Origin of the sequence: Pararhizobium sp. PWRC1-1, from assembly GCF_049897905.1 — a bacterium.
Taxonomy (GTDB): domain Bacteria; phylum Pseudomonadota; class Alphaproteobacteria; order Rhizobiales; family Rhizobiaceae; genus Pararhizobium.
In genome coordinates, this window is sequence record NZ_JAFCXE010000005.1 from 1 (window position 1) to 227528 (window position 227528).

Annotated in this window: 226 protein-coding genes, 2 tRNA genes, 1 other RNA gene and 1 pseudogene (1 of these 230 running past the window's edge); 99 read left to right on the top strand and 131 right to left on the bottom strand. The window is 60.4% G+C overall.

The genetic code is table 11. The annotated features are described in order from the left end of the window. Positions 1–347 precede the first annotated feature (347 nt). Together dapE and ACP7E0_RS09715 are read left to right on the top strand one after the other, a co-directional pair. On the top strand, positions 348–1541 hold the full coding sequence (gene dapE / locus ACP7E0_RS09710; RefSeq protein ID WP_426124562.1) for a succinyl-diaminopimelate desuccinylase: 1194 nt from the start codon (positions 348–350) through the stop codon (positions 1539–1541). Continuing rightward, a complete protein-coding gene (locus ACP7E0_RS09715; protein WP_426124564.1) occupies positions 1528–2142 on the top strand; it encodes a hypothetical protein in 615 nt (204 codons plus the stop codon). Before dapE ends, ACP7E0_RS09715 begins: the two co-directional genes overlap by 14 nt. Here ACP7E0_RS09715 and truA read toward each other — a convergent pair. From truA to def, 5 genes are all read right to left on the bottom strand, one after another. Beyond that, the gene (gene truA / locus ACP7E0_RS09720) at positions 2136–2879 is read right to left on the bottom strand and encodes a tRNA pseudouridine(38-40) synthase TruA (RefSeq protein WP_426124566.1); all 744 of its coding nucleotides are present in this window, start codon (positions 2877–2879) and stop codon (positions 2136–2138) included. The genes ACP7E0_RS09715 and truA overlap by 7 nt on opposite strands. After that, a complete protein-coding gene (gene fmt, locus ACP7E0_RS09725) occupies positions 2879–3814 on the bottom strand; it encodes a methionyl-tRNA formyltransferase (RefSeq protein ID WP_426124567.1) in 936 nt (311 codons plus the stop codon). The genes truA and fmt overlap by 1 nt, the downstream gene beginning before the upstream one ends. 22 nt (positions 3815–3836) lie before the next feature. Then, positions 3837–4256: a type II toxin-antitoxin system VapC family toxin gene (locus ACP7E0_RS09730; RefSeq protein WP_426124569.1), complete on the bottom strand. Its 420-nt coding sequence runs from the start codon at positions 4254–4256 to the stop codon at positions 3837–3839. Further along, positions 4253–4513, bottom strand: coding sequence for a FitA-like ribbon-helix-helix domain-containing protein (locus ACP7E0_RS09735; protein WP_426124570.1), 261 nt, complete (start codon positions 4511–4513; stop codon positions 4253–4255). Before ACP7E0_RS09735 ends, ACP7E0_RS09730 begins: the two co-directional genes overlap by 4 nt. A gap of 65 nt (positions 4514–4578) precedes the next feature. Then, positions 4579–5103, bottom strand: coding sequence for a peptide deformylase (gene def / locus ACP7E0_RS09740; protein ID WP_426124571.1), 525 nt, complete (start codon positions 5101–5103; stop codon positions 4579–4581). A 144-nt stretch (positions 5104–5247) separates the two neighbouring features. Here def and ACP7E0_RS09745 point away from each other — a divergent pair, with 144 nt between their 5' ends. The 4 genes from ACP7E0_RS09745 (at position 5248) to ACP7E0_RS09760 (ending at position 10510) form a co-directional block, all read left to right on the top strand. After that, complete coding sequence (locus ACP7E0_RS09745) at positions 5248–6447, top strand: DNA recombination protein RmuC (protein ID WP_426124572.1); 1200 nt, start codon at positions 5248–5250, stop codon at positions 6445–6447. A 50-nt stretch (positions 6448–6497) separates the two neighbouring features. Next, positions 6498–7397 carry a ribokinase gene (locus tag ACP7E0_RS09750; RefSeq protein WP_426124573.1) on the top strand — a complete coding sequence of 300 codons (900 nt, stop codon included), beginning with the start codon at positions 6498–6500 and terminating at the stop codon, positions 7395–7397. A gap of 288 nt (positions 7398–7685) precedes the next feature. Then, a complete protein-coding gene (locus ACP7E0_RS09755) occupies positions 7686–10055 on the top strand; it encodes a methyl-accepting chemotaxis protein (RefSeq protein WP_426124574.1) in 2370 nt (789 codons plus the stop codon). A 179-nt stretch (positions 10056–10234) separates the two neighbouring features. Continuing rightward, complete coding sequence (locus tag ACP7E0_RS09760) at positions 10235–10510, top strand: hypothetical protein (RefSeq protein WP_426124575.1); 276 nt, start codon at positions 10235–10237, stop codon at positions 10508–10510. An 89-nt stretch (positions 10511–10599) separates the two neighbouring features. On the opposite strand, the gene ACP7E0_RS09765 is transcribed toward ACP7E0_RS09760, so the two are convergent. After that, the gene (locus tag ACP7E0_RS09765; protein ID WP_426124576.1) at positions 10600–11544 is read right to left on the bottom strand and encodes a nucleoside hydrolase; all 945 of its coding nucleotides are present in this window, start codon (positions 11542–11544) and stop codon (positions 10600–10602) included. 155 nt (positions 11545–11699) lie between these two features. Between ACP7E0_RS09765 and ACP7E0_RS09770 the strand changes: the two genes are divergently transcribed. Both ACP7E0_RS09770 and ACP7E0_RS09775 read left to right on the top strand, forming a co-directional pair. Further along, on the top strand, positions 11700–12131 hold the full coding sequence (locus ACP7E0_RS09770) for an Hsp20 family protein (RefSeq protein ID WP_426124577.1): 432 nt from the start codon (positions 11700–11702) through the stop codon (positions 12129–12131). A gap of 140 nt (positions 12132–12271) precedes the next feature. Further along, positions 12272–12529, top strand: coding sequence for a DUF1150 family protein (locus tag ACP7E0_RS09775; protein WP_037104558.1), 258 nt, complete (start codon positions 12272–12274; stop codon positions 12527–12529). A 25-nt stretch (positions 12530–12554) separates the two neighbouring features. Here ACP7E0_RS09775 and trmB read toward each other — a convergent pair whose 3' ends face one another. From trmB to trpS, 14 genes are all read right to left on the bottom strand, one after another. Next, positions 12555–13253 (bottom strand): tRNA (guanine(46)-N(7))-methyltransferase TrmB, encoded by a 699-nt coding sequence (gene trmB / locus ACP7E0_RS09780; protein WP_426124579.1) that lies wholly within the window; start codon positions 13251–13253, stop codon positions 12555–12557. Positions 13254–13340: 87 nt separating this feature from the next. After that, on the bottom strand, positions 13341–14621 hold the full coding sequence (gene metK / locus ACP7E0_RS09785) for a methionine adenosyltransferase (RefSeq protein ID WP_426124581.1): 1281 nt from the start codon (positions 14619–14621) through the stop codon (positions 13341–13343). A 245-nt stretch (positions 14622–14866) separates the two neighbouring features. After that, positions 14867–15286 (bottom strand): helix-turn-helix domain-containing protein, encoded by a 420-nt coding sequence (locus ACP7E0_RS09790; protein WP_426124583.1) that lies wholly within the window; start codon positions 15284–15286, stop codon positions 14867–14869. A gap of 154 nt (positions 15287–15440) precedes the next feature. Further along, complete coding sequence (lnt, locus tag ACP7E0_RS09795) at positions 15441–17030, bottom strand: apolipoprotein N-acyltransferase (protein ID WP_426124584.1); 1590 nt, start codon at positions 17028–17030, stop codon at positions 15441–15443. A 157-nt stretch (positions 17031–17187) separates the two neighbouring features. After that, positions 17188–18351, bottom strand: a complete 1164-nt coding sequence (locus tag ACP7E0_RS09800; RefSeq protein WP_426124585.1) for a transporter associated domain-containing protein — start codon at positions 18349–18351, stop codon at positions 17188–17190. Positions 18352–18363: 12 nt separating this feature from the next. After that, positions 18364–18870, bottom strand: a complete 507-nt coding sequence (gene ybeY / locus ACP7E0_RS09805) for an rRNA maturation RNase YbeY (RefSeq protein WP_426124586.1) — start codon at positions 18868–18870, stop codon at positions 18364–18366. Positions 18871–18888: 18 nt separating this feature from the next. Continuing rightward, positions 18889–19944 carry a PhoH family protein gene (locus ACP7E0_RS09810; protein ID WP_426124587.1) on the bottom strand — a complete coding sequence of 352 codons (1056 nt, stop codon included), beginning with the start codon at positions 19942–19944 and terminating at the stop codon, positions 18889–18891. A gap of 29 nt (positions 19945–19973) precedes the next feature. Further along, positions 19974–21374, bottom strand: a complete 1401-nt coding sequence (gene miaB, locus ACP7E0_RS09815; protein WP_426124588.1) for a tRNA (N6-isopentenyl adenosine(37)-C2)-methylthiotransferase MiaB — start codon at positions 21372–21374, stop codon at positions 19974–19976. 60 nt (positions 21375–21434) lie between these two features. Continuing rightward, on the bottom strand, positions 21435–22223 hold the full coding sequence (locus ACP7E0_RS09820) for a lysophospholipid acyltransferase family protein (RefSeq protein ID WP_426124590.1): 789 nt from the start codon (positions 22221–22223) through the stop codon (positions 21435–21437). A 149-nt stretch (positions 22224–22372) separates the two neighbouring features. Further along, on the bottom strand, positions 22373–22885 hold the full coding sequence (locus ACP7E0_RS09825; RefSeq protein ID WP_426124592.1) for a GNAT family N-acetyltransferase: 513 nt from the start codon (positions 22883–22885) through the stop codon (positions 22373–22375). Between the two features lies 1 nt (position 22886). Next, positions 22887–23552, bottom strand: coding sequence for a tRNA (adenosine(37)-N6)-threonylcarbamoyltransferase complex dimerization subunit type 1 TsaB (gene tsaB, locus ACP7E0_RS09830; protein WP_426124594.1), 666 nt, complete (start codon positions 23550–23552; stop codon positions 22887–22889). A 46-nt stretch (positions 23553–23598) separates the two neighbouring features. Beyond that, positions 23599–24165 (bottom strand): NifU family protein, encoded by a 567-nt coding sequence (locus ACP7E0_RS09835; RefSeq protein ID WP_426124596.1) that lies wholly within the window; start codon positions 24163–24165, stop codon positions 23599–23601. 156 nt (positions 24166–24321) lie between these two features. Continuing rightward, entirely contained in the window at positions 24322–24813 is a 492-nt protein-coding gene (locus tag ACP7E0_RS09840; protein WP_113313970.1) for a universal stress protein, read from the bottom strand. Between the two features lie 53 nt (positions 24814–24866). After that, positions 24867–25934 (bottom strand): tryptophan--tRNA ligase, encoded by a 1068-nt coding sequence (gene trpS, locus ACP7E0_RS09845; protein WP_426124599.1) that lies wholly within the window; start codon positions 25932–25934, stop codon positions 24867–24869. Positions 25935–26351: 417 nt separating this feature from the next. Between trpS and ACP7E0_RS09850 the strand changes: the two genes are divergently transcribed. After that, complete coding sequence (locus ACP7E0_RS09850) at positions 26352–26834, top strand: YcbK family protein (RefSeq protein WP_426124601.1); 483 nt, start codon at positions 26352–26354, stop codon at positions 26832–26834. A gap of 16 nt (positions 26835–26850) precedes the next feature. On the opposite strand, the gene murJ is transcribed toward ACP7E0_RS09850, so the two are convergent. The 3 genes from murJ to mutS form a co-directional block, all read right to left on the bottom strand. Beyond that, positions 26851–28446 (bottom strand): murein biosynthesis integral membrane protein MurJ, encoded by a 1596-nt coding sequence (gene murJ / locus ACP7E0_RS09855; protein WP_426124603.1) that lies wholly within the window; start codon positions 28444–28446, stop codon positions 26851–26853. Continuing rightward, the gene (locus ACP7E0_RS09860; protein ID WP_426124605.1) at positions 28443–31289 is read right to left on the bottom strand and encodes a [protein-PII] uridylyltransferase; all 2847 of its coding nucleotides are present in this window, start codon (positions 31287–31289) and stop codon (positions 28443–28445) included. Before ACP7E0_RS09860 ends, murJ begins: the two co-directional genes overlap by 4 nt. 97 nt (positions 31290–31386) lie before the next feature. Continuing rightward, positions 31387–34131: a DNA mismatch repair protein MutS gene (mutS, locus tag ACP7E0_RS09865; protein ID WP_426124607.1), complete on the bottom strand. Its 2745-nt coding sequence runs from the start codon at positions 34129–34131 to the stop codon at positions 31387–31389. A gap of 102 nt (positions 34132–34233) precedes the next feature. Between mutS and ACP7E0_RS09870 the strand changes: the two genes are divergently transcribed. Next, positions 34234–36519, top strand: a complete 2286-nt coding sequence (locus tag ACP7E0_RS09870) for an NADP-dependent malic enzyme (RefSeq protein WP_426124609.1) — start codon at positions 34234–34236, stop codon at positions 36517–36519. A gap of 180 nt (positions 36520–36699) precedes the next feature. Here the strand turns inward: ACP7E0_RS09870 and ACP7E0_RS09875 are convergent, their stop codons facing one another. The 5 genes from ACP7E0_RS09875 to ACP7E0_RS09895 all read right to left on the bottom strand — a co-directional run bounded on the left by ACP7E0_RS09875 (position 36700) and on the right by ACP7E0_RS09895 (position 42345). Further along, positions 36700–37578 (bottom strand): GNAT family N-acetyltransferase, encoded by an 879-nt coding sequence (locus tag ACP7E0_RS09875; protein WP_426124611.1) that lies wholly within the window; start codon positions 37576–37578, stop codon positions 36700–36702. Between the two features lie 93 nt (positions 37579–37671). Then, positions 37672–39972 carry an ATP-binding protein gene (locus ACP7E0_RS09880; protein WP_426124613.1) on the bottom strand — a complete coding sequence of 767 codons (2301 nt, stop codon included), beginning with the start codon at positions 39970–39972 and terminating at the stop codon, positions 37672–37674. A 56-nt stretch (positions 39973–40028) separates the two neighbouring features. Next, entirely contained in the window at positions 40029–40517 is a 489-nt protein-coding gene (gene lspA / locus ACP7E0_RS09885) for a signal peptidase II (protein ID WP_426124615.1), read from the bottom strand. Further along, on the bottom strand, positions 40517–41371 hold the full coding sequence (locus tag ACP7E0_RS09890) for a TrmH family RNA methyltransferase (protein ID WP_426124617.1): 855 nt from the start codon (positions 41369–41371) through the stop codon (positions 40517–40519). The genes lspA and ACP7E0_RS09890 overlap by 1 nt, the downstream gene beginning before the upstream one ends. Continuing rightward, positions 41368–42345, bottom strand: a complete 978-nt coding sequence (locus ACP7E0_RS09895; RefSeq protein ID WP_426124933.1) for a class I SAM-dependent methyltransferase — start codon at positions 42343–42345, stop codon at positions 41368–41370. Before ACP7E0_RS09895 ends, ACP7E0_RS09890 begins: the two co-directional genes overlap by 4 nt. 287 nt (positions 42346–42632) lie before the next feature. Here ACP7E0_RS09895 and ACP7E0_RS09900 point away from each other — a divergent pair, with 287 nt between their 5' ends. Continuing rightward, complete coding sequence (locus ACP7E0_RS09900) at positions 42633–43073, top strand: CoxG family protein (protein ID WP_426124619.1); 441 nt, start codon at positions 42633–42635, stop codon at positions 43071–43073. A 39-nt stretch (positions 43074–43112) separates the two neighbouring features. Here ACP7E0_RS09900 and ACP7E0_RS09905 read toward each other — a convergent pair whose 3' ends face one another. From ACP7E0_RS09905 to sppA, 3 genes are all read right to left on the bottom strand, one after another. Continuing rightward, entirely contained in the window at positions 43113–43457 is a 345-nt protein-coding gene (locus tag ACP7E0_RS09905) for a DUF1049 domain-containing protein (RefSeq protein ID WP_426124934.1), read from the bottom strand. A 63-nt stretch (positions 43458–43520) separates the two neighbouring features. Further along, a complete protein-coding gene (locus tag ACP7E0_RS09910) occupies positions 43521–43901 on the bottom strand; it encodes an integration host factor subunit beta (RefSeq protein ID WP_426124620.1) in 381 nt (126 codons plus the stop codon). A 57-nt stretch (positions 43902–43958) separates the two neighbouring features. Next, positions 43959–44918 (bottom strand): signal peptide peptidase SppA, encoded by a 960-nt coding sequence (gene sppA, locus ACP7E0_RS09915; protein WP_426124622.1) that lies wholly within the window; start codon positions 44916–44918, stop codon positions 43959–43961. A 224-nt stretch (positions 44919–45142) separates the two neighbouring features. On the opposite strand from sppA, the gene lptC reads away from it, so the two are divergent. The 6 genes from lptC (at position 45143) to ptsN (ending at position 50684) form a co-directional block, all read left to right on the top strand. Further along, a complete protein-coding gene (gene lptC / locus ACP7E0_RS09920; RefSeq protein WP_426124624.1) occupies positions 45143–45811 on the top strand; it encodes an LPS export ABC transporter periplasmic protein LptC in 669 nt (222 codons plus the stop codon). Positions 45812–45826: 15 nt separating this feature from the next. Further along, on the top strand, positions 45827–46387 hold the full coding sequence (locus tag ACP7E0_RS09925; protein ID WP_113313959.1) for an LptA/OstA family protein: 561 nt from the start codon (positions 45827–45829) through the stop codon (positions 46385–46387). Between the two features lie 13 nt (positions 46388–46400). Beyond that, positions 46401–47210, top strand: coding sequence for an LPS export ABC transporter ATP-binding protein (gene lptB, locus ACP7E0_RS09930; protein ID WP_426124627.1), 810 nt, complete (start codon positions 46401–46403; stop codon positions 47208–47210). Between the two features lie 439 nt (positions 47211–47649). Beyond that, on the top strand, positions 47650–49173 hold the full coding sequence (gene rpoN, locus ACP7E0_RS09935) for an RNA polymerase factor sigma-54 (RefSeq protein WP_426124935.1): 1524 nt from the start codon (positions 47650–47652) through the stop codon (positions 49171–49173). A gap of 294 nt (positions 49174–49467) precedes the next feature. Then, entirely contained in the window at positions 49468–50043 is a 576-nt protein-coding gene (hpf, locus tag ACP7E0_RS09940; RefSeq protein ID WP_426124629.1) for a ribosome hibernation-promoting factor, HPF/YfiA family, read from the top strand. Between the two features lie 176 nt (positions 50044–50219). Further along, complete coding sequence (gene ptsN / locus ACP7E0_RS09945; RefSeq protein WP_060638096.1) at positions 50220–50684, top strand: PTS IIA-like nitrogen regulatory protein PtsN; 465 nt, start codon at positions 50220–50222, stop codon at positions 50682–50684. Positions 50685–50694: 10 nt separating this feature from the next. Here the strand turns inward: ptsN and ACP7E0_RS09950 are convergent, their stop codons facing one another. Beyond that, the gene (locus ACP7E0_RS09950; protein WP_426124631.1) at positions 50695–51519 is read right to left on the bottom strand and encodes a helix-turn-helix domain-containing protein; all 825 of its coding nucleotides are present in this window, start codon (positions 51517–51519) and stop codon (positions 50695–50697) included. Positions 51520–51620: 101 nt separating this feature from the next. Here ACP7E0_RS09950 and ACP7E0_RS09955 point away from each other — a divergent pair, with 101 nt between their 5' ends. From ACP7E0_RS09955 to ACP7E0_RS09965, 3 genes are all read left to right on the top strand, one after another. Continuing rightward, positions 51621–52388: an SDR family NAD(P)-dependent oxidoreductase gene (locus tag ACP7E0_RS09955; protein WP_426124633.1), complete on the top strand. Its 768-nt coding sequence runs from the start codon at positions 51621–51623 to the stop codon at positions 52386–52388. Between the two features lie 22 nt (positions 52389–52410). After that, complete coding sequence (locus ACP7E0_RS09960) at positions 52411–53646, top strand: D-arabinono-1,4-lactone oxidase (protein ID WP_426124635.1); 1236 nt, start codon at positions 52411–52413, stop codon at positions 53644–53646. A 135-nt stretch (positions 53647–53781) separates the two neighbouring features. Next, entirely contained in the window at positions 53782–55335 is a 1554-nt protein-coding gene (locus tag ACP7E0_RS09965) for an acetolactate synthase large subunit (protein WP_426124637.1), read from the top strand. Positions 55336–55425: 90 nt separating this feature from the next. Here ACP7E0_RS09965 and grpE read toward each other — a convergent pair whose 3' ends face one another. Further along, complete coding sequence (gene grpE, locus ACP7E0_RS09970) at positions 55426–56040, bottom strand: nucleotide exchange factor GrpE (RefSeq protein WP_426124639.1); 615 nt, start codon at positions 56038–56040, stop codon at positions 55426–55428. A gap of 115 nt (positions 56041–56155) precedes the next feature. After that, entirely contained in the window at positions 56156–57214 is a 1059-nt protein-coding gene (gene hrcA / locus ACP7E0_RS09975) for a heat-inducible transcriptional repressor HrcA (protein ID WP_426124641.1), read from the bottom strand. Positions 57215–57424: 210 nt separating this feature from the next. Here hrcA and rph point away from each other — a divergent pair, with 210 nt between their 5' ends. From rph to hemW, 4 genes are all read left to right on the top strand, one after another. Beyond that, positions 57425–58144 (top strand): ribonuclease PH, encoded by a 720-nt coding sequence (gene rph / locus ACP7E0_RS09980; protein ID WP_426124937.1) that lies wholly within the window; start codon positions 57425–57427, stop codon positions 58142–58144. A gap of 3 nt (positions 58145–58147) precedes the next feature. Then, entirely contained in the window at positions 58148–58564 is a 417-nt protein-coding gene (locus tag ACP7E0_RS09985) for a VOC family protein (protein WP_426124643.1), read from the top strand. A 41-nt stretch (positions 58565–58605) separates the two neighbouring features. Continuing rightward, entirely contained in the window at positions 58606–59274 is a 669-nt protein-coding gene (locus ACP7E0_RS09990) for a non-canonical purine NTP pyrophosphatase (RefSeq protein WP_426124644.1), read from the top strand. 284 nt (positions 59275–59558) lie between these two features. Beyond that, positions 59559–60734 (top strand): radical SAM family heme chaperone HemW, encoded by a 1176-nt coding sequence (hemW, locus tag ACP7E0_RS09995; RefSeq protein WP_426124646.1) that lies wholly within the window; start codon positions 59559–59561, stop codon positions 60732–60734. A gap of 99 nt (positions 60735–60833) precedes the next feature. On the opposite strand, the gene ACP7E0_RS10000 is transcribed toward hemW, so the two are convergent. Further along, positions 60834–61322, bottom strand: coding sequence for a MarR family winged helix-turn-helix transcriptional regulator (locus ACP7E0_RS10000; RefSeq protein WP_426124648.1), 489 nt, complete (start codon positions 61320–61322; stop codon positions 60834–60836). A gap of 82 nt (positions 61323–61404) precedes the next feature. Between ACP7E0_RS10000 and ACP7E0_RS10005 the strand changes: the two genes are divergently transcribed. Next, positions 61405–62307, top strand: a complete 903-nt coding sequence (locus tag ACP7E0_RS10005) for an EamA family transporter (RefSeq protein ID WP_426124650.1) — start codon at positions 61405–61407, stop codon at positions 62305–62307. Here the strand turns inward: ACP7E0_RS10005 and ACP7E0_RS10010 are convergent. The 10 genes from ACP7E0_RS10010 to ACP7E0_RS10055 all read right to left on the bottom strand — a co-directional run bounded on the left by ACP7E0_RS10010 (position 62297) and on the right by ACP7E0_RS10055 (position 71237). Continuing rightward, positions 62297–63079 (bottom strand): pyrroline-5-carboxylate reductase family protein, encoded by a 783-nt coding sequence (locus ACP7E0_RS10010; protein WP_426124651.1) that lies wholly within the window; start codon positions 63077–63079, stop codon positions 62297–62299. The genes ACP7E0_RS10005 and ACP7E0_RS10010 overlap by 11 nt on opposite strands. After that, on the bottom strand, positions 63076–64323 hold the full coding sequence (locus ACP7E0_RS10015) for an aminopeptidase (RefSeq protein ID WP_426124653.1): 1248 nt from the start codon (positions 64321–64323) through the stop codon (positions 63076–63078). Before ACP7E0_RS10015 ends, ACP7E0_RS10010 begins: the two co-directional genes overlap by 4 nt. An 88-nt stretch (positions 64324–64411) precedes the next feature. Further along, a complete protein-coding gene (locus tag ACP7E0_RS10020) occupies positions 64412–65296 on the bottom strand; it encodes an MBL fold metallo-hydrolase (protein WP_426124655.1) in 885 nt (294 codons plus the stop codon). Between the two features lie 10 nt (positions 65297–65306). Further along, complete coding sequence (gene ybaK, locus ACP7E0_RS10025) at positions 65307–65780, bottom strand: Cys-tRNA(Pro) deacylase (RefSeq protein WP_426124656.1); 474 nt, start codon at positions 65778–65780, stop codon at positions 65307–65309. Positions 65781–65783: 3 nt separating this feature from the next. Continuing rightward, positions 65784–66134, bottom strand: coding sequence for an ArsC family reductase (locus tag ACP7E0_RS10030; protein WP_426124657.1), 351 nt, complete (start codon positions 66132–66134; stop codon positions 65784–65786). A gap of 72 nt (positions 66135–66206) precedes the next feature. Continuing rightward, positions 66207–66986, bottom strand: a complete 780-nt coding sequence (gene phnX / locus ACP7E0_RS10035; RefSeq protein WP_426124659.1) for a phosphonoacetaldehyde hydrolase — start codon at positions 66984–66986, stop codon at positions 66207–66209. Further along, complete coding sequence (locus tag ACP7E0_RS10040) at positions 66983–68113, bottom strand: TIGR03364 family FAD-dependent oxidoreductase (protein ID WP_426124660.1); 1131 nt, start codon at positions 68111–68113, stop codon at positions 66983–66985. The genes phnX and ACP7E0_RS10040 overlap by 4 nt, the downstream gene beginning before the upstream one ends. 175 nt (positions 68114–68288) lie before the next feature. Beyond that, complete coding sequence (locus tag ACP7E0_RS10045) at positions 68289–69347, bottom strand: M14 family zinc carboxypeptidase (protein WP_426124662.1); 1059 nt, start codon at positions 69345–69347, stop codon at positions 68289–68291. 184 nt (positions 69348–69531) lie between these two features. Further along, on the bottom strand, positions 69532–70446 hold the full coding sequence (locus ACP7E0_RS10050) for an alpha/beta fold hydrolase (protein ID WP_426124663.1): 915 nt from the start codon (positions 70444–70446) through the stop codon (positions 69532–69534). A 170-nt stretch (positions 70447–70616) separates the two neighbouring features. Continuing rightward, the gene (locus ACP7E0_RS10055; RefSeq protein ID WP_426124665.1) at positions 70617–71237 is read right to left on the bottom strand and encodes a 2'-5' RNA ligase family protein; all 621 of its coding nucleotides are present in this window, start codon (positions 71235–71237) and stop codon (positions 70617–70619) included. A gap of 186 nt (positions 71238–71423) precedes the next feature. On the opposite strand from ACP7E0_RS10055, the gene ACP7E0_RS10060 reads away from it, so the two are divergent. Next, positions 71424–71987 (top strand): methylated-DNA--[protein]-cysteine S-methyltransferase, encoded by a 564-nt coding sequence (locus ACP7E0_RS10060; protein WP_426124666.1) that lies wholly within the window; start codon positions 71424–71426, stop codon positions 71985–71987. Between the two features lie 58 nt (positions 71988–72045). Then, positions 72046–72609, top strand: a complete 564-nt coding sequence (locus tag ACP7E0_RS10065) for a methylated-DNA--[protein]-cysteine S-methyltransferase (RefSeq protein ID WP_426124668.1) — start codon at positions 72046–72048, stop codon at positions 72607–72609. 22 nt (positions 72610–72631) lie between these two features. Here ACP7E0_RS10065 and ACP7E0_RS10070 read toward each other — a convergent pair whose 3' ends face one another. The 3 genes from ACP7E0_RS10070 to ACP7E0_RS10080 form a co-directional block, all read right to left on the bottom strand. Continuing rightward, a complete protein-coding gene (locus ACP7E0_RS10070) occupies positions 72632–72991 on the bottom strand; it encodes an antibiotic biosynthesis monooxygenase family protein (protein ID WP_426124669.1) in 360 nt (119 codons plus the stop codon). 185 nt (positions 72992–73176) lie between these two features. Continuing rightward, a complete protein-coding gene (locus ACP7E0_RS10075) occupies positions 73177–73608 on the bottom strand; it encodes a DoxX family protein (protein ID WP_426124670.1) in 432 nt (143 codons plus the stop codon). Between the two features lie 37 nt (positions 73609–73645). Next, positions 73646–74053: a RidA family protein gene (locus ACP7E0_RS10080; RefSeq protein ID WP_426124671.1), complete on the bottom strand. Its 408-nt coding sequence runs from the start codon at positions 74051–74053 to the stop codon at positions 73646–73648. A gap of 147 nt (positions 74054–74200) precedes the next feature. Here ACP7E0_RS10080 and ACP7E0_RS10085 point away from each other — a divergent pair, with 147 nt between their 5' ends. The 5 genes and pseudogenes from ACP7E0_RS10085 (at position 74201) to ACP7E0_RS10105 (ending at position 76958) form a co-directional block, all read left to right on the top strand. Further along, positions 74201–75121, top strand: coding sequence for a LysR substrate-binding domain-containing protein (locus ACP7E0_RS10085; RefSeq protein WP_426124673.1), 921 nt, complete (start codon positions 74201–74203; stop codon positions 75119–75121). Positions 75122–75292: 171 nt separating this feature from the next. After that, positions 75293–75701 (top strand): annotated as a pseudogene (locus ACP7E0_RS10090) (CopG family transcriptional regulator). A gap of 138 nt (positions 75702–75839) precedes the next feature. After that, positions 75840–76112 (top strand): NAD(P)H-binding protein, encoded by a 273-nt coding sequence (locus tag ACP7E0_RS10095; RefSeq protein ID WP_426124674.1) that lies wholly within the window; start codon positions 75840–75842, stop codon positions 76110–76112. A gap of 5 nt (positions 76113–76117) precedes the next feature. Beyond that, positions 76118–76477 carry an ArsR/SmtB family transcription factor gene (locus tag ACP7E0_RS10100; protein ID WP_426124675.1) on the top strand — a complete coding sequence of 120 codons (360 nt, stop codon included), beginning with the start codon at positions 76118–76120 and terminating at the stop codon, positions 76475–76477. Next, entirely contained in the window at positions 76461–76958 is a 498-nt protein-coding gene (locus ACP7E0_RS10105) for an SRPBCC family protein (RefSeq protein WP_426124677.1), read from the top strand. Before ACP7E0_RS10100 ends, ACP7E0_RS10105 begins: the two co-directional genes overlap by 17 nt. Positions 76959–77013: 55 nt before the next feature. On the opposite strand, the gene guaA is transcribed toward ACP7E0_RS10105, so the two are convergent. The 4 genes from guaA to ACP7E0_RS10125 form a co-directional block, all read right to left on the bottom strand. Continuing rightward, entirely contained in the window at positions 77014–78576 is a 1563-nt protein-coding gene (gene guaA, locus ACP7E0_RS10110; protein ID WP_426124678.1) for a glutamine-hydrolyzing GMP synthase, read from the bottom strand. A 108-nt stretch (positions 78577–78684) separates the two neighbouring features. Then, positions 78685–79323 carry a 5'-methylthioadenosine/S-adenosylhomocysteine nucleosidase gene (locus tag ACP7E0_RS10115; RefSeq protein WP_426124680.1) on the bottom strand — a complete coding sequence of 213 codons (639 nt, stop codon included), beginning with the start codon at positions 79321–79323 and terminating at the stop codon, positions 78685–78687. Then, the gene (locus tag ACP7E0_RS10120) at positions 79320–79706 is read right to left on the bottom strand and encodes a PaaI family thioesterase (protein ID WP_426124938.1); all 387 of its coding nucleotides are present in this window, start codon (positions 79704–79706) and stop codon (positions 79320–79322) included. The genes ACP7E0_RS10115 and ACP7E0_RS10120 overlap by 4 nt, the downstream gene beginning before the upstream one ends. Before the next feature lie 122 nt (positions 79707–79828). Beyond that, positions 79829–80281 carry a TspO/MBR family protein gene (locus ACP7E0_RS10125; RefSeq protein ID WP_426124681.1) on the bottom strand — a complete coding sequence of 151 codons (453 nt, stop codon included), beginning with the start codon at positions 80279–80281 and terminating at the stop codon, positions 79829–79831. Between the two features lie 83 nt (positions 80282–80364). Here ACP7E0_RS10125 and ACP7E0_RS10130 point away from each other — a divergent pair, with 83 nt between their 5' ends. Continuing rightward, positions 80365–80904, top strand: coding sequence for a GNAT family N-acetyltransferase (locus tag ACP7E0_RS10130; RefSeq protein WP_426124683.1), 540 nt, complete (start codon positions 80365–80367; stop codon positions 80902–80904). Between the two features lie 11 nt (positions 80905–80915). On the opposite strand, the gene ACP7E0_RS10135 is transcribed toward ACP7E0_RS10130, so the two are convergent. The 10 genes from ACP7E0_RS10135 to ACP7E0_RS10180 all read right to left on the bottom strand — a co-directional run bounded on the left by ACP7E0_RS10135 (position 80916) and on the right by ACP7E0_RS10180 (position 92774). Then, positions 80916–82022, bottom strand: a complete 1107-nt coding sequence (locus ACP7E0_RS10135) for a DUF1513 domain-containing protein (RefSeq protein WP_426124684.1) — start codon at positions 82020–82022, stop codon at positions 80916–80918. A gap of 199 nt (positions 82023–82221) precedes the next feature. Continuing rightward, entirely contained in the window at positions 82222–83211 is a 990-nt protein-coding gene (locus ACP7E0_RS10140) for a magnesium transporter CorA family protein (protein WP_426124686.1), read from the bottom strand. Between the two features lie 216 nt (positions 83212–83427). Continuing rightward, positions 83428–84555: an imelysin family protein gene (locus ACP7E0_RS10145; RefSeq protein WP_426124688.1), complete on the bottom strand. Its 1128-nt coding sequence runs from the start codon at positions 84553–84555 to the stop codon at positions 83428–83430. Further along, positions 84555–86144, bottom strand: a complete 1590-nt coding sequence (locus ACP7E0_RS10150; RefSeq protein ID WP_426124689.1) for a di-heme oxidoredictase family protein — start codon at positions 86142–86144, stop codon at positions 84555–84557. Before ACP7E0_RS10150 ends, ACP7E0_RS10145 begins: the two co-directional genes overlap by 1 nt. A 50-nt stretch (positions 86145–86194) precedes the next feature. After that, on the bottom strand, positions 86195–87475 hold the full coding sequence (locus ACP7E0_RS10155) for an imelysin family protein (RefSeq protein ID WP_426124691.1): 1281 nt from the start codon (positions 87473–87475) through the stop codon (positions 86195–86197). 224 nt (positions 87476–87699) lie between these two features. Next, the gene (locus ACP7E0_RS10160) at positions 87700–88989 is read right to left on the bottom strand and encodes an RsmB/NOP family class I SAM-dependent RNA methyltransferase (protein WP_426124692.1); all 1290 of its coding nucleotides are present in this window, start codon (positions 88987–88989) and stop codon (positions 87700–87702) included. Between the two features lie 183 nt (positions 88990–89172). Then, complete coding sequence (locus tag ACP7E0_RS10165; protein ID WP_426124939.1) at positions 89173–89565, bottom strand: septal ring lytic transglycosylase RlpA family protein; 393 nt, start codon at positions 89563–89565, stop codon at positions 89173–89175. A 472-nt stretch (positions 89566–90037) separates the two neighbouring features. Then, positions 90038–90910: an SDR family oxidoreductase gene (locus ACP7E0_RS10170; protein WP_426124693.1), complete on the bottom strand. Its 873-nt coding sequence runs from the start codon at positions 90908–90910 to the stop codon at positions 90038–90040. Further along, on the bottom strand, positions 90910–92070 hold the full coding sequence (gene queG, locus ACP7E0_RS10175; RefSeq protein WP_426124694.1) for a tRNA epoxyqueuosine(34) reductase QueG: 1161 nt from the start codon (positions 92068–92070) through the stop codon (positions 90910–90912). Before queG ends, ACP7E0_RS10170 begins: the two co-directional genes overlap by 1 nt. An 11-nt stretch (positions 92071–92081) precedes the next feature. Further along, a complete protein-coding gene (locus tag ACP7E0_RS10180; protein ID WP_113313921.1) occupies positions 92082–92774 on the bottom strand; it encodes a glutathione S-transferase family protein in 693 nt (230 codons plus the stop codon). Between the two features lie 177 nt (positions 92775–92951). Here ACP7E0_RS10180 and ACP7E0_RS10185 point away from each other — a divergent pair, with 177 nt between their 5' ends. Then, on the top strand, positions 92952–93758 hold the full coding sequence (locus ACP7E0_RS10185; RefSeq protein ID WP_426124696.1) for an undecaprenyl-diphosphate phosphatase: 807 nt from the start codon (positions 92952–92954) through the stop codon (positions 93756–93758). A 97-nt stretch (positions 93759–93855) separates the two neighbouring features. On the opposite strand, the gene ACP7E0_RS10190 is transcribed toward ACP7E0_RS10185, so the two are convergent. The 7 genes from ACP7E0_RS10190 to dnaN all read right to left on the bottom strand — a co-directional run bounded on the left by ACP7E0_RS10190 (position 93856) and on the right by dnaN (position 99039). Next, entirely contained in the window at positions 93856–94020 is a 165-nt protein-coding gene (locus tag ACP7E0_RS10190; RefSeq protein WP_112834648.1) for a hypothetical protein, read from the bottom strand. 250 nt (positions 94021–94270) lie between these two features. Continuing rightward, on the bottom strand, positions 94271–95251 hold the full coding sequence (locus ACP7E0_RS10195; protein ID WP_426124697.1) for a complex I NDUFA9 subunit family protein: 981 nt from the start codon (positions 95249–95251) through the stop codon (positions 94271–94273). Between the two features lie 121 nt (positions 95252–95372). Next, on the bottom strand, positions 95373–95660 hold the full coding sequence (locus ACP7E0_RS10200; protein ID WP_426124699.1) for a DUF1330 domain-containing protein: 288 nt from the start codon (positions 95658–95660) through the stop codon (positions 95373–95375). A 131-nt stretch (positions 95661–95791) separates the two neighbouring features. Continuing rightward, entirely contained in the window at positions 95792–96484 is a 693-nt protein-coding gene (gene pyrF / locus ACP7E0_RS10205) for an orotidine-5'-phosphate decarboxylase (RefSeq protein WP_426124940.1), read from the bottom strand. A gap of 2 nt (positions 96485–96486) precedes the next feature. Continuing rightward, entirely contained in the window at positions 96487–97077 is a 591-nt protein-coding gene (locus tag ACP7E0_RS10210; protein WP_426124700.1) for a histidine phosphatase family protein, read from the bottom strand. Positions 97078–97086: 9 nt separating this feature from the next. Further along, positions 97087–97683 (bottom strand): phospholipid N-methyltransferase PmtA, encoded by a 597-nt coding sequence (gene pmtA, locus ACP7E0_RS10215; protein ID WP_426124701.1) that lies wholly within the window; start codon positions 97681–97683, stop codon positions 97087–97089. 237 nt (positions 97684–97920) lie between these two features. Further along, on the bottom strand, positions 97921–99039 hold the full coding sequence (gene dnaN, locus ACP7E0_RS10220) for a DNA polymerase III subunit beta (RefSeq protein ID WP_037157387.1): 1119 nt from the start codon (positions 99037–99039) through the stop codon (positions 97921–97923). Positions 99040–99297: 258 nt separating this feature from the next. On the opposite strand from dnaN, the gene rsmI reads away from it, so the two are divergent. The 13 genes from rsmI (at position 99298) to ACP7E0_RS10285 (ending at position 111996) form a co-directional block, all read left to right on the top strand. Further along, positions 99298–100227 (top strand): 16S rRNA (cytidine(1402)-2'-O)-methyltransferase, encoded by a 930-nt coding sequence (gene rsmI / locus ACP7E0_RS10225; RefSeq protein ID WP_426124702.1) that lies wholly within the window; start codon positions 99298–99300, stop codon positions 100225–100227. Beyond that, positions 100217–100585: a YraN family protein gene (locus ACP7E0_RS10230; RefSeq protein ID WP_426124703.1), complete on the top strand. Its 369-nt coding sequence runs from the start codon at positions 100217–100219 to the stop codon at positions 100583–100585. The genes rsmI and ACP7E0_RS10230 overlap by 11 nt, the downstream gene beginning before the upstream one ends. A gap of 104 nt (positions 100586–100689) precedes the next feature. Continuing rightward, positions 100690–101988, top strand: coding sequence for an extracellular solute-binding protein (locus ACP7E0_RS10235; RefSeq protein WP_426124704.1), 1299 nt, complete (start codon positions 100690–100692; stop codon positions 101986–101988). Between the two features lie 248 nt (positions 101989–102236). Further along, positions 102237–103166, top strand: a complete 930-nt coding sequence (locus ACP7E0_RS10240) for an ABC transporter permease subunit (RefSeq protein WP_426124941.1) — start codon at positions 102237–102239, stop codon at positions 103164–103166. Positions 103167–103180: 14 nt separating this feature from the next. Continuing rightward, positions 103181–104023, top strand: a complete 843-nt coding sequence (gene ugpE / locus ACP7E0_RS10245; RefSeq protein ID WP_113246747.1) for a sn-glycerol-3-phosphate ABC transporter permease UgpE — start codon at positions 103181–103183, stop codon at positions 104021–104023. Positions 104024–104035: 12 nt separating this feature from the next. Further along, positions 104036–105151 carry a sn-glycerol-3-phosphate import ATP-binding protein UgpC gene (locus ACP7E0_RS10250; RefSeq protein WP_426124706.1) on the top strand — a complete coding sequence of 372 codons (1116 nt, stop codon included), beginning with the start codon at positions 104036–104038 and terminating at the stop codon, positions 105149–105151. 103 nt (positions 105152–105254) lie between these two features. Continuing rightward, positions 105255–105575 (top strand): ArsR/SmtB family transcription factor, encoded by a 321-nt coding sequence (locus tag ACP7E0_RS10255; protein ID WP_426124707.1) that lies wholly within the window; start codon positions 105255–105257, stop codon positions 105573–105575. Continuing rightward, positions 105572–106003: an SRPBCC family protein gene (locus ACP7E0_RS10260; RefSeq protein ID WP_426124709.1), complete on the top strand. Its 432-nt coding sequence runs from the start codon at positions 105572–105574 to the stop codon at positions 106001–106003. The genes ACP7E0_RS10255 and ACP7E0_RS10260 overlap by 4 nt, the downstream gene beginning before the upstream one ends. 44 nt (positions 106004–106047) lie before the next feature. Then, a complete protein-coding gene (locus ACP7E0_RS10265) occupies positions 106048–106260 on the top strand; it encodes a hypothetical protein (RefSeq protein ID WP_426124710.1) in 213 nt (70 codons plus the stop codon). 63 nt (positions 106261–106323) lie between these two features. Then, positions 106324–106944 (top strand): YdeI/OmpD-associated family protein, encoded by a 621-nt coding sequence (locus ACP7E0_RS10270; RefSeq protein ID WP_426124943.1) that lies wholly within the window; start codon positions 106324–106326, stop codon positions 106942–106944. Positions 106945–107283: 339 nt separating this feature from the next. Beyond that, positions 107284–108594, top strand: a complete 1311-nt coding sequence (locus ACP7E0_RS10275) for an adenylate/guanylate cyclase domain-containing protein (protein ID WP_426124711.1) — start codon at positions 107284–107286, stop codon at positions 108592–108594. A gap of 667 nt (positions 108595–109261) precedes the next feature. After that, positions 109262–110209 carry a glutathione synthase gene (gshB, locus tag ACP7E0_RS10280; RefSeq protein ID WP_426124713.1) on the top strand — a complete coding sequence of 316 codons (948 nt, stop codon included), beginning with the start codon at positions 109262–109264 and terminating at the stop codon, positions 110207–110209. Between the two features lie 254 nt (positions 110210–110463). Then, positions 110464–111996, top strand: coding sequence for a YifB family Mg chelatase-like AAA ATPase (locus ACP7E0_RS10285; RefSeq protein ID WP_426124714.1), 1533 nt, complete (start codon positions 110464–110466; stop codon positions 111994–111996). A 67-nt stretch (positions 111997–112063) separates the two neighbouring features. Here the strand turns inward: ACP7E0_RS10285 and cysK are convergent, their stop codons facing one another. Continuing rightward, positions 112064–113032, bottom strand: a complete 969-nt coding sequence (cysK, locus tag ACP7E0_RS10290) for a cysteine synthase A (protein ID WP_426124715.1) — start codon at positions 113030–113032, stop codon at positions 112064–112066. Positions 113033–113166: 134 nt separating this feature from the next. Further along, positions 113167–113784: a LysE family translocator gene (locus tag ACP7E0_RS10295; RefSeq protein ID WP_426124944.1), complete on the bottom strand. Its 618-nt coding sequence runs from the start codon at positions 113782–113784 to the stop codon at positions 113167–113169. A 156-nt stretch (positions 113785–113940) separates the two neighbouring features. Here ACP7E0_RS10295 and ACP7E0_RS10300 point away from each other — a divergent pair, with 156 nt between their 5' ends. Both ACP7E0_RS10300 and ACP7E0_RS10305 read left to right on the top strand, forming a co-directional pair. After that, a complete protein-coding gene (locus tag ACP7E0_RS10300) occupies positions 113941–114573 on the top strand; it encodes a LysE family translocator (RefSeq protein ID WP_426124716.1) in 633 nt (210 codons plus the stop codon). Positions 114574–114611: 38 nt separating this feature from the next. After that, complete coding sequence (locus tag ACP7E0_RS10305) at positions 114612–115169, top strand: cysteine hydrolase family protein (RefSeq protein WP_426124717.1); 558 nt, start codon at positions 114612–114614, stop codon at positions 115167–115169. A gap of 6 nt (positions 115170–115175) precedes the next feature. Here ACP7E0_RS10305 and ACP7E0_RS10310 read toward each other — a convergent pair whose 3' ends face one another. Both ACP7E0_RS10310 and ACP7E0_RS10315 read right to left on the bottom strand, forming a co-directional pair. Further along, positions 115176–115478 (bottom strand): NIPSNAP family protein, encoded by a 303-nt coding sequence (locus ACP7E0_RS10310; protein ID WP_426124718.1) that lies wholly within the window; start codon positions 115476–115478, stop codon positions 115176–115178. Positions 115479–115498: 20 nt separating this feature from the next. Then, positions 115499–116395 carry a DMT family transporter gene (locus ACP7E0_RS10315; RefSeq protein WP_426124719.1) on the bottom strand — a complete coding sequence of 299 codons (897 nt, stop codon included), beginning with the start codon at positions 116393–116395 and terminating at the stop codon, positions 115499–115501. A 133-nt stretch (positions 116396–116528) separates the two neighbouring features. Here ACP7E0_RS10315 and ACP7E0_RS10320 point away from each other — a divergent pair, with 133 nt between their 5' ends. Beyond that, the gene (locus ACP7E0_RS10320) at positions 116529–116975 is read left to right on the top strand and encodes an Lrp/AsnC family transcriptional regulator (protein ID WP_426124721.1); all 447 of its coding nucleotides are present in this window, start codon (positions 116529–116531) and stop codon (positions 116973–116975) included. A gap of 3 nt (positions 116976–116978) precedes the next feature. Here the strand turns inward: ACP7E0_RS10320 and ACP7E0_RS10325 are convergent, their stop codons facing one another. Both ACP7E0_RS10325 and dut read right to left on the bottom strand, forming a co-directional pair. Beyond that, positions 116979–117875: a GNAT family N-acetyltransferase gene (locus ACP7E0_RS10325; protein WP_426124722.1), complete on the bottom strand. Its 897-nt coding sequence runs from the start codon at positions 117873–117875 to the stop codon at positions 116979–116981. After that, entirely contained in the window at positions 117875–118345 is a 471-nt protein-coding gene (gene dut, locus ACP7E0_RS10330) for a dUTP diphosphatase (RefSeq protein ID WP_426124723.1), read from the bottom strand. The genes ACP7E0_RS10325 and dut overlap by 1 nt, the downstream gene beginning before the upstream one ends. 96 nt (positions 118346–118441) lie before the next feature. On the opposite strand from dut, the gene ACP7E0_RS10335 reads away from it, so the two are divergent. Then, a complete protein-coding gene (locus tag ACP7E0_RS10335; RefSeq protein ID WP_113313593.1) occupies positions 118442–120025 on the top strand; it encodes a peptide chain release factor 3 in 1584 nt (527 codons plus the stop codon). Between the two features lie 154 nt (positions 120026–120179). Here ACP7E0_RS10335 and ACP7E0_RS10340 read toward each other — a convergent pair whose 3' ends face one another. Beyond that, positions 120180–121553: an FAD-dependent oxidoreductase gene (locus ACP7E0_RS10340; protein WP_426124725.1), complete on the bottom strand. Its 1374-nt coding sequence runs from the start codon at positions 121551–121553 to the stop codon at positions 120180–120182. Between the two features lie 215 nt (positions 121554–121768). Here ACP7E0_RS10340 and ACP7E0_RS10345 point away from each other — a divergent pair, with 215 nt between their 5' ends. Together ACP7E0_RS10345 and ACP7E0_RS10350 are read left to right on the top strand one after the other, a co-directional pair. Next, positions 121769–122812, top strand: coding sequence for a ketopantoate reductase family protein (locus tag ACP7E0_RS10345; RefSeq protein ID WP_426124726.1), 1044 nt, complete (start codon positions 121769–121771; stop codon positions 122810–122812). Positions 122813–122815: 3 nt separating this feature from the next. Beyond that, complete coding sequence (locus ACP7E0_RS10350) at positions 122816–123166, top strand: VOC family protein (RefSeq protein ID WP_426124727.1); 351 nt, start codon at positions 122816–122818, stop codon at positions 123164–123166. A gap of 17 nt (positions 123167–123183) precedes the next feature. Here the strand turns inward: ACP7E0_RS10350 and ACP7E0_RS10355 are convergent, their stop codons facing one another. From ACP7E0_RS10355 to ACP7E0_RS10395, 9 genes are all read right to left on the bottom strand, one after another. Next, complete coding sequence (locus tag ACP7E0_RS10355; RefSeq protein WP_426124728.1) at positions 123184–123858, bottom strand: HAD family hydrolase; 675 nt, start codon at positions 123856–123858, stop codon at positions 123184–123186. Between the two features lie 138 nt (positions 123859–123996). Then, positions 123997–124608, bottom strand: coding sequence for a LysE family translocator (locus ACP7E0_RS10360; protein ID WP_426124729.1), 612 nt, complete (start codon positions 124606–124608; stop codon positions 123997–123999). Between the two features lie 77 nt (positions 124609–124685). Continuing rightward, positions 124686–125480: an AraC family transcriptional regulator gene (locus ACP7E0_RS10365; protein ID WP_426124730.1), complete on the bottom strand. Its 795-nt coding sequence runs from the start codon at positions 125478–125480 to the stop codon at positions 124686–124688. 22 nt (positions 125481–125502) lie between these two features. Next, positions 125503–125907: a GFA family protein gene (locus ACP7E0_RS10370; protein ID WP_426124731.1), complete on the bottom strand. Its 405-nt coding sequence runs from the start codon at positions 125905–125907 to the stop codon at positions 125503–125505. Between the two features lie 35 nt (positions 125908–125942). Next, positions 125943–126743, bottom strand: a complete 801-nt coding sequence (gene iolB / locus ACP7E0_RS10375; protein ID WP_426124732.1) for a 5-deoxy-glucuronate isomerase — start codon at positions 126741–126743, stop codon at positions 125943–125945. 198 nt (positions 126744–126941) lie between these two features. Next, positions 126942–127859, bottom strand: a complete 918-nt coding sequence (gene iolE / locus ACP7E0_RS10380; RefSeq protein WP_426124733.1) for a myo-inosose-2 dehydratase — start codon at positions 127857–127859, stop codon at positions 126942–126944. A 146-nt stretch (positions 127860–128005) separates the two neighbouring features. Further along, positions 128006–129856, bottom strand: a complete 1851-nt coding sequence (gene iolD, locus ACP7E0_RS10385; protein WP_426124734.1) for a 3D-(3,5/4)-trihydroxycyclohexane-1,2-dione acylhydrolase (decyclizing) — start codon at positions 129854–129856, stop codon at positions 128006–128008. A 216-nt stretch (positions 129857–130072) separates the two neighbouring features. Further along, on the bottom strand, positions 130073–132004 hold the full coding sequence (locus ACP7E0_RS10390) for a bifunctional 5-dehydro-2-deoxygluconokinase/5-dehydro-2-deoxyphosphogluconate aldolase (RefSeq protein WP_426124735.1): 1932 nt from the start codon (positions 132002–132004) through the stop codon (positions 130073–130075). A gap of 104 nt (positions 132005–132108) precedes the next feature. Then, the gene (locus ACP7E0_RS10395) at positions 132109–132972 is read right to left on the bottom strand and encodes a MurR/RpiR family transcriptional regulator (RefSeq protein WP_426124736.1); all 864 of its coding nucleotides are present in this window, start codon (positions 132970–132972) and stop codon (positions 132109–132111) included. A gap of 330 nt (positions 132973–133302) precedes the next feature. On the opposite strand from ACP7E0_RS10395, the gene ACP7E0_RS10400 reads away from it, so the two are divergent. Next, positions 133303–134130 carry a class II glutamine amidotransferase gene (locus ACP7E0_RS10400; RefSeq protein ID WP_426124737.1) on the top strand — a complete coding sequence of 276 codons (828 nt, stop codon included), beginning with the start codon at positions 133303–133305 and terminating at the stop codon, positions 134128–134130. Here the strand turns inward: ACP7E0_RS10400 and coaBC are convergent. The 4 genes from coaBC to ACP7E0_RS10420 form a co-directional block, all read right to left on the bottom strand. Further along, positions 134116–135321 carry a bifunctional phosphopantothenoylcysteine decarboxylase/phosphopantothenate--cysteine ligase CoaBC gene (coaBC, locus tag ACP7E0_RS10405; protein WP_426124738.1) on the bottom strand — a complete coding sequence of 402 codons (1206 nt, stop codon included), beginning with the start codon at positions 135319–135321 and terminating at the stop codon, positions 134116–134118. The two genes, ACP7E0_RS10400 and coaBC, sit on opposite strands and share 15 nt — an antisense overlap. Positions 135322–135421: 100 nt before the next feature. Further along, the gene (locus ACP7E0_RS10410) at positions 135422–137980 is read right to left on the bottom strand and encodes an HWE histidine kinase domain-containing protein (RefSeq protein ID WP_426124739.1); all 2559 of its coding nucleotides are present in this window, start codon (positions 137978–137980) and stop codon (positions 135422–135424) included. Next, positions 137967–138527: a biliverdin-producing heme oxygenase gene (locus ACP7E0_RS10415; RefSeq protein ID WP_426124740.1), complete on the bottom strand. Its 561-nt coding sequence runs from the start codon at positions 138525–138527 to the stop codon at positions 137967–137969. The genes ACP7E0_RS10410 and ACP7E0_RS10415 overlap by 14 nt, the downstream gene beginning before the upstream one ends. Before the next feature lie 146 nt (positions 138528–138673). After that, entirely contained in the window at positions 138674–139096 is a 423-nt protein-coding gene (locus tag ACP7E0_RS10420; protein ID WP_426124741.1) for a MerR family transcriptional regulator, read from the bottom strand. A gap of 83 nt (positions 139097–139179) precedes the next feature. On the opposite strand from ACP7E0_RS10420, the gene ACP7E0_RS10425 reads away from it, so the two are divergent. Continuing rightward, complete coding sequence (locus ACP7E0_RS10425) at positions 139180–141498, top strand: heavy metal translocating P-type ATPase (protein ID WP_426124742.1); 2319 nt, start codon at positions 139180–139182, stop codon at positions 141496–141498. Positions 141499–141534: 36 nt separating this feature from the next. Here the strand turns inward: ACP7E0_RS10425 and ACP7E0_RS10430 are convergent, their stop codons facing one another. From ACP7E0_RS10430 to ubiE, 7 genes are all read right to left on the bottom strand, one after another. Beyond that, positions 141535–143181 carry an alpha/beta hydrolase gene (locus tag ACP7E0_RS10430; protein ID WP_426124743.1) on the bottom strand — a complete coding sequence of 549 codons (1647 nt, stop codon included), beginning with the start codon at positions 143179–143181 and terminating at the stop codon, positions 141535–141537. A gap of 30 nt (positions 143182–143211) precedes the next feature. Beyond that, positions 143212–143694, bottom strand: coding sequence for a nucleoside deaminase (locus ACP7E0_RS10435; protein ID WP_426124744.1), 483 nt, complete (start codon positions 143692–143694; stop codon positions 143212–143214). 76 nt (positions 143695–143770) lie between these two features. Continuing rightward, entirely contained in the window at positions 143771–145717 is a 1947-nt protein-coding gene (locus tag ACP7E0_RS10440; RefSeq protein ID WP_426124746.1) for a MacB family efflux pump subunit, read from the bottom strand. Between the two features lie 11 nt (positions 145718–145728). Further along, positions 145729–146967: an efflux RND transporter periplasmic adaptor subunit gene (locus ACP7E0_RS10445; protein WP_426124747.1), complete on the bottom strand. Its 1239-nt coding sequence runs from the start codon at positions 146965–146967 to the stop codon at positions 145729–145731. Positions 146968–147372: 405 nt separating this feature from the next. Continuing rightward, positions 147373–147843 (bottom strand): GNAT family N-acetyltransferase, encoded by a 471-nt coding sequence (locus ACP7E0_RS10450; RefSeq protein WP_426124748.1) that lies wholly within the window; start codon positions 147841–147843, stop codon positions 147373–147375. A gap of 195 nt (positions 147844–148038) precedes the next feature. Further along, positions 148039–149613, bottom strand: coding sequence for a 2-polyprenylphenol 6-hydroxylase (gene ubiB / locus ACP7E0_RS10455; RefSeq protein WP_426124749.1), 1575 nt, complete (start codon positions 149611–149613; stop codon positions 148039–148041). A 62-nt stretch (positions 149614–149675) separates the two neighbouring features. After that, positions 149676–150452, bottom strand: a complete 777-nt coding sequence (ubiE, locus tag ACP7E0_RS10460; RefSeq protein WP_426124945.1) for a bifunctional demethylmenaquinone methyltransferase/2-methoxy-6-polyprenyl-1,4-benzoquinol methylase UbiE — start codon at positions 150450–150452, stop codon at positions 149676–149678. A gap of 183 nt (positions 150453–150635) precedes the next feature. Here ubiE and mutM point away from each other — a divergent pair, with 183 nt between their 5' ends. The 3 genes from mutM to dnaA all read left to right on the top strand — a co-directional run bounded on the left by mutM (position 150636) and on the right by dnaA (position 154528). Beyond that, positions 150636–151526, top strand: coding sequence for a bifunctional DNA-formamidopyrimidine glycosylase/DNA-(apurinic or apyrimidinic site) lyase (gene mutM, locus ACP7E0_RS10465; protein ID WP_426124750.1), 891 nt, complete (start codon positions 150636–150638; stop codon positions 151524–151526). Positions 151527–151730: 204 nt separating this feature from the next. Further along, positions 151731–151997 (top strand): 30S ribosomal protein S20, encoded by a 267-nt coding sequence (rpsT, locus tag ACP7E0_RS10470; RefSeq protein ID WP_068951970.1) that lies wholly within the window; start codon positions 151731–151733, stop codon positions 151995–151997. A 1079-nt stretch (positions 151998–153076) separates the two neighbouring features. After that, on the top strand, positions 153077–154528 hold the full coding sequence (gene dnaA / locus ACP7E0_RS10475; RefSeq protein ID WP_426124946.1) for a chromosomal replication initiator protein DnaA: 1452 nt from the start codon (positions 153077–153079) through the stop codon (positions 154526–154528). An 86-nt stretch (positions 154529–154614) separates the two neighbouring features. On the opposite strand, the gene ACP7E0_RS10480 is transcribed toward dnaA, so the two are convergent. Beyond that, a complete protein-coding gene (locus ACP7E0_RS10480; RefSeq protein WP_426124751.1) occupies positions 154615–156006 on the bottom strand; it encodes a leucyl aminopeptidase family protein in 1392 nt (463 codons plus the stop codon). A gap of 138 nt (positions 156007–156144) precedes the next feature. Here ACP7E0_RS10480 and ACP7E0_RS10485 point away from each other — a divergent pair, with 138 nt between their 5' ends. Beyond that, positions 156145–156966, top strand: a complete 822-nt coding sequence (locus ACP7E0_RS10485) for a tetratricopeptide repeat protein (RefSeq protein ID WP_426124752.1) — start codon at positions 156145–156147, stop codon at positions 156964–156966. Between the two features lie 218 nt (positions 156967–157184). On the opposite strand, the gene ACP7E0_RS10490 is transcribed toward ACP7E0_RS10485, so the two are convergent. The 9 genes from ACP7E0_RS10490 to ACP7E0_RS10530 all read right to left on the bottom strand — a co-directional run bounded on the left by ACP7E0_RS10490 (position 157185) and on the right by ACP7E0_RS10530 (position 166203). After that, positions 157185–158159 carry a type II secretion system F family protein gene (locus ACP7E0_RS10490; protein WP_113313618.1) on the bottom strand — a complete coding sequence of 325 codons (975 nt, stop codon included), beginning with the start codon at positions 158157–158159 and terminating at the stop codon, positions 157185–157187. 11 nt (positions 158160–158170) lie between these two features. After that, positions 158171–159181, bottom strand: a complete 1011-nt coding sequence (locus ACP7E0_RS10495) for a type II secretion system F family protein (RefSeq protein ID WP_426124753.1) — start codon at positions 159179–159181, stop codon at positions 158171–158173. A gap of 8 nt (positions 159182–159189) precedes the next feature. After that, positions 159190–160665, bottom strand: coding sequence for a CpaF family protein (locus tag ACP7E0_RS10500; protein WP_426124754.1), 1476 nt, complete (start codon positions 160663–160665; stop codon positions 159190–159192). A gap of 30 nt (positions 160666–160695) precedes the next feature. Next, positions 160696–161985: an AAA family ATPase gene (locus ACP7E0_RS10505; protein WP_426124947.1), complete on the bottom strand. Its 1290-nt coding sequence runs from the start codon at positions 161983–161985 to the stop codon at positions 160696–160698. A 29-nt stretch (positions 161986–162014) separates the two neighbouring features. Continuing rightward, entirely contained in the window at positions 162015–162725 is a 711-nt protein-coding gene (locus ACP7E0_RS10510; RefSeq protein ID WP_426124948.1) for a CpaD family pilus assembly protein, read from the bottom strand. A 60-nt stretch (positions 162726–162785) separates the two neighbouring features. Continuing rightward, positions 162786–164318, bottom strand: a complete 1533-nt coding sequence (locus ACP7E0_RS10515) for a type II and III secretion system protein family protein (RefSeq protein WP_426124755.1) — start codon at positions 164316–164318, stop codon at positions 162786–162788. Between the two features lie 18 nt (positions 164319–164336). Further along, entirely contained in the window at positions 164337–165152 is an 816-nt protein-coding gene (cpaB, locus tag ACP7E0_RS10520; RefSeq protein WP_426124756.1) for a Flp pilus assembly protein CpaB, read from the bottom strand. 177 nt (positions 165153–165329) lie between these two features. After that, positions 165330–165842 carry an A24 family peptidase gene (locus ACP7E0_RS10525; protein WP_426124757.1) on the bottom strand — a complete coding sequence of 171 codons (513 nt, stop codon included), beginning with the start codon at positions 165840–165842 and terminating at the stop codon, positions 165330–165332. A 178-nt stretch (positions 165843–166020) separates the two neighbouring features. Beyond that, on the bottom strand, positions 166021–166203 hold the full coding sequence (locus tag ACP7E0_RS10530) for a Flp family type IVb pilin (protein ID WP_426124759.1): 183 nt from the start codon (positions 166201–166203) through the stop codon (positions 166021–166023). Positions 166204–166511: 308 nt separating this feature from the next. Between ACP7E0_RS10530 and ACP7E0_RS10535 the strand changes: the two genes are divergently transcribed. The 7 genes from ACP7E0_RS10535 to ACP7E0_RS10565 all read left to right on the top strand — a co-directional run bounded on the left by ACP7E0_RS10535 (position 166512) and on the right by ACP7E0_RS10565 (position 172164). After that, positions 166512–166934 (top strand): pilus assembly protein N-terminal domain-containing protein, encoded by a 423-nt coding sequence (locus ACP7E0_RS10535; protein WP_426124761.1) that lies wholly within the window; start codon positions 166512–166514, stop codon positions 166932–166934. Between the two features lie 223 nt (positions 166935–167157). Then, on the top strand, positions 167158–167781 hold the full coding sequence (locus tag ACP7E0_RS10540; protein WP_426124762.1) for a TadE/TadG family type IV pilus assembly protein: 624 nt from the start codon (positions 167158–167160) through the stop codon (positions 167779–167781). 52 nt (positions 167782–167833) lie between these two features. Then, complete coding sequence (locus ACP7E0_RS10545) at positions 167834–168385, top strand: TadE/TadG family type IV pilus assembly protein (protein WP_426124949.1); 552 nt, start codon at positions 167834–167836, stop codon at positions 168383–168385. A 156-nt stretch (positions 168386–168541) separates the two neighbouring features. Beyond that, positions 168542–169762 carry a phosphopentomutase gene (locus ACP7E0_RS10550; RefSeq protein ID WP_426124763.1) on the top strand — a complete coding sequence of 407 codons (1221 nt, stop codon included), beginning with the start codon at positions 168542–168544 and terminating at the stop codon, positions 169760–169762. After that, positions 169759–170727, top strand: coding sequence for an adenosine deaminase (locus ACP7E0_RS10555; protein ID WP_426124764.1), 969 nt, complete (start codon positions 169759–169761; stop codon positions 170725–170727). Before ACP7E0_RS10550 ends, ACP7E0_RS10555 begins: the two co-directional genes overlap by 4 nt. 107 nt (positions 170728–170834) lie before the next feature. Continuing rightward, entirely contained in the window at positions 170835–171464 is a 630-nt protein-coding gene (upp, locus tag ACP7E0_RS10560) for a uracil phosphoribosyltransferase (protein WP_113313631.1), read from the top strand. Positions 171465–171648: 184 nt separating this feature from the next. Then, complete coding sequence (locus ACP7E0_RS10565; protein WP_426124766.1) at positions 171649–172164, top strand: retropepsin-like aspartic protease family protein; 516 nt, start codon at positions 171649–171651, stop codon at positions 172162–172164. On the opposite strand, the gene deoA is transcribed toward ACP7E0_RS10565, so the two are convergent. The 7 genes from deoA to ACP7E0_RS10600 all read right to left on the bottom strand — a co-directional run bounded on the left by deoA (position 172154) and on the right by ACP7E0_RS10600 (position 179204). Next, entirely contained in the window at positions 172154–173473 is a 1320-nt protein-coding gene (gene deoA / locus ACP7E0_RS10570; RefSeq protein WP_426124767.1) for a thymidine phosphorylase, read from the bottom strand. The two genes, ACP7E0_RS10565 and deoA, sit on opposite strands and share 11 nt — an antisense overlap. Continuing rightward, positions 173470–174243, bottom strand: a complete 774-nt coding sequence (gene deoC, locus ACP7E0_RS10575; protein WP_426124950.1) for a deoxyribose-phosphate aldolase — start codon at positions 174241–174243, stop codon at positions 173470–173472. Before deoC ends, deoA begins: the two co-directional genes overlap by 4 nt. 137 nt (positions 174244–174380) lie before the next feature. Next, positions 174381–175172, bottom strand: coding sequence for a purine-nucleoside phosphorylase (locus tag ACP7E0_RS10580; protein WP_426124768.1), 792 nt, complete (start codon positions 175170–175172; stop codon positions 174381–174383). Then, positions 175169–175561, bottom strand: coding sequence for a cytidine deaminase (locus ACP7E0_RS10585; RefSeq protein WP_426124770.1), 393 nt, complete (start codon positions 175559–175561; stop codon positions 175169–175171). The genes ACP7E0_RS10580 and ACP7E0_RS10585 overlap by 4 nt, the downstream gene beginning before the upstream one ends. 2 nt (positions 175562–175563) lie before the next feature. Further along, positions 175564–176535, bottom strand: coding sequence for an ABC transporter permease (locus tag ACP7E0_RS10590; RefSeq protein WP_113246182.1), 972 nt, complete (start codon positions 176533–176535; stop codon positions 175564–175566). A gap of 3 nt (positions 176536–176538) precedes the next feature. Then, positions 176539–177672, bottom strand: a complete 1134-nt coding sequence (locus tag ACP7E0_RS10595) for an ABC transporter permease (protein WP_426124771.1) — start codon at positions 177670–177672, stop codon at positions 176539–176541. Next, the gene (locus ACP7E0_RS10600; protein ID WP_426124773.1) at positions 177669–179204 is read right to left on the bottom strand and encodes an ABC transporter ATP-binding protein; all 1536 of its coding nucleotides are present in this window, start codon (positions 179202–179204) and stop codon (positions 177669–177671) included. The genes ACP7E0_RS10595 and ACP7E0_RS10600 overlap by 4 nt, the downstream gene beginning before the upstream one ends. Positions 179205–179482: 278 nt before the next feature. On the opposite strand from ACP7E0_RS10600, the gene ACP7E0_RS10605 reads away from it, so the two are divergent. Further along, positions 179483–179692 carry a SlyX family protein gene (locus tag ACP7E0_RS10605; RefSeq protein ID WP_426124774.1) on the top strand — a complete coding sequence of 70 codons (210 nt, stop codon included), beginning with the start codon at positions 179483–179485 and terminating at the stop codon, positions 179690–179692. A gap of 83 nt (positions 179693–179775) precedes the next feature. Here ACP7E0_RS10605 and ACP7E0_RS10610 read toward each other — a convergent pair whose 3' ends face one another. The 5 genes from ACP7E0_RS10610 to ACP7E0_RS10630 all read right to left on the bottom strand — a co-directional run bounded on the left by ACP7E0_RS10610 (position 179776) and on the right by ACP7E0_RS10630 (position 184931). Further along, positions 179776–180768: a BMP family lipoprotein gene (locus ACP7E0_RS10610; protein ID WP_426124775.1), complete on the bottom strand. Its 993-nt coding sequence runs from the start codon at positions 180766–180768 to the stop codon at positions 179776–179778. Further along, a complete protein-coding gene (locus tag ACP7E0_RS10615) occupies positions 180765–181064 on the bottom strand; it encodes a hypothetical protein (RefSeq protein ID WP_426124776.1) in 300 nt (99 codons plus the stop codon). The genes ACP7E0_RS10610 and ACP7E0_RS10615 overlap by 4 nt, the downstream gene beginning before the upstream one ends. An 11-nt stretch (positions 181065–181075) precedes the next feature. Beyond that, positions 181076–183289 (bottom strand): TonB-dependent siderophore receptor, encoded by a 2214-nt coding sequence (locus ACP7E0_RS10620; protein ID WP_426124778.1) that lies wholly within the window; start codon positions 183287–183289, stop codon positions 181076–181078. Positions 183290–183472: 183 nt separating this feature from the next. Next, entirely contained in the window at positions 183473–184357 is an 885-nt protein-coding gene (locus ACP7E0_RS10625; RefSeq protein ID WP_426124779.1) for a helix-turn-helix domain-containing protein, read from the bottom strand. Between the two features lie 256 nt (positions 184358–184613). Next, the gene (locus ACP7E0_RS10630; RefSeq protein ID WP_426124781.1) at positions 184614–184931 is read right to left on the bottom strand and encodes a hypothetical protein; all 318 of its coding nucleotides are present in this window, start codon (positions 184929–184931) and stop codon (positions 184614–184616) included. Between the two features lie 278 nt (positions 184932–185209). Here ACP7E0_RS10630 and ACP7E0_RS10635 point away from each other — a divergent pair. The 5 genes from ACP7E0_RS10635 (at position 185210) to ACP7E0_RS10655 (ending at position 187745) form a co-directional block, all read left to right on the top strand. Beyond that, a tRNA-Ser gene (locus ACP7E0_RS10635) sits at positions 185210–185299 on the top strand. Positions 185300–185481: 182 nt separating this feature from the next. Then, positions 185482–185724, top strand: a complete 243-nt coding sequence (locus ACP7E0_RS10640) for a hypothetical protein (RefSeq protein ID WP_426124783.1) — start codon at positions 185482–185484, stop codon at positions 185722–185724. Between the two features lie 251 nt (positions 185725–185975). Next, positions 185976–187250, top strand: a complete 1275-nt coding sequence (locus ACP7E0_RS10645) for an alpha/beta hydrolase (protein WP_426124784.1) — start codon at positions 185976–185978, stop codon at positions 187248–187250. 110 nt (positions 187251–187360) lie between these two features. Next, positions 187361–187552, top strand: coding sequence for a hypothetical protein (locus tag ACP7E0_RS10650; RefSeq protein WP_426124786.1), 192 nt, complete (start codon positions 187361–187363; stop codon positions 187550–187552). A gap of 10 nt (positions 187553–187562) precedes the next feature. Next, complete coding sequence (locus tag ACP7E0_RS10655) at positions 187563–187745, top strand: hypothetical protein (protein ID WP_426124787.1); 183 nt, start codon at positions 187563–187565, stop codon at positions 187743–187745. Positions 187746–187954: 209 nt separating this feature from the next. Here ACP7E0_RS10655 and ACP7E0_RS10660 read toward each other — a convergent pair whose 3' ends face one another. Together ACP7E0_RS10660 and ACP7E0_RS10665 are read right to left on the bottom strand one after the other, a co-directional pair. Then, positions 187955–188212: a BON domain-containing protein gene (locus tag ACP7E0_RS10660; protein WP_426124788.1), complete on the bottom strand. Its 258-nt coding sequence runs from the start codon at positions 188210–188212 to the stop codon at positions 187955–187957. Positions 188213–188297: 85 nt separating this feature from the next. After that, entirely contained in the window at positions 188298–188552 is a 255-nt protein-coding gene (locus ACP7E0_RS10665; protein WP_426124789.1) for a DUF982 domain-containing protein, read from the bottom strand. A gap of 244 nt (positions 188553–188796) precedes the next feature. Between ACP7E0_RS10665 and ACP7E0_RS10670 the strand changes: the two genes are divergently transcribed. After that, on the top strand, positions 188797–189741 hold the full coding sequence (locus ACP7E0_RS10670; RefSeq protein WP_426124790.1) for an AEC family transporter: 945 nt from the start codon (positions 188797–188799) through the stop codon (positions 189739–189741). Positions 189742–189828: 87 nt separating this feature from the next. Here ACP7E0_RS10670 and ACP7E0_RS10675 read toward each other — a convergent pair whose 3' ends face one another. Beyond that, on the bottom strand, positions 189829–190527 hold the full coding sequence (locus ACP7E0_RS10675; RefSeq protein ID WP_426124791.1) for a c-type cytochrome: 699 nt from the start codon (positions 190525–190527) through the stop codon (positions 189829–189831). A gap of 156 nt (positions 190528–190683) precedes the next feature. Here ACP7E0_RS10675 and ACP7E0_RS10680 point away from each other — a divergent pair, with 156 nt between their 5' ends. The 3 genes from ACP7E0_RS10680 to ACP7E0_RS10690 all read left to right on the top strand — a co-directional run bounded on the left by ACP7E0_RS10680 (position 190684) and on the right by ACP7E0_RS10690 (position 193560). Continuing rightward, positions 190684–191436, top strand: coding sequence for a 3-deoxy-manno-octulosonate cytidylyltransferase (locus ACP7E0_RS10680; protein ID WP_426124793.1), 753 nt, complete (start codon positions 190684–190686; stop codon positions 191434–191436). Positions 191437–191448: 12 nt separating this feature from the next. Beyond that, positions 191449–192303, top strand: a complete 855-nt coding sequence (locus ACP7E0_RS10685; RefSeq protein WP_426124794.1) for a prephenate dehydratase — start codon at positions 191449–191451, stop codon at positions 192301–192303. Between the two features lie 180 nt (positions 192304–192483). Then, positions 192484–193560 carry a porin gene (locus ACP7E0_RS10690; RefSeq protein ID WP_426124796.1) on the top strand — a complete coding sequence of 359 codons (1077 nt, stop codon included), beginning with the start codon at positions 192484–192486 and terminating at the stop codon, positions 193558–193560. Between the two features lie 55 nt (positions 193561–193615). Here ACP7E0_RS10690 and nudC read toward each other — a convergent pair whose 3' ends face one another. After that, entirely contained in the window at positions 193616–194590 is a 975-nt protein-coding gene (gene nudC, locus ACP7E0_RS10695; RefSeq protein ID WP_426124798.1) for an NAD(+) diphosphatase, read from the bottom strand. Between the two features lie 2 nt (positions 194591–194592). After that, the gene (locus tag ACP7E0_RS10700; RefSeq protein ID WP_426124800.1) at positions 194593–194997 is read right to left on the bottom strand and encodes an HIT family protein; all 405 of its coding nucleotides are present in this window, start codon (positions 194995–194997) and stop codon (positions 194593–194595) included. Positions 194998–195101: 104 nt separating this feature from the next. Between ACP7E0_RS10700 and ffs the strand changes: the two genes are divergently transcribed. The 3 genes from ffs (at position 195102) to ACP7E0_RS10715 (ending at position 197506) form a co-directional block, all read left to right on the top strand. Then, positions 195102–195198, top strand: an RNA gene (gene ffs / locus ACP7E0_RS10705) — signal recognition particle sRNA small type. Between the two features lie 68 nt (positions 195199–195266). After that, positions 195267–197144 carry a DNA polymerase III subunit gamma/tau gene (locus ACP7E0_RS10710; protein ID WP_426124801.1) on the top strand — a complete coding sequence of 626 codons (1878 nt, stop codon included), beginning with the start codon at positions 195267–195269 and terminating at the stop codon, positions 197142–197144. 38 nt (positions 197145–197182) lie between these two features. Further along, positions 197183–197506, top strand: a complete 324-nt coding sequence (locus ACP7E0_RS10715) for a YbaB/EbfC family nucleoid-associated protein (protein WP_113313667.1) — start codon at positions 197183–197185, stop codon at positions 197504–197506. Positions 197507–197832: 326 nt separating this feature from the next. On the opposite strand, the gene ACP7E0_RS10720 is transcribed toward ACP7E0_RS10715, so the two are convergent. Continuing rightward, positions 197833–198693 carry a DUF2865 domain-containing protein gene (locus ACP7E0_RS10720; RefSeq protein ID WP_426124803.1) on the bottom strand — a complete coding sequence of 287 codons (861 nt, stop codon included), beginning with the start codon at positions 198691–198693 and terminating at the stop codon, positions 197833–197835. A 221-nt stretch (positions 198694–198914) separates the two neighbouring features. Next, the gene (locus tag ACP7E0_RS10725) at positions 198915–199526 is read right to left on the bottom strand and encodes an MOSC domain-containing protein (RefSeq protein WP_426124804.1); all 612 of its coding nucleotides are present in this window, start codon (positions 199524–199526) and stop codon (positions 198915–198917) included. Between the two features lie 58 nt (positions 199527–199584). On the opposite strand from ACP7E0_RS10725, the gene recR reads away from it, so the two are divergent. After that, positions 199585–200190, top strand: a complete 606-nt coding sequence (gene recR, locus ACP7E0_RS10730; protein ID WP_113246205.1) for a recombination mediator RecR — start codon at positions 199585–199587, stop codon at positions 200188–200190. 212 nt (positions 200191–200402) lie between these two features. After that, positions 200403–201704: a lytic murein transglycosylase gene (locus ACP7E0_RS10735; RefSeq protein ID WP_426124806.1), complete on the top strand. Its 1302-nt coding sequence runs from the start codon at positions 200403–200405 to the stop codon at positions 201702–201704. 171 nt (positions 201705–201875) lie between these two features. On the opposite strand, the gene ACP7E0_RS10740 is transcribed toward ACP7E0_RS10735, so the two are convergent. Both ACP7E0_RS10740 and ACP7E0_RS10745 read right to left on the bottom strand, forming a co-directional pair. Continuing rightward, positions 201876–203093 (bottom strand): PQQ-dependent sugar dehydrogenase, encoded by a 1218-nt coding sequence (locus ACP7E0_RS10740; protein WP_426124808.1) that lies wholly within the window; start codon positions 203091–203093, stop codon positions 201876–201878. A 125-nt stretch (positions 203094–203218) separates the two neighbouring features. After that, positions 203219–204847: an MFS transporter gene (locus tag ACP7E0_RS10745; protein ID WP_426124809.1), complete on the bottom strand. Its 1629-nt coding sequence runs from the start codon at positions 204845–204847 to the stop codon at positions 203219–203221. A 266-nt stretch (positions 204848–205113) separates the two neighbouring features. Between ACP7E0_RS10745 and rimP the strand changes: the two genes are divergently transcribed. From rimP to ACP7E0_RS10770, 5 genes are all read left to right on the top strand, one after another. Continuing rightward, positions 205114–205731: a ribosome maturation factor RimP gene (rimP, locus tag ACP7E0_RS10750; RefSeq protein WP_426124810.1), complete on the top strand. Its 618-nt coding sequence runs from the start codon at positions 205114–205116 to the stop codon at positions 205729–205731. 58 nt (positions 205732–205789) lie between these two features. Next, positions 205790–207397, top strand: a complete 1608-nt coding sequence (gene nusA, locus ACP7E0_RS10755) for a transcription termination factor NusA (protein WP_426124811.1) — start codon at positions 205790–205792, stop codon at positions 207395–207397. 48 nt (positions 207398–207445) lie between these two features. Then, complete coding sequence (locus ACP7E0_RS10760; RefSeq protein WP_426124813.1) at positions 207446–208132, top strand: RNA-binding protein; 687 nt, start codon at positions 207446–207448, stop codon at positions 208130–208132. Positions 208133–208236: 104 nt separating this feature from the next. Then, on the top strand, positions 208237–210945 hold the full coding sequence (gene infB, locus ACP7E0_RS10765) for a translation initiation factor IF-2 (RefSeq protein WP_426124815.1): 2709 nt from the start codon (positions 208237–208239) through the stop codon (positions 210943–210945). A 177-nt stretch (positions 210946–211122) separates the two neighbouring features. Further along, positions 211123–211506: a hypothetical protein gene (locus tag ACP7E0_RS10770; RefSeq protein WP_426124816.1), complete on the top strand. Its 384-nt coding sequence runs from the start codon at positions 211123–211125 to the stop codon at positions 211504–211506. Between the two features lie 34 nt (positions 211507–211540). On the opposite strand, the gene ACP7E0_RS10775 is transcribed toward ACP7E0_RS10770, so the two are convergent. Continuing rightward, the gene (locus tag ACP7E0_RS10775; RefSeq protein WP_426124952.1) at positions 211541–211957 is read right to left on the bottom strand and encodes a DoxX family protein; all 417 of its coding nucleotides are present in this window, start codon (positions 211955–211957) and stop codon (positions 211541–211543) included. Positions 211958–212179: 222 nt separating this feature from the next. Here ACP7E0_RS10775 and ACP7E0_RS10780 point away from each other — a divergent pair, with 222 nt between their 5' ends. Together ACP7E0_RS10780 and ACP7E0_RS10785 are read left to right on the top strand one after the other, a co-directional pair. Further along, on the top strand, positions 212180–212461 hold the full coding sequence (locus ACP7E0_RS10780) for a SelT/SelW/SelH family protein (RefSeq protein ID WP_426124817.1): 282 nt from the start codon (positions 212180–212182) through the stop codon (positions 212459–212461). A 64-nt stretch (positions 212462–212525) separates the two neighbouring features. Next, positions 212526–212903, top strand: a complete 378-nt coding sequence (locus ACP7E0_RS10785; RefSeq protein ID WP_426124953.1) for a YqaA family protein — start codon at positions 212526–212528, stop codon at positions 212901–212903. Between the two features lie 58 nt (positions 212904–212961). On the opposite strand, the gene ACP7E0_RS10790 is transcribed toward ACP7E0_RS10785, so the two are convergent. Further along, positions 212962–213396 carry a BA14K family protein gene (locus tag ACP7E0_RS10790; protein ID WP_426124819.1) on the bottom strand — a complete coding sequence of 145 codons (435 nt, stop codon included), beginning with the start codon at positions 213394–213396 and terminating at the stop codon, positions 212962–212964. A 217-nt stretch (positions 213397–213613) separates the two neighbouring features. Between ACP7E0_RS10790 and ACP7E0_RS10795 the strand changes: the two genes are divergently transcribed. The 3 genes from ACP7E0_RS10795 to ACP7E0_RS10805 all read left to right on the top strand — a co-directional run bounded on the left by ACP7E0_RS10795 (position 213614) and on the right by ACP7E0_RS10805 (position 216173). Continuing rightward, positions 213614–215047: a phosphomannomutase gene (locus ACP7E0_RS10795; protein WP_426124820.1), complete on the top strand. Its 1434-nt coding sequence runs from the start codon at positions 213614–213616 to the stop codon at positions 215045–215047. A 147-nt stretch (positions 215048–215194) separates the two neighbouring features. Further along, a tRNA-Leu gene (locus ACP7E0_RS10800) sits at positions 215195–215281 on the top strand. 430 nt (positions 215282–215711) lie between these two features. Continuing rightward, positions 215712–216173 carry an RrF2 family transcriptional regulator gene (locus tag ACP7E0_RS10805; RefSeq protein ID WP_426124821.1) on the top strand — a complete coding sequence of 154 codons (462 nt, stop codon included), beginning with the start codon at positions 215712–215714 and terminating at the stop codon, positions 216171–216173. Positions 216174–216310: 137 nt separating this feature from the next. On the opposite strand, the gene ACP7E0_RS10810 is transcribed toward ACP7E0_RS10805, so the two are convergent. Continuing rightward, entirely contained in the window at positions 216311–217336 is a 1026-nt protein-coding gene (locus ACP7E0_RS10810) for a porin (RefSeq protein ID WP_426124822.1), read from the bottom strand. A 670-nt stretch (positions 217337–218006) separates the two neighbouring features. Here ACP7E0_RS10810 and ACP7E0_RS10815 point away from each other — a divergent pair. The 7 genes from ACP7E0_RS10815 (at position 218007) to ACP7E0_RS10845 (ending at position 226063) form a co-directional block, all read left to right on the top strand. Then, complete coding sequence (locus tag ACP7E0_RS10815) at positions 218007–219143, top strand: transporter substrate-binding protein (RefSeq protein WP_426124823.1); 1137 nt, start codon at positions 218007–218009, stop codon at positions 219141–219143. After that, complete coding sequence (locus ACP7E0_RS10820; RefSeq protein WP_426124824.1) at positions 219140–219721, top strand: ANTAR domain-containing response regulator; 582 nt, start codon at positions 219140–219142, stop codon at positions 219719–219721. The genes ACP7E0_RS10815 and ACP7E0_RS10820 overlap by 4 nt, the downstream gene beginning before the upstream one ends. Continuing rightward, positions 219721–220569 (top strand): ABC transporter permease, encoded by an 849-nt coding sequence (locus ACP7E0_RS10825; RefSeq protein ID WP_426124825.1) that lies wholly within the window; start codon positions 219721–219723, stop codon positions 220567–220569. Before ACP7E0_RS10820 ends, ACP7E0_RS10825 begins: the two co-directional genes overlap by 1 nt. Position 220570: 1 nt before the next feature. Then, positions 220571–221491 (top strand): ABC transporter permease, encoded by a 921-nt coding sequence (locus tag ACP7E0_RS10830; RefSeq protein ID WP_426124827.1) that lies wholly within the window; start codon positions 220571–220573, stop codon positions 221489–221491. 31 nt (positions 221492–221522) lie between these two features. Next, positions 221523–223142: an ABC transporter substrate-binding protein gene (locus tag ACP7E0_RS10835; RefSeq protein WP_426124828.1), complete on the top strand. Its 1620-nt coding sequence runs from the start codon at positions 221523–221525 to the stop codon at positions 223140–223142. A gap of 297 nt (positions 223143–223439) precedes the next feature. Further along, on the top strand, positions 223440–224384 hold the full coding sequence (locus ACP7E0_RS10840; RefSeq protein WP_426124830.1) for an acetamidase/formamidase family protein: 945 nt from the start codon (positions 223440–223442) through the stop codon (positions 224382–224384). Further along, positions 224381–226063, top strand: a complete 1683-nt coding sequence (locus ACP7E0_RS10845) for an ABC transporter ATP-binding protein (protein ID WP_426124832.1) — start codon at positions 224381–224383, stop codon at positions 226061–226063. Before ACP7E0_RS10840 ends, ACP7E0_RS10845 begins: the two co-directional genes overlap by 4 nt. A 43-nt stretch (positions 226064–226106) precedes the next feature. Here the strand turns inward: ACP7E0_RS10845 and ACP7E0_RS10850 are convergent, their stop codons facing one another. After that, positions 226107–227111 (bottom strand): LacI family DNA-binding transcriptional regulator, encoded by a 1005-nt coding sequence (locus ACP7E0_RS10850; protein ID WP_426124954.1) that lies wholly within the window; start codon positions 227109–227111, stop codon positions 226107–226109. Between the two features lie 151 nt (positions 227112–227262). Between ACP7E0_RS10850 and ACP7E0_RS10855 the strand changes: the two genes are divergently transcribed. Continuing rightward, positions 227263–227528: the 5' end (the start) of a phytanoyl-CoA dioxygenase family protein gene (locus tag ACP7E0_RS10855; RefSeq protein ID WP_426124833.1), read on the top strand. 565 nt of this gene lie beyond the right edge of the window; only the first 266 of its 831 coding nucleotides appear in the window; it begins with the start codon at positions 227263–227265; the stop codon falls past the right edge of the window.

Consider the following 227528-nt stretch of genomic DNA (forward strand, 5'->3'; position numbering starts at 1 on the left):
AATCCGGGCAAACTGAGGTGGGAAATTAAGAAAACACCGCAATGAAAGGCCTGCCCCTCTATGCCGGACCGCCCCCTCATCCGCCCTTCGGGCACCTTCTCCCCGCTGGGGAGAAGAGGAAAACCCACCTCCCCCTTGAGGGGGAGGTCGCGACGCAGTCGCGGGTGGGGGTGATCACCGCGAACACGACAATCAATCGAGCATGCCGCAGTTCACCCCACCCCGGAGCTTCGCTCCGACCCTCCCCCTCAAGAGGAGGGTAAAGACACCTCGACACCAAGCGTAACCCCGTGACAGCCCCGCATGGATCGGCTAAACCAAGCCCCGCGAAACAACAGGCTTTCTTGATGACCGCTACCGATCCCGTCGCCAATCTCTCCGCCCTGATCCGCTGCCCTTCCGTGACCCCCGCCGAAGGTGGTGCGCTCACTGCCCTTGCGGCGATGCTGAAGCCGCTTGGCTTTGGCATTGACCGCGTGACGGCGACCGAGGACGGCACGCCGGATATCGAAAATCTCTATGCCCGTCTTGGCACCGAGGGCCCGCACCTGATGTTTGCCGGCCATACCGACGTCGTGCCGGTTGGCGACGAGAGCGCCTGGACACATGGTCCGTTTTCCGCCGACATCGCCAATGGCGAAATGTATGGCCGCGGCGCCGTCGATATGAAGGGCGGCATTGCCTGTTTCGCTGCCGCCGTCGCCCGCCATGTCGAGAAACATGGCGCGCCAGAGGGCTCGATCTCGTTCCTGATCACCGGCGACGAAGAAGGCCCCGCGATCAACGGCACCACCAAGCTGCTCGAATGGGCAGCCGCAAAGGGCGAGCGCTGGGATGCCTGCCTGGTCGGCGAGCCGACCAACCCCGACCATATTGGCGACATGATCAAGATCGGCCGGCGCGGCTCGCTATCGGGCACCATCACCGTGCACGGCGTCCAGGGCCATGCCGCCTATCCGCATCTGGCCGACAGCCCGGTACGCGGCATCCTGTCCCTCACCCAAGCGCTGATGGACCCGCCGTTCGATGGCGGCACCGACAATTTCCAGCCGTCCAATCTTGAAGTGACGACGATCGACGTGGCCAACAAGGCCGTCAACGTCATCCCGGCCAAGGCCTCGGCAAGCTTCAACATCCGTTTCAACGACACCTGGGAAGCCGACAGCCTGAAGGCAGAGATCATCGCCCGGCTGGATCGCGCCGCCGCGGAAAGCCCGCTTCGTCCCGGCCGTCCGCCGGTCCGCTACGATCTCGTCTGGAGCGAACGCCCGAGCCACGTCTTCCTCACCCGCAACAATGCCCTGATCGCCTCGCTATCGGGCGCCGTCGAGGCCGTCACCGGCCGCGAGCCAAAACTGTCGACCACCGGCGGCACGTCGGATGCGCGCTTCATCAAGGATTATTGCCCGGTGGTCGAGTTCGGCCTTGTCGGCCAGACCATGCACATGGTCGATGAGCGCGTTGCCGTCGCCGATCTCGAAACGCTGACGCAGATCTACGAAACCTTCATCAGCCGCTGGTTTGGCCATGCCGCAGATTGAGGAAGTCGGGGCCTATCTGAAGGGCGTCTGGCTGCTGATCCTGGGAGACCGGAGCGGCTTCGACTGGCTCGACATAACCGCCATCGGCGTCTGGCGCTCGTTTGCCGCTTTCCTCTGGTGCCTTCCGGCCATGGCGGTGGGCTGGGCGGCGTGGCGTCTGTTTTATCTGGAACAGATGCCGACAGGAACCGAGACAGGACTTGGCTTCATTTTAAGGCTGTTTCTCGTCGATGCGACGATGTGGATCGTGCCCCTGGTGCTGGTTGCGGTGCTGGCAAAACCGCTCGGCTATGCCGACATGCTAGCCGCGATCATCGTCAGCACCAACTGGCTCGCCGTCCCCACGGTCTACGCGATGGCCGTTCCCCTGGCGATACGGCTGGTCATCCCAGGCGGCCAGGGGCTGGCTTACCTGTTGTCGCTGATCCTGCTGCTCGCCAATTTCACGGTGATCTTCAAGCTGGTGAAGACAGTGACCAACAACCAGCTTCTGCTCGCCTCGGCGATCTCGGCCTTGCTGATCCTGCCGTCGCTGATGCTGAGCGAAGCCCTGCCGCCCTTGCTCGGCCTGATGCCGATCTATGCGGCGCCCCTTCAGTAATCGACCTGCATGAAGTAAAGCCCCTCCGGCGGCGCAACGGGACCGCAGGCCTTGCGATCCTTCGCCTCCAGCGCTGCCCGCACATCATCCGGCGTCCAACGCCCGTCGCCGACCATTTTCAGCGTGCCGGCGAAAGAGCGGATCTGGTTGTGCAGAAAACTCTGCGCCGTCGCCCGGATTTCGATGACGTCGCCATCCCGCGTCACATCCAGCCGGTCAAGCGTCCGCCACGGGCTGTTTGCCTGGCAATGGGTGGAGCGGAACGTGGTAAAATCGTGATAGCCGACCAGCATCTGGGCGGCCGCATGCATGGCTTCGTGATCGAGCGGTTTCGACACCCACCAGGCACGCTTGGCTTCCAGGGCCAAGGGTGATGGCCGCGAAATGATCCGGTAGAGATAATGCCGCCGGAGCGCTGAAAAGCGGGCGTCGAATTCATCCGGCACTTCAGCCGTCTCGATGATCGACACCTGCTGTCCGGCCTGGCCGAGATAGGCATTCAGCGCATTGCGCAATGTCTCCGGCTTCCAGGCCCGCGAGAGATCGACATGCGCCACCTGCCCCCTTGCATGCACGCCGGAATCGGTGCGTCCTGCCCCGCGGATCAAAGCAGGCTCGCGGGTCAGCGCCAGGATCGCCTTTTCGACGGCCCCCTGCACCGACGGCCCATTGTCCTGGCGCTGCCAGCCGACGTAATTTGAGCCATCATACTCGATCAGCATGCGAAATCGCGGCATCAGGACAGCCTTGTGCCGGCAGGAATGGGCGTGCCGCGCCGGAAATCCTCTGCACTCAAAACCTTGCCGCCCGCCTTCTGCAGCCGGGTCAACCGAACGGAACCCTCGCCGCAGGCAATCGTCAGGTCGTCGAACAGCGCGGTGCCCGTCGGGCCACCGGCGGTTTCCACCACCGAAGACAGAACCTTGATCCGCTCCGGCTTGCCGCCGATCTCCAATTCGAACCAGGCGCCCGGAAAGGGCGATAGTCCGCGAATGTGATTATGGACCTCAATAGCGGGCTTGCGGAAATCGATCCGCGTCTCGGCCTTGCTGATCTTGGCCGCATAGATCACCCCGTGTTCGGCCTGCGGCGTCAACGGCAGATCGCCGCCATCGAGCTTGTCCATGGCCTCCTTCATCAGGCCAGCACCGGCCAGCATCAGTTTGTCATGCAGTTCCCCGGCCGTCATCTCGTTGCCGATGGCGACCACCTTGGTCAGCGCCACGTCGCCTGTGTCGAGACCCTTGTCCATCTTCATCACCATCATGCCGGTCTCATGGTCGCCGGCCATGATCGCCCGCTGGATCGGTGCCGCGCCCCGCCAGCGCGGCAGAAGTGATGCGTGGCCATTGTAGCAGCCAAGCCTTGTGCCGCTCAGAATCTCTTCCGGCAAGAGCAGGCCATACGCTACGACAACGGCAACATCGGCGTCGAGCTCGCGATACGTCTGTCGGTCTGCCGCATCCTTGAAATTGACCGGCGTCAACACCTCGATGCCGAGCAATCCGGCCGCCTGATGCACCGGCGATTTCTGCAGGTCGAGGCCACGGCGTCCGCCCGGACGCGGCGGCTGGGTGTAGACGGCAACGATCTTGTGACCAGCCTGCGCCAACACTGCCAATGTCGGAACTGAAAATTCCGGCGTTCCCATGAAGATGATGCGAAGCGGCATGGTGCGCGGTTCCCCGTTCTGATCAGGCCCCTTCAAACGGGTTTACGAGCTTCAAATCAAGCCCCTCGAAATCTTTTGTATTGCGCGTCGCCAGCGTGGCATCATGCGACAGGCAGATTGCGGCAATCATGGCGTCCTTGGTTTCCATCGCTCTTCCCGCCCTCTGACGTTGATCGGCAATGGCCCCGTACAACCCTGCTGCGGTTTGCGAACAGCTCAGGATTCGTCCGGAGAACTCATTTTCAATGCGTAAAAACGTCTGGCGCAGGCTCTCTTGCCGGGCGCTCGGATCCAGTAGGGCGATACCAAAGTGAATTTCCCCCAGCGCGAGTGCCGTCAGAAAGATCACCTCGCTATCATAGCCGTCCAACCATCGCAGAATGCGTTCGCTGTGGTGCCGTCCCCGAAGCTCCGAAATGACGTTGGTATCGAGAACGATCATGTGAAGTCCGGCGGAAGGCGGTCGGACTGCCTGCGAAATGCATCGATGGCGCGCAACTCCCCATCCGCAAATTCAGCCTCACCCAAAACGGCGCGAAGCCGTTGCCCGGCTGTCTGTGCACCGCGCTGCTCTCTCTCCAAGGCAGCACGAATCTGCACGATGGCCTCGTCAGAAAGACTGCGGCCGTTGCGGCGCGCACTTTCCTGCAGCTCGACCTTCAATGCATCGTCAATTCCACGAAGAAGCAGATCGCCCATGCGCAACCTCCACTATGATATCACTGATATCATCGTCTCGCAGGTCACGATTTTCAATGGAAGCGTCAGATCGCCTTGGCGCCGCGGGTCTTGGCGGCCTTGGTGAACTTGCGGATCACCATTTCGCGCTTCAGCTTGGAAATGTGGTCGATGAAGAGAACACCGTTCAGATGATCGATCTCGTGCTGCAGGCAGGTCGCCAGAAGGCCATCGGCCTTGGCCGTCAGTTTCTTTCCTTCGAGATCGATATATTCGATCGTGATGGCCGCTGGCCGTTCGACTTCGGCATAATAGTCCGGAATCGACAGGCAGCCTTCTTCGTAGACGGACGGCTCGTCGGATGTGGTCAGGATCTTCGGATTGATAAAGACCAAAGGTTGCTTTTCGTCGCCGTCCTTCGACACGTCGATCACCAGCATCTGGCGTGGGATACCGATCTGGATCGCCGCAAGGCCGATGCCTGGCGCATCATACATCGTGTCCAGCATGTCGTCGGCCAGACGGCGGACATCGGCATCGACCGTTTCCACCGGCTTGGACAGCTGGCGCAGCACGGGATCGGGAAGAATGATGAGCGGCTTGATGGTCATCTGGCTCCCATAACCGATCTTTCGCGCCGATGGAATTCTCGTTTTCAAGATTTTTGCAGCAAATGCAGCAGTTTGTATCGATCGATTCACCAATGTTCTTGTTTTGATCTAGTCAGCAAACTCGAATCCCCCTACGCTATGCCGATGGAACCAACAATTCTCACGCTCGATCAGCCACTTTTCATTCTTGGCTCCTATACGGTCACGCTCGGCATGTGCCTGTTCGGCGCCGTCGTCATCCTGCTTTTTGCGGGTATCCCGGCGGTTCTTGGCAGGCGGAGGGACCGGCAGTCGGCACTCGATGCCGAGCAGCGCATGACGGCGCTTCTCACTGCCCAGACCGAGATGCAGGGCCGTATCGCAGCCATGGCCGATGTGTTTGGTGCCCGCCAATCCGAACTCAACCAATCGATCAGCCAGCGGATCGACGGCATGACGCACCGGCTCGGCACCTCGATCACCGAGCAGACGAAGGCGACGCATGAAAACCTGCGGCGGCTGCAGGAGCGGCTGGCGGTCATCGACACGGCACAGACCAATATCCAGTCGCTGGCCAAGGACATGGCCGGGCTGCAGAGCATCCTGTCCAACAAGCAGACGCGCGGTGCTTTTGGCCAGTCGCGCATGGAAACCATCATCGCCGACGGCCTGCCGATGGGGGCCTATGCCTTCCAGACGACGCTGTCCAACGGCTCGCGCCCGGACTGCACGATCCGCATGCCGAACGGCCAGCCCGTTCTGGTGATCGATGCGAAATTTCCACTCGAGGGCTGGAACGCCATCCGCAGCGCCGAAACCCCGGAGATGGTCCGCCAGGCGCAACAGCAGTTCCGCCGCGACATGGAGGTGCATATCCGGGATATTTCCGGGAAATACCTGATCCCCGGGGAAACCCAGGACACCGCCTTCCTCTTCGTACCCTCCGAATCGATCTTTGCCGAGATCCACGAGCATTTCGAAGGGATCGTGCAGAGGGCGCACCGGTCACGCATCGTCATCGTCTCGCCGTCGCTTTTGATGCTGTCGATCCAGGTTATCCAGTCGATCCTGCGCGATGCCCGGATGCGCGAGCAGGCGCATCTGATCCAGGGCGAGGTGATCCGGCTGATGGAGGACCTGACCCGGCTCGACGACCGGGTGCGCAAGCTGCACGGCCATTTCCTCACCACACAGAAGGATGTCGATGATATTCTGGTGTCATCGGACAAGCTCAAGCGGCGCGGCACGCGCATCGAGGCCCTGGACCTCGAAACGGCCAGTGCGGCGGCAGACGGCAAGCCGGATCAAAAATCCTTCGACACGCGGATCGGGCAATTGAAGCTGCGGGTGGTTGACGAGGACTAACCCGGTCGGGCACTGTCCCGCAAAATCGCATGCCCCGGGAGACACTTCAGATGATTACAGTGTTCGGCTCCATCAACATGGACTTGATCGCCACCACCGCACGCCTGCCCAAGCCCGGCGAGACCGTGACCGGCACGAGCTTTTCGACCGCAGCCGGCGGCAAGGGCGCCAATCAGGCGCTGGCAGCGCGGCGGGCCGGAGCCAGCGTCCGCATGGCGGGTGCTGTCGGATCCGACAGTTTTGCCGATGGCGCGCTGGCCCTCCTGAAACAGGCGGGCACCGATCTGTCGTTGACGAAGACCGTCAGCGAACCGACCGGCACAGCGCATATTCTGGTCGGTGGCGACGGCGAAAACGTCATCGTCGTGGTGGCAAGCGCCAATGGCACGGTCAGCGCTGACAATGCGCAGACCGCCGTCGAGACGATGAGCGTCGGCGATACGCTAATGCTGCAGCTCGAAATCCCGCCGGCATCGGTCGAAAAGGCGCTCGTTGCTGCAAAGAGCAAGGGCATCACCTCGATCATCAACATTGCGCCTCTGACGGCAGATGCCGCACGGCTTGGCCGGATGGCGGATATCGTCGTGGCCAACGAGACGGAATTCGAGCTGCTTGCCGGGCGCGAGGGGCTTTCGGCGACCGAGCGCGAAGACGCCATGCAAGCTCTGTCGCGGGAAACAGGCCAGACCGTCATCGTCACGCTGGGCGCCGAGGGCGTCGTGGCCGTGCGCAGCGGCAATATCCATCGCGCCAAGGGCCTGAAGATCGAACCGGTCGATACCGTCGGCGCCGGCGATACCTTCTGCGGTTATCTCGCCGCCAGCCTCGATGCCGGGATCGATTTCGATGCGGCGCTGCGCCGTGCCGCCGTTGCCGGTTCGCTGGCCTGCCTCAACCCGGGCGCCCAGCCGGCTATCCCACTGGCCGCCGAGGTCGACGCTAAAATCTGAACGGTTACGACCGCCGGGGCGCTGCTGCGCAATCAGAACAGGGAACGTCGCCGACGCGGCACTGAGGAGGAAATCCCGTAGAAACTGCGGGATTTCAGTCTCCAATGTTGTTCTAATTTTAATAAATATCGCGCTATCAAAAACCTGCAAAGGCTGCCTTCCCAGGATCAAAGGCGGCCTCACGATGTCGGTCGGCATCTGGCGCTCCATGAGGGGGCATCTCCCATCCAAAGATCGCGTCATTCCGCGGCTTGAAACCCGCGGACCTCTCACAATGCGGGGACACCCATGTTAAAGTTCCAGGCCAAATCGCTGGCGACAAAACTTATAGCGGTTACGGGCGGCACCATTGCGCTCGTACTTCTTGCTTCCAACTATGTGCTGATCTCCCAGACGCAGGACCGCGTCGAGACACTGGTTCTCGACCAGGCGCGCACGGAAGCGAAATCCATTGCGTCCGACATTGCCAGCAACATCGCCGAACTGGCAGGTGCTGCCCGCTCGACCGCCGGTATCATCGGACGCGGCCAGGAAGGCGGCTATCTCGACCGCAAGGCCGTGGTCGATTTGCTGAAGGCCAATGTCGAGAAGAACACATTCGCGTTTGGCAGCTGGTTTGCCGAAGAACCGAATGCCTTCGACGGCAAATCCAAGGACTATGCGGGCCAGAAGGATTTCGGCGCCAGCAAGGATGGAACGCTGAACCCATACTGGACGAAGAGCAAGACCGGTATCGCCTTCTCGACATTCGATTCCGACTATCCGGCTGATTGGTATGGACTGGCGGCCAAGAGCCTCAAGGGCGCGATGTCGCCTCCTTACACCGAGACGACGACCGGCGACAGCAACTCTATGTCCTCGATCGCCTATCCGGTCCTCTCCAACGGCAAGCTGATCGGCGTCAGCGGCGTCGATGTTTCGCTGTCCTCGCTTGCCAACAAGGTCAAGGATATCCGCCCCTTCGGCACCGGCCGCGTGACGCTGCTCTCGCAGACCGGCAAATGGCTGGTCGCACCGATCCCGGATCTGCTGATGAAGGAATATGACGGCATCGGCGCCGATGTCGTCAAGAACGCGCTGTCCACCGCAAAGCCGGGCATGATCCATGACCTGACCTATGACGGCAACGAGACCTTCGAACGGGTGGTCTATCCGTTCAGCCTACCCGACGTGAACACCACCTGGATCGTGCTCGTCGATGTCCCGCAGAGTGCCATCAATGCACCGGTCGTCGATCAGACCTACATGATGATCATCGGCGGCCTGATCGTGCTCGGCGCCGTTCTTCTCGGGCTCTACATCTCCGTCCGCAGCTTCGTTCAGAAGCCGCTTGCGGGCCTCGTCAGCGACGTTGCGAAGCTCAGCAGCGGCATCTATACCGCGCCGATCTCCGGCCAGGAGCGCACGGACGAAACTGGATCCGTGGCGAAGGCTCTCGAAGGCTTCCGCCATCGGCTGGCCGATACCAAGCGGCTGGAAGCGGAGGCGCTGCAGGAGCGCCAGTCTTCCGAACATCAACGCAATCAGTCCGAAGCCGAACGCGCGCAGTCGAACGCCACGCAGCGCGAGATTGTTGCCAAGCTCGCCAAGGGTCTGTCGCAGCTTTCCTCTGGTGACCTTGCCTATCGCATTACCGACGATTTCCCCGGCGAATATGCCCAGCTGAAGACCGACTTCAACTCCGCCATGGACAGCCTCGAAGAGACGATCCAGACGGTGAATAGCTCGGTCGTCAACATCGGCACCGGCACCAGCGAAATCAGCAATGCCGCCAACGATCTGTCGCACCGCACCGAACAGCAGGCCGCAAGCCTGGAAGAAACAGCGGCCGCGCTCGATCAGCTGACCTCGCAGGTCAATGCCAGCGCCGACAATGCCAAGGTTGCGGCGAAATCCGTCGAGACCGCCAGCAGCGATGCCGAACAGTCCGGCGAAGTGGTACAGAAGGCGATTGCCGCGATGAAGGGCATCGAGCAGTCTTCGGGCGAAGTCAGCCGCATCATCGGCGTCATCGACGAAATCGCTTTCCAGACCAACCTGCTTGCGCTGAACGCTGGTGTCGAAGCCGCCCGCGCCGGCGATGCCGGTAAGGGATTTGCCGTTGTTGCCCAGGAAGTGCGCGAACTGGCCCAGCGTTCGGCCAATGCCGCCAAGGAGATTAAGCAGTTGATCAACACCTCGGCCGGCCAGGTTCGCGATGGTGTGGATCTCGTCGGCCGTGCCGGTGGCGCTCTGCAGAAGATCGCCGACCAAGTGGTCCAGATCAACGGCCTGATCCGCCAGATTTCCGGCTCGGCCTCCGAACAGGCTGTCGGCCTGAAGGAGATCAACACGGCGGTCAACCAGATGGACCAGGTGACCCAGCAGAATGCTGCGATGGTGGAAGAAACAACCGCCGCCAGCATGGCGCTGAACGAGGAAGCGCGCGCATTGAGCACGCTCGTCTCCCGGTTCCATGTCGCGCGTCAGGGCCAATCTTCGGCTGACATGCTGCGCAACACCGCCGACCGGATGCGCACGCCCGCCAGAGCATCTACGCCCAGCTACAGCGCCCCTGCGAAGGCGGCTCCGGCCCGCTACAGCGCTCCGTCGCCAAGGGCAGTGCCGCAGGTTTCAGGCAACACGGCTCTCGCCCAAGACAACTGGGAAGAGTTCTGAGTCCTGGGCGTTCGACCCTTCAAGACGAGATGCAAACGGCGCCCCGGTGGCGCCGTTTGGTTTGGCGCGCAGGGGGGCAATGACGGCCAGCCGCCGCCTTAGTTCGTTTGCCAACCTCAAGTGGAACTTCTAGCGACCTTCAGCGTTAAGGGTGCATTATCAACGCGGAGGAATTCGAGATGACTGATCGTGGACCCACAGTTATCAATACTGGCCGCAGCAACACCGGTTGGATTGTTGCTGTCATACTGGCGCTTGTCGTCATCGGCGGCATACTGATGTATACCGGCGTTATCAACCTCAATGGCGGTGGCAGTACAGAGGTGAACGTCAACGTTCCGGCAGTGGAAACCCCATCGACCGACAAGCCAGCAACGGACACCCCGGCAACGGGTACGCCTGCGACCGGCACCACAACGCCCACGACCACGCCCACAACAACAACCACACCTTAGATGTGACGCTCGATTGGGAGTTATGCTCTCAAAACTCGAAAAACGGCGCCCTTGCGGCGCCGTTTTTTTATTGGCCGTTTTACCAGCTCCTAGAGACGCGCCAGCCGCTCCGTCAGGAGATCGAAAAACCCCTGATCATCAACTTCGCGCATCACCTTGGCATTGTGTTTGCGGCCGGTGACCTGCCACCAGTCGACCACGGTCATCCCGACGGTCAGCTCCGACTTTGTCTCGATCTCGACATTGCAATCGCGGCCCTTGAACAACTCGGGACGCAGCAGATAGGCAATGACGGTCGGATCATGCAGCGGGCCGCCATCGGAGCCGTATTTCTCGATATCGAAGCGCTCGAAGAATTCCAGCATTTCGGCCATGGCAACGGCGGCGGGCGAGCCGATCGCCTTGATCTTTTCGACGCGGGTCTTGTAGGTCAGCACCCGGTGGGTGACATCAAGCGGCATCATGACGATCGGGATGCCGGACTTGAAGACGATATCGGCGGCATCCGGATCGACATAGATATTGAATTCAGCGGCCGGCGTGATGTTGCCGCCCTCAAAGAAGCCGCCGCCCATCATCACGATTTCACGGACACGCGGGGCGATTTGCGGCGCCTTGTTGAGCGCCAGCGCGATATTGGTGAGCGCACCCAGCGTGCAGAGCGTAACGGTGCCCGGCTCTTCGGTTAGCAGGGTCTCAATAATGAAATCGACGGCATGCTGCGTCTGCATCGGCATGGTGGGCTCTTCGACCACCGGGCCATCAAGACCGGTTTTGCCGTGCACATGTTCCGCCGTCACCAACTGGCGCACCAGCGGCCTGTCGGCGCCGGAATATACCTTCACATCGCGGCGATTGCACAGCTCGCAGATCACCCGAACGTTACGGGAGGTCAGCGCGACCGGAACGTTGCCGGCGACAGCGGTAATGCCCAGCACATCGAGTTCGCCAGGGCTGCCGAGCGCCAGCATGATCGCGGCGGCATCGTCCTGCCCCGGATCGGTATCGATGATAATCTTTCTACGCACGGCCATGCGGGTCTCCTCCAAATCAGCGAGCGGGACTATGATTTGCCTCTTGGTCGGGCGCAAGCGCCTTGCACTCGCTACGCACAGCTACCATATTGAAGCCTCGCGGATGCTGCCTCGCAGGTCCGTCAAAACAGTCGCTTGAGCTGCAAGGACTAGATATGACCCGGATCACGCCCTTTACGAGCCCACTTCTGCTCGGTTTTGACGCGATGGAAAAGACCCTTGAGCGCATCGCCAAGGGCAATGACGGCTACCCTCCCTACAATATTGAGCGTGTGCGCAGCGACGATTCGGCGGGCGAGCCCGACAGCCTGCGAATCACCTTGGCCGTCGCCGGTTTTTCGGAAGACGATCTCGACGTCACGACCGAGGAAAATCAGCTGATTATCCGCGGACGCCAGGCGGAGACGGGTGAACGTGACTATCTGCACCGTGGTATCGCCGCGCGTCAGTTTCAGCGGATGTTCGTGTTGGCCGAAGGAATGCAGGTTTCCAAGGCCGAGCTGAAGAACGGCTTGCTATCGGTCGACCTCATTCGTCCGGAACCTGTCCGTATGGTAAAGAAAATTAATATTTTGGTCCCAGAGTAGGATAACCGGCAGCTCATGCCGGCTGCACCGAGGACCTGGCCGCTCCCAATGGCCCCGAACTTCGTACAGGAAAATCAATGTGTTGCGGATTTCCATTGTCTCCCGGACGATGAAATCGGCAAAGCCACGGAGTACGACTCATGGGATTGAAACACGTCAGCTCACATCTGTCGAAAAACGACCTGGCGCATCTCGGCGCCGGTGAAGTTGGCTATATCCGCAAGATGCGCTCGGACGAAGTGTCCCGCGTCTTCCCGGAAGCCCCCAATATGGACCCTGATCTTGACCTGTGGGCCCTGTTCGGCGCCGACGGCACGCCGATCCTTCTCACCGACAACCGTTCCAGCACCTTCTTCAAGGCCGCGGAAGACGACCTGCGCACCGTTAGCCTGCATTAGGCGACGGCTGACGTGACATTCCGGCTTAGACGCGCCGGAATGTCAGATAGGCGGATTTGCGGCCTTCCCGGCGCGCCTTGGCCTCGTAGCGCGTGCTCGGCCAGCCCGCATAGGGCGTCAGCCAATCGCTGGCATTCTCCGCCGTCCATTCGAATGCCGCGTGATCGTGGCAGTGCGACAGCGTCCAATTGACATAGGTATCGATATCCGAGGCGAAGCAGAAGATGCCGCCGGGCTTCAGCACGCGCGCAAACCGGTCAAGATTGACCGGAGACACGAAGCGGCGCTTCCAGTGCTTCCGCTTCGGCCACGGATCCGGATAGAGAAGATCAATCTGGTCGATCGAATTTTCCGGCAACCAATCCAGCACTTGCGTGGCATCATCATCGTGCAGGCGGATGTTTTCAGCGCCGCGCTCTTCAATATAGCCCACCAGCTTTGCCATGGAATTGACGAAGGGCTCGACGCCGATAAAGCCTGTCGACGAGTCTTCGACCGCGCGGTGAATCAAGTGCTCCCCACCACCAAAGCCGATCTCCAGCCGCACACGACCGACAGGATGCTTGAACAGGGTCTTTACATCAGCCGGTGCTGACGATGTCAGATCAAGCCGCAACAACGGCAGGACCGTATCAAGATGCGTTGCCTGCAGCGCGCGCAGGGGCTTGCCCTTGCGGCGTCCGAAGAAAGCTTCGGTCGAGCGGCTGCGATGCTGGTCAGTCATGGCAATGGTCTTTCACGATAAAAGCGGACGTCTCCGTCAGGAGACATCCGCTTTACAGTTTTATCGGCAGGTCCGTAAAGAGCCGGATCAGGCGGCCTTCAGCGCTTCTTCCTTCAAAGCGTCCTTGAGCGGCTTGACCAGATCAAGCTTCTCCCAGGAGAAGGAGCCGTCGCGGCCAGCCTTGCGGCCGAAATGGCCATAGGCCGAAGTCTTGGCATAGATCGGCTTGTTGAGGTCCAGGTGGCGGCGGATGCCCGACGGGGACAGGTCCATCGTCTTGCGGATCGCGCCTTCGACCTGGTCTTCGGTCACCTTGCCGGTGCCATGCAGATCGACATAGATCGACAGCGGCTGCGCGACGCCGATCGCATAGGCGATCTGGATCGTGCAACGGTCTGCAAGGCCAGCGGCCACGACGTTCTTGGCGAGGTAGCGTGCCGCGTAGGCAGCCGAACGGTCGACCTTGGTCGTGTCCTTGCCGGAGAACGCGCCGCCGCCATGCGGGGCTGCGCCACCATAGGTATCGACGATGATCTTGCGGCCGGTCAGGCCAGCATCACCATCCGGGCCGCCGATGACGAACTTGCCGGTCGGGTTGATGTACCAGTTGCAGTCATCGGCAATGTCGATGTCATGCAGCGCTTCGCGGATATAGGGCTCGACAACGCTGCGAACCTTGGCCGAATCCCAGCTTTCGTCGAGATGCTGGGTCGACAGGACGATCGAGGTCACTTCCGACGGCTTGCCGTCGACATAACGTACGGTAACCTGGCTCTTGGCGTCAGGACCAAGACGGCCAGCTTCGCCGACGCCCTTCTTGCGAGCCGTGGCCAGAAGATCAAGGATGCGGTGCGAATAGTAGATCGGCGCCGGCATCAGTTCCGCGGTTTCCTTGCAGGCGTAACCGAACATGATGCCCTGGTCGCCGGCACCTTCGTCGCCCTGCTTGTCTGAAGCATTGTCAACGCCCTGGGCGATATCGGCCGACTGGGGATGCAAGAGCACATCGATCTTGGCGGTCTTCCAGTGGAAGCCGGCCTGCTCGTAACCGATTTCACGGATCGCCTTGCGGGCGGCGGCCTTGAACTTCGCAGGATTGATAACCGGATGACCGGCGGCGTCTTTCAGGACGTTGCCGTCCTTGTCCTTCTTCAGAAGGGTGTCCGGCACCCGGACTTCACCGGCGATGATAACGCGGTTGGTGGTTGCCAGCGTTTCGCAGGCGATGCGAACCCCCCAGGGGTCAATGCCTGTTTTGGCAGCTTCGCGATACACAAGATCGACAATTTCATCGGAAATCCGGTCACAAACCTTGTCCGGATGACCTTCTGCCACGGATTCACTCGTAAACAGGTAGTTAGCGCGCATGCGGGAAGTCCCCTCAAAGAAAAAACTGCTTCAAACGTGTTAGTGATTTTGCCACGAATTGACAAGCACACAAGGACATAAATATATCTTTATATGAGCAATGCAGTGATGATTTCTCGTGTTTTGGTGCTTTAAAGCCGCATTCCGCGTGGGATACTCTCCCGCTTCCCGGCCGCAGCGAACGTGTGATGGCATAAAAAAAGCGGCCTATCCGGCCGCTTTTTTTGTTTCCGCCCGCGGCTGCCTTATTCGGCCTCTGCCTCGGCTGCCAAAGCCTTCACCAGGTCTACAAGCTTGCGGCGCACCTTAGGATCACTGATCTTGACGAATGCGCGGTTGAGCTGAAGGCCTTCCGAGGACGACAGGAAGTCGACCACGTAATTTGAGCTTGACGCTTCTGCCATGCCAGACGGACCGGTTGTCGAGTCGCCCGGTGCATCTTCGAAAAAGAAGGAGACCGGAACATTCAAGATGCTTGAAATGTTCTGAAGGCGGCTGGCGCCGACACGGTTCGTGCCTTTTTCGTATTTCTGGATCTGCTGGAAGGTGATGCCGAGGCTCTCTCCGAGCTTTTCCTGGCTCATGCCCAGCATGGTGCGACGAAGGCGAATCCGGCTGCCGACATGAATGTCGATCGGGTTCGGCTTCTTTTTGTTCTCTATCATAACGGTTTCCTAATAAGCGAAGTTTCAGTTGCTCCATAACCTGGACACTTGCCGAGAGCAGACTACACGTTACGTTGTGCAGCCGGGCGGAAACCCTCTGAACATAGGTGAAGATCGATGGTGAGAACCACTATGCAATTTTAGGGGTTTTTGGTCAATTCTCTCGCAGAATAAAACTTGCACGGGAAATAACGGCAAATCCGAGAAAAAGACACGCGAGTAGCATCCCATTCCGCTGTTGCTCACGTGGGTCCATTAGCAAAGCAAGCTTTCCCGGCAAAAGTGTGTCTACAAAGCCCTGTGTGCCGAACGGAAATCCAGTCACAACTTCACCGCGCGCGTTGACGACAGCAGAAACACCGGTGTTGGCATCCCGGATCAACGGCAAGCCCATTTCCACGGACCGAAGCTGGGCCTGCTGGAAATGCTGGTAGGGTCCGGGCGTATTGCCGAACCATGCGTCATTGGTCAGATTGAGCAGCGCATTGGTTTGAAGCGCATCATTGCCAATTTCGGCCGGAAAGATCGCCTCGTAGCAAATCAGCGGGTAAAGTGTCTTTCCGCCCGGCAATGTCAGCAGCGAACGCGTCGCTGCGGCCGAGAAGCCGCCGGGCATGGCGACCGTATCCAGGCCCGCTGCCGACAGCAGGCTCTCCAACGGCAGATACTCTCCGAAAGGAACAAGATGCACCTTGTCGGACGCGCCAACGATCTGGCCGCGATCGTCAATGACATAAATCGAATTGTAGTAGCGCGGCGGCTGGCCAGCACCAGCATCCTCGGCCCGGACAGCACCGGCGATCAGGATCTGGCCGTCCTGGAGCACGTCCGAAATCCGTAGCAACGCATCCGGATTTTCCGTCAAAATGAACGGTACAGCGGTTTCCGGCCAGACGATGACATCGGGCCGCTTGCCACCATTTTCAGCTGGCGCCTGCGTCAGCTTGAGATGTTCTTCAAAAATCGCCATCCGCTCATTGTCATCGAGTTTCTTCGATTGATCGATCAGCGGCTGGACAAGGCGAAATGTAACCGCTGGATCGGCCGGCGGCGGCAAAGGCTCACCAAGGCGATAATATCCATATCCGAAATGGGTGGCGACCAGCAGCACAGCGACGCTGAGCCCGAACCGCATGCCCTTGCGCGTGCCGATCAACGCCGGGGCCGCGAAGACGAAAACGGCCAGCAGCGTTACGCCGCCAAGGCCGATGAGCGAAGCCGACTGCATCATCAGCGGAACCGGCATGGCCGCATAGCCGATCGCGTTCCACGGAAAGCCGGTCAGAACGAAGCTGCGAAGCCATTCAAACAGAGCGAAAGCAAAGGCAAGCGCTGCAATCCGGCCCAAGCCGTCGGACCAGATGATGCGGGCGATTGCCGTTGCGAACGCATAGAAGAACGCGAGGAATGCCGGGACGCCGATCACTGCCAGCGGCACGGCCCAGGCAAAATCATCGGCCTCGACAAGGAGCGCGTTGCCCAGCCACCACAGGCCGCCAAGGAAATAGCCGAAGCCAAAACACCAGCCGATCCAGAACGCCGGAAAGCTACGCCTGAGCACGCCATGGTCGGGGTTGCCCGATGCGCCATCGATCAGCCAGACGAGAACGGGAAAAGAGAGGAAGGGTGCCGCGAAAATGCCGAAGGGCGGCAAAGCGAAAACGGCGATCAAACCGGCGACGAAGGCGGCAAGAGCACGGCGGGCTCCCGACAACAGCATGATCCTGCCCGCAAGCCACTCCATTCATTTCCCCCAATCGGCACAAGCCGCCACCCGGTCATTCGCGCGGCAAATAAAAACGCGCAAAAACCGTCAATCCGAATCAACGTGGCGGCAGTGTTCCAAAAAAGCAGCTGCTTGTCGTGCCCGGAAACGGCGTTTTAGCCCCGGAGCGTGGGACTTAGCCGGTTTCGCGCAGTGATTTTTCCGGCTCGACGGTTGGTGTTGCCTCGAAAGGCACATCCTCTTCGCCCTTTGCCGGACGGCGGCGAGCCGGTGGACGCTTTCGAACGATCCGCACGCGCTTCACACGGCGCGGATCAGCATCCAGAACCTGGAACTCGAAACCGGGGATCGCCTGGACCACTTCGCCACGGGCGGGAATGCGGCCGAGTGCTGCAAAGACCAGACCACCCAACGTATCGACATCCTCCAGCTGCTCGCGCACATCGAAATCCGGCCCGATGGCTGCGGCGATCTCTTCCAGTTCGACGCGGGCATCAGCCACGAACACATCGTCGGACGTCTTGGCGAACATGACTTCTTCATCATCATGCTCGTCTTCGATATCGCCGACGACCATTTCGACGATATCCTCAAGCGAGGCGAGACCATCGGTGCCGCCATATTCATCGATCACCAGTGCCATCTGAATACGGGCGGCCTGCATGCGCTGCATCAGGTCCGAGGCATGCATGGACGGCGGCACGAACAGGACCTGGCGGATGATGCCGGCCTCTTCGACGGTCTTCGACAGATCGATACGGCCGAGATCGAAACTCGGCTTGGGTTGGCGAACCGGCTTCTCGGGCTTTTCAGCCGTACTGGCCGTTGCGCTCGCGGTTGAACGGCTGCCGTTGCGCCGCTTGTTGCGGGCCTGTTTGGTGACATAGGAGAGCAGGTCGCGGATATGGACCATGCCGCGCGGATCATCGAGGCTTTCACTGTAGACCGGCATGCGCGAGCGGCCGGATTCCTCGAAGATCACCATCAATTCAGCGATGGTTATGCTGAGATCCACGGCCTCTATATCCGCGCGCGGAACCATGACATCCTCGACGCGGACCTCGCGGAAACGCAGGATATTGTTGAGCATGGCGCGTTCGGCCGGCGTAAAGGCCGTATCGCCATCGGCGCCACCCGTCAGCAACGCATCGGTGAGATCTTCACGAAGGCTGGAGGCATTGCCCGCACGCCAGATCCGGGCTGCACGGCTCCAGAAGGAGGAGCCCGACTTGCCGTTCTCAGGTTTCGGGGCGGTACTACTACTGCCCGCTTCGTCCTGACTGGAGGCTTCCGCCTCGTCTCTAGCAACCGGTGCCGGCTGCGCTCTAAAATCGCTCATTGTTCCAAACTATCAAACGGGATCACTGTCCCCATAGGGATCAGATAAACCAAGACCGGCCAAAATGCGAGTCTCCAGGCTCTCCATTCTTTCGGCATCACTCTCCTGGATGTGATCATAGCCGAAAAGATGCAGAAATCCATGCACCAAGAGGTGGGTCAGGTGTTCGTCAAAAGGCTTGCCGAGATCGTCGGCCTCGCGCACTAGCGTCTCATGGGCAAGGATGATATCGCCGAGCATCGGCCCCGGCATCTTGCCCGGGATGACGGGAAAGGCTGGAAAAGACAGCACGTTGGTCGGCTTGTCCTGGCTGCGCCATTCCGCGTTGATTTCTCGAATGGAGGCGTCGTCGGTAAAGACCAGCGACACTTCCGGCGGCATTTTTGGAAATGGCTGTTTTTCTTCCCGCTTCAGGAAATCGGCGCTCGCGCCAAGGACGCGCTCGCTGAGCGATAAAAGTTCCACCTCGGAAGGCCATGGGCCTTCCTCGACGCTGATCTGGATATCTAGGCTCGTCATGATTGGCTTGCTTCCGCCTTAGCGGTCGCCCTGCTCGCTTTCGTCATGCACGGCCGTCGTTGCCTCATAGGCACGAACGATGCGGGCAACCATCGGATGGCGGACAACGTCGACATCCTTGAAGCGGACGACCGATACACCTTCGACCCCTTTGAGGATCTGCAGGGCCTCGACAAGACCCGACTTGACGCCGCGCGGCAGGTCGACCTGGCTTGGGTCACCCGTCACGATCATCCGGCCGTTCTCGCCGAGACGCGTCAGAAACATCTTCATCTGCATCGTTGTGGTGTTCTGTGCCTCATCGAGGATGACGGCGGCATTGGCGAGCGTGCGTCCGCGCATGAAGGCAAGAGGAGCGATTTCAATGACACCGGCGGTAATCGCCCGCTCGACCTTGTCGCCGGGCATCATGTCGTAGAGCGCGTCATAGAGCGGCCGCAGATACGGATCGACCTTGTCCTTCATGTCGCCCGGCAGGAAGCCGAGGCGTTCACCGGCCTCAACGGCGGGGCGAGACAGCACGATGCGATCGACGGCGCCACGTTCGAGAAGCTGAGCCGCATGGGCAACCGCCAGATAGGTCTTGCCGGTACCGGCAGGACCGACGCCGAACACCAGCTCGGACCGCTCCAACGCACGCATATAGGCGTCCTGCGTTGGCGTGCGGGCCGCGACGGTCTTCTTGCGCGTGGAAATCTGCGCGAGGTTCAGCTTGGCTTTCTTTTCCATGGTCGGCAACTGTAGCTGGTCGTCGGCGGCGACGGCCATGCGGATGGCGCCTTCGACATCGGAGGGTTCGACGGTGCTGCCGTTCTGCAGGCGCCCGTAGAGATAATCGAGCGCCCGGCGGGCCTGATTGGTGGCGACCACTTCGCCGGAGATCGAGACGGAATTACCGCGCGGCCGTGCATCGATATGCAGGCGCTGTTCGATCAATTTGAGATTCTGGTCGAACTGGCCAAACAGCTCGCTGGCGAACCTGTTGTTCTCAAATGTGAGCACGAAGTGATTGACGTCTGTCGCGGATGTTTTCGACTGGCGCGGCGAGGATGAAACCAATTCGTGTCCGTTCAAGCGGTCAGGCTCCTTGAGTTAGCGGTCCCTCAGCTTACCACCTCGGCAAACAGACTGTTAGGGCCCGCACCAGTGATTCGTACAGAAACAATGTCACCGATTTGCGATGCGTTTGCATCAACATTCACCGACTGCAGCCAGGGCGAACGGCCGATCAACTGTCCCGGCATGCGGCCGGGCTTCTCCAAAAGCAGGTCGATGGTCTTGCCGATACACGCTTGAGCAAACTCGTTTTGCTGTTTTAGCAACAAAGCCTGCAATCTTTCCAATCGCTTGGCTTTGACGTCTTCCGGCACCTGATCGCCGAGGTCGGCGCCGGGCGTTCCCGGGCGGGTCGAATATTTGAACGAAAATGCCTGTGCATAACCGACCGTCTCGACAAGCCGCAACGTATCCTCAAAGTCCTCATCGGTCTCGCCGGGAAAACCGACGATGAAATCGCCAGACAATGCGAGATCAGGGCGGGCTGCCTTGATGCGGGCGATCAGCGCGATGTACTCGGCCGTGGTGTGCCGCCGGTTCATCGCTTTCAGAATGCGGTTCGAGCCGGACTGGATCGGCAGATGCAGATAGGGCATCAGCTGCTTAAGGTCGCGATGGGCCTCGATCAGGCTGTCTTCCATGTCGCGCGGATGGCTGGTGGTGTAGCGCAGTCGGGCTAGGCCCTCGATCTGCGTCAAGCGATGCAAAAGCTGGCCGAGCCCCCATTTTTCGCCGTCGGCGCCAAGGCCGTGCCAGGCGTTGACGTTCTGGCCAAGCAGGGTGATTTCGCGCACGCCGGCATCGACCAGCTTCTGGGCTTCGGCAACGATCTGGGCGACCGGCCGGGAGACTTCGGAGCCACGCGTATAGGGAACGACGCAGAAGGTGCAGAACTTGTCGCAACCTTCCTGCACGGTGAGGAAGGCTGTGACGCCCCTCGCCTTGGTCTTGGCCTTGTCGGGCGCTGGCAGGTGCTCGAACTTGTCCTCGATGGCATAATCGGTTTCCAGCACCCGCTCGCCGCGCTGGACGCGTTTCAAGGCTTCCGGAAGACGGTGATAGGTCTGCGGGCCGATGACGAGATCGACGGCGGGCGCCCGGCGCAGGATTTCGTCGCCTTCGGCCTGCGCCACGCAACCGGCAACGCCGATCATCATCTCGCGGCCCTCGCCTGCCTTTTTCTTCTTCAGGTCACGCAGCCGCCCAAGCGCCGAGTAGACCTTCTCGGCCGCTTTCTCGCGGATATGACAGGTATTCAACAGGACGAGATCGGCGTCTTCCATGACGTCGGTCGAGACATAACCGTCCTTGGCCAGCGCGTCGGTCATCCGGTCGGAATCGTAGACGTTCATCTGACAGCCGTAGGTCTTCACAAAGACCTTGCGGACCGGCGGGCTTTCAAGAGCCATGTCAGGCTTTGCGGATAAAACGGCGATTTCCTGTGTCATGCCCGGTTCCATAGAGCATCGAGGCCCAAAATTGAAGCCCCTTCCCTTGCCCCAACAGCCTCAACGGCCACGCAGCTTGAGGGCCAGCATCTCGCGGATGCTCTTTTCCACCTGACGGCTGACGACCTTGCGATTGCTCTCCGACGTGTAGGTGATCTGCTCGCCGTAGATGACATCGACATCAACGGCGCCCTCATAGAGGATGCCGAGCAGATGCGGCGCCAGCGCGATGTCGCCCGGCCAGGCGGCAACCGGCCGGTGATAGCGGCCCATCGGCATGCCGTGAATGCCGGTATAGGCGATGGCGACCGGCTGGACATGGACTGCACCGGTTGGCGACATTGGCACGGCGGCGGCGGCCGCGCCGAACAGCGAGGTCTTGATCTCCAGCAGCCGGTTGCCATCCGATGTCGTGCCTTCGGGAAACAGAACGACGATCTCGCCATCGGCCAGCCGCTTGCCGATCTCGTTGACCTGATTGCCGGTGGTGCGCTTCTGATCGCGATCGATGAAGATCGTTGCCTGCAAGCGTGCCAGAAGGCCAAAGACCGGCCAGGCCTTGACGTCGGACTTGGCGACGAACACCACGTCAGCGATCGAACCGAGAACAAGGATATCCTTCCAGCTGGCGTGGTTCGACACCAGCAGCAACGGGCGCTGCCGGTCCGGCGTACCATGGACGCGAACCCGGATACCAACGAGGCGGCACGCCATCCGGTGCCAGAGGCGGGGCAGCGTACGGCGCTGCGGCCTGTCCAGCCAGAGGAGGAGGATCTGCACCGGCGCCATGACAAGCGTGGCCACAATCAGAACCGTCATGCAGAGCGCAACACGCAGCCAATTGATCACGGACGGCTTCCCAGTCCGGCGTACGGCATCATCGTCCGCAGCGAGGCGCCGCGTCTATCGTGATCTCTGCATGGTCGGTCGGGATTGCAGCGCAAGCGCGTCTCTCTTCCAGGTCCGCGTCAAATCAGTCGGGGTCAAGGCGGGTACGGCTAGCCAAGATCGAGGCGCATGACAAGGGCGCCGGTTTTGGCGCCGTTAATATCTTGATAATATGCACGTCTCTCGCCGACCTTGGCAAAGCCGAGTTTCCGGTAGAGAGCGATGGCGGCAATATTGGTCTCGTCAACTTCAAGGAAAACCGCTTCGGCAGCCTGGTCCCGTGCCTCGCGCAATGCCGCCCGCATCAACCGCCAGCCGAGGCCGAGCCGCGAAAACCGTGGATCGATACCGATCGTCAGGATTTCCGCTTCACCGGCCGCCACCCGCGACAGCACGAAGCCACCGACAAGCGGTTGCGTAATGAATGGTCGCGTATAGGCGTTGTTCTGACGGGCGATGAAGCCGAAAACGGTATCTTGGATCAGCAGCGAATGCAATTCCCCATCGCTCCAGGCATGGGTGAAGCGCGATTTGTGGATGGCGGCGGCGTGCGGCAGGTCAGCCGTTTCCAGGGCGAATATTTCGAATTCTGGCTTGCGGACGAAATAGTCGGACAGCGACATCTTATGCTCGCGCCACCGCAAAACCGGCCTGCGACTTGACGTCGGGACCCCGCAGATAGAGCGGGCTCGGCTTGCCGCGCGAAGGATCGGCTGCGGCACCGAGGCGTGCGACGAGACGGATATCCGTCAGGTCCGTTTGCGCGGTGCTTTCCGGTGGGTGGTCCCTCAGATGCCTGGTGGCGGTGCCGCAGATGAGGCCATCGAAACCGGAAAATCGTCTTTGCGCGTCCGGAATTTCCAGCATCAATGCTTCGCTGCGCGCAGCGCCGTCAGCTTCAAAACTCTGGCAATAAAGCTCGTCGCGCTTGGCATCGATCGTTGCCAATATGGCGCGTCCCGGATGCGTTTCGCGGGCAGCCTCGGCAATGGCGGCAAGTGTTGTCACGCCGACGGCGGGCACGCCAAGTGCCAGCGCAAAACCGCGGGCTGCGGCGACACCGACACGGATGCCGGTGAAGGAACCGGGGCCGACGGTGACAGCGATGCGGTCGATATCCGCAAGCACCATGCCACCAGCCGCCAGTGCCTCATCGATAAAGCCCATCAGCTGCTCGGCATGACCACGGCCGATATCGGCGCCGGCAGAAGCCAGAACCGTGTCGTTGCCGCTGTCATAGACCGCAGCAAAACAACCCGTCCCAGCCGTGTCGATGGCCAGGACGATCATGCTTTTTCAACCTTGATGGATAGTCGCGGCACGGATGGACGCTCGCTTAGACGGCTTCGACCGCCTGCACTTCGGGGATGAAATGATGCAAAAGGTTCTGCACGCCGTGCTTCAACGTTGCCGTCGAGGACGGGCAGCCGGCGCATGCGCCCTTCATGTTGAGGAAGACGGTACCGTCGCGGAAACCCTTGAAGGTGATATCGCCACCATCCTGGGCCACGGCCGGACGAACTCGGGTTTCCAGCAGTTCCTTGATGGTCGCGACAATGGTCTCGTCGCCCTCGTCGAAGAACTCGCCGTCCTGGTCGCTTTCTTCAGCGCGCGTCTGGACCGCCATGACCGGTTGGCCGGACATGAAATGCTCCATGATCGAGCCGAGGATGGCAGGCTTCAGGTGCTGCCATTCCTGCGCTTCCTTGGTGACCGTGATAAAATCATAGCCGAAATAGACGCCCGTCACGCCGGGAATCATAAACAGGCGCGCGGCGAGAGCCGACCCGGCTGCAGCTTCTTCCTCATCGCGGAATTCCGCCGTGCCATTTTCCATCACCACCTTGCCCGGCAGGAATTTCAGCGTGGCGGGGTTCGGCGTGGCTTCGGTCTGGATGAACATGTCTCTGCTCCGCGTCGGCCGGGATCGCGTTCAACCAGCCTGTTTAGAATTATTCAAAAGAATATAAGCTGTTTGTTCAACAGCTTCAAGATGCGCGGGCCAGCGTTTCGGCCGCCCGAGGATCAATTCCGTTGATCCTGCCATTAATAGCAGGGCTCAGCTCAGCGCGTCGATTTCCTCGTCCGTCAGCAAATCCGGTATGACCGTCACCGGGATCGGGAATGCAGCGGTTTTGCCGGCGATCGAAGAAACCAGTGGCCCAGGTCCATCCTTGGCGGAACCGGCGGCCAGCACCAGGATGGCGATATCGCGATCTTCCTCGATCAAGCTGTAGATCTGATCCGTTGCGCCACCTTCACGGATGACCATTTCCGGCTCGATCCCGATCTTTTCGCGCACCGTCTGGGCGATCTTGGCAAGCGTTGCCTCAGCTTCAGCCCGGGCTTCCGCCCGCATGATACCCTCGACACCCAGCCACTGCTGGAAGTCGGCGTCGGCAATGACATAGAGCAGAACAAGACCACCATTGGAGTTTTTGGCGCGCATACCGGCATAGTGGACGGCGCGGCCGCATTCCGGGGTATCGTCGATCACCGCCATGAATTTGCGGCGATGACCTTCCAGTCTTGAGAGTCGTGTTGAAACCATGAGGCGACTCTTACACCCGATATTTTTGGCTGCAAGGTTTCTTTTGCGGCGATTTATTGCAGAAAGCCGACGATTTCCCGGACCTGTTTCATCGTCACTTCCGCCCGTGCCCGGGCGCGCTCGCCGCCATCACGCAGGATGCCGTCGATATGGGTGGTGTCATCCATCAGGCGGCGCATTTCGCCCGAGATCGGGGCAAGAACAGTGACCGCAAGATCGACCAGAGCCGGCTTGAAGACCGAGAACTGCTGGCCGCCGAACTCCTGAAGCACCTCAGCCTTGGTCTTGTCGGATAGGGCTGCGTAGATGCCAACGAGATTATCGGCTTCCGGGCGGCCCTTCAGGCCATCGACCTCACTCGGCAAGGCATCCGGATCGGTCTTTGCCTTGCGGATCTTCTTGGAGATCGTCTCGGCATCGTCCATCAGGTTGATGCGCGACAGGTCCGAGGCATCCGACTTCGACATCTTCTTGGTGCCATCACGCAGCGACATGACACGCGGCGCCGGACCACCGATCAGCGGCTCGACCATCGGGAAATAGGCATGCACCGGCTCATCGCCGACCTTGATGTCAACACCGTAATCGGTCCTGCGGATATGATCGCCGAAGTCGATGTTGAATTTCTGGGCGATATCGCGGGCGAGTTCCAGATGCTGCTTCTGGTCGTCGCCGACAGGCACATGGGTACCGCGGTAGACGAGGATGTCGGCAGCCATCAGGCTCGGATAGGCAAGCAGGCCGAGCGAGACCTGCTCGGCGTTCTTGCCGCCGGACTTGTCCTTGAACTGAGTCATGCGCTCCATCCAGCCGATGCGGGCGACGCAGTTGAAGATCCAGGCAAGCTCGGCATGCTGAGGCACGGCGGACTGGTTGAAGACGATGTGCTTCTTCGGATCGATGCCGGCGGCGATGAAGGCGGCAGCGATGGAGCGTATCTGGTTGCGCAAATCCTCATGAACGAGCTGTGCGGTCAGCGAGTGAAGATCGACGACGCAATAGATGCAGTCGTTGTTTTCCTGCAGCGCCACGAACTTGCGGATCGCGCCGAGATAATTGCCGAGGTGGAGATTGCCGGTGGGCTGGACGCCGGAAAAGACGAGCGGTTTGAAGTCTGACATCGTGTCCTCATTCGGGCTTGTGGAGGGCCGGCCTCTGTTGCTATTCGCGGGCTTATGCACACTGGCGTAGCGGCGATCAAGAGGCATGCGGCCTGCGCCGCCAGCAAATTCCCTCCAGCGTGGAGGAACGGGCTGCCAAGACATTGAATCCAAAGACCCAAATTGGAATTTTTTCCTCTAATATTCCGTATGAATTAATAAAGAAGGCGGCATTACGGCATAGCTCTTTAGAGCTACAAGAACAAAATTTCATAAAATTGCTGCATTTCGGATGAATTTGCCAATCCGTCACCACAACCAGGTTCTTAGGCCGAGCTCATTCTGCTGTACTGCGCACACCAATGGCGCGGCGAACCGACATTCGCATGACCCCGGTCCAAAAGGGACACTGAGCGGGGCCGTGCCAAGGGGATTGTCATGCGTAACTTCTTATCGCTCGCTCTTGCGTGCCTGCTCGCCATTTCCAGTTCTGCCATCGCCGAAGCCAAGGACGACCGTCCGCGTAAAGTGAGGCTTCCCGTACACAGCAGAACAACGGCCTATGCCGTCCAGACCGTATCGGTCAGAACCGGCTGCTTTTCACCGCGCCTCGAGGGCATTCTGGCGCATATCGCCGTAAAAACCGGGCGCCGGCCGCTTGTCACCTCCGGCCACCGGCCGCGCTCGCATCGTTCCGGCTCGATGCACCGGTTTTGCCAGGCAGCGGATATCCGTGTATCCGGCATTTCGGATAGCGCAATCATCGCGGCGGCGAAAACAGCACCAGGCATCGGCGGCATCGGCCGCTATTGTAACGGTATCATTCATGTCGATACCGGTCCTAAACGCCAATGGGCCTATTGCGGCAAGTCGAAACGTCATTTCCTCAGCGCCAAGCGCCGTTCGGGAAAGCGCGCCTGAAGCCTGCCGCAGGGCTTCATGTATCGGTTGGCGGCGGTGGTGTATTGGCAGCGCCCTTGCGCTTGATGTTACGCCGGATCATCGACAGATCCGCTCCGCCGATCAGAAAGGCGACAGCGAAATAGACGACCATCGAGACGCCGATCAGAATGCCAAGCGCGCCCAGCTTCGTCCAGAACGGCGACCCTGACGCCAGCGAGACGGCAAAGATACTTCGCAGATAATAGAGAATACCACCCATGATCGACGCGGCAACGATCAGCAATACCGTGCGGCGCAGCAGCGCCCATTCCCACGTCAGATGCCCGCGCCGCAGCAGCGTGACGAAGAGCAGGACCGTGCTGATCCAGCCGGCTGTGGCTTCGGCAACCGCGATTCCCGGTGCACCGAGGCGGGGAAACAGCGTGATTGCCAGAGCGCAATTGGCCGCAACGGCAACGGCCGAGAACCGCATCGGTGTCTTGGTATCCTCGCGCGCGTAAAAACCCGGCTGCAGCGCCTTGATCAGCACGAAGGCCGGCAGGCCGATACCGTAGATGGCAAGGATGGAGCCGACGACGGCGGTGTTGCCGGCATGGAAAGCGCCGCGTTCAAACAGCACCCGAATGATCTCATCAGAGAGGATCCACAGGGCGATGGCAGCCGGAATGGTCAGAAACAGCACGAACTCGATGGACCGGTTCTGCAGGTTCCCGGCTTCGCGCAAATGGCCGCCCTTCAGCGCGCGCGACAGTTCCGGTAGCAGCACGACGCCGACAGCGACCCCGACGACGCCAAGCGGAAGCTGATAGATGCGGTCGGCATATTGCAGGGCGGCGATGGCGCCATCCTGAGCCGAGGCGATCGCCTGGCCGATCAGTTGATTGATCTGGGTGATGCCGCCGGTGATGGCGGCGGGGACCGCCAGGATCAACAGGCGTTTGACGTTGGGCGTGATGCGGGGAAACTTGAGGCCGATGCTCATGCCGGCGTGAAGGACGCCGAGATAGACGACCCCAAGCTGCAGCACGCCTGCCATCATGACGCCCCAGGACAGATACCAGGCGGTCGCGAGTGGATCGGCTCCCGTGTAGAGCGCGTAAAACAGGGCACCGATCATCACGACGTTGAGGAAAATCGGCGCGACGGCGGCGGCAAAGAAATGGTGCAGCGAATTCAGCATGCCGCTCATCATCGCGGTCAGCGACATGCACATGAGATAGGGGAACATCACCATCGCCATGCGCACGGTCAGAGCTGATTTCTCGGCATCATCGGCAAAACCCGGCGCGATGACGAAGCGCACCAGAAGCGGCATCGACAGCTCCATCGCGATGGTGATCAACAGCAGCACTGTGAACAGCACGCCGAACACTTCCTCGGAAAAACGCTTGGCGCCATCCGTGCCGTTGGCTTCAATCTCCTTGGAAAACAGCGGCACGAAGGCGGCGTTGAAGGCGCCTTCGGCAAAGAGGCGGCGGAACAGGTTGGGGAACCGGAACGCCGCATAAAAGACATCGGCCATCGGGCCGGTTCCAAGTGCCGCCGCCATCAGCATTTCACGAGCAAAACCGAAGATGCGGCTGCCGAGCGTGGCGCCGCCGACGGTCATGAATTTCTTGACGAGGCTCATGATTCTGCCTTGGATTTTTTCGCACCGGTGACGGAGCGCGTGTGCTGCGGCGCGATCATGCCGGAGGGCATGCGGTCACGCATTTCGTCCGCCTCGTCCGACATCACGGCCTTCAGCCGCGCGACGGTATTGCTCTGCCGGGCTTCATTGGTGATCTTCTGGCCGACAAGATCGGTGACATAGAACGTATCGATGACCTTCTCCCCAAAAGTGGTGATATGCGCCGAGGCGATATCGAGCGACAGATCGGAGAGCACGGCGGTGACTTCGGACAACAGGCCGGTGCGATCGAGGCACTCGACCTCGATGACGGTGAACTTGTTCGACAGGCTGTTGCTGATGGTGACGGCCGGCGGCACCGTGAAGGCCTTGTTGCGCTTGCGGTGCTTCGTGCGGCTGGCAATCACTTCCGGCAGGCGCTTCTTGCCCGACAGCACATCCTCGATCATCTTGCCGATATTCGCCGCCCGGCGCATCTCGTCGTCATCGACCGGAAACTCGCGGGTGATCAGGATCGTATCCAGAGCCCGGCCGTCGGATGTGGTGAAAATCTGCGCATCGACGATATTGGCCCCGGCGGCGGCACAGGCGCCCGCGATGACCGCAAGCAGACGCGGATGGTCCGGCGACAGGATGGTGATCTCGGTGATGGCGTGGAATTGGTGCGTGCGGACCATCGTCGCCAAAGCACGGCCGGTCTTGTCGGCTTCGCGGATGAAGCGGGCGTGGCGCAACTGGTCTTCGAGCGGCACCGACAAAAGATAAGGCTGATAGTGCAGCTTGGTATAGGTCTTGCGGTCCTTCTGGCTCCAGTCGGACAGAGCCTCGAACAGCACGTCGGCCGAATGCGCCGCACGCTCCTTGCGCGGCAGATCGGAAAAGCCGCCGGACAAAAGCAGTTCAGTCTCGTAGTACAGCGTGCGCAGCAGCTGGCCCTTCCAGCCGTTCCAGACGCCGGGGCCGACGGCGCGGATATCGGCGATGGTCAGGATCAAAAGCATTTTCAGGCGATCGAGCGATTGGACCTTTTCGGCAAAATCGATAATCGTCTTGCGGTCGTTGAGGTCACGCGTCTGTGCGACCATCGACATGGTCAGATGCTCTTCGATCAACCACGCGACCGTTTCGGTCTGCTTGGGCGTCATGCCAAAGCGCGGGCAGAGCTTTCGGGCCACCTTGGCACCGGCGGTCGAGTGATCTTCCGGGCGGCCCTTGGCGACGTCATGCAGAAGGACAGCAACGAACAAGGCGGTGCGATCCTCGACGCCCGGCATCAGCTTGACGGCGAGCGGATGCAGTTCCTCGTCACGGCCCTGGTCGATCCTGGACAGCACGTCGACGGCGCGCAGCAGATGCTCGTCGACGGTATAGTGGTGATACATGTTGAACTGCATCAGCGAGACGATCTTGCCGAATTCCGGAATGAAGCGGCCGAGCACGCCGGCCTCGTTCATCCGCCTCAGAATCAGCTCCGGGTCGCGGCGCGAGGTCAGCATCGACATGAAGAGGCGGTTGGCTTCTTCATTGTCGCGCACCGCAGGAGTGATCAGGCCAAGCGACCGGGTGACCTGCTTCAAGGCGGCGGGATGGAACTCCAAGCCGTTGATATCAGCCACATGGAAGATGCGGATCAGGTTTATCGGGTCGCGCTTGAAAATATCCGGGCTTGCCAGCGCGATACGGCCGCCATCATCGACGAATTCCAGGGTGCCGGCGATCTTGCGGATGCGGTGGGTGAAGCGGCTGAGAGCGGCAGTAAATCCCGGAAGCTGCTTAGCCTGCTGGTCTTCCAGTGCTGCGCAGAAGATGCGGGTGAGATCGCCGACACTCTTGGCGACCAAAAAATAGTGCTTCATGAAACGCTCGACGGCGGTCATGCCCGGGTGGTCGTGGTAACCGAGGCTTTCGGCAATCTCGCGCTGGATATCGAAGGACAGCCGTTCTTCCGCCTTGCCGGTCAAAAAGTGCATATGGCAGCGCACAGCCCAGAGGAAATCGTCGGCTTTCTGGAAGAGCTGATATTCCTGGCGCGACAGCACGCCGAGCTTGATCAGATCGGCCGAATCCTTCACCCGGTAGAAATATTTGGCGATCCAGAACAGCGTGTGGATGTCACGCAGGCCGCCCTTGCCTTCCTTGACGTTCGGCTCGACCAGATAACGCGTGTCGCCGGCCTTGCGGTGGCGCTCATCGCGTTCGGCAAGCTTGGCGGCGATGAAATCGGGCCCGGTGTTCTTGACAATCTCGCTGTCGAAGCGGGTCTCCAGCTCGTCGGCCAGCTCCTTCGAGCCGCAGACATAGCGGGTTTCGAGGATCGCCGTGCGGATGGTCATGTCGCCGCGCGACAGCCGGATGCACTCCTCGATCGTCCGCGTGGCATGGCCGACCTTGAAGCCGAGATCCCACAGGATATAGAGCATGAACTCGATGGCGGGCTCGGCCCAGACCGCCTTCTTCACCGGCAGCAGGAAGAGAAGATCGATATCCGACCCCGGCGCCAGCGTGCCGCGGCCATAACCGCCGACGGCGGTGACGGCGATGCGGGTCCAGGGCTGCGCGTTGGCGGCGTTGAAAACCTCGTTAAGGACGAAATCATGCAGAACTGTGATCAGCTGATCTTGCAGCCAGGAAATCCGCTCGGCGCATTTCAGCCCGCTGCCATCCTTGAGCAACAGCTCATGGGCCTTTTCACGGCCGGCCAGATTGGCCTGCTTGAACGCCGCGAGCAGCGCCTGACGCATCATGTCGCGGTGTTCCGCATGCGCAGAAGCGATGAAACTGCACTTGGCTCTCAGCGCTGCGACATTCAGGATATCGGGAAATGACGTCTCATGTATGGTCATCAAATGCCGACCGTCTTCCTGTCCGGCGGACTCATCGAGCCGCTGCTTTTGCATGCGCTATAGACCTTTTGTCCGAGAATGGACAGGACTCTAGCGGTCAAGAATTGCCAAGTTGTTTCTTCAGCGCGTAAAGCGCATCCATGGCCTCTCGTGGCGTCATATCATCGGGATTGAGGCTTTTCAAAGCCTCCTCGACCTTCGACGGGCCGGCCTTGACGCGCTCCTCGCGGCGGATGGCCACCTGGAACAGCGGCAGGTCGTCGATCAACTGGCTGGCCGGGTTCTTGCGGTCGGCATCTTCGAGCTTTGCCAGCACATCCTTGGCACGCGCAACGACGGAGGCTGGCAGACCGGCAAGACGGGCGACCTGAATGCCATACGACCGATCGGCAGCACCGGGGCCGACTTCGTGCAGGAAGATGACGTCGCCATCCCATTCCTTCACCCGCATGGTGGCATTCGACAGGCGCTCGAGCTTTTCGGACAGGACCGTCAATTCGTGGAAATGTGTGGCAAACAATCCACGGCAACGGTTGCCCTCATGCAGATGCTCGACCGAGGCCCAGGCAATCGACAGGCCGTCAAAGGTGGCGGTACCGCGGCCGATTTCGTCAAGGATAACAAGCGAACGATCCGTCGCCTGATTGAGGATCGCCGCCGTCTCGACCATTTCGACCATGAAGGTCGAGCGGCCACGGGCCAGATCATCGGACGCGCCGACGCGCGAGAACAGCCGGTCAACGATGCCGATGTGAGCCGATGTTGCGGGGACGAACGCCCCCATCTGCGCCATAATGGCGATCAGCGCGTTCTGGCGCAGGAACGTCGATTTACCGCCCATGTTGGGGCCGGTCAAAAGCCAGATCGCCCCATCGCCCTCGCCGTCATGCGGCGACAGATCGCAGGCATTGGCGACAAAGGCTGCACCCGACTGGCGCCGCAGCGCCTGCTCGACGACCGGGTGGCGGCCGCCATCGATGGCGAACATTTTCGACATATCGACCAGCGGACGGCAATAGGCCTGCTCTTCGGCAAGCGTTGCCAGACCTGCCGACACGTCCACGACGGCCAGCGCGAGCGCTGCCGCCTTGATCGCTTCGGCTTGCGCCACGACCATGGCCGACAGCCTGTCGAAGGCTTCGAGCTCGATGGTCAGCGCCCGGTCGGCTGCATTGGCGATCTTGGTTTCGAGATCGGAGAGTTCCGTCGTGGTGAAGCGCATGGCATTGGCCATGGTCTGGCGATGGATATAACGGGCCTTGGCCTCCGGGCTATCGGTCATCGGACCGGCGTTGCCCTGGGTCACCTCGATGAAATAGCCAAGCACATTGTTGTATTTGATCTTCAGCGACTTGATGCCGGTTTCCTCGGCATAATCGAGCTGCAGGCCAGCGATCACCCGGCGGGACTGGTCGCGCAGCGCCCGCATCTCGTCGAGTTCCGGGCTGGCGCCATCGCGCAGGAAGCCGCCGTCGCGTTTCAACAAAGGCAGTTCGTCGCCGAGAATGGCCGCCAGTTCTGCGACCATATCCTGCGGCAGCGCGCTGACCGCTTGACGTGCGGCACCCAATTCCTCGGAAAGATCGCCACGGCCAAGCAGGCCGGCAACTTCGATTGCAGACTGACATCCCGCAAGAATGCTGCCGAGATCACGCGGTCCGCCACGGCCGAGCGACAGGCGCGACAGGGCGCGCGGCATGTCCGGTACGTGTTTCAGCGCGGCCCGCAGGTCGCTGCAAAACGATGGCTGGTCGGCAAGAGCCGAGATGGAATCGAGCCGGGCGTTGATCCGCACGGGATCGGTCAGCGGCGACATCAGCCGCTCGGCGAGCAGCCGGGCACCGCCGCCAGTCATGGTACGATCCAGTGCTTTCAACAACGTGCCATTGCGATCGCCGGACTGGGTTTTCACCAGTTCGAGATTGGTGCGGGTGGCAGGGTCGATGAACAGCGTCGAAGCGGCACTTTCGCGCTCCGGCGCGCCCAGAGGCGGGCGTTCGGCAAACTGGGTCTTTTCGACATAGGAGATCGCGGCAGACGCAGCCGCGAGTTCAGCGCGCGAAAAGCTGCCGAAGCCGTCCAGTGTCTTGACGCCATAATAGCGCGTGACGCGGTTTTCCGCCGTGGCGCTATCGAACAGCACGGCCGGCTGCGGAACCGCGACGCGGCCGAGAATATCGATGACCGGGCGCATCTCCGGGTCATGGAAGACCGTGTCGGCCAGGATCAGTTCGCGCGGCTCGATGCGCAGGATATCGGCCAGCAGCCGCGTTTCGGTGGTTTCGGACAGCCGGAATACGCCGGTGGAAATGTCGATCCAGGCGAGCGCGATAGCCGGCTCACTGCCGCCGCGAATGCGGGCAAGCGCCATCAGATAGTTGGATTCGAATGGCGACAGCAATTTGTCTTCGGTGATCGTGCCCGGCGTGACGAGGCGCACGACATCGCGTTTGACGACCGATTTTCCGCCGCGTTTCTTCGCGTCCGCCGGGTCTTCGACCTGTTCGCAGACGGCGACACGGAAGCCGAGACCGATCAGCTTCTGCAGATAATCGTCGGCCGCATGGACCGGCACGCCGCACATCGGGATATCCTGGCCAAGATGCTGGCCGCGCCGGGTCAACGTGATGCCGAGCGCCCGTGACGCCTCGACCGCATCCTGGAAGAACAGCTCGTAGAAATCGCCCATCCGGTAAAACAGGATCGAATCCGGATTGTTCGCCTTTATCTCGATGAACTGTTCCATCATCGGCGTGGCCGTGGCGCGGCTTTCCTCCGTCGCCAGTTGGGCGGCGGTGAGAACCTCGGGAGGGCGGGTGATTTGCTCGGTCACAAAAGTCATGCTGGTCCTAAAAAAGTGGTGCCACACTATCCATGCGCGTTTATAGAAGACAACAACAAAGCGGCTGTGGAGAGCCGTCGCCCACAAAAGGTTGGAGGACCCATGGCCGAAAATGAGAAGACCAGTCGCAGCGCAACCAGCGTAACGGACCAGGAAGCTCTCGATTTCCACTCGCAGGGCCGGCCCGGAAAACTGGAGATCTCGCCGACCAAGCCGATGGCGACGCAGCGCGACCTGTCGCTTGCCTATTCGCCGGGTGTCGCCGTGCCGGTCAAGGCGATCGCGGCTGACCCTTCCAAGGCCTATGACTATACGACCCGCGGCAATATGGTCGCGGTTATCTCCAACGGCACCGCCATCCTTGGCCTCGGCAATCTCGGGGCACTGGCCTCGAAACCGGTGATGGAGGGCAAGTCCGTGCTCTTCAAACGCTTCGCCGATGTCGATTCGATCGATCTCGAAGTCGATACGGAAGATGCCGACGAATTCATCAATTGTGTGCGGTTCCTCGGCCCCTCCTTCGGGGGTATCAATCTGGAGGACATCAAGGCACCGGAATGCTTCATCATCGAGCAGAAACTGCGCGAAATCATGGATATCCCCGTCTTCCATGACGACCAGCACGGCACGGCGATCATCGCAACCGCAGGCCTGATCAACGCACTGCAGCTGACAGGCCGCGACCTCAAGACGACGCGACTGGTCTGCAATGGCGCAGGCGCAGCGGCGATTGCCTGCGTCGAACTCATCAAGTCGATGGGTTTTGCGCCCGAAAACATCATCATGTGCGACACGAAGGGTGTGATCTATCAGGGCCGCACCGAAGGCATGAACCAGTGGAAGTCCGCGCATGCGGTCAAGACCGACCGGCGCACGCTCGAGGACGCAATGGATGGCGCGGACGTGGTGCTCGGCCTATCGCAAAAGGGTGCTTTCTCGGAGGCGATGATCCGCTCCATGGCGGAAAAGCCGATCATCTTTGCGATGGCCAATCCCGATCCGGAAATTACGCCTGAGGAGGTGTCTGCCATTCGCGACGACGCGATCATGGCCACCGGCCGATCCGACTATCCAAACCAAGTCAACAATGTGCTGTGTTTTCCCTATATGTTCCGCGGTGCGCTCGACGTGCATGCCTCGACGATCAACGAGGAAATGAAGATTGCCGCGGCACAGGCGCTGGCAAGTCTTGCCAAGGAAGACGTCCCGGACGACGTGGCCGCCGCGTATCAGGGCAACCGGCCCCGTTTTGGCCCGCAATACATCATTCCGGTGCCTTTCGATCCACGCCTGATCTCGTCCATTCCGGTTGCCGTCGCCAAGGCTGCGATGGAAAGCGGCGTTGCGCGCAAGCAGATACCGGATCTGGCCGCCTATGGGCGGCAGCTGTCGGCCCGGCGCGACCCGATCGCCTCGACGCTGCAGCGCATCTATGAGCGCGTCCGCCGCCAGCCGAAGCGGATCGTTTTTGCCGAAGGCGAGGAGGTGCAGATGATGCGCGCAGCCCTCTCCTATGCCAATCAGGAACTCGGTACAGCGATGCTGCTTGGCCGCGAGGACCGGATGCGTGAGACGGCAGAGCGTGAAGGCATCGATCTCGATCGGCCGGGTATCCAGCTCGTCAACGCCCGCATTTCCAAGCGCACCGCTGCCTATACGGACTATCTCTATGCCCGGCTGCAGCGGAAGGGCTACTTGTTTCGCGACGCACAGCGCCTGATCAACAACGACCGCAATCACTTTGCCGCGTGCATGGTGGCATTGGGCGATGCCGATGGCATGGTGACGGGTATTACCCGCAACTACTCCACGGCGCTCGAGGATGTTCGCCGCTGTATCGATCCGAAGCCCGGCCACCGGGTGATCGGCGTGTCGCTGGCCCTCTGCCGGGGCCGGACGGTTCTGGTTGCCGATACTGCCGTTCACGACATGCCGTCTGCAGATGAACTGGCCGATATCGCCGAAGAGGCAGCCGGCCTTGCCCGCCGGCTCGGCTATGTGCCGCGCGTCGCACTTCTTGCTTACTCGACATTCGGCCATCCCTCCGGCGAACGTTCGGAGCGGGTGCGCGAAGCGGTCAAGCTGCTCGACAAGCGCCGTGTCGATTTCGAATATGATGGTGAGATGGCGGCCGATGTGGCGCTCAATGCAAAGGTGATGGAACAGTATCCGTTCTGCCGCCTGTCAGGCCCGGCCAACGTTCTGGTCATGCCGGCGTTCCACTCCGCATCGATTTCGACCAAGATGCTTCAGGAACTCGGCGGTTCGACCGTGATCGGCCCGATGCTCGTCGGTCTCGACAAGTCGGTCCAGATCGTCTCGATGTCCGCCAAGGATTCTGACATCGTCAACATGGCAGCACTTGCGGCGCATAACGCCAATAGTTGAGTCATCGCTTCTGAAACGCAAGGAGCCCGTCCCGGAAAACCCGAGGCGGGCTTTTCTATGCGATATGCCGATCTTGATCAAAATACATCTGAGTACGTGTTATACAGTATCGGAAGCCCGATCAAAAACGCTCACTTGCATGTAAACTGCATTGCAAAATGCTGAGCGGTATAAACCGCTTCAGCTTGCAAATCGGCCAGCGTCGGCGCCGTAATAGTTCAGGTAGCGGCCGGAAATATTGGTGATCGGCAAAACGATCAGCACGTCGGTGGTGCGGAAAGCGTGATCGACCACGGCACCATCACCGACCATGGCGCCAAGACGCATATAGCCCTTTATCAGCGGCGGCAAAGCGGCAAGCGCCTTGCGCATGTTGATGGCTTCGACCGGCATCAGGTCCATGGTGCGGTACAGTTCTGGACGGGCAGACACGTCCCACTCGCCGCTAACAACCATGTTGTGATGCAGGAAGGACAGCGCCAATGCGTGTTCTTCGGGAATGACGCCCGGAAACGAGCCGCAGCCGAACATGGCATCGACGCCGTATTTCAGTGCGTAGGCCCAATTGCCCTGCCAGAGAAGCTCGACTGTGCGCTTGGTGCGGTATTCCGGCAGCACGCAGGACCGGCCGAGTTCCATGAACTTCTTGTCCGGGTGGCGCTCCAGAAGCGACCCCACCGAAAACTCGGAAGCCGAATAGAAACCGCCGGTGCGGGCGGCGACGTCCTGACGAAGCAGGCGATAGGTTCCGACGATCTGATCTTCCGGATCACCCTCGATCGACGTATCGAGCACCAGAAGGTGATCGCAGACCAGATCCCACGCATCGGCGTCGCGCTTGCGGCGATCGGCGTCCTGCGGGATCTGCGCCTTCATCTCCTCGACGAAGACCTTGTAGCGGACGGCCTGCGCGGCATCGATCTCGGAGGCGTTACGGGCAAGCCGTGTCTCGAGGTTGCCGATGCGGCCGAGTATGTCATGCGCCGGGGCATTGACGCCCCGGACACGGGTCTGCGGCTGTTCAACCGCCACAACCATATCCAGAGTTTCGATTGTCATCGTACGTCATCCTAGTCGCTTTAATCCTCTCCGGCTTAAACCATGTTTCTGCGACAGGATAGTGACATCGGGGGGTCAAGAAAACAGTCAAAATCACGGAGCAAGCAGGCGACTGATCTCGGCGGTCAGCGCGTTCGGATCGGCGGGTTTGGACAACACGGCGCTTGCTCCAGCAGCCATGAGTTTCTGGCGCGTGTCGAGTTGCGTATCGGACGTCAGGATGATGACCGGGACGGGTCTGCTACCGGACTGGCGCTCATGTTGGCGCAGGCGCTCCAGCATCGACAGCCCGTCACCGCCCGGCATATTCAGATCACTGATGATCAGCTCCGGCGCGATACGGACGGCAGCCGGCGCATCGAACAAGGTGACGGCAAGCGCTGCGAAATCATCGACGACCCGAACGGTGTGGCCGGCCCGCTCCAGCACGGAACGCACCATCAGAGCATTGATCGGATCATCCTCGGCCAGAAGCAAACCGCCTTCGCCCGGCTTGTCACGCAGGGCGGGAACCTCGCGCAACATCGGGCGGTTGTCGTTGATTGCGTCGCGCACTTCCATTCCTTTCATGCGGCCGCGCAGCACCTCGACCAGGGATTTCTCCCGCAGCGGCCTGATCAGCCAGGCATGGTAACCGTCCATTTGATTGATCTGCCGGCCGTTACGCTCTTCCGGATTGATCAGATAGGTCTTGCGCAGCTTTTGCTGTTCGAGGCCGGGCATCTGCACCAGCAGCCGGCGGAACTGGGCGGCGTGGCGATGGTCGACGATGATGTCGGTCAGCGGCATCCCCCTTGACATCGCCCGCACAGCGGCGGCCTGCGCATCCTCTATCGTTTCGGCACGTTCGCAGAAGCCGCCGAGCGTCCGGATCGTTGCAGAAAGCGCTGCGGATGCCGGACCGGCCGGTGCCATGACCAGCACGCGGGACATCGCCAGCACATCTTTTCTGGCCAGCGAAGCGTTGGCGAGATCGCAACCGAGGGCGGGGAAGCGGATTTCAAATGTGCTGCCTGTGCCGGGAACGCTGGAAAGCGTCAGGGAGCCGCCATATTCTTCCATGATCCGCCGCGAGATGGCGAGGCCGAGGCCGGCGCCGCCGGCGCGCTGGGCGCTGGCGCCCGCTTGCTCGAACTCGTCGAATATCCGCGCCTGTTCCTGAGCGGTCATGCCAGGACCGCTGTCATCGATGCTGATGACGATCGTTTCGCGCTCCAGCGAGGCGCTGACGAGCACACCGCCAGCATGGGTGAATTTAACCGCATTGCCAATGACGTTGAACAGAACCTGGCGCAGACGGGCCGCATCGAAATCCATCAGGCCCGGCACATCCGCAGCGATGGTGGCGCCGATCTCGATGCCCTTTTCATGCGCCCGGTGCGACAGCATCTCGACGACGCTCTCGATTGTTTCGCGCAACGGTTCCGGCGCCGGGCGCAATTGGAACCGGCCGGCTTCGATCGAGGAGAAATCGAGCAGATCATCGACCAGTTGCACCAGCGCATGACCCGATTCGCGCATCCCAGCGAGATAGTTCTTCTGCTCGCTCGTCAGCCTCGTCTGGCTGATCAGATGGCTCATCCCGAGAATGCCCGACAGCGGCGTGCGGATTTCGTGGCTGACGGTCGCCAGCAATCGCGACTTCGCCTGGCTCGCATGCTCGGCGCGGCGGCACGCTTCTTCGCTTTCGCGGGCGATCCGGCTTTCCTCGGTGACGTCGCGGGCGATACTGTGCAGCATGAAGGCACCGCTTGCCGGCTCGCGGGCGATCACGTCATGCCAGTCGAATATTTTTGCCCCCGCATCGGTCATGATGCGGACGCGGTAGCGATCGGGGGCCGATGCCGGTTCGAATTCGATCCCAAGCGCCTCGCACGTCCGCCCTTCCGGCTTCAACCACCCGGTCAGCCGGCAAAAAACCGAATTGGCCTGGACGATCTTGCCGCCCGGTTCGCGAATGATGGCGATATCGCCGAGTGCATCGTGGATGGTGGAGAGAAGCTGCGACGTCTCGCTGCGCTCCCAGCGGCTATCGCTGGCTTTTTCTTCCCGCACACGTCCCTTGGCTGCGGGCTTTATGCTGGACCCGTACCAGTCCTTGAGCAACAGGACGGCACCGGTCACGCCGGCAACGGCAAGACCGGCCGAAAGCAAATAGAACCCGGCATCGATGCCCGTGCCCAGAATGGCGGCGGAACCCAGAAGCCCGGCACCGGCCAAGGCCGGTTTCAGAGCCGGATAACGCTCTTTTTCTCCACCAAAACCGTCTTCCGGTTCCAACGAATGCGGATCATCGGCCAAAGGCTTATCGGACGCACGCCTGCTGTTCAGCGTCCGCGTCGGGGCGCTGAACTCGGTAGTAATCCGTTTTCTCAGGTTTGGCAGGTCGCTCATGACGCTTGGCCTAGCATGGCAAGCGTTTTGATTGGCTTCAGCCGGTCTCTAAGATTTTAGCGATCCTGCTTTTTCATATGCAGGAGTTCATCGAGAATGATCGCGCCGGCCCCGATCGTGATGAAACTATCGGCGAGGTTGAAGACGGCGAAGGACCATGTCGGCAGGTGAAACAGCACGTAGTCGATGACGTAGCCAAAGATCAGGCCATCGATCACATTGCCGATGGCGCCAGCAATGATTAGCGCGTAGCCGAGATGTGTCAGGAAACGATCCGCCGGCGTCTTGCGCCAGAGCCAGATGACGAATGCCACGACGACAATTCTCAGGCCGATGATGGCCCAGCGCTCGACGCCCGAAAAAAGCGAAAAGGCGACACCGTAATTGTAGACACGGTGCAGAGCCAGGAATGGCAGGACAGCGACGCTTTCGCCGTAGGGCAACCAAAGCTCGACGGCTGCCTTGATCGCCTGATCAAGCAGGACGGCGACGACAATCAGGATCGCCACCGGCACCGGGCGCGAAAAAAGGGCAGTCTTTTCCATCAGGTTCTATCGTCCAGCGTCAGCAGGTGGCGGCGGGCCTCGAACAGCATGATGCCGGTGGCGATGGCCAGGTTGAGTGAATCGGCCCGGCCCTGCTGCGGAATGCGGGCAAGCGCCGTCGCTTCCCTGGCAAGTTCTGCTGGCAACCCGGCCTGTTCATTGCCCATCAGCAGAACGACCGGCTTCTTGCGGTAGTCGATGGTGCGGTAATCGACGGCACCGGCCAGGTGGGTGGCGGCAAGCTGCACACCGGCGGCCTTCTGCCATTTGACGAACTCGGCAACAGTGGCGCGCATGAGCGGCATGGCGAACACCGAGCCCATGGTGGCACGCACCGTTTCCAGCGAAAACGGATCGGTGGTCTCGCCGATAAGGATGACGCCGGAGGCACCCGCCGCATCCGCAGTGCGGATGATGGTGCCGAGATTGCCGGGATCGCGGACGCGGTCGAGCGCCACATAGGTTTCGCCCAGCGCCGGCTTCACGTCGCGCAGATTGGCGTAGCGCTGCTCGAAGACACCGACGACCATCTGCGGATTGTCGCGGCGGGTGATCGCGGAGAGCACCTTCTCGCTGACTTCAAGCACGAGCCCGCCGGTGGCGACCGTCTTCAGCGCCACCTGCTCTACCTGTGACTTGCCCTTGGCCGCCTTTGCATAGACCAGCGTCTTGATGGTCCAGCCGAGGTCCAGCGCATCGATGACCAGCTTCAGGCCTTCGGCGATGAAGGAACGGGTTTCGTCGCGCTCCTTCTTGTTGGCGAGCGCCTTGATATCCTTGATGATCGGGTTGGCAAGGCTGGTGACTTCCTTCACCTGGCCAACGCGCCGGGGTCCCTGATTGTAGTCGTTCATTTCGGCACCCAACGGGAAAAGAGAGAGGTGGAGAGCGCGCGGCCCGGCTCGTTGCCGTCAAGACCGCCTTCGCGCAGGATCAGTTCGCCCGATTCCACCGCGCCGCCGCGCCCGCGCATCGTCTCGCGCATCAGTTCGTGGATGGAATAGAAACTCGCGCGGATCGAATAGGCGGTCAGCACAAGACCCTTGGCGTCCGTCGACAGGATTTCGCGGCAGATGTCGAGCATCAACGCGAGGTGATCGAAGAGCTGCCAGACCTCGCCATTGGGGCCACGGCCGAATTTCGGCGGATCGGTAAGGATGATGTCGTAGCGGCTGCCGCGGCGCTCCTCGCGCTGGATGAATTTCATCGCATCTTCGCAGATCCAGCGGATCGGCAGATGGTCGGCGCGTCCAAGAGCCTGGTTTTCGCGTGCCCAGCCGATCGCCTTCTTGGAGGCATCGACATGGGTGACCTCAGCGCCGGCCTTGGCCGCGATCAGCGAGGCGACACCGGTATAGCCGAACAGGTTCAGCACCTTCAGCGGACGGCCTGCCCTCTCGATCTGATCCTTCATCCAGCTCCAGTGCGCCAGCTGTTCCGGAAAGACGCCGACGTGGCGAAACGCGGTGAAGCGACCGTAGAATTCGGCATCGAGGATCTGCATCGGCCAGGTCTCGCCAAGCGCCTGCCTCGGGAAGCGCCAGCGCCCCATGCCGTCTTCATCGGTATCGCCGGTGAAAATCGAATCGGCGTTCTCCCAGACATGCGTAGGCAGCGTCTTTGGCCAAAGCGCCTGCGCTTCGGGGCGGACGATCCGGTAAGGGCCATATTGTTCAAGCTTGAGGCCGTCACCGCTGTCGATCAGGTGATAGTCCCGCGCACCCTTGGTTTCGAGAATGATCGGGATGCGCTCGTCCGGCTTGGCGCCGGTGCGGATACGCACCTCGGCGCGCGGCGCGGGCTCCGACGCTGCCGGCTTCGATGACATCTTTTCCGGTGCAGCTTTGGCCGCAGAGCGGCTGTCGCCGTTGCGCGGCGCCTGGGATTTGGGTTGCGGCGTCCGGCTAACCGGTGCCTGTACGGCACGGCCCTGCACGCCGCGCGACGACGTTGCCGGTGCGGCTTTGCCCTTTGGCCGTCTATCTTTATCTTTCACGCGGTTTCGTCCGTCAGCTGTCATGGTTCAAAGGCTGCAAATAGCACCGCTCTTTCTGTTGGCAAAGCTGTTTCCTATCTGAGATACAATCGTGCCGCAGCCGTAAGGAGAGAACGCTAGTGGAAATGAAGGGCGAAGAACGTATCGCTGCACCCCGCGACCTCGTCTGGGCGGCACTCAACGATCCTGATGTCCTTAAAGGTTGCATCCCCGGCTGCACGGCGATCGAACGCCTATCGGCCACAGACTTCACCGCAACGCTCAAAGTCAGGATCGGACCGATCCCGATGACCTTTTCCGGCAATATCACGCTGTCGAATGTCGATGCGCCGCACAGTTATACGCTGAGCGGCGAAAGTGCCGGCGGTATCGCCGGGCTTGCAAGAGGCCGCGCCGATGTAACGCTCACGGCTGACGGCGAAGAGACCATCCTTGCCTATGACGCCAGTGCGGAAATCGGCGGCAAGCTCGCGCACCTGGGATCGCGCCTTGTCGGCTCAAGCGCCAGCAAGCATGCGGCGAAGTTTTTCTCGGATTTCAGCAAGGCGGCGCTGGCCTAAGCGACACGATAGGCCTGGGCAGCGATTTTATGGCAGCACTTATTTAGAAGAGGCCGGAAGCAGCGTCTGCGAGGCGATGGTTTCGGCGCGGGTGCGGTGCTTTTCGGCTTCCGCATGCCATTTCACCGCTTCATGCGCCTCGTTGCGGGCCCGCTTGCGGTATTTGCCCTGCGTAAACCAGGTGGTCAGCGAACCGACGACCATGCCGAAGATCACCGCGAGAAACAGGAAGACGAAGAACGGTGCCGAGGCCGACAGGACGCTGTCGGCGGGATTGAACGGATTGAGAGCCAGCGTCACCGTTTGCCGGTTGGCGACCGACAGCACGATCAGGATGATGGCGACCGGAACCAGCACCACGATATTCAACAGCTTCTTCATCATCATTCCGTGTCTCCGTCATGCCGCCTGCCCGACGCATTCAAGCACCGGGCAGATCACCACGTCTCATTCATCATCTTCGTCATCGGCGCCAGGATTAAGGCGCTCGCGCAATTCCTTGCCGGTTTTGAAGAAGGGAACCCATTTTTCCTCGACGAACACGCTGTCGCCGGTGCGCGGGTTGCGGCCGGATCGCGAAGGCCGGTTTTTCACCGAAAACGCGCCAAAACCGCGTAATTCGACCCGGTTTCCGCCCGCCAGGGCATCTGTGATCTCATCGAGAACCGCATTGACGATATTTTCGACGTCACGGTGATAGAGATGCGGATTGCGCGCCGCAACAATCTGCACCAGTTCTGACTTGATCACTGTCGCCCCCTGTTGTGAATTTCCGTGTGATCTTAAAGCGTTAAGCCCATCTGACGTCCTTGTCCACCTCTTGTGCAAGCTTGCACGCCATTTTCAAGCTATCAAAATCGGCATGCAAAAGGCCGTCGCGTCTTTTCAGTCGCCGCCAACCTGCCAAACGGAAACCAGACCGTCAAGAAACAACTTGTCCCGGCCCAAATTTTCGAGCGCTCCAAAACCCGGAAAAGCGTCATATCCCAAGGATTTGACCAGAGCGGCGGCGGCCGATCCGAGCCCGAACGGCAAGGACGAACTTGGTGCTTTCCATTCGATAACGTCCAGTTCCTTGCCAACCTTGCGGCTATCGAGGAAGGCGCGGATTTCGTCATCGCCACCCAGTTCATCGATCAGGTTGAGCTTGAGCGCCTGGCGGCCGGTAAAGATGCGTCCATCGGCAAGCTTGAGGGCCTCGTCGCGCGGCATTTTCCGCCGGTCGGCAACCAGATCGACAAACCAGCCAAAGCTGTCATCGATCATCGCCTGGATCACTGCCTTGGCGTCTTCGCTCGGCGGATGGAACGGCGACGGTTCGGCCTTCAGCGGTGCGGATTTGATTTCCTCAAGCGACACGCCGATCTTGTCCATCAGGGTCTTGAACTGCGGATACTGGAAGATCACGCCGATGGAACCGGTGATCGAGCTATCCCCGGCCACGATGCGGTCGCCGGCAAGCGCGATCATATAGCCGGCAGAGGCAGCCAGGGTCCGCACGTCGGAAGCAACCGGCTTCTTCGCCGCGACCTTGCGGATGGCCTTGAACAGCACTTCGCCGCCATAGGTGGTGCCGCCCGGCGAGGAAATGGTGACGACCAGCGCCTTTACCGCGTCGGTCTCGGCAATGGTGTTCAGCCGCTCCAGCAGTTCGCGGTCATCCTGGATGATGCCGGAAATATTGACACGGGCGATATGCGGCTGGCCGAGGCCACCCATCCCGCCCGCACCGGAATAGAAATAGGCGGCAATGCCCGCGCAGAGCACGAGAGCGATGGACACAAGCCGCCAGAAACCGAGCTTTCGCCGAAGGTGGCGCCGGTCGGCGATGGCAAGCTGATCCATGATCTTTCCTCCTGTTCAGGGGCATAGGGACACATCGCCCCTTCAACGAAACGCATAATTCAATAGCGTCAGCGCGGCCGCGTTGTAACCCGTTCTGAACAAAATTCGCGCCTCCATTGTCGCGGAACAAAAAAATCTCCATATTCGCGCTCACTCACATCATCTGGAACGCACGGCGCACGCGCCTTTGCGCGGCGATGTATTTTGAATAACGGATTTATTTCATGCTGAATGAAGTGCAGTTTTCCGGCGCCCTGCCGCATTCGGGGCCGACCCTCGCCGACGCCTATTCGGTCGCGGCGCGCCATTCACGCCGGGTCAAGCGGCTGAAGATCATCCTGCCTCTCGTCGCCGTTTTGATCGGCGGCGTTTTCGTGGCCGTTTCCGTAGTGCGCGCTTTCCTGCCGGAAAACCTGACGATCGAGAACGCGACGATCGAGAACGGCAAGATCGTCATGCAGAACCCGGCGATTTCCGGGCGCAACAAGCAGGACATCAGCTATTCGATGAAGGCGAAGCGGGCGCTGCAGGATATTGCCAATCCGGACATCATCACCCTTGAGACGATCCATGCGGAAATGCCCGTCAACGACACCCTGGTCGCCACCGTCGAGGCGATCAGCGGCATTTACGATCGCGGGCGCAACACGCTGGATATGAACGCCCCCTTCAGCATTACCATGAATAATGGGCTCATCGCCGATTTCGAAGCGGCCTATCTTGATATCAATGCGGGCGAGATGGAAACGAAGAAGCCGATTGCAATCAGCATGAAGGGCGGTTCCATTGTTGCACAGTCGCTGAGAATGACGGATAAGGGACGCATTGTTACATTTGAAGGCATGGTGAAGGTCGTCGTTGACCCCAAAACCATCCGTAAAACCGCCAACTAGAAAACCGGGGCACATATGTCGGCCACTTCAGCCTTTTCCTTTCGGCTTGCCGGAACAGTTATTCTCTTGAGCCTTTTTGCCAGCGCTTCCCTGTCTCCTGCCGCCGCCCAGGCGACGACGAGCAAGATGAAGGGCATGCAGCTTTCCAACGATGAACCGATCCAGATCGAAAGCGACAAGCTGGAAATCAAGGACGCGGAAAGCAAGGCCATGTTCACCGGCAATGTGAAGGTCGTTCAGGGAACGACGACGCTGCAGGCCGGCAAAATGGTGGTTTTCTATAAAAAGGGCGGCGGCTCGATTTCCGGCGGCAATGCCGAGATCGATCGTATCGAAGTCGATCAGAAGGTATTCCTGCAATCGGGAACCCAGCAGGCGACCGCAGACACCGGTGAATTCAACATGACGGCGCAGACGCTGGTGCTGAAGGGCAAACAGGTCGTTCTGTCGGAAGGCAAGAACGTCTTTAGCGGCTGCCAGTTGAACGTCCAGATGGATACTGGCGAGGCACAGCTCGAGGCCTGCGGCGGCCGCGTCCAGATTCAGCTCGACCCGAAGTCCCAGAAAACGAATTGATGCAGACGCCCACGTGAACATTCCCTTTCTTCACAAACGCAAACGGGGCGCCAAACCTGAAGCCGCCGCGCCTGCCCGCGCCGTCGACAAGGCGCGCTATGAGGGCACGCTGATCGCGCGCGGCTTGACGAAGGCCTATCGTGGGCGCCGGGTCGTGGACGGTGTGTCGCTTGTGGTCCGCCGCGGCGAAGCCGTCGGCCTGCTTGGGCCCAACGGCGCAGGCAAGACGACCTGTTTTTACATGATCACCGGCCTTGTACCGGTTGATGAGGGCTCGATCGAGATCAACGGCAATGATGTCACGTCAATGCCGATGTATCGCCGCGCCCGCCTTGGCGTCGGCTATCTGCCGCAGGAAGCCTCGATCTTTCGCGGCTTGACCGTTGAAGACAACATTCGCGCAGTCCTTGAGGTCCACGACAAGAACCGGGAGCGGCGCGAAAGCAAGCTCAATGAACTCCTCAACGAGTTCAACATTTCCCACTTACGCAAATCGCCGGCTGTGGCACTTTCCGGCGGCGAGCGGCGGCGCCTGGAAATTGCCCGCGCGCTGGCAACCGACCCCACCTTCATGCTGCTCGACGAACCCTTTGCCGGCGTCGATCCGATTTCGGTTGCCGATATCCAGGCGCTGGTGCGGCACCTGACCTCGCGCGGCATCGGCGTCCTGATCACCGACCACAATGTTCGTGAAACACTCGGCCTGATCGACCGTGCCTATATCATCCATGCCGGCGAAGTGCTCACACATGGGCGGGCCAACGATATCGTCACCAACCCGGACGTCCGCCGCCTCTATCTCGGCGACAATTTCAGCCTTTAACACCCCTACCCGGCCACATGGTAAACGATACCGGCGGCGGCAGGCAAAAATCTGCCGCTTCCGGGACAGGTTTCTCTTGACGACCAATCGGAATTGCGCAAATTTTGCCTGGCCGAAAATGCTGCGATGCGGCATTTTTTCCGAGCGGCAGATGACCTTTTGCAGTCCGCGGCGGAGAGCCTTCGATCAAGGCAGGATTTGCGCATTTCGCTCATATGAGACGATCATTGCACATAAAATGCGCTGCGCTTTCGATATTCACCTTATTTCCCGTTGTCGCTTGACCAAACCTCATTAATAAGCAATTTTTGGGCCAGTTGACGAACTGGCATTTTCACCCCCTCAAAAGATGAGAGCCGGCTCCGATCATCAAGGGGAGTTTTGCGTCAGAATGGCACTTTCAGCCAGCCTCTTCCTGCGTCAAAGCCAGACTCTGGCCATGACGCCGCAACTGATGCAGTCGATACAGCTGCTGCAGATGACGCATTTCGAACTGAACCAGTTCATCGAGCTCGAAGTCGAGAAAAACCCCCTGCTGGAATTCGCGGCCAATGACGACTCGCCCACCGGTCCGGACCGGCACGGCAAGGACGACCTGCATATCACCCAGGACGAACGCAGCGACCGGGACAACGCAGAGGCCGCGACATTCGATCCCCTGGGCGACGTTTACGACAGCGCGACGTCTGCGACCGGCGAACGGATGAGCGAACAGCTCGACGCCAATTTCGAAAATGTCTTTCCCGACGACACAGCACCGCAGCGCGCCGATGCGCCGGAATTGCTGAGCCAGTGGAAATCCATGCCCGGCGGCGGCGAGGAGAGCAGCGACGGTTACGACCTCGATGATTTCGTCGCCAACCGCGTGACGCTGCGCGATTTTCTCAACGAGCAGGTTCCCTTTAGCGTGCATGGCGCCGCTGACTTGCTGATCGCCCAGCACCTGATCGATCAGCTTGACGAAGCCGGCTATCTGCACGCCGACATTGTGGAGATGGCCGAACGCCTTGGCTGTGCAACTGTGGATGTGGCGCGGGTGCTTGACAGCCTGCAGCAGCTCGACCCGCCGGGGGTTTTTGCCCGCACACTCAGCGAGTGCCTGGCCATCCAGCTGCGCGCGCGCGACCGGCTCGACCCGGCCATGGCGGCACTGCTCGACAATCTGGAACTGCTCGCCCGGCGCGACTTTGCCAGCCTGAAGCGGATCTGCGGCGTCGATGAGGAAGACCTCCTCGACATGCTTGCGGAAATCCGCAAGCTCGACCCCAAACCCGGCACCGGTTTCGAGGCAAGCCCTTCGGAGGCGATAATGCCGGATATCGTCGTGCGTCCGGCGCAGGACGGCAGCTGGGCGGTGGAACTCAATCCCGACGCACTCCCGCGCGTTCTCGTCAACCAGACCTATTACGCGACGGTCTCGCGTCATGCGCCGAAGAACAGCGCTGACCATGCCTTCCTGACCGACTGCCTGCAGACCGCCAACTGGCTGACCCGCAGCCTCGACCAGCGCGCCAAGACGATCATGAAGGTGGCGACCGAGATCGTGCGTCAGCAGGATGCCTTCCTGATCAACGGCGTCGATCATCTGCGGCCGCTGAACCTGAAAACTGTCGCCGATGCCATCAAGATGCATGAATCGACCGTCAGCCGCGTGACCTCGAACAAATATATGCTGACGCCGCGCGGACTGTTCGAACTGAAATACTTCTTCACCGTCTCGATCGGCTCGGCAGAAGGCGGCGACAGCCACTCGGCGGAATCCGTGCGTCATCGCATCCGCAACATGATCGTGCTGGAAAGCCCGGAGGCTGTCCTTTCGGATGACGATATCGTCGATCTCCTGAAAAAGGGAGGCGTCGATATCGCCCGCAGGACTGTGGCGAAATACCGCGAAGCGATGAATATCGCCTCCTCCGTTCAGCGCCGAAGAGAGAAAAAGGCGATGGCCAAGGTCTCGGCCTGATCGTTTGGAGCGCTTGACCACAACCCCATCAATCGCCCATATTTATCCCCGATATCCCGGCTATCAGCGGGCTTTTGCCCCCAGATTCCGGTTTTCTTAACTGTTTCGTTGACTCCAGCAACAACCGGTAGTATGAGGCGGCCGCAATGAGTACGGGCATAGAGCCTGCTTAAGCATATCCCTCCAAATCCAGGCCGTTCTGACGCAAATTTGTTTTGCGTGCGTGAAGTGCTTGGATGACGGATGCGGTTGGAATAGACTGGTTACGCAAATCACGAAAAGAGAGGAAACTCCATGAGTGTGCGTGTATCCGGTAAACATATGGAAATCGGCGAAACGTTTCGTCTGCGGATCGAAGATCAGATAGAACAAGCCGTAACCAAATATTTTGACGGAGGATATTCAAGCCAAGTCACTGTGGAAAAGTCTGGATCCCGCTTCAGCGCCGATTGCAAGATACACCTCGATTCTGGTGCTGCCTTGCAGGCGAGCGGCGAAGCGAACGACCCGCAAGCTGCGTTTGACGCAGCGTCGGAACGGATTGCCAAGCGCATCCGCCGTTACAAGCGGAAGCTCAAGGACCACCACAATGGCAATGGCCATGCTGGATTTGCTGAAGTAGCCTACACCGTTATGGATTCAGTGCCCGATGAAGACGATGATCTTCCGGATAATTATGCACCGACGATCGTAGCGGAGAGTTCGAAACAACTGAAGACGATGTCTGTCGCAAACGCCGTTATGGCGCTCGACATGACAGATGATCCCGTTCTGATGTTCCGTAGTCCTGGCAATGAACAGTTGAATATCGTCTATCGACGCAACGATGGAAACATTGGCTGGATCGACGCAGCCAATATAAAGAGCTAAGTGGATGATGTCCCGGGCCGGTCAGCCGGCTCGGGACAGTCTGCTTTTTTCTGGTGGTTTACGCATGGAAGACCGTTGACGGTCCGCCGGTAAAGCGCCGAGAGAAAGATGGATGGAGCCGCCGTCCGGCATTTTGCCGGGCGATGCGGTTTCTACCTGCGAACGAGGACAAAAGAATGGCATTGGCAGGCTTGCTGCAGCAGAATGCGATACTTCCGGCCATGAAGGCCAATTCGAAGAAGCAGTTGCTTCAGGAATTGGCGGCAAAAGCATCCAAGATCACTGATCTACCCGAACGTGAAATTTTCGACGTTATCCTTCAGCGCGAACGACTGGGCTCGACCGGTGTCGGCAATGGCATTGCCATCCCGCATGGCAAGCTTGCCCATCTGTCGTCGATTGTCGGCATTTTTGCGCGTCTGGAATCGCCGGTCGATTTCGAAGCGCTGGACGACCAGCCGGTCGATCTGGTCTTCCTGTTGCTCGCGCCGGAAGGCGCCGGCGCCGATCATTTGAAGGCATTGTCGCGGATTGCACGCGTGTTGCGTGATCCGGAAATGGTCGCCCGGCTGCGCGCGACGGATTCCGCATCCGCCATCTACGCCTTCCTCAGCGACGACCAGGCCTCCAACGCGGCCTGATCCGATCGCCTCAATACAGTTTGTGCTGATTGAGGTGATCGATGAAAATGCGAAACAGCTCCGCCTGGCTGGAAATGGCCAGGCGCTTGTAGATATTCTTGCGGTGGATGCGCACCGTACCTTCCGAAATGCCGATGCTCTCCCCGATCGAGCCATTGCTGTGACCACGCAGGATAAGCCGCACGATGTTGCGCTGCTGCAGCGTCAGCCGCTCGGAGCAGAGCCTGCCGAACGCTTCCTCCATCAGATCGTCCCGTCCAGCCTGCGCTGGCACCGGCCTTTCCGCCGCATGCCGCCAGCTCGCACGGATCGCCGCCTGCACGATCGGCTCATAGGCGCGTAGGCTTTCCAGCTCGACATCACTGAAACCTAGATGGCCTTTCACCCGCATCAGCGAGTAGGTGGCGGTGACGCCGCCATCCAGCGGCACCAGAAATCCGACTTCCTCGACCAGCGATCCCGATTGCGTCGAAACACACGGGTGAACCTCGCGTGACGTACTGAACTGCGTGTCGAAGAAATCATCCGGGGCCAGATCACGCATCCGCCAGAGACCGGCCGGATGGCGGTTGTTGCAGGCGACATAGAAGGGATCGAGCAGATAGGCGCCGCCGAGATAGGCAGCCCAGGCCTGCGGCGCGACATGCCGGGTATAGCCGTCATGCAGCAGTAGTGGCCGAGCATCATAGGGAAAGACGAAGACGCCGGACAGGTCGAACGCTGCGACGTCGCGCAGCATCGCATCGAGCGCCTCACCGAACCCCGGCGTCGAGAGACTATCTATCAGCGCGGCGATCTGGCGGGATTCGTCTGGCAGCAAAAGCGGCACCTTCATTCTTCGGACATTCTTCGGGCGATCTATCCCTTATGGGATATCGACAGCCCCCATTGCGTCGACAATAATCCTTGGAAAGCAAAAGCACGAGGAGAACGGCGATGGCAGGCAGACTTTCCGGAAAGACCGCGTTGATCAGTGGAGGCGCTGGCGGATGCGGCCTTGCCGCCTCCCAGCTGTTTGCCCGCGAAGGCGCCCGCGTCGGCATCGTCGATCTGCCGCGCAGCAAGGGCGAAGAGGTTGCAGCCCAGATCCGCGCCGAGGGCGGACAGGCTTTCTTTGCGCCGGCGGACGTGTCGGTTTCTTCCGAGGTCAAAGCGGCCGTCAAGGCCGTGGAAGATACGTTCGGGGCGATCACCGTTCTCTTCAATCATGCCGGCATCCTGGCCGTCGGGCCGTTTCTGGAAACGGAAGAAGACGAGTGGGACCGGCTGATGGCCGTCAACGTGCGCTCGATGTTCCTGATGACCAAGGCCGTGCTGCCCGGCATGCTGGCCGCCGGTGGCGGCAGTATCGTTTCAACCTCGTCGATCTCAGCCGTCGCGGCAACGCCGATGGAAGTGCTCTACGACACGACCAAGGGTGCCTGCCATATGTTTGCCCGGGCGATTGCGGTGGAGTTCCGCGACCGTGGTATCCGCTCCAACGCCGTCTGCCCGGGCTTCATCGCCACCGACCACGGCAAGCGCGAGCTGGTCGGCCTTGCCAAGTACGGCGTCGATGTGTCCGACGCGGCGATCGCCGCCCAGCAGGGGCGGATGTGCGATCCGATGGAGGTGGCGCAGGCTGCCCTGTTCCTCGCCAGCGATGAATCCAGCTTCGTCAACGGCACACATCTGTTCGTCGATAATTGCTTCACCGCGATGTGAAGAACAAAGGGGAGAACGAACCATGATGGAATCAGGCGGACACTGGCGCAACTGGGTGGGAAATCAATCGTGCATCGTCAGGCACCGGGGGGCACCGGACAGCGAGGCGGCTCTGGCGGATATGGTGCGCGAGGCAACCTCGAACGGGCTGAACGTGCGCTGCGCCGGCTCAGGGCATTCGTTCACGCCGGTGGCGCTGACCAGCGGACTGCACCTGACGCTGTCCGGCCTGCAGGGCATCAGCCATATCGACACGGCGCGCAAACGCGTCTCCGTCCATGCCGGCACGACGATCAACACGCTCGGCAAGGCCTTGAAGCGCAGCGGGCTTTCGATGATCAACCAGGGCGATATCGACAGCCAGGCGCTGGCAGGCGCGTTGACAACCGGCACGCACGGCACCGGCCTTACACTTGGCAACATGGCTTCGCAGATCGTCGGCATGCGGCTGGTGCAGCCGGACGGCAGCATTCTCGCCATCGATGATAGCGAGCCGGACATGCTGAACGCCGCCCGCGTTTCCATCGGCATGCTCGGCGTCATCTCCGAAATCACCCTGCAGGTGATGGACAGCTACAATTTGGAGGAGAAGCTGTGGCGCTGCACCTTCGACGAATGCATGGAGAGCCACGACGATCTGGCTGCCAACCACCGCCATTTCGGCTTCTTCTGGTGCCCCGTGCCGGAGAGCCGCCACTGCTACTGCCTGCCGGATACATCCTCGGTCTCGACCACCACAAGCCTGTCTGACGTCTGCGAGATGAAGACCATCGACATCACCGATGCGCCGCCGATGGAGAGCGCGTTCGAGAAGATCGCCTATTCCTCGGAAATCTACCCGATCGAATATGTGCCGAATTTCCACGAGCTGGAATATGCGGTGCCGGTCAAATACGGCAAGCAGGCCTGCACCGAGGTGCGCAAGCTGATGCTGGAGAAACACCCGACCTGCATCTACCCGATCGAATACCGCTTCACCGCCGGCGATGGCGGCTGGATCAGCCCGTTCTCCGAGCAGGATTCGATCACGCTGTCAGTCTCGGGCCAACCGGGCACGGACTACTGGAACTACCTGAAGGATGTCGACGATATCCTGCGCCAGTTCGGCTCACGCCCGCATTGGGGCAAGCTGCATTTTCTGGGTGCCGAGGATGTGACGGCACTCTATCCACGCGCGGGAGAGTTCCGGGCTCTGAGGAACAAGCTCGATCCGGAGGGGCGGTTTTTGAACGATCATCTGAAGCAGCTATTTGGGTGATCTCGTGCACTTTGGCAGCGGGGACAGATGACGTACTGCGCCGCAAATTGTTGGGAGATGGTGTGCGTGGTAGAAACAGCGGGCGCTCATCATTCTTGAGCGTTCACGCGGCAATGGGCGGATGGGAGGCTGACCATGAACGGTGCTGATATTCTGTGCGATGTGCTTTTGGCCAATGACGTCAATATCTGCTTCGCCAATCCCGGCACGTCGGAGATGCATTTTGTCGCGGCTCTCGATCGCCGGCCTGAAATGCGCTGCGTACTGGGGCTTTTCGAGGGCGTGGTGACCGGCGCTGCCGACGGCTATGCACGGATGACCAACCGGCCGGCAGCAACGCTGCTTCACACCGGGCCGGGATTGGCAAACGGGCTCGCCAACCTTCACAACGCCCGGCGTGCGCGCGTTCCGATGATCAACGTCGTCGGCGATCATGCCTCCTACCATCTTCCTCTCGACGCGCCTCTGACATCGGACATCGAGAGCCTGGCTGCACCGATGTCCAACTGGGTAAGGCGGATCGAAGGGCCAGACGACGTTGCAACGGCAACGAAAGCCGCCATTCACGCTTCGCTGTCGCCTCCAGGCATCGCAACCCTGATCCTGCCTGCGGATGCGGCGTGGAGCGAAGCAAGGCCGCCCGCATCGGCAGTGATCGACCGTCCCCAGCCTTCCGCCGCCAAGGGCGAGGCAATACGCGGCGCAGCGGAAGCGATCCGCAAAGCCCGCGGCCGGAGTGCTATCTTTGTCAAAGGAACGGCGGCATACGCAGATTCGCTGGAGATCGCGGGGCAAATCTCGGCCGCGCTCGATGTACGTCTGTTCAGCGAAGTGCAGGTGGCGCATATGCAGCGCGGTATCGGCCGCGTGGCGCCAACCCGCATCCCCTACCCGATCGACGCGGCATTGGAGATGCTGGCCGACATTGACGTTCTCGTCCTCGTCGGCGCACCGGAGCCGGTTGCTTTCTTTGCATATCCCGGCAAGCCCGGGCGGCTGGTTCACAAAGGCTGCCAAGTACTGACGTTGGCAGCCCATGGAGAGGACCTGAAAACAGCGCTGGAGGCGCTTCGGGATGAATTGGGGATAAAAAATTCGCAGGCAGTGCCGCAGGCAAGGACCGCCGCAAATGAAGGGCGGCCCAGCGGAGCACTCACAGAAGACGCAGTCGCAGTGATCGTGGCGCAAAAACTTCCGGACAACGCCATTGTTTGTGATGAAGGTATTACCTCAGCCCGAAGATTCTTTTCACTTTCCGAACAGTCGGCTCCACACGATTTTATGATGAACACAGGCGGCGCTATCGGTATCGGTATACCTTTGTCCATCGGTGCTGCGATCGCCTGCCCCGACCGAAAGGTTTTGAACCTGCAAGCCGATGGAAGCGGGATGTATACCATTCAGGGACTATGGACCCAGGCGCGGGAAAATCTCGACATCATCACGATCATCTTCGCCAACCGCACCTACGCGGTACTGCATGGAGAAATGCGCAACGTCGGAGTTCAGACGATCGGGGAAAACGCCCGGAAAATGCTGGATCTCGACAATCCGTCGCTGGACTGGGTGTCGATGGCAAAGGGCATGGGGGTCGAAGCGGCGCGTGCCCGCACCTGCGAGGAGTTCATGGGTCTTCTCGGCCACGCCTTGTCGCGTCACGGCCCTTTTTTGATAGAAGCCGTTATCTGACAGCCAATCGCCCACCAGTCCCGGGGATTGGCCGCCAAGAAATCAGTGCGGCGGTTATCGCCCCATGCACGGCATGGAGCGACCTCAGCCTCAAGCTTCCGGGTTTTCTTCTGCCGCAACCACCTTCGGGCCGCCCTTGGCGACGCCGACCATGGCGGGACGCAGGACGCGTTCGCCGATGGTGTAGCCGGCCTGAACGACCTGGACGACGGTGTTGTTCGGAACTTCCGGGTTCGGAACTTCAAACATTGCCTGATGGAAATTCGGATCGAACTTCTGGCCGACCGGCTCCAGCTTCTGGACGCCATGACGCTCCAGTGCCGACAGCATGGCGCGCTCGGTCATCTCGACGCCTTCGATCAGTGCGTTGAAGCCAACATCGCCGGCCTCGCGCGCTTCCGCCGGAATGGCATCGAGCGCGCGGCGCAGGTTGTCGGACACGGCCAGCATGTCGCGGGCAAAGCCGGCGACGGAATAGGATTTTGCATCCTTGACGTCGCGCGCGGTGCGGCGGCGCAGGTTGTCCATTTCAGCGGCAAGGCGCAGATAGCGGTCGCGCATGTCGGCGGCTTCAGCCTTGGCAAGCTCTAGCGGATCCGGCTCGGAAACGGCGGTATCGACCTGCTCGTCGGCGGCTTCGGCATAGGCGGCAGCTGCTTCGTCCGCGTTCGCTTCAGCACCGTGTTTGTTCATATCGTCGGTCATGACGGTCTCCGGAATGTCAATATATCTAGGATTTGGTGTCGATATCGAGCTTTGAAGCCGAAAAATCAAGGGTACAATCGAAAGCTGCCGGAAAAACCGGCTGCTTCCCGGCCGATTATCGCGACAAACGCGACATCAGCTGCGCCGTATAGTCCACCATCGGCACGATGCGCGAGTAATTCAGCCGCGTCGGCCCGATGACCCCGACAGCGCCGACGATCTTGTCGTCGCTGTCCCTGTAGGGCGCGACGATCAGCGACGAGCCGGACAGCGAGAACAGCTTGTTTTCCGACCCGATGAAGATCCGCACCCCCGGCCCGCTTTCGGCCAGATTGAGGATTTCGATCAGGCTGTCCTTCTTTTCCAGATCGTCGAACAGCATGCGCAGGCGGTCGAGATCCTCGGCACCGGCCAGTCCCTCGAGCAGATTGGCACGGCCGCGCACGATCAGCTGCGTCGGCTTGTCATCCGCCTCGCTGCCCGACCAGATGGCAAGGCCACGCTCGACCAGGTCCTGGCTCAGCGTATCGAGTTCGCGCCGGACCGTTTCCTTGACCTTTTCAAGCTGGCCACGCACCTCGGGCAGCGTCTGCCCGGCGAGATGGGCATTCAGGAAATTGGCCGCTTCCGTCAGCTGCGAGCTGGTGACGCCGGCCGGCAGCTCAATGATGCGGTTTTCCACCTGGTCATGTTCGCCAACAAGGACCGCCAGCGCCTTGGTCGGCGCCAGCCGGACGAACTCGACATGCCGCAGCACCGGATCGTTCTTGGCGGTAATCACCAGCCCTGCCCCGCGCGACATGCCCGACAGCATCTGGCTGGCATCGTTCAGCAACGTCTCGACAGGCTGGTCGCGGTCTACGCGGCGGACATGCCGGTCGATCGAGGCGCGATCCTCGGGCGACAAATCGCCCACCTGCATGAAGGCATCGACGAAGAAGCGCAGGCCATTTTGCGTCGGCAGGCGCCCGGCGCTGATATGTGGCGAATAGATCAGGCCAAGGTCTTCGAGATCGCTCATGACGTTGCGCACGGATGCCGGCGACAGCGACATCGGGAGGATGCGCGACAGACTGCGGGAACCGAGCGGTTCACCGCTTTCCAGATAGCTTTCCACAATGCGACGGAAGATCTCGCCCGAACGCTCGTCAAGCGCCGAAAGCCTTTCCCGCATTGCAGATTTATCCACCATCATTCGAACGCAAAAACCCATGTTGTTGAAGTCAATTGAAATATAGTGATCCCGGCCCGGATAGCAAAAGGGAAATTGGCTGGAGAGCCCGCCGTACAGCGCCTTTTGGCCCTACTCCACTCTTTTAGCGCAAATGATTTCCCTTCCTCCGAACTTAGGTTAGAAGGCTGACAAACATCAAAGGAGTTCATGATGCGGCCTTCCGGCAGAAAAACCGACCAGATGCGCAAGGTTTCCTTCGAGCGCAATGTTTCCAAACATGCAGAAGGATCCTGCCTGGTAAAGTTCGGCGATACGCATGTGCTGGTCACGGCGAGCCTGGAAGAAAAGACGCCGCCATGGCTGCGCAACAGCGGCAAGGGCTGGGTCACCGCCGAATACGGCATGCTGCCGCGCGCCACCGGCGAGCGTATGAAGCGCGAGGCTGCGTCGGGCAAACAGAGCGGCCGCACCCAGGAAATCCAGCGACTGATCGGCCGGTCGCTTCGCGCCGTGGTCGACCTGAAGGAACTCGGCGAACGTCAGATCTCGATCGATTGCGACGTCATCCAGGCCGATGGCGGCACCCGCACCGCCTCGATTACCGGCGCCTGGATTGCGCTGCGCGATTGCCTCGCCTGGATGGAAGCGCGCAACATGATCAAGGTGGAAAAGGTCCTGAAAGACCATATCGCTGCGATCTCCTGCGGTATCTTCGCCAATCAGCCGGTGATCGACCTCGACTACCTGGAAGACTCGGCCGCTGAAACCGACGCCAATTTCGTCATGACCGGCTCTGGCGGCATCGTCGAAATCCAAGGAACGGCAGAAGGCAAGCCTTTTTCCGAAGAGGAATTCGGCACGCTGCTCGGCCTTGCCAAGAACGGCATTGCCGAACTGGTCGGCATGCAGAAGCAGGCAATCGGGGGCTGAGCCATGGCCGCACCGTTCGAAGGCATTCTGGAGACGGCGCTTTACGTTGACGATCTCGATGCGGCGGAGGCGTTTTACGGCTCCGTTCTCGGTCTTGAGAAAATCAGCCGCGCCGGCAACCGGCATATCTTCTTTCGCTGCGGCCCCGGCGTTCTCCTGATCTTCAATCCGGCGGAGACGCTCAAACCGCCGCTGGCAGACGGGCTGCAGGTTCCGCCACATGGCACGCACGGCCCGGGACATATGTGCTTCCGGGTGCCGAAAGGCCAGCTCGGCGGCTGGGAAGAGAAGCTGAAGACCGTAGGTATTGCGATCGAAACCGAGGTGCTTTGGCCATCGGGCGCACGCTCCTTCTATTTCCGCGATCCGGCCGGAAACAGCCTGGAATGCGCCGAGGCCAGCCTCTGGGCTATCGATTGACACGAATGGGCGGCGACTGACCGCCGGATGAGAAAGGCGCCATGCGCAAGCTTGAAGACAAGACCCTGATCGTTGCCAGCCACAATGCCGGCAAGATCCGCGAAATCCGCGACCTGATCGGCCCGATGGGCTTTGAAGCCAAATCGGCGGCCGATCTCAATTTCGTCGAACCGGACGAGACCGGCACGACCTTCGAGGAAAACGCCACGATCAAGGCGCTGGCCTCGGCAAAGGCCTCCGGCCTGCCTGCCCTTTCGGACGATTCCGGCCTTGTCGTCGATGCGCTGAACGGCGATCCGGGCGTCTACACCGCCAATTGGGCGGAGACTGCCGACGGTACGCGCGATTTCGCCATGGCAATGCAAAAGGTCGAGACCGCTATTCAGGAGGCAGGCGCCACCGCCTTCGACCGGCGCACCGGCCGCTTCGTCTCGGTGCTGTGCCTTGCCTGGCCGGACGGTCATGTCGAGCTGTTCCGTGGCGAGGTCGAAGGCCATATCGTCTGGCCGCCGCGCGGGGACCAAGGTTTTGGTTACGACCCGGTCTTTCAACCGCTCGGCTACGACACCACATTCGGCGAAATGAGCGGTGACGAGAAGCACGGCTGGAAGCACGGCTGGAAGCACGGCTGGAAGCACGGCGATACGGACGCGCTGTCGCACCGCGCCCGGGCGTTCAAGCTTTTTGCGGAGACGTGCCTGAGTGCGTAAAGTGATGGCTTCGCCGATTCTTTGCCAGTTTTTCAGTGGCCACCTCAATCTCCGAGGTGGTAATTGACGGGTCAACCATCCTCCGTCATCCCTGTGCCCGTCACAGGGATCCAGCAGCGCCGCGTCTGCGGCGCGATAGGCTCCTTCACGCGACGGACGTCGCGTGGCTGGATTCCTGTGACAAGCACAGGAATGACGGTGTAGTAAGTTGCGATGCCAAGCAACCAACATACGACACGACCTTAACGACATCGCGCCCGAGCGCCTGAAAGACCCAAACCAGAATGGCCACTTTTTCTTCCATCGGTGACAGCAAGGAGCCCGGATTCGGGGTCTATGTGCATTGGCCCTTCTGTGCTGCCAAATGTCCCTATTGTGACTTCAACAGCCATGTCCGGCATCAGCCGGTCGATCAGCCACGTTTCGTCACGGCGTTTCTGACCGAAATGGCCGCGATGCGGCACATGTCGGGGCCACGCACCGTCACCAGCATCTTCATGGGCGGCGGCACGCCATCGCTGATGAACCCGGCGACGGTCGAGGCCATTCTCGACGGCATTGCCAATCTCTGGCATGTGCCCGACGGTATCGAGATCACCATGGAGGCCAACCCCTCCAGCGTCGAGGCAACCCGTTTTCGCGGCTACCGCGCCGCTGGCGTCAACCGAGTTTCGCTCGGCGTCCAGGCGCTGAACGACCGGGATCTCAAGTTTCTCGGCCGGTTGCACAATGTCGAGGATGCGCTGAAGGCGATCGGCCTGGCGCGCGATATCTTTCCGCGCATGTCGTTCGATCTGATCTATGCCCGCCCGAACCAGACCGTCGAGGCCTGGGAGCAGGAGTTGAAGCAGGCCGTCTCCTATGCCGTCGATCACCTGTCGCTCTACCAGTTGACGATCGAGGAAGGCACGCCTTTCTACGGCCTGCACAAGGCGGGCAAGCTGATCGTGCCCGACGGCGAGCATTCCGCCGTGCTCTACGAAGCAACGCAGGAGATCACCGAAGGTTTCGGCATGCCGGCCTATGAGGTTTCCAACCATGCAGCACCTGGCGCCGAGAGCCGCCACAACCTCACTTACTGGCGCTATGGCGACTATGCCGGCATCGGCCCGGGCGCCCATGGCAGGTTGACGCGCGGCCGCGACAAGATCGCCACCGCGACAGAACGCAAGCCGGAAACCTGGCTGCAACTGGTCGAGGACCATGGCCACGGCATGGTCGATCAGGAAGTGCTGGGCTACGGCGAGCAGGCCGACGAGCTGTTGCTGATGGGCCTGCGTCTGAAGGAAGGCATAGACCTCGTCCGCTGGCAGGACCTGTCCGGCCGCGAGCCCGATCCGGACCGCGAACAGTTCCTGATCGAACATGGCTTCATCGAGCGGCTGGGCAATTCCCGCCTGCGCTGCACGCCGGCCGGCATGCTGATCCTCGATGCCGTGGTTGCCGATCTCGCCTGCTAGAGCAATTCCAGTAAAAGTGCGTAGCGCGTCCGGAATTGCGCAAAGACAAAAAGTTAGAGCGTTTTCGCGGTTCGAAGAAAAGCGGAAATGCTCTAAGTCTTACTCGAACGAAGCCAGATACTTTTTGGCGATTGCATCCAGCGCTTTCCGCTCGTCCGGATCGAGCAGCGCCGTCAACCGGTGCTGGTTGGCGACATGGACGGTGACAGCGCGCTCGACCAGATCGAGCCCTTCCGGTTTCAGTGCGATCAGCACGCTGCGACGATCCTCCGGGTTGGTCAACCGCTCGACGAGCCCTGCCTTTTCCAGCTGATCGATCCGGTTGGTCATCGTGCCCGACGTGATCATCGTCGTGGCCAGCAGATCGCCGGGCGATAACCGATAGGGGTTGCCGGAGCGGCGCAGGGCCGCCAGCACGTCGAAGCTCGCCGACGACAGTCCAAACTCTGAAAAGGTCTTCTCGACCTCGCGGCTGAGATAGGTCGATAGCCGCGCCAGCCTGCCGAGAAGGCCCATGGGCGCGACTTCAAGGTCCGGGCGCTCCTTGCGCCATTGCGCCAAAATTCTATCGACGTGATCTTCATCCATGGTTTTCTGGTACGCAGAATTCATCTTGACGTCAAGATAATCGATGATATCCTGATTTTATCTTGAAATCGAGATACTTCAAATGAAGACAAAACCCTCTTCCCTCACCGACATCGGCCTGACCGCGATTGCACCCGCCATCTGGGGCAGCACGTATCTGGTCACCACAGAATTCCTGCCGCATGGTTATCCCCTCACCGTCGCCATGCTGCGCGCTTTGCCGGCAGGTCTCATCCTGCTGCTGATCGTCCGGCAATTGCCGCAAGGCATCTGGTGGGCGCGCAGCTTCATCCTGGGCGCGCTCAACTTCTCGTTCTTCTGGGCGATGCTGTTCGTCTCGGCCTACCGCCTGCCCGGCGGCGTCGCAGCAACCGTCGGCGCCATCCAGCCGCTGATCGTCGTCATGCTGGCACGGATGCTGATCGGCACACCTGTGAAGACGCAGGCGATTGTCGCCGGCATTGTCGGCATGGCCGGCGTCGGTCTGCTGGTGCTGACGCCCGGAGCGGCGCTCGACCCGATCGGCATCCTTGCCGGACTGGCCGGCGCAGTCTCCATGGCCTTTGGAACCGTGCTGACACGCCATTGGGCACCGCCCGTATCGAGCCTGACCTTTACTGCGTGGCAACTGACCGCCGGCGGTCTGTTGCTGCTGCCGGTGGCTCTGCTGTTTGAACCGGCCTTGCCAGTGCCGACCATGGCCAATGTGCTTGGCATGGCATGGCTGGGGCTGATCGGTGCCGCCTTTACCTATCTGTTGTGGTTTCGTGGCCTGTCCAAGCTCGACCCCGCCGCCGTCGCATCGCTCGGCTTCCTCAGCCCGCTGGTGGCAACGCTGCTCGGATGGGGTGTGCTGAACCAGAACCTGACGCCGCTGCAGATTATCGGCATGGCCGCTGTGCTGGTGAGCGTATGGCTCGGCCAACGAGCGCAGATGGCACCGCGTCCCGTTGCAACGGTCACAACGAAAACCGTCAGTCCTTAGCGGCCTTGTCCCTCGCGGCCGCCAGCCCCTTGGAGATCGGCCCTGCAATATCGGACGATAGCATTGCCGTCAGACCGGCGGCGGTGGTTCCGCCATAGTCGGTGAAGATTTTGACCGTATCGGCCGGCGTTTCCGAAGCGCCGGCCATCCACGTTCCGGAGCCGAGAAAGAGCTGACGGACAGCGATATCTGCAACATCCGGAGCCACGCCGTTTTCAATCGCGTCACGGATCATCACATCGGCAAAGGCGGCGATGAAGGCCGGGCCTGAACCGGTCAAGGCGGTGAAATAATCCAGATCGCTTTCCGTGGACAGTCTCGTCGTCTTTCCGGAACAGGCAAAGAAGCTGTCGGCAAAGGCCGCATCGTTATCGGTTGCGCCCGGTGTCGAAAGCCAAGGGGTGAAAGACAGTCCCTGCTCGGCGCAGGCATTCGGCATGGCGCGGATGATGCGTTCGCTGTTGAAGCGTGCAAGCAGCGCCTCTGCCGGAACTCGGGCCATGACCGAGATGACCAGCTTGCCGGACAGATCGAGGTCCAGCGCGTCGAGGTCCTCCGGCCGCACCGAAAGAATGACGATATCCGATTGCGCCGCCAGAGACCGGTTATCGGTGGTGAACCGGATATCCGGCCAGGCCTCGAAGCCTGCCGTGTTGCCGCTGCGCGACGACAGGATGAGATCGGCGGCAGCGACGAAACCCTTGGCAAGGGCCGGGCGAAGCAAGGCCCCACCCAGCCAGCCGGTTCCGCCGATGACGCCGAGCGTGGTCAAGCCCACTCGCCCTTGCGCATGACGGGAACCTTGGCGCCATCGGCACGCACGCCATCGATATCCACCTCGCCGGAACCGATCATCCAGTCGATATGGATCAGGCTGGAATTGCCGCCCTGCGCCGCGATCTGTTCCTGGCTGAGCGACGCGCCATCCAGGAAGCATTTCGAATAGCACTGGCCGAGCGCGATATGGCAGGAGGCATTTTCGTCAAACAGCGTGTTGTAGAACAGCACGCCGCTGGCCGAGATCGGCGAGGAATGCGGCACCAGCGCCACTTCGCCGAGACGCCTTGCACCCTCGTCGGTATCCAGCACCTTGTTCAGGACTTCCTCGCCCTTCGACGCCTTGGCCTCAACGATACGACCACCCTCAAAACGAACCTGAATATTGTCGATCAGCGTGCCCTGATGCGACAGCGGCTTGGTGCTCGACACATGGCCTTCGACGCGCAGCGCATGCGGCGTGGTGAAGACTTCCTCGGTCGGAATGTTGGGATTGCAGGTGATGCCGTTCTTGGCCGTCGATGCGCCGCCATGCCATTCATGACCATCGGCAAGACCAACCGTCAGGTCGGTGCCGGGACCTGTGAAATGCAGGGCGGAAAAACGCTCGCCGTTCAGCCATCCGGAGCGCTTGGCGAGATTGGCATTATGTTCAGCCCAGGCGGCGATGGGGTCGGCGACATCGACGCGGGAAGCGGCAAAGATCGCATTGGCCAGCTTTTCAACGGCAACGGCTTCCGCATCGTCCGGGAACATCTGTTTGGCCCAGGCAGGGTTGGGATAGGAGACGATGTTCCAGTTGATGTCGAAATTGGAGATCTTCTCCAGTGCCGGTTTGTAGGCCATCGACATTGCCTTGTTGGCGCGTGCCACCTTGGCTGGGTCCTGTGCTGCCAGCATCATCGGATTGTCGCCGGAGATGGCGAGACGGGCGGTATTGGTCCCGAACGCCTTGGCCATGCCGTCGTAGAGCCAGCCGCTCGCCTTGTCGAAGCTTTCGTCGGGGGCGTGGGCGTAACGGGCGAGCGTCGTTTCCTCGTCGGAATAGAACGTCGTCACCAGCCCGGCGCCGGCGATATAGGCATGCTTGGTGATCAGCCGCACCAGCGGCAGTGCCGCGATCGGCGCTGTGATCAGGAGATCCTGTCCGCGCTCGAGCCTGAGCCCCACCTTGATGGCGACTTCGGCGAGCTTGTCCAGTTTGACGGGATCGACGGCTTGATGGGCGGGATGGGTCATGGGGTGCCTGTCTGCTGAATTTACATCACGCGAAAGACTTAGTGCGCTTTGCGGCGAAATTGAAGGTGCATTTGCGCGACCGCGCCCATCATCGCAAGGCAGCGGTCATGGCGGCGATGTTGCTCTGGTGGACCGCCTCATAGGGCGCGAAATAGAGGATGGCAGCCGATGCGATGTCGGCGGCGATGAAATCTTTCAGTGGCGGGATCACAGTTTCCCCTTGCGCAATTGCTGCCGACAAACGCTCCAGATAGCTTCGGTTCGCATCGATCAGCGCCGGTGCATATTCGCCTTCGGCAATCCGGGCTCTATCACCATGGCTCGGCAGGATCCTGTCGATCGGCCATTCCCGCAGACGCCGGAGTTCGCCGATATGCGTACTGATCTGCTTGGGCTCGGCAATGTAGGTAACTGTATCCTCCAGCGTATCGCCGGCCAGCAGCAGTTTTTCGTCCGGCAGCCAAATGACATTGCCGTCGGAACTGTGGATCGCAAAATGATGCAGTTCGACCCGGCGCTGGCCAACCATGAGCTCCAGTTTTTCATCAAACAGCCGTGTGGGCATGATCAGCGGCGCAATCGGCGGATTGGCCGCTTCGATCCTGTCGCGGTTCTCCTCTAGCTTCTGCGCTGTCAACGTGAGGGCGATGATCTCGCAATCGGCAAACACGGCGGTACCGGCAATATGATCCTTATGCCAGTGGCTGAGCACAACGCGGATCGTGCGGACGCCAAGGCTCTCGAGATGTGTGCGGATCGCGGTCCCATGCGCCAGCGAGATATGGGTGTCATAAACCAGTGCGTCGTCACCATCGACGATGGCATAGGAGGCAACGCCGAGCGAGTAGGCGCCGTCATCCAGCCAATTCGGGCCTTCGGCATGCAGCCGCTTGCCTTCAATCCGCCCGTCATAATAGGCGAAGATGCCGGGATAGGGTTCAAGGATCGAAAGCGTCTCGGTCATCTGGGACATTGTGTTTCTCTCAAGCGATCAGGGGAGCTGCGACCGCGTTCAGTGCCTTGCGCGCATCATCGGGTGCCAACCGCACCTGCAGGCCGCGCTGGCCGCCATTGATATAGACCAGCGGCTCGGCAAGGGCAGCCTCCTCGATCGCCGTCGGCACCGGCTTTTTCTGCCCGAACGGGCTGATGCCGCCGACGTGGTAGCCAGTCAGCCGCTCGGCCTCGACCGGCTTCATCATATTGGCCGACTTGCCATGAAAGGCCGCCGCCAGCTTCTTCATGCTGACTTCCCGATCGGAGGGCACGACGACGCAGACCGGCTTGCCATCGACCTCCGCCATTAGCGTCTTCAACACGCGGCGCGGCTCCTCGCCCAATGCTTCGGCCGCCGCCATGCCAATCCGGTCGGCGGAAGGGTCGTAGTCATAGGTATGAACGGTGAAGGCCGCTCCGGCCTTTGTCAGCGCAAGCGTCGCGCGGGTGCTTTTCGACATGGTCTACCCTTGAAAAAGGCCGCCATAGATTTCCGGCTTGAAACCAGCGGTCAGCTTGCCGTCGTGGTCGAGCACCGGGCGTTTGATCATCGACGGTTGGGCGAGCATCAGGGCGATCGCCTTGTCTTCGTTGAGGTCCTGCTTGTCGGTATCCGGAAGCGCGCGAAACGTCGTGCCGGCGCGATTCAGCACCGTCTCCCAGCCCAAGGCTGCCGTCCAGCGCTCAAGCGCTTCGCGCGGGACGCCGGAGGCCTTGTAGTCGTGGAAATCATAGGCGATCCCCTGGCCCTCCAGCCAGGTCCGCGCCTTCTTCATCGTGTCGCAATTCTTGATGCCGTAAATGGTCACGCTCATGCTCAATCCCTTTTTACCGGTATGCGGGATAGCATGAAGATATCCGGCTGAGAATATGCCGAACCGGACGGATCAGCGCTCCAGCATATCGATCAGTTGCGGCAGATCGGCGACGGTTTCAATGATGTGATCAGCACCGGCGGCCTTGAGCTTGGCGCCGATCTTTTCATGAAGGGCCGCGCGTTCGTTCGGCGAAAGAGCGGAAAGCTCTGTCAGGGTCAGGCCAGCCTCGTTGCCCGACAGCGTCAGACCAACCGTAATGCAGCCGGCGGCCACGCCCTCGGCAATCCCAGGCTCGGTATCGTCGACCTTGATCACCGCGCCGGCCGGATAGACCATCAGGTCGAGGAAGCACTTGTACATGCCGATCGGCGTCGGGCGGCCAAGCGGCAGATCGTCGGTGCAGATGAGGTTTTCGGGCGCAAAGCCCTGTTCGGCCGCAAGCGGCAGGACGCGTTCCATGATGGAACGGGTATAGCCGGTGGTCGAGCCAATTTTCATGCCCTTGGCGCGCAGATAAGCGACCGTTTCGAGCGTACCGGGAACCAGCGTGCAATAGTCGCTGACCACCTCTTCGTTCAGCGGCACGAAGAGTTCATAGACCCTGTCGATGGCGCTTTCGTCCGGTGCCGACCCCTGCGCCGAGGTCCAGCGTGCCACGATGTGCGGTTCGGACAGCATGGCGCTGATATGGGCGCGTTTCGGCAGTCCCATCGGCTTGCGCGCATCGGCAATGGTCACGTGGACGCCGAATTTGGCAAAGGTTTCGACAAAGGCGCCCATCGGTGCGAAGGAGCCGAAATCGATGACGGTGCCGGCCCAATCGAATATGACGGCCTTGAACTTGCTCATGCGGCACTCCCATAGAGTTCATTAATGGTTTCCTCGCCGATGCCAAACGCCGTTGAGGCGCCGCATCCGGCGGTGACGACGACGACGCGGACGCTGTCGGAAGGTTTGTCGGTGAAACGCCAGCGGTCCGGCGCGGAAGCGTAGGTTCCGAGCCAACGCTCCGCGACCACGCGTCCCGGTAGATCGAGTACCCGGTCGAATTCTCCAAGGATCAGCGCATCGACGGCTTCCGAGGCAAAGGGATCGGGCGTCGTGGCGTAATGATGGCTGTCACCGACGACCAGCGAGCCATCGGCCGACTGGGTGACGATCAGGTGGATGCCGTTGTCGCGCTCCGCCTTCAGGTCGGCATCGAGGCGCTTTTTCAGCTGCTCCGCCTCGGGCAGGTCGGCATAGCCGAGATAGCGGCCGAGCCCGAGATCGGACATCACGGCCGTCTTGAAACGGACCGGCTGGCGCGGCCGCACGCGCAGCATCTGCAGCTTGCAGCGGGTGACATTGTAGGCAGCAATGCGCTCGGCAAAAAGGCCGGTGAAATCGTCGCCTGGGCAAACGACCACCGTTTCGGCCTCGATCACGCCATCCGCCGTTTCCACATGCGGCGGTTCGACCGCAGTAACGGTGGTGCTGCGCAGAAAGGTGATGCCGAGCTGCTCTTCAAGAAATCGCGCTAGCAGTGGGATCGCCGTGCGGGATTCGACGCGGATTTCGTGCGGGCTGTAGAGCGAGACGCGAGCAGCGTCGGTGCGCAGGCAGGCAATATGCTCCTGCGCCTGGCGCGCCGTCAGCCTTGCGCAGCCCTCTGCCATGTCTGTGCGCAGGAAAGCATCGATCACCTCTTCGGATTCATCGAACCGGGAGGCGAGCACCATGCCGCGCTGAACGACGGCGATGCCGGCCTTGTCGACGGTATCTGCCCAGATATCCCGCGCCCGCCGCGCCATGGTCCAGCAATCGCCGACGCCCTGGCCGGTGACGGTGACGAAACCGAAATTGCGCACCGAAGCGCCATTGGCCTGCGCATCGCGGTCGATGACGATAACCCTCTTGCCGCGTTTCGCCGCCGCATAGGCATGGGCGAGGCCGACGATACCGGCACCGACGACGGCGAGATCATAAACGGGCATGCATTCTCTCCTGCGTGCCTTGCCGGAACAGGTCCGGGCGGCTCGCGGCTAAAGAGCGCAAGTTCATAAAGGGAATATGACAACCGCCAGCGATGCGGCGATTGTCCATATTTTTCGCGCACAAAGGTCAGGCGGCTTGGTTTGCCTGCAAATCACGGGAAGCGAAGGGCATCACTCAGGCTTCGAGCGCACCCGGCTTGCGCACGGCCTTTGTCGGCTCGTCGCAGGCGATCTTCATCAGGTTGTCGCGGCGGCGGGCGAAACGCTGTGAGGTGCGCGTCGCGACCAGGCCCGCCTGGGGCGCGTGGATATCGATCGTGCCGCCTTCCATTCCCGGCGCGGTTACGATCGTCGCAAGCAGATCACCGGCAGCGACGGTATCGCCGATGGTACGATGGAACAGCACGGTACCGGTATCAGGCGCACGGATCATCTCGATATTGTCGAGCGGCGTCACCTTGCCCTTGTAAGGATCGAGAGCCGCAATGGTGCCGCCAACGGCACCGCGTGCGGCAAGAAAGCGCCAGAGCCCGTCGGCATCCTTGCGGGCCATGTCCGGATAGACGTCGCGCGTGCCGCGAAGCTCGACCGTGACGGCGAGGCGGCCGGGTAGCCGCTTTGCCTTTTCGGCTGTTTCATGCTTCCAGGCATAGCCGACAGCTTCCTCGAAGGCGCTGCTTTCGCCGTCAGCCAGAAACACGGCCTCCATATCGAGTGCCGATGCCAGATCCGAGGCTTCGGGCCAGAAGGCTTCATCGACATAGGTGTATTGTACGGATTCGTCGTCGCAATGCAGATCGAGCATTAGATCGGCACCTACCGCCATATGCAGAAGCTGCCGCTTCAGCTGTTCGACTGCCGGATAACGCTCCAGATCTTGGACCAGAGTCTGGCGCTCACCAATCGGGATTAGCGGAAACTCGCGGTTGAAATTGGTGCGCGAGCCCAGATCGAAACGCCCCTGCAAATCGCCAAAATGCGATTGCGCCGTACCGATCGGATTGGCCTGCGGGACGATGGTGATATCGCTGAGAATTGTGCCATCGGCATCGGCCTGACGCAGCTTTTCGCACAGGAAATGCAGGAGTGCTGTGCCCGGAAGTTCATTGGCATGCAATGCTGCCTGGATGTAGATTTTCGGCGCCTTGGCGTCGCTGCCCTTGAACCGGATCACCGGAAGCCGCCATTCAATACCTGGCGTATCCCCCTTGATGACGATTTCAGAACTATCCATGAATGTCCTCCCTTTTGTAATTTCAGGGGCTTATGCGGCTTCCACCCGATGCGCGCAAGATGCCAAAAATTGCAGCATGTTCGGCATCGCGGTATTGCGGCGGCCGTGAACTCACAAACTCCTTCGGCGCGTGGAACACCACACGCCGAAGGAGTGCAAAAGGGTTTTCGCAGCGGCAAAAAACTCATTTCCTGTCGAGGAAGGACCGGACCGCCGAAACGGTCGCTTCCGGCTGTTCTTCCATCAGCCAATGGCCGGATGCCGGGATCACGGCACCGGTGACATTGTCTGCGGCAGCACTGGCAACAACAGCCATGGTCGGCCCGAAGGATTTTTCGCCTCCGATGGCAAGGACAGGCATAGTCAGCTTGCCCTTGGCCAAAAGTTCCTTGTTGTCGATCGCATCCTGATCGAAGGCTGCAAACTGGGCAAACCCGGCATGCATCGCGCCGGGCTGGGCGTAGAGAGCGGCGTAGTGCTGCCGCGAAGCCTCGTCCCAATTCTTCGGATCGGCGGAGAATTCATTCCAGAAGCGATCGAGATAGATGCGCTCACGGCCAGCGACAAGGCGCTCCATATCCGGCCCGCCGAAGCGGAAATGCCAGAGCAGTGGATGCTTGAGGATTTCCTCCCATGGCCCGACACCCGGGATCGGTGCATCCATCAGCACGAATTTGGTCACGTCCTGCGGATATTGAGCAACGAAGGCGTAACCGACCATATTGCCGATATCGTGGGCGACCACATCGGTTTTTTTCACATTCAGTGCCTTCAGCACGCCGGCGATATCCTGGCCTTGCGTCTTCTTGTCGTAACCTTCAGCGGGTTTGGCAGAAAGCCCCATGCCGCGTAGATCGGGCACTATGACCGTGTGATCCCGGGCAAGATCGACAGCCAGCGGCACCCACATGTCACCGGTTTCGCCGTAGCCGTGCAACAGGACGACCGCCGGTCCCTTGCCACCGATCCGGACATGCAGCGTCGTGCCGTTGGTGGCGATTTCCTGCGTGGTGAATTCTGCGGGATATTTCGGAACGCCTTCGGCCAAAGCGGGAGCGGCGAAAGCAATAACGGCAGATGCGATCAGAGAGCGGAGCATGACGATCTTCCAACGTTGCGACGGGCCGGAATGGCCGTCTGATGCAGGCAAGATCGCATTCGCCTCCGGTTCGCGCTAGCCGCCCAACACCGGAACTTACGTTCGGGAATACCGAACAATCCAAGTACGCCTGAAGCCCGCCCCGACAGGCTTCAGGTGATAACTACTGGTCAATCCAGCAGCGGCCAGCGATCGAGATATTCGTATTCGCTCTTGCCGATGAAGCTTCGGATGAGCACGAATTCGCGCGCAACCCACCGGACAGGCTCCGCAAGCATATGCTCCGGCACCGGCGTCTCATCATAGAGCACCGTCATATGCGGCATGAAGCGCGGATTGTAGGTGAAGTTCAGACCCACAGCCCACATTTCCTTGGCAAGCTGGACATGAAGATCCATCATTTCCTCGCTGCGGATCGCATTGGCCAGAACGACAGCCTTCGCGCCGGCGAAGGACATGGCACGATCGAAGTTCACCTCGAAAGGTGCAGCCTTGACGGTGGCCATCGCTGCCGAGACGGCGAAGACGATATCGTCCGGGAAATCCGGATACTTACCGATGCCATTGAGCGAGACGTGTATCAGTTCATGCGGCCGCGGGCTTTTCGATAGGCCGTAACGCTGAGCGATATCCCTTCCAGTCTCGACGGCCTGCAACGCGACATCCCGCTCCGGCACGAGGGCTAAGAACAGATTGCTCTTTCCAAGATCGTCGGCATGTCTTTGGCGGGGCCGAAGCGCCGCGGCGCCACCGACATGACCGAACGAAAAGGACTTCTGTTCACTGCGCACAACTTCATTCCCGGCTTTTCCAAGCATGGCAGACCTCATCTCTTTTTGGATGTTGCCACTATACCCGAGTCGAGTTTTAGATCAAGAACAAAACAGGAACAATATGAATTTATTCCCACACCTCCGTGACGGATCGCGGCGAGCGTTGCGCCAATTTGACCCTGCGGCCCAGAGGGAAATATCGCCGTGGACACGGCACTCCAATGCAAGAAACGGGTGGCAGGACGAGGAAAACTGCGCGAAACTCAGACGATGATCTACGTTTACAAAATCATCGTCTCGCCTGTCGGCAGACTTGAACTGGTTGCCCAAGGCGATGGTTTGGCTGCCATTCTCTGGGAGAAGGATGACCCGAAGCGGGTCAGGCTCGGGGAACGGTCAGAGGGGCCAGATCACCCTGTTCTGCTTGAAACGGAACGGCAACTGGCGGAGTATTTCGCGGGCGTCCGGACGGACTTTAGCGTCCGGCTTGATCTGGCCGGCACGCCATTCCAGAAGGCGGTTTGGGAGGCACTGTTGACAATCCCTTTCGGCGAAACCCGAACCTATGCCGGCATCGCACGGCAGATTGGCCATCCAAAAGCGTACCGGGCGATGGGAGCAGCCAATGGCAAAAACCCGGTGTCGATCATCGTGCCCTGCCACCGCGCCATCGGATCGGATGGGCAGTTGCATGGCTTTGCCGGGGGGCTGGATGCCAAGCGATATCTGCTGGCACTGGAGCGCAACCGCCTCAACGCGGCAGCCTGACCGGCGACAAAGCAATTTTGACCCGCTGCCTTGCGCGGGGAACGGAAGGAACGGAACAATGGCAGAGAAAGCACAGACCTATCACGTCTTCGAAACAGCTGGCGGCTATTGCGGCATTGCCTGGAACGATATCGGCATCACTCGGTTCCAGTTGCCGACGCGAAGTGCTGAAGCCACCGAACGCAACGTGATGCGCCGCGTGCCAAGCGCCGAACGCGGTGCGCCGACGCCCGCTATCAGCGAGCTCATCACTGCCGTCCGGCGGTATTTTGACGGCGAGACCATCGACTTCTCAGATGTAGCCCTCGATCTTGATGGTCAGGACGAATTTTCCCGGCAGATCTACCATGTGCTCCGCCGCGTTGGCTGGGGCCATACGACCACCTATGGCAGTCTCGCCAAGGCGCTTGGCGCCGGGCCGCAAGCCGCCCGCGATGTCGGTCAGGTGATGGCCAGGAACCCGGTGCCTTTAATCATCCCATGCCATCGCGTACTTGCCGCGGGGGGCAAGGTCGGGGGATTTTCAGCACCCGGCGGCGCGACGGCCAAGGTCCGGATGCTGGAACTGGAAGGTATCCATGTCGGCGCAACGGAGCCGGCGCAACAGTCACTGCTGCTGTGATCTACCAAGCAGCCTGAAATATTCAGGTGGCACTCGCCTTATCAACAATTGCAGGCTGCGGCTCGACGTCGCCGATCGCACGAAACGTCAGGCGTGTGCCGCTCGTTGACAGCCGGTTGAACACGGTCTCCAGCGCAGCCATCCGTCCCTTGGTATCCGACTTTTGCTCGAAGTCGCGAAAGGCTTCCTCGTTCTCCCATTCCACGACGGCACGGACAATCCCGCCATCGGTGCTGGCCAGAAACCGGGCTACGATAAAGCCGGGATACGTGGCAACCCAATCGTTTTGAATCTGCGCAAACGCCAATGCAATGTCCGGCTGACTTTCAGCGCCGGACGACGTGTAGTCGATCATCGAATAGAAGCGGTCGGAAGGTTTCATTCGCTCTTTCCTGCAAGCTGCTGGCGGGGCCGGTTTCTTTCTACGGTTGCGGACAGACTGACACCAAACGCTGTCATTGAACAGGACGATACTCTAAAAAATTTCGCGCGCGCAATGCTGCAAACCATTCGTCCTTCTGCGCGCTATTGCCAGTGCGCAGAAGAGATTTGGAAGCTTTTTTTTGCTCAGTCTTTACGCGTGATGGGAAACAGCCGGCGAAGTCTCTGGTCTTTTAGAAACAGCCCACCCCACACCAAGACGCCAAGGTAAACTCCAAAGAGCGTATGGCTGACCAGCGGGCTGCCGATACGGACATGGGCGGCGATAGCGCCACCGAGGTAGGCGGTGAGCAAGATTGCACCCAGAAACGCTGTGCGCGGCCAGACATAGAGCATGATGCAGGCCAGCAAGAGTGAGCCCATGCCCTGGGCAAACCCAATATCTGCGGGCCAGCCCATCGCGCGATACGTCTCAAGCACAACGTCCAGCGGTATCAGCTTGATCACACTGTCAAATGTCAGGAAGGCTACGGCCAGCCCCGAGGCAATTCGGCCAGCCCAGAGAGCACGCCTGTCGTCCATCGAAAAAAGGGACGGGTTTTGTGAGAGATGAGGCATTTCGGAAATCCTTTTGATAGGCGTAACGGATGCGCCGTCACGCACGGCGAACCTTGCTTTTGGAGGGCAGAACCGCCGCAATCGCTTCGATCTCGATCAGAGCTTCAGGGTCGTAGAGGGCCTTGACCTCAGCGATCGTGTCGGCCGGATAGGGCTTGGAGAAGAACTTGCGGCGAAGTTCGACGACTTCCTGAAAATTGCCCATGTCGGTGACGAAAATCGTCACTTTGACGACATCCTTCAGCCTCGATCCCCCGGCCTCCAAAGCCCGGCGAAGATTGGCAAAAGCCTGCTCGCCTTGAGCACGGAAACCGCCGCTTACAATTTTTCCGTCCTCTCCCGCTGCGGCTTGGCCAGAGATGAACAGAAGGTTGCCGAACTTGATGCCCTGCGACAGCAGGAAAGGTTCGTAATGGTCAGGTTTGGTAATGACGCGTTCCAGCATTGTCCGATCCTTCTTAAGCGCCGAAGGAGAGATGAATTCATCTCCTTTGCTTCGGCTTCCCCTATGATATGTGAGCGAATGTAGGGATCGACAAATTCCAATTTGTCAGGCATTGGATGAATTGAATTCAGCTATATAGTGAAACTAATGCGCAGACTTCCTCCTCTTTCCGCCCTTCGCGCATTCGAGGCGGCCGCCAGGCATGGCAGTTTCAAGAATGCGGCGAATGAACTTGCCGTGACGCCGACGGCGATTAGTCACCAGATCCGCTCACTCGAGGAACATACCGGCCTGACGCTGTTCGAGCGAAAAGTCCGCAAAGTCGTCCTGACTGAAGCCGGCGTGCAGCTCTACCCTGTGCTGCGGGATGGTTTCGACGGTTTCGAGGCCATGCTTGAGCGCTTGGTGCGATCACAGAAAAGAGCGCGGGTGACGATTTCTGCGACCAACGCTTTCACGGTGAAGTTGCTGGTTCCTAGGGTTGCCAATTTTCGAAAGCTGCACCCCGGCATAGATCTGCATTTGCATGCCTCAGACGAAACCGTCGACCTTGCTGATGGCGCGATCGATATCGCCATCCGCTACGGTCGAGGACCTTATCCAGGGTTACTTACTGAGGTTATGTTTGCAGATCAGTTCGCACCGCTTGCGCATCCAAACTTCGGCGCACTTTCGCCTCAAGATCTGAACACGGTTCCTCTCATTCATTTCCAATGGAAGAGAACTCACCTATTGAACCCGACCTGGGAGAACTGGTTTGCGCAAGCTGGGCTGCCGTGGACTTCCCCCCTCGGACAACTCCGCTTTTCAGACGAAGGACATGCAATCCAGGCGGCGGTCGCGGGACAGGGGATCGCGCTGCTGAGTTTGGCGCTCGCGGCAGACGAACTTGCCGCTGGTCACCTGGTGCAGCCCTTTGGCCCGTCCATTGACGGGTATACGTACCATCTTGTCATGAACAGTGCCCAATCGCGGAACGCAAGCGTCAGCGCTGCGGCCGAGTGGCTCCGCTCGGAAGTGCAGCTGATGCGGCAGGCGAGAACAGATGGTGCGGAGATTGGCCCATGAAGGGCCACCCTGAAAATCCATGCCAGACTGATCGGCTTTCCTGCCGCTTAAAGAGCGCAACGCTCTTGCCGTGAAGCGCTGCGGGGCAAGTCTTATTTAGGAAGAACGTGTGGCAGATAGATGCCGGTCATTCCCACTCGATCATCAAACAACCTCACCTTGCCCGTCGAGATGATCACCCGGACCAACGAGCTGTCGGAGCGCAAGAACATCTCGCGATCGGCCATCGTCGAGGCGGCCGTGGAGTCGTTCCTGTCGCCTGATGCCGCCGGTCGGCGCGGGGCGACCTTCACCCGCCGGATGGACCGGCAGTCACGCCAGGCGCAACGGATCGAACGCGACCTTGGAGTCACGGTGGAGACGTTGGCGCTGTTCGTCCGGTTATGGCTGACGATCACGCCGCCATTGTCTGGTGATGCGCAGGCCGCAGCGCGGATCAAGGGTCGCGAGCGCTTAGAAGCGCTTCGTCGAGACGCTCGGCAAAAGGCTTCAGAAAGGTCATAGCTTTCTTCGCGAAATCCCGGACGTTGCCGGAAGGGTGCACGGCGATCATGACACTTCGCCGACAGAGGGCCGATAGCGTTCGCTTGTCGTCGATCAAAGTCGAATCGTTAAGGTACGGAAAACTCGTCCGATCAAACCGGACATCACAGCACATTATCCAGCCAACCGGACTTCCTACATGCACCCACATGATAGTTCGACAAAAGGTTTGACGATGGCAATATTTCTTACAGGAGCGGGTGGCTATATTGGAGGTGAAATCGGCCAAAAGCTTGTAAACGCCGGTTATGGGGTGCGCGGCCTCGTCCGCAATGCAGACCAAATTGAGAAGCTGAGCGGATCGGGTATCCAGCCCGTGCTTGGCATGCTGGAAGACTATGAGTTGCTACTCGCCGAGGCACGACATTCGTCTGGCGTCATTCGCTGGTATGCTGGACCATCCTGGGCCTCCCCCTTGCATGCCAACAATTCGTCGGCTATATACTGAACCACATGGTTCAGTATATTACGCCCCGTCTCGACGCCTCGTTCGCCGCGCTGTCGGACGCCACCCGACGCGGCGTTCTGGAGCAGCTCGGACGAGCAGATGCTTCGATCACGGAGCTTGCCGAGACGTTCCACATGACCCTCACGGGCATGAAGAAGCACGTCGGCGTCCTGGAGCAGGCCGGACTGGTCACCACGGAGAAAATCGGGCGCGTGCGGACCTGCAAGCTCGGCCTACGCCGGCTGGAGGAAGAGGCGGCATGGATCGAGAGCTACCGCCAACTCTGGGATACACGCTTCGATGCGTTGGACGAGATTGTCGAGGAATTGAAACAAAGGGAGAAAGTCGATGGACAAAGGAAGTGATCATGAGCTCATGAACAGCCGCACGACGATCGAACCAAAGTCCGAGCGCGAGCTGGTGGTGACGCGGACCTTCAACGCCCCGGCGCGCATCGTCTATGAGGCGTGGACCAAGGCCGAGCTGTTCATGCGGTGGTGGGCACCGAAATCGACAGGCGTGCCTCTGCTTTCCTGCGAGATGGATGTTCGTGTCGGAGGCGGCTACCGTGTTGCGTTTGGCCAGGATGCCTCAAGCGCTATGGAATTCTTCGGCAAGTACATCGAAGTGATACCGAACACGCGCCTCGTCTGGACGAATGAGGAAAGTGATGACGCTGCCGTGACCACGGTGACCTTCGAAGACAAAGGCGACGTGACGCTTCTGACCCTGCACGAACTCTACCCCACCAAGGAAGCCCTCGACGAAGCCTGCGCCGGCATGGAAGGCGGCATGCCCGAGCAGTTCGAGCAGCTCGACGAACTCCTGCTCACGCTCAGCGCATAAGGGTTGCGAGGTGGATCAATGCAACGGCGGTGCATAACGCCGCCGTTCGCCTCTGTTACTCCCACTCGATCGTGCCGGGCGGCTTGCTTGTCACATCATAAACAACGCGGTTGATGCCGCGGACTTCGTTGATGATGCGGGTGGCGGCGCGGCCGAGGAAGTCCATGTCGTAGTGGTAGAAATCGGCGGTCATGCCATCCACCGAAGTGACGGCGCGCAGGGCGCAGACGAATTCGTAGGTGCGGCCATCGCCCATGACGCCGACGGTCTGGACCGGCAGCAGCACGGCAAACGCCTGCCAGATGGCGTCGTAAAGGCCGGCCTTGCGAATTTCGTCGAGATAGACGGCATCGGCTTCGCGCAGGATTTCGAGCTTTTCGCGGGTAATGCCGCCTGGGCAGCGGATGGCAAGGCCCGGACCCGGGAACGGGTGACGGCCGATGAACGAGTCAGGCAGGCCGAGCTCCTTGCCGAGGATGCGGACTTCATCCTTGAACAGTTCGCGCAACGGCTCGACCAGCTGCATGTTCATGCGATCAGGCAGGCCGCCGACATTATGGTGCGACTTGATGGTGACCGACGGGCCGCCGGTGAAGGAAACGCTTTCGATGACATCCGGATAGAGCGTGCCCTGGGCGAGGAAATCGGCGCCGCCAAGCTTCTTGGCTTCCGCTTCGAACACGTCGATGAACAGCCGGCCGATGGTCTTGCGCTTGGTCTCCGGATCGCTCTCGCCTTCCAGCGCATTGATGAACATGTCCGACGCATCGACATGGACCAGATGCAGATTGTAGTGCTCCTTGAACATGGCAACGACATCGGCCGCCTCGTTCTTGCGCATCAGGCCGTGGTCGACGAGGATGCAGGTCAGCTGGTCGCCGACCGCCTCATGGATCAGAAGCGCCGCAACGGAGGAATCGACCCCACCCGACAGGCCGCAGATGACGCGCTTGTCGCCGACCTGGGCACGGATATTGGCAACGGCCTTGTCGCGATAGGCGGCCATCGACCAGTCACCCTTGAGGCCGGCGATCTTGTGAACGAAATTGGCCAAGAGCTTGGCGCCATCCGGCGTGTGCACGACTTCCGGATGGAACTGCACGGCATAGAATTTCTTCGCCTCGTTGGCGATGAAAGCGAACGGCGCGTTCGGCGAAGTGGCGACGACCTCGAAACCATCCGGGATCGCGGTGACGCGGTCGCCATGGCTCATCCAGACCTGATGACGGGAACCGACAGTCCAGATACCGTCAAAAAGCGTGCATTCCTTGTCGATCTCGATGAAGGCGCGGCCGAATTCGCGGTGGTGACCGGCCTCGACCTTGCCGCCAAGCTGTTCGCACATGGTCTGCTGGCCGTAGCAGATGCCGAGAACCGGCACGCCGCTATCAAACACCAGCTGCGGTGCACGCGGCGAGCCGATGTCCAGCGTCGAAGCCGGGCTGCCGGACAGAATGATCGCCTTCGGATTGAGACGCTTGAAGCCTTCATCGGCCGACTGGAAGGGTACGATCTCGCAATAGACGCCGGTCTCGCGCACACGTCGCGCGATCAGCTGGGTGACCTGGCTGCCGAAATCGACGATGAGAACGGTATCGGGATGGACTGTCGCTGTCATGACGCGCTTCCGTTGGCTTGGCTTATTTGATGGGGAACTGTGGGCAGCCTTTAATTAAAGGCAGCCCCAAGCGCAACGATTACATTGCACCCGGACAATTTTGCGGCTTCAGACGGCGATTTCGCCGGTTTTGACGGCCTTTTCGAGTGCATCGATCGCCCTTGCCAGCTTCTCGTCGATCACGTGCAGATATTCCGTCCAGTCGCCGATATGCTTGAGTTCCGCCTTGCCGTCGGAAATGCCGCGCAGGCCGATCAGCGGAATACCGAAGGACTGGCAGGCGCGAAGGACCGCGAAGGTTTCCATTTCCACCATGTCGGCGGCAATGGCCTGGTACGCAGCACCGGAAACGATGTTGGCGCCGGTCGAAAGGCTGGCCGTCTCGACGCCGGGTACGCGCAACGGCAGATCGACCGTGACAGGCAGATCGAGAAACGGCGTCGCGCCCTTTACAAAGCCGAGCGGTGAAGCGTCCATATCGCGATAGGCAACCGAGGTGGCCTGATAGACTTCGGCCTGTTCCAGCCGGGCAGAACCGGCAGAGCCGAGCGAGATGACGAGATCAGGCAGGCTGTTGCGGTGCGCCAGTTCCGCGAGCGTGCGCGTCAGCGTTACCGCCGCTTCGACCGGACCGACACCGGTCATAAAGGGCGAGATGCGCTCGCGCAGGTGCACGCCGTATTCGGCATCGACGGCCATCACGTAGAGCAGGCTCTTATCCGCTACATGCTTCAGTTCGAATGTCATCCTTCGATCCCCTCGCGCCCACGGATCACCATCATCGTGCCGGTCATCGAGGCGATCAGCTTGGCCGGGCAATCCTGCGAAATCGCATAACCACGGCCGTCGGAGACGATGATCGTCGTGCCGGGTTTCGTCACTTCGCCGCGAAACAGGAAGCGTTCGCCCCGGCCCGGCGACATCAGATTGACCTTGAACTCAATGGTCAGGATCGAGGCATCCGGATCGATCACCGAATAGGCGGCATAGGTGCCGGCGGCATCGAGCGCTGCTGAAATGATCCCCGCATGCAGAAAACCATGCTGCTGGGTCAGTTTCTCATCGAACGGAAGCTCGATCTCGACCGAGCCCTGCTCCACCCGTGTCAGTTCCGCCCCGATGGTGGCCATGGCGGGCTGGCGGCCGAAGCTATTGCGGATGCGCTCGCGAAATTCCACCTTGTGCTCTCTATGTCTCAGTTTCTGGTCGCCGTTGCGCAGACAGTCGCATGGCGGAAAAACAAGGACAAGCCTCAATTCATGAGGAAAATCGACGTGTTGAGCAATGTGGCGAATGCGACCCAGGCGAGATAGGGCACAAACAGCAGCGCAGAGAGATCATCCTGCTTCCGGCTCACAATGATGAACCCAACGATCGAGATCAGGAGCGCGACGATGACGATCAGCGCCAGCGCAATTTCCCGAAACCCGAAGAACAGTGGCGACCAAGCGAAATTGAAGATCATCTGCGCCACCCAGAACCGCATCGCCGTGGTGTCGCGATGGTTGAGTAAGGTGCGGGCGCCGACAAAGCCGATGATGACGTAAAGCGCTGACCAGACCGGCGCGAAAATCCAGTTGGGTGGATTGAAGGAGGGCTTTGCCAGCGACTGGTACCATTCGCCAGGAATGTTGTTGATGCCGATCAACAGGCCGCAGCCGAGAACGATGACGATGAAGAGGATATGGATCAGGATACGGTTCATGCAGCCGACATAGGGCGAGCATGAACCGAACGCCAGATGGACCGGGCTTTTAATTTGCCACCGGCAATCCCAATATCATCGTCATGAGCGACCAAAAATCTTTCGAGATCAGGCCGGGCACGAGCGATGATCTGTTCATGATCGCCGGAGTGCTGGTCGACACATGGCGATCGACCTTTCGTGGCTTGCTGGCAGACGTTTTTCTCGATGGCATGTCACGCGAAGAACAGGCCGTCCGCCACGCCCGGCGCATGGGCGCTCCGGGCGTCTGCTATCTGGTCGCGGTCGAGCCTTCGGCCAATGAAATCATCGGCTTTGCCAATTTCGGGCCGGGTCGCGGCAAAGTGCCCGACGATATCCACGAGATTTATGCACTGTATGTCCGGGCCGGCTATCAGGGTTCGGGGATCGGCACCGCGCTCGTCTGCTCGGCGGCAAGGCACTGCGCGGAGCAAGGGGCAAAGTCGCTATTTGCCTGGGTCCTGTCCGGCAATCCCAACCGGCCATTCTACGAGCGGCTGGGGGCAAAAGCGGTCGAAACAACCAGTATCGGGCTGGGCAATCGGAGTTACGAACAGGTTGCCTATCTCTGGGAGGATATTGCACCTCTCTTAAAGCGCTAATCGGCCTGTGATCAGAGCTTGCCGACCCTGACGATATGCTGGTCCCAGGCGACCCGGCTTTTGGTTTCGCCGAACGCGCCCGAATAGGACGATGCGACGAAGCCATGTGCCGATGGCGCGATCCCGGCCGCATCGGCAAGGCTTTGCTGCCGCACGACCCGGCCGGTCCTTGCATCGATCGTCACCTCAGCGCCGCCTTTGGGCGATGTCAGGCCGACCAATCCGTCGCGCCGGTTGACCGCAATGGCACCGACATAGTTGGCGAGCGCCAGTGTCGTCTCCTCCGGCAAATCCAAGAACCGGATGTCCTCGCCGCGCGAAAAAGAACCGGCGAGCGGCGGCAGATCGTTGCGGGCACCCTCGTACTGGCAGGCAAACCAGACTTTTCCATCCGCATCGATATCGACATGGCGGGTCGAGAGCTGGCGCAGGTTGTCCGGCATCGCGTGACGTTCGATCAGCGCGCCGGTGGCCGTGTCGATCAGCGCCAGCGACGGTTCCATATGGTCGAGATTGAGCTTGGTGCGGCCGAAATCAGGATGGGTTTCAATGCCACCATTGGCAACCACCAGCATCCGCCCATCCGCCGACAGGGTCATGTCGTGCGGGCCGATACCATAGGACGGAAACTCGCCGATGCGGGAAAAACTGTTGGTGCCGTCGTAAACGCCGATCATGCCGCGATTGCCGGCAAAATCATTCTCCGTTGCATAGAGCAGGCGGCCATCCGCCGAGAAGCAGCCGTGGCCATAAAAGTGCCGGCCTTCGACGGAGGTGATCACGATCGGCTCGATGCTATCATCCGGCGCTAAGATCATTGCATAGGTGCCGGGACGGCGGGCGAAGGCGACGGCACGGTTGCTAACCGGCGACCAAGTCATGCCATGGGCGCGGGCAGGCAGCGGCACCCGCTCGATAATCTCTCCCTCCTCCGTCAGCGTCGCCACGCCATAGGAGCCATCAGGCGCCATGAATGCGGAGGCATAGATGGCGTCAGTGCGTGACAGGGCGAAGGCTGCTTGCGGGGCAAGGGTCGCGGCCCAGACGGCACCGGCCATTGTCAGGAAGGTGCGGCGGTCGGTGAGAATTTGGCTGGTGGAGATGTTTTGGTATGCCATGCAAACAGATCCAAATTGGCCGGTGTCGCTTTCTAGCCTCCGTCATTCCTGTGCTCGTCACAGGAATCCAGCCATGCGACGTCCGTCGCATGGAAGAGTCTCTTGCGGCGCGTCCGCGCCGCAACTGGATCCCCGCCACAAGGGCGAGGATGACGGAGAATCTGGGAAATCGCCAGAGACACCGGGGTGAATAACGCGATTAAAGCCAGCCTCGCCGCTTGAAATAGAGGAACGGCAGGAAGGCTGACAGCACCATGATGAACAGGGCCAGCGGATAACCGAACTGGAACTTCAGCTCCGGCATCGCATCGAAGTTCATGCCGTAGATCGAGGCGACCAGCGTCGGCGGCAGGAAGACGACGGATGCCACCGAGAAGATCTTGATGATTTGGTTCTGCTCGAGATTGATCAGGCCCAGCGTCGCATCGAGCAGGAAATTGATCTTGTTCGACAGGAACAAGGCGTGGTCGCCAAGCGAAGCGGCGTCGCGCTGGATTAGCTTGATCCGCTGGCGGCTTTCCTTGATCGCCTTGCGCGTGCCGATCCCATCCAGCGCCGTATGATAGGCGACGAGACGTCCGACGCTGACGAGGCTTTCGCGGATGACGCTGAGGAAATCGCCCTTCTGACCGATCTGCTCGATCAAAGACTGCAGGTCGCGGGTCTTCTTGGTGACGCTCGAATGGTTCTTGCGAAACACCTCCCGCGAAATGGCGTCGATCTCGTTGCCGATCCGCTCCAAAGCATCGGCCGTACGATCGATCATCGCTTCCAGCAGGCCGAGCATGACCAGTTCGCCGCTTTCGCAGGAGATGCCGTTCAGGCGCTGCGTGCGTGCGGCATAGAGATGAAACGGTTTGGGATCAGCATGACGGACGGTGACCAATGTCGCGCCCTTCAGGATGAAGGTCACCGGCACCTTGATCGGGTTGTCGCCATCGAGTTCGGTTGCCGCCGTCATCGTCATGAACTCGGCGCCGTCCTCCTGATACAGGCGGTCGGAGAGTTCGATCTCCTGCATTTCATCGCGCGTCGGAATTTCGATGCCGAGCTGCTGTTCGACGATCCGGGTTTCATCCTGGGCGGGATTGAACAGGTCGAACCATACGACCGGTGTGATGTCACTCAGTTCCGGGATGGCGTCGATAACGGCAAGGTGATTGTTCTGGCAGGAATAGATGCGCAGCATGTCGGGTTCCAATCTGGCAAGTCGTCGACCGCCAGCGGACACCCTTGTGATCAGGGCCTGACGGACGAAAAAATCGAAGCTCTACTTCGACTGTCGGGGTTCATGATCCGTTGATCCTTGTTTGGCCGTGCTCACAGGTGAACACGGCCGATCCCTTGCGCCAATGTGTGTTTGTTGTCAACCGCTTGCTAGCGGCCGGAATGCAGTCTTTTTTGCTCAATCGCCATCGGCAAAAGAGAAGCCGGAGCTCAGCCCGATCGCGGCACCAAAATCGAGATTGAGGCGCTGCAGGACATCGTTGGTATTCTGCAGGATACGGTTCAGCCTGCCGCGCTGTTCGTCGTTCGCAATCGCCTCTTCGACCGGCAAATCGATCTCGTCGAGATCATCGACGATCGCCTGCAGCAGATAGTTGACGGCGCTGACCACATCGCCGTTGCCATCCGGCAAAAGCGCCTTCATGTCTGCGGTGTTGAATAGGGTATGCAGCGCCGTAAAGTTCGCCGAGAGCGCCGGCATCGTATTGCCGGAGCGCCAGTAGATCGCCATTTTCGGGTGGCCCTTGTCGGGCTCGCCCTTGATGATGCCGGCATAAAACGGCCGCAGCCGCTGGTCCCGGATGGCTTCGACACCATGAACGAGGATGCCGAGCAGTTCAGTGGCAGCTTCCTTGCCATCGCGGTAGATCGGATTGTTCGGGCCGGGTTTCTTCCAGGCGGCCTGGATGCCATCGGGCTTTTCCCAATCCGCATGCAGTTCACCAGCCACCGCTTTCAGGTTGTCGGCAATGGCTGCGCCATAGCGGCAGCGAAAACCGTTCTTCTCCGTCGGCAGGATTTCGGCTCCGGTACCGTACAGCACGTATTCCAGCGCGCCGAGTCCCTGCGCCGCAACGCTCTTGCCTTTGAGAGTTTCCGCCGAGGTCGCCGTTTCGTCATTCGTTGCCAGAATACGCTGAACCTGCTTCAGGCCGGTGCTCTTGCGATCCGGGAAAAACAGGAAGCGCTCGAAACGGTTGCCTTCGATCACCGGCCCGACGCGAACGATCTCGATCATCGACCATTGCTGCACGACTTCGTCAAAGCTCATCTGCACGTCACCGAGCGTTTCATCGGAGGGCTTTTCGCAAAGCATATGCGCCGCCTCGGCCAGCGCTTCCGTGCCCTCCAGCAGATCGCGGTAGCCGGGGCGGATGAAATCGTCGATGGCCTTCTGCATGACACCAGCCACCGCCTCCTGTTTCAGCCCGGCGCGTGGCGCCACCGCCTCTTCATCTTCCGCCATGACAGAGAGCGGCATGAAGGCAAGGCTCAAACCGAGAAGCAGGATATGCCGGTAGCGCATCAGAGAGACTCCAGAAATGTGATCAGGGCTTGTCTATCGGCTCTTTCCAGCGCGGCAAACCGGTCACGGGCTTTTGCTGCCTCGCCGCCATGCCAGAGGACGGCTTCCGTCAGGTTACGGGCGCGCCCGTCATGCAGGAAGAACGTGTGGCCACTCACCGTCTTGGTCAAGCCGATCCCCCAGAGCGGCGGCGTACGCCATTCGCTGCCCGACGCGACACCCACCGGCTGGCCATCGGAAAGCCCTTCGCCCATGTCATGCAGCAGAAAGTCGGAATAGGGCCAGATCAGCTGGAACGCATGCGCCGTGTTGGCGGCATCGCGGCGGGTGACGAATTTCGGCACATGGCAGGAAGCGCAGCCGCTGTCGTAAAAGACCTTCTTGCCGGCCAGTGTTTCAGCAAAGCTCGCCTTGCGTCGCGCCGGGACCGCGAGGTTTTCCGAATAGAAGGTGATGAGACCGAGGACAGGGTCGGGCGCTTCCGTATCGCCAAGGCGCGGCTGCACACCATCTGCCATCGCCAGACAGGCCGTCTGGGCGGGCGTGCAATCGCCGTGGCTGCGCCGGGCATCGGGCGACGAGATGCCTATATCGTTGGCCAAGGCGTCGGCTGCCTGCTGGCGCACCGTGGCGCTCTGGGCTTTCCAGCCGAAGCGGCCGAGCGCCAGCTTGCCGGATTGCGGATCACGGACCACCGGCAGCTTGCCACTAATGCCATCGCCATCAGTATCGTCCGGATCGGCATTCGCCATGATATCGGCCGGATGGATGGCCTCGATTAGGCCAAGGCCGGACATTACCTGCGTCACCCGTGGCGACAGGGAGGTCGTCGGGTCGAACGGCCCGTAACCGGGCTTATCGACCGAATAACTTGGCTTGCGCAGGGAAACGGTTTCTCCACCGGCCAATGTCACCGGGATTTCGGTATAGCTGATCCGCATATGGCCTTCGGCGGCAAGGCCGGGGACGGCGCTATCCTGCAGTTGCTGGCCGTAGACCGGATCAGGAAAATTCAGCACCTCGTGTGCCGCGATCGCCGCGCGCTCTGCATCGGTCTTTGGCGCGCGGGCAAGACGCAGGAACATCGACGTGGCGTCCGTGGAGCCCTCCGGCGGATGCCCTCGGCCATCCTTCAGATGACAGGTCTGGCAGGCGCGGGCATCGTAGAGTGGTCCCAGACCATCCGATGCCTGCGTCGAGGACGGCGACGACACCCAGAGCTTGCGGAACAACGCGTTGCCGAGCTTGAAGCTCTCCTCCTCGGCAAAGCTGATATTGGCGGAGAATTGCGAGAGAATATCCTGATTGACGGACGCGATCGACGTGCCCGCCCCACCGGACATGGCTTCGAACTTTTCCGCCTTGGAAAAATGGGTGGCCGGGCGGGTGACGGCCTCGACACGCCCTCGATCCGCGTCGGTCAGATCATTGCGTGTGGAAGACAGCGGTAGCTGTTCCGCACGGCCTTCCGTTTTCGCAGGAGGTTCCCCAGCTGAGAGACTGCCGCCAAAAACGGAAAAGCCGCCCGCCGCTGTCAGAAACAGAACGGCAGACGGCACGATCAGGCGTCGGACAAGCCAAGTACGCATTCAGAAAAAACCGGGCCGCTCACGGCAAGCGGCGGCCCGCCTTTGCTTTCTCATTGGAAGACAGCGTTAGGATTATCCAGGCTGTCGGAACCTTCAAGCTCGATTGTGCCAAGCTGCAGCGACGCAATGACGCGCTCGACCGTCTTGGCCTGCGCAACGAGGCCATCGATGGCCGCCTGAACGACGGCATTGCCCTCGGTATTGCCTTCACCGATCATCTGGTCGTACTTTTCCACGGTCTCGCCGCGCTTGGCCATGGCTTGCATCGCGGTGATCGTGGCGGCCAGCTTTTCCTTCATTTCCTTGTCGAGCGCCGGATCCTTGGCGGCAACGAGTTCGGACAGCGACGGGCCGGTCACCTTGGTGCCATCGACCTTGGTATATTCGCCGGTATAGGCCGACTGAATGCCGATCGCGTCATGCAGATGCGAGTTGTAGGTGTTGTCCGAGAAGCAATCATGCTCTTCTTCCGGATCGTGCAGAAGCAGGCCGAGCTTCATACGCTCGCCGGCCAGTTCGCCATAGGAGAGCGAGCCCATGCCGGTCAGGATGGCGCCAAGGCCAGCCTTGGGGTCGGCTTCGACATTCTTGGTGGCAGCGCCGTCCGGCGTCCAGTTGGCAACCATGTCCTTGAGATCGGACACGAGCAGGTCGCTGGCAGCCTTCAGATAGGCAGCGCGGCGGTCGCAATTGCCGTTGGTGCAGGCCTTGGTGTCATAGTCCGTGTAAGGACGATTGCCGGCGCCCGGGCCGGTGCCGTTCAGATCCTGGCCCCAGAGCAGGAATTCGATGGCATGGTAGCCGGTCGCCACGTTCGCCTCGATGCCGCCTGCTTCCTGCAGCGTACCTGCCAGGAATTCCGGCGTGATATTGGTGGCGTCCACGACCTTGCCGTCGATCTTGATGATCTTGTTGGCAATAACGTTGGCGGTGAACAGCGCGTTCTCGTCGCTCTCCGCGCCATAGCTAGGATCGACATAATCGATCAAGCCTTCGTCCAGCGGCCAGGCGTTGACCTTGCCTTCCCACTCGTCAACGATCGGGTTGCCGAAACGATAGACTTCGGTTTCCTGATAGGGGTTGCGGGCGGCGAGCCAGGCTTCGCGGGCGGCCTTCAGCGTCGCTTCGCTGGGTGTGGCGATCAGCGCGTCAACGGCCTTGTCGAGCGCCTCAGCGGTCGAGAGCGCATCCGAAAACTTGGCATGCGCCACATCGGCATAGTGTTTGACGACTGCGGCGGAATCGGTTGCAGCCTGCGCCGGCTGCAGCACAAGCATCGAGGTAGCGGTGGCAAGCGCCAGCGCAGCGCTGCGAAGGAATGATTTGGTCATGGCCTCTCCTGGTATTTTCCCGGATTAATCCGGCGTTCCCGCCGCCCGCTTCCGGTCGCGCAAGCCGCGCGGCCCGAGATAAGGGCGTCGCTTTTCAGCCCGGTTTTCATGAACCAAAAGCAAACTTGTGTCAAAGTGTATAGTTTAGAATGTTTTCAATGTGGACTGCGGCAGAAACGCTCGCCGCATGCTGCGACGAGCCCATCTGGAGCCTCAATCAGGGCTCAGCTCTTGCGGCCCATCACACAGAAGAAGAAACCATCGGTATCCGTGGATGCGGGCGTCAGTGTCACGGTCTTCATATCTGCAGACCAGGGCTGCCTCTTGTCGGTGCCGTAGAGATCGGCCCAGGCGTCGGCAGCAGACAGGATTTCAAACTCGGGATTGTCCTCACAGAACGCATAGACCTGCGCCTCGTTTTCCTCCGGCAGTACCGAACAGGTAACGTAGATCAGATGACCGCCGGGACGCACGAAGGAGGCGGCACCGCCAAGCGCTTCCTGCTGCTGGCCCAGCCGCTCTTCAAGGTTCTTCTGCGTCAGCCGCCACTTAGTATCCGGACGGCGGCGCCAGGTGCCGGTGCCGGTGCACGGCGCATCAACGAGAACGCGATCGAACTTGCCGGTAAACGGCATCAGGCCGTCCAGCCGGTCATGGACTTGCACGTTGCGGGTGCCGGCGCGCTTCAGACGCTCGATGATCGGGGCCAGACGCTTGCGGTCGGTGTCGTAGGCGTGGATCTGGCCCTTGTTGTTCATGGCGGCTGCCATGGCCAAGGTCTTGCCGCCACCGCCGGCGCAATAGTCGAGGATCTGGTCGTTTTCCTTCGGCATGACGAGATCGGCGACGATCTGCGAGCCCTCGTCCTGAACCTCGAACCAGCCCTTCTCGAAGGAGATTTCGGCGGTGACGTTGGGAAGGCGCGATGCGCCCTCGCCCGCCTTGACGCGGATGCCGTTGCGGGCAATGGCAGTCGGCTCGACCGCGCTGCGATCCAGCGCCTTCAACACCTTGTCGCGTGTTGCCTTCAATGTGTTGACCCGCAGGTCGAGGGCCGGACGGCCGGCCAAAGCCTGTGCTTCTTCAAGCCAGTCTTCATCGAAGTTTTCTTCAAACGACGGCTGGACCCATTCCGGAATGTCGCCCTGCACATGCAGCGGCGCATCGTCGAGCTTCCGGCCGGCAAAGGCGGCAACCATCTCGGCTGTCAGGGGCTCAGGCGCGAACTTGTCGCCTTCCAACTCGCCAGCCAGCTGTTCGGGCGAAACGCCCCACTGGCGGAACATGACCGCGTGGCCCAGCGCCGTGGCGCTGTCGCTGTCCATCAGATAGGCATGGGAGAGTTTCATCCGCAGCGCGTCATAGACGATATTGCCGATCGCAGCACGATCGCCGGATCCGGCGAAACGGTGTGCCAACCCCCAATCTTTGAGGGCATCGGCAACGGGACGCTTGCGCGTTTCGATATCGGCGAGAACCTCAATGGCTCCGGCGAGCCTGCCACCCAGTCGCATCTTTCAAACTCCATTTTCCGCCGTGGTAGCGGTGATGGCCGTCAAGAGCAAGCCGGGAGGCGCTGGCGTATGACAAATGCTGACCAGATGGGAGGCTGTGGGTCTAGCCCAGAAGGCTGCGCCTTTCCGTTGGAACCCTATCAAATCCATCCGGAACAAATCCCGGACAGGGGTGTTATGTCGTTAGCTGACGACGCGATAACAGATGCTGGCAGTGCCGGAGCTGACCATGCCAATATGGGAAGCGGCAGCCTTGGAGAGATCAATCACACGGCCGCGAATGAAGGGGCCACGATCATTGATGCGAACGACGACAGTCTTGCCGTTGCGCTTGTTTGTGACGGCAACCTTGGTGCCGAACCTTAGATTGCGGTGAGCAGCCGTGAGATAGCTGGCATTCATCCGCTCACCGGACGCCGTGCGCGATGTCAGAGCGTACCAGGATGCGCCGCCGCAATTGCCAGCCTTGGCCGGAGTTGCCTTTGCCTGGCCAGGTGCTCCCTGGCTTGGTGTCACCGCTGTAAAAGTTGCCCCCAAGGCAAAAGCTGCTGCTAAAGCAGCAGACGTTATTTTCATCTTGATCAAACAGATGACCCCTACGCTTGAAAATTAGTTAAGTCTTACGAATGAAGGCTTGTGTTTTCAGGGGGAAAAATGGCGAAAACGTGCTTCAACCTTTAACGTTGCATTAGGAACTATTGACGATCTACGAAAAATTCAAATTACGAAATTTTGAAATTCTGTCATAAAGCTGCGGAAATGCTTTGGATTCAGGCGTTAGCCTGCCGGAGCCAACTCACATCCTCGTGAGCCTCCATAGCCTCAAGAAAAAGGATTCAATTTTTTGAAATTGGCCGAATCCAGCCAATTTCGAAGCTAGAGAATCTCTGATTCCCGTCATAGGTGTGTAATTTTGGCAGTACCACGAGGATATTCTTGTCATTGCCATAGACCAAATGGCCATCACCATGACGATATTCGGCCACAATTCACCCGGTTCTATCGGAAACAAAACATAGACTATCCAGACCGCCTTTTACTTGAAAGATCATCCGCGCCAGTGACCGTTACTCCATAATTCCGCTAGCGAAATCCGATAGTCTGGGAACCGGAAGACGAAGCCGAGATCACGCAACCGTGTATTAGAAACGCGCTTGTTCTCTCCATAGAACGACCGCGCCATCGGCGAGAGTTCGGCAGTTTCGAAGGACATTTCGGGAGGCGGCGCGACGCCCATCAGGCGGGCGGCCTCGGCCACGATATCCTGCGGCGGTGCCGGTTCGTGGTCGGTGACATTGAAGATACCGCCGATCGAGCGGCCGGAGAGAAAGATGGCAGCGCCGGCAATATCCTCGACCCGGATACGGTTGAAGACCTGATTGGGCTTTATCAGGCGGCGCGCGGTTCCAGCGGCAAGATTGCAGAATGCGTTGCGGCCGGGGCCATAGATGCCGGAGAGCCGCAGCACCGCGACGGGGATGTTGTTGGCCTGGCCGCAAGCCAGCCATGCCTGCTCGGCCGCGACCCGCTCGACGGAACGGGCGGAAACGGGTTCCAGAGAGGCATCCTCAGTCACCCAGGCGCCGCCATGGTCGCCATAGACGCCAACGGTCGAAAGATAACCCGCCCATTCCAGATTAGGCATCAGCTCGGCAAGAGACGGTGCGCCGGGCCGCATCATCGGATCGCCATCACGGCCCGGCGCAATCGACTGGATGAGATGCGTCGTTCGTTTCATGACGGCGGCCAGTTCCGGCGAGATCGTCGTGCCGTCATAGACAAGCGCATCGATGCCCAAAGCGCGCAGGCCGGCAAGCTTGTCTTCAGAGCGTGTCGTCCCCGTGACCGATTGCGCCAGCGGCAAAAACGCCTTGGCAATCGCCGAGCCGGAAAAACCGGCACCCAAGATCAAAACATGCATCAGACCACTCCTGCCAGTTTCCATTCAGCGATGACCTCGAGATCGGTCTCGTCTTGCCGTCTTGCCGCAACACTGGAGAAATCGCCAGCCGCCATCAACCGCGACAGCGCCCAGACCGCCATGCCTCGCACCGTCGCCGATGGGTCGGCTGACAGGGTGAGACAGAGATCGATCAGGCTGGTCTCACCGGAATTTCCGGCGGCGATCAGACAGTTGCGGACAAACCGGTCGCGGCCGATGCGCTTGACCGGAGAGCCGGAAAAGAACGTGCGAAACGTCGGATCATCGAGCGTCAGCAGAAACGACAGCGGCGGCTCTCTCAGATCTCCGCGTGCCTTCAGCTTCATCTCGGAGGCCGCAGCCGCAAACTTGTTCCAGGGACAGGCGGCCAGACAATCGTCGCAACCATAGATACGGTTGCCGATCTTTGGGCGAATAGTGGGATCGATTGGGCCTTTATGTTCGATCGTCAGATAGGAAATGCAGCGGCGCGCATCGATCCGGTAGGGTGCCGGAAATGCATCGGTCGGACAGGCGTCGAGACAGGCGCGGCAGGAGCCGCAATGATCCCGCTCCGGCGTATCGATCGAAAGATCGGCGGTGGTGAACAGACTGCCGAGAAACAGCCAGGAGCCGAATTCGCGGCTGACGAGATTGGTGTGCTTGCCCTGCCATCCGAGACCCGCCTGTTCGGCCAGGGGCTTCTCCATCACCGGCGCTGTATCGACGAACACCTTGACGTCCTCGCCTGCCCTTGCGGCAAAACGCGTCGCCACCTCTTTCAGCTTGCCCTTGATCACATCGTGGTAATCACGGTTTCGGGCATAGACGGAGATGGCGCCGAGGTCCAGCTTGTCGAGGATGTAGCGCGGGTCTTCGTCCGGCCCGTAGTTCATGCCGAACAGCACGACGGAACGCACATCGCTCCAGAGCACGCGGGGATCGGCCCGGCGGTCGGCCGTTTCGGCCATCCAGTCCATCGTGCCGTGATAGCCTTCGGCGAGGAAATCGGCGAGCCGCTCCGGTGCCTGCGGAATGGAATCGGGAAGCGTCACCCGGCAGACGTCGAAACCCTTGCCGCGGGCCTCGTCCTTCAGGAAGCTGGTAAGCGTCCGGCGCCTCTTGTCATGCTTCTCCTCAAGGAGCGCATTGCCGGGCACGGGACCGCTCCTTAAAAATCGAGGTCGGCGTAATGGGAAACGGGCGTAACCCCGCGGACACGCTCGGCCAGCAGCGGGCGGAAGGACGGCCGCGACTTGAGACGCTGGTACCAGTCCTTAACGGCCGGGGCTTCCGACCAGTCGATTTCACCGAGATAATCCAGCACCGAGATGGCGGCCGCAGCGGCAAGGTCGGCATAGGACAGCCGGTCGCCGGCCAGATAAGTACGCGAACCCGCAAGCCATCCCAGATATTTCAGGTGCTGGCGGATATTGGAGCGCGATGTGCGCAGCATTTTCGAGTCCGGCGCGCCGCCGCCTTGATCAGGCGTCATCTGCAGCTTGAAGATACGTTCCCGTACCAGTGGCCGCGTCACGTCGGCTTCCATCTTTTGCAGGAACCATTCGACCAGCCGGCGGATTTCGGCGCGCTGGAAAGGGTCTTCCGCCAGAAGCCGGCGATCGCGCTTCAGCACGCCATGGGTTTCGTCGACATATTCGGAAATGACCATCGCGCCACAGAGCGCCCGCATGCTGTCATCGACATAAACCGGCAATGTGCCCGCCGGATTGAGCGTCAGGAAATCCCGCCGCTTCTCCCAGGGCTGCTCCTCCGCCAATTCCGTCTGATAGCCGTATTCCGACAGGATCAGGCGGACGAACCGGGAGGATGTGGACATCGGGTGGTGATAAAGTGTCGGCATAAGCTATCGGATTTCGTCAGTTCGATGGGAGGGGACGGGTGTGTCGTGGCGGTTTCGTCTGGCCACCGTGTGTTAGAAAAAGCTATAGAAACTTGCTGCCGCAAACACAAGCGAATCAGCCAATGCCCTTCGTTGGCCCCAGAGCCTAACCTCCAATGCTTCAGGGAAGCTTAATTCATGGCCGATCAATCGATCATCAGTGCGCTTATCCTTGGCCTTATCGAAGGCCTGACCGAATTCATTCCGGTATCGTCCACCGCTCATGTCCTGCTCGCCGGGCATTTCCTTGGCTTCAAGTCCCCCGGCAATACCTTTGCCGTGCTTATCCAGCTCGGTGCGATCCTCGCCATCCTGCTGGTCTATTTCCAGCGGCTGCTCTCCATCGCCCTTGCCCTGCCCTCAAGCGCGAACGCCCGGCGGTTCGTCCTGTCGGTCCTGCTCGCCTTCCTGCCGGCTGCCGTGATCGGCGCCATTGCGCATGACTTCATCAAGACCGTTTTGTTCGAAACGCCGATGCTGATCTGCATCGTCCTGATCATCGGCGGCGTCATTCTCTATGCGATCGACCGCATGCCTTTGAAGCCGATATATCGCGATGTCATGGATTATCCACCCTCGCTGGCGTTCAAAATCGGACTTTTCCAGTGCCTGGCGATGATCCCCGGCACCTCGCGCTCCGGCGCGACGATTGCGGGCGCCCTTCTGATGGGAACCGACAAGCGTTCCGCAGCCGAATTCTCGTTCTTCCTGGCGATGCCGACCATGCTCGGCGCGTTCACGCTGGATCTCTACAAGAACCGGGATGCGCTTAACTTCGACGACGTGACGCTGATTGCCGTCGGCTTCATCGCCGCCTTCGTCTCCGCGCTGCTGGTGGTGCGGTCGCTTCTGAATTTCGTCTCGAACCGGGGCTTTGCACCCTTTGCCATCTGGCGCATCCTGGTCGGCACGGCCGGCCTCATCGGTCTTTGGCTGCTGGGCTAAGCCCAATAAAAAACCGCATGCACCTCATTGAAGAGGATGCATGCGGCCCCTGGCCCCCGCCATAGTCCGTGCCGCCTTCATCAGAAGGCGGAAATTCTTATTCTGCGGCGAGCGTACCGATCGACGCCGTCGTGCAAGGATCGACGCCATAGGCCGGCGCGCAACCGCTATGATTGCTGGCGACCGTCTTCGGCGCAGCGAAGGATCCAGCCAGGATAATAAGTGCCGCGCACGCAAAGAAAATCGCGATCGACTTGCCCATAAAAAATGTGCCTCTCAAGGTGATGTGACTGCCCCGGTCATTCCTTGGGTGAACGATGCGGCGCGGCTGCTGTGTATGTGCTGGAACTGTCGTTATCAATATCGATACATGTTGAATCGACGGTAAAGACCAATCGCTTTTTTAAGTGAGGCAGAACTGCAACGTTTTATTCTGCAACGGTCAAAAAGAAACCGCCGGTGGGTACCGGCGGTTTCTCTAACAACACATTTTCAAACTGCGTGCAGCGTGATCAGGCAGCGCTGCCGGACCGGGTATACTGTCCCTGCGGGCGATAGCGGACCACGTAGGAAGGCAGCACAGCCTCGACCGAGGTCGGCTCGATGCCGAACGCCTGGAGAGTGCGTCCCTCGGTCTGCGCCTTCGCCGACACGATATTGTCGCTCTTCAGCAGCGTGACCTGATCGACGGTGAGCGGCGGCGCGATGAACGGCACCATCGACGCGACGGAACCGATCATCGACGCGATGCCGAAGGGGATCGGCAGCAGGGTGCGCTTGCGATCGATGGTCTTCATGAGGATTTCGAGACAGTTCTTGAATGTCAAAACATCCGGACCGCCGATCTCATAAATCCGGCCCTTGGCAACCTTGCCCTCGACGGATTTGGCAACGGCTTCGGCAACGTCGGTAACATAGACCGGCTGGAACGCCGTATTGCCGCCGCCGACCAGCGGCAGCACCGGCGAGAAGCGTGCCATTTCAGCAAATTTGTTGAAGAAGCCGTCCTCAGGTCCGAAGACGATCGATGGCCGCAGGATCACCGCGTCCGGGACGGTCTCGAGGATCGCCTTTTCCGCACGGCCCTTGCTGCGGGCATACAGCGATTCAGCATTGGCATTGGCACCGATGGCGGACACATGCGTCAATGTCGCGCCGGCACCGCGCGCAGCCTCGGCCACGGCGCGGGCGCCAAAATCCTGGACAGAATCGAAGGTGTTGCGTCCAGCCTCGAACAGGATGCCGACACAGTTGACGACGTGATCGGAACCCTGCACCGCCGCATCGACCGATTTGCGGTAACGCAGGTTGGCCTGAACGAAGGAAATCTGGCCGACATTGCCCAGAGGCTGCAGGAAACCAGCGAGATCCGGGCGGCGAACAGCGACGCGAATGCGAAAGCCGCGCTTGGCCAAGGCCCGCACGACATGCCGGCCGACAAATCCGGACCCGCCGAAAACAGTGACGAGCGGCGGGAGATTGGACAAAGTCATGGCACAGGCACTCCTGATCTGCAGTATGGCGTATATGAGCTACATAGCCCAATCATCGGGCAACGGGAAGGCTTATCGCCAAGGCTTTTCTGCCGCTTTACGCCGCAGTTGCAGACGGGCGTCAGACGCCCTCGACAACGACCATTTCAGCGGCGGCGACTTCCTGGCGGATGGCAGCGGCGATCTGGTATTCGGGAGAATTGTAGCAATCGATTGCCGCTTGCAGAGACGGGAATTCGATCACCACGTTGCGGGCGCGAACATCGCCCTCCAGACGCTGGAAAGCGCCACCACGCGCCAGGAAATTCGCACCGTATTTCTCGAACGCCGGCTTGGCGGCAGTAACGTAATCCTTGTAACGCTCGGCATCGCGAACATCGACCCGTGCAATCCAGTAGCCCTTGGCCATGGCAATCTCCTCAATCTCTCCGCTTGCTGCGAATTGTCGCCTCGATTTCTTCCGTCAAATCGCCGGTTTGGTCAAGCCGAGGGAAGATATGTCCGGGGTGGCATGTGCAGCACGCGTAGCAGGGCGATTGCCTAGAGTGCGCCGGTCATTTCATCGAGGATAGCCAAGGCCGCAGCGTGCGGATCGGCGGCTTTGACGATCGGGCGGGCGACGACGAGATGGCTTGAGCCGGCGCGCAAGGCATCGGCCGGTGTCATCACGCGCTTCTGGTCGCCCTTGTCGCTGCCGGCCGGGCGAATACCGGGGGTGACGATGGCCATGTCCGGACCGACGATCTTGCGGACCGCAGAGGATTCCTCGGCCGAGCAGACGATGCCGCCCATGCCGGCGGCGCGGGCCTGTTCGGCACGACGCAGGACCAGCGCATGGGGATCATATTGATAACCGGCGTCGATAACGTCCTGCTCATCCATGGAAGTGAGCACGGTAACGCCCAGCAGGCAGAGATCAGAGCCACGTGCGGCTTCCACGGCTGCCCGCATCGCCTTCGGGTAGGCATGCAGCGTCAGCATCGACATGCCCATCTTGGCGATGTTCTCGACGCCCTTTGCAACCGTGTTGTCGATATCGAGCAGCTTCATGTCGAGGAAGATCTTCTTGCCGTCGGCGGCGAGATCGCGGGCGAATTCCAGGCCGCCGGCGAAGGCCAGCTGGTAGCCGATCTTGTAGAACAGCACGTCATCGCCAAGTGATTTGACGATTGTCTCGGCCTCGCCGATGGTTGGGATATCAAGCCCCACAATCATCCGGTCACGTGCAGTCACAGTCATTTTTGCCATCCTTGCCAGAGCTCCATGGCGGTCCAGTCGCATGCAAGGGAACGGTCTGCAAGGGAAAATGCGTAGAGGCAGCCACCGCCTGGCAACTGGTCGTGGGTGCGTGAAATCGGCAGTCCGGCCAGGTGACATTTCAACAGAGTGCCGACGCCGCCATGTCCGACGAAGGCAATCGGCTGGGCCGGATCATGCCGGTCAAGGACGGACGTGACGGCAGTTACAATGCGCTTCTGGGCATCAATTGCCCGCTCCCAGCCATGGAAACTCTGTTCTGGGTTGGCGAAGAACCAATTGGCAGCCTTTTCGAATTCTTCGGGTATGAGAAAGCCAGTGGCCGAGCGGTCGTTTTCACCGGAATGTTCCAGGACCTCGACTTCGGCGCCGCTTGCCCGTGCCATGATTGCTGCCGTTTCCAGGGCCTTGGTCTCATCGCTGGAAAGAAAACGGGAGAGCTGCTGCGCCCAATTGCACTGCGCCGCCTTTTCCGCCCGCGCGATGCCGATCTCCGACAGTCCCCAGCGTGGAACCGGCACATCCGGTTCAAGGCGGATTTGCGGATGCGTAATATAAACTGCGAACATCAACAGGCCTCAATGCGTCTTGCGGTAAACCCACAGCTGCGCTGGCGGGATGTTACGGACAACAAAATCATAATGGGAAATCTGGTAGCGATCCGGCATGGCGACGACCGGCGAGAGTGGGCCGTAGGAAATCTGGATCACCGGGCGGCCGACCGGGATGCGCGACAGCAGATCATCGATCAGCGAGACACGCATATGCATCGGGAAGTTCAAGAGCGGCACGGCGGAAACGACACTGTCGAACTGCTGGTCGCGGCGTGTGCCGAGCGTTTTGTCGAGATCGAAGGCGTCGCCATTGATGAAATCGACAGCCGGATAGGTCTTGACCAAGTGCTGGAAGAAATCGGTGGAAAATTCGACCGACACCAGGTTTTCCGGCTGAACGCCCTTGTGCAGGATCGCCTTGGTGATGACGCCGGTGCCGGGTCCAAGCTCGAGAACGGGAAGACCGGAGTGCGGATTGACGACGCTGGCCATCCGCCGGGCGGTTATTCCGGATGTCGGCACGATCGAGCCGACAGCCTTCATATTGCTTCGCCAGCCTTTGAAGAAACGGATTTCCTCATCGAATTTCTTGCCAAAGCGCTCTTTCAGACGAAAATTCATGCGTATCTCCAGCAAAACCTCGTCTGCGTCTCAAACAGGCTTCATGCCTGCCGGTGCAAACGTTGCGTCTCCAACTCCGAAATGATTATGTGTTGCCCCGTGCGACAAAAACAAGTCATTTCGCGTCATTATAGTAGACTACCAACAACCGGGAAATCCCACCTCGCTGTTGATAAGCGCATACGAAAACGGCCGGATCAGGTCCGGCCGTTTTCCATCTCAAAATTCCTGCCGGGCCTAAACCCGCATCGGCATCAGAACATAGAGAGCATCATCGCCCGCCATGTCGCGCACCAGCGTCGGCGAGCCGGCATCCGCCAGCATGAAGACGGCATCGGTGCCGGAAAGCTGGGCAGTGATATCAAGCAGGTACTTGGCGTTGAAGCCGATCTCCAGCGGGTCGCTGTCGTAACCGACGGCGAGTTCTTCCGTCGCACTGCCCGAATCCGGATTGTTGACGGTGAGCGTCAGCTGTCCGTCCGACAGCGCCAGCTTGACGGCGCGGCCACGCTCCGAGGAAATCGTCGAAACACGGTCAACGGCCTGCGCAAAGGACTGGCAGTCGATCTTCAGCTCCTTGTCGTTGTTGGCCGGGATGACACGCTGGTAGTCCGGGAACGTACCATCGATCAGCTTCGAGGTCATGATGATCGAGCCGATCGTCAGGCGGATCTTGGCATCCGACACTTCAACGGTGACGACGACATCCGGGTTATCGACCAGCTTCTGCAATTCGCTGACGGTCTTGCGCGGGATGATGATGCCCGGCATGCCTTCCGAGCCCGACGGGGCTTCAAGGTCGGCGCGGGCGAGACGGTGACCATCGGTGGCGACGGCGCGCAGCTTCAGCTGCCCCTTGCTTTCGATCGTGTGGATGTAAATGCCGTTCAGATAATAGCGGGTCTCTTCCGTCGAGATCGCAAACTGGGTGCGATCGATCAGCATCTTCAGGTCCGTGGCCTTCATGCGGAAGGTGTGGGTGAAGGCGCCGGCGGTCAGGTCCGGGAAGTCAGATTGCGGCAGGCATTGCAGCGAAAACTTCGAGCGGCCGGACTGGACGGTCATGGCCGTACCCTCCGCATTGGTGGCGAGCGCCACTTCGGATCCATCGGGCAGCTTGCGAACGATATCGTAGAGCAGGTGTGCGGGCACCGTCGTTGCACCGGGCGTTTCCACCTGTGCCGGGGTTGCCTCGGTGATTTCGAGGTCGAGGTCGGTTGCCTTCATTTCAAGGCTGGCGCCGTCGGAGCGCAAAAGCACGTTCGAGAGGATTGGAATGGTATTGCGACGCTCGACCACGCGGTGAACGTGGTTCAGCGACTTCAGGAGATTGGACCGCTCGAGAGTAATGCGCATGAGATGCTACCGCTTTCAACCATCGCCGGGCGGGCCGCGCCTCCCGGCTTGAACTTTTGAAGTGCCCGCTTTCAGACGGGGAAGATGTGGACGGGCAAAATGGCAGAAACAAGCCGTCAAAAGCAAGGGGTAACGGTGGTTGAGCCCCAGTAATGTTTGCATTGCCGCAAATCCGCTGCTCTTGCCGAAGTGCGGCCGCTCACCCATAAAGACCGGGCGCCGGCTCAACGGCGGGCAAAGGCATGAAGGCAGACCGTTTTGGAAAAGCAGGCATCGGGCGAAACGCGGACGAACGAGCGGCAGAAAAGCTACCGGCTGCACAATGTCGCGGTGCCCGCACGGCCGCTGGAACCGGCGCTCTATCTGGTCGCAACGCCGATCGGCAATCTCTCCGATATCACCCTGCGTGCCCTGGAAACACTGGCCGGGGCCGATGTACTGGCCTGCGAGGATACCCGCGTCACCCGTGTGCTGCTTGACCGCTACGGCATCGTCAACCGGCCCTATGCCTATCACGAATACAATGCCAACGAGGTTGGCCCGAAGCTCCTGGCCGCACTTGACCAGGGCAAATCCGTCGCCCTCGTCTCCGATGCCGGCACCCCGCTGGTTTCCGATCCCGGCTACCGGCTCGGCCAGATCGCCATCGAGGCCGGGCATCGGGTCGTGCCGATCCCCGGGGCTTCGGCGCCCTTGGCAGCTCTCGTTGGCTCCGGCCTGCCGAACGACGCCTTCCTTTTCGCCGGCTTCCTGCCCTCCAAGGACAAGGCGCGACGCGACCGGTTTGCCGAGCTTGCCAATATTCCCGCAACACTGATGTTTTTTGAGTCCCCGCACCGGATCGCGGCCGCCATCGTTGCGGCCCATGATGTGCTCGGCGGTGAACGGCGCGCATCGGTCTGCCGCGAGCTGACAAAAACATTCGAGGAATTCCGCCGGGGCACGCTGGCCGAGCTCAAGGCGTTCTATGACGAGGGCGCCACCGTCAAGGGCGAGATCGTGCTGGTCATCGGCCCGCCCGATGCGCCGGCGGCTCCGGAGGCTGACGATGTCGATGCGATCCTCTTGAAACTCGTCAAGGACATGTCGACCGGCAAGGCAGCGACCGAGGCGGCGAAACAGACCGGCCTCAACCGCAAGGATCTCTACGACCGGCTGCTGGAGCTCAAAGACCGGGATGAAACCTGAGCCGCCGGACCAGAAAAGACGAAAGGCGCTGCGGCGCGGGTCGCTTGCGGAATATCGCGCGGCCCTTTGTCTCCTTCTCAAGGGCTACCGCATCGTCGCATTCCGCTACCGGACGAAGCTCGGGGAAATCGACATCATTGCACGCAAGGGCAATCTGATCGCCTGCGTCGAGGTAAAAGCCCGCCGTACGCTTGAAGATTCTGTGTATGCCGTTTCCGATTTTGCACAGCGCCGCATCCGCGCTGCAAGCGACCTCTGGCTCACCAAACAAAGGGATTCCGCGGAGCTTTCAATCCGCTACGATATAATCTCCGTCATGCCGTGGCGGTGGCCGGTCCATCTTCCCGATGCTTTTTGAACAGCTGTGCACAGTTGTAATCGTTCCGACACAAAAACGTTATGCGGACGTCATGAAAGGGCTTTAGCCGGTTCCTCACCCTAAACCTGGTGAAAGGAACGACAATGATCAGGAAATTCACGATGACCGGCCTCGCGCTGGTTTTCTCCGCCACCTCCTCGTTTGCCGCGACCAATATCAGTTGGTGGCACGGCATGGCCGGCCGCAACGGCGAAGTCATCAACGAGATCGCCACCAAGTTCAACGCGTCGCAGACCGCCTGCGCGCTGACCCCGGTTTCCAAGGGTACCTATGAAGAAGCGCTGGCTTCCGGCATCGCCGCTTTCCGTTCGGGCGAACAGCCGAACATCCTGCAGGTTTTCGATGCTGGTGCGGCAACGATCATCAATGCCAAGGGCGCCGTCATCCCGGCTGAAGACCTGATCAACAACGCCGGCTACAAGTTCGACCGCGATGCCTTCATCGATGGCGTTCGCTACTTCTACGCCGATAGCGACGGCAAGTTCGTCGGCATGCCGTTCAACTCGTCGGCGCCGATCATGTATATAAACGACGAAGCCCTGAAGAAGGCCGGCGTCGAAGCCCCGAAGACCTGGGAAGAATTCGAGGCCGCTGCTCCGAAGCTGAAGGCTGCCGGTTTCATTCCGCTCGTCCAGTCGCAGCTGACCTGGCAGTTCACCGAGAACTTCTTCTCGCGCAACAACATCCAGTTCGCCACCAACAACAACGGCTATGACAGCGTCACCGATACGACGCTGAAGGTCACCGACCCGAACCTCATCATGATGTTCGACAAGCTGAAGGCTTGGAAGGACGAAGGCTATTTCGGCTTCTACGGCGCCGGCTGGAACGATAACCAGAAGATGTTCGAAGAAAACAAGGCTGCTCTCTGGATCGGTTCGTCGGGTTCGTTCGGCGGCCTGCAGAAAACGGCCCAGATGCCGTTCTCCGCAACCTTCCTGCCGTACTGGGGTTCGATCAAGGGCGCCGGCACCTCGTCCTTCATCGGTGGTGCTGCGCTGTTTGCCATGGCCGGCAAGCCGGAAGCAGAAAACAAGTGCGTCGCCGACTTCTTCCAGTTCCTGACCTCGCCGGAAATCCAGAAGTTCTACCACCAGGCCACCGGTTACGTCGCCATCACCAAGGCAGCCTACGAGCTTGCCAAGAAGGAAGGCTACTACAACGAGAAGCCGGCTGCCGAAATCGGCATCAAGCAGCTGATGCTGCCGGCTGGTGAATGGTCGAAGGGCTATCGCCTCGGCTTCTACCCGCAGATCCGCGAAATCATGGAACGCGAATACGGCCGCATCTTCGCTGGCGAAGTCTCCGTCAAGGACGCCTTCGACACGATCGAGAAGGAAGGCAACGAACTTCTCGCCCGTTTCGCAAAGACGGCTGGTTGATATCGTCCGGTCCTCTTCTCCCCTCGGGGAGAAGGTGGCCGAAGGCCGGATGAGGGGGTGTTTCGGCGCGTTCAGAGTATGCCGCTCCGCCCCCTCATCGCCTCGCTTCACTCGGCACTTCTCCCCGCTGGGGAGAAGAGGGAAGTCCCTCGCACGATCATTTTGAAAGCCCGTTCATGACGAACACGCCCACATCCCAGGCAATGTCCGGAACACTCGCTACGCCCGCCCCCGGTGGGTTTTGGCGCATGTTTGGCCTGAACAAATCCGCCGGCAAGCCGCCGGAAGAGACGGACGCCAAGCGCGTGCAGTTCAACTCGCGGTTACTGCCCTATCTCTTCCTCGCCCCGCAGATGGGGATCATCTTCGTGTTCTTCTACTGGCCCTCGGTGCAGGCGATTCATTCGTCCTTCTACCTTGAGGACCCGTTCGGCTTCGGCTCCACCTTCGTCGGCATGGCCAATTATACCGACGTGCTGAAATCCGGCGAATATCTGGGCATCGCCCGCTTCACCGCCGTGTTCACCGCCCTCGTCACCTTCTTTTCGCTGGCGATCGGCCTTTTGCTCGCCGTCAAGGCTGACGGCGTCATTCGCGGCAACGCCACCTACAAGACGCTCTTGATCTGGGTCTACGCCATTGCCCCGCCGGTTGCCGGCCTGATGGGCATGATGATGTTCGACCAGCATATCGGTCCGCTGGTGCGGTTTGCCGCCTTCTTCGGCTGGGATCTGAAAGTCGGGCTCAACTACAACGACACTGCTTTCGCGATGATCGTCGTCTCGGTCTGGAAGCAGATCCCCTACAATTTCATCTTCTTCCTGTCCGGCCTGCAGGGCATTCCGGTCTCGGTTCGCGAGGCGGCACTGATGGACTGCCGCTCCGGTTTCCGCCGCTTCTGGACCGTCATCCTGCCGCTGCTGGCCCCGACCGCCTTCTTCCTTCTGATCATCAACACCACCTATGCCCTGTTCGACACGTTCGGCGTGATCGACGTGATGGTGAAGGACAAGGCCGCCAACAACCCGATCACGCTGGTCTACAAGGTCTATATGGACGGCTTCCGCGGCAATGATCTCGGCGGCTCCTCGGCCCAATCGGTCATTCTGATGATCATCGTCTTCGTGCTCACCATCTTCCAGTTCCGCTTCATCGAGCGGCGCGTCCACTATAATTGAGCGGAGGCGAGATCATGCATCGCACGAAACTTTTCGACCATGTCATCCTGATGATGGGCGTCTTCTTCATGGTCGGGCCATTGCTCGTCGCCCTGATGACCTCCAGCCACGAGGCCGCCGATATCCACCGCAACGGGTTGCAGATCCTGCCCGGTGGCCATTTCATCGATACCTACACCACCGTGCTGACGAAACAGGGCGGCTTTACCGGCAAGATCACCGGTCTCAGGATGATGATGAACTCGCTGATCCTCGGCATCGGCTTTGCCGCGGGCAAGATCATCCTGTCGATGCTGGCGGCCTATGCGCTGGTCTATTTCCGCTTCCGCTTTGCCACCATCACCTTCTGGATGATCTTCACGACGCTGCTCCTGCCGCTCGAAGTGCGCATCCTGCCGTCCTACGAGGTGATGAACACGCTGAAGCTGACCAATACCTATACCGGGTTGATCGTGCCGCTTCTGGCGTCGGCCACCGGCACCTTCTATTTCCGCCAGTTCTTCAAATCGATCCCGGACGAATTGCTTGAAGCCGCCCGCATCGATGGTGCCGGACCCTTCAAGTTCTTCATCGACGTGATCGTGCCGCTCTCCAAGACGATGATCGCGGCGATCTTCATCATCATGTTCGTCTATGGCTGGAACCAGTATCTCTGGCCGACGCTGATGACCACCGACGAGAGCTTCTTCACGCTGGTGCGCGGCATCAAGCAGATCCTGCTGGTCTGGGTCGGCTCCAACATTCCCGATTACAACGAGGCCTTTGCCCTGGCGATCCTTGCCATGGTGCCGCCTGTGATGATCGTCATGATCTTCCAGCGCTGGTTCATCAAAGGCCTCACCGAAAGCGACAAGTAGAGGAACGCCACCATGGCAGCGATCAACATCACCAATGTTTCGAAGATCTACGCAGGCGGCGTCGAGGCGGTAAAATCCGTCTCCATCGACATCGCCGACGGCGAATTCATCGTGCTGGTCGGCCCTTCCGGCTGCGGCAAGTCCACGCTGTTGCGCATGGTGGCGGGCCTCGAGGCAATCTCGAAGGGCACCGTTGAGATCGGCGACCGCGTCATCAACGATGTCGAACCGGCCGAGCGCGATATCGCCATGGTGTTCCAGAACTATGCGCTCTATCCGCATATGACCGTCTACAACAACCTGGCCTACGGCCTCAAAAACCGCGGCACGCCAAAGGCCGAGATCGAGGCGCGCGTGGCGGAGGCCGCCCGCATGCTGGAGATCGAGCAGTACTTGACCCGCAAGCCGCGTGCCTTGTCGGGTGGCCAGCGCCAACGTGTCGCCATGGGCCGCGCCATCGTCCGCAAGCCCGCTGCCTTCCTGTTCGACGAGCCGCTGTCCAACCTCGATGCCAAGCTGCGCGTCTCGATGCGCGGCGAGATCAAGCAACTGCAAAAACGTCTCGGCACAACCTCGCTCTACGTCACCCACGACCAGCTGGAAGCCATGACGCTGGCCGACCGCCTCGTCGTCCTCAACGGCGGCCAGATCGAGCAGATCGGCCGGCCGCTCGATGTCTACCACACCCCTGCCTCGACCTTCGTCGCCAGTTTTATCGGCTCGCCAGCGATGAACCTGCTGCGCGGCACCCGCGACGGCAACCAGCTGCATTTCGGTTCGCAGGTGCTCGATCTCGGCCGCGCTCCGGCCTTTCCCGGCCCGATCACCGTCGGTATCCGCGCCGAAGACCTGCGGATTGCGTCAGCCGATGAACAGGCGCTGACACTGAAGGTCGAGTACGTCGAGGAACTGGGCGCCCAGCGCCTCGTTCACGGCACCATCGACGGCAAGAAGCTGACCGCATCGCTTTCGCCCGAGATCGAGATCGGTGAAACGATGGCGCTGACCATCGCGCCGGAGCGGCTGCATTTCTTCGATGCCGATACCGGCAAACGCCTGGCGCAACCGTTCGACGTTTCCGCCAGCAGGCGCGACACGGCGCAGACGCTGGAGATGGCTGCCGGGTGAGCGCTAACAGCGGTCATCTTCTCTCTTCTTGAAAAAGCACTTGACGAACCCATAACTCTTTGGCTATTGATTCTGACAGATAGCCAACGAGTTATGGATTGTCATGCCAGATCAAGCCACGCTTTTTAAAGCGCTTGCCGACCCGACGCGGCGCGCCATCTTCGAGGGGCTGTGCCGCGACGGTGATCAGACTGTCGCAGCACTGACGGCCCGGGCTGGCATTTCGCAGCCGGGAGTATCGAAGCATCTGGCCATCCTCAAAGGGGCCGGACTGGTCAGCGACCGCCACGAAGGCCGCCAAACCCAATACAGCGCCCAACTCGATGCCCTTGCGCCTTTGACCGAGTGGACGGACCAGATGACGGGCTTCTGGCAGGGGCGATTCAACAAGCTCGAAGATTTGCTGAACAGGATGGATCAATGAGCGCGGCATCGGCTCCAACACGCACCGTCATTGTCGAGCGCGAGATCGCGCATCCGCCGGAAAAGCTGTGGCGTGCCCTCACCCAGCCGCATCTGATCTCCGAGTGGCTGATGAACAACGACTTCAATCCTTCAGTCGGTCACCGATTTAATCTTCGCGGCGAATGGGGTGGCGTTCTGGACTGTGAGGTGCTCGTCGTCGAGCCGCACAGAACGCTGTCCTATACCTGGATTTTCAAAGATGACGATCCAGCCTTCGATCTGAACAGCGTCGTAACGTTTACGCTGACACCCATCGCAACAGGGACCCATCTGCGCATGGAGCAGTCGGGGTTCCGGCCCGATCAGAAGCTGGCCTATGGCGGCGCCAAAGCGGGCTGGCGCACGTTTCTTGCAAAGCTGGAACAGGTTTTAGCGGGGACCGAGTGAAGGTCTCCAAGGGCTCTTAGCACTAATAACGACAGGAGTTTTCAATGAGTTCGAACGTGTGGATTCGCCAAGCTCACCGATGGCTATCGATCCTGTTCACTGTAGCCGTCATCGCCAATTTTGCGGCCATGGCGATGGGAGAACCTCCGCCGTGGCTGGTTTACGCGCCGCTACCACCGCTCTTCCTGCTGCTGTTCACGGGTCTATACATGTTCGCCTTGCCATATGCGGCCAGGTGGCGTGGATCAAAAGCGTAGCCGGGCGCAAACTGCTCCTTTCTTTCCCCTGACGTAATCAATCGAGAGAATTCTTAGACCATGATGATCACGGCAATTGAGGACTATTTTACAAAGGGATGCGGACGCTGCGAGCGCTTTGCCGGACCGGACTGTTCGACCCGGCAATGGATGCAAGGCCTGAACGACCTGCGCCAAATCTGCGTCGATGCGGGACTGGTCGAGACGGTAAAATGGGGGCACCCGTGTTACATGCATAAAGGCCGCAACATCGTCATCTTCGGCGCCTTTCGCGGCGATTTTCGCTTAACTTTTTTCAACCCCGCGCTCATGAAAGACCTCGACGGCGTTCTCCAAAAGCAAGGCCCGAACACACAACATGCCGACATGATCCGCTTCGTTGACAGTGCGGAAGTGGCAAGGATGAGGGCGGTCATCCGGTCTTACCTGACGGAGGCGATGGAATATGCGGAGGCTGGCATCAAGCCGCCAAGAGAGGCGAGCGACGTCGAGCTGCCTGACGAACTGGTTGACGCCCTGGACTCCGATCCTGAACTTGCAGAAGCCTTTCGGAGCCTGACACCGGGGCGGCAGAAAAGCTACGTCATCAATCTCAGCTCCACCAAGAAGCCCGAAACGCGAATGTCACGCATTGAGAAATTTCGGCCGAAGATAATCGCCGGAAAAGGCGCCATAGAGCGGTAAGCGTTATTCCGGGCTTCAACATGGCCCATCCGTCCGCGCATCGCGGTCATACCAAGGACCGATGATAGGAGCCGATCCTATGGGCTCCTATCATCGGTCGAAAGTATAAGCCGCCGCCTTTGAGCGGCCTGCCCAAAAAATCATCCCCGCCGCTCTCGGCCCATTGCGGCCGTTGGGGTTTGCCGCTTGTTAGCATCGTCGACATCGCAGCCGGATCGTATCCAGTTGGATGGGGCGGCAGTTTGAGGAGCTCGCTCAATTCAGACACGATACTATGTGGGTAGATCGTGCTATGTTTCTGCCATGCGACCGAGCACCCGCTATGCAAAAAGTGGTGAGTTGAACATCGCCTATCAAGTGATCGGTGACGGGCCGCTTGATATTATCTACGTCCCAGGCTGGGTGTCCAATCTTGACTACGCCTGGGCATTTCCGCCCGTGGTGCACATGTTCGAGCGGCTGGGTGCTTTCGCCCGGCTGATCCTCTTCGACAAGCGCGGAACCGGGCTCTCGGATCGCAACGTCGGTTATCCTACTCTTGAGGAGCGCATGCAAGACATGCAGGCCGTCATGGATGCGGCGGGCTCGCAGCGAGCTGCACTGATGGGCACATCCGAGGGCGGCAACCTTTGTATGTTGTTCGCGGCGACCTATCCGGAGAGGTCCGCCGCACTTGTTCTGCACGGGGCCTTCGCGAGAGGGCTTTGGTCGGAGGACTACCCCTGGGGGAAGACTCGTGAGAAGGTCGAGGAAGAGCTAGTCGTTATCGCGCGGGACTGGGGTGGACCATTCGATCTCAGCAACGGAGCACCAAGCCTTGTCGGCGACCGGGAGGCGCGCGATTGGTTTGCAGGCTTCCTGCGCAATTCAGCCTCTCCGCAGGACGCAGTGTCTCTCTGGCGGTGGAATACCGAGATCGACGTTCGCGGCATATTGACCGCCATCCACGTTCCGACGCTCGTCTTGCACAGAACAGGCGATCGCTGGGTGCGGGTCGAAGAAGGCCGCTATCTCGCCGACCGTATACCCGGGGCAAAATGGGTGGAACTGCAGGGCGATGACCACGTGATCTGGGCTGGTGACGTGGATCGTACACTGGACGAGATCGAAGAGTTCCTCACCGGTATCCGCCCGCAGCCGGTCTCTGAACGCGTTCTTCTCACTGTGCTGTTTACCGACATCGTCGGCTCTACGTCCATAGCCGCCGAGCTTGGCGATCAAAGCTGGCAGGCTTTGTTGCGCCGCCACGACGAAGTGGTGCGCGCCGGACTTTCCCGCTACTACGGCAAGGAAATAAAGACAATGGGCGATGGCGTTCTCGCCACATTCCAGCAGCCCAGCCAAGCTATACGGTGCGCTTGCGCAATCCGCGATAGGGTGGCGATGTTGGGACTGGGTATTCGTGCCGCGCTACACACAGGCGAATGTGAAAGGCGCGGCGGCGAACTGGGCGGGATAGCCGTCCACCTTGCCTCGCGCCTTTTAGCTCACGCCGATGCCGGAGAAGTCGTGGCCTCGGGGACGGTGAAGGACCTCGTCGTTGGGTCCGGCGTTGCGTTCGAGGCACGTGGTGAAACGAACCTGCGTGGCGTTCCTGGAAAATGGCACATATACGCTGCAACCGTTGACCCGGTAGGCCCTGACGATTAGGGACCCGCTGCCTGACCGTTGCGCTTTTTCCGGTGATTGCCGGCTGTTGGCGCACTACCGCCACTGACGTCATCGCCCCTTAAAAAAATCATCCCCGCAAATCCCCGCCCTCAAAACCCGTGCCATACTCTTTGCGTCCCACCACGGATACACCGGTTTGCGTTGCCGGCGAGGTGGGGCCGGTGCCCGGATGGTTTGGCGAAACGCGCGCAAAATCCCCGGGGCTGCGTGAAAGGCGGTTCTCCTCCGGTTCGTGAAAGCGGACTGGGCGTGCCGGGTGGTCACACCGTCCTTGGACGGTCCAGGGCTGAACCCCGCCGTATTGAAAGGCCTGGCGGATAAGCGGCCGGGCCGGGGCATTGGAGGCTTTCCCGTCAAAAAGGAAAGCGCAGAAGAACCTGAGAAGCGCGGCAAAAGACACTGAAGCGGGGCACATCGCGTGTCACCTACTATTACTTACCTGAGGCACCCGATGTGCCCCGGCCAATTCCGCCAGGCAAGAGCCCGGCGAACCTGCAGATGTTTCAAGCCACGGGCGAAAAAGCCGCCGCGTGAACGGGAAGGCGTGTTCGATGCAGACGACGGCAGAAATCTGTATGGCGTCCCGGATGCCATTTGATATAGACAGGCTCTCTCAACGATGCCCACGATCAACAGGGAATGTCTCATGGCGAAAATCGTAAATGTCGCGATCCAGATGGATCATGTCTCGGGCATCAATATCGCTGGCGACAGCACGTTCGCGATGAGCCTTGAAGCGCAGTCGCGCGGCTACAAGCTCTTCCATTACACACCCAACCAGCTGTCGCTGCGTGATGGCAAGGTGATTGCCACCGTCGAGCCGATGACCCTACGCGACGTCAAGGGCGATCACTACACGCTTGATGATGCCGAGCGCATCGACCTGTCGACCATGGATGTCGTGCTCCTGCGCCAGGATCCGCCCTTCGACATGGCCTATATCACCTCGACGCATCTGCTGGAGCGCATCCACCCGAAGACGCTTGTGGTCAACGACCCGGCCTGGGTGCGCAATTCGCCGGAAAAGATCTTCGTCACCGAATTTCCCGACCTGATGCCGAAGACGCTGATCACCCGCGATCCGGCCGAGATCGCCAGCTTCCGCGCCGAGATGGGCGATATCATCCTGAAGCCGCTTTACGGCAATGGCGGCGCCGGCGTTTTCCATTCGACCCGGGACGACCGTAACATGTCGTCGCTGCTGGAAATGTTCGGCCAGATGTTCCGCGAACCCTTCATCGCCCAGGAATATCTGCCGGCGGTGCGCAAGGGCGACAAGCGCATCATTCTCGTCGACGGCGAGCCGGTCGGCGCGATCAACCGGGTGCCTGCCGAACACGACGCCCGCTCCAACATGCATGCCGGCGGCACGCCGATGCCGACCGAACTGACGGCGCGTGAAAAGGAAATCTGCGCCCGCATCGGCCCGGCTCTGCGCGAACGCGGCTTCCTGCTCGTCGGCATCGACGTGATCGGCGACGTCATGACCGAGATCAACGTCACGTCTCCCACAGGCATTCGCGAAGTGAAGAAATTCGGCGGTGCCGATATCGCCGCCCTGCTCTGGGACGCGATCGAACGCAAGCGCGCCTGACGGTATCTTGACCAACCGGGGCGGATGTTCGTCCCGGTTCAGCCGAAACAACCCGACTTCATCTCCCGGATGTTCGCGGTTGTTCTGCTCCGTTCCCGATATGCAACCACCCTACAACCGGTACGATTGTAAAAATCGAACATGTTCGATAATTGTTCTTGTTTTATTCCGTTATCCGTGCAAGATTTTACACCACAACCGGGGAAGGTTGTGGCGGTGGGTTTTTGGCCTGCCTCGCGGCAAGAGGGGCAATCATGGTCGCGCGTGTCAGTACGGTTGCATTTCAGGGCATAGAGGGCGTGCCCGTCGATGTTCAGGTGATGGTTGCACCGGGCAAAGTCGGCATGCAGATCGTCGGCCTGCCGGACAAGGCGGTGGCCGAAAGCCGCGAACGCGTCCAGGCTGCACTGCACGCATCCGGCCTGTCGCTTCCCGCCAAGAAGGTCACCATCAATCTCGCTCCCGCTGATCTTCCCAAGGAAGGCAGTCACTTCGACCTTCCCATCGCGCTCGGCTTGATGGCAGCACTCGGCGCCATACCCGGCGATGCGCTGGATGGCTATGTGGTGATCGGCGAACTCAATCTCGACGGCACGATCGCAGCCGTGTCCGGTGCACTTCCCGCCGCCATCGGTGCCAATGGTCTCGGCAAAGGCCTGATCTGCCCATCCGATAGCGGCGCCGAGGCCGCCTGGGCCGGTTCGGAAATCGACATCCTGGCACCGCGCAGCCTGATTGCGCTCGCCAATCATTTTCGCGGTACCCAGGTTCTGTCGCGGCCCGAACCGGCGGTTCGCGCCAGCCCCGCCAACATGCCGGATCTGGCCGATATCAAGGGCCAGGAAAGCGCCAAGCGGGCGCTGGAAGTGGCGGCCGCCGGCAATCACAATCTGCTGATGGTCGGCCCGCCCGGCTCCGGAAAGTCGATGCTTGCCGCCCGCCTCCCGTCGATCCTGCCGCCGCTGTCGCCGACCGAACTGCTCGAAGTGTCGATGATCCACTCGATTGCCGGGCAGCTGGCCGGCGGCAAGCTGTCGGATCGACGGCCGTTCCGCACACCGCATCATTCCGCCACCATGGCGGCAATGATTGGCGGCGGCCTGCGCGCCAAGCCGGGCGAGGCGTCGCTGGCGCATAATGGTGTGCTTTTCCTCGACGAGTTTCCGGAATTCACGCCGCAAGTTCTCGATGCGCTCCGCCAGCCGCTTGAAACCGCCGAATGCATCATCGCCCGCGCCAATCACCGCGTCACCTATCCCGCCGCGATCCAGCTGGTTGCCGCGATGAACCCCTGCCGTTGTGGCATGGCGGGGGAGCCCGGCCATAGCTGTGCCCGCGGGCCACGCTGCGTCTCCGATTATCAGGGCCGCATTTCAGGGCCGCTGATGGACCGGATCGATATCCGCATCGATGTGCCCTCCGTCACCGCCGCCGACCTGATCCGCCCGGCCCCGGCAGAACCCAGCAGCGTCGTCGCGCGGCGGGTGGCGCGTGCCCGCGACATCCAGATGGACCGCTTCATCGCCCTTGGCATGCCGCACATCCTCTCCAATGCCCGCTGCTCGACAGCGATGATCGAAAAGATGGCCGAACCCGACACTGGCGGGCTGCAATTGCTGCGCGATGCGGCAGAAAAGATGAAGTTTTCGGCGCGCGGCTATCACCGCGTCCTGAAGGTGGCCCGCACGCTTGCCGATCTCGATGAGAAGACGACGGTCGGGCGCATTCATCTCGCCGAAGCGATTTCCTACCGGATCGCCGGCGAGCGTTTAACGGCGGCCGCGTAGCCCTGAACTGAAAAGGCCGCCCCTTTGGGGGACGGCCTTTTCAGCATTCACCTGTTTGGGACTGCAATCAGCCGCCGAGACCTTCGAACAGCGCCGTCGACAGATAGCGTTCAGCAAAGGACGGGATGATCACGACGATGGTCTTGCCTTCATTTTCCGGGCGTTGGCCGATCGTGATCGCGGCCTTCAGAGCGGCACCGGAGGAGATGCCAACCGGGACGCCCTCAAGGCGCGCCACGTGGCGGGCGGTCTCGATCGCCTGGGCGCTTGAAACGGTGACGATCTCGTCATAGATTTTGGTATCGAGAATGGCCGGTGCGAAACCGGCACCGATGCCTTGAATCTTGTGCGGACCGGGCGCACCGCCGGACAGCACCGGCGATTCCGCCGGCTCGACGGCGATGACCTTGATCGATGGCTTTTTCGCCTTCAACACCTGGCCGACGCCGGTGATCGTGCCGCCGGTGCCGATGCCGGACACGAGGATATCGACGCCGCCGTCAGTGTCGTTCCAGATCTCTTCGGCCGTCGTCTTGCGGTGGATTTCCGGGTTGGCCGGGTTTTCGAACTGCTGCGGGATGATCGCGTCAGGCAGCGTCGCGGCAAGCTCTTCGGCCTTGGCGATGGCGCCCTTCATGCCCTTAGGGCCTTCGGTCAGCACCAGTTCGGCACCGAGCAATGCCAGCATCTTGCGGCGCTCGACCGACATGGTTTCCGGCATGGTGAGGATGAGCTTGTAGCCCTTGGCGGCGGCGGCAAAGGCCAGCGCGATGCCGGTATTGCCGGAGGTCGGCTCGATCAGCGTCGTCTTGCCGGGGGTGATCTTGCCTTGGGCTTCCAGCGCCTCGATCATCGCCACGCCGATGCGGTCCTTGACGGAGGCAATCGGGTTGAAGAATTCGAGCTTGGCCAGAAGGTTGGCCTTGACGCCATTTTCCTTGGCCAGCTTGTCGAGGCGCACGATCGGCGTATCGCCGATGGTCTCGGTGATCGAGGAATATACGCGGCCGCGGCCGGGCTTGCGCTGTTCTGACATGAAGCTCTCCCTTTTTTTCATCAGTTGCAGGGAGAATAGGGGCAAAGCCGTCCGCTTGCCAGAGTGCCATTCTCCAGCACTTTGTTCCGGTTGGAAAAAACGATTGCGGAACCGCCTGTTTCAGAACGATTTTTTCAGGCGGCGCGTGTGGCGATATAGGCGGCGGTCGTTCCGATAATACCGGCGGCGATGCGGTTCAGCGACTTCAAAGCCCTGGGCTGCTTGAGAAGCAGCCGTGCCCGCGAAGCCAGCAGGATATAAGGGATAAGCACCGCCATCAGCACCGTAAACGTTGCGGCCACAAGCACGGCATATTCATTGAGGCCGATCCGGTGCACGTCGATCAATGTCGGAACCAGCGCCACGTAAAACAGCATGGTCTTCGGATTGCCAAACGTCACCAAGAGGCCGGACAGGAAGGACAAACCCATGCTGGTGCTTTTCTTCGCCTGGATATCCTGCGGCAAAAGCCCGGCGGTCCACAGCTTGTAGGCGATGTAAACGAGATAGAGAGCGCCAAGGATCTTGATGACCATGAAGGTCGTGGTGAAGGTCTGCGCAACAAGTGCCAGTCCGAGAATCACTGCGGTCAGATAAACGATATCGCCGAGTGCAAGGCCAAGCCCCATGAAGAAGGTCTCGCGGAAGCCCGAGCCCAGCGCCCGCGCCACGATCGCGGTCATGCCGGGGCCGGGGATCGCCGCAGCGATGAAAAGCGCGGTGCAATAGGCAAAAAGCGTGGTGAGGCTCATCATCGGCTCCGTAGATGTGCGAAGGGAATATCTAGCCGGTTTTCTTAAGGCTGGCAATTTGCGCGGCATTGCCCGAAGCATACGTTCCCGCTAATGCAATACCAAAGCACATACCGAGATTCCCGCCTCATACGCTCTTCAGTGGAGATGCCATTCATGCCCGAAGCAGCAAGCCTTGCAGCCTTTGCCCTCGTCGCGCTTGGCATGGTGCTGACGCCCGGCCCGAACATGATCTACCTGATTTCGCGCTCGCTCTGTCAAGGGCCGATGGCGGGATTGATCTCGCTGATCGGGGTTGCGCTCGGTTTTCTCGTCTACATGCTGTCGGCCGCTTTCGGCATTACCGCGCTGCTGTTTGCCGTGCCTTATGCCTATGATGCGCTGCGGATCGGTGGCGTGCTCTACCTGCTCTACCTCGCCTGGCAGGCGGTGCGTCCCGGCGGGCGATCGGCCTTCGAAGTTCGCGATTTGCCAAAGGATTCACCCAAGCGCCTGTTTCTGATGGGCTTTGCGACCAGTCTGCTCAATCCGAAGGTCGCCGTTCTCTATCTTTCGCTGCTGCCGCAGTTCATCGATCCGGCGCTCGGCCATATCTTCCTGCAGTCCGTCGCCTTCGGAACGATCCAGATCGTCACCAGCGTCTCCGTCAATTCACTCTTCGTGCTGACGGCAGGCTCCATCGCCACCTTCCTCGCGGGCCGTCCGGCCTGGCTTTCCATGCAACGTTGGCTGATGGGCGGCGTGCTCGGTGCGCTTGCCTTGCGGATGGCGATGGACAGCCAGCGCTGAGCCCCATCCTTTTTCGACAACAAGAACAGAGCATACCCATGACAACAGCACTTCTCATCATCGACGTTCAAAACGCCGTTCTCGACGGTGAAGGCACACCCGAGCGCCAGCCGGCTATCGATGCCGCGTACGCCGAGACCGTCGGCCGCCTGCAGTCGATCCAGGCCCGCGCCCGGGCCGCGCATATCCCGGTCATTTTCGTGCAGCACGATGGCGGCCAAGGCGATCCGCTGGCGCGCTCTTCCAATGGCTGGGGACTGCGCCACGAGATCGCGCCGGTTCTCGGCGAGACCGTCATCCACAAGATGAGCTGCGACAGCTTCTTCCAGACCAATCTTGAGGAAGCGCTTGCGAAATTGTCGGTCACCCATGTGGTCATCGGCGGCTGTCAGACGCAGTTCTGCATCGACACAACTGCGCGCCGCGCGGTCACGTTGGGCTACGATGTCACGCTTTTGTCGGATGGCCACACGACCGGCGACATGGGCGAACTGACCTATTCGCAGATCATCGCCCACCACAATCGCGTGCTCGGCGGCTTCAATGCCGGAGGGCACGCGATCGAGCTTCGCCCGTCGGGCGAAATCACCTTCTGAGCGTGTTCAAAAGACCGGCCGCATGAAGCTGCGCTCGTAGCTGACGATGCAGCGGGTCTTTTCGGCAAGGGCAAAGGCGGCGAGGCATTCGGCATCCTCAGCCATTTTCCCGCGGTAGTCTTCATAGGCCGAAAGGCTTGGAAAGCTGAAGAGGGCGAGCGCGATATTGTTCGTCCCCTCATGCGGCATGAAATAGCCGTGATGCGTGCCGCCGAGACGGTTGACCAGCGGAATCCAGAGCTTGGCGTATTCCTCGAATTCGGCAAGCTTGTAGGGATCGATCGTATAACGCAGGTAACAGGTGATCATGCGGGCCTCCATGGGTGAACTCAGCTTGCCTGATGCCGCATCCGGCGTGGCCATGTCCAGCCGAATGTCATGCCGGCAGCCGCAATCAGAATCGCCGCAGAGCCGAGAAGCTGGGCCGGCTGCAACTGATGCCCAAAGGCGAGGCGATCAACAGCGAGCGCTGCGACAGGATAGATGAAGGAAAGCGCGCCGGTCAGATGCGTGGGCAGCTTCTGGATCGCACCATAGAGAAGCACATACATCAGCCCGGTATGAACAGCGCCCATCGTCACCAGCAGCACCCATTGATAAGCCTGCGTCGGCAGGCCGGAAGCGCCGGCGAAGGGGGCAAGCATCAAAAGGCCGGTCACCACCTGGATGAGCGCGATCAGATGCGGCGGGGTCCCCTTCAAGCGCTTGGCAACGAGGGCCGCCAGCGCATAGAAAAACGCGGCCGCCAGAGCCATGGCAATGCCCATCAGGTAATCGCTGCCCGCGTAACCACCCGCCGGCTTTGCCTGAACGATCGCGACCATGCCGGCAAATGCGACGGCGAGCCAGCCGAGCTTCGTGGCGGTGATCTTTTCCCGGAAAACCAGGCCACCGATGGCCAGAAGCATAAAGGGCTGAGTGTTGTAGACCATGGTGGCGATCGAGATCGATGAGCGCGCATAGGCGCCGAACAGCAGCAGCCAGTTGATGACGATGGAGACGCCACCGAGGACGGCAAGTGCGAACAGCCGCCATGTCAGGATACCGGCGCGGAAATGGCCGAGTGCCGCGCAGATTGCCAGCAGCGTCAGCGCTCCGAACAGGCAGCGCCAGAAGACCACATCGATCACCGGCTGGCCGGACATCAGCACGAACCAGCCGATCGTACCCGAAATCAGCATGGCCGCCGTCATTTCGACAGTGCCGGTTCTGATATCCTTTTCCATCACATCCACTCCTTTGAACGAAGCAGAAGATTATGATGCGACAGCGCCGTAATATATGGATATCGGAAGGCGATTGAGATAAAATACCTCATCATAGAAGGCTGATTATCAGCTTAACCTTCCTGAGTTCCCGATGCTTGACGATCTCGACCGGCGCCTGCTCGACATCCTCTCCCTCAATGCGCGCATCTCGCTGAAAGAGCTGGCGCAGGAGGCCGGGCTTTCCTCACCCAGCACCGCAGACCGGCTGCGGCGGTTGGAGGATCGCGGCGTGATTACCGGCTTTACCATTTCCATCAATCCGGTGGCGCTTGGTTATGCGCTGCAGGCGATCGTGCGTGTTCGCCCGATGCCCGGCATGCTGCATATCGTTGAGAAGATGATCCAGGAGACGCCGGAATTCGTCGAATGCGACAAGGTGACGGGCGACGACTGCTTCATCGCCAAGCTTCTGGTTCGGGACATGGAGCAGCTCGATACGATCCTCGACCGTATCGCCGAACGATCCCAGACCAACACATCGATCGTCAAATCGTCACCGGTCAAGCGCCGGCTGCCGCCACTCGGAGTGGGCAAATAGGCCTCAGAATTCGGCCATGGGCGACAGCATGACGGGGCCGGACAGGCCGGCAGCGCTGCCCCGAACCATCAGGCTGATATCGGACTCGAAGGTCTCCTGCGTACCCTGCCAATCCAGCCGGTCTGGCGGGAAAAAAACCTCGACGCGGTCGGGGCGCCGATCAAACGATCCGAGAATGGCGGAGAGCGGCAGGATCGTTTTTCCGGCAATATCGAGAAGCTGAAACGACGTTTCATCCTCTTTCCAAGCGATTACGGCCTCGAACTGGTCGAGATAGGTGAGCCTGACATCGGGATCGAAGAAGCCGTTGAGCAGGAACATTTCCGCCTGTGCCGTGGCGGCGAAAACGGAGGAAACGGGTGTTCTTTCGCGCAACACCCGACGGATCAGGGTGATGTCACCGGCATTATCGAGCGAGAGTTCGCGCACCGTGCCCGCAAGCCGCGTTTCCGCCGGCGGCGGAGCTCCCAGGAACCGCTGCTGCGGCAAGACCCTAAAGCCATAGGGCTCATACATCGCCGGCTTGTCGGTCAGGAGAATACCGAGCTCAAACCCCTGTTCGTCACACCAGCCGAACGCGCGGTTCATCAGGTCGCGATAGAGCCCTTGGCCCCGCCATTGCGGCCGCACCGCGCCCGATTGGAAACCGGCCGCCTTTACCAAGCGGCCATCGACCATCATCGGCATGGAGAAGCCGCTGAAATTGGCGGCGCTAACACCGCTTTCATCGAAATAGCCAAACGGCATGCTGGTCGGATCCGGCCCGCCAAAGCGATCCTGAATGCTGACATCAATGCCGAACGTATCCTCAAGCAACGCCACCAGTGCGGCCCAGGCTGGCGGATCGCCAAAGTAATCCTGCCGGAATGTCAGGCCGTGGCTGTTCGCAGCGGCGGTCATCAAACGCCGGTGGAGCCGAAGCCACCCGCACCGCGTGCGGTTTCGCTGGCGCCGGACACTTCGCGAACGGAAACCTGCGTGACGGGAGCGATGACCATCTGGGCGATGCGCATGCCGCGCTCGATGAGTAAATCCTCGTCGCCAAGATTGATCAGCAAGACTTTCACTTCACCGCGATAATCGCTGTCGATCGTGCCGGGCGTATTCAGGCAGGTGATGCCGTGCTTGAAAGCCAGCCCCGAACGCGGACGGATCTGCGCTTCGTAGCCTACTGGGATCTCGAAGATGAAACCGGTCGGAACCAGCGCCCGCTTGCCCGGGCCGAGGAACAATGGGCGGTCCGCCTCGACAGCAGCGCGAAGGTCCATGCCGGCAGCGCCTGCAGTTTCGTAGGCGGGAAGATCGATGCCCTCGCCGTTTTGCAGGCGAACGAGGCTGAGGTTTGGGAGTGTCTGCAATTGATGAGTCATATCTCTCCTTAGCAATTCCGGCCGCAGCGCAGTCAATGCGAATTGCAAGTTATCCACGGCTCCGCTACATACGCGGCAATTCACAGGATTAACATCATGGCCGAAAGTATCGCCGAGGCGGTTTCCCGCCGTCGCACCTTTGCTATTATCGCACACCCGGACGCTGGTAAAACGACGCTCACCGAAAAGCTGCTGCTGTTCGGCGGCGCCATCCAGCTTGCCGGTGAAGTCAAGGCGAAGAAAGACCGTATCCAGACGCGCTCCGACTGGATGAAGATCGAGCGCGAACGTGGCATTTCCGTCGTGACCTCGGTAATGACCTTCGAATATCACGGCAATGTCTTCAACATTCTCGACACGCCCGGCCACGAAGACTTCGCCGACGATACCTATCGCACACTGACCGCCGTCGATGCGGCCGTCATGGTCATCGACGCTGCCAAGGGTATCGAGCCGCGGACGCTGAAGCTCTTCGAAGTCTGCCGCATGCGCGATATCCCGATCATCACCTTCATCAACAAGATGGACCGCGAAAGCCGCGACCCCTTCGAAGTTCTCGATGAAATCGAAGAGAAGCTGGCGCTCGACTGCGCGCCGGTGACCTGGCCGATCGGGCGTTCGAAAACATTCTGCGGCTCTTATCATCTGGCCGACAATACCGTTCGCGGAGCCGACACGCAGGAAATCCCCACCAAGGTCAATGGCCCGGAAATGGTTGCCCACCGCCTGCCGGAAAACGAGCGCGAGGCCTTCATTGATGAAACCTCGCTCGCCATCGAAGCCTGCAAGCCCTTCGACAGGAAGGCTTTCCTCGAAGGCCATCTGACACCGGTCTTCTTCGGCTCGGCACTGAGGAACTTCGGCGTGCGCGATCTGATCAATGCGCTCGGCGAGATCGCGCCGCCGCCGCGCGACCAGGTGGCCGATATCCGCACCGTGCACGCGACCGACGAGAAAATGACGGCGTTTGTCTTCAAGATCCAGGCCAACATGGATCCGAACCATCGCGACCGCATCGCCTTTGCCCGCGTCTGCTCCGGCAAGCTGGAGCGCGGCATGAAGGCGCGGCTGGCACGGACCGGCAAGCAGCTCGGCCTCACGGCGCCACAGTTCTTCTTTGCGTCGCAACGGCAGCTGGCTGACACGGCCTATGCCGGCGATGTGGTCGGCATCCCCAACCACGGCACGCTCAGGATCGGCGACACGCTGACCGAAGGCGAACAGCTGGTGTTCCAGGGCGTACCGAACTTCTCGCCGGAAATCCTGCGCCGCGTGCGCCTGGAAGATGCGATGAAGGCAAAGAAGCTCAAGGAAGCGCTGCAGCAGATGGCCGAAGAAGGCGTCGTGCAGCTGTTTTCACCCGAAGACGGCTCGCCGGCCATTGTCGGCGTCGTCGGCGCGCTGCAGCTAGATGTATTGAAGGAACGGTTGCAATCGGAATACGGCCTGCCGGTGTCGTTCGACATCGCCCGCTTCTCCGTCTGCCGCTGGATTTCGGCCGACCAGCCGGCGGACCTCGACAAGTTCATCACCGCGCGGCGCGGCGATATCGCCCGCGATCTCGACGGCGACCCGGTGTTTCTCGCGCAGGACGCGTTCTCGCTGCGTTACGAGGCGGAACGTTACCCGGCGATCAAGATGATCGCCATCAAGGAATATCACGTCGCCAAGGCAGCGTGACCGGGCACGATCTCTTCTCCCCGGCGGGGAGAAGGTGGCCCGCAGGGCCGGATGAGGGGGAACCACAGGTTCTAAACCTGCCGCACCGCCCCCTCATTGCATTCGGCACTTCTCCCCGGTGGGGAGAAGAGGAAATTTGCTGCACGCCCACGCTTTATCTGATCCGCACGCCTTGCCGTTCAAGCTCTTTCTGAATGGCTGGAAGATCCACGTCTTCGAACGGCTTGCCGCTCTTCACCGAAATGGCCGCCACCACTCCAGCGCCTTGCCCCGCAACGGCACAACACGCCATGTTGCGTGTCGCCGCATGGGCGATGCGGTCACCGCCGATTGCCCGGCCGGCGACCAGCAGGTTTTCGATGCCCTTCGGCAAAAGCGACCGGTATGGAATGTGCATGTAACGCCCGGTGGTCGGTAGGATCAGCACGCCGTAGCCGTCGATGAATTCCGGATAGATGCCGACCGTATCGTCGAACCGGCCTTCGTTGCGGACATCGTTTTCGGTCATGTTGTAGGCGGCATCGATCTTGCGGGTATCGCGAATGCCGATGCTCATGCCGAAATTGCGCAGGCGCGCACCCTCGCAGCCCGGCGTGTAGCGGCGCAAAGCTTCGATCGCCAGCATGGACTGGCGGCGGCCCTCGATCTCGAAACGGGTCATGCTGTCCGGGTCCGTGCCATCGCAGCCGGCGAGATGGATGAGGTTCATATAGGTTAGTTCGCCGGTGTCGTGCAGCGCGCCCCAGGTGCCTGAAATCGTGTTCAGATGCGCGGGAATGATGCCGTCGCGGATCGCCTGGGCAAAGGGCTTGCCGAGGAAAGGCGAAAACATCTGGTCTTCCTTGCCCGATGTCTCGATCTGCCACTCGCCGGTCGACCAGTCGCTATAGGTTTGCGGGTCGGAGCGGACGCCGGCCATGAAGGCTTTCTTGTCGATCCCTGCCAGGTGGAACATCACCGACGCCGCCTGCATCTGTTCCACCGGCGTCTTGAATGTCGGCGCACCGGCGCGATGGGCGACGTCGGCATCACCGGTCGCATCGATCACCCGGGCGGCCAGAATGGCTTCCCGTCCGGCCTTGGATTCGACGATGATACCTTTGATCGCATTGCCATCCATGATCGGTGCAACGAACTGACGGTGCAGCATTGCGTGGATGCCGGCTTCCTCCACCAGCCTGTCGGCGACGAGCTTGAAGCCTTCCGAATCCAGCTCATAACTGAGCGACTGGCTTTCAGGCACGGCCGCACCCATCGCCTTTGCGCGCTCTTCGAATTCCCAACCGATACCGCCCGCCTCGACCGTCGCCTCGTGCCGGTACCACGCGAAGCCCTCAACGCCGACGACAGTGATATTGCCGCCGAAACAGCCGAACCGCTCAACCAGGGTGACAGAAACACCGGCCCGCGCAGCAGCAAGCGCCGCTGCCAGGCCACCCGGACCGGAACCGACCACCAGCACGTCCGTTTCGTGGATGACGTCAATCTGGCGTGCCGGCTCGGTGATAAAGGCGGGTTCGTTTGACATCGGGTTCTCCGGCAAAAAAGAGAGGATTTGGCGGGAGCTTAACGGTGCCCTCCCACCCTGTCGACGTCTGGGAGCGACCTACTGTTGCGCGTTCGCCCTGCCATGATTGCGCTGTTGTGATCACTTTTCGGAGACAGGGAGATTTCACCGCTGGCCGCATGCTTTTGCCATTGCTACTAACAGCATCATCAAGGGAAGCGCCTGGAGGGGATCGCATGGACAAGACCGAAACGAACAATCTGGGCCAGTTCCGTAACATCTGCATTTTCGGCGCAGGTGCCATCGGCGGCGCTCTGGCAGCAAGGCTTGCCACCTCTCCCATGCTTACCGGCGCGACGATCACGGCAATCGCCCGGGGGGGGCATCTGAAGGCCATCCGGGACAATGGCCTGCATCTCTACGAGCCGGGCAAGACCGAGCCGCTGGTCGCAAAATTCGCCGCCACCGACAAAGCGGGCGATCTTGGCCCGCAAGACCTCGTCATTGTGACGCTCAAGGGGCATCAGTTGACCTCGGCGAGCGCCGATATCGCCGGGCTGCTGAAGCCCGGTGGACGCGTGGTGATGATCCAGAACGGCATTCCGTGGTGGTATTTCCATGGCGATGCGGCGAGCGGCCTTGAAGGCCGAAAGGTCGAGGCGCTCGATCCGGATGGCCTGGTCTGGCAGCGGATCGGCCCGCAGCGCGTCATCGGCGGGGTCATCTATCAGGGTGCACAGATGCTCGAGCCCGGCCATATCCGGCTGACCAGCGGCGGCCTGCTGCATCTTGGCGAGCCTTCAGGCACAATGTCTGCCGAGCTTGCAGCGATCGCCGGTCTGCTGCAGGCCAGCGGCTGGACGATCAAGACGACGGAGCATATCCGCGATCAGATCTGGCTGAAGTTTCTCGGCAACGCCGCCTTCAATCCCATTAGCGCGCTGACCAGGGGGCGGATCTCCGAGATCATGGATGGACCGGCCGTTGACCTGGTGAAGCAGGTCATGACGGAAGTACATGCAGTGGCCGGGCGGCTCGGCTGCCATGTCAGCGAAACGGTGGAAGAGAAGATGGAACATGGCCGGGGTCTCGGCAATGCCAAGACTTCGATGCTGCAGGACCTCGAGCAGGGCCGGTCGATGGAGATCACGCCGCTAACCCGCGCCATCACGTTGCTCGGGCGCATGGCCGATGTGCCGACACCGGCGAACGACATCCTCTTGTCGTTGATCTCGCAACTCGACGAGTCGATGGCGAAGGCGCGTGCGGTGGAGGCGTGAGCGATGACCGTGCTTCGCATCGTCGCCAATCTTGAGGCTGCCGATCCGCAGGCTGGGCGGGCTTTTTATGGCGAACTGCTCGGCCTCGATCTCGTCATGGACCACGGCTGGATCCTGACCTTCGCATCCGGGGAACAGGCGCCTGCGCAGGTTTCCATCGCCAGTGAGGGCGGCTCCGATACGCCGGTGCCGCAGCTATCGATCGAGGTCGATGACGTCGATGCGGTCTACTCCAAGGCCAAACGGATGCGCTTGGAAATCATCTACGATATCACCGACGAACCTTGGGGTGTGCGGCGCTTCTACGTCCGCGACCCCTTCGGCACGATCGTCAACATTCTCTCGCACGGATAACGTTGACGAGGTTTTGATCAGCGGCGATCCGTCAAGGTGAGATCGCCGTTTTCATCAACCGAGACTTCGATGCCGATGTAGCCCGGGATCGTCTGGTGCGACGTCTCAAACGGATGTGTGTGCGTGGCGGTAATCACCATCACGTCGGAACCGGCCGATTCCCCGGCGATGACGCCAGCCGCGACGTCTTCGAATACAAGGCAATCCTTGGCATCGAAACCGACGCGCTTGGCGCCAAGCAGATAGCATTCCGGGCTCGGCTTGCCGCGCGAAACATCCTCGGCGATGACGATGAATTTCGGCTCCGGCAGGCCGGCGGCGGCGATACGCACCTTGGCGAGTTCACGCGGCGACGAGGTGACGATTGCCCAACGCTCCGGCGGCAGGCTTTTGAGGAATTCGATCGCGCCCGGCAGCGGCTTCACACCCTCGATATCCTCGATCTCGCCCTGGCAGATGATGGCCGATTCCGCTTCCGGATCGACGCCCGGCAGGCCGAGCTGGCGGATCGTATCGACGCCGCGCTTGCCGTGCATGGTCGGCAGGAAGGTCGCGACATCGAGGCCGTGGCTTTCAGCCCATTTTCCCCACACCCGCTCGGCTGCTTCGATGGAGCTCAGAAGCGTTCCATCCATGTCGAACAGGAAGGCGGAGTATTTCTTGCCGAATACCGGCGAGGACGCTGAAGACACGGGGGCTGACTCCTTTGAATGTCTGGCGAGCCGCATGTCTGGTGACCGCGCGGCGACCCCGTTCGAATAAGGGGATTCCTCCTCAAGATCAAACGGATATCGCCTTTGAACTGGCGCGGATGCGCTTTCTTCGCCGTCCTACCGCGCCGACATCGCCAGTCGCAGCCCCATCAGCCCGAAGGCACCGGCAAAACCGCGCCGCAGCCACAGGGTGACGCCTGGCCGGGAGATGACATAGCGCCGCGCGGCGGCGGCAAAGACGCCGTAAAACACGAAGACGATGAAGGTCAGCACCATGAAGATGGCGGCAAGCCATAGCATGAACAGGGTCGGCGACGGCGTGGCATCCGGCACGAACTGCGGCAGGAAAGCCAGAAAGAACAGCGACAGTTTGGGGTTTAAACTGTTGAGCAGGATGGCCGTTGCGATGATCTTGCCTGGCCGCATGGGCCGGGCTTCTTCCGTGACCTGCAGGCTATCGGCATCGCGCAAGACGCTCCAGGCCATGTAGAGCAGATAGGCAACGCCGAGATATTTGATCACTTCAAAGGCCATGGCACTGGTGTGCAGCAGGGCAGCCAGACCGGCAATACTGGCGATGATATGCGGCAGGATGCCGAGCGTGCAGCCAAAGGCCGCGAGGATGCTGGCGCGCGCACCGGAATTGAGGCCCGTTGCCAGTGTGTAGAGCACGCCGGTACCGGGCAGCAGGATAACGACGATGGATGTCAGCAGATGTTCGAGGGTCATGATGCACTCCGCTCAATGGGGAAGGCCGCAGAGAAGCGGATCTCACCCCCCTTGGTCTTGAACGAAATTGCATGATGTCAACGATGAGCCAGCGCGTAGGCTCCCGGCGTGATGCCATAGGCGCGGACGAAAGCCCGGGTCATATGGCTCTGGTCGGCGAACCCACAGGCAAAGGCAGCATCGGCAAGCGGCGTACCCCCGGCGATCATCCGGCGAACGGTCCTGATGCGGCGCTGGATCAGATAGGTATGCGGTGTCATGCCAGTCACTTCAGAGAAGGCCCGCACCACCTGGAAGCGGCTGAGCCCGCTGGCTACGGCAAGATCGGCCAGGGTCGTGGCGGCGGCCGGATCGTCATCCAGCAGGGCTTTCGCCCGACCGATGGACGGCGGCACGAAACGGGAGACACTCTGGCTGTCCATCAGGGAGGCCACGAGTTGCAAAAAGCCGGTTTCCGGCCCCAATGTTTCTCGCGTCTGCGTCATTGCCGCGTAGACCGGCAGGAGGCGTTGGGGGGCATATCCGTCGCTCATCACCGGCTGTGAAAACACAAAATCAGTTGGCCGACCTTCGCCGATATCCGAAACCGCCTGGGCGATCACGCTTGGATCGAAATAGAGCATCCGCCAGGAGCGCCCTTCCGCATCGATCGGATGGCCGTCATGCACTTCGCCCGGATTGACGGTGATCATATCGCCGGGGCCGGCCTGCACCGGGCCACGGCCGCTGGCGGATTTCTGGGCGCCACGGATGATCACACCAATGCCGAACTGGTCATGCGTATGGCGGCCGAAGCTGTGCGCCGTGTCGGCCTCAACGGCCTCGACACCTTCGATCGCACATTTCCGCATCCGGAACTGGCCGGTTCTCATCGCTGCTCCTCAACCCCGCTTCTTAGTCACGCTCTTGGCCCGGCAGCGCATCGCGCTCGCCAAACCAGTTCGCAGCCGAAGAACACCAGATCTGGTGGTTCGGCGCAAGCGCGCGGCGCTGGCTGATATTGCCCCAGCGAATGCCGATCTCCTCGGCGTCCTCATCGGTTCCCGTCGTATAGATCGGCGAGCCGCAATTGCTGCAGAACATCTGGTAGCGTGTCCGGCCGTTGTCGCCTGTCTTGGTATAGGTTTTCGGTTCACCCGCCGTGATGCGAAAGTCAGCCTTCGGAACAGATACCGTCACTCGATAGACGGAACCGGTCAGATGCTGGCAATCGGTGCAGTGGCAGATGGAAACGTTGTCCGGATCGATCTCCGCCTCATACTGGATCGCGCCGCAATGGCAATGTCCGTCGATATGCATGTCCGTTCCTCCTTGTTGAGAAGGAACCTAGCGCATCAGACGCCGGTGAACAGCCAGGCGTGTTCCTTGGCATTGTTGAATTTCCAGACGCGCGACGGGCCGGCCATGACGTTGAGGTAGTAGAGGTCGTAGCCATGGATGGCGGCGACCGGATGATAGCCTTTCGGCACCAGCGTCACGTCGCCATCCTCCACCGCCATCGTCTCGTCCAGCGAGCGGTCATCGGTATAGACACGCTGCATGGCAAAGCCCTGAGATGGGTTCAGGCGGTGGTAATAGGTTTCCTCGAGGAAGCTTTCGGCCGGCAGATTGTCCTCGTCATGCTTGTGCGGCGGATAGGACGAGGTATGGCCGCCGGGCGTGATCACTTCAACCACCAGTAGGGAATAGGCCGCATTGTCGTCTTCCGGCATGATGTTGGTGACATAGCGGGTGTTGGTATTCTTGCCGCGCGTCATCTGCAGGTGGCGGCCCGGCGCAATCACCTGGGCCTTGTAGCCTTCGCCGCCCGGCGCGCTGCAGATGGCGAGATCGAGTGCCGTCGTCGCCGTGGCTTCCCAGCGGCTGCCCTTCGGCACATAGACCGCATGGGGCTGGCCCTCGAATGGCGTCATGCGTTCACCCAGCTCACCGAAATCCTCGCCATCAACGGAGATCTTTGCCTTGCCGGAGACGAGCACGAGGCAGGTTTCGCGATCATCACTTTCCCCCGACGTCTTTTCGCCAGCAGCCAACCGGTTGAGGCCGAAGCCGACATAGGTCCAGCCGGCGGATTGCGGCGTGATGTCGTGGACAAGGCCGGAAGCGCCGGCTGGTTTGACGAGAAGGTTTGGCATGGTGTGGCTCCTGTTCAGTTTCCACCCTCCCCTTGAGGGGGAGGGTCGGCACGGAGTGCCGGGGTGGGGTGATCTCCTGCGTCAAACAACGGGTCACCCCCACCCGCAGCTTCGCTGCGACCTCCCCCCTCAAGGGGGAGGTGGCCTCCGCCAGATCCAATCTCGTTTCCGACGCATAGGGCCAGCACCCAACGGGGATCACCCCTTAGGAAAACCTTCCGTTTCCACCGTATAGCCTGCAGCGGTCATGACGCGCATCAGTTCGGCATGGCCGATCTCGGCCATCTTCTGCGGCGGCGCCTTTCGGGGGTCCTGCTCGGCCTCGACGACGAACCAGCCTTCGTAGCCATAATCGGCGAAACGCTGGACGATGGAGCCGAAATCGAGCGAGCCGTCGCCCGGTACGGTAAAGGCACCAAGCGCGACGGCGTCGAGGAAGGATTGCTTGCTGCGATCCAGACCGTCGATGACGGCCTGACGGATATCCTTCACATGCACATGGTTGATGCGGGCATGGTGGTTGTCGATGGCGCGCAGCACGTCGCCGCCGGCGAAAGCCAGATGGCCGGCATCCAGCAGCAACGGAATGCCTTCGCCCGAATTTTTCATGAAGGCGTCGAGTTCCGGCTCGGTTTCCACTACGGCCGCCATATGATGGTGGTAGGAGAGCGGCATGCCCTGGTCTGCGCACCATTCGCCGAATTCGGTGACGCGGCGGGCATAGGCCTTCATCTCATCATCGCCAAGGCGCGGCTTGGTGGCGAGCGGCTTCGAGCGATCGCCCTGGATCGAACGGCCGACTTCGCCATAGACGATGCAAGGCGCATTAACGGCCTTGAAGAGTTCGATCATCGGGGCGATGCGGTCCTTGTTGGCCGCGAGTTCCTCATTGACCAGCGTGCCGGAAAACCAGCCGCCGCAGAGCGTCACGTCGGCTGCACGCAGGATCGGCAGCATCTCATTCGGATTGTTCGGAAAACGGCGGCCCTGCTCCATGCCGGTGAAGCCGGCGCTGCGCGACTGGCGCAGGCATTCTTCGAGCGACACGTCATCGCTCAGTTCTGGAAGGTCGTCGTTCCACCAGGCGATGGGCGACATGCCGAGTTTGGCTTTCATGAAAATTCTCCTTGGGAAGAAGGCGACCGGCCTTCCTGATCATCCTGTATCCCGTCATCCTCGGGCTTGACCCGAGGATCCATAGTCACCGGCGGCGCCTTCCGGTTGGATCCTCGGGTCAAGCCCGAGGATGACGGAGTGTGTGCTTAACCAATACGCTGGGCCGCGAGTGCCTTTTCGTAGCCCTTGCGGGCCTCGTTGACCTCAGGCCGGGCGGAGACTTCCGGGACAGCCACATCCCACCAGTTGCCGCCCTCGTCCGTGGTGATCAGCGGATCGGTATCGATGACGATGACGGTGGTGCGGTTTTCGCCGGAGGTTTCCTTCAGGGCGATTTCCAGCTCGCTGATCGAGCCGACCTTGCGGGTAAGCGCGCCCATTGCAGCGGCATGACCGGCAAAATCGATGGCCGGCAGGGTGACGTGATGGGTGTCGCGCAAAAGGTTGTTGAAGTTGGCACCGCCGGTCGCCATCTGCAGCCGGTTGATGCAGCCATAACCTGCGTTGTCGAGCAGCACGATGGTGATCTTGGCGCCAAGCATGATCGACGAGGCGATTTCCGAGTTCAGCATCATGTAGCTGCCATCACCGACCATGACGACGACATCGCTATCGGGTTTGGCCAGCTTGACGCCGAGGCCGCCGGCCACTTCGTAGCCCATGGTCGAGAAGCCGTATTCCATGTGATAGCTGCCGGGCGTTTCCGCCTGCCAGAGCTTGTGCAACTCGCCGGGTAGACCGCCGGCGGCACAGACCAGCGTGGTGTTTTCCTTGCGCGCACGCTGAACGGCGCCGATGACCTGGGCGTCGGAAGGAAGTGCCGCATTGGTCGTCGCGGTCGCCTTGTCGGCCGCCTTCAGCCATTCGGCCTTGCCATCTGTCGCCTTCTTCGTCCAAGCCGCATCGACCTTGTGCGAGCCGAGCCCGGCGCTGAGCGCATCGAGGCCGACGCGGGCGTCGGAGACCAGCGGCAGCGCCTCATGCTTGGCGGCGTCGAAGGCCTGGGTGTTGAGGCCGATGATCTTCAGGCCATCGTTCTTGAACAGCGACCAGGAACCGGTGGTGAAATCCTGCAGGCGCGAGCCGATGGCGAGAACCACATCGGCATCCTCGGCCATCTGATTGGACGCCGATGTGCCGGTGACGCCGACCGAGCCCATGTTGAGCGGGTGGCTGTGTGGCAGCGACGACTTGCCGGCCTGGGTTTCTACGACCGGAATGCCGTGTCTTTCCGCAAAGGCGGCGAGTGTCTTGCTGGCTTCGGAGTAAAGCACGCCGCCGCCGGAGATGATCACCGGCTTCTTGGCGGCCTTCAGCACCGTAATGGCGTGGGCCAGTTCGTCCGCATCCGGATGCAGACGGCGGGTCGTCCAGACCTTTTCGTCAAAGAAGCTTTCCGGATAGTCATAGGCTTCCGCCTGCACATCCTGGCAAAGCGACAGCGTGACCGGGCCGCAATCGGCGGGGTCGGTGAGCACCTGCATGGCGCGGCGCAGCGCCGGGATGATCTGTTCTGGACGGGTGATACGGTCGAAATAGCGCGACACCGGACGGAAGCAGTCGTTGACGGTCATCGTGCCGTCGCCGAAATCCTCGATCTGCTGCAGGACCGGATCGGGGCGGCGATTGGCAAAGACATCGCCGGGCAGAAGCAGGACCGGCAGACGGTTGACATGGGCGAGCGCTGCCGATGTCACCATGTTGAGCGCGCCGGGGCCGATCGAGGTGGTGCAAGCCATGAAGCGGCGGCGGAAGCTTGCCTTGGCAAACGCGATTGCTGCATTGGCCATGCCCTGCTCGTTCTGGGCGCGGTAGGTCGGTAGCGTGTCCTTGATACCATGCAGCGCCTCGCCGATACCGGCGACATTGCCATGGCCGAAAATGGCAAAGACACCGCCGAAGATCGGTGTCTTCTCGCCGTCGATCACGGTCATCTGCTTCGTGAGAAACCGCGCGACGGCTTGCGCCATGGTCAGGCGAACGGTTTTCTGGCTCATTGTTTCCTCCTGCATATGCGGACATGATCCGGCATATTTCTTTGTCTCTTTCGGGGTAACACTCCCCGCTCGCTCTGTCGTCCCCTCTCCCCGCTTGCGGGGAGAGGGCTAGGGTGAGGGGCAACTCTCATTCTCGCGAAGCCGGGGTGTCAGCCCCTCATCCGGCCTGTCGGCCACCTTCTCCCCGCAAGCGGGGAGAAGGGAGATGCCGCACCCTCAGGCCGCCTTTGTTTCCGCAAGGCCAAGCCAGAGATTGACCAAGGCCTCGAACCTGCCCGCCATATCGGCGATCGCCTGTTCGTCATCGATCTCGCCAGCCAGCCAAGCCTTGCTTGCCTCGGCAAAGATCGTCCGGCCAACGGCAAAACCCTTGACGGTTTTTGAGGTGCGGGCGGCGGCAAAGCCTTCTTTCAGCGCTTCATATGGGGCTTCCAGCCCGAGCAGGACGACACCGCGGCAAAGCGGGTCGCGCTTTTCGATGACGGCGTCGACGGCGGCCCAGGCGGCACGGCTTGCCTGCGGCTCGAGCTTCCACCAGTCCGGCTTCAGACCAGCATCGTAGAGTTCGGTCAGTGCACGCGGGATCGTGTTGTCATCGAGCATGCCGTGCTTGCCAGCGATGATCTCGATCAGGATTTCACGGCCGACTTTGCGGGCGGCCTCAAAGGCCGAGCGGAGCTTGGCGATCTGGGTCGCCTTCATCTCAGTGGGATCATCCGGATGGAAGAAGCTCAGGACCTTGATGCAGTGATCGACCGGCCATTCGATGAGCCGGCTACCGAGATCCTGACTGAATTCAAATTGCAGCGGACGCGAGCCGGGAAGCTCGATCGGCTTGCCGATCCAGAAGTTCTTGTCGACAGCATAAAGAGCATCACGGCCGTACTTGTCGTCGATCAGCATGCCGAAGCCCGGACGGCCGTTGGCGATGCGCTCGGCGGCCTTGACGGCGAGAACCTTGAAGGCCGGGATCCGTGCCAGAATCTCGGCGTCGCCACCGGCCAGATCTTCCAGCTGGCTGCGGTGATCGATGGCAAGCGCCATCAGTTGCGGGATGTCGCGGCGGCGGGTGGTTGCCCAATGGACGTGGTTGATTGCCTCGTCCTTCCGCAGCGCCTTTTCCGCGCTGCCGTTTTCCAGGAAAAACTGCAGCTCGGTCCAAGTGGGGATTTCCGGCGCGCAGAGCAGACGCGATACGGCAAAGGCGCCGCAGGCGTTGGCCCAGGTGGCCGATGTCGCATGCGGCTCGCCCTTCAGCCAGCCGCGCAGGAAGCCGGACATGAAGGCGTCGCCGGCACCGAGCACGTTGTAGACTTCGATCGGGAAACCCTTGCCGATGATGCCGTCTTCGAGATCATCGGAAATCGGGCCGTCATAGACGATGCAGCCCATCGGGCCGCGCTTCAGCACGATCGTCGCCTTGGAATTGGCGCGGATGGTTTTTAGCGCTGCCAAAAGGTCGCTATCGCCGGATGCGATCAGCACTTCCTCTTCGGTGCCGACGATCAGGTCGCAGTCGGCCAACACCGTCTTCAGATGCGCGGACACCTTTTCGGAAGCGATATAGCGGTTGTCACCGGCATCATGGCCGGCGAGGCCCCAGAGGTTCGGGCGGTAGTCGATATCGAACACCACTTTGGCGCCACTTTCCTTGGCGATGCGGATCGCCTTGCGCTGGGCGGCGTCCGTATGCGGCTTGGCGAAATGTGTGCCGGTGACGAGGATAGCGCGGGCCGAACGAATGAAGTCTTCAGAGATATCGTCTTCACAAAGCGCGCTGTCGGCGCAGTTGTCGCGGTAGAACAAAAGCGGGAAGGAATGATCGTTTTCGACGGCCAGAATGGCCAGTGCCGTCAGCCGCTCGGGATCGGTGACGATACCCTTGGTTTCGACGCCCTCGCGCTCCAGCTGCTCGCGGATGAAGCGGCCCATCTGCTCCTTGCCGACGCGGGTCAAAAGCGCCGATTTCAGGCCGAGACGCGCGGTGCCGACGGAAATATTGGTGGGGCAGCCACCAACGGATTTGGCGAAGCTGGCGACGTCTTCAAGCCGGGTTCCGATTTGCTGGCCGTAAAGATCGACCGAGGCGCGGCCAATGGTGATAAGGTCGAGCGGCTTGTCCGCCTGCGTATCGGTGATCTGGCTCACTGCTTCCTCCCGGCGGACGCTTGCGTCGCGCCGACATTTTTAATGGCTGGTGGGGTGTCGCCTTTATGAAACATAAATTCCGCCGTTTAGTCAATATGGAATTTTCATTCTATTAAGTGATCTTCGCCGATCCGCCGCCTTTTTTCCGCAACCGCAACCGTCAACGCCATGGCAAAGGCCATGCTGGCCGAGAGCGAGCGAAACCCGGCGTGGTCGGCCTCGACAAGCTCGAACCAAACCTTCGAGGATTCTGCCAGCGGCGAGAATGCCGAATCGGTCAAGGACACGACGGGGACCTTGCGATTGGCAAGCAGCTTGGCCTGATTGACGCTTTCAGATGCATAGGGCGAGAAACTGACGGCGAAGGCCGCATCCTTCGGGCCGGCCATCGCCAGAATGTCATCATCGATCCCGGCCGCCGTGCCGACCATCTGATATTTGACCTTCAGCTTGCCGAAGGCATAGGCCATATAGCCGGAGATCGGATAGGATCGCCGCTTGGCGACCAGATAGATCGTCTCGGCACCGGCCAGAATATTGACGGCACGCTCGAACGCCTCGGGCTCGACCGAACTGGCAATATTGTCTAGCGAGCGATGCGCGGCAGCGACAAAACCGTTGAAGATGGAGCCGCTTTCCAGCTTGCTGTGGTCGTTACCGCTCAGCGCCTTGAGGCGTTCATCATAACCCGGCGTGCGCTCACGCAACCGCGCGCGAAAGATCTGCTGCAGGCTGGAAAAGCCTTCGAAGCCAAAATGCTGGGCAAAGCGCACCAGCGTCGAAGGCTGGACATCGGCTGAGGTGGCGATGCTGGCCGCAGTGCCGAAGGCGATTTCGTCGGGATTGTCGAGCGCGTAGGCGGCGACTTGGCGCAACCGTTTCGGCAACTGAGCCTTGCGCTCCAGGATGATCGTCTTGAGACCGTCGAAATCCTGCGGAATGGCGATGCTGTTTTCGGTTTCGGCCATATATCCGGGTCTCTTCCTGCTTTGTGCTCTCGTCAGGACCATATGCAAAGATTCTCGGCAAGAATAGAACATACATTCCACATCTGCATTTTCTTGCTGTTCCGCACTTCCCTTGGGCACACAGCATGTGCCGGCAACTACCGGGCTGTTTTTCAGCGCGACGTTCTTGAAGAAGCAACCCCGGCACCCAGAAATCGTAGATTGAACAGCAAGATGCGGAAATGATCCTGTTCGTTAACGCATTTTTACCATGTTCGGCCGGATGATCGGTGAGTATCATGGTTAACGAACCATCAAGGCGGGCCATCCCCGCGATCCGGAGTATCCTGCATGTGCCGCTGGGCAGCCTATCGCGGAGAGCCGCTCTATCTGGAAGAACTGGTGTCGTCGCCGGCCCACTCGCTGATCGAGCAATCCCATTGCGCCACCCGCGCCAAGACGGCGACCAACGGTGATGGCTTTGGCATCGCCTGGTACGGCGATCATCCGGAACCCGGCCGTTACCGCGATATCCTGCCCGCCTGGTCGGACTGCAATCTGAAAAGCATTGCCCGGCAGATCCGCTCGCCGCTGTTTCTCGCCCATGTGCGGGCGGCGACCGGTGGCGGCACGCGGCGCGACAATTGCCATCCCTTCGTGCACGGCCGCTGGTCCTTCATGCACAACGGCCAGATCGGCGATTTCGAGCATCTGCGCCGGCCGATGGAGGCGATGCTCGACAACGATCTCTACACGGCCCGCACCGGCTCAACCGATAGCGAGCTGCTGTTCCTGCTGGCGCTGCAATTCGGTCTGGAGCAGGACCCGCTGGGTGCCGTTGCCGAGACCCTGGCTTTCGTTGAACGGCTGGCCGAGCATCTGGAGCGCAAGGTTCTGGTGCGCTTTACCGCCGCCCTTTCCGATGGCCACAATCTCTATGCCGTGCGTTATGCGTCCGACTGGAAAGCACCAACACTCTATGCGGCACCGATGGGACCGAGCGGCGGCTATTGCCTCGTCTCCGAACCACTGAACGACGACGACAATGCCTGGGTGGAAATCCCTGACGGAACCGCCGTCATCGTCGGCGAAAATGGCGTCGATGTGCGTCTGTTCGGAACAGCGGGTGCCGCTCCGGATACGTCCCGGATGGAACGGATGGCGTCAGGAAAAATGTGAGGCGATCAGTGTGCCGAGCCATTCGGCAACGGCCTGCTTGTCCATCTCCGGCCAGTCCTCGTCGCCTGACTTGCCGATCACTTTCACAGTGTTGCGGTCACCGCCCATGATGCCGGTATGGGGTGAGACGTCGTTGGCGAGGATATAATCGGCGCCTTTGCGCTCCAGCTTCGAGCGGCCGTTTTCAGCAACATTTTGCGTCTCGGCAGCAAATCCGACCACCAGTTTCGGCCGTTTGGCATGGTGGCCGATGGTCTTCAGGATATCCGGATTTTCCGTGAGCAGAAGCGGTGGCGGCGCTTCGCCGGGCTGCTTCTTGATCTTGTTGCCGGAAGCGCTCGCGACCCGCCAATCGGCGACGGCCGCGACCATCACGGCGATATCGGCCGGCAATGCCCCAATCACAGCATCGCGCATTTCTTCGGCCCGCTCGACATGGACGACCTTGACACCCTTCGGATCTGGGATCGTCACCGGCCCGGAGACCAGCGTTACATCAGCGCCGAGCCGGGCGAGTTCGGCGGCAATGGCATGGCCCTGCTTGCCGGACGAGCGGTTGGCGATATAGCGCACCGGATCGATCGGCTCATGCGTCGGTCCTGATGTGACGATGGCTTTCTTGCCCGCCAATGGTTTCGGACCTGTATCGAGCAAAGCCTCGACGGCGGCGGCGATCTCCAAGGGCTCAGCCATCCGGCCCTCGCCTTTTTCACCGCTTTCGGCCATTTCGCCGGAAGCCGGACCGATGAAGCGGATGCCGTCGGCAACCAGCGTTGCATGATTGCGGCGGGTGGCGGCATGCGACCACATTTTTGGGTTCATCGCTGGTGCGACAAGCACCGGCTTGTCCGTCGCCAGCAGAATGGTCGAGGCCAGATCGTCGGCCAGGCCGTTGGCCATCTTCGCCATCAGGTCGGCGGTGGCAGGGGCGATGACGATCAGGTCGCAATCGCGGGCAAGGCGGATATGACCGACATCCTGTTCGTCTTCACGGGAAAACAGCTCTGTAAACACCTTGTCTGCCGCAAGCGCCCCGACGGCAAGCGGCGTCACGAATGCTTGCGCTCCCGCCGTCATCACCGGCCGCACGGACGCGCCGCGTTCCCGCAGGCGGCGGATGAGATCGAGGCTCTTATAGGCCGCGATACCGCCGGAAATGATGAGGAGGATGCGTTTTCCCTGAAGCGTCATGACGAATTCCGGTTTCGGCGGGCCGTTGCGCCCTGCCCTTTCGGCTGGACCCTATCCGACCGACCGGTGGGAGGCAATCAGGCCATCGCGTCCGAGCGGATCACCGGCTGTCCCTGTTCTCCAGAAGCCGCACAATCGTGGTTATCAGCGACGTGCTGTCATACGGTTTGCGAATGACCGGTATCCAGGAAAAATCAGGGGGGATCATTTCGCTGTTTCCGTAGCCGGTGGCAAACAGGAACGGAATGCCTCGCCCAACCAGTTCGCGCGCCACGGCAAGAGAGGTCCCGGCACCCAGATTGACATCGAGGATCGCCACGTCCGGCGTGTAGTCCACCAGCCTGCTCAGTGCATCATCGGCTGAGGCCGAGGTCATGACATCCAACACGCCGTGATCGCCAAGCATGCCTTCGACATCAAGCGCGATCAGCATCTGGTCCTCGACCAGCATGACCTTCATATCTGCGGCCAGCATTCCCTTCGACGGCTCCTTGCCAGTGACTTGGCCGGCTGCCGCATGGGACGGCTGTTCCGCCAGAGAAATATGCTTTGCCGGCAGCAGGAATCGCGCCACCACACCTTCGCGCGCATAGGAAACTTCACTATGCCCATCGAGGTCATAGGGCACGCTGCGATCGATCAGGGCGGTGCCAAAGCCGGTGCGGGATGGCGGAGAAACGAGAGGACCATCAGTTTCCCGCCAGATGATTTCGCAGTCGCCATGCACCGCCAGCGACCATGACACATCCAGCCGGCCACCAGGCCGCGACAGAGCGCCGTATTTGGCTGCGTTGGTCGATAGCTCATGCAGGACAAGCGCCATCACCGAGAAGGCGCGGGAGTTGAGCAGAACCGGCGGGCCATTGACGGCGATCGATATGGCGGGCTGCCGGTAGGGTGACAGTTCGGCGTTCAGCAGGTCCGTCAGCGGCCCGCCGCCATCGCCGCGCACCACCTGATCGTGGGCAAAGGACAGTGCCTGGATACGCCCCTTCAGCGAGGCGACATAATCGGTCAACGCCCGGCCCTCCTGTATCGGCTGGCCGACCAGTGACTTGATCAAAGCCAGAATGTTCTTGACCCGGTGGTTCAACTCCTCATTGAGCATGCGCTGGCGCACATCGGCGCGGCTGCGCTCTTCCGCCATCAGTTCGCTGTGGCGCAATCCGACTTCGACAAGGGCTGCCCGCGTGACTTCGGCGATTTCCCGGTCTGCCTCCGTCCATGGTTGAGCCTGCTGATGCACGGTCTGCTTCCAGATGGCAAAACTCTGGCGCGGCGTCAGCCGATCTCCCAAAGGCCCCGTCGTGTAGGTCTTGTCCGGATTGCCGGCCCAATTCAGGGTCTGCACCAGCTCCCTGCGGAAGAAGAACAGATAATCCCGTCTTGTCTGCGCCAGAGGTATGGCAAGTACGCCGGCCGCCTGCGCGCAAAAATCTTCCGCGCCCGGCATGCTTTGCGACAACGCGTGTGTGGCCCAGACGCGGGCCTCGGCAAGCGTGCCGATGTGGCGCGAAAGTGCTGCAATGGCGGCAGCCGGGGGTACCGAACCAAACGACGTCCAGACACCGTTCATCCAGAGCCCGATCCCGTCACATGGCACCAGCGTGTTGAAATCCGGCAGGTTTTCCGTCAACAACTGGCCGATATCGGCGTTATGCGAGGCCAGGCGCAGGAAGCGATCGAGCGACGCGCGGGCGCGGGTGGCAGTGGCAAGCCTGGATTTCTGCCTCAGTGAGGTCAGATGCAGCGAGAAAAACTCGCCAAACATTTCGGCAGCGACCCGCTCGGCCATCGACAGGGTACGGGGCTGGTAATGGTGACAGGCAATCAGCCCCCACAGGGCGCCGTCGACAATGATCGAAATCGACATGGAGGCTGCGACCCCCATGTTGCGCAGATATTCGCAGTGGATCGGCGACACACTGCGCAGATGCGCCAACGACAGATCCAGCGCCTCGCCCGATGCGTCGAACACCGGCACAAGCCCGACCCGCTCGCCGCTGGCGTCACCGATAATGCGAAGGGTGTTTTTCAGATAAAGAATACGGGCCTGCCGGGGGATATCGCTGGCCGGGAAATACTGGCCGAGAAAACTCTCGAGATCGCCGCGCTTGGCTTCTGCTGCAACCTTGCCGGATCCATCCTGCTCGAAGCGATAGATCATCACACGGTCATATTCGAGCATGCCGCGGATCAGCCGGGCCGCCTGCCGCACCAGGGGCTCGATGTCGCCGATGTCGCTGATCCGGCCGATGAGACCACGGGCAAGCTGCAATGGTTGGCCGGGTGACGCCGGCTCGAACTCGATGATGACTGTCAAGCGAAAGATGTGGATCGAGACATCGAAGACACCACCTGGCACCTTCAGCCCGGACAACAGGGCCGGACGGACGCCTTCACGGAGCGTCGCAAGAGCATTGCGCAAAGTATGCGTTGCTTCGGCGCCAAGGAGCTGCTCAAGCGGCAAGCCGTTGATCTCGCCGGAAACGCCCAGCATGGTGCCGGTATTGGCGGTGTGCCGGAGAACCATTGCAGCCCGCGCATCGCACGCGATCAGGCAACCATGCGGCTGGATACTGCCGGGGAGATGGATCGGCTCACGGTCGCAATTGGTCAGATCGACCGGCGCAGCCGTGTTGCTGTCATGCTTGTTCATGGGATGCCTGACGGAATGCTTGTTCGGCCGTCTCAAACGTTGCACGCGAGGCAGTGGCGACCCGCTCCATGTCGATTAAATCGGCATTTTCGAGCAGGGCGAGAAAAGCGGGCCAGCGATCGCTACGGCGTGATTGGACCGCCAGATGCCGGGCGCCGAAGTCTGCGTCGAAGCCAAGTTGCTGGGCACGCTTGTAAAGGACGCGGGAGCCGAGCGCTGACCCTTCCAGAACGTAAAGCATGCCAAGAAGCGCCTCGGGGCTCCGCTCCAGATCCGGTGCGTCCAAAGATGGTTGCGGCGTCACATCCAGATCACGCAGATCGTCGGCGATCAGGCGTGAAAACATTTCCGCATGCCAGCCGTCGCACTGCTCCGGCCAGACTGTTGACACCAGTTTGCGCTCCACCGCCTCGCGGAACGTCGAAATTCCGCGCAGATAGTTTCTGTAAGCGTCGGGACTGTCGAAGGAGCCGACCATCCGGTCAAGCGAGGCATGGGCTTGCGACGTGCTTTCGCGCAACTGGGCTCGGCGGGACCGTTCGGGCATTTACATTTTCCGGATACGCAAAAATTGGATAGGTGCATCTATCGATAAGGCATAAAACTCACGAAAGATCGAAAAGTTCCAGGGAGTTGTAAACAATTCTTTCGGGGACTGATCGGCAGAATTACCGCTCTCCCCAAAACCCGGTTTTAATGGCCGTGATGCATGCACTGGGCATGATCGGCGAGCACTTCGATTACCCGGCATTGATCGACGCGGCCATGGCCGCAGCCTTCCACCATCATTTCCAGTTCCGCCTTCAGTGCCATCAGGCTGCGGATACGCTGTTCCACCTCGACGAGCCTTGCCTTGGCAATGGCATCGGCGGAAGCACACGGCTGCAAAGGATTGTCCTGCAGGCTCAGCAGCGTGCGGATAGCTTCCACCTCGAAACCGAGCTCGCGGGCATGACGAATGAAGGTCAGGCGATTGAGATCGGATTGTTCGTAGGAACGCTGGTTGCCCTCGCTGCGGCTCGGCTCCCGCAGCAGGCCGATGCCCTCGTAATAGCGGATCGTCGGCACCTTGACGCCACTTTTGCGCGCAGCCTCGCCAATCGTTATGTTTTTCATGATTTTCCCTCTTGTACCTCTAGCCGCTCGAGGATGTAGGAAAGATGCCAGAGTTTGACAAGCAGGCACACAGGAAGTGGACAATGGCAGAGGCGACACAGACACGATACCGGGTTGAGGGCATGGATTGCGCCTCTTGCGCGGCCAAGATCGATACGGCAGTCCGGCGCATGCCGGGCGTCACCGACGTTTCGGTTTCAGTAACTGCGGGGACCATGACCGTGAAACATGACGAGGTCAGCGACCTCGCCGCCATTGCTAAGAAAGTCACCGGCCTTGGCTATTCGGTCTCGCAGATCGCCGGCAAGGCGGCGCCGGTTACAGAGCCCAAGCAAGCCTGCTGCGGCCATGATCACGGCGATCACAGCCATGCCGGACACGACCACACCAAGCATGGTGACCACGACGGCCATGATCATGCGGATCACGATCATAGCGGACACGACCATGCGAGCCATGCCGGGCACGATCACTCGAAGCCCGCAGCCAATGACGCCATGGAAGGCCTGCACGGGCATGACCATGGACCGACAAATGGTCCGTGGTGGGCAAGCAAGAAGGGCAAGCTAACCATCTTTTCGGGCGCCGCGCTGGTGATTGCCTATGCTGTCGGCCATCTCGTGCCGTCGATCGCATCCTATGCCTTCATCGCCGCCATGCTGATCGGGCTCATCCCGATTGCCCGGCGTGCCATCATGGCTGCGATGGCCGGGACGCCGTTTTCGATCGAGATGCTGATGACGATCGCGGCCGTCGGCGCGGTGATCATCGATGCCGGCGAAGAGGCGGCAGCCGTGGTCTTCCTGTTCCTCGTCGGCGAACTTCTGGAAGGCGTTGCCGCCGGAAAGGCCCGCCAGAGCATCCAGTCGCTGGCGGCGCTGGTGCCGAAGGAGGCACTGCTCGAAGTCAATGGCCAGACACGCGCGGTTCCGGCCGAAAGCCTTGCGGTCGGTGCCACGATCCTCGTTCGCCCCGGTGACCGCATCTCCGCCGATGGTGTGATCCTGTCGGGCGAAAGCGCCATCGACGAGGCGCCGGTGACCGGCGAAAGCACGCCGGTGCGCAAAGGCGTCGATAAAAAGGTCTTTGCCGGCACGATCAACGGCGATGCAGCATTACGCGTCCGGGTAACGGCGACTGCCGCCGACAACACCATTGCCCGCGTCGTCAAGCTGGTCGAGGAGGCGCAGGAATCCAAGGCGCCGACCGAGCGCTTCATCGACCGCTTCTCACGTTACTACACGCCCGGTGTCGTGGTTGTTGCCGCACTCGTGGCGATCGTTCCGCCGCTGTTTCTGGGCGGCCCATGGGGCGAATGGGTCTATAAGGGCCTTGCCATCCTGCTGATCGGCTGCCCCTGCGCCCTCGTCATCTCGACACCTGCAGCCATAGCCGCCTCGTTATCGGCCGGTGCCCGGCGTGGCCTTTTGCTGAAGGGCGGCGCCGTCCTGGAGACATTGGGCACCATCACCGCCGTTGCGCTGGACAAGACCGGGACGCTGACGGAGGGCAAACCGAAGGTCACTGATGTCCTTGCGTTTGGACATTCCGAAGCCGACGTGCTGATCTTTGCCGCTGCTCTTGAGACCGGATCGAGCCATCCACTGGCCAAGGCAATCCTCGATCGGGCTGCAGCCGACAAGGTGGCGGTTCCTGCGGTCTCCGATGCCAAGGCACTGGGGGGCAAGGGCGTCACAGCGACGGTGAACGGCAAGGCCGTCTTCCTCGGCTCGCCACAATCAGCCGGCGACCGCGTGGCGCTCTCGGCGGAACAGACGGCCGCAATCACCGCGCTGAACGACGAGGGCAAGACTGTCTCCGTGCTGATCATCGGCGACACGCTGGCCGGTGCAATCGCCATGCGCGACGAGCCACGTGCGGATGCGAAATCCGGGCTGAAGGCGCTGACGGACAAGGGCGTCAAGATCGTCATGCTGACCGGCGACAACAAGCGCACGGCCACCGCGATCGGCAAGCAGCTCGGCATCGAGGTGCGCGCCGAGCTGATGCCGGAAGACAAGCAGCGGATCGTCGGCGAATTGAAGCAGCAGGGTTTTGTCGTCGCCAAGGTCGGCGACGGGATCAACGACGCTCCAGCGCTGGCAGCCGCCGATATCGGCATCGCCATGGGCGGCGGCACCGACGTGGCGCTCGAAACCGCCGATGCCGCCGTGCTTCATGGCCGGGTCGGGGACGTTGCCCAGATGATCGACCTGTCGAAACGCACGATGGGCAATATCCGCCAGAACATCACCATCGCGCTGGGTCTGAAGGCGGTGTTCCTGGTGACGACCATCGCCGGCATTACCGGGCTCTGGCCGGCGATCCTGGCCGATACCGGCGCGACCGTGCTGGTGACGATCAATGCGTTGAGGTTGCTCGCCCCCGTGCGCAGCGCCTGATATCGAATGACCGGCGGCATCGCTGCCGCCGGTTCCTCAATTCCGTTTCGAGACCATTTCCTTGAGGCGCCCGACATCACCGGGCGCCAGCCCTTGCGGATCGGTCACCGCTACCCACGCGTCGATGTAATGTTCCGGCGCGTAGACGTGGCCGTAGCCCATCGGCGATGTCGTCGCCATCGCCATATCGAGCGCCAGCTGCAGCATGGTGACGACCGGATACCATGTGAGGTAAGGCGAGACATCAGGTCCGCGCGGCTGCTTCATCCACTCTGGCTCCCGGTAAAAGGAGTGGGGATCGAAGAAGGTCACGGGGTCGCTGGCATATTGCAGGTAGACGATGCGCATCGGGCCCCATTTTGCGCCGGGAATATCAAGCGCGTTCTTCTGGGCGGTGAAGCGGATCACGGAACTATCGCGGAAGCGCGGCAGCCAGGCCGGGGACCCAGGCTCGCGGCCAGCGGTTACCGATTTCCAGCCGGCGCTTTCGAAGGGCGGGCCGCTCCACAGCGCACCCTGGAAGGGATCGCCGATCACATCGAAGAGGTCGGCGGAGCGCTCGGAATTGAGCGCCCCGAGGCTGAGGCCATGCAGATAGAGTTTTGGGCGCTTATCCTTCGGCAGGGTCGTCCAGTAGCCATAGACAGCCTTGAACAGTGCCTCGCCAGCCTCCTCGCCATAGTTCGGTTCGACCAGCAGCGACAGCCAGCTGGTGAGATAGGAATATTGCAGGGCGACGCTGGCGACATCGCCACGATGCAGATATTCGACCGTATCCATCGCTGCCGGATCAACCCAGCCGGTGCCGGTGGGGACAACGACGATCAGCGTCGAGCGCTCAAAGGCGCCGGTGCGCTTCAGTTCGGCAAGCGCCAGCGCCGCTCTTTCCTTCGCCGTTTCCGCCGCGCTCAGGCCGACATAGACGCGGATCGGCTCCAGTGCGGGCTGGTGAAAGAAGGTGCCGATCTTTTCGGCCGTCGGGCCGGAGGCGACGAATTCACGGCCGCGAAATCCAAGGTCGTGCCAGGAGACGAGCGAGGCGGTGCTGCCGGTTTTCAAGGGGGCAGCAGGCGGTGCCAGATCGCTGTCGATCAGGGCGTCCAGCTCGCGGAAGGACGAATCGGCGAGCCGCAAGCCGGCCTTGAGCAGCAGGCCATCGGCGATCGACCAGAACAGAGTGAGAGCCAGGAGAATACCGAGCAACCGGGCGATCGGCTTGGGGGTAACGTGCTCGAATTTGCGTGAGAGAAAGGCGAATGTCATCCGGAACAGGCGGGCGAGCGCGATGACGACGACGAACATGAGCAGGGCAATCAGCGCGAGCTTCAGTGGCTCGGCCGTTTCCACCGGATCGAGCCCCATCAGGCTGCGGACAGAGTTTTGCCAGCGTGCAGCCTGCCAGAGAAATGCGATCGCTATTCCAACACATCCGGCCACAGCGAGAGCCTTGACGACACGCTCGATCTTTGGCGGAAAGGCAGGAAGTTCCAGATAAAGCCAGAGCCAGCGGCCAAACACACCAAGGCCATATCCGGCCGCCAGCGAGCAGCCGGACAGCACGCCTTGCAGCACGTAAGGCCGCGGAATGAGGCTTGGCGTCAGCGACACCGCGAAGAAAAGAGTGCCAATCAGCAGGCCCGGCAGCGACAGAGATGCCCATACGCGCAACAGATAGTTCTGCATCTCACCCCTCTCGCTGCCATCAACCGCTGGTCAACGCGAAAGGGCTCGGCCCTGCTGCATGTCCCGCCAGAAGTCGTAGATATCCATTTCTCCTTCCGGCCGCACCGGACGATAGGAAAATGTCATCTGCTGCTCGGCAAACGGCTTACGCAGGTCCGCATAAAGCGGCGCCGATGTTAGCCCATAAGGCGCTCCGTCTTCGTTGGAATAGGCGTAGGAAATATCGGTTATGCCGGCAAGCCGCATGGCGGCGAGGCACATCGGGCATGGATGGCCGCTGGCATAGACGGCCGCCCCTTTGAGGGTGGCCGTGCCGCGCTTGATGGCTGCCTCGCGCACGGCGACAAGTTCGGCATGGGCGGTCGGATCGTGTGTCTCCAACACGCCGTTGACGCCCGTTGCCACCACCTGACCGTCGATCACCAGCACGGCGCCAAAAGGCCGCCCGCCCTTGCGGACATTGTCACGGGCAAGCGCGATGGCCTGGGTCATGAAGCGATCTGCGTCGGACATGGTTTCCTCCTCGTGCGTTTGCACCAGTGGAAACGATCACGCGAGCGGCGTCAACCGGGGCGGTGTGACGGGCTGATCAGGTGGAGGCCAGCGCCACGGCCGGCTGCAGACGCGAGGCGTTGTAGGCGGGCAGATAACCGAAGATCAGGCCGGTGAGGAAGGCGCTACCAAAGGCGAGAATAACCGGACCGGGGGCAAAGCTGACGGCGACGCCGAAGGCTTGGGCCACCGCACCGATGCCGAGACCCAACCCCACCCCGATCAGGCCGCCAAGGGCGGAAACCACCAGCGCTTCGACGATGAACTGGGTCAAGATATCGCGGCCACGGGCGCCGGTCGCCATGCGGATGCCGATCTCGCGGGTGCGCTCGGTGACAGAGACCAGCATGATGTTCATCACGCCGATGCCGCCGACCAGCAGAGATATGGCGGCGATCGAGCCGAGGAAGACCTTCAGGATATTGGAGGTTTCAGTAAAGGTTTCGCGGATCGCGGCCATGTTGATGATCTGCGTGTCCTCGCGCTTGTGGCGCTCGTCGAGCAAAGCCTGGATCTGGTCCTGCGTCACGTTGATGGCGCTGCCATCCTTCACCTGCACGGTGATGGAGCGGACATTCCTCGCCCCGAACAGGCGCAGGTTGCCGGTGGACAGCGGCACGAGCACCGTATCGTCCTGATCGTTGCCGCCGGCGCTGGCGCCCTTCTTCGACATCACGCCGATGACCTGGAAGGGGATGTTCTTGATCAGAATATATTGCCCGAGCGGATCGGCACCGTCTGGAAACAGCGCGTCGGCGACGGTCCGGCCGAGCACGGCGACGCTCGCATAGGCATCCATGTCGGTCTTTTCGAGGAAGGCGCCATCCTCGACGGTCCAGGATTTGGCCTCAGGGAACTGCGGCACCGTGCCGTTGACCGTCGTCTGCGTATCGAGATTGCCGGCCCGCACCGTTAGTGTGCTCGACATTTCCGGAACGGCGAAGCTGATATTGGGCAGCTCCAGAATGGCATCGGCATCCGACGGGATCAGCGAGACGATGCTGCCCCCTTCCCCGCCACGGAAATTCGACATATTGGGCCGCACGACCAGCAGATCGGAGCCCATGGCGGCGATGCGGCTCAAGACGGAATCCTGTGCTCCCGTGCCGATGGCCAGCATGGCAACGACGGAGCTCACACCGATAACGATGCCGAGCAGGGTGAGGATAGTGCGAAACAGATTGGCCCGCAAAGCCCGGAACGACATGCGCACGGCCTCGGCAACGTCAGTGACAATGGCAGCTTTTCCAGCTTTACGCGCCGCAAGTGCCGGCTTGGCGCGGCCGATCCGCCTGATATTGCCGGGGATACGGTCGGCGACGATCAGCCCGTCGCTGATTTCGATGACGCGGTCGGCGGATTCGGCGAGTTCCGGGGCGTGAGTGATAATGATGACGGTATGGCCGTCCTCGTTCATCTGCCGCAGCGTCGCCATCACTTCCTTGCCGCTCTGGCTATCGAGCGCGCCGGTCGGCTCGTCCGCGAGAATGATCTGGCCGCCGTTCATCAGCGCGCGGGCGATCGACACGCGCTGCTGCTGGCCACCGGACAGCTGGTTGGGCAGGTGATCGAGCCGGTCGCCGAGCCGGAGCGAGCGCAAGAGCATGCTGGCACGCTCCTCCCGCTGCCGCGACGGCATGCCGGCATAGATGGCGGGGATCTCGACATTTTCCTGCGCGGTCGCGGTCGCCACCAGATTGTAGCTCTGGAAGACGAAGCCGAACATCTGGCGCCGCCGGGCCGCAAGCTCGTCGGCGTTCAAATCCGAGACGTCCTCGCCTTCGAGCAGGTACTGACCACCGGTCGGCGTATCGAGACAGCCGAGGATGTTCATCAGCGTCGACTTGCCCGAACCGGACGCGCCGACGATGGCGACGAATTCGCCCGGCTGGATATCCAGCGAGACGCCACGCAGCACTTCTACGGCCACGTCGCCGTTGACGAAGGTCTTGCGGATATCCTTGAGCGAAATGAGCGGGGTCATCGGCTGTGCCCTCAGAACATCGGCGGCATGCCGCGCCGGGAATTGCCCCGGCCGGACGCCTTGTCACCGGAACCGATGCTGACAACCACGGTGTCGTTTTCACCGAGCCCCTGCTTGATCTCGACCCGGACGCGGTTGCGAACACCCGTCTCGACCTTGCGGATTTCGTGGGCACCGGTGGCGGTGATGACGGTGACTTCGCTGGACTTCCCTTCCCGGCGGAAATGGACAGCGGCGACAGGAACGGTCAGCACGTTGTCGGCCGCCGATTCGACGAAAAAGACCTGCGCCGTCATATTCATCATCAGTGCGCCATCCGGATTAGGGACATCGAACAGGGCGTAATAGAGCACGACATTGTTTTCGGTCGCTGGCGTCGGCTTGATCTGGCGCAGGGTGCCGGGATAGCGCTTGCCAGGCTGGCCGAGCAGGGTGAAATAGGCGTTCATTCCCACTTTGAGCTTGCCGACATCGGCTTCGGACACCTGGGCTTCGACCGTCATGGTCGAAAGATTGCCGATGGTGACGATGGTTGGTGCCGTCTGGTTGGCATTCAGCGTCTGGCCTTCCTTGGCCGACGTATTGATGATCGTTCCGGTCAGCGGCGCATAGATCTTGGTATAGCCAAGGCTGATGCGGGCATCCTTGAGCGTCGCCTGCTGCTTGCGGACCTGGGCCTTCAAGGAATCGACATTGGCCTCAGCTGCGGCAAGTGCCGCCACCGCCTCGTCGAGCGCCGACTGGGCGGCACTGTTGCCCGCAACAAGGGCGCGCTGGCGCGTCAGGTTGGCACTGGCCAGAACCACCTGCGCCGATTTGTCGATCATCTGCGCCTCGAGATTGGCAAGCTCGGCCTCGGCGATTTCGATCTGCGTTTCGATGGAGGCGCTGTCGATCTCGGCGATCAGCTGGCCTTCCTTGATGCTATCGCCGATCTCGACCTTGAGGCTCTTCAACTGGCCGGAAACCTGGGCGCCGACATCGACGTCCTTGATCGGGCTCAAGAGACCGGACGCCGTGACGCTGTTTTCGATATCGCCGCGCACCGGCATTTCCGTCACGACGGCTTCGGCCGCTTCCTGCTTGCCGTAGACCGACCAGCCATACCAGCCGGCGGCGGCAAGGATCAGGGCCGGAAGAATCAGCCAGCGCCTGCGCATGCGTCCACGTTTGCTGCGCACCGGAATCGGCTGCGCGGCGGCGTCCGGCTCTTCAACCGCAGGGGCAATTTTCCGGGTGGCGTCCGCCATTCACATCTCTTTCGACTTCATTCAGGCACTGGCCGTCATTGCCGCGACAGCTAGATTGAAACTACGCCATAATGAAGTCCAACGGCATGAAATCTCTGTAATCTTTCCCGTTTTTCGTTTCGCAATGTTTCCAGACAATCGACAATGCGATGGAGTTTGCACTGCTTGATAACCGCCAGCCTGCGACGGGCCGTGAAGGAAGAGCCGCGCTCACGGCAACTGTAGACGCGATGGCAGTATGCGCATGATGGTTTCCCCTCTTGGCTGGAAGAGCCGCTAAATGCTTGGGACGGACAACCTCACACTGACAACAGGCGGCAGCTCCCAAAGAACAGGGCGTCAACCGCCCGGTGTTTTGATCCGTGCCATGGCGAGCACATCAGCAAACGCTCCTTCGCGAAACGCCTAAGCCTTGTGAACGCCCTCAGTTACAAAGCCAGCGGCCTCGTAGAGTGTGATTGCTCCAGCATTGTCGGTAAAGACTGTGAGCTCTATGCGCGTGATGTTCAGCCAGTTGTCCGCAGCATCAATGAGCTCGAGTAACAGGGATTTGCCGATGCCCTGCCTTTGGTAGGCGTCGTGGACGCTCATGCCGAGCATCGCTGCGTGATGACGCCTTCCCGCCTGGCGATGGAGCCCGGCGGCCCCCAGAATAACACCATCCCTTTCCGCGACCAGTTGAAGCCCTCCGTCGGATGGCTTCTCCAACCACGAGCGTACCTCCTCCGGACGCGTATAGGGCAGCCGCAGCGTTCCCCGCCGCACACCTGGCTGGTTCAGCATGACGGCCATCTGCTCGTAGTCTCCGGGACGCGAGGCCCGAATGAGTAGTTCACTGTTCAAGGGCAGAACGGGAGAGTTTTCTGTTTGCTTCACGACGGTCCTCGTCTTCGAATGCGAGGAGGTAAGAAGCTTGCGACCCTACCTGCCTCGGCAGGGTCCACAGGATGAAAGCGCTTTTAGCCCAGCACCGATCCTGCGCACCCCGAAAGGTCCGTGCAGGTCACAATAAGGGTGCTTACTACGCTGTTCATTCCATAAAATTGAACGAGCGCACCGGCAAAAGCAAGCTCAAAAAACCCGCCATGCGATAACGATCAGCGTAATCGCAATCACCCAGAGCGCCACACGGCCCGAGCGGCTGTGCCGCGCCTCGGAACGGCCGATGGCTTCGGCAGTCCGTTCGTCGAAACGGAGGCCATTTTCGGCCATGGCGGTGATCTCGCGCGAAAACTTCTCCGTCTTGGCGGCGATCTCCGGTGCTGCCTCGGCAAGGCGCAGGGCGGCGTGCAGTCCCTCTTTCACATCTCCCAGAATGCGCTTGGGGCCGAGATTATCCCGGATCCAGGCGCCGACCACGGGCTCGGAAGCCTTCCACATGTTGAAGCGCGGATTGAGCGTGCGGGCGACACCTTCGACGACGACCATGGTCTTCTGCAGCATGACCAGTTCCGGTCGCGTTTCCATGTCGAACAGCTGGGTGACTTCGAATAGCAGCGTCAGAAGCTTGGCCATCGAAATGGTTTCGGCCGGCTGGCCGTGGATCGGCTCGCCGATGGCGCGAATCGCCTGGGCGAAGCTTGCGACATCGTGATGGGACGGCACGTAGCCCGCTTCGAAATGCACGTCGGCGACGCGGCGGTAATCGCGGGTGATGAAACCATAGAGGATTTCGGCAAGGAAGCGGCGCTCCTTCTTGCCGAGCCTGCCGACGATGCCGAAATCCACAGCAACGATCATGCCCTGCGGATCGACGAACAGATTGCCCTGGTGCATGTCGGCGTGGAAGAAACCGTCGCGCAAAGTGTGGCGTAGGAAGGACTGGATCAGCGTATCGGCCAGCGCATCCAGATCGTGTCCGGCGGCGCGCAAGCCCTCGACATCCGACATCTTGGTGCCGTCGATCCACTCCATCGTTACGACGTCGCGGCCGGTACGTTCCCAATCGACCTTCGGCACCCGGAAGCCGGGATCATCAGCCGCATTCTCGCTGAGTTCCGAAAGCGCGGCGGCCTCGAGCCGCAGATCCATCTCGATCTTGGTGGTCTGCTCCAGTGTCTTCGTCACCTCGACCGGCCGCAGGCGGCGGCTATTGGGCAGGAAACGCTCCTGCAGCCCGGCAACGAGGAACATCGCCTCCAGATCGTGGGCAAACCGCTGGCGAACGCCGGGGCGGATGACCTTGACGGCAACCTTCCGTTCGACGCCATCCTTCAGCACTGTTGCCGGGTGCACCTGCGCGATCGAGGCGGCGGCGATCGGGTCGCCAAATTGGGTATAGAGCTCGGCGACCGGGCGGCCGAGAGAGGCCTCGACGGCCGCGCGCGCTTCCGCAATCGGAAACGTCGCCATGCGGTCCTGCAGGAAGGACAGATCTTCGGCAAAATCAGCGCCGACCACGTCCGGACGGGTGGCAAGAAACTGGCCTATCTTCACATAGGAAGGCCCGAGCCGCTCGATTGCCCGGGCCAGCCGGTCGCTGCGAACCTCACTTCTGGCGCCGCGGCGGGCGAACAGGCCCGCAAAGGATTGCGCGGCCTTCGGCAGTGCCGGCAGGTCTTCCGACGGCAGCGCCGACACGACGCCTTCGCGCACCAGGACCCAGCCGATACGGACAAGGCGAAGATAGGCTCCAGGCGTGCTCATAGCGGCTTGCCGCCGCACCGGGGCAGCCCCTCAGAGCGCTTCACGAAAATGGATATCATGCGTCAGATCTTCCAGCCGGAATGCAGCGCGGCAATGCCGGCGGTGTAATTGGTATAGGTGACACGCGAGAAGCCGGCCTTGGTGATCATGGCAGCGAAATCGCGCTGGTTGGGAAACTTGCGGATTGATTCCACCAGATACTGATAGGGCTCGGCATCGCCGGTGACCATCTGGCCGAACTTCGGGATCGCGTTGAACGACCACGCATCATAGACCTTGTCGAGCAGCGGCATCTCGACTTCCGAGAACTCCAGTACCAGCAGACGGCCGCCGCGCTTCAGGACGCGGTAGGCTTCCGACAGCGCCACGTCGATGCGCGGCACGTTGCGGATGCCGAAGGCGATCGTATAGGCGTCGAAGGAATTGGCCTCGAACGGCAGTTCCTCGGCATTGGCCTCGACGAAGGTGAGATTAGGCGACAGGCCCTTCTTTTCGGCACGCTCAGCGCCGACGCCGAGCATCGAGCCGTTGATATCGAGCACGGTTGCATGCGCCTTGCGGTCCGATGCCTCGACAATCCGGAAGGCGATGTCGCCGGTGCCGCCGGCAACGTCGAGAACCTTGTAATCTTCGGAACGGCGCGGATTGAGCGAGGCGATCATCGCATCCTTCCAAGCGCGGTGCAGCCCCATGGACATGACGTCGTTCATGATATCGTAGCGCTTGGCGACCTTGTGGAAGACATCGTTGACGAGCGCCTGTTTCTCGCCCTGACCAACCTGGCGAAACCCATAGGAGGTTTCCATGCCGCCATCGGCAGAGGTGCGCTCACCAGTCATCAAGGTTTACTCCGTTCAATCGCTGTTGTGCCGACCATAGCGAATTCGCTTCATCCACGCTATCTCTGCGGCAGATAGCGGCCTGCGGCATTCGCGCCCGTGGCGGCCTGCTATAGGATATGTGCGCTGCGAATGGAATTGCCAAATGACCCCGGCCCGTTGGCGCATGGTTAGGAGATAGGAATGCCGGAACTTCCCGAGGTGGAAACGGTCAGGCGGGGCCTGACGCCCGCAATGGAAGGCGCGCTGCTGGTGCGGGCCGAGCTGCGCCGTCCGGACCTGCGCTTTCCCTTCCCGATCGACTTCGCAACGCTGGTCTCGGGACGGCGCATCGTCTCGCTTGGGCGGCGGGCAAAATACCTTTTGATCGACCTGGAGGGCGGTGACGTAATCATCGCCCATCTTGGCATGTCCGGGTCCTTCCGGGTGGAAGACGGCCTGGCATCCGAGACACCCGGAGATTTTCACACACCCCGCGGCAAAAGCGAAAAGCACGATCACGTCGTTTTTCATCTGGAGGGAGCAAAAGGCCCTGCCCGCGTCATCTACAACGACCCGCGCCGCTTCGGTTTCATGGACCTTGCCCGGCGTGACGTGCTGGCGAACCACGCCTTCTTCCGCGAGCTTGGCGAAGAGCCGACCGGCAACGTGCTCGATGCCGCCTATCTGGCCGCGCGTTTTTCCGGCAAGGCGCAGCCGTTGAAATCGGCGCTGCTCGACCAGAAGAACATTGCCGGCCTTGGCAATATCTATGTCTGCGAAGCACTGTGGCGCTCCGGCCTGTCGCCCCTGCGGGCTGCGGGCACGCTGGTGGATGCAAAGGGAAAACCGAAGGCGACGCTGGTGCTCCTGACCGAGGCGATCCGCGCCGTCATTGCCGATGCCATTGCTGCCGGCGGGTCGTCGTTGCGCGACCATATCCAGACGGACGGCACGCTGGGCTACTTCCAGCATTCGTTCTCTGTCTACGATCGCGAAGGCGAGCCCTGCCGGACACCGGGCTGCGGCGGAACCATCGCCCGTGTCGTTCAAGCGGGCCGATCGACCTTCTATTGCCCGAAATGCCAGAAATAGCGGACCCCGGCAGCGGAGTCCCTCTAGCCGCGTTTTCGAAAATAGCGCGTTGACGCAGGCAGTGTTTAAGGCTATATGCCGCCCACAGTTTGGAAAGCCGCTCCAAGGTTTTCCGATATTGCTCCCTACTTGCTTGGACGACAGGTCGCAGTGACCCGGCACGGCGGTTGAGAGTTTTTGTCAGATTTCGAAGAGAGACACCAAATGGCCAATACAACTTCGGCGAAAAAAGCGACCCGCAAGATCGCCCGCCGCACGGAAGTCAACAAGTCCCGCCGTTCGCGCGTTCGCGGCTTCATCCGCAAGGTTGAAGAAGCCATCGCTTCCGGTGATCAGGTTCTTGCCCAGGCAGCCCTGAAGGCAGCCCAGCCGGAACTGATGCGCGCCGCCACCAAGGGCGTGCTGCATGCCAATACGGCATCGCGCAAGGTTTCGCGTCTTGCGAGCCGCGTAAAGTCGCTTTCGGCTTAAGCCGGCTTATTAAAATATCGTCAATGATTTAGCCCGGTCCATGACCGGGCTTTTCAGATTCATACTTCCGGCACACTGATGGTTAATCCTTGTGCAAGTTATTGTGTCATCGCAATGACAGAAATTTTTAAACGAAATCAAACGGTTGCGGGAGGATACTCAGACTCACCCGCCTCCTGCCGAGGCCTCTCGGGGCTCTAAACGAGTCAAGAAATTTTTTATTTTTTTTGTTTTTCGCCAGCTAACTTCCGAGCGAAAATTCAAAGCCCTTGATTCAAAAGCGATTCTCTTCCGCCGGGCTATGGTCCATGCAGGACACGCTATGAGAGTCAACGCCCGAGCCTTCCCAAGTGTTAAAATTCGCGATTGATCTTGTGCCACGATCCTGCCTAAATGCGTCCACAGAAGGCGCGGGACATACCTGTGAAAGGCAGCCTTTCAACAGGCGGCGCAATTTCACTTAAACCTTTTGTAACGGGGTGGTTCCACAACGTTCCATCAATCAGAACAGAGCGTTTTCAGCTGTGCAATATGTTTGCCCGGAATGACACTCCGTGACTTCTGGTTGTGAATGATTGAGGCTGCCTGATACGCCGGACAATGCACTTCGCGGCTTTTGCTGCCGAATGCATGGACGGACGCCGATATGCGGATGAGGACGCATTATCGACAAACTGGCCTGCCCTTCTTGTAACGAGGGTCGGGACGGCCGGTTCAGAAATGGACGGACCCGGAAAGGACACGAGGCCTGACCGGATACTGGAATGAATTGTGCAAGCGGGACATGCGTTTGGTTATGCCAAATGGATTTTGCACAAAACCGGACCACGAGAGGAGGATGAGGATTCCTCTTGCGGTACGGAGAGCGTTTGAATTGGGCGGCATGCCTTTGAAAAAGGGCCGCACGAGACAGACATAAAGGCTGACGCCGGCAGCAATGTCGGCGTCGCGGAATGATATTGGAAGGCGGCAATATGCTTGGTAATTCAGTGACGGCGGCGATCGTATTCGAGAATGGGGAGAATGCACGTCAGATTTCGGTAAAACAGTCTGACGGGACGGCGGGAGAAAAGGGCGACATCATGCAGAGCGCACTTTTCGAGCGGGTCAGTGCGCGTTTGAAGGCCCAGGTCGGTCCTGATGTTTTTGCCAGCTGGTTTGGCCGGCTGAAGCTGCAGTCCGTTTCCAAGAGTGTCGTGCGGCTTTCTGTTCCGACGACCTTTCTGAAGTCCTGGATCAACAACCGTTACCTCGACCAGATCACCAACATCTTCCAGCAGGAAGATGCCGAGATCCTGAAGGTGGAGATTGTCGTGCGCAGTGCAACGCGCAGCGCCCGGCCCGGTCTTCAGGAGGATGTAGCACAGGCAAACCACAGCGATACGGCAACGCCCGCAGCGTCGCGCCGTTCAGTGCCGCAGTCGCTTGCCCATCATGCTGCCAACACTGTCGGCAATCTTCAAAAGATGCAGCCGGTTGCAGGTCCCCTATTCGGTTCGCCGCTGGATTCACGCTACACATTCGAGAGCTTCGTCGAAGGTTCCTCGAATCGCGTTGCCCTTGCCGCCGCCAAGACGATCGCCGAAGCCGGCGCCGGTGCCGTGCGCTTCAACCCGCTGTTCATTCACTCGACGGTCGGCCTCGGCAAGACCCACCTTTTGCAGGCGATCGCTACTGCCGCGATCCAGAGTGCACGCGCACCCCGCGTCGTCTATCTGACGGCGGAATATTTCATGTGGCGTTTTGCAACAGCCATTCGCGACAATGATGCGCTGTCCTTGAAGGAAACCCTGCGCAACATCGATCTTCTAGTCATCGACGACATGCAGTTTCTGCAGGGCAAGTCGATCCAGCACGAATTCTGCCACCTTCTCAACATGCTGCTCGACAGCGCCAAGCAGGTTGTCGTTGCTGCCGACCGCGCGCCTTGGGAGCTGGAATCGCTTGATCCGCGCGTCCGCTCGCGTCTGCAGGGCGGCGTTGCCATCGAGATGGAAGGCCCAGATTACGAGATGCGTCTCGAAATCCTCAAGCGCCGCCTTGAGGTCGTCCGTCTGGACGATGCGTCGCTCGACATTCCCGCCAATATCCTCAGCCATGTCGCCCGCAACATCACGGCCAGCGGCCGCGAACTCGAAGGCGCCTTCAACCAGCTGCTCTTCCGGCTCTCGTTTGAGCCAACGCTGTCGATCGAACGCGTCGATGAACTGCTCGGCCATCTGGTCAACGCCGGCGAGCCGCGCCGGGTGCGCATCGAGGACATCCAGCGTGTCGTTGCCAAGCACTACAACGTCTCGCGCCAGGAGCTGGTGTCCAACCGCCGCACTCGCGTCATCGTCAAGCCGCGCCAGATTGCCATGTATCTGGCAAAAACCCTGACGCCCCGCTCTTTCCCGGAAATCGGCCGCCGCTTTGGCGGGCGCGATCACACCACCGTGCTACATGCCGTGCGCAAGATCGAGGACCTGATCACCGGCGACACCAAGCTGTCGCATGAGATCGAGCTGTTGAAACGGCTGATCAACGAATAGGCTATCGGTTTCGGATACATTGATTGAAGCATGGCCCCTGGTCCGGACGGACAGGGGCCATGCTCATATCGAGCAGTGGCCGAAGATCATTTCTTGCCGTTGGCAATCAAATGATACAGCGCGCGGATGGCCTGTGCCTCGCCGCCGAGGGGCGAATGCGGGCGCTCAGCCGGTGCCCAGCCGAAGATATCGAAATGGGCCCAGCTCTTGGCATTGGTGACGAAGCGCTTGAGAAACAAGGCCGCGGTGATTGATCCGGCCATGCCGCCCGAGGGCGCGTTGGTAAGGTCGGCGATGCGGGCCGAGATATCCTTCTCGTAGCCCTTGTAGAGCGGCATGCGCCACATCGGATCATCGACCGTCAGGCTCGATTCCGTCAGATCATGGGCCAGATCCTCGTCGTCAGTGTAGAAAGGCGGCAGGTCGGGACCAAGCGCAACCCGGGCAGCGCCCGTCAGCGTCGCCATATCGATCAACAGATCGGTCTCTTCCTCGTCTGCGTAAGCCAAGGCATCCGCAAGGATCAGCCTGCCCTCGGCATCGGTGTTGTCGATCTGCACCGTCAGGCCCTTGCGGCTGCGATAGATGTCGCCCGGGCGGAAGGCATTGGCGGAGATCGAATTCTCGACCACCGGCACGAGCACACGCAAATCGACCTTCAGCTTGGCGTCCATGATCATCAGGGCGAGCCCCATGACATTGGCAGCCCCGCCCATATCCTTCTTCATCAACAGCATGGAAGCGGCCGATTTGATATCAAGGCCGCCGGTATCGAAGCAGACACCCTTACCGACTAGCGTCACCTTGCGGTGACCTTTCTTGCCCCAGCGTAACTCAAGCAGACGCGGCGCCTCGGCACTGGCGCGGCCAACCGTGTGGATCAGCGGGAAATTCTGCTTCAGCAGATCGTCGCCTGAAACGACCGAGACCTTGGCCTTGTAATGTTCCCCCAGCGCCCGAAACGCTTCTTCCAGCGCATTCGGGCCCATGTCGTTGGTCGGCATGTTGATCAGATCGCGGGCGAGGAAGACGCCGGCGATCTGCCGTTTGATGTCGGCGGCATGGGCATCGGCCGGGATCATCAAGGTCGGCGCTTCCTTGACCGCAGCCTTGTAGCGATCGAAGCTGTAGGAGCCGAGGCCGTAACCCAGCGCTAACCGGTTTGCCGTCAGTGGCGCAGTCTCGATATGCCATTTCCCGGCCGGTAATGTCCGTGCCAGCTTACCCGTCAGGAACGGCGCTTCTGAAGGATTGGCGCCGAGCCCGAACAGTGCGCCGCCAAGATGACCTTCCTCCGAGGGGATCAACAAGACCGCGCCGGACTCGGCCTTGAAGCCAGCCCTGCGGGCCCAGTCGAGTGCGATCGGATCGATGGCGCCGATATCGATATGGGCGGGCGTTACCGCGAAAATCGGCAGGGTTTTGCCACCGCTGGTATTGAACGGCGATGGACGGTCGATGAATTGATAGGAAGCCATGGAAACCCTTCGGAAGGAAATGGTGCAGAATCACCCGATTAACGCTCTGTTAGGGTTAACAGATTATTGCTGGAGTGAAGATTGCGCCGTTATGTTGGGGATTTGCGTCCGGTGCGAAAATGCTTAGGGGCATTGGCGATGAATTCACACGGACAGACGTCTTTTTCGAGTAACCGGTTCCTGCGGGGAACCGCGATGGTGATCCTCGCGGTGACGCTGGCCAGTTGCGGTACGCAGAAGAAGGAGCTGACGACAGGCTCCATCCCCTCCGCCAATTTTTCCAAGCCCGTCCAGTCGATGAACGCTACCGAACTTTCGGCGGCAGCGGAAAGCATCGGCAAAGCCTATGAGCGCAATCCGAAGGATCGCGCCGCCGGGCTGAACTATGCCAACATGCTGCGCATGACCGGCCGAAACGAGCAGGCACTGGCAGTGATGCAACAGGTGGCGATCAATTTCCCGGCCGACCGCGAGGTTCTTGCCGCCTATGGTAAATCACAAGCCGCCGCAGGCCAGCTGGAACAGGCTCTGAACACGATTACCCGCGCCCAGACCCCTGACCGCCCGGATTGGAAACTGAAATCAGCCGAAGGCGCGATCCTCGATCAACTCGGCCGCGCAGGCGAAGCACGCCAGCGTTACCGCGAGGCGCTGGACATTCAACCGAACGAACCGACAGTGTTGTCCAATCTCGGCATGTCGTATTTGCTCAACAAGGATCTGAAGACGGCGGAAACCTATCTGAAATCAGCTGTCAGCCAGTCTGGCGCCGACAGCAGCGTCCGGCAGAACCTGGCGCTTGCCGTCGGTTTGCAGGGACGGTTTGCCGAAGCAGAACAGATAGCACGCCAGGAGCTTTCGCCGGATCAGGCCGAAGCCAATGTCAAATATCTGCGCTCGATCATGTCCCAGCAAAACGCCTGGCAGAAACTGGCCAAGGACGACAAGGGCACGAACTAAAGGTAAGCCGACCAGCCTTCCCGCCAGCACCGCTTCCTGGGCCTGGCTTTGGCCGCTGTAAGTTAGCACGCACGGTATTGCCACACATGTGCTGCCGCGATCCGGCCTATCAAAAACTCATAAAAAGCTGCTCAACACCGTCCGGGTCCATCGGGGGCGATGAGAAAACACCGGTGAGCACCGCACACCGACTTTGCTGCCGTCAAAACTCGCCGGTATTAGAACTTGTCTGAGACCTGAATGCCGGCAGGACCGAGAATAACGGCGACCAGTACCGGAAGGAAGAACAGAATCATCGGCACGGTCAGCTTCGGGGGCAATGCCGCTGCTTTCTTTTCCGCCTCGTTCATGCGCTGGTCGCGGCTTTCCTGGGCAAGCACGCGCAAGGCCTGAGCGATCGGCGTGCCGTAACGGTCGGCCTGGATCAGGGCTTGCATCACCGCTTTCACATCGTCAAGCCCGGTCCGGATGCCGAGATTTTCCAGCGCCACGCGCCGGTCGGGTAGAAACGACAGCTCGGCCGTCGTCAGAACCAGTTCTTCGGCAAGAGGTGCCGACTGTTCGGCGATTTCGTCCGCCACACGACGCATGGCGAGTTCCGTCGAAATACCCGATTCCACGCAGATCAAGAGCAGATCGAGCGCATTCGGCCACGCCCTGCGGATCGAATGCTGGCGCTTGGACACTGCGTTGGAGATAAAGATGTTCGGCGCGTAAAAGCCGAGATATCCGATGCCAATAACGGCCAGAAGCCGCATTGGAAACGGTTTTTCGCCGAGATAACCAAGGAAGAAGATGTAGAAGGTGCCGACTGCCAGAAATAGGAATGGCAGGCACAGCCGCGCGACCAGAAACATGTTGAGCGCGTTCTGCGACCGGTAGCCGGCCGATTTCAGCCGGTTGACAGTGTTCTCGTCGACAAGCGCCTTGCGCAGGTTCAGCCGCTCGACGATCTGACGGGCCGACGTGTTGTTCTGAGCGCGCAACGACGCCTTACCGCCACTGATTTCGGCATTGAGGCGCGCGCGCTCACGGGCGCGGATCAAGTCGCGTTCGGTCGCAACCGACTTCATTCGCTTTTCCAGGTTTCCCCGCTCCAGAAACGGTACCGCCAAGGAATAAAATGTCGCCAGCACAGCCACGACAACCAGGAAGGCGACGATGACGTTCGGATTGGTCAGGGTACTGATCATGCCGGCTCCTTCTAGATGTCAAAATTGATCATGTTGCGCATGACCCAGATGCCGATGCTCATCCACACTGCCGAAACACCCATAATGATATGCCCGCGCGGGTCGGTGAACAGGATCATCATGTAATCCGGTGAGGTCATGTAAACCATGAATGAAACGATGAAAGGCAGCGCACCGATGATGCACGCAGACGCTTTTGCCTCCATGGAGAGCGCCTGTACCTTTGCTTTCATCTTCCTCCGCTCGCGCAGGACCTTGCTGAGGTTTCCAAGCGCTTCAGAAAGATTGCCGCCCGCCTGAGCTTGAATGGCGATGACGATGGCGAAGAAATTGACCTCCGGCAGGGGGATACTGTTGATCATCCGGGCACAGGCCTCGGGAATGTTCAGGCCAACTTGCTGCGCCTCGATGACGCGCTTGAATTCTGCCCTGACAGGTTCCTGGCCGTCTACAGCAATCAACCGGATGGCGTCGTTCAGTGGCAAACCAGACTTGATCGATCGCACCATAATGTCGAGCGCGTTCGGAAATTCATTAAGAAAGGCGTTGCTGCGACGCTTGATCATGAAACTAAGGAACCAGCGAGGAACCCCGGCTGTACCGATGAGAAAAATTCCGGCGATCACGGGCAGTTGCAAACCGGCAATCAACGCCAGCAAGCTGGCAACGGCACCGAAGACGGCACTCGCGATGTAAAACTGCGGTATCGTGATCTTGAGACCGGCCTGCATGAGCCTAGCCTTCATATTTGGCTTAGCCTTGGCCGTTTTTTCCAGCTGCTTCTTCTCAAGGTCCTTCAGCGAATCCTGAACGGATTTCCGCCGTTTGGACATTTCGTTCATGCGGTCGCGCGCCGCCTTGACTTGAATCCTGTCGGCTTCAGCAGATTTAACCTTGCGAACGCGGCTCTCGGCCTTCTTCTCCGTTTCGATGCGCGTGAACAGAATGCCATAGGCAAGCCCGGCCGTCGAAAGTGCGACGAGACCGACAATCGCCAGAATGGTGATATCTATTCCGAACATGAAGACACTCAGTCCTTTTCCATCGCATCGAGCGTCGCCGCCAGCCGCTTGTCTTCATTGAAATAGCGGGCACGATCCCAGAAATGCGGGCGGCCAATGCCTGTCGACTTGTGGCGGCCGATGATCTTGCCATTGGCATCTTCGCCATCCAATTCGTAGCGCATCAGGTCCTGCGTGATGATCACATCGCCTTCCATGCCAACAACTTCGGTAATGTGGGTGATGCGGCGTGAACCGTCGCGCAGACGCGCGGCCTGGATGATGACGTCGATGGAGCCGGCAATAATTTCACGCACCGTCTTGGCTGGCAGCGTGTAGCCGCCCATGGCGATCATCGATTCCATACGGCTCAGGCATTCGCGTGGCGTGTTGGCATGGATGGTGCCCATCGAGCCGTCGTGGCCGGTGTTCATTGCCTGCAAAAGGTCGAAAACCTCCGGTCCGCGAACTTCGCCGACGATGATGCGTTCGGGCCGCATACGCAGGCAGTTTTTGATGAGATCGCGCATAGTGATCTCGCCCTCACCTTCGATATTTGGCGGGCGGGTTTCAAGACGAACGACATGCGGCTGCTGCAGCTGCAGTTCGGCCGTATCCTCACAGGTGATGACGCGCTCTTCGAGATCGATATAGCCGGTCAGGCAATTTAGGAGCGTGGTTTTACCGGAACCGGTACCGCCTGAAATGACCACATTGCATCGAACCCGTCCGATGATCTGGAGAAGAACTGCACCTTCCGGCGTGATTGCACCGAATTTGACCAGCTGATCGAGCTTCAGCTTGTCCTTCTTGAATTTGCGGATGGTGAGAACCGTGCCGTCGATGGCGAGCGGCGGGGCGATGACGTTGACGCGGGAGCCGTCGGGAAGACGCGCGTCGCAGATTGGAGAGGATTCATCGACCCGGCGTCCCACTTGGGAGACAATACGCTGGCAGATCGACAGAAGCTGAGCGTTGTCGCGGAAACGCACCTCGGATTCGATCGTCTTGCCGTTCACTTCGATGAACGTCTGGCCGGCGCCATTGACCATGATATCAGCGATATCGTCGCGGGCGAGAAGTGGCTCGAGCGGGCCATAACCGAGCACGTCATTACAGATATCTTCGAGTAACTCCTCCTGCTCGGAGATCGACATCGCGAAATTCTTGATCGTGATGATGTCATTGACGATATCACGGATTTCCTCGCGCGCGCTCTCGTTATCGAGCTTGGCGAGCTGTGAAAGATCGATCGTGTCGATCAGCGCCGAAAATACCTGCGACTTGGTGTCGTAATAGTCCTCGTTACGGGCGGCCTTTTTGCGAACAGGTACCGGTAGCGGTTGCGCCCGCGTAACGGGCATCGCTTCGCGCACAGGTTCGGCAAGCACGGGTGTAGCCGGCCGCTCGGCGACGGCTATCGCAGTGGCGGAGGCAAGCGGTTGCACCGGCGGACTGATCGATCCCCCCTTGCCGAAGCCGTCGTTTCCTCGTTTACCAAACATGCGCTCAATCCGGTTTTCGTTGACTGTCAATTACTTGCGGCCAAGCATCCCAAGTACCTTGCCAAGGCCGCCCTTCTTGGCTTTCTTGGCTGTGGCGCGGCCCGTCAGGAGATGGGCAAGCTGTGAAAATGTCTCTGCCGTCGGTGCCTTCTTGTCGATCTCGGCTATCATCCGGCCGCTATTTGCGGCATTTCCAAACAACACCACATCGAAGGGAATGATCGCGACCGGCTCGACCTCAAGAGAATCACAGAAATCAGCCGCTGATATCTCCGGCCTTTTCGGCAGCCCGACCTGGTTCAACACCAGATGCGGCATCTTGTCGTTCGGCCGGATCTTCTTCATGGAATCGAACAGGTTCTTGGCATTGCGCAGATTGGCAAGGTCCGGCACCGCCGTCACCACCACCTCGTCCGCCTCGGCTAACACCGTGCGGGTCCAGTCCGACCAAAGATGAGGTACGTCGAGGACGGAGACCGGCGCATTGCGCAGAAGGATTTCCATGAGCGGCTGGAACGCCGTTGCATCGAAATCATAGGGCCGGTCGAGCATGGAGGGGGCTGCGAGCAACGAAAGATGCTCGGAGCACTTCGTCAAAAGGCGATCCAGGAAGACTTCATCGAGGCGTTCCGGCGAGAAAACAGCCTCAGAAATGCCCTGCGGCGGATCCTGATCGAAATTGATATTGGCAGTACCATAGGGCAAGTCGAGGTCGGCTAGCACAACTTCGGTGGAAAACAGATTGGAAATACCCCAGGCGCAATTATGCGCCAGGGTCGAAGAGCCGACGCCGCCCTTGGCGCCGATAAAGGCGATGCTGCGGCCTAGTGGTTCGGCTTCCGGGTCAACGAAGATGGTAGCGATTGCACCGAGTATATCAGGCATGGAGACCGGGGCGACCATGTATTCGGAGATGCCGTTGCGAATGAGGTCGCGATAGAGCGGGATATCATTGTAGCGGCCAATAAGGATCACCTTGGTGCTTGGGTCGCACACGGCGGCGAGCGGCGCCAGTTCCTGCATCAGCAAGCGCGGCTCGGTCGCCGTTTCCAAAATGATCAGGTTTGGGGTCGGTACAGACGAGAACATGTTGGCAGCGGCCGTGATCGAGCCGCTATTGATCTTGAAGCTGACCTTGCTCATCCGCCGGTCCTGGCCGCAACGTTCCATTACCCGCTGCAACGCATCCGTTTCGCAGAAGGCATGAACGGATATCCGCGGAAGCGGCCGCAGATGATCAACATCACTTGGGCGGACTGCATCTAGGATATCGTCAGGATCGCTCTTTGCGGTCTCGATCTTGTAGTCAATCGTGCTCATCATGTTGTCCCTTCAAGCCGCCCGGAGTGTCAGTTGAAGTTGATCGTGGGGCTCCCGGGATCGGAGCCTGCGTCTATGCCGCGGTAATCGCTGATCACCTTGCCGCGCTGGACGGCGTCAATCGGCGACATGGCGCGTGGGCCAAGCAAATCCATCGGGTTGGCAATTTGCGCGGCAAGATTGGACTGGCTCGCACAGCCGAAGTTTTCGTAATTCTTGTTCTCGATCGTGTTGGAGACGAGATCCTTCGGCCAGTTGCCGCACGGAGCCGTCTTTGCCGTGATCGCGGTGTAGCTGAGCCTTACCGGCGCTGCATCGCCGCCGGAATTCGCCTGATAGCTTACCTCAACCAGCCGGTTGGCCGGAATGCCGGAACCAACCAGCACACCGCGAATTTCCTTGCGGAGTGCGGATGCGGCATAGGCATTGCCCGAGCCCCTCGGCAACAGAATCTGGACAGTTCCTGTCGCTGAATTGGTGTAACTTTGCGCAAAGCCGCGGATCACGTCACGCGCACCTTTGGTCAGATGTCTGTCGGTGGAAGCCACCGGCACGTCGATCGCATGTTCCGCTTCTGCGATCACGATCGGGTGCCGTGTCCGGTAGTCGTCCGGGAGCGCTCCCGTCGACATGCCGTCGCGGTTGGCGCAGCTTGCTAGACTTGTGCCCGCTACCAACAGAGCGCCGATCGCAAGAAGCCTTGCAAAGCGGACGGGACCAGTGGAGGTGTGTGGCCGCATGGTCGACTGCCTTTTCATATTGCGGTTCAGGATGATCGTCGTCGTCATGTCCAGCTCCGCCTATTTGTAGATAAACCCGACATTGCCGTGATACGGCCCGGTGGGGGCCGCCTGACGGTTGCCGTAAATCCGATTGACCTCGCCGAGAAACGCGCTGGACAGATCGTCGGTCGGATTGAAATTGTCATCCGGACGCGACAGGTCGCCGCGCGCCACCGGACGTACCAGATAGGGTGTCGCGATAATGACGAGTTCGGTCTCATTGCGCTGGAAATCTTTGCTGCGGAACAAAGTACCCAGGATAGGAATCTTGGACACACCAGGAAATCCGGATAGGGCTTGGCGGATGTTGTCCTGAACAAGACCGGCAATCACAATCGACCCGCCCGAAGGGAGTTCGACGCTGGTTGATGCTTCGCGGCGGCGAATTGACATGTATGTCGCCCCCGGAATACCGACCATACTGCCATTACCAGTTACGGCCGAGCCCTCGTAGGTCGGCTCCGATACTTCGGTGTTGATGTTCAAACTGATCCGGCCAGGCCCAAGGACCACAGGTTTGAAATTCAGCCGAATGCCGTATTCGACATCATTTGTCTCACGTGTGACGGTAGGCCTACCGGTCTCGTCGTCAATTTCGACTTCCTGGACCCCAGCAATCCGGAATTCACCGCCAACGTAAAACTTTGCCTCCTGACCGGAAATGGCTGTCAAGCTTGGCTCAGCAAGCGTGCGCATAACGCCCGCTTGCTCCATAGCGTTGACGTAGCTGGCGAGGTTGAGCCCGCCAATCGTGCCGGTCAACACTCGTGATGCCCCCAGCGCGGCAGCAGCACCTAGATTGGCAGGGTTTTGAAACTGTATGCCATTGGAGCCATCAGATATTGATCCATTAAATCCGAGTTGCTTTACCACCTGGCGCGAGACTTCGGCCACGGTCACCTTCAGCATGACCTGGTCTTCACCATCAATCTTCAACAGATTAACGATCTGCGAAACCTGGCGGCGTTCAGCAAAGATGGACGCGTCGCCGTTGTTGCCCTGTGCCGTGATATTGCGGGTGGTCGCTTCACCGCCCTTGATAAAGGCGCTGGCGAGCTCCTCGACACGGGTCGAGTCCAACGGCGTGCGAACTGTGCCGGTGAGGACGATATTGTCCGAGATGATCTCGACCTTAATATCGGAATCCGGCAGGAAACGGCGGAGGTTGGCTTCGAGGCCGGAAATATCGCGTTCGATCTCCAGATCAAGACTGACGATTTCCTGGCCGCCGGGACCGAACACAAAGATGTTCGTCTGGCCGACCATCTTGCCAAAAAGATAGATGCGGCGGGACGTTCGCGTTACGGCATCCGCCAGCATCGGATCGGCGACGAGAATGTCATGCGCATCTGCGGGAAGATCGATAACGACGGCCTTGTTCAGCCCAAGTTTGATGGTTTTCTTGACGCCCGGACCGCTATCGACGATGCGGACCAGAGACTGTGATGCAGCTTCCGCGACGAAGGTCTCTGCGGGCATGCCTGAAAAAGCCAGACAAAAGGCCAGTCCACCTGCGACAGAGCTGCGAAGTTTGTTTCCGATCCGGTTCACGTTCCGCTCCCGCTCACATTATTTCGCTTGGATCATCGACGAGTTGCCATCGCCTTTGACGATCGAACCCGATTTGATGACCTGAATGGACGGGCGGCCGTCCCCGCTCAGCAAATAGTCGGCTCCGATGGTATCCGGCTCCTGCGCATCTGCGACACTGCGCAACGCCAGCGACAGGCGATCCGCCATCTGCTGGGCAACCGTCATGACTTTCGACTGGTCGGGCGTCAGTTCCAGCGTCGCTGTCGTACCGACCACCGACTTGGAGCCATCATCCTTTTCCTCGACCTGCTGATCGATCGCGAGCACGCGAACGTTGCTGAGAACCGTCTCCGTCAGGAAACTGTCCGCCTCACCCTTGCGCACCATGATGACGTCAACGCGGTCGTTTGGAAGAATGAAGCCGCCGGCACCGGTTGCCACGGTAATTTCAGTGGCCACGGCGCGTTTACCGGCTGGGAGCAATGACGACATGATACGGCTCGAGGAGTCCGCAATCTTTTCCTGGCGTACTGGCTCGCCATTGAAGATTGGCAGGCGCACAACGACGCCCTGAAGATCGGTGACGGCGTTCGGGCGAAGTTCCTCGGTTATCAGACCCTCGACGACACCATCCTTCGGCCAGGAGACCCAATGGACGGCATCGGGATCAAGCCGCGAACCAACCGGCAGGCTCTTGCTGGCGACGAGAACATTGACGGTCGGCGCTCGCTCGATGACCGGCTCGGCATTGGTGACCACGGTCTGCCCGCCGGTCAGGTTGAGAGCCAGGAATCCAGCCAACCCCGCCGATGCGACAGCAACTGCCAGAATAATAACGCGCACCGGTTTCATGATATGTCCCTGCAGCCCAAGAATATGCTGGCTGCAGATTGATCAGCAATTGGTGTAGTTATGGTTAACGGGCCACTTACATTCGTGGTTAACAAATGATTTGTGCCAGAAAAGCACAAACACCACTGCGAATGCATCGCAGAGTGATCACTACCGGTTCACGATGAAACGAAGAGATTAATGCAATCGGGCAAGCGCAGCCATCATCAGTGGCGATGAGGGATAGGCAAGGAAGCCGCCAAACCCGATTGCAATGCCGTAGGGAATTTTGTTGGCTGTGAATAAAAGGTGCGGCACCGGGAGGCCGGCCGCAAGAATGGTGTTCTCCTGCCTGCGTAACATCAGGATCAGGATCGTCAGGACACCACCGAAGAACGACACGTAGATGAGAAACTCAATCAATGAACTGTTGAAGCCAAACCAGACGGCGCTTGCCGTCAACAGTTTCGCGTCACCCCCACCCATGATGTTCAGCGCAAAAAGCGTGAAACACGCTGCAAAGACAATCAGGCCCGTAGCGAGGTGCATACCGATCATCGGCAGACTGAGACCGGCCGCAGGGCCTATCAGGATAAAGGCACCGAGCAAAATGGCCGATACCCGGTTCGGGATGGTCATCGTAAAAAGATCGGAGAACGCAGCGATCGCCAGGCACAACGGAAAGATGACGAAAATGGCGGCTTCAATCATGCGCATCGTCCCCAATTTTCAAGTTTGCAAGCGCCAAGAGAACCCGACGGACTAAAAACGCCTTCGTCCGAGCATACACCCATTGACTTAACGAAATGCCAACTCGGCAAAACCGGCGGCGCTACAATAAGAAAAACCGCCCCAAAAGGGGCGGCTTCTCGACGTAAAATGCAACAGACTAGAACTTACCGTCAGCGGTCGTCATCTTGGTGCTTAGGTCGGTGAATGCCACGTTCAACGTCGAACCGAGCGTTGTTGCACCGGTGATAAGAGCGACGGAGATGAGAGCGGCGATCAGGCCGTATTCGATCGCGGTCGCGCCGGACTCATCTTTCATGAAACGTGCGAAAATCTTGGTCATGTCATTTCTCCTACTTCACTTGTTTGTTCAGCACTTCCGCCAACTGTTTCCGTTGATCGGATGAAGCGAACCTACACAGCGTGAATTTCAATCCGCTTAAAGAAAACAGTTACCGACATGTTAACGCTCAGCGCCGCCCGTCATGGTAAAAATACAGGTAACTTAAAGTATAAAACTCTACCCTTCAGCAAAAACCCGTACCAGACGAGGGGCTGCGGATCTCACAAGCGTTAATTGCGGCAGCCACTTAACGCTTCGTTCACCAAAACGGTGGATGTTGGAGCGACCGCATCATCAGGAAAACAGCTATGAATTTGCAGAACACCGCTATCGGTGCCCGATTGCTGACAACGGCCTTTGCAAGTCTTACGCTGCTCACTTCACTGGCAATACCTGCAGGTGCCGCCGAAGAGATGCTGAACGTCTACATGAATCACGCGCGCGTCCTGAAGCTCGACCGGCCCGTCAGCAAAGTCATTATTGGCAACTCGGACGTGGCAGACGCTACCGTCGCAGATGCCAAAACTATCGTTCTGACAGGCAGGTCCTTTGGAACGACAAACCTTGTGGTCCTCGACACCGATGGCAATGCCATTGTTGACGAGCGAATCCTTGTGTCGATCGACGAAGGAAACACGGTGCGTGTTTTCCGCCAAACAGTTCGCTCCGTTCTCTCCTGCACACCAAATTGCGAAGAGCACGCTACACAGAAGACCGCAGTTGCAAACTGACTGCGTATTCAAAACCGAGAGTGCGCCACCATTGCCAATATCGGCGCGGCACGGATTGTGTTGCGAGCAGCATGTGCGGCCAATACGCCTGGGCTTGTGCCCATCGCCGGTTTCTTACCATCCGGTGAGTTTTTCGATTCAAATTACCACAGTTCTTGCATACGAAATATCAACAGTCGGTTCCTAATATCCCTCATCGTATGACGCGTGACGGAATGGCGAGATGTTGAACACCCATGATGGAAATGTAACAGCCGGTCAGGCTGGGGATACCCAGCCCAGGCGCCGCCGCGGCGTGTTGAAACGGCTGTTTCGGGACAAATCCGGGACATCGGCGATCGAATTTGCGCTTCTCGCTCTACCTTTCATGATGGTTCTCTTCGCATCGCTTGAGACGTTCGCCGCCTTCACAGCAGAGCAGCTTCTCGCCAATGCGACAGAGACGATGGCTCGCAAGATCAGAACCGGCGAAATTACGTCCACGATGACCGAGGAGAATTTTCGCAAGGCTTTTTGCGCTGAAATCTCGATCATCATGACCTGCTCGGCGACAGAAGCCAAAACACCCGAAAAACTGTTTATCGATGTTCGCAGTTTCTCGGACTTTTCAAAGATTCCAGAAGCTATCCCGCGGGTCGCAGGCGCCAATTCCGATCTCGACACCAAGGGTTTTACGTTTCTTCCGGGCGGCCCGACAACAATCAACATTGTACGGGCATACTACCGCTGGGAAGTGATCACCGATCTCGTCCGCCCTTACATCACCAACCTGCGTCCCGCGGGGAGCAGCATGCCGAAAGATTACCTGATGGTATCGACGGCCGCCTTCCGCAATGAAAGCTTCTGAGGAGCAGGCCGTGAACACAATCCGCTATCATATCGCATTGCTCTCTTGGAAGATGGAAGCCTTTGGTGCTTTCTGGCGCGACCGCAAAGGTACCGGCGCAATAGAATTTGCTATTATCGCCCCGCTGCTGATCATGGCCTACATCAGCTCTTTCGAAGTATCACTCGGCTTCAGCATCGCTCGCAAAGTGTCACGTGCATCGAGTACGGTCGCCGACATTCTCACCCAGCAATCTTCGGTAGACAAGGCTACGCTCGACGGGATGAAGGACGTCGCCAAGAGTATCATGGCGCCATATGCGATGACCAAATACACATTGAAAGTAACCGGCATCAAAATGACGGGGCCTGGGGTCGGCACAGTCGCCTGGTCGCGTGACCAAGACGGCGGCACGCCTTACAAGACCGGTTCGATCGCGACCGTCCCCAGTGATATTCCCGCAGCAAGCACATTCATTGTGCGATCGGAATTGGTTGTTCCCCATCAACTGTTGCTATTTGCGCCGAATTTGGACAAGACGCTGTCGCCTATCAATCTTTCCAAAACCTACTACTTCCGCCAGCGTATCGGGACTGACATCAAGTGTAACGATTGCGGAAGCTGACAACAGCGCCCTGAAAAGTAACCGCCGATTTGCAATCTGGACCGCCCCGGAGTATTTCTGCGCGCCTTCGTCGCAACCACCCCAGTGCGTTGGATGAGTGACAACAACTTCTCTGCCGCAACATGACAATGGGTGAGGCAGCATTCCGGGTGATCCATGGCGCGTGCCTTTCTGTTCGTTCTTGATTCCTTCGGCATCGGTGGGGCGCCGGATGCTACCGAGTTTGGCGACGATGGAGCCGATACGCTCGGCCATATCGCTGAATTCTGTGCAGCGGGCGCCGGTGATCGAGAGGGTCTGCGCGAAGGGCCGCTGACGCTTCCCAACATGTCGGCGCTCGGCTTGCTACATGCCGCAAAGCTTGCCAATAAACGCCTGCCTGCCGGCATGCCGCTACCGGAGCGGGTGTTCGGGCTCTACGGTGCTGCAAGCGAAGTCTCGTGCGGCAAGGACACACCGTCCGGGCACTGGGAAATTGCCGGAACGCCCGTCACTTTCGATTGGGGCTATTTCCCCACGGAAGGCGATGCCTTTCCGGCTGAACTGGTCGAAGCGATCTGCCGCGAAGGCGAAGTGCCAGGCATCCTCGGCAATTGCCATGCTTCGGGCACTGACATCATCGCCCAGTACGGTGAGGAGCACATGCGGACCGGCAAGCCGATCTGCTATACTTCGTCGGATTCCGTTTTCCAGATCGCCGCGCACGAACAGTCCTTCGGCCTCGAACGGCTGCTTGAATTCTGCCAGACCGTGCGACGCCTGCTCGACGATTACAATATCGGCCGCGTCATCGCCCGGCCTTTCGTCGGCACCACGCCGAAGGATTTCGTCCGAACCGGTAACCGCCGCGACTATTCCGTGCTGCCGCCGGAACCGACGCTGCTCGACAGGCTGAAAGAGGCGGGCCGAACCGTTCACGCCGTCGGCAAGATCGCCGATATCTTTGCGCATCAGGGCATCGGCCGGATGATCAAGGCGAATGGCAATATGGAACTGTTCGAGGCGACGTTGAAAACCATGGACGAGGCCGAGGACGGTGATCTCGTTTTCACCAACTTTGTCGATTTCGACATGCTTTACGGCCATCGCCGCGACGTGCCGGGTTATGCCGCCGCCCTTGAGGCCTTCGACCAGCGGCTGCCTGATCTGGACCGCAAGCTGAAACCCGGCGACATCGTCATCCTGACGGCTGACCATGGTTGCGATCCGACCTGGCGCGGCACCGACCACACGCGCGAACGCGTTCCCATCCTCGTCTTCGGTCCAGGTATCCGCACCCGCTCGATCGGCGTGCTGCCAAGCCTTGCCGATATCGGCGAGACGATTGCCAAACATCTGGGCCTTCCACCAGGCCGCCATGGGAGAAGTTTTCTGTGACCGCATATCTGAAGAAGGCCGAGCTGCATTGCCATATCGAAGGTGCGGCCCAACCGGCGCTCGCCTTGATCCTGGCGAAAAAATACAATGTCGATATCAGCGGCATCATCAAGGACGGGACCTATCTCTGGGCAGACTTCACCCAGTTCCTGAAATGCTATGACGCCGTCGCCGAGCTTTTCCGCACCGAAGAGGATTACGCGCTTCTGGCCGAGACCTATCTGACGGAACTGGCAGCTGCAGGCACGATCTACAGCGAAATCATCGTTTCCCCTGACCACGGCAATACGATCGGCATCGGCAGCGCCGCCTATATCCGCGGGCTTGCTGCCGGCATCGCAGCAGCCAAGGAAAAGACCGGCATCGAAGGCCGGATGATCATCACCATCATTCGCCACATGGGACCGGAAGCGGCCGAGCGTACCGCGCTTTACGCCGCCAAGCGCGAACATCCGCTGGTGACAGGCTTCAATCTTGCCGGCGACGAACGCATGCACACGGTCGCCGACTTCTCCCGTGCTTTCGATATCGCCCGGGATTGCGGTCTTGGCTTGACCATCCATGCCGGTGAAATGGCCGGCGCCTTCAGCGTGCGGGATGCGCTCGATCACGTGCGCCCCTCGCGCATCAGCCACGGCGTCCGTGCCATCGAAGACGCAGACCTTGTCAAGCGCATTGCCGACGAGGGTGTCGTGCTGGAAACCTGCCCGGGTTCCAACGTCTCACTGCAGGTCTTTCCGGACTTTGCCGCGCATCCCTTGCGGGCGCTCTCTGAGGCCGGCTGCCGGGTGACGCTGAATTCGGACGATCCGCCGTTCTTCCATACATCGCTGAAGCAGGAATACGAGATCGCTTCGCAGGTAATGGGTTTTTCCGACGAACAGATCAACGGCATGACCCGCACAGCGATCAAGGCCGCCTTTGTTGATGAGCCGACGCGCGCACGCTTGCTCGCCGCTCTTTGAACTGCTCGACTGGGGATGACGCTGTAAAGCGACGCTCAGGCCTTGCGGCGTCTCTCCTTTCCGTGAAAAAAGGATTTCAAATCCAGATCCCGCAGGAGGGCTTGGCCATGGACGGCGTTACAGTCATCAATCACCCGCTTGTTCAGCACAAGCTGACCATCATGCGCAAGAAGGAGACCTCGACAGCGGGGTTCCGCCGCTTGCTGCGCGAAATCTCCACGCTGCTCTGCTACGAGGTCACCCGTGACCTCGAGCTGACGATGGAAACCATCGAAACGCCGATGCAGACCATCCAGGCGCCGGTGCTCGAGGGCAAGAAGCTGGTTTTCGCGTCCATCCTGCGTGCCGGAAACGGACTGCTCGAAGGTATGCTGGAACTCGTGCCATCCGCCCGCGTCTCGCATGTCGGCGTCTACCGCGACCATGAAACGCTTGAAGCCGTCGAATATTATTTCAAGGCACCGGAGAGCCTGTCAGAACGGCTGGTGATCGTCGTCGATCCGATGCTGGCGACCGGCAATTCCTCGATCGCGGCCATCGACAAGCTGAAGGAGCGCGGCGCAAAGAACCTGCGTTTTCTCTGCCTGCTGGCTGCTCCCGAGGGCATCAAGAACTTTCAGGCTGCGCACCCGGACGTGCCGATCTTCACCGCGTCGATCGATAGCCATCTCAACGAGCAGGGCTATATCGTTCCGGGCCTCGGCGATGCCGGCGACCGGATGTATGGGACGAAGTAAGGCTTTCTGTCCGAAGGCTGCGTCGCGCAGCCTCGGTAGGCAGCCGGCCGAACAGAATCTTGCCGATTCCTTAACCAGATTCACAACTCGACACGCAGCCGCCGGAAAATCCGGCGGCTTTTTGCATCCTGTTAGCGGACTTCATGCTTAGCTGCTGAGGGTTTTCACGTACGGGGTTTGATCAATGCTGGTTCGTATGGCTGTCTTTGCCGGAGGCATCGTTGTCGCCGCCATGGTGCTGCCGGGCCTTGCCACGTCCTATCTTGAGCGCCCGCAGGCCGACACTGCTGCCAAACCGGCCCAGACTAGCGCGGCAAAATATGCGGGTGGCAAAGGCGTCATCATGCAGCCGGGTCCAGGCGGACATTTCCTTGGTACATTCACCATCAACGGACGCAAGGCCGACGGTATGGTCGATACCGGCGCCAGCATGATCGCCATCAACATATCGACGGCGCGAAGACTGGGCATCTCGACAGGGTCACTCTCCTTCACCGCCAGAGCCAATACCGCGAACGGCATCGTCAAGGGCGCTTCCGTCATGCTGGACCGTGTCGAGATCGGCACGATCACGGTCAAGGATGTCCAGGCGATGGTTTTGCCCGACAAATCGCTGTCGGGCATGCTGGTCGGCATGAGTTTTCTCAACAAGCTCTCGTCCTACCGGGTCGAGAACGGCGCATTGCACCTTACCCGCTGATTTTGGAAACGATCACCGGCCGCTCAGGCATTGCGTCGTTACCGATCGCATAGATATCCTGCAGCCGGGCACGCGCCTTCAATGCCTGATCTTCGCTGGGGGCATGGACAAAAGCGAAGGGCTCGCCCTTTTCGACCTTGGTCCCAAGCTGCTTCAGGCCGCTGAAACCGACCCTGTGATCGATCGCTTCGTCCGGCCTCGTGCGGCCACCCCCGAGCGCAATGACTTCCATCCCGACATCGCGGGCATTGCAGGATTGAAGATAACCATCACGTGGCGCTTCGACGGGGAGAATGACCGGCGCCTTGACCAGATAGGCCTGCGGACGCTCGATGAAATCGGCAGGCCCGCCCAGCATACGGACCATGCGGCCAAAGCGCTCCAGCGCAGCACCCGATTGCAATGCCCGCCGGGCAAGATCGGCGCCCTCGGTGGGGCTGGCTGCAACGCCGGAAGTCATCAGCATTTCGGCGCCAAAGGTCATCACCACCGCTTCCAGGCGCGTTCCAGATTTTTCTCCACGCAGGAAGGCGACACAGTTTTCGATTTCGACGGAATTGCCGGCCGCGTCTGCCAAGGGTTCGTTCATGTCGGTGATCAGCGCCGTCGTCTTGACGCCGGCGCCATTGGCGACGCCAACCAGCGAGCGGGCCAGCGTCTCCGCCTCCTCCAGACCGACCATGAAGGCACCGTTACCGGTCTTGACGTCGAGCACCAACGACTGCAGGCCAGCAGCGAGTTTCTTCGACAGGATCGAGGCGGTGATCAACGGCACGGAATCGACCGTCGCCGTCACATCGCGAATGGCGTAAAGCCGCCGGTCGGCAGGTGCGAGATCGGCAGTCTGACCGATGATGGCACAACCGGCTTCCTGTACCGTCCGGCGAAACAGCGCTTCGGAGGGCTTGATATCGTAGCCCGGGATTGCTTCCAGCTTGTCTAGCGTACCACCGGTATGGCCAAGGCCGCGGCCGGAAATCATCGGGACGGCAAGCCCGCATGCGGCGACGATCGGTGCCAGCATCAGGGAAACATTGTCGCCGACGCCCCCGGTCGAATGCTTGTCGGCGATGGGGCAGCCGATATCGGCCCAGGACAGCACATCGCCGCTGTCGCGCATGGCAAGGGTCAGGGCCACTGTTTCCCCAAGGTTCATGCCGGAGAACCAGACGGCCATGGCGAAGGCCGCCACCTGCCCTTCGGAGATCGATCCATCGGTCAGGCCACGGATGAAACCGGCGATGTCCACACTCTCCAGCGCTTCGCCGTTCCGTTTTCGCCGGATGACCTCCTGCGGAATCATGATCAATAGGCCGTCGCGCCGGCGACGGGTTCGCGGCCGTCAAGCACCGAGAGGATGTCGCCCAACAGGCCGGAGGCGCCGAAGCGGAATGTCGAGGGCATCGGCCAATCAGGACTGTGGATGGTGGCGGCTAGAGTGAGATACAGGCGGGCATCGCCGACGGTGCGAACGCCACCGGCCGGCTTGAAGCCAACCTTGCGGCCGCTTTCGCGAATGCAGGTCAGCATGATATCCGCCGCCTCCAGCGTCGCGTTGACAGTGACCTTGCCGGTCGATGTCTTGATGAAGTCGGCACCTTCCTGGATGGCAATGTGGGAAGCGCTGCGGATCAGGCCGCGATCCTTCATTTCACCGGTCTCCAGAATGGTCTTGAGCAGGACGGGTGCCGGGCAAGCCTTCCTTACCGCAGAAATCATCGTGCGCACGGCCTGTTCGTCCCCCGCCATGAAGGCGCGATAGGGGATGACCAGATCGATCTCGTCGGCGCCATCGGCAATCGCCTGCTGCGTTTCGGCAAGGACGGTTTCGACCGGCAGTTCACCGGAGGGGAAATTGACCACGGTGGCAATCTTGACTGCGCTGTTGGCCCCAAGAATTTCGCGCGCCTGAGCGACGAAGCGAGGCCAGATGCAGATGGCCGCAGTATGTCCATGCGGCGTGCGGGCGGACGCGCAGAGTTTCTCAATGGCCTCGGATGTGCAGTCGTCCGTCAGGTCGGTGAGATCGAGCAGTGACAGCGCAAGCGCGGCTATCTGACGATTGGAAGCTTCGAGCATCATGGGGTCCGTCCATTTCTACATCGCGATCAATCGTGAGCGGAGCTGTGGCCGGTCACGAACGGTTGTTCTATACGCTTGAGACGGTCGCGCAAACCCGTCTTGCGCGCTGCCAGAGGCGCGAACGCCTGATCGAGCTATACTGAGATCATTTCCGCTAGGATTGAAGCCAGCCGACGGCCGCCGATGGGGGCCATGTCCTTGGTCTCATGATGACTGAGTTCGCCTCCGGTCATGCCCGCGCCGAAATTGGTGATGACGGAGGCGGCGGCCACCTTCAGGCCGAAGAACCGGGCGAGAATGACTTCCGGCACGGTCGACATGCCCACCGCATCGGCGCCGAGAATACGGGCCATGCGGATTTCGGCCGGTGTTTCGAAATTCGGGCCGGAGAACCACATATAGACGCCGGAACCGAGCGGGATGTCGAGCTTGATCGCCGCAGCCCGCATACGTTCGATGAGAGCCGGATCGTAAGCCGATGTCAGGCCGACGAAGCGGTTGTCGCTATCGACGCCGATCAGCGGGCTGGTGCCGGAGAAATTGATGTGATCGGTGATCTGCATCACCGAGCCCGGTGGCAGGTCCTCCCGCAGCGACCCGGCGGAGTTGGTGAGGATCAGCGTTTCGACGCCCAGTGCCTTCAGCGTTTCGATCGGCGTGCGCATCGCATTGGCGTCACCACGCTCATAGAAATGCACCCGGCCGGACAGGACGATGACCGGAACGCCGCCGATCTTGCCTGCGACCAACTCGCCGGCATGGCCCGATACGGCGCTGACCGGAAAGCCCGGAATGTCCGCATAGGAAATCCGCAAGGGATCAGCCACGGCCTCGACCAGCGATCCGAGGCCGGAGCCGAGCACGATGCCGTAACGGGGCGACAGGCCAGCAAGCTTGGCCTTCAGCATATCAGCGGCGGCCGTCATCCGAGGATATCCGTTTCGAAGGTGTGCGGCAGCAGGTCCGACATCGACAGCGTCTTCTTCACACCGCTTTCGTCGCAGAGGAAAATGCGGGTGCTAGCGCCGGAAAATTCGGCAAGCCGCTGGCGGCAGCCGCCGCAGGGCGGGCAGAGCGCCAGCTTCTCGGCAATGACCGCAACCTCGACGATCTTGCGTTGACCGGCCATGACCATATGGCTGATCGCAGTCGTTTCGGCGCACCAGCCCTCCGGAAAAGACAGGTTTTCGATATTGGCGCCTGTATAGATCTTGCCGTCCTCGGCACGGATGGCCGCGCCGACGGGGAATTTCGAATAGGGCGCATGGGCTTTCGCCATGGCCTCGCGAGCCGCCTCGAAAAGTTCGTTTTCCATGGTCAGCGCTCCTTCACATAGGGTACACCACCTGCCTTGGGCGGGATCGCCTTGCCGATAAAGCCAGCAAGCAGGATGACCGTGAGGATATAGGGCAGTGCCTGCATCAATTGTACCGGCACCTGGCCGATCAGCGGCAACGGATTGCCCTGCAGGCGAATGGCAAACGCATCAAGGAAACCAAACAGCAGGCAGGCCAGCATGATGTTCACCGGGCGCCATTTCGCAAAAATCAGTGCGGCAAGCGCGATATAGCCCTTGCCGGCCGTCATGCCCTTGACGAACCCGGCGCTCATGGCGAGCGACAGATAGGCGCCGGCAAAACCACAGAGGATGCCGCAGCAGATCACCGCCCGATAGCGCAGCCAGATCACCGAAATACCCGCCGTATCGACAGCGCTCGGGTTTTCCCCGACGGCGCGAAGGCGCAGGCCAAAGCGCGTGCGGTAGAGGATCCACCAGCTGAACGGCACAAGCGCGAAGGCGACATAGGTGAGGATGAAATGGCCGGACAGCAATTCGGAATAGATCGGCCCGAGAAACGGCACGTCCCTCACCGCATCGGCAAACGGCAAGGTCACCGTCTGGAAGCGGGCATCGCCTGATAGCGCCGGCGTACGGCCGCCCTGGCGGAACCAGGCTTCGCCGAGAATGACGGTCGATCCTGCGACGATGAAGTTGATGGCGACGCCGGAAACGATCTGACTGCCGCGCTGGGTGATCGAGGCATAGCCATGCACCAGCGACAGAAGCACGGAGATGAGGACGGCGGCCAAAAGGCCCATCATCACATTGCCGGTGACGGCAGCGACAGCACCGGCGGCAAAGGCGGCGCCGAGCATCTTGCCTTCAAGGCCGATGTCGAACACCCCTGCCCGTTCCGTGAACAGACCGGCGAGTGCGGCAAAGATCAAGGGTACGGAAACGCGGATGGTCGATTCAAGGATCGCGATGATCGTGTGGAAAAGATCCATGGCTCAGGCTCCCCTTGTCTGCGCGGCAACTGCGGAGCGGCGGCCGATGCCAGCAAATGCGCGGCCGATGGCCGGGCGGAACATGTTTTCAAGCGCCCCGGCAAAGAGAATGACCAAGCCCTGGATGATGACGATCATGTCCCGCGAGATGGACGGCATTTCGAACGCGATCTCGGCGCCGCCCTGATAGAGCATGCCGAATAGAATCGCCGCCGGAATGATGCCGGCCGGATGCGACCGGCCCATCAGCGCCACCGCGATGCCGACGAAACCGGCGCCTTGCACGAAATCCAGCTGCATGCGGTATTGCTCGCCCATGATCGGGTTCAGCGCCATCATGCCGGCCAGACCGCCGGAGATCATCATTACTATTATGGTGATACGCGCCTCGCCAATACCGGCATAGCGTGCTGCCGAAGGGCTGTGGCCCATGGTGCGCATCTCGTAGCCGAGCTTGGTGCGCCAGATCAGTACCCAGACGCCGAAGGCGGCGAGAAGCGCCAAGAGGAAAGAGACGTTGAACGGCGAATTGCCGAGATTGAGCCCGAAGATCGACATCAGCCAGTCCAGCTTCGGCAGCTGCCCGCCCGCCTCGAACGTGCGGGTCTGCGGCGCCATCTGGCCAAGCGGCTTCAGCACCTTGGTCAAAAGATAGACCATCAGGCTGGAGGCGATGAAGTTGAACATGATGGTGGTGATGACCACGTGGCTGCCGCGCTTGGCCTGCAGCCAGCCGGGTAAAAACGCCCATAGCGCGCCAAAAGCGGCCGAACCGATGATCGCCAGCGGAAAGACCACGAACCACGGCATGGTCTTGTCGAGCCAGAGACAGGCGAGCGCCACGCCGATGCCACCGATATAGGCCTGGCCTTCGCTGCCGATGTTGAACAGCCCGGCATGGAAGGCAACCGCCACCGAGAGGCCGGTGAAGATGAAGGTCGTGGCGTAATAGAGCGTGAAGCCGATATACTCGCCGCGGCCGAAGGCGCCGGTGATCATGTAATAGGCGGCATCCAGCGGATTTTCACCAACGAGGAGCACGACAAGCCCGGCAACAAGGAAGGCGACGACCAGATTGAGCAGCGGGATCAGGATATATTCGGCCCAGGCCGGCAGTTTTGCGTATGGATTGCTCATTCGGCGGCCTCCTTGCGGCCTTCGACACCGGCCATCAACAGGCCGAGCTCCCCTTCGGTCGCATCCGGATCCCGCTCGCCGACGACACGGCCGGCAAACATGACGATGATACGATCGGACAGGGCGCGGATTTCATCGAGTTCGACGGAGACGAGCAGGACAGCCATGCCCTGATCCCGCATCTCGATGATCCGCTTGTGGATGAATTCAATGGCGCCGACATCGACGCCGCGTGTTGGCTGGCCGATGATCAGGACGTCCGGGCCGCGCTCCATTTCGCGCGCCAGCACGATCTTCTGCTGGTTGCCACCGGAGAAATTGGCCGTTTTCAGCCGGGGATTGGGTGGCCGGATATCGTATTTCTTGATCTTTTCCTCAGCATCCGCCTGAATCGCCTTGGTATTCAGGAAGACGCCGTTCAGGAAGCGCTTTTCGTGGTGATAGCCGAGAATACCGTTTTCGGCCTCTTCGAACTTCAGCACCAACCCGACATGATGGCGATCTTCCGGGACATGGCCAAGGCCGCGGTCACGCAGCTCGCGCGGATCGACATGGCCGGTTACGTCGATCGGCTTGCCGTTCAGCAGCACCTTACCGCCAACCGCCCGGCGGATGCCCGAGATTGCTTCCAGAAGCTCCGACTGGCCATTGCCAGCCACGCCCGCAATGCCGACGATTTCGCCGGCACGCAGGTTGAAGGAAACATTGTCAACCATGGTCACGCCGCGGCCATCGCGCACCGTCAGGTTCTCAACCGCGAGCTTCACCTCACCGGGATTGGCAGCACCTTTTTCAACCCGCAGCAGCACGCGGCGCCCGACCATCAGTTCAGCCAGCTCCTCGACCGACGTTTCCCTGGTCTTGCGCGTCGCCACCATCTCGCCGCGGCGCATGACGGAGACCTCGTCGGTGATCGCCATGATCTCGCGCAGCTTGTGGGTGATGAAGATGATCGTCTTGCCCTGATCCTTCAGCTGGCCGAGGATGCGAAACAGGTGATCGGCCTCGGGCGGCGTCAGAACGCCGGTCGGCTCGTCGAGAATGAGGATACCGGCCTTGCGATAGAGAGCCTTGAGGATTTCGACACGCTGCTGCAGGCCGACCGGCAATTGCTCGATCAGCGCATCCGGATTGACCTCCAGCGCATATTCCTTTTCCAGCCGCTTCAGCTCGACGCGGGCCTTGGAAATGCTGGTATTGAGGATCTGGCTTTCTTCGGCGCCGAGCATGACATTCTCAAGCACCGTGAAATTCTCGACCAGCATGAAGTGCTGGTGGACCATGCCGATGCCGCTTGCGATCGCCGCGTTCGTATCCTTGATCGTCACGGTATTGCCGTCGATAACTATATCGCCTCTGTCGGCCTGGTAGAAGCCATAGAGGATCGACATCAGCGTCGATTTGCCGGCGCCATTTTCACCGATAATGCCGTGAATGGTGCCCTTGCGGACGGTCAGATTGATATTCTTGTTGGCATGGACAAGGCCGAAGCTCTTGTCGATGCCACGCAACTCGATGGCAATATCGCTCATATTGACCCATGTTCCCCAAGCCGACCCGGTTTTCTCCACTTTGACAGCGGTAGCCCGGGCATCGATTTTTTTACCAGTTGGTATAAGTTTAGCATTGAATTCCGGACGCGTAAGTCAAAAAATCAAAAGCTCATCCACTCTTCCCAGATCATTGTGGAGAGTCCAGCGCGATTTACGCACTTCCGGGCGAAACGCAATATAGCCAGACCGCAGACTGTATCGATCATGTGGATATGATAGGGGATGCGTGGAACACGAGGCTGCCTTAAGGAAAAACCATGAGCAACGACAGCGAACGTATCACCCGGCTTGAGGAGACGATCGCGCATCAGGCAAAGACGATCGAGGAACTGTCCGATCAATTGACGCAGCAATGGACGGTTGTCGAACAGGTTCGGGCCAAGCTCGACCGGCTGACCGAGCGCTTCCTCAGCCTTGAGGAGCAGAGCCTCGAAGCGCCAGCAAATACCCCGCCGCCGCATTACTGAGCCGGCTATTTATCCATCCGCGAATGCACAAAAAAGCCGCCGATCCAAAGGACCGGCGGCTTCTTCAATTCAATCCCTTGGAATCAATAAGGGCAGGCTTCATCCGACATGTAGTCGTGAACCTGAACCGTGCCGGCGATGATGTCGGCCTTGACCTTATCGACTGCAGTCAGCATTTCAGGGGTGATCAGCGCCTTGTTGTTATCATCGAGCGCGAAACCGACGCCTTCTTCCTTAAGGCCGAGGTTCGAAGCGCCGAATTCGAACTTGTCGTCCTTGGCGGCCTTGAAGGCTTCGTAGACGGCGACATCGACGCGCTTCAGCATCGAGGTCAGAACCTTGCCGGGCTGAAGGGCGTTCTGGTTCGAATCGACGCCGATACCGAGCTTGCCAGCATCTGCTGCGGCCTGGAGCACACCAACGCCGGTACCGCCGGCAGCGTGATAGACGACATCAGAGCCCTGATCCATCTGCGACTTGGCGATTTCGCCACCCTTGACCGGGTCGTTCCAGGCATCCGGCGTCGTGCCGGTATAGGCTTCAAGCACCTTGACGTCAGCGCCGGTGGACTTGGCGCCACCGATGTAGCCACAGCCGAATTTGTGGATCAGCGGGATATCCATGCCGCCGACGAAGCTGACGGTCTTCGACTTGGAAGCAAGACCGGCGAGAACGCCGACGAGATACGAGCCTTCCTGTTCCTTGAAGACGATCGACTTGACGTTCGGCTTGTCAACGACCGTGTCGATGATGGCGAACTTCGTGTCGGGATATTCAGCCGAAAGCTTTTCCAGCGGCGGAGCCCAGTTGAAGCCGACAACCACGATCGGGTTGTTGCCGTCACCGGCGAAGCGGCGCAGCGCCTGCTCGCGCTGAGCGTCGTTGCTGATTTCAAACTCGCGGTATTCAATGCCGGTTTCGGTCTTGAACTTTTCCGCGCCGTTGAAGGCTGCTTCATTGAAGGATTTGTCGAACTTGCCGCCGAGATCGAAAATGAGCGCCGGCTTGACGTCGGCGGCGAGCGCCGTGGCCGACATCATCGAAAAGGCAAAGAGACCGAGGAGGGTTTTTTTCATTGTGCAGCCCTGTTGTTGCTATTGATCTTGTTGGGTCCTCCCGCAAGCTCCTCTGCGGGAGCATGTCTGCGGAACCACCACTCCCTTTGTGGGGATGTCTGGCTGGCGCGCATCCTTACATGCCTCAAATCAAAATTCACCCGAAATTTTTCAATTGGTAAAAAAAGGTAAACAGCACAAAAAACCGGCAAAATCATCGGATTGGCCGACAAAACGAGGCCGTTATTCGTGCAGGCGGCACCGGCAACAAACGAAAAAGCCGCAGCACCCGAGCGCCACGGCTTCAAGATTTTCAAACTGCCCGGGCTTACCAGGACTTGCTGAGCTTCAGCGTTACAGTCCGCTGGTCGCCGTAACCGCACGTAAAGAGGCCCTGGCAACCCTTGACGTAGTCCTTGTCGAACAGGTTGGTGACGTTGAGGGCGGCACCCCAGCCGTTCTTTTCGTAGCGGATCGCCGCATCGGCCAGCAAAGCGTCCGGAACCTTCAGGGTATTCGCGTTGTCGGCATAGGATTCGCCCTGATAGCGCAAACCTGCGCCGACACTCAAACCTTCGAGCGGCCCGTTCGCCAATGTATAGTCCAGCCACAAGGCAGCTTGCTGCTCGGGAACAAGGTAGGGTCGATTGCCGACAAGGGCGGAATTGATGTCCTTGGTGATTTCAATATCCGTATAGGAATAGGAGCCGATCAGCTTCCAGCTCTCATTCAGATTGACCTTGGCTTCAAGCTCGACGCCTGAGGAGGTAACTTCGCCGATTTGCTCCTGAAGAAAATCAGGCCGGGTCAACGCTACGTTTTGCTTGACGATATGAAAGACGGATGCTGTGAACAGGCCATCGATGAACGCCGGCTCATACTTAACACCGCCTTCAAACTGGTGCCCCTCTTCCGGATCAAGCGGGGCACCGGTAAAATCGGTGCCGACAAGCGGATTGAAGAAAGTCGCCGCTGACACGTACGGCGTAAGCCCGTTGTCGAACTCATAGGCGAGACCGGCCCGGCCGCTTACAGAGCCATTATCGTAGTCGAGCGACGAGGTCGTCGCGCTCCAAAACGTCGCACGATTGGCAACCTTGCTGTCAACATAATCATACCGGCCATTGAAGGTAGCCAGCCAGCCGTCGCCAAACCGAATCTGATCCTGAGCGTAAATCCCCACCTGCTGCTGCGTGATTTCCTGGTTGAGATAAATGCGGTTCGGCGGCTGTTGCGTTCCCAGAACCGGATCGGCCGGATTGATCGTCGTGGCCGTAGCGGCGGCCTGCACATGATCAATGTTGAAATGCTTGTAGTCGATCCCGGCCAGGAAGGTGTGGCTCAACGGACCAGTATCGAACTCCCGTTCGGCACGGGTGTCCACGGCAAAGCTATCGACAGAGGTCTCGTGCTCAAAACCGATACGTGACAACTGACTGTCAGGCGTGACGGGTACCGGCGAAGGCACGAACGGATTGGCGGGATCGAAGTAACCGTTTGGATAGGTCAGATTTTCTTCCCGATCGACATGGCCGAAGCGCAGATTTTGCGAAACTTTCCAGCCACTATCGAATTCGTGCGCCACCTCGTAGCCAAACAGCTGTTGATCATAGCGCCCGAAATCGCTGTCGGGCTCGCCGAAGAAGGCATCACGATCGATCTTGCCGAAAGTGGTGCTTCCGACAGTGCCATAGTAAGGCAGGAAACCGTTGCCGACATGAGTCTGATCGAGAGCGGAGACAATCCCGTAGACCGTAAGACTTGTCGCATCGTCAGGCGCATAGGTAATTTGCGGCATGATGAAACCCCGCAAATCCTCTGAATAGTCCGAATAATTGTCGCCACCAGCGACCTTGCCGGTGATGCGGTAGGTGATCGTGCCATCGGCATTCGCCTTGTCGTTGGCATCGAAGCCGAAGAACGCATTGCCGAAATTGTTGATGCCGATCTCGGTGGAATAGGCAGGCTCCGCTTGCGGGCGCTTGCGCACGAGATCGACGATACCACCGGGGTTCGACCCACCGTAGAGAACGGAGGCCGGGCCTTTCAGAACCTCGACACGTTCCAGCATGTAGGCATCCGTCTGGAAGCCGCCAAAGCCGTAGGAATAGAGATTGAGACCATCAAGGAAGACGCCGGTCTGCGTCGCGTCGAATCCACGGATGTAGAACCAGTCGGTATCCGGATCGCTGCCGAAGGGCTCGGTCGAAACGCCGGCGGTGTAGCGCAGCGCCTCGTCGATCTTGGTGACGACGCCGCGATCGTCCAGTTCCTTGCGGCCAATCACTGAAACGGACTGCGGAATTTCCGAAACCGGCGTCGCGGTCTTCGAGCCTGTGCCCGTCGCCTTTGGCACGTAGCCATCGACGGGGCCGGTCGCATCCTTTTCGCCGCCCTTGCCGCCTTCGACGGTCAGGCGTTCCAGTGTCGTGGCACTGCTGGTTGCAGCATCCTGTGCATAGGCCGACTGCGCTACAGTGATCGCCGCAACAGCCGCACTCGCCATCAGTATCCGGTAGAGACCAGTCCCCTTGATCTGCATGAATTCGTCACCCCAGCTTAAAGCCGGGCGCCTTCGCCCCCGTCGGCGGCACGCAATCCGGCATTTCCATGAATATAAGCGGAGTCTTTAGCTCAACTATGATGGATGAGGATTGTCTCTGGCTGCGGTAATTGAACGATTCTGGTCCATATTCCGCATTATGCTCAGACGAAGCGCAAATGCTCAGAACCTTTGACTTTTGGCCCAGGTCGCCGGCGTCGCACCAACAGACTTGCGGAACACACGGGTAAAGTGCGCCTGGTCGGCAAAGCCCGTTTCGGCGGCAACCACGCTCATCGGCAATTCGCCCGTCAGCATCAACTGTTTGGCCCGCTCGATGCGCGCCTTCATCTGCCACTGGTGCGGCGGCAGACCGGTCGAGGCCTTGAAGGCGTGGCTGAAATAGGATTGCGACAGGCCGGTGAGCGTCGCCAGCTCTTCCATCCGGATGCCGCGCAGGCAATTTTCCTCGATATAGTCGATCGATCGGCGCAGCTGCCATGAGGCCAGTTCGCTGCGCTTGCGCGTTCGCACAGGACCGAGCTTCATGACATCCACAAACAGCGCAACCGACAGACCGTCGCCATAGAGGTCGTGCAGCGGCTGCGGATTGGCGCATTCGGCGGCGATCAGTTCGGCCAGGGCCAGGAAGCGCGGCTCGGAAAACATCAGCTGCGGCGTATCCAGCTTCCGTCTGTCGAGATCCTCCATCAGCCGGCGGCTGAGAACCTCCGCGTTGAAATGCAGATCGAGATGGCGGACATAGTTCACATCGATCATTTCGGCCCACAGTTCCATGCCGGCCGGAATATAGGAAATGATCTGGCGGCGGCTGTCTTCCGTGACAGCGTGGTGCGTCTGCCGCAGCCGGATATTGCGCCGGCCGCCGCCTTTGGCGTCGAGCACGATGAACAGCCGCGGATCATCCGCCACATAAAACCCGCCGGCGACCGGCGCGCATTCGACATCCCAGAGATCGGCGACGATGCCGTTCCACTCGCGCCGGTTCAGCCCGCCAATGACGGAAAACCCGGAAATCCTGTTGTTCATGCGCGGCTGGAAAGTCATGACATCTCGGCGGAATCGGCTTTCGCCGCTGATCGGAATAAAACCTACTTTTAATAATCAAGTTTTACTATTGCAAATCCAGCATCTTTGCAATTCCTGAAATGCGCACAAAACCCTTGTTTGTCGGGCGTTGTGTCCTTTTCGCCATGCCGGGCGTGTCTCTTTCGGCGATCGATCGGGGAGTGCGCGCTGCGCGGGTAAAAAACCGACGTCAGCGGAAAGCAAACAGACTTCCTTACCCCGATTCAGCCGTTGCTCAGGCCGAGAACCGCCCTGCAGCGGGCGGGCGCTTATAGGCTATCACCCAAAGGATCAGCGCGATCAGCAGGAAGAAGGCAAAAGCTGGCTGCTGCAGCGACCACCGGATCAGCGGATCGAGAAAGGCACCGTTCGCATGCGGCCGCTCCAGGCTCTGTACGAACGACTGCGTCGAGGAACCGCCGGCTGCAAGCGCTGCGGCCAATGGCGTCAACACCGGCTGCGATGCCGAGACCGATTGGATGGCATCGACGGATGCGACAAGAACACCGATGACCAGCGCCAGAAAACTCGCAAACCGCAGCAAAAACCGCATTCCGCCTCCACTATCCGTTCCTATTTGCCCGGTCCAGCAAGCAATAAGCACAGGCCCGGGCAAGTGCAATCCCACCTTTTCGCAGGTGCGGATCGCAAGAAGTCAAAAAACTGTCAGAAATCAGTTGATCCCACCGAGTTCCTCGGTATATATCGCGCCGGTCCGCAGGTTTTCGCCCGCGGCCTACCCGGTTTGGCTCAGCCGAACGGGGTTTTCAGGAGAAAGCAAGCGCTTGTCTCTAATCCATCGGCCCCAACCGCCGATGTGATTGACAAAACGGACAGGTGGCCGAGTGGTTGAAGGCGCACGCCTGGAAAGTGTGTATACGTGAGAGCGTATCGCGGGTTCGAATCCCGCTCTGTCCGCCATTTTCCCCTGTCTCCTCATATGCCCCCCTTTTTCAACACAAGATAGCAATGCGCGATTGTGTTGCCATTTGCGTGATCCAAGCTTCCCGGCAGCCTTTTCCTGCGGTAAACCGTCGAGGCAATCCGCTTTTGACGTGAATATGCTTCGCATCCTCGATGTTACCGCCCAAGGAGAAATAAGCATGGTCCATATTGCATCCCCCAAACGCGCCACTGGTCACCCGGACAGAGCTCTCGATTGCGAAGAGGCGCTCGAAGTTGCGCTGAAGCATCTGTCGGAAGACGATACCCTGACCGAAGAGGCTATCGAAACGCAGCTTAGGGAGGACGGTCTGGCCGCTGGATGGGAGGAAGCGGAACTTCGCATCGCCATTGCAGACCTCCGCCGGAATGCCGCGCTCAGACTACAGGGGCTTTCTGGATAACGCGACGGCCGACAATTGACATGACCGTGTGCTGCCTCCTGCCCCGGGATCCCTGCAGAAAATGACCATGCGGGCCGCAGGGGCCTGAACGCGCTGTGTCAAAAATACAATATGAACCTGTGTCATGGATTGGCCGGGCCAGCCAAGTTGCCCGGTTCAGGCTTGACGGCGGGAGCTGACTGTGGACTGAGTTCAGGGCACAATTCCAGGCTGTCGTGTCAAATCTTGTGTTTTTTGTCGGAAGCGTATCCATGACCTCAGCATCGATTGGCAAGCCTGTCACGTCTTCATCGCACGGCTTTCTCCGGCGTCTGGCCATCACCCTGTCGCTCGTTGCTGTGCTCACCGCCTGTGGCGGGCACGCTAAGGGCGTCATGCAACCGCTCAACATCTCCGCCGAGCCCAAGGGAAATGCCGTCGTCGATATGCTGGTGGCGACCAGCCGGCTGCCCTCGGGCGATCCGGCAACGCTGTTTTCCGGCGAGCGCAGCGTACAGGCTTCGCTCACCGATGTAGCGGTTTCCATTCCGTCCAGCACGGTGCGCGCGTCGGGAACCGTGCAATGGCCAAAGAAACTGCCGCCCAATCCGGACACCGATTTCGCGGTGGTTCGCGTCCAGCCGGTGCCAGACGTTCCGCAGGCGCGTGAATGGGTCCGCAAGCATTCGTCCGGCGGCCATGCGATGGTTTTTATCCACGGCTTCAACAATACCTATGAGGATTCGGTCTTCCGCTTTGCCCAGATCGTTCACGATTCCGGGGCAGACGTGACACCCATTCTTTTCACCTGGCCGTCGCGTGCGAAGGTGTTCGACTATAATTACGACAAGGAAAGCACCAACTATTCGCGCACCTCGCTGGAGAACACGCTGAAGGCGCTGGTCGAGGACAAGAACATCAAGGATATCACCATCCTGGCCCATTCGATGGGAACCTGGCTGGCGATGGAATCGATCCGCCAGATGGCGATCCGCGATGGCGGCCTCCCGAAAAAGATCGAGAACGTCATCCTCGCCTCGCCCGATATCGATGTCGACGTGTTCTCCCGGCAATGGAACGAGCTTGGCAAGAACAAGCCGAATTTCACCATTTTCGTCTCGCAGGACGACCGTGCACTGGCGCTATCGCGCTATATTTCCGGCGATGTCCAGCGGCTTGGACAGATCAATCCTGCCGAAGAGCCATACAGGACCAAGCTTGAGGAAGCCGGCATCACCGTCGTCGATCTGACCAAGGTGAAGTCCACAGATCGCCTCAACCACGGCAAATTTGCGGAAAGCCCGGAAATCGTGCAGCTGATTGGTCAGCGGCTGGTGACCGGCCAGACATTGACGGATTCCGATGTCAGTCTGGGCGATGGCATCACCGCTCTGGTGGCCGGTACGGTCAATACCGTGGGCAAGGTCACGGCAACCACGGTTGCGACGCCTGTTGATCTTCTCTCGGGCAACCTTAAGCTGCCGAAGAAGAAAAAGCCCGCAGATATCGACGGCGCCTTCCAAACGCAAAATACCCCGTCCCAGTGAAGGGAACAACGCTGCAACGGCCTTGAACAGGCCGAAGATTCTGCTGGAACAATCTCGGTGGAACCATCCGCCCGTGAGGATCGTTTTACTCCCGATAAAGGAGAACGATCATGCCGACAACAATCCCGACGCCACAGGACGATAGCCCGCGCGGACCGCAATCCACCCCCGGCCTGCCGGATCGTACGCTTGAAAAACCGGCAACGCCGCCGGTGATCGACAAGGGTGACACGAAAAACCGCAACGACCCCGTGTTGGAGCCCGCGCTTTTGCCGATCGGCGACCCCGCCGGGATGGCTTGAGGAGAGTTTCATGTCCACCGATGATAGCAATGTAACGCCGGAGCAGAAGAAGCCCCGCGACGTCCACCGGTCGCCCGGCCAGCCGTCGCATGCAGACGAAAGATCGAAAGCGCCGCCTATGGTTCAGCCTGCCGGCGAAAAGGACGCCAGTGAAAAGCCGGTGGTAAACCCGGTTACCGGCGGCGCCATCTGAGGAGACCAGCGATGATCGTTTCCGAATGCAGAAAAATGCCGCCCACCGGGAATACCGGCAGCTGATGTTTCGCCAGGGGCTGATGTGGCTTACCGGCGTAACGCTGCCCGCCCTGCTGTTGATCGCGATTTTCATGTTCTGACCGATAAAAGCCCGCCAAAGAATTTGGCGGGCTTTGTTGTGCGCTGCGACTTCAGACGACAGCTTTGCTAATGTGTCAGGACCTCAACCATGTTCTCAACCAAGTGGACGCCGATGACGGAGGCGGCAGCTTCCTCGACGCAGCCGATCTCGGCCTCGCAAGAAACGTAGCCGCTGAGTACAACTGTGCGGCCCAGCGCCATGACGGACAGGCTGGATGTATCGATCAGGGCAACATACTGAATGTAGCGCAACACCTTTCCAGCCAGATCGTCGTCAGTCAGATCCGAGTGGTCGTCCTGGTGAATATAGATCTGTTTGTGCATGGCCGTGGTGTCCTTCCGAGGGACAACGCAGGCTTTTCCCGAATGTTCCGCTTTTTGCAAACCGCGGAGAGAGGTGTGCAGCGGATCAGTGTTTCGGCTGTATATGGATGAACGCCTCGACTGCCGCGGCAACGAAGTCCTGACGCGCATAGTCCACGGGCCATTCGCCGCGCAGGACGCACTGACATGTCCTTATCGCTGCCTCATAGGCACAGCCATCTTGCACCGGCCACCGGCGAAGAAGGCATTCCGCCGCTTCACGCGTGTTGCGGATAACGCGGTACCGGCCTATTCCGTCGAGTTCGAGGACGACGGGGTCCTGCCACCATTGCTCAACCATTCTGCAACCTCCTGCAACCGCCTTATCATATGAGCCTTGCGTGAAATATGCGGCCGGTGGCGGCATGCTCACGGTCCCCGGAGTTGCGGCGCCGCGCCGAAAGGATCGATAGCACCGCGCATCAGTCTTGACGTGCAAAGGGCGCTGTAGCACTTTCAAATTACTGCATAATTCCCTAAAACGATTCCGATTTAGGGAATTATGCAGTAAGGCGGATATTCATTTTGCCCAGAGGCTGCGCCTGATGTCCGATGTCTTCCTGAATGTCGTGCCGATTTTCGTCCTGATCCTGCTCGGCTGGCTGATCGTCCGGATGAATTATCTGAAGGCATCCGTGGGAGAAGCGCTGGGCGATTTCGTTTTTCGGGTCGCCGTGCCGGTTCTCTTGTTCCGCACCATTGCCGAAGCCGATTTCAAGGATGGCTCGCCATGGCCGCTCTGGGTCGCCTATTTCTCCGGTGTCTGTGTGACATGGACCTTGGGGCATCTCGCCGCGACGCTGTTTTTCAAGAAGGATGCGCGGATCGGCGTGCTGGCCGGGGTTTCATCCGCTTTTGCCAATACCGTCTTCATCGGCCTGCCGCTGGTCTCGCGCAGCGTCGGCGAAGAAGGTGTCGTGGCTTTGTCCATTCTTCTGTCCGTGCACCTGCCTGTCATGATGATCGCCGGAACGATCCTGATGGAGCGGGCCGAACGCAAGACCAGCGGCAAGCCCGGCCAGAGCCCGCTCAAGCTCCTCAAGGGCATCCTGCGCAACCTGGTGCGCAATCCGCTGGTCATCGGGCTCGCGCTTGGGGCGCTGGTTCACCTTACCGGCATGCAGCTCGGTGGCCCGGTCAAGATCGTCGTCGATCAATTGGCAGGCGTCGCAGCCCCAGCGGCCCTGATCTCGATCGGCATGGCGGTCGATAAATATGGCCTTGCCGGCAATACCGGCCTTGCCTCGGTCACCAGCGCGCTGAAGCTGATCGTCCTGCCGGCAACCGTCTACGGTGCCTGCCAGCTGCTCGGGCTCAACAGCAACTGGACGGCAGCGCTGGTGCTGACGTCATCCGTGCCCACCGGCGTCAATGCCTGGCTGATCGCCAACCACTTCAACGTCGGTCACGGCCTCGCATCATCGACGATCACCATCACCACCGCGCTTGGAGTCATCTCGGTTTCCGCCTGGGCCTATATCCTGCTTTAGCTGGAACGACAGGACCCCGGACATGAAAAAGCCCGGCACATATTTGGCCGGGCTCTGTTCATTCTGTCGCTGCTCTGGACGTTGTCCTTATGGAGCAGGTGCCGCCTCGGTGGCAGGCTTTGTTGCTTCGCCTTCAGTCGCCGGCTTTGCAGCCTCGCCTTCCGTAGCAGGCTTGACAGCTTCGGCCTCGGCAGCAGGCTTTGCAGTTTCACCTTCAGCGGCAGGCGCAGCAGCAGCAGTTGCGGACGGCAGTGCCACCGGCGTATCGGCATGTTCGCGAAGCCAGGCAATCAGGTTGGCGCGTTCGTCCGGCTTCTTGACGCCGGCAAAGCCCATGGCGGTGCCGGGAACGTGCTTCTTCGGCGCTTCGATGAAGAAGCTCAGGTGATCATAGGTCCAGGTCTTGTTGGCTTCGGCGAATGTCTTCATGCCGGCCGAATAGGCAAAACCTTCATGCGAAGCGATCGGACGCTCGACAAGGCCCCAGAGGTTAGGACCAACCTTGTTGGCCCCTCCCTTATCTACGGTATGACAGCTCGCGCATTTCTTGAAGACGGTCTCGCCGGCCGACGCATCAGCCGATGCCAGCAGCGGCTTGATATCGACTTCGACCTCTGCCGTGGCGCCAGCGCCGGCATCCGAGGAGCCTTCCTCGGCGATGATGGCGAAGCCTTCCTTTTCGGGAACTTCCGAATGGAAGATGCCTTCCGATGCAATCGATACGGACATCAAAACAAAGACCGTCCCGAGGAAGGCACCCACGCCCATGTTTACATATGAGTTCATCCGCAAATGCTCCCCTTGCAACCGGCGCGAACAAAACGCCAGCCTATCTTGAAATCGCGCGGAACCTATGTCTTTTGGCTTTGTGTTGCAACAGACATTATAAGCTCCGGTCTGAGACCTTTTGACACTTTTCCGGCGCGTTTTGAAGGCCTAAGCATGAACAGCGACAATTTGGACAAAACTCTGATTCTGATCCCGGCGCGCATGGCCTCGACGCGGCTGCCCGGCAAGCCTCTTGCCGACATCTGCGGCCTGCCGATGATCGTCCAGGTCGCCCTGCGAGCAAGGGACGCGCAGGCAGGACGGATCGTCGTTGCCGTCGATCATCAGGATGTGTTCGATGCGGTAACAGCGGCTGGCTTCGAGGCGGTGATGACCCGGGTGGACCATCAATCCGGCTCCGACCGCATATACGAGGCACTTTTGAAGAGCGACCCTGAAGGCAAGGCCGAGATCATCATCAACGTCCAGGGTGATCTTCCGACCATCGAGCCGGAAACCATCCGCGCCGCACTCCGGCCGCTGGAAGACCCCGATGTCGATATCGCCACCCTGACCGTAGAGATCGAGGAAGAGGCGGAAAAGACCAATCCGAACGTCGTCAAGGTTATCGGTTCGCCGCTGTCGGAAACCCGGCTGAAGGCACTTTATTTTACCCGCGCCACCGCGCCGCATGGCAACGGTCCGCTCTATCATCACATCGGCCTCTACGCCTACCGGCGCGCAGCGCTCGAAAAATTCGTTTCGCTGAAACCATCGCCGCTAGAAAAGCGCGAATCGCTGGAACAGTTGCGGGCACTTGAAGCCGGCATGCGCATCGACGTGGAAATCGTCAAATCGGTCCCGCTCGGTGTCGATACCCCGGCGGACCTTGAAAAAGCCCGGCGCCTTCTCGCCGCCAAAGCCTGATCGGACAGTTTCATGATTACCAAGACAAACCGGATTTCCTTCCAGGGCGACTACGGCGCCAATTCCGACATGGCCTGCCGCGACATGTTTCCGGACATGGAGCCACTGCCCTGCCAGACCTTCGAGGATGCCTTCCTTGCCGTCGAAAATGGCGAGGCCGATCTGGCGATGATTCCGATCGAGAACACCATCGCCGGCCGCGTTGCCGATATCCATCATCTCCTGCCCGAATCGCGGCTGCATATCATCGGCGAGTATTTCATGCCGATCCGCTTCCAGCTGATGGTGCTTCCGGGCGTTTCGCGCGACGAGATCCGCACCGTGCACAGCCATATCCACGCGCTTGGCCAGTGCCGCAAGATCGTCCGGGCCAATGGCTGGAAACCGGTGGTCGCGGGCGATACTGCAGGAGCCGCCAAGCTCGTGGCGGAAATGGGCGACCGCTCGATGGCAGCGCTTGCCCCAAGGCTGGCCGCCGATCTCTACAAGCTCGAGATCGTTGCCGAGAATGTCGAGGATACGGAAAACAACGTGACGCGCTTCGTGATTCTTTCGCGTGAGCCGAAAAACATCAAGCGGCAGGCGGATAACGACGTCATCGTCACCACATTCGTCTTCAATGTCCGCAATATCCCGGCGGCTCTCTACAAGGCGCTCGGCGGCTTTGCCACCAACAGCATCAACATGACCAAGCTGGAAAGCTACCAGCTCGGCGGCAAGTTCATTGCCACGCAGTTTTATGCCGACATCGAAGGCCATCCGGACGATGCCCATGTGCGCCAGGCGCTGGATGAACTGCGCTATTTTTCCGAAAAAGTCCGTATCCTGGGCTCCTATACCGCCCATCCGATGCGGTTGGTTCTGTAGCCAAAATACCGCAGCCCAAACCTACAAAAATTAGCGGCTGGAAATAAAAGCGAAAAGATGATTGTTTCGTGTCGAACCCGTTTGTGCGTCGCATTGCGTGCGGCCTGATTCGCAGCGCGCAGTGCTTTCCCCGGCAACGACAGGCGCCTGCAATCTCAGGGGCGCGGCAAAGGTCGATACATGGCAATCAGGACACTTCTTCTCTGCTCTTCTGCCGCCTTGATGATCTCCACCGGGGCCAACGCCGCTGACGCGATCGTCGCTGCCGAACCCGAGCCAATGGAATATGTTCGCGTCTGCGATGCGTTCGGAAAGGGCTACTTCTATATTCCCGGAACCGAAACCTGCCTGAAGATCGGCGGTTATGTCCGGTTCGATTCCAACTACGGCGAGAGCCCCTATTCGGGCGAAAGCAATGGCTGGGATGCCTTCACCCGCGGCACCATCACGCTCGATGCGCGATCGGACACCGAGTACGGAATGTTGCGCAGCTTCATCGAGTTGCGCAGCGATGTGAACAACATCACCGACACCAATACCTATCTTAATGCCGCCTATATCGAGATTGCCGGTTTTCGCGCTGGTTATGCCGATTCGCGCTATGACACCTGGCTGAACTCGGCCGGCAACATCATCAACGACGACGTCATCGACTACACCGGCGACCGCACCAACCAGGTCAGCTACGTCTATGGCGGCGATGTCGGATTTTCGGCTTTGATTGGCCTTGAAGAAGGTGCGGGAAACTACGATACCGGGTTTGCGCCGGTGCCGTCAGTCTCCTATCACGGTGACGACTTTCCGCATGTGATCGGCGGCTTGCGCTACTATCAGGAAGAAGGCACGGGCATTGCCTTTATTGGCGGTTATGACACCAACGCCGAGGCCTTCGGCGGCAAGCTCCGCGTCGACGTCGCCTTCAACGACGTGTTTTCTGCCTGGGTTATGGGCGGTTACCAGTCGGATTGGGACAATGACGACGGTCCAGGCGGCACGCGGCGGCTGAATTACTACGGCCCGTGGCTCGGCGACTGGGCCGCGTGGGGCGGGTTTGCCATCAAGGTCAATGAGAAGACGTCTCTCAACGCCCAGGCCGCCTACGAGGAGGACGGCACATTCGCCGCCGCCCTCAATGTCGAATACATGGTCACCGACATGCTGAAGTTCCAGCCCGAAATAAACTACTCGGAATTCGATGGCCTGCGCGGTAATGGCAGCGCCGTCGGCGGCACCATTCGCCTGCAGCGCAATTTCTGATCCGGCAACAGGCTGACAGCCGATTGGCGCCCGTCATTGCGGGCGCCGTTTTTATTTATCGCGGCCAGTCCAGCCAATCGCGCATCAGCTGATGGGCGATGGCGCCCTTCGGTGGCGTGCCGAGCTCACCAGCCGCCAGCGTCACGCCGGTATTGCGCGCTAGCATGGCGGCCGTTTCTTCGCGGGTAAACCAGCGGCAGTCTTCCAGTTCCTGATCGTCGCGATGAATATCGCGCGATTTCGCCTCGGCGTAGCAACCGATCATCAGTGTATGCGGCATCGGCCAGGGCTGCGAGGCGTGATAGCGGACGCGGCCGACGCGAATGCCGGATTCTTCCAGCGTCTCGCGCCGGACGGCATTTTCCATCGTTTCGCCCGGTTCGACGAAGCCTGCGAGACAGGAATACATGCCTTCGGGGAAATGCGGGCTGCGGCCCAGCAGACAGAGGTCGCGCTCCAGATCGATCGTCAGCATGATGACGACGGGATCGGTGCGCGGAAAGACCATGTGGCCGCAGGCGGAGCAGATGCGACGGTAGCCGCCGCCTTTGCTTTCCATGACTGAACCGCATTTGCCGCAGAAGCGATTGGTCGCATTCCAGGAGATCAGGCTGGAGGCCTGCGCGAACTGGCCGAGCAGCTCGTCCGTCAGCATCTGCTGGCGATAGAGCGTGCGGCCATCGGCCAGCTTGAACGGTTCCGGCAGCGTTTCCTCGGTCATGCCGATGGGGACAGCCAGACGCGGCTCGCCATTCGGCAGGAAGCCGAGCAGGATAGCGTCATCGAGAACCGGTTCGAGACCGGCAAGCTCATAGGGGGCAAACAGCGGATCGATGATCTTCTCGTCATGCTTGACCACCAGCTTGCCGCCGGAGAAAGCAAAGACATGGGCACCTTCCTTGCGGAAAGCGGCCTCGACGCAATCGTCCGGACGATGTTCCGATTGTCTATCCAGGTGATTTTCGGAAAAGGCGACGAGCGTGCTCGGCTCGGGATGCGGGCTGTGCAGGTCGAAGATCGATTTCGTCATGGTCAGAGATTTTCCACTATCCGTGCTGCGAATGCCTTGCGCGCCTCGTCGTCCCAGGGCTCAGCCGAACCGAAGCCCCAGACCGGGCCCGGCCAGTTGGCATCACCCTCGCTGCGGGCGATGACATGAACATGAAGCTGGCGGACGATATTGCCAAGAGCCCCGACATTGATCTTCGTCGCGCCCGTCGCTTTTTTCAACGCCGCCGCCACCATGTTGGTTTCGAATGTCAGCATGGCCTGGTCGAGCGCCGTCAGATCGAAGACTTCCGACACGCCGTTGCGCTGTGGGATCAGCACAAGCCAGGGCCAGCGGCGGTCATTGTTGATCCGCAGCTGGCAAAGGCCGAGCGTGGTGATCAGCAATCCATCACGTTGAAGGCGTTCATCAATATCGAAGGCAGGCAAGTGGATCTCCCGGGAATAGTGATTTTCCTTTTGTTTCAACAACGATAGCAGTTTTTTGAAGGCGTGGCTTGCATTTGGTTTCGATATTGCCGATATGAGAGCCGGGAGGTTGGTGGTGGACGAGCCACTCGCCAACCGGGTCAGGTCCGGAAGGAAGCAGCCCCAACGAGCCAGGCACGGGTCATCGTGCCAGCCTCCCACCCTTTTCCTTCTGTCCTTTCCGGACACGATTTGCAGCCAAGCGGCCCCGTCTTGGGGAAAAAAGGGCGATGAGCGAAGATAGTCTGATCCCGACATCCGAAAAGCCCGCCGCCTACCGCGTGCTTGCGCGCAAGTACCGGCCGAAGGATTTCTCCGACCTGATGGTCGGTCAGGAACCGATGGTGCGCACGCTCACCAATGCGTTCGAGACCGGCCGGATCGCGCAGGCCTATATGCTGACCGGCGTTCGCGGGGTCGGCAAGACCACCACCGCCCGCATCCTTGCCCGCGCGCTGAACTACAAGACAGCCGAGATCGACAAGCCGACGATCGACCTTCGGATTCCCGGCGAACATTGCCAGGCGATCATGGAAGGCCGTCATGTCGATGTGATCGAGATGGACGCCGCCTCCCATACCGGTATCGACGACATCCGCGAGATCATCGAGCAGGTGCGCTACCGCCCGGTTTCGGCCCGCTACAAAGTCTATATCATTGACGAAGTGCACATGCTCTCGACCCAGGCCTTCAACGGCCTGTTGAAGACGCTTGAAGAGCCTCCGGAACATGTGAAGTTCATCTTCGCCACCACCGAAATCCGCAAGGTTCCAATCACCGTTCTATCGCGCTGCCAGCGCTTTGACCTGCGCCGCATCGGTGCGTCCGATCTCGTTGGCCTGTTCACCACCATTCTCGGCAAGGAAGGCATTTCTGCCGATCCGGATGCCATGGCGATGATTGCGCGCGCCGCCGAAGGCTCGGCGCGCGACGGCCTGTCGCTGCTCGACCAGGCGATCGCCCATGGCGGCGGCGTGGTCGAAGTCGAAGCCGTGCGCTCGATGCTCGGCCTTGCCGACCGCGCCCGCATCGTCGATCTCTTCCAGCACATCGTCAAAGGTGACGTGGCCGCAGCCCTTGACGAATTCGCCGGGCAGTATGAAGCCGGCGCCAGCCCCTCCGTGGTGCTGACCGACCTTGCCGACTTCACCCATCTCGTCACCCGGCTGAAATATGTTCCGGATGCCTCCAGTGACCAGTCGCTGAGTGAAATCGAGCGCACCCGCGGCGCCGAATTCTCCTCCAGCATTGCCGTGACCACGCTGTCGCGCATCTGGCAGATGCTGTTGAAGGGTATTCCGGAAACGGAAAGCTCGTCGCGCCCGGCCGGGGCTGCCGAAATGGTGCTGATCCGGCTTGCCCATGCCGCCCACCTTCCCTCACCGGAAGATGCGGCACGGCGTTTGCTCGAACTCTCCAGCGGCGACGCGCCGCGCCAGCCGTCCGCCCCGAACGGCGGCAATGGCGGCGCACAGGCCTCGGTAGGCAACTCTATCCAAGCGCGCGGCAACGACATGCCGCCGGCGCAGCGGGCGACCGGAAATGGCGCAACCATGCTGCGCGCAGTGCCGGACGTAGCACCGCCACAGGCCATGCCCGTCGGAAAGATCGAGGAACGCCCGGCCGAGGCACCTATGGCCAAGGCTGAACCGAAAGTTCCGGTACGCTCCGTCAGCGACATCGCCGACCTCTGCGGCACCAACCGCGATATCAAACTCAAGACGCTGGTGCGCGGCTTCGTGCGGCTCGTCAATCTCGAACCGGGACGGCTGGAAATCAACCTGCCGGAAGACGCGCCGAAGACGCTGGTTGCCGAGTTGCAGAAGAAGCTCGAGGACTGGACCGGCATCCGCTGGATGGTGATCCTCAGCCGCGAGCCGGGTGCGCCGACGCTGCTTGAGGCCGAGACGCGGGCGCAGGAAAAGCGGGTCAGCGATGCGCGCCAGGATCCGGACGTTGCCGCCATTCTCGCCAAGTTCCCGGGCGCCAAGATCACCGACGTGCGCATCAAGGGACCAGAGCTGGAAGAGGAAAACGAGCCGGTGGCCGTGGCCGCCGCCGAATCCGAAGAGGGCGACATCCTTCCCGGCGACGATATCGAGCACTAGTTTACATTTTATCGAGACACTCAGAAGAGGACATGACGATGCGCGACATCATGGGCATGATGGGCAAGGTCAAGGAAATGCAGGCCAAGATGGAGAAGATGCAGGAAGAGATTTCTGCGCTCGAAGTCGATGGCGCCTCCGGCGGCGGTCTGGTCACCGTGCGTATGGACGGCAAGGGCAACCTCAAGGGCCTCAAGATCGACCCGTCGCTGTTCAAGGAAGACGATGTCGAGATCCTTGAAGACTTGATCGTTGCCGCTCACAAGGACGGCAAGGACAAGGCGGAAGCCATCACGGCCGAAAAGACCCGCGAACTGACTGCCGGTCTGCCGATCCCGCCCGGCATGAAGCTGCCTTTCTAGGAAAACAGACGCTGGCTGGACTGTGAAAGTGCCCGCAGGTCACACTGACGACAAACTCTGAAATAATTGCCTGGCGAGAGCGGTACCCCACTCTCCGTCATATCAGCCCCTGTGGCGGGGATCCAGTGACCCGACGTCTGTCGGGTCAAAAAAAAGACTCTTTCAACTCAAGGACTTGGGCTGGCTAGATTCCTGTGACGAGCACAGGAATGACAGGGAACTTGGCAATCGCATAGTTTCCCTATTATCTGCAAAATGCGAAGAAATGCCTTTGTCAGCAGTCTGGCTGGCGGGACCAGTGACGAGCGCGCCAGTACAAGCCCCGATCAGTTATCCGGCAGGTAAGCGGCGCCGACGATGCGGACCTTGCGCGCCTGTGGCTGGACGAAACTCGTGGTGCCGCGCAGCCCAACATCCCCCAGAAGCGCCACGTTCAGCGCCTCGACCGGTTGGACGTTTTCCACATTCGAAATCGGCGCATCTGCGGCTTGCGGCATTTTTGCCAGAACGGTTTTGTAGAAACGATTGATATCGCAGGTCTTCAGCGACGCTGCTCGGCGGTAGGTGCCGGCGTTCGGCAATTCGGCATAACGCGCACCTGTCGTCACCGAAATCATCTCGTCAGTATTCCGGTCAGCGCTGGTAATTCGGTACACATCCATCGCCGGATCATCGCAGATGAATTTGCACTGCGCCGCGATCGCTTGCATATCGTTGGCAGTGTTGTAACCGGAATTCGGTGTCGGAAACGAATAGCCGTCCGAGAGGCGAACGCATCGTGTTTCGATCTTGGCGCTGATCCGCGGCAACGCGTAACCTGCCGTTGCGCTGCGTGTTGCAGCCACCGGCCGGCGGGCTGGAGCGCGTTCGGCGACGGCTTGCCTCGCACAGACCTGTTGTGAAGCCCCGGACAGGCTCGCGATCCGGGTATTGGCCTGCGCAATACGGCCGGCAATTTCGCGGCAGGCAAAGGTTCCACTGGCAGCACAGCTGTATTTGACCTGGAACGCCCGGTTGGCAGCGATCTGGCGCTGCAGGCGGGCAATCTCGGGGCTACCCCGCGAAAGGGCACATTCCCCTGCCACCGCGATAACGCTCTGAACCACAAGGCTCAAAAGCACGACGCCCAGCACGGTACCCACTCGCCCAAAACGGGCTGCAACCTGCAAAAATCCGGATATGATCACAGCCCTTGCCGCTCTTCTGTTCGCAGACGCAAGCAACCTCGCGCGCTCGCCCTCGCAAGTCCGCTTCGGTTTTCCAGATGTCTGCACAATCATCGATTTATCGCACCGACCCCAATGCAATGACGGACCTTGCGACAGCATCTCCATAGGTTGAGAACCGATTGAAAGAAAGCGGAACTTAAGCAGATGGTTAAAGTCGCGGACGGCGAAGCGAACGGAACTTAGCCACTGAGCTTGGCTCTCAGCTTGTGGTGGATGGGCGCTGCGATATAGCGGGCGCGGTCTTCGTCGGAGAGGTTCCTGCCGAAGGTTTCCAGCAGCTCCGGCATCAGCACCGGAGCGCCGGAATAGGCGTGGTAGGTCACGGCATCGCCTGCCTGGACGACACCATCCTTCAGCACGCGGCAGTAAAAACCTGGCCGCCCGGCCTTGGCAAAGCGCTTGGCGAAAAGGGGATCGTCCATGCTAACAGCCAATGTGGCGCAGGGGATGCGGGCGGAGGTGACCTCGAGTTCGACCGAATCCGTCTCAAACCGGTCGCCGACGGAAATTTTCCGGCTGTCGGCACCCTCGATTACCAGGTTTTCGCCGAAAATACCCGGCTCCAGATCGCGGCCAAGCTCCTTTGACCACCAGTCGAGATCGACAGAGCCCAGTGCATAAACCGCCTGATCGACACCGCCATGGTGTTTGCGATTGCAGATCTTGTCGCCGATCAGCCCTTCCCGGTCGATCATCACGCCGGCCTCCACCGGATGCTTGAAGATGCCGGTCCTGTAGGATTTGCCGGGCAGGATTTCGGCATTGCCGGTGCAGACGGCGAGGATTTTCATGGGCGGCACTTTCTTTTCAGCGATTCCGTTCTGTGGAGATATGGAGTAGAAACCCCGCATGGCAAAGCGAGTCACCGGTCCCGAAATTGAAAAACTCATCCAGCTCCTGGCAAAGGTGCCTGGGCTCGGGCCGCGTTCGGCCCGGCGCGCCGCCCTTCACCTCGTCAAGAAGAAGGACCAGCTGCTCGGCCCGCTGGCCGATGCCATGGGCGAAGCGCACCGCAAGGTCCGCATCTGCTCCTGCTGCGGCAATGTCGATACCATCGACCCCTGCAGCGTCTGTTCCGACGACCGGCGCGACAATTCGGTGATCATCGTCGTCGAAGACGTCTCCGACCTCTGGGCACTGGAGCGGGCCAGCGCCATGAACACCGCCTATCATGTGCTTGGCGGCACCTTGTCGCCGCTCGATGGCGTCGGGCCTGATGATCTGAATATCAAAGGCCTCATCGAACGGGTGGCGAAAGGCGGCGTGCGCGAACTGATCATCGCCGTCAACGCCACCGTCGAGGGCCAGACCACCGCCCATTACATTACCGACCAGCTCGACGGCCTCGGCGTCAAGATCACCCGGCTCGCGCATGGCGTGCCGGTGGGTGGCGAGCTGGATTATCTCGATGAAGGCACGCTGACGGCAGCATTGAGGGCGAGGACAGCGATTTGAGGAAGAACACGTTCGTGAAAGACAGTCTCGGCTCGTCCACTGATACGGTTGCGGATGCTACGGCAAACTCTGCATTCAAATGGGGAGCCGCAATACTCTCTCCCGTCATTCCTGTGCCTGTCACAGGAATCCAGCCACGCGACGTCGGTCGCGTGAGAGACTTTTTCGCGCCATGGACATGGCGCCGCTGGATCCCCGCCACAAGGGCGAGGATGACGGAGTTCAAAGGTGCACCGCTCCAAGCCGAGGAAAGCCCCCTGAAGCGCGGCAAGGCACGGCATATCCTGCCGATACTGATCGCAGCACTCCTGTCGCTTTCATCCCTACCCGCACTCGCCGCCTCAAAAGCCGAAACCGAAGCGCAGTTCCGCCAATGGCTGCAGACCGATCTGTGGCCGCAGGCGCAGAAATCCGGCATTTCTGCTGCCGCCTTCAAGGCCGCCTTTGCCGATGTGAAACTCAACTGGGACCTGCCGGATCTGGTGCCACCGGGCAGCAAGCCGCCCGGTGAGCAGAAGCAGAGCCAGGCAGAGTTTTCCTCGCCCGGCGCCTATTTCTCCGAACAGCGGCTGCAGGGACTGGCGGCGACCGGCCGCAGCCTTGCCAAGGAAAATGCCGCGACGCTGCGGCGGATCGAGAAGACATACGGCGTTCCGGGTCCGATCGTCGTTGCCATCTGGGGTCGCGAGTCCGGTTTTGGCCGGGCAAAGATCCCGCATCCGATCATGGATGTACTCGCCACCAAGGCCTTCATGTCGACGCGCGGTGATCTTTTCACGCGCGAACTGATCGCCGCCCTTCACATCCTCGACAGCGGCGACGTGCGCGAAGCAGAGATGAAGGGGTCTTGGGCCGGTGCCATGGGCCAGCCGCAGTTCTTGCCGACCAGCTTCCTGAAATATGCCGTCGATTTCGATGGCGACGGGCGGCGTGACATCTGGAAATCGACACCCGACACGCTCGCCTCCATCGCCAACTATTTGTCGAAAAAGGGCTGGCAGCGCGGACGCGACTGGGGTTTCGAGGTCTATATTCCCGCCAATGTTACCTGCGCGCAGGAAGGCCCGGATCTCGCCAAGCCGATTTCGAAGTGGGCCTCGGATGGCATCGAGCGCGCATCCGGCAAGGCGTTTCCAGCCAGCGAAGCCAAGGCCGAAGGCATGATGTTGGTACCCGCCGGCCGGCATGGTCCCGAATTCATCGTCACGCCGAATTTCTATGTCATCAAGGAATATAACAACTCCGACCTCTATGCGTTGTTCATCGGCAACCTCGCCGACCGGATAGCGTCGAACGGCGGCGCCTTCAGGCGCGAGTTCGGCGATGTCGGCAAGATGCTGCGCTCGGATGTCCTGAAGATGCAGAAGACGCTGGAAGGCCAGGGCTACGATATCGGAAAGGCGGACGGCCTGGCGGGTTACAAGACCCGCCGCTCGATCGGCGCATGGCAGGCCAAGAACGGCATCGAGCCGACGTGTTTTCCGGATGCGGGGCTGAAGGCGAGGTTGAGATAGTTCGAGCGTGGCCTGCCCCTCATCCGCCCTTCGGGCACCTTCTCGCCGTGAACGGGGCGAAGGGAGATCCGGCAGACTCCGTACCAGTCCCCTCTCTCCGCCCGCGGGGAGAGGGTTAGGGTGAGAGCGACTCCGAAGACGGCCCGTCTTCATGGAACACTGAGTCTCGAGCTAAGCCTTCGTCAGCCGCAAGATCGTCGATCCGCCGCCACGGCTTTCCGTCACCGCATAGACCGATCCGTCCGGCGCAACCTTCACATCGCGGATGCGCGCGTCGAGCGGCACATGTTCCTCGAATCTCACCCTGTCGCCGTCCATATGCAGGACGACAAGGCCCTGGGCGACAAGGCCGCCGATCAGGAAAGCGCCTTTCCATTCGGGAATGGCATTACCGTCGTAGAAAGCCATCCCCGAGGGACCGATCACCGGGTCCCAGTAGTAGACCGGCTGTTCCGTGCCTTCCAGCGCAGTGATGCCGTCGCCGATCTTGCTGCCACTGTATTCGACGCCATAGGTGACCTTCGGCCAGCCATAGTTCATGCCCGCTTGCGGCCGGTTGAGTTCATCGCCGCCCCTCGGCCCGTGTTCGACTGTCCACAGACGCCCCTGCCCGTCGAGGGCTGCTGCCTGCATGTTGCGATGGCCATAGGACCAGACTTCTGGTATCGCGCTGTCGGTCTTGACGAACGGATTATCCGGCAGCGCCTTGCCTTGCATGTCGATGCGAAAAACCTTGCCGAGGCCGCTGGCAATATCCTGCGCCTGCACGCGGGTCTGCCGGTCGGAGCGTTCGCCGACGGTCACGTAAAGCGCATTGTCCGGGCCGAAAACCAGCCGTGAGCCGTAATGCTTGTCGCCGTCATAGGTCGGCATCTGCTGGAAGATGACCTTGGTTTCTTCCAGCGCCGCTCCTGCGCCGGAGCGCACGAGTTTCGCCGAAGCGACCGATGTGCCGTTGCCGCCGTCGCGCGGTTCGGAGAACGAAAAGAAGATCATTCCGGACGTCTCGAAATCCGGCGCCAGTGCCACGTCGAGAAGGCCGCCCTGGCCGCTCGAATCGACTTCGGGCACCCCTGATATGGCGGCGCTGACATTGCCTTCGTCGGAAACGATGTGCATCGTTCCTTCCCGGGCCGTTACCAGCATCGCGCCATCCGGCAGGAATTCCATCGCCCAGAGATTGGGCAAGCCTTCCGCAACCGGCTCTGCGCTGATCTTCACCACTTGTGAAGGCTGCGGAGCCCGGGTCTGCCCCTCGAAAGCCGGTTTCTGGCCCGCCCCGTTCGGGCGCCGGGTTTCAACCGCGGTGCCCGCCGTTTGCGAGAATGCCGGAGCTGCAAGAGCGACGGCCAGGATAGTTCCGGTGAGAAGAAGAAGCCGTGTTGGCATCGGGAAAACTCCTGTTCGTGCGGTGGTGCAGAAAGCGGTGTTCAACACAATGTCCCCCAGCCCGGATGGTTTCATCCGGAGCGATCAACATCCAATCAAGAAGATTTTATCGTGAACCGCAGCGCTCAGTGCATGTCCATCTGCTGCTTGTAGCGCTCGTACTCGTAAGGGAGGATCGTCTGGCGCTCGATCATCCGGTGCACGCGGGGGGCAGCGTCACCACGATGCAGGGCGAGAAGACGGTCACCAATCTCAGCGTCCGCCTGTGTTCGGCGCTGGTTGTGGCGGACATATTCCACCCAGGTCGGCACGTGATAGGTCTCGGTCCAGGTGGTCGGGTTTTCCAGATCGCGCATCAGCCCCCATTGCCCCGCGCCATCCCTGATCCGGATACGGCGGCGCTCGGCCATGGCGGTGAGGAAATCCGGCACGTCATCGTCGGCGATCTCGTAATCGATCATCACCACGATCGGGCCGCTACGGGGCTTGAGATCGAGCTTCAGCAGAGGTTCCGAAAAGCGGTTGAGCGGATCGAGATTGAGCGACTGGAACTCCGGCAGCGGCAATCTCAGCCCGATGGCGGCGCCCACCACCATCAGCAAGGCCGAGGCGATCAGCGCATTCGCCGGGCCATAGTTTTCCGCCGCCTGCCCCCACATCCAGCTGCCTGCGGCGATGCCGCCAAACGTCGTCGTCTGGTAGAGCGACAGCGCCCGTCCAACCACCCAGCGCGGCGTCGAGAGCTGCACGGTCGTGTTGAACAGCGACAGCGCCAGAACCCAGCCGGCCCCCGCCAACAGAAGCGCAAGGCTCGTCAGCCAGCCATAGGGGCTCAGCGCCGTTACCAGGCTGCTGACGGCAAAACCGGCAAAGGCGATGCGCACGATCCATTCGCTGGAAAGGTGTTCGCGCAGCCGGGCGCTCAGCAGCGCGCCACCGATGGCGCCAAGGCCGAAGGCACCGAGCATGATGCCATAGGTGAGCGGTCCGCCGGCGACCAGGTCGCGGGCGACCAGGGGCAGAAGGGCGAGGATGGCGCTGGCGGACAGGCCGAAGAAGAAGCCCCGCACCAGCACCTTGCCGATATTCGGCGACATCGCGACATAGCGCAGACCGGCAGAAATCGCCCGGCCCATCGATTCACGTGGAAGTGTCGACAGCGTCTCCTCCCGGCGCCAGCGCAGGAGCGCATAGATGATGGCGAAATAGCTGAGCGTATTGGCGGCAAAGGCAGCCGCTGCCCCGGCTGCCGCAACGATCACGCCGCCGATGGCTGGGCCGACGCTGCGGGTGATATTGAACCCCATGCTGTTCAGCGCGACGGCCGCCGGCAATACCTCGCGCGGCACCATGTCGCCGACCGAAGCCTGCCAGGAGGGATTGTTGAGCGCCGTGCCACAGCCGATCAGGAAGGTGAACAGCAGAAGCAGCCATGGCGTGATAAAGCCGAAATAGGCACAGAGCGTCAAAAGCGCCGAGACGCAGAGCATGAAACACTGGCCAATCAGCATGATGCGGCGGCGGTCGAAATTATCGGCAAGTGCGCCGGAAACAAGAGAAAACAGCATGATCGGCAGCGAGGTCGAGGCCTGCACCAGCGCCACCATGTTCACCGAATCCGTAATCGAGGTCATCATCCAGGCGGCGCCGACGGCCTGGATCAGTCCGCCGAAGTTGGAGGCAAGGCTGGCCACCCAGATGACCCGAAACGTATCATGCTTGAACGGCGCCAATGGCGATAGTCGATGTGGCAACGCGCTTTCCCACCCTGTCTGTGATTGAATCGTCTTTGTGACAGCCAATCTAAGCCAGATGCCCGGCCGGGCAAGCAAAAGCACTGCCACCGGCAGGATTTTACCACTTCTCCAGCCTCCATTCGGGTTTTGCGGGCCGGTGAGCGGGATATCTTGCATTTGCGGATAATCGAGCGTATATGACCCTCAAATTCTTGATCGGTGATGAAGAGTGGGCCCGTCAGGACCCGCTCTTTTTTGTTACCGATGTTTTGGGAGAACATCGTTTGTCCGATACGACAACGGCAGAAAACACGCGGGAACCGCGCCTGGTCACCGAGACCGGCATCGACCGGCGCATCGCCGACATCATCGAACCCGTCCTCGTTCCGATGGGCTACCAACTGGTGCGCGTGCGCCTGTCCTCGCAGAATGGCGCGACGTTGCAGATCATGGCCGAGCGGCTCGATGGAACGATGACCGTGGAGGATTGCGAAGCGATCTCGACGGCAATCTCGCCGGTTCTCGACGTGGAAGATCCGGTCGATCGGGAGTATCATCTGGAAGTATCGTCGCCGGGCATCGATCGGCCGATGGTGCGCAAGTCGGACTTCACGCGCTGGGCCGGCCATCTGATCAAGTGCGAAACCTCGATCCTGGTCGATAACCGCAAGCGTTTCCGCGGCAAGATTCTTTCGGCCGACGACGAAGGTTTTACGATCGAGCGCGACCAGCCGGCAGCCGGCGAAGAACCACGGGTGATCATTCCCTTTACGGCGCTGGCCGAGGGCAGGCTCATCCTCACGGACGACCTGATCCGCGATGCGCTGACAGCAGACAAGAAGGCGAAGGCGGCCCAGGCTGCCAATGAAAACTTCGAAGACGAAGATTCGCCGATCAATTGAGTTCATGGGCGCGGGACGCCTTCGATAGAGGCCCCGGCAATCAGACGGAGACTTTAATATGGCAGTGAGTGCTAACAGGCTCGAACTTCTGCAGATCGCGGATGCCGTCGCGCGCGAAAAAGTGATCGACCGCGAAATCGTTCTGGCCGCCATGGCCGACGCGATCCAGAAGGCCGCCCGCTCGCGCTACGGTTCGGAAAGCAATATCCGCGCCGACATCAATTCCAAGACCGGCGAAATCCGGCTTCAGCGCCTGCTCGAAGTCGTCGAGGTTGCCGAGGATTACGCGACCCAGATCCCGCTGGAACTGGCCCGTGACCGCAACCCGGACGCCATTCTCGGCGACTTTATCGCCGACCCGCTGCCGCCGATGGATTTCGGCCGTATCGCTGCCCAGTCGGCCAAGCAGGTTATCGTCCAGAAGGTTCGCGAAGCCGAGCGTGACCGCCAGTTCGACGAATTCAAGGATCGCATCGGCGAAATCGTCAACGGTACGGTCAAGCGCGTCGAGTACGGCAATGTCATCGTCGATCTCGGCCGTGGCGAAGGCATCATCCGCCGCGACGAAATGATCCCGCGGGAAAACATGCGTTACGGTGACCGCGTCCGCTCGTATGTCTACGACGTACGTCGCGAACAGCGTGGCCCGCAGATTTTCCTGTCGCGTACACATCCGCAGTTCATGGTGAAGCTGTTCACCATGGAAGTTCCGGAAATCTACGACGGCATCATCCAGATCCGTTCGGTTGCCCGTGACCCGGGTTCGCGCGCCAAGATCGCCGTCATTTCCAACGATTCATCGATCGATCCGGTCGGCGCCTGCGTCGGTATGCGCGGTTCGCGCGTTCAGGCCGTTGTCGGCGAATTGCAGGGCGAGAAGATCGACATCATTCCTTGGAATGAGAATCCGGCATCGTTCATCGTCAACGCGCTGCAGCCGGCTGAAGTCACCAAGGTCGTTCTCGACGAAGACGCAGAGCGCATCGAAGTCGTGGTTCCGGATGAGCAGCTGTCGCTGGCCATCGGCCGCCGCGGCCAGAACGTTCGCCTCGCATCGCAGCTGACCGGCTGGGACATCGACATCATGACGGAAGCGGAAGAATCCGAGCGCCGCCAGAAGGAATTCAACGAACGCACCGCGCTGTTCATGGAAGCCCTCGACGTCGACGAAATGGTTGGCCAGGTTCTGGCATCGGAAGGCTTCGCCGCTGTCGAAGAGCTTGCCTATGTCGAGCTTGATGAAATCGCTTCGATCGAAGGCTTCGACGAAGACACCGCCAGCGAACTGCAGACCCGCGCTCGCGAATATCTTGAGCGGCTTGAAGGCGAATTGGATGCCAAGCGCATTGCCCTTGGCGTCTCCGATGAGCTGCGCACGATCAACGGCATGACCAGCCAGATGCTGGTTGCGCTCGGTGAAGACGGCATCAAGACGATGGAAGACTTTGCAGGCTGCGCCGCTGACGATCTCGTCGGCTGGTCGGAACGCAAGGACGGCGAGACGAAGAAGTTTGAAGGCCTGTTCTCCAAGCTCGAAATCTCCCGCGTCGATGCCGAACGCATGGTCCTGCAGGCGCGTCTTGCTGCCGGCTGGATCACCGAAGAAGACCTGGCGCGCGAAGAAGAAGCCCTCGAAGTTGTGGAAGGCGCGGAACAGGACGCCTGACAGGGCGTTGCTGATCGTGATCCGAGCTGATGCTGCTTGAAAACCGTCATGTTAGTTGAAGACAAGGACCCTGCCGGGGACATCGATGGTGAAGCAGTGAACGGCCGCATGTGCATCGTGACACGGCAGAGCGGAACGCCGGAAACGCTGATCCGCTTTGTTGTTGGGCCTGATGGCCGGGTGGTTCCCGACCTGAAGAAGCAACTGCCGGGGCGGGGCTGCTGGGTAAGCGCAGAACGGGCGATCGTCGAGAAGGCGATTGCCAAGAAGCTGTTTGCCCGCGGACTGAAGCGGGCGGATGTGACGGCCGGACCGGAGCTTGCCGACGAAGTCGACCGGCTCCTGTCGATGCAACTCGGCGGGATGATGAACCTGGCGCGCAAGGCGGCACAGTTCATCAGTGGCGCCTCGAAAGTCGAGCAGGCCGTGCGTGGACTGGCGGCGCTCGCCACCTTTCATGCGGTGGATGCCGCAGCCGACGGGGTGCGCAAGATAGACCAGGCGCGCAAGGCGATGAGCTTTGTCGTCGATGACGGACAGGAAATACCCTCCTTTCGCTTCTTTACCGAAGCGGAAATGGGAGGGCTTTTAGGCCAGAATGCTTTTATCCATGCCGCAGCGCTTGCAGGGCAGGCGGGTGAGGGTGTAGTGAAGCGCGCAAACATGCTCGAACGATATCGGGGAACCGTCCCCGCTCGAGCCGTTGGCGCCGAATCTGGCTTGCCGACACAATGACGCGGGTCACCGGCGCAGGCCGGCACAACCGCGATTGCAAAACAGAAATTGAACGGCGGGGTCTGGTGATACGCATCCGGCCCTGATCTTAGGAACGGAACGGAATGACCGACAACAACGACGACAAGACATTCGGCGGAGCCAAGAAGACGCTGACCCTGAAGCCTTCCGGGGTGAGTCAGGGAACTGTTCGCCAGGACATGGGTCGCGGCCGGACGAAGGCAGTCGTGGTCGAGACACGCAAGCGGCGGCCAATGCGGCCGGAAGACGAAAAGCCGGTCGTTCCGATCGCAACGCCGGCGGCCCCTGTGGCACGCGTGGTCGAACCGCAGCGCCCGGCACCCGTGCCGCAGCAGCAACAGCCTGCGCGCCCGGCTCCTCAGCAGCAGCAGCCGCGCCAGCAGGACAATCGCCAGGACAACAACAACCGCCCGCGGGTCGGTGTGGTTCTCAATCAGCTTTCGGCTGGTGAGATCGACGCCCGCCGCCGTGCGCTTGCCGAAGCCCAGATCCGCGACGCCGAAGACGCCAAGCGCCGCGCTGCCGAAGAGGCACGCCGCGCTGCCGAAGAGGCCGAGCGTCTGAAGGCCGAACAGGCTGAAACCGCCCGTCTCGCCGCCGAAGAGGCAGCCCGCACACCTGCGGAACGCGCAGCCGAAAAGGCAGCCGTCGAGGCAGCACTTGCCGCCGAAGCGGAAGCAGCAGCCGTTGCGGCCCGCAAGGCGGAAGATCAGGCACGTGCCCAGGCCGCAAAGCCTGCAACGACACCATCGACGATCACCCCTCCACCCGGTGCCCGCCGGAAGGCGGAAGGCGAAGAGGAAGAGGCACGTCCGAACCGTGGCGCCACCGCACCGGTTCGCGGCAAGGTCGTTCGCCCAGAACCTGCCAAGGCCCCTGCCCGTCCGAAGACGGAAGAGGAACGCCGCAAGGGCAAGCTGACGCTGACCGCCGCTCTCGACGACGACGGCAATCCGCGCGGCCGCTCGATGGCTGCCATGCGCCGCCGGCAGGAAAAGTTTCGGCGCAGCCAGATGCAGGAAACCCGCGAAAAGGTCATGCGCGAAGTGATCCTTCCGGAAACCATCACCATTCAGGAATTGTCGCAGCGTATGGCTGAACGGGCCGTCGACGTGATCAAGTACCTGATGAAGGAAGGCCAGATGATGAAGCCGGGCGACGTCATCGACGCCGACCTCGCCGAACTCATCGCCGGCGAATTTGGCCATACGGTCAAGCGCGTTTCGGAATCCGACGTCGAAGAAGGCCTGTTCAACACGGAAGACGCCGGCGACATGCAGCCGCGTCCGCCGATCGTGACCATCATGGGTCACGTCGACCACGGCAAGACCTCGCTGCTCGACGCCATCCGCAAGACCCATGTCGTTTCGGGCGAAGCCGGTGGCATCACCCAGCATATCGGCGCCTACCAGGTCGAGCACAACGGTCACAAGATCACCTTCATCGACACTCCCGGCCACGCCGCCTTTACGGCGATGCGTGCCCGTGGCGCCCAGGCGACCGACATTGCGATCCTCGTGGTCGCTGCCGACGACAGTGTCATGCCGCAGACGATCGAATCCATCAGCCATGCAAAGGCTGCCGGCGTTCCGATCATCGTGGCGATCAACAAGGTCGACAAGCACGAAGCCGATCCGCAGAAGGTGCGCAACCAGCTGCTGCAGCATGAAGTGTTCGTGGAAACCATGGGCGGTGAAGTGCTCGACGTCGAAGTTTCGGCCAAGACTGGTCTTGGCCTGGACAAGCTGCTCGAAGCCATCCTGCTGCAGGCCGAAATTCTCGACCTGCGCGCCGATGCGGACCGAACGGCAGAAGGTACCGTCGTTGAAGCCCAGCTCGATCGCGGCCGTGGTGCAGTTGCCACCGTCCTCGTTCACAAGGGCACCTTGAAGCCAGGCCAGATCATTGTTGCCGGCGACCAGTGGGGCCGTGTGCGTGCGCTCGTCAACGACAAGGGCGAACACGTCAAGGAAGCGCCTCCGTCGATGCCGGTCGAGATCCTCGGTCTTTCCGGTACGCCACTGGCAGGTGACAAGTTCGCCGTCGTCGAGAACGAAAGCCGTGCCCGCGAAATCTCGGAATATCGCCAGCGCCTGACCCGCGACAAGGCCGTTGCCCGTGCATCCGGCCAGCGTGGTTCGCTGGAACAGATGATGATGACGCTGCAGAACACCGGCCTCAAGGAATTCCCGCTGGTCATCAAGGGCGACGTGCAGGGCTCGATCGAAGCCATTGCCGGCGCACTCGACAAGCTGGGAACCGACGAGGTTCGTGCCCGCATCGTGCATTCGGGCGCCGGTGGTATCACTGAGTCCGACATCTCGCTGGCGGAAGCCTCGAACGCGGCCATCATCGGCTTCAACGTTCGTGCCAACGCCCAGGCCCGCACGGCCGCAGAACGCTCCGGTATCGAAATCCGCTACTACAACATCATCTACGATCTGGTGGATGACGTGAAGGCAGCGATGTCTGGTCTTCTTTCTCCAGAAAGACGCGAAACCTTCCTGGGCAATGCCCAGATCCTGGAAGTGTTCAACATCACCAAGACCGGCAAGGTCGCGGGTTGCCGCGTCATCGAAGGCAAGGTCGAACGTGGTGCGGGCGTCCGTCTGGTTCGCGACAACGTCGTTATCCACGAAGGCAAGCTCAAGACCCTCAAGCGCTTCAAGGACGAGGTCTCCGAAGTGCCGATGGGCCAGGAATGCGGCATGGCCTTCGAAAATTACGAAGACATCCGCGCCGGCGACACGATCGAGTGCTTCCGCGTCGAGCACATCACCCGCACGCTGTAGGCGCTTCCGGGCTGACAAAGACAGTTTCCAGAATGGCGGCTCCGGCCGCCATTTTGCTGTGCTGAATCTGACATTTGGCACAAAGCACCATCGGCGGGCCACCCGCCTGAAAATGGCCATGGCGCCGCCGGCTGGCAGCGCCTACGCTGCTGGAACTCATCCGTTCGGAAGGTCCACATGCTCGCCCAATTCATCGCCATCACCCTGATCAACACGTTCACCTGGTTCGGCGGGCAAGGCTATTGCGCCTTTGACTTTGCCGTTCTGGAAAGCGGCGAGGAGCTGACGGACATTTCGCTGACGCTACGGCCGCAATTCGACCCTGAGAACACCGCGACCGGCAACGCGGAATTGCCGGATGAAACCATCACTTTCGATGTTCTGGGCGGCTCGGCCGACAATGCGGGCAATACGGCGAAGATCGAGACCGACTGCAATGTCGAAGGGTTCGATATTGTCGCTGCCACGGGGACGGCGAATGGGGAGGCCCTGGATCTCATCGCGGCGGGGCGTGTTGAGATCGGCACCTACAAGCCGCCGAACCTAAAGATCGGAAAATAGCGCTGCAGCCAATTCCAGGCCGCAGCGCTCGCTGTCAAATCTGGCGGCCGATCTTTGCATCGACGGACTGAGAGTTTGATCCGCGAACAACAAAGAAGAAGAAAATTGCGGCCCACAGAATGGATTTCTCCGCGCCACCCAGGCCTTCGCCCGTAACGATGCCGTGGAAATAGACCGTGACAAGCAGGACGATCATGGCGGCAAAGGATGCCGGGCGGGTGAATAGGCCGATCGCGATCAGGATGCCACCGAAGAATTCCGTGGCCGCCAAGAGTGGTGACCAGAAGACACCGGGGTAGAAGCCCAGGCTTTCGACCATGCCGACGGCACCAAAGGGGTTGATGATCTTGCCATAGCCATGGGTGACGAGCAGAACGCCGGCAACCACGCGCAGCAGCGTTTCGGCCGTCGTATCGAGCGGCAGATAAAACCGCTGCAGGGCGGGCAGCATGGCTGGCGGCCGGGTCGATGTAAGGTCAGTCATGTTGTCTCCTCTTGATTTTGCAACGCAACATTTTCTTGCTGCGAAAATTGCGACTATCAAGGGAGGCTCCCGCCAAAACATGATAAATTAAGTTAACAATTTCGTGAGGGGTTCTTGATCGCGCGCTGTTGCGGCCCAGTCCATCGATCGATATCGTCCGCCAACCTCGACATCACCACGGAAGCCGACATGACAGACAAGCCGCGCATTGCCATTCTCTACTGCACCCAGTGCAACTGGCTGCTGCGTGCCGCGTGGATGGCGCAGGAACTGCTCTCCACCTTCGGCGACAGCCTGGGAGAAGTGGCCCTCATTCCCGGTACAGGCGGTAATTTTGAAATCCATGCCGGCGAGACGCTGATCTGGGAACGCAAGCGTGACGGCGGCTTTCCGGGACCAAAGGAGTTGAAGCAGCGCGTCCGCGACGTGATCGAACCCGGGCGCGATCTCGGTCACGCCGACCGGACCTGATCCTTTGACCGCAGGCCTGCTTTTCGGCGTTTTCAGCGCCGCCTTTCTCTCCGCCACCTTGCTGGTGGGCTTGTCCGAGGCCGCGCTGCTCCTCGCTGCCGGACAACCGGATGCGCCGCTTGTGGCGCTTTTTCTGGCCGCAACGGCGGGCAATGTGCTGGGCGCGGTCGTCAATTTCGTGCTCGGCCACTCTCTCCTGCGTTTCGAGCATCGCCGGTGGTTTCCGGTGAGCCCGGTCAATAGGAAGCGTGCTGAAGCGCTGTTCGGCCGCTACGGCCAGCCCGTTCTGCTCTTTTCCTGGTTGCCGATAGTCGGAGACCCGTTGACGCTGGCAGCCGGCCTTTTGCGCACGCCTTTTGCTGTTTTCCTCATCTATGTGACGATCGGCAAGGCAGCACGCTACGCCGTGCTGCTATGGGCATTCGACACACTTTCCGCCTGAGATCTGCTGAAACGGAAACGGCGGGGAAAATCCCCGCCGCCTCGTCTATTGATCGTCCTTACCGGTAGGGAGAACGGCAAACCCTGTAGACGCCGCTCGTCGACAGGAAACGGTCCGTCGACGGATTGTAGGAGCGGTACCGGGACAGGCACCAGCGGACATGGCGATTGTAGCCGTTGTAGATGACCGGAGGCGCTACATAAATGCGCGGCCTGTAATAGGGCCGGTAATACGGGCGATGGTACCCCGGACGATAATAGGGCCGCCCGGGCCGGTAGTGCGGCCTGTAATTGGGGCGATGATCCGGCCTGTAGTTGGGCCGGTGATGCGGCCTGTAGTTCCCGTGACCGGAGCGATGGGCAACCGTCTGGATGTCCGATTTCTGTGCGCCGCCGATATCCGGTACCGGCATGGCCTGCGAGCCGGTGACAGGCATCATGATGGAGGCTGCACTCAGCACGCAGCCAATAACGAAATTTCGAAATCCCGCCATTTGTTTCCTCACTTTTCCCAAAAGGGTTTGCTTGGTTGGTGTCCCTGTTTCATAGAACGGTGAGTCTTTTTGTTTTATTCGTATTTTCGTGGTCATCCGACTGCAAATTGGGGCATCATTTGACGTTGTGCCCCTTCACAATCGGCAGGATGCCCCAATATTCCCTGTAAGTCACTCGCCGGATTATCAAAATCCTGTCAGCGAGACGGAGGATAGATTGAGCTTGAAATTCGGCACCAGCGGCCTGCGTGGCCTTTCGACTGATCTCAATGGCCCTGCGGCCGCAATCTACGCGACCGCGTTTGCCCGCTATCTCATCTCGTCCGGACAGGCGAAACCCGGCGATCCAATCCTGCTCGGCCGGGACTTTCGTGCCTCCAGTCCGGACATTTCGGCGATCTGCGCCGGCGCATTGACCCGGGCCGGACTGACAGTTCTCGATTGCGGGACGGTGCCGACGCCGGCTCTGGCGCTCTATGGTTTGGAGATCGGCGCCGCTGCATTGATGGTCACCGGCTCGCACATCCCCGCCGATCGCAACGGTATCAAGTTCTACCGCCCGGATGGCGAAATCGCCAAGATCGATGAGGAAGCGATCGGTGCGGAAGCCCGCGCCCTCATGGGCCAATCTGCACCGATCGATGCGGTACCGGGTATGGCCGCCGATCACTCCCAACAGGCCGAAGCACTCTTCCTCGCCCGGAACACCGCGATCCTTCCTGCCAACGCTTTGGCCGGCTTGAAAGTCGGTGTGTACCAGCACAGCACGGTGGCGCGTGACCTGTTTGTCGAGGTGCTGACCCACTACGGCGCCGACGTCGTGCCGCTTGGCCGTTCCGACGATTTCATTCCGGTGGATACAGAAGCCGTTTCGCCCGCAACGATCGACCTGCTCAAGGCATGGGCGCTCGAGCATAAACTCGACGCGATTGTCTCGGCCGATGGCGACGGCGATCGTCCGCTTGTCAGCGACGAAACCGGACTGCCGTTGCGCGGCGATCTGCTTGGCCTCATCGCCGCGCAGTTTACCGGCGCGACGATTGCCGTAACGCCGGTCACCTCCAATTCCGGCCTGGAACGCCAGCACGGCCTGTCAATCGTGCGCACCCGAGTCGGGTCGCCATTCGTGATCGCCGGCATGCTGGATGCCGTTCGGAACGGTCAATCCGGTGTCATCGGTTTCGAAGCCAATGGCGGCACACTGACGGCCACCAGCTTCACCATCAACGGAACCCCTCTCAGAGCCCTGCCGACGCGCGACAGCTTCCTGCCGGTGCTCGCCGTTCTTTCCTGCGCCGCTCGCAGTGGCGAGCCCCTCTCGGCGCTTGCCACAGGCTTTGCGCTCCCGGTGGCGCTCAGTGACCGGATCGAGAACTTCCCAATGGAAACGAGTGCTGCTCTTATGGCTCGTCTACGAAGCGGCATGGACAATTTGTCGACCTTTCTCGCCCCCATCGGAACGCCAAAGGCCATCAGCGACATCGACGGATTGCGTGTCACATTGACCGATGGAAGCATTATTCACTTTCGCCCCTCTGGCAACGCACCGGAAATGCGGTGCTATGTCGAAGCAGAAACCGCTGGCCAGGCTGAGAGGCTGCTCGAACAGGGCCTGGAATGCATCCGCACCTTTGGCCGGCAACCCGGCTAAAGCTTGCGGCGCGGCGCTCCAACGAAATGATTTTCGTGGAAAATCCTTCCTCTCCAACGGTTTGGCCCGTTTTTTAAGAGGCTTTTCAAGAAAACTTCAAAAACCCTGTTGACACAAAAGCGTGAGCCTCGTACATCCCCGTCCGTCGCCCAGATGGCGGAATTGGTAGACGCGCCAGCTTCAGGTGCTGGTACTCGAAAGGGTGTGGAGGTTCGAGTCCTCTTCTGGGCACCAAATTCCAAAAAGCTCTGTAATCCCAAAAGGATGCAGAGCTTTTTCTGTTTCGGGACGGCTCGTTTCCGCAGAGATATAGCAGGCCGAAAACATGGCAGTGCCGCTCCTCCCTGTGGACGCCGTTGTATTCAATACAAGCCCAGCTTCACCACAACCGCGATTTGCTGAATCCTCGAAAGAAATTTGTGGTGAGGGTCCTCAATATGAGCACCTCGCCTATTGAAATCGACCCGCTCAAATCCCACCTGCAGCTCATACCCGGATTTTGATGTGAAAACGGGTAGCAGCCTGCCGGGACGATACGCGATCTCATCCTGCAGGCGTGGCTCTACTGATGAACTTGACCTCTGGCGGTAAACCGCTGGACAGTTTTACTATGTCTGCACTAACCATCTGGTGTTTTCAAAAGTGTGCAGTAGTATGTGCCCTCATGATGGACACACGCTTCTCTTCGGCTCTGCAGATCATTATTACAGTTGCCGTCAATGAAAAGAACAACACGCGCTCGACGAGCGAAGCACTGGCCGCGAAGCTGGATGCCAGGCCCAGTCTTGTGCGCAAACTGGTTGCGCCGCTGATGCATAAGAATATTCTTGTGTCGTCTGAAGGATACCAAGGGGGCTACCGGCTCGGCCGGCCCGCCAGCGAGATCTACCTGAGCGAGATTTATGTTGCGATTACTCCGGACAAGAAAATCTGGGGCACGCGCGACGATATCCCGGCCGAATGCTTCGTCTCAAGCAATATGAACGAATGGTCGGCAAAGCTCAGCAAAGAAGCGGAGCAGGCCCTGCTCGGCCTTCTGGGAGAAAAATCGGTGGAAGATGCCATTTCCGAACTGGCAACTATCGACGGAGGCAAGTGTCCCGTGGGACGCTCGATCGCATCCTGATTCGGCCGCAATGCGGTCGTGCGGGACGGCCGGAGGGAACCGGACCGTCCCCGTCACTGATCGGAGGTCAGCCAAATCCGTGACGAACCGTCGGCTAGCCGTGCACTTGCACGGCTAGCCGGATATTTTACAGCAGTTTAGAAATCGCGCTGCAGACGCACGAAGCCGAACACTTCGTCATCACTACCATCTTCATCCTGATACTGAACGCTCACCTTGGTCTTCAGGCCATCGGTGATCTTGTAGTCGACGGTTACGCCGCCGATCCAGGCATCGCCGCCGGTGAAGCCGTTACCAGTGCTGCTCAGATCGATCTTGCTGAAGTACTGTGCGCCAGGCGTAATGCTGAACTTGTCGTTGACCTTCAGTTCGTACTGGGCGCCGACAGTCCATTCGGATTCTTCGTAGTAGTAGTTGGCGCCGGAAGCGTATGCACCGTAGATGCCGAGCTGGCCCGGTCCGAGATCAGCATAGATGATCGCGCGGACAGCGCCTTCTTCGGTATCGGTGTCATAACCGCCAAGCAGGTAAGCGGTAACAATGCCGACTGTGCCGGAAACCTGGCCGGTGATGCCGACATTGTTCGGGCCTTCGCCCGGCTTGGTGTCGTACGCGTCTTCCAGCTCTTCCACTGCGATACCGGCCTTGAAAGCGTCGGTTTCGTACTGGTAGCGAATGGCGTTGTGACGGGTCTCGTTGCTGGCGATAACGTCGGTTTCGCCGCTCAAGTCGTCATCCCACCAGCTGTACTGCATACCAACGCGCAGGCCAGCGATTTCGATGTAACCCTGGTCGAGGAAGGTGTTGTTGGCCGAGGAGCCGGAAGAATTCCGGGCGTTCGTACGCAGGGCAACGAGGCTCGACAGCGTGCCGAATTCGGTGTCGTTCTTTGCTTCGAACTCGAGCTGAGCACGGGTAAAGGTGTTCCAGTCAGATGTACCCGACTGATTACGGCCGAAGTCGGTCTGGAAACGGATGTAACCGCCGATTTTCAGGCAGGTTTCCGTTCCCGGGATGTAGAAGTAGCCGGTGCCGAACGCGTCGCAGACGCGGACGTATTCCATCGGCTCGGGTTCAGCAGCAACAATAGCGTCGGCGGCAAATGCGCCGTTTGCTGTGGTCAAGGCCGCAGCGGAGGCAAAAAGAAAAGCCTTCATAGTCATTTAGGATCCAATCAAGTTTCGATTGGGCACAGGTTTTCGTGGCTGAAAAATCAGCGTCCCCCGACCCCAGATATCGATTCAAGCCACAATGGCAGCGGCCGAAACCGCACTCCGAGATTACACAGGCGAAGAACTGTAACAATGAAAATTACAGTCATAATCTCGTCACATTGATTGTTGGGATTTTGAGTGTTGCCGAAACGCAACGCCTTGAAAGGCTGGATCGTGAGTACCCTCACTACCTTAAATAGCGTATTAGCCAGCGCACAAAACCGCACAGGGTGTGACCGGTAACATTTCAGAACTTTCAGGTAGTGACCAGTACGCGAAACCGCAAGTAGGAAATTCTGACGTTTTCGTGAAGGACGGCAAAACGACGTAATGCGCACGAATCTTGCGGGAAGGCACGCCATCGCGAAGTATTATAAGGCAGTAGCTTTGGATGGACCATGAGGGCGATCACGAACGAATCACTGAGCTAGCTCCATTCCGAGGCATCGGCGCCAAAACGAATCGCGCTTGACACGGAAGCGATGCCCGTATTTTAATCTTGCCAACGAATTAAGCACTTTCCTTGACATGACCTTGTGGTCGATGGGCAGTTTGGCCCCACGATGCTCCCATCTGAGATGGGCACGGCGTCGTGGGTTTTTTGGTTTTTGGCGGATCGATGAACAACGCGGTAAAAATAGGTATCCTTTATTCCACGACCGGCCCCTATGCCGAGATTGGGCGCGACGCGCGCGACGGCGCCGACTTTGCGATCGAAGAAGTCCGCGCCGTCCATGGCAATGCCATCGAGCCCGTCGTCATCGATCCCCATGCCGATATCGCCGCCTATCTCGAAGGTGCCCGTGCGATGCTGCGCGATTACGGCTGCCGTCATATTATCGGAACCATTACCTCGCTTGCCCGCAAGGAAGTCATTCCGCTTGTGGAAAAACATGACGGCCTGCTCTGGTACATGTGCCCCTACGAGGGTTTCGAAGCCAATGATAACGTCATCTATACCGGCGGCTGCCCCAACCAGCATCTCTTGCCGTTGTTCGACCATCTGATCCCGCGCTTCGGACGCCGTCCCTATCTGGTCGGTGCGAACTATGTCTGGGGCTGGGAAATGAACCGGCTTGCCCGCGAGCTGATCGAGGAAGCCGGCGGCGAGGTGCTCGGCGAGCGCTACCTGCCGCTGGAGGAGACCGCGGTCGAGCGGATCGTTCTGGATATCGAACGGCAACGCCCGAGCTTCATCCTCAACAATTTCATCGGCCCCTCCAGCTATGCCTTTCTCGCCGCCATTCGCGCGCTCGGTGCCCGCAATCCGGCCTTCCTTCCGGAAAACTGCCCGGTGGTGAGCTGCGATCTGCAGGAAAGCGAACTGCCCCATATCGGCCTCGGCGTCGCCACGGGCCAGCTCTGCGCGGCCGCCTATTTCGATACGGTGGCAACCCCGGAAAATGCCGCCTTCAAGGCGCAGGTCTCCGCAAAGTTCGGTGTCGAGCGGCGCATTTCAAGCGTTTTTGCCAGCGCCTATGCCTCGGTCAAGCTTTGCACTGAAGCAATCATCACCGCCGGAACGGACGATCCGACCGCCGTTGCGCGCCAGCTGTCGGCAGCACCCCTGCCAACCGTCCTCGGTCCGATCCTGATCAATCCCGATACGCGTCATGCGGCCCTGCCCTTCCATCTCGGCCGGATCAACGATGACGGCGGTTTCGATATCATCGCCTCGCAGCCGGCCATCGCTGCCGATCCTTATCTCACCGGCCGCCGCACGCGTCCGCCGGCGCAGTTGAGGATCGTGTCATGAGGGAAACACCGAATTTCACCGGCTGGCGAGCCACGGTCCTGCACCGGGAAGACAACACCACCGAGCGCCTGACCCGCCAGCTGAAGCTGATCGGCTTTCAGGTGACGGTCCAGTGGCAACCGCTCGATGCCACCGACCTGCCGGATTTCGTGCTTGTCGATGCCGATCAGGGCTGGGACGGCCTGTTGCCATGGAGCGGCGGCAATGCGCCCTGCCCGCTGGTGGCGCTGCTCGGCTCGGAAGCGCCCGGACGCATTGCCTGGGCGATGCAACAGGGCGTCGGCGCCGTCATCGCCAAGCCGCTGGCCTCCTCGGCCGTCTATCCCGCCCTGGTCATGGCGCTCGGCATTCACCGCGAGCGCAAGGCAGTGATCGACAAGTTGAACCATCTGGAAGAGCGCGTCCGGTTGCGGCCGCTGGTCCATGCCGCCGTCGAGCGCATCATCGCCGAGCGCAAGGTCGACGAGGAGCTCGCCTATACGATACTGCGCAATTGCGCGATGCGGCGCCGGATGCCGATGGAGCAGGTCGCCGCCTCCATCCTCGGTGGCGCCGAGCCCATGCCGGAGGCCGGTTGATGCGCATCCTGAAAAGCATGATCCGTCAGCCGTCGGCGCTGTTCGGCTTGGCGATCGTCGCCCTCGTCATCTTCATGGCGGTCGCCGCCCCCCTGATCGCCCCTTACAATCCCGACGAACAGATGTTTGACGGCCTGACGCTCGAAGGCGCGCCGATGCCGCCCAGCGCCCAGTTCCTGCTCGGCACCGACACGCTCGGCCGCGATCTGTTCTCCCGCCTTCTCTACGGTGCCCGCACATCGCTGATCATCGGCCTCGTCGCCAACGGTATCGCGGTGACGATCGGCCTTCTGATCGGCATCCTGTCGGGCTATATGCGCGGTTTCGTCGGCAATGCGCTGATGCGCTTCACCGATCTGATGATGGCGTTTCCGGCTTTGCTTCTGGCCATCGTGCTGGCGGCGCTGTTGCGCCCAAGCCTGTGGATCGTCGCGATGGTAATCGCGCTGGTCAACTGGGTGCAGGTCGCCCGCATCGTCTATACCGAAACCCGCGGACTGGTGGAGCGCGACTTCATCCTGGCCGAACGGTCGCTGGGTGCCGGCCATTTCCGCATCCTGTTCCATCACATCCTGCCGCATCTGATGCCGACGGCGATCGTCTGGGGCACGCTCGGCATTGCCACCACCGTGCTTCTGGAAGCGACCCTGTCCTTCCTCGGCATCGGCGTACAGCCGCCGACGCCCTCCTGGGGCAACATCATCTTCGAAAGCCAGAGCTATTTCCAGGCGGCCCCCTGGCTGGTGTTCATCCCCGGCGCCGTCATTCTGCTCACCGCACTGTCCTTCAACCTGGTCGGCGATGCGCTGCGCGATATTCTCGACCCCACCCAGCGCGGGAGGGGTTGAGATGATCTTTCTGATCCTGCGGCGGCTCGTCCAGACGGCACTGATCCTGTTCGGCGTTGCGGCCATCACCTTCCTTCTGCTTTATGCCTTGCCCGCCGATCCCGCCCGGATGATCGCCGGCCGCAGCGCCACGGCGCAGACGGTCGCCAATATCCGCCACGAACTCGGCCTCGACCAGCCGCTGCTGGCGCAGTTCTGGAATCACCTGAAGGGCCTCACCGAAGGCAATCTCGGCCGCTCCTATGCGCAGAAGACCGATGTCGGCGCGCTGATCGCGGCCCGGCTTCCCGCAACGCTGCTCCTGATGGCAGCCGGTATCTTCGTCGAAGTGGTACTCGGCCTGTTGCTCGGCGTCATCGCGGCCGTGCGCCGTGGCGGGCCGGTCGATCGCTTCGTGATGATGGCGTCCTTCGTCGGCGTATCCGCCCCGCAGTTCGTCGCGGCCCTCCTGCTTCTCTATGTCTTTGCAGTGACGCTTGCCTGGTTCCCGATGAGCGGCTTCGGCACTTTCGCCCATGTCGTGCTGCCCGCCACCACACTCGGCATTCTCGGGGCCGGCTGGTATGCGCGCATGGTCCGCTCGGCGATGATCGACGTGCTCAATCAGGATTATGTCCGCACTGCCCGCGCCAAGGGCCTGTCGTCTGCCCGCATCGTCTTTCGCCATGCGCTGCCGAATGCGCTTTTGCCGATCATCGCGATGATCGGCATCGATATCGGCCAGTTCATGAGCGGCGTGGTCGTGGTCGAGGCCGTCTATGGCTGGCCCGGCATCGGCCAGCTTGCCTGGCAGGCGATCCAGCAGGTCGATATCCCGATCATCATGGGCGTGACGCTGGTTTCGGCGCTCGCCATCGTCATCGGCAATCTCATCGCAGATCTGATCGCACCACTCATCGATCCGCGCATTCGTGCGCGCTAACCAAATCAGCAACCAAAAAGGGGAACTCAAAATGTTCAAACGCTGGCTTAGACACTCGACAATCGCGATGGCCCTCGCCCTCACCCCGCTGCCTGCCTTCGCGCAGGATGCCATCAAGCAGGGCGGCGATATCGTCATCACCTACAAGGACGACATCGCCACGCTCGATCCGGCTATCGGCTACGACTGGGTCAACTGGTCGATGATCAAGAGCCTCTATTCGCGCCTGATGGATTATACGCCGGGCACGCCGGACCTGATCCCATCGTTGGCCGAGAGCTTTACCGTTTCGCCTGATGGCCTCACCTACACATTCAAGCTGCGCAAGGGCGTGAAGTTCACCAATGGCCGCGAAGTTGTCGCCTCCGACGTGAAATATTCGATCGAGCGTGCCGTCGATCCGAAGACGCAAGGCCCGGGCGCCGGCTTCTTCGGCGCCATCAAGGGTTTTGACGCGGTCACCGGCGGTACGTCGACGACGCTGGACGGCATTGCAACGCCGGACGATTCGACCGTCGTCTTCACGCTGTCGCGTCCCGACGCCACCTTCCTGCATGTTCTCGCCATCAACTTCGCCTCCGTCGTACCCAAGGAAGCCGTTGAAGCGGCAGCCGGTGATTTCGGCAAGAAGCCGGTCGGTTCAGGCACGTTCGCGCTGAAGGAATGGACCATCGGCCAGCGTCTCGTGTTCGAGCGCAACCCGGATTATTTCGTCAAAGACATGCCGCATATCGACAAGTTCACCGTCGAAGTCGGCCAGGAACCGCTGGTGGCGCTGTTGCGCCTGCAGAAGGGCGAAGTCGATATCGCCGGCGACGGCGTGCCGCCGGCCAAGTTCCTCGAAATCAAGAACTCGCCTGAAGGTGCCGAGATCATCGTCGACGGTGCGCAGCTGCACACCGGCTACATCACGCTCAACACCAAGGTGGCGCCCTTCGACAATGTGAAGGTCCGCCAGGCCCTCAACATGGCCATCAACAAGGAGCGCATCACCCGCATCCTCAATGGCCGCGCCACCGCCGCCAACCAGCCGCTGCCACCGCTGATGCCGGGTTATGACAAGACCTTTACCGGCTATGCCTTCGACGTCGAGAAGGCCAAGGCGCTTCTCGCCGAGGCCGGCTTCCCGGATGGCTTCGAAACCATCCTCTACTCAACCAACACCGATCCGCAGCCGCGCATCGCGCAGGCAATCCAGCAGGATCTGGCGGCTATCGGCGTCAAGGCCGAGGTTCGTGCCCTGGCGCAGGCCAACGTGATTGCCGCCGGCGGTACCGAAGGCGAAGCGCCGATGATCTGGTCGGGCGGCATGGCCTGGATCGCCGACTTCCCGGATCCGTCCAACTTCTATGGTCCGATTCTGGGTTGCTCCGGTGCGGTTCAGGGTGGCTGGAACTGGTCCTGGTATTGCAACAAGGACCTCGATGCCCGCGCGATTGCGGCCGATTCGATGTCGGACCCGGCCAAGGCCGCCGAGCGTCAGGCTGAATGGGGCAAGATCTTCACCGATATCATGGCCGATGCGCCGTGGATCCCGGTCACCAACGAACGCCGCGTCGTCGCCAAGTCGCCGCGCATGGGCGGCGACGGCAATATCTACATCGATCCGACCCGCGTCATCAACTACGACGCGATCTTCGTGAAGGAATAAAACAACGATCATGGCTCCGGCGGCTTTCCCGCAGCCATGATTGTCGGGGCCATGATCGTGAGGGGCGCACGCAAGCTGCAGCCTCTTCTCCCCAGCGGGGAGAAGTGCCGAGCGGATGCGAGGCGATGAGGGGGCGGCGCGGCACATGGAGAGTGCTTGGCTCCCCCTCATCCGGCCCTTCGTGCCACCTTCTCCCCGCTGGGGAGAAGAGGGAGCATGCCGCTCCTGCCAGACAGAATAACGATATGCGCGCACGTCAGTGATCCGATGCGCTGCGCTTCCAAGGGAGAACAACCAATGTGCGTCGCCTGCACCCACACCATTCACCGCGCCCAGCACAATTTCGGCTGGAACAAGGATTTCGAGCCCGCTCTCCTCGCCAAGCCGGGTGAGACGATCCATTTCGAATGCCTGGATTCGTCCGGCGGCCAGTTGGGTGCCGGTTCGACGCTCGAGACCCTGGCCGCGCTCGATTTCAACAAGATCAATCCCGTCACCGGCCCGGTCTATGTCGAAGGTGCCAAGCCCGGCGATGCCCTGAAGGTAACGATCCGCCGCTTCATCCCGTCCGGCGTCGGCTGGACCGCAAACATTCCGGGCTTCGGCCTGCTGGCAGACCAGTTCAAGGAGCCGGCTTTGCATATGTGGTCCTACGATCCGCACAGCATGGCGCCGTCGCTCTATGGCCCCGGCGGCAAGGTGCCGTTGAAACCCTTTGCCGGAACGATCGGCGTTGCACCGGCAGAACCCGGCCTGCATTCCGTCGTGCCGCCGCGCCGCGTCGGCGGCAATCTCGATATTCGCGACCTGACCTCGGGCGTGACGCTCTATCTGCCGGTCGAAGTCGAGGGCGCACTGTTCTCGATCGGCGACACCCACGCCGCCCAGGGCGACGGCGAAGTCTGCGGCACCGCCATCGAAAGCCAGATGGAAGTCGAGGCGACCATCGAGTTGGTCAAGGACGCACGCCTGCAGAGCCCGCGCTTTACCACTACCGGACCCGTCACCCGCCATCTCGACAGCATGGGCTATGAGGTCACGACCGGCATCGGCCCGGACCTGATGACCGGCGCCCGCGAGGCGCTGATGCGGATGATCGACCTGCTCGGCTCCGAACATGGCATGAACCCCGTCGATGCCTACCTGCTCTGCTCGGTCTGCGGCGATCTCAGAATCAGCGAAATCGTCGATATGCCCAATTGGGTTGTCTCCTTCTACTTCCCGAGGATCGTGTTCGCGTGACATCTGCTTTCCCCGTTTCCCCATCGGTCCTCACCGTCGACAAGCTCTGCGTCGATGCCCGCACGCCGGAAGGCCGCAGGCGGGTTCTCGATGACGTCAGTTTCGATCTGAAGCTTGGGGAAACACTCTGCATTGCCGGCGAAAGCGGTTCAGGCAAATCGGTGACGTCGCTCGCCATCATGGGACTTCTGCCGAAGGCATCGTTGCAGATCGCCTCCGGCAGCATCGCGCTGGAAGGACGGGAACTGTCGCGACTGTCAAACAGCGCCATGCGCAGCGTCCGTGGCGGCGATGTCGCCATGGTGTTCCAGGAGCCTATGACCTCGCTCAACCCGGTGATGTCGATCGGGGCGCAACTGACCGAGGCCATTCGCGAGCATCAGGGCTCGGAAGGCGACAGCGCCGACGCGGTGGCGCTGCGCATGCTCGATGCCGTCCACATGACCGATCCGGCCAAGCGGCTGAAACAATATCCGCATGAGCTCTCCGGCGGCATGCGTCAGCGGGTGATGATCGCCATGGCGCTTTCCTGCCGGCCGAAAGTGCTGATCGCCGACGAACCGACCACAGCGCTCGACGTGACGGTACAGGCGCAGATCCTCAAGCTGATGGACGAGTTGAAGCGCGAGTTCGGCGCCTCGATCATCCTGATTACCCACGACATGGGCGTTGTCGCCCAGATGGCTGACCGCGTCGTCATCATGCAGGCCGGCCGCATCATCGAACAGGGCGATGCCCTGCCGATCTTCAATGCTCCGACGCAGCGCTATACCCAGGATCTGCTGGCCGCCGTGCCGCGGCTCGGCGCTCATGCGGGCACCGATGGCCCGCCGCGCATCCGCCCTGTAACAGCGGATACGCCGCCACTCGATCCCGCCCCGGTCCTTACGGTGCGCGGACTGGATGTCACCTATGGCAAGGCGACAGGCTGGCTCTTGGGCAAGAAGCCGCCGGCCTTGGCCGCCGGCGATGTTTCCTTCGAGATCCTGCCCGGCCACACGCTTGGCCTCGTCGGCGAAAGCGGCTCGGGCAAATCCACCACCGGCAAGGCCGTCCTCGGTCTCATTCCCTTCACCGGCGATGTCGTTATCGACGGCCAGAACATCGGCGGTCTCAGCCAGCGGCAGATGCGGCCGGTGCGGCGTAGCGCCCAGATGATCTTTCAGGATCCCTACGCATCGCTTGATCCACGCATGGCGGTGGGTGCCGCGATTGCCGAACCGCTGATCATCCACGGCCTGGCCAACAAGGGCGAGCGCGACGACCGCGTGGCGGAACTGCTGCGCCGGGTCGGCCTGCAACCGGACGCCGCCAGCCGCTATCCGCACGAATTTTCCGGCGGCCAGCGCCAGCGCATCTGCATTGCCCGGGCGCTGACGCTTGGACCGAAACTGATCGTCGCCGATGAAAGCGTCGCAGCCCTTGATGTGTCGGTACGCGCCCGCGTGCTCGATCTGATGCTGGAGCTGCAAGAAACCATGGGTCTCGCCTATCTGCTGATCTCGCACGATATGGCCGTGATCGAACGCATGTCCCACAATGTCGCCGTCATGCGCTCCGGCCGCATCGTCGAAATGGGATCGCGCCGATCGGTTTTCGAAAATCCGAAGGATGCCTATACCCAGGCCCTGATGACAGCGGTGCCGATCCCCGACCCGGCCTTGCGCAATGTGGCGTGATGACCAACATCGATCTATGTAGCCGGCTAATCTTCTGTTTGGGTTACACGGGGGCAGCGAGCGAATCGCGTTCGATCAGATTGCAGTCCATCTTGGTCAGCGGATAGACCTCCTTGCCGGATCTGCGTCCCTTGCCGAGCGCTGAGATCGCCCAGGCGCCCATCGCCCGGTGCGGCAGGATCAGCGTACTCAGCTGCGGCCGCAGGTGGCGGCAGAGTTCGTCGTCGTCATAGCCGATGACGGAGACATCCTGCGGGATTTTCAGGCCTGCGTCGCGTAGCGCGTTGTAGCAGCCGGATGCCATCTTGTCGTTCTGGCAGAAGAACGCGGTCGGGCGGTCCTTCAGCGCCAGAAAACGCTGCGTCGCCTCGAAACCCGAGGTCGGCGACCAGTTGCCTTCGCCGACCAGGTCGGCATCATAGGCGATACCGGCCTTTGCCAGCGCCTTCTTGTAGCCCTTCAGCCGGTCCTGCGCGGCCTGCATGAACGGTTCGCCGACGATGGTCGCAATGCGGCGATGACCAAGCCGGATCAGCGTCTCAGTGGCGGCAAAACCGCCGGCGGCTTCATCGGGAACAACAGAAGGAAAGCGGCTTTCCGGCGCATAGCAATTCAAAAGCACGACGGGGACCGAAAGCCCTTCGAGAAAGGCCGGCGGCGTTACCTGCCGGGTAAAGATCGTCATGTAGATCAGTCCCTCGATGCCGCTGCGCAACATCGCCTCGACGGCCTTTTCCTCCCGCTCCGGATTGCCCATCGTCTGGGCAACGAGGATGGTCGCCCCCTCATCCCAGCAGGCCTGCCGTGCGCCCTCAATGGCATTGACCGATTCCGGCGTCGTCGCCAGCTGATCGCAGATGAAGCCGATGGTACCGTGGCTGCCGAGCACCGGCCGGTGAATGAGAGACGATGCGCCATAGCCCAGCGTGCGGGCCGCGTCGATGACCTTGCCGCGCGTTTCCGCGGAGATCGTCACGCCCGTCGCATTGTTCAGGACGAACGACACCGTTGCCTGCGAGCACCCCGCAAGCCGGGCGACATCCGTCATCGTCACGCGGCGTGGCGGCTTTTCATGTTTGGTTTTCTTCAAGGATGACCTTTCCCGGAGCGAGAGGGGAGCCTAGCTTATTTATTCTCATAAGCATATTGACTAATAATTATTAGTTACTCTACGCTGGGATCAACGGAGGAGAACGATCATGAACGCACCGGCACGATTTGATCTGCAGGACAATCTCAAAGCCTTGAAGGAAGACGGCATCACCGGCCTGAAGGGCGCCTTTGCGCCCGAATGGGCCGATGCGATGCGGGAGGACATGATGACGGCCTTTTGGTCGGCCATTCAGCGTCCGGGCGGCGCGGTCGGCCGTGGCCCGCGGCGCTGGTATGTGGAAATCCATCCGCAGGATTTCGGCGGCTTCGTCGATCTGATCATGCATCCATGGGTGATCGCCGTGTGCGAGAA

Bases quoted from the DNA above. Each gene is read 5' to 3' on its own strand.
- ACP7E0_RS10640 (WP_426124783.1), top strand. From the start codon at position 185,482: ATGGTCCATATTGCATCCCCCAAACGCGCCACTGGTCACCCGGACAGA.
- ACP7E0_RS10115 (WP_426124680.1), bottom strand. From the start codon at position 79,323: ATGACATTCGAACTGAAGCATGTAGCGGATAAGAGCCTGCTCTACGTG.
- rph (WP_426124937.1), top strand. From the start codon at position 57,425: ATGCGGCCTTCCGGCAGAAAAACCGACCAGATGCGCAAGGTTTCCTTC.
- ACP7E0_RS09790 (WP_426124583.1), bottom strand. From the start codon at position 15,286: ATGATAGAGAACAAAAAGAAGCCGAACCCGATCGACATTCATGTCGGC.
- ACP7E0_RS10430 (WP_426124743.1), bottom strand. From the start codon at position 143,181: ATGCAGAACTATCTGTTGCGCGTATGGGCATCTCTGTCGCTGCCGGGC.
- ACP7E0_RS09770 (WP_426124577.1), top strand. From the start codon at position 11,700: ATGACCCGGATCACGCCCTTTACGAGCCCACTTCTGCTCGGTTTTGAC.
- ubiB (WP_426124749.1), bottom strand. From the start codon at position 149,613: ATGAGCACGCCTGGAGCCTATCTTCGCCTTGTCCGTATCGGCTGGGTC.
- ACP7E0_RS10260 (WP_426124709.1), top strand. From the start codon at position 105,572: ATGAGCGCGGCATCGGCTCCAACACGCACCGTCATTGTCGAGCGCGAG.
- ACP7E0_RS10085 (WP_426124673.1), top strand. From the start codon at position 74,201: ATGCGCAGACTTCCTCCTCTTTCCGCCCTTCGCGCATTCGAGGCGGCC.
- ACP7E0_RS10050 (WP_426124663.1), bottom strand. From the start codon at position 70,446: ATGCTCCGCTCTCTGATCGCATCTGCCGTTATTGCTTTCGCCGCTCCC.
- ACP7E0_RS10185 (WP_426124696.1), top strand. From the start codon at position 92,952: ATGGCCGATCAATCGATCATCAGTGCGCTTATCCTTGGCCTTATCGAA.
- ACP7E0_RS10395 (WP_426124736.1), bottom strand. From the start codon at position 132,972: ATGGCCGAAACCGAAAACAGCATCGCCATTCCGCAGGATTTCGACGGT.
- ACP7E0_RS10610 (WP_426124775.1), bottom strand. From the start codon at position 180,768: ATGAAAAAAACCCTCCTCGGTCTCTTTGCCTTTTCGATGATGTCGGCC.
- iolD (WP_426124734.1), bottom strand. From the start codon at position 129,856: ATGAGCCAGAAAACCGTTCGCCTGACCATGGCGCAAGCCGTCGCGCGG.
- ACP7E0_RS10125 (WP_426124681.1), bottom strand. From the start codon at position 80,281: ATGAACCGTATCCTGATCCATATCCTCTTCATCGTCATCGTTCTCGGC.
- ACP7E0_RS10030 (WP_426124657.1), bottom strand. From the start codon at position 66,134: ATGAGCGTGACCATTTACGGCATCAAGAATTGCGACACGATGAAGAAG.
- ACP7E0_RS10160 (WP_426124692.1), bottom strand. From the start codon at position 88,989: ATGCGACTGGGTGGCAGGCTCGCCGGAGCCATTGAGGTTCTCGCCGAT.
- ACP7E0_RS10130 (WP_426124683.1), top strand. From the start codon at position 80,365: ATGAGCGACCAAAAATCTTTCGAGATCAGGCCGGGCACGAGCGATGAT.
- ACP7E0_RS10235 (WP_426124704.1), top strand. From the start codon at position 100,690: ATGATCAGGAAATTCACGATGACCGGCCTCGCGCTGGTTTTCTCCGCC.
- hemW (WP_426124646.1), top strand. From the start codon at position 59,559: ATGGCCACTTTTTCTTCCATCGGTGACAGCAAGGAGCCCGGATTCGGG.
- ACP7E0_RS10595 (WP_426124771.1), bottom strand. From the start codon at position 177,672: ATGAGCAATCCATACGCAAAACTGCCGGCCTGGGCCGAATATATCCTG.
- lptC (WP_426124624.1), top strand. From the start codon at position 45,143: ATGCTGAATGAAGTGCAGTTTTCCGGCGCCCTGCCGCATTCGGGGCCG.
- ACP7E0_RS10775 (WP_426124952.1), bottom strand. From the start codon at position 211,957: ATGCTGCCCGCCCTGCAGCGGTTTTATCTGCCGCTCGATACGACGGCC.
- dnaN (WP_037157387.1), bottom strand. From the start codon at position 99,039: ATGCGCATTACTCTCGAGCGGTCCAATCTCCTGAAGTCGCTGAACCAC.
- guaA (WP_426124678.1), bottom strand. From the start codon at position 78,576: ATGACAGCGACAGTCCATCCCGATACCGTTCTCATCGTCGATTTCGGC.
- ybaK (WP_426124656.1), bottom strand. From the start codon at position 65,780: ATGTCGAAAAGCACCCGCGCGACGCTTGCGCTGACAAAGGCCGGAGCG.
- ptsN (WP_060638096.1), top strand. From the start codon at position 50,220: ATGGCATTGGCAGGCTTGCTGCAGCAGAATGCGATACTTCCGGCCATG.
- ACP7E0_RS10300 (WP_426124716.1), top strand. From the start codon at position 113,941: ATGCCCGAAGCAGCAAGCCTTGCAGCCTTTGCCCTCGTCGCGCTTGGC.
- ACP7E0_RS10435 (WP_426124744.1), bottom strand. From the start codon at position 143,694: ATGTCCGACGCAGATCGCTTCATGACCCAGGCCATCGCGCTTGCCCGT.
- mutM (WP_426124750.1), top strand. From the start codon at position 150,636: ATGCCGGAACTTCCCGAGGTGGAAACGGTCAGGCGGGGCCTGACGCCC.
- ACP7E0_RS10170 (WP_426124693.1), bottom strand. From the start codon at position 90,910: ATGCATGTTTTGATCTTGGGTGCCGGTTTTTCCGGCTCGGCGATTGCC.
- ACP7E0_RS10095 (WP_426124674.1), top strand. From the start codon at position 75,840: ATGGCAATATTTCTTACAGGAGCGGGTGGCTATATTGGAGGTGAAATC.
- nusA (WP_426124811.1), top strand. From the start codon at position 205,790: ATGGCAGTGAGTGCTAACAGGCTCGAACTTCTGCAGATCGCGGATGCC.
- ACP7E0_RS10075 (WP_426124670.1), bottom strand. From the start codon at position 73,608: ATGCCTCATCTCTCACAAAACCCGTCCCTTTTTTCGATGGACGACAGG.
- ACP7E0_RS10065 (WP_426124668.1), top strand. From the start codon at position 72,046: ATGGCAGAGAAAGCACAGACCTATCACGTCTTCGAAACAGCTGGCGGC.
- ACP7E0_RS10135 (WP_426124684.1), bottom strand. From the start codon at position 82,022: ATGGCATACCAAAACATCTCCACCAGCCAAATTCTCACCGACCGCCGC.
- ubiE (WP_426124945.1), bottom strand. From the start codon at position 150,452: ATGACTGGTGAGCGCACCTCTGCCGATGGCGGCATGGAAACCTCCTAT.
- ACP7E0_RS09880 (WP_426124613.1), bottom strand. From the start codon at position 39,972: ATGAGCGACCTGCCAAACCTGAGAAAACGGATTACTACCGAGTTCAGC.
- ACP7E0_RS10485 (WP_426124752.1), top strand. From the start codon at position 156,145: ATGAATTCACACGGACAGACGTCTTTTTCGAGTAACCGGTTCCTGCGG.
- ACP7E0_RS09955 (WP_426124633.1), top strand. From the start codon at position 51,621: ATGGCAGGCAGACTTTCCGGAAAGACCGCGTTGATCAGTGGAGGCGCT.
- ACP7E0_RS10665 (WP_426124789.1), bottom strand. From the start codon at position 188,552: ATGGTTGAGCAATGGTGGCAGGACCCCGTCGTCCTCGAACTCGACGGA.
- ACP7E0_RS10820 (WP_426124824.1), top strand. From the start codon at position 219,140: ATGAGGGAAACACCGAATTTCACCGGCTGGCGAGCCACGGTCCTGCAC.
- metK (WP_426124581.1), bottom strand. From the start codon at position 14,621: ATGCGCGCTAACTACCTGTTTACGAGTGAATCCGTGGCAGAAGGTCAT.
- ACP7E0_RS10545 (WP_426124949.1), top strand. From the start codon at position 167,834: ATGGAAGCCTTTGGTGCTTTCTGGCGCGACCGCAAAGGTACCGGCGCA.
- hpf (WP_426124629.1), top strand. From the start codon at position 49,468: ATGAGTGTGCGTGTATCCGGTAAACATATGGAAATCGGCGAAACGTTT.
- ACP7E0_RS10365 (WP_426124730.1), bottom strand. From the start codon at position 125,480: ATGAGAACCGGCCAGTTCCGGATGCGGAAATGTGCGATCGAAGGTGTC.
- ACP7E0_RS09715 (WP_426124564.1), top strand. From the start codon at position 1,528: ATGCCGCAGATTGAGGAAGTCGGGGCCTATCTGAAGGGCGTCTGGCTG.
- grpE (WP_426124639.1), bottom strand. From the start codon at position 56,040: ATGACCGACGATATGAACAAACACGGTGCTGAAGCGAACGCGGACGAA.
- ACP7E0_RS10780 (WP_426124817.1), top strand. From the start codon at position 212,180: ATGACAGACAAGCCGCGCATTGCCATTCTCTACTGCACCCAGTGCAAC.
- def (WP_426124571.1), bottom strand. From the start codon at position 5,103: ATGACCATCAAGCCGCTCATCATTCTTCCCGATCCCGTGCTGCGCCAG.
- ACP7E0_RS10250 (WP_426124706.1), top strand. From the start codon at position 104,036: ATGGCAGCGATCAACATCACCAATGTTTCGAAGATCTACGCAGGCGGC.
- ACP7E0_RS10445 (WP_426124747.1), bottom strand. From the start codon at position 146,967: ATGGCGGACGCCACCCGGAAAATTGCCCCTGCGGTTGAAGAGCCGGAC.
- ACP7E0_RS09960 (WP_426124635.1), top strand. From the start codon at position 52,411: ATGATGGAATCAGGCGGACACTGGCGCAACTGGGTGGGAAATCAATCG.
- pmtA (WP_426124701.1), bottom strand. From the start codon at position 97,683: ATGAATTTTCGTCTGAAAGAGCGCTTTGGCAAGAAATTCGATGAGGAA.
- iolB (WP_426124732.1), bottom strand. From the start codon at position 126,743: ATGCCAAACCTTCTCGTCAAACCAGCCGGCGCTTCCGGCCTTGTCCAC.
- ACP7E0_RS10835 (WP_426124828.1), top strand. From the start codon at position 221,523: ATGTTCAAACGCTGGCTTAGACACTCGACAATCGCGATGGCCCTCGCC.
- ACP7E0_RS10140 (WP_426124686.1), bottom strand. From the start codon at position 83,211: ATGCTGCGCATCTATTCCTGCCAGAACAATCACCTTGCCGTTATCGAC.
- ACP7E0_RS10285 (WP_426124714.1), top strand. From the start codon at position 110,464: ATGGTCGCGCGTGTCAGTACGGTTGCATTTCAGGGCATAGAGGGCGTG.
- ACP7E0_RS10325 (WP_426124722.1), bottom strand. From the start codon at position 117,875: ATGACCGCCGCTGCGAACAGCCACGGCCTGACATTCCGGCAGGATTAC.
- ACP7E0_RS10740 (WP_426124808.1), bottom strand. From the start codon at position 203,093: ATGCCAACACGGCTTCTTCTTCTCACCGGAACTATCCTGGCCGTCGCT.
- ACP7E0_RS10190 (WP_112834648.1), bottom strand. From the start codon at position 94,020: ATGGGCAAGTCGATCGCGATTTTCTTTGCGTGCGCGGCACTTATTATC.
- ACP7E0_RS10340 (WP_426124725.1), bottom strand. From the start codon at position 121,553: ATGTCAAACGAACCCGCCTTTATCACCGAGCCGGCACGCCAGATTGAC.
- ACP7E0_RS10295 (WP_426124944.1), bottom strand. From the start codon at position 113,784: ATGAGCCTCACCACGCTTTTTGCCTATTGCACCGCGCTTTTCATCGCT.
- rpsT (WP_068951970.1), top strand. From the start codon at position 151,731: ATGGCCAATACAACTTCGGCGAAAAAAGCGACCCGCAAGATCGCCCGC.
- ACP7E0_RS10100 (WP_426124675.1), top strand. From the start codon at position 76,118: ATGGTTCAGTATATTACGCCCCGTCTCGACGCCTCGTTCGCCGCGCTG.
- nudC (WP_426124798.1), bottom strand. From the start codon at position 194,590: ATGACGAAATCGATCTTCGACCTGCACAGCCCGCATCCCGAGCCGAGC.
- ACP7E0_RS09750 (WP_426124573.1), top strand. From the start codon at position 6,498: ATGATTACAGTGTTCGGCTCCATCAACATGGACTTGATCGCCACCACC.
- phnX (WP_426124659.1), bottom strand. From the start codon at position 66,986: ATGAGCAAGTTCAAGGCCGTCATATTCGATTGGGCCGGCACCGTCATC.
- ACP7E0_RS10550 (WP_426124763.1), top strand. From the start codon at position 168,542: ATGGCGCGTGCCTTTCTGTTCGTTCTTGATTCCTTCGGCATCGGTGGG.
- ACP7E0_RS10425 (WP_426124742.1), top strand. From the start codon at position 139,180: ATGGCAGAGGCGACACAGACACGATACCGGGTTGAGGGCATGGATTGC.
- recR (WP_113246205.1), top strand. From the start codon at position 199,585: ATGGCAAAGCGAGTCACCGGTCCCGAAATTGAAAAACTCATCCAGCTC.
- ACP7E0_RS09925 (WP_113313959.1), top strand. From the start codon at position 45,827: ATGTCGGCCACTTCAGCCTTTTCCTTTCGGCTTGCCGGAACAGTTATT.
- ACP7E0_RS10580 (WP_426124768.1), bottom strand. From the start codon at position 175,172: ATGACGGCCGCCGCTGATATGCTGAAGGCCAAGCTTGCTGGCCTGTCG.
- fmt (WP_426124567.1), bottom strand. From the start codon at position 3,814: ATGCCGCTTCGCATCATCTTCATGGGAACGCCGGAATTTTCAGTTCCG.
- ACP7E0_RS10810 (WP_426124822.1), bottom strand. From the start codon at position 217,336: ATGACTATGAAGGCTTTTCTTTTTGCCTCCGCTGCGGCCTTGACCACA.
- ACP7E0_RS10490 (WP_113313618.1), bottom strand. From the start codon at position 158,159: ATGATCAGTACCCTGACCAATCCGAACGTCATCGTCGCCTTCCTGGTT.
- ACP7E0_RS10630 (WP_426124781.1), bottom strand. From the start codon at position 184,931: ATGCGGTTTTTGCTGCGGTTTGCGAGTTTTCTGGCGCTGGTCATCGGT.
- ACP7E0_RS09775 (WP_037104558.1), top strand. From the start codon at position 12,272: ATGGGATTGAAACACGTCAGCTCACATCTGTCGAAAAACGACCTGGCG.
- cysK (WP_426124715.1), bottom strand. From the start codon at position 113,032: ATGTCAGAACAGCGCAAGCCCGGCCGCGGCCGCGTATATTCCTCGATC.
- ACP7E0_RS10715 (WP_113313667.1), top strand. From the start codon at position 197,183: ATGCGCGACATCATGGGCATGATGGGCAAGGTCAAGGAAATGCAGGCC.
- coaBC (WP_426124738.1), bottom strand. From the start codon at position 135,321: ATGACGCTTCAGGGAAAACGCATCCTCCTCATCATTTCCGGCGGTATC.
- ACP7E0_RS10535 (WP_426124761.1), top strand. From the start codon at position 166,512: ATGAATTTGCAGAACACCGCTATCGGTGCCCGATTGCTGACAACGGCC.
- ACP7E0_RS10760 (WP_426124813.1), top strand. From the start codon at position 207,446: ATGTTAGTTGAAGACAAGGACCCTGCCGGGGACATCGATGGTGAAGCA.
- ACP7E0_RS10770 (WP_426124816.1), top strand. From the start codon at position 211,123: ATGCTCGCCCAATTCATCGCCATCACCCTGATCAACACGTTCACCTGG.
- ACP7E0_RS10305 (WP_426124717.1), top strand. From the start codon at position 114,612: ATGACAACAGCACTTCTCATCATCGACGTTCAAAACGCCGTTCTCGAC.
- ACP7E0_RS10725 (WP_426124804.1), bottom strand. From the start codon at position 199,526: ATGAAAATCCTCGCCGTCTGCACCGGCAATGCCGAAATCCTGCCCGGC.
- lnt (WP_426124584.1), bottom strand. From the start codon at position 17,030: ATGGAGTGGCTTGCGGGCAGGATCATGCTGTTGTCGGGAGCCCGCCGT.
- ACP7E0_RS10105 (WP_426124677.1), top strand. From the start codon at position 76,461: ATGGACAAAGGAAGTGATCATGAGCTCATGAACAGCCGCACGACGATC.
- ACP7E0_RS10805 (WP_426124821.1), top strand. From the start codon at position 215,712: ATGATGGACACACGCTTCTCTTCGGCTCTGCAGATCATTATTACAGTT.
- rpoN (WP_426124935.1), top strand. From the start codon at position 47,650: ATGACGCCGCAACTGATGCAGTCGATACAGCTGCTGCAGATGACGCAT.
- ACP7E0_RS09825 (WP_426124592.1), bottom strand. From the start codon at position 22,885: ATGTCGCTGTCCGACTATTTCGTCCGCAAGCCAGAATTCGAAATATTC.
- ybeY (WP_426124586.1), bottom strand. From the start codon at position 18,870: ATGACGAGCCTAGATATCCAGATCAGCGTCGAGGAAGGCCCATGGCCT.
- ACP7E0_RS10815 (WP_426124823.1), top strand. From the start codon at position 218,007: ATGAACAACGCGGTAAAAATAGGTATCCTTTATTCCACGACCGGCCCC.
- ACP7E0_RS10530 (WP_426124759.1), bottom strand. From the start codon at position 166,203: ATGACCAAGATTTTCGCACGTTTCATGAAAGATGAGTCCGGCGCGACC.
- ACP7E0_RS10735 (WP_426124806.1), top strand. From the start codon at position 200,403: ATGACGGAGTTCAAAGGTGCACCGCTCCAAGCCGAGGAAAGCCCCCTG.
- ACP7E0_RS10685 (WP_426124794.1), top strand. From the start codon at position 191,449: ATGATTACCAAGACAAACCGGATTTCCTTCCAGGGCGACTACGGCGCC.
- ACP7E0_RS09950 (WP_426124631.1), bottom strand. From the start codon at position 51,519: ATGAAGGTGCCGCTTTTGCTGCCAGACGAATCCCGCCAGATCGCCGCG.
- ACP7E0_RS10150 (WP_426124689.1), bottom strand. From the start codon at position 86,144: ATGCGTACTTGGCTTGTCCGACGCCTGATCGTGCCGTCTGCCGTTCTG.
- ACP7E0_RS09875 (WP_426124611.1), bottom strand. From the start codon at position 37,578: ATGACAATCGAAACTCTGGATATGGTTGTGGCGGTTGAACAGCCGCAG.
- ugpE (WP_113246747.1), top strand. From the start codon at position 103,181: ATGCATCGCACGAAACTTTTCGACCATGTCATCCTGATGATGGGCGTC.
- ACP7E0_RS10625 (WP_426124779.1), bottom strand. From the start codon at position 184,357: ATGACTTTCCAGCCGCGCATGAACAACAGGATTTCCGGGTTTTCCGTC.
- ACP7E0_RS10040 (WP_426124660.1), bottom strand. From the start codon at position 68,113: ATGCCCGTTTATGATCTCGCCGTCGTCGGTGCCGGTATCGTCGGCCTC.
- ACP7E0_RS10650 (WP_426124786.1), top strand. From the start codon at position 187,361: ATGCCGACAACAATCCCGACGCCACAGGACGATAGCCCGCGCGGACCG.
- ACP7E0_RS10335 (WP_113313593.1), top strand. From the start codon at position 118,442: ATGGCCGAAAGTATCGCCGAGGCGGTTTCCCGCCGTCGCACCTTTGCT.
- ACP7E0_RS10045 (WP_426124662.1), bottom strand. From the start codon at position 69,347: ATGGATAGTTCTGAAATCGTCATCAAGGGGGATACGCCAGGTATTGAA.
- ACP7E0_RS10370 (WP_426124731.1), bottom strand. From the start codon at position 125,907: ATGCATATCGACGGACATTGCCATTGCGGCGCGATCCAGTATGAGGCG.
- ACP7E0_RS09730 (WP_426124569.1), bottom strand. From the start codon at position 4,256: ATGATCGTTCTCGATACCAACGTCATTTCGGAGCTTCGGGGACGGCAC.
- ACP7E0_RS09985 (WP_426124643.1), top strand. From the start codon at position 58,148: ATGGCCGCACCGTTCGAAGGCATTCTGGAGACGGCGCTTTACGTTGAC.
- ACP7E0_RS10265 (WP_426124710.1), top strand. From the start codon at position 106,048: ATGAGTTCGAACGTGTGGATTCGCCAAGCTCACCGATGGCTATCGATC.
- ACP7E0_RS10505 (WP_426124947.1), bottom strand. From the start codon at position 161,985: ATGAGCACGATTGACTACAAGATCGAGACCGCAAAGAGCGATCCTGAC.
- infB (WP_426124815.1), top strand. From the start codon at position 208,237: ATGACCGACAACAACGACGACAAGACATTCGGCGGAGCCAAGAAGACG.
- dut (WP_426124723.1), bottom strand. From the start codon at position 118,345: ATGACTCATCAATTGCAGACACTCCCAAACCTCAGCCTCGTTCGCCTG.
- ACP7E0_RS10345 (WP_426124726.1), top strand. From the start codon at position 121,769: ATGGACAAGACCGAAACGAACAATCTGGGCCAGTTCCGTAACATCTGC.
- murJ (WP_426124603.1), bottom strand. From the start codon at position 28,446: ATGAGCCTCGTCAAGAAATTCATGACCGTCGGCGGCGCCACGCTCGGC.
- ACP7E0_RS10830 (WP_426124827.1), top strand. From the start codon at position 220,571: ATGATCTTTCTGATCCTGCGGCGGCTCGTCCAGACGGCACTGATCCTG.
- ACP7E0_RS10840 (WP_426124830.1), top strand. From the start codon at position 223,440: ATGTGCGTCGCCTGCACCCACACCATTCACCGCGCCCAGCACAATTTC.
- ACP7E0_RS10440 (WP_426124746.1), bottom strand. From the start codon at position 145,717: ATGACCCCGCTCATTTCGCTCAAGGATATCCGCAAGACCTTCGTCAAC.
- ACP7E0_RS09905 (WP_426124934.1), bottom strand. From the start codon at position 43,457: ATGATGAAGAAGCTGTTGAATATCGTGGTGCTGGTTCCGGTCGCCATC.
- ACP7E0_RS10710 (WP_426124801.1), top strand. From the start codon at position 195,267: ATGAGCGAAGATAGTCTGATCCCGACATCCGAAAAGCCCGCCGCCTAC.
- cpaB (WP_426124756.1), bottom strand. From the start codon at position 165,152: ATGAAACCGGTGCGCGTTATTATTCTGGCAGTTGCTGTCGCATCGGCG.
- ACP7E0_RS10670 (WP_426124790.1), top strand. From the start codon at position 188,797: ATGTCCGATGTCTTCCTGAATGTCGTGCCGATTTTCGTCCTGATCCTG.
- ACP7E0_RS10240 (WP_426124941.1), top strand. From the start codon at position 102,237: ATGTTTGGCCTGAACAAATCCGCCGGCAAGCCGCCGGAAGAGACGGAC.
- ACP7E0_RS10585 (WP_426124770.1), bottom strand. From the start codon at position 175,561: ATGGAAAACGAACTTTTCGAGGCGGCTCGCGAGGCCATGGCGAAAGCC.
- ACP7E0_RS10005 (WP_426124650.1), top strand. From the start codon at position 61,405: ATGAAGACAAAACCCTCTTCCCTCACCGACATCGGCCTGACCGCGATT.
- trmB (WP_426124579.1), bottom strand. From the start codon at position 13,253: ATGACTGACCAGCATCGCAGCCGCTCGACCGAAGCTTTCTTCGGACGC.
- ACP7E0_RS10500 (WP_426124754.1), bottom strand. From the start codon at position 160,665: ATGTTTGGTAAACGAGGAAACGACGGCTTCGGCAAGGGGGGATCGATC.
- ACP7E0_RS10620 (WP_426124778.1), bottom strand. From the start codon at position 183,289: ATGCAGATCAAGGGGACTGGTCTCTACCGGATACTGATGGCGAGTGCG.
- ACP7E0_RS10510 (WP_426124948.1), bottom strand. From the start codon at position 162,725: ATGCGGCCACACACCTCCACTGGTCCCGTCCGCTTTGCAAGGCTTCTT.
- ACP7E0_RS10145 (WP_426124688.1), bottom strand. From the start codon at position 84,555: ATGCGCTACCGGCATATCCTGCTTCTCGGTTTGAGCCTTGCCTTCATG.
- ACP7E0_RS09870 (WP_426124609.1), top strand. From the start codon at position 34,234: ATGGCCGAAAATGAGAAGACCAGTCGCAGCGCAACCAGCGTAACGGAC.
- ACP7E0_RS10080 (WP_426124671.1), bottom strand. From the start codon at position 74,053: ATGCTGGAACGCGTCATTACCAAACCTGACCATTACGAACCTTTCCTG.
- ACP7E0_RS10480 (WP_426124751.1), bottom strand. From the start codon at position 156,006: ATGGCTTCCTATCAATTCATCGACCGTCCATCGCCGTTCAATACCAGC.
- gshB (WP_426124713.1), top strand. From the start codon at position 109,262: ATGGCGAAAATCGTAAATGTCGCGATCCAGATGGATCATGTCTCGGGC.
- ACP7E0_RS10120 (WP_426124938.1), bottom strand. From the start codon at position 79,706: ATGGCCACCATCGGGGCGGAACTGACACGGGTGGAGCAGGGCTCGGTC.
- ACP7E0_RS10790 (WP_426124819.1), bottom strand. From the start codon at position 213,396: ATGGCGGGATTTCGAAATTTCGTTATTGGCTGCGTGCTGAGTGCAGCC.
- hrcA (WP_426124641.1), bottom strand. From the start codon at position 57,214: ATGCGGGAAAGGCTTTCGGCGCTTGACGAGCGTTCGGGCGAGATCTTC.
- ACP7E0_RS10230 (WP_426124703.1), top strand. From the start codon at position 100,217: ATGAAACCTGAGCCGCCGGACCAGAAAAGACGAAAGGCGCTGCGGCGC.
- ACP7E0_RS09890 (WP_426124617.1), bottom strand. From the start codon at position 41,371: ATGAACGACTACAATCAGGGACCCCGGCGCGTTGGCCAGGTGAAGGAA.
- ACP7E0_RS09800 (WP_426124585.1), bottom strand. From the start codon at position 18,351: ATGAGCGATTTTAGAGCGCAGCCGGCACCGGTTGCTAGAGACGAGGCG.
- ACP7E0_RS09755 (WP_426124574.1), top strand. From the start codon at position 7,686: ATGTTAAAGTTCCAGGCCAAATCGCTGGCGACAAAACTTATAGCGGTT.
- lspA (WP_426124615.1), bottom strand. From the start codon at position 40,517: ATGGAAAAGACTGCCCTTTTTTCGCGCCCGGTGCCGGTGGCGATCCTG.
- ACP7E0_RS10155 (WP_426124691.1), bottom strand. From the start codon at position 87,475: ATGACCAAATCATTCCTTCGCAGCGCTGCGCTGGCGCTTGCCACCGCT.
- ACP7E0_RS09735 (WP_426124570.1), bottom strand. From the start codon at position 4,513: ATGGGCGATCTGCTTCTTCGTGGAATTGACGATGCATTGAAGGTCGAG.
- ACP7E0_RS10360 (WP_426124729.1), bottom strand. From the start codon at position 124,608: ATGACCCTCGAACATCTGCTGACATCCATCGTCGTTATCCTGCTGCCC.
- ACP7E0_RS10605 (WP_426124774.1), top strand. From the start codon at position 179,483: ATGAGCAACGACAGCGAACGTATCACCCGGCTTGAGGAGACGATCGCG.
- ACP7E0_RS09840 (WP_113313970.1), bottom strand. From the start codon at position 24,813: ATGGTTTCAACACGACTCTCAAGACTGGAAGGTCATCGCCGCAAATTC.
- ACP7E0_RS09895 (WP_426124933.1), bottom strand. From the start codon at position 42,345: ATGTCATCGAAGCCGGCAGCGTCGGAGCCCGCGCCGCGCGCCGAGGTG.
- ACP7E0_RS10400 (WP_426124737.1), top strand. From the start codon at position 133,303: ATGTGCCGCTGGGCAGCCTATCGCGGAGAGCCGCTCTATCTGGAAGAA.
- iolE (WP_426124733.1), bottom strand. From the start codon at position 127,859: ATGAAAGCCAAACTCGGCATGTCGCCCATCGCCTGGTGGAACGACGAC.
- ACP7E0_RS10565 (WP_426124766.1), top strand. From the start codon at position 171,649: ATGCTGGTTCGTATGGCTGTCTTTGCCGGAGGCATCGTTGTCGCCGCC.
- ACP7E0_RS10680 (WP_426124793.1), top strand. From the start codon at position 190,684: ATGAACAGCGACAATTTGGACAAAACTCTGATTCTGATCCCGGCGCGC.
- truA (WP_426124566.1), bottom strand. From the start codon at position 2,879: ATGCCGCGATTTCGCATGCTGATCGAGTATGATGGCTCAAATTACGTC.
- ACP7E0_RS09850 (WP_426124601.1), top strand. From the start codon at position 26,352: ATGCGTAACTTCTTATCGCTCGCTCTTGCGTGCCTGCTCGCCATTTCC.
- ACP7E0_RS10825 (WP_426124825.1), top strand. From the start codon at position 219,721: ATGCGCATCCTGAAAAGCATGATCCGTCAGCCGTCGGCGCTGTTCGGC.
- ACP7E0_RS10675 (WP_426124791.1), bottom strand. From the start codon at position 190,527: ATGAACTCATATGTAAACATGGGCGTGGGTGCCTTCCTCGGGACGGTC.
- ACP7E0_RS10495 (WP_426124753.1), bottom strand. From the start codon at position 159,181: ATGTTCGGAATAGATATCACCATTCTGGCGATTGTCGGTCTCGTCGCA.
- ACP7E0_RS10415 (WP_426124740.1), bottom strand. From the start codon at position 138,527: ATGCCCGAACGGTCCCGCCGAGCCCAGTTGCGCGAAAGCACGTCGCAA.
- ACP7E0_RS10200 (WP_426124699.1), bottom strand. From the start codon at position 95,660: ATGGCCAAGGGCTACTGGATTGCACGGGTCGATGTTCGCGATGCCGAG.
- ACP7E0_RS10590 (WP_113246182.1), bottom strand. From the start codon at position 176,535: ATGGATCTTTTCCACACGATCATCGCGATCCTTGAATCGACCATCCGC.
- sppA (WP_426124622.1), bottom strand. From the start codon at position 44,918: ATGGATCAGCTTGCCATCGCCGACCGGCGCCACCTTCGGCGAAAGCTC.
- ACP7E0_RS10015 (WP_426124653.1), bottom strand. From the start codon at position 64,323: ATGACCCATCCCGCCCATCAAGCCGTCGATCCCGTCAAACTGGACAAG.
- tsaB (WP_426124594.1), bottom strand. From the start codon at position 23,552: ATGATCGTCCTGGCCATCGACACGGCTGGGACGGGTTGTTTTGCTGCG.
- upp (WP_113313631.1), top strand. From the start codon at position 170,835: ATGGACGGCGTTACAGTCATCAATCACCCGCTTGTTCAGCACAAGCTG.
- ACP7E0_RS10690 (WP_426124796.1), top strand. From the start codon at position 192,484: ATGGCAATCAGGACACTTCTTCTCTGCTCTTCTGCCGCCTTGATGATC.
- ACP7E0_RS10070 (WP_426124669.1), bottom strand. From the start codon at position 72,991: ATGAAACCTTCCGACCGCTTCTATTCGATGATCGACTACACGTCGTCC.
- ACP7E0_RS10410 (WP_426124739.1), bottom strand. From the start codon at position 137,980: ATGAACAAGCATGACAGCAACACGGCTGCGCCGGTCGATCTGACCAAT.
- ACP7E0_RS10000 (WP_426124648.1), bottom strand. From the start codon at position 61,322: ATGGATGAAGATCACGTCGATAGAATTTTGGCGCAATGGCGCAAGGAG.
- ACP7E0_RS10180 (WP_113313921.1), bottom strand. From the start codon at position 92,774: ATGCCGACACTTTATCACCACCCGATGTCCACATCCTCCCGGTTCGTC.
- ACP7E0_RS10255 (WP_426124707.1), top strand. From the start codon at position 105,255: ATGCCAGATCAAGCCACGCTTTTTAAAGCGCTTGCCGACCCGACGCGG.
- ACP7E0_RS10165 (WP_426124939.1), bottom strand. From the start codon at position 89,565: ATGAAAATAACGTCTGCTGCTTTAGCAGCAGCTTTTGCCTTGGGGGCA.
- ACP7E0_RS09760 (WP_426124575.1), top strand. From the start codon at position 10,235: ATGACTGATCGTGGACCCACAGTTATCAATACTGGCCGCAGCAACACC.
- ACP7E0_RS10655 (WP_426124787.1), top strand. From the start codon at position 187,563: ATGTCCACCGATGATAGCAATGTAACGCCGGAGCAGAAGAAGCCCCGC.
- ACP7E0_RS10645 (WP_426124784.1), top strand. From the start codon at position 185,976: ATGACCTCAGCATCGATTGGCAAGCCTGTCACGTCTTCATCGCACGGC.
- ACP7E0_RS09965 (WP_426124637.1), top strand. From the start codon at position 53,782: ATGAACGGTGCTGATATTCTGTGCGATGTGCTTTTGGCCAATGACGTC.
- ACP7E0_RS10540 (WP_426124762.1), top strand. From the start codon at position 167,158: ATGTTGAACACCCATGATGGAAATGTAACAGCCGGTCAGGCTGGGGAT.
- ACP7E0_RS09835 (WP_426124596.1), bottom strand. From the start codon at position 24,165: ATGTTCATCCAGACCGAAGCCACGCCGAACCCCGCCACGCTGAAATTC.
- ACP7E0_RS10270 (WP_426124943.1), top strand. From the start codon at position 106,324: ATGATCACGGCAATTGAGGACTATTTTACAAAGGGATGCGGACGCTGC.
- ACP7E0_RS10315 (WP_426124719.1), bottom strand. From the start codon at position 116,395: ATGGAAAAGGATATCAGAACCGGCACTGTCGAAATGACGGCGGCCATG.
- ACP7E0_RS09745 (WP_426124572.1), top strand. From the start codon at position 5,248: ATGGAACCAACAATTCTCACGCTCGATCAGCCACTTTTCATTCTTGGC.
- ACP7E0_RS10420 (WP_426124741.1), bottom strand. From the start codon at position 139,096: ATGAAAAACATAACGATTGGCGAGGCTGCGCGCAAAAGTGGCGTCAAG.
- ACP7E0_RS09860 (WP_426124605.1), bottom strand. From the start codon at position 31,289: ATGACCATACATGAGACGTCATTTCCCGATATCCTGAATGTCGCAGCG.
- ACP7E0_RS10525 (WP_426124757.1), bottom strand. From the start codon at position 165,842: ATGATTGAAGCCGCCATTTTCGTCATCTTTCCGTTGTGCCTGGCGATC.
- ACP7E0_RS10850 (WP_426124954.1), bottom strand. From the start codon at position 227,111: ATGACGGATGTCGCCCGGCTTGCGGGGTGCTCGCAGGCAACGGTGTCG.
- mutS (WP_426124607.1), bottom strand. From the start codon at position 34,131: ATGACTTTTGTGACCGAGCAAATCACCCGCCCTCCCGAGGTTCTCACC.
- dapE (WP_426124562.1), top strand. From the start codon at position 348: ATGACCGCTACCGATCCCGTCGCCAATCTCTCCGCCCTGATCCGCTGC.
- deoC (WP_426124950.1), bottom strand. From the start codon at position 174,243: ATGCTCGAAGCTTCCAATCGTCAGATAGCCGCGCTTGCGCTGTCACTG.
- ACP7E0_RS10660 (WP_426124788.1), bottom strand. From the start codon at position 188,212: ATGCACAAACAGATCTATATTCACCAGGACGACCACTCGGATCTGACT.
- ACP7E0_RS09765 (WP_426124576.1), bottom strand. From the start codon at position 11,544: ATGGCCGTGCGTAGAAAGATTATCATCGATACCGATCCGGGGCAGGAC.
- ACP7E0_RS09990 (WP_426124644.1), top strand. From the start codon at position 58,606: ATGCGCAAGCTTGAAGACAAGACCCTGATCGTTGCCAGCCACAATGCC.
- trpS (WP_426124599.1), bottom strand. From the start codon at position 25,934: ATGTCAGACTTCAAACCGCTCGTCTTTTCCGGCGTCCAGCCCACCGGC.
- ACP7E0_RS10020 (WP_426124655.1), bottom strand. From the start codon at position 65,296: ATGTCCCAGATGACCGAGACGCTTTCGATCCTTGAACCCTATCCCGGC.
- ACP7E0_RS10310 (WP_426124718.1), bottom strand. From the start codon at position 115,478: ATGATCACCTGTTACCTGCGTTATACGATCGATCCCTACAAGCTTGCC.
- ACP7E0_RS10320 (WP_426124721.1), top strand. From the start codon at position 116,529: ATGCTTGACGATCTCGACCGGCGCCTGCTCGACATCCTCTCCCTCAAT.
- ACP7E0_RS10210 (WP_426124700.1), bottom strand. From the start codon at position 97,077: ATGTTCGCAGTTTATATTACGCATCCGCAAATCCGCCTTGAACCGGAT.
- ACP7E0_RS10195 (WP_426124697.1), bottom strand. From the start codon at position 95,251: ATGACTTTGTCCAATCTCCCGCCGCTCGTCACTGTTTTCGGCGGGTCC.
- miaB (WP_426124588.1), bottom strand. From the start codon at position 21,374: ATGACACAGGAAATCGCCGTTTTATCCGCAAAGCCTGACATGGCTCTT.
- ACP7E0_RS10600 (WP_426124773.1), bottom strand. From the start codon at position 179,204: ATGAGCGATATTGCCATCGAGTTGCGTGGCATCGACAAGAGCTTCGGC.
- ACP7E0_RS10350 (WP_426124727.1), top strand. From the start codon at position 122,816: ATGACCGTGCTTCGCATCGTCGCCAATCTTGAGGCTGCCGATCCGCAG.